General features: G+C 68.1%; 227 protein-coding genes and 3 pseudogenes (2 of these 230 cut by a window edge). 153 read left to right on the top strand and 77 right to left on the bottom strand.

Features of this window, described 5'->3' with window-relative positions; all coding sequences use genetic code 11:
• The 6 genes from GC106_RS08710 to GC106_RS08685 all read right to left on the bottom strand — a co-directional run.
• Positions 1–640, bottom strand: the 5' portion of a protein-coding gene (locus tag GC106_RS08710; protein ID WP_173126424.1) for an ABC transporter ATP-binding protein. It extends 338 nt beyond the left edge of the window; 640 of the gene's 978 nt are visible here — the first part of the coding sequence; the start codon lies at positions 638–640; its stop codon lies off the left edge, out of view.
• On the bottom strand, positions 637–1,338 hold the full coding sequence (locus GC106_RS08705) for an ABC transporter permease (RefSeq protein ID WP_173126421.1): 702 nt from the start codon (positions 1,336–1,338) through the stop codon (positions 637–639). The genes GC106_RS08710 and GC106_RS08705 overlap by 4 nt, the downstream gene beginning before the upstream one ends.
• Entirely contained in the window at positions 1,338–2,165 is an 828-nt protein-coding gene (locus GC106_RS08700; RefSeq protein ID WP_217280202.1) for an ABC transporter substrate-binding protein, read from the bottom strand. The genes GC106_RS08705 and GC106_RS08700 overlap by 1 nt, the downstream gene beginning before the upstream one ends.
• A 132-nt stretch (positions 2,166–2,297) precedes the next feature.
• Positions 2,298–2,960, bottom strand: coding sequence for a methionine ABC transporter permease (locus GC106_RS08695; RefSeq protein WP_173126418.1), 663 nt, complete (start codon positions 2,958–2,960; stop codon positions 2,298–2,300).
• Entirely contained in the window at positions 2,960–3,970 is a 1,011-nt protein-coding gene (locus GC106_RS08690; protein ID WP_173126415.1) for a methionine ABC transporter ATP-binding protein, read from the bottom strand. Before GC106_RS08690 ends, GC106_RS08695 begins: the two co-directional genes overlap by 1 nt.
• Positions 3,967–4,908 carry a MetQ/NlpA family ABC transporter substrate-binding protein gene (locus tag GC106_RS08685; RefSeq protein WP_173126412.1) on the bottom strand — a complete coding sequence of 314 codons (942 nt, stop codon included), beginning with the start codon at positions 4,906–4,908 and terminating at the stop codon, positions 3,967–3,969. The genes GC106_RS08690 and GC106_RS08685 overlap by 4 nt, the downstream gene beginning before the upstream one ends.
• Before the next feature lie 184 nt (positions 4,909–5,092).
• On the opposite strand from GC106_RS08685, the gene GC106_RS08680 reads away from it, so the two are divergent.
• Genes GC106_RS08680 through GC106_RS08670 form a run of 3 tightly spaced genes read left to right on the top strand, consistent with a single transcriptional unit; the run spans position 5,093 to position 7,566 of the window.
• Positions 5,093–5,416 carry a hypothetical protein gene (locus GC106_RS08680; RefSeq protein ID WP_173126410.1) on the top strand — a complete coding sequence of 108 codons (324 nt, stop codon included), beginning with the start codon at positions 5,093–5,095 and terminating at the stop codon, positions 5,414–5,416.
• A 42-nt stretch (positions 5,417–5,458) separates the two neighbouring features.
• The gene (locus tag GC106_RS08675; RefSeq protein ID WP_173126408.1) at positions 5,459–6,394 is read left to right on the top strand and encodes an SRPBCC family protein; all 936 of its coding nucleotides are present in this window, start codon (positions 5,459–5,461) and stop codon (positions 6,392–6,394) included.
• On the top strand, positions 6,391–7,566 hold the full coding sequence (locus GC106_RS08670; RefSeq protein ID WP_173126405.1) for a zinc-dependent alcohol dehydrogenase: 1,176 nt from the start codon (positions 6,391–6,393) through the stop codon (positions 7,564–7,566). The genes GC106_RS08675 and GC106_RS08670 overlap by 4 nt, the downstream gene beginning before the upstream one ends.
• Here the strand turns inward: GC106_RS08670 and GC106_RS08665 are convergent.
• From GC106_RS08665 to GC106_RS08650, 4 genes are all read right to left on the bottom strand, one after another.
• On the bottom strand, positions 7,556–8,569 hold the full coding sequence (locus GC106_RS08665; protein ID WP_173126402.1) for a methyltransferase: 1,014 nt from the start codon (positions 8,567–8,569) through the stop codon (positions 7,556–7,558). The genes GC106_RS08670 and GC106_RS08665 overlap by 11 nt on opposite strands.
• A gap of 353 nt (positions 8,570–8,922) precedes the next feature.
• Positions 8,923–9,954: an ABC transporter substrate-binding protein gene (locus tag GC106_RS08660; RefSeq protein WP_173126399.1), complete on the bottom strand. Its 1,032-nt coding sequence runs from the start codon at positions 9,952–9,954 to the stop codon at positions 8,923–8,925.
• 174 nt (positions 9,955–10,128) lie between these two features.
• Complete coding sequence (locus GC106_RS08655; protein WP_173126397.1) at positions 10,129–11,262, bottom strand: acyl-CoA dehydrogenase family protein; 1,134 nt, start codon at positions 11,260–11,262, stop codon at positions 10,129–10,131.
• Between the two features lie 116 nt (positions 11,263–11,378).
• On the bottom strand, positions 11,379–12,695 hold the full coding sequence (locus GC106_RS08650) for a cytochrome P450 (RefSeq protein WP_173126695.1): 1,317 nt from the start codon (positions 12,693–12,695) through the stop codon (positions 11,379–11,381).
• Positions 12,696–12,903: 208 nt separating this feature from the next.
• Here GC106_RS08650 and GC106_RS08645 point away from each other — a divergent pair, with 208 nt between their 5' ends.
• Positions 12,904–13,230, top strand: coding sequence for a DUF6191 domain-containing protein (locus tag GC106_RS08645; protein WP_312872541.1), 327 nt, complete (start codon positions 12,904–12,906; stop codon positions 13,228–13,230).
• On the opposite strand, the gene GC106_RS08640 is transcribed toward GC106_RS08645, so the two are convergent.
• Positions 13,172–13,546 (bottom strand): YccF domain-containing protein, encoded by a 375-nt coding sequence (locus GC106_RS08640; protein WP_173126395.1) that lies wholly within the window; start codon positions 13,544–13,546, stop codon positions 13,172–13,174. The two genes, GC106_RS08645 and GC106_RS08640, sit on opposite strands and share 59 nt — an antisense overlap.
• 64 nt (positions 13,547–13,610) lie before the next feature.
• Here GC106_RS08640 and GC106_RS08635 point away from each other — a divergent pair, with 64 nt between their 5' ends.
• Positions 13,611–13,919: a hypothetical protein gene (locus tag GC106_RS08635; protein ID WP_173126392.1), complete on the top strand. Its 309-nt coding sequence runs from the start codon at positions 13,611–13,613 to the stop codon at positions 13,917–13,919.
• 102 nt (positions 13,920–14,021) lie between these two features.
• On the opposite strand, the gene GC106_RS08630 is transcribed toward GC106_RS08635, so the two are convergent.
• Positions 14,022–14,420 (bottom strand): VOC family protein, encoded by a 399-nt coding sequence (locus GC106_RS08630; protein WP_173126389.1) that lies wholly within the window; start codon positions 14,418–14,420, stop codon positions 14,022–14,024.
• 132 nt (positions 14,421–14,552) lie between these two features.
• Here GC106_RS08630 and GC106_RS08625 point away from each other — a divergent pair, with 132 nt between their 5' ends.
• Both GC106_RS08625 and GC106_RS08620 read left to right on the top strand, forming a co-directional pair.
• A complete protein-coding gene (locus tag GC106_RS08625; RefSeq protein WP_173126386.1) occupies positions 14,553–15,017 on the top strand; it encodes a carboxymuconolactone decarboxylase family protein in 465 nt (154 codons plus the stop codon).
• On the top strand, positions 15,014–15,757 hold the full coding sequence (locus GC106_RS08620) for an isocitrate lyase/PEP mutase family protein (RefSeq protein ID WP_173126383.1): 744 nt from the start codon (positions 15,014–15,016) through the stop codon (positions 15,755–15,757). Before GC106_RS08625 ends, GC106_RS08620 begins: the two co-directional genes overlap by 4 nt.
• On the opposite strand, the gene GC106_RS08615 is transcribed toward GC106_RS08620, so the two are convergent.
• The gene (locus tag GC106_RS08615; RefSeq protein WP_312872540.1) at positions 15,751–16,359 is read right to left on the bottom strand and encodes a TetR/AcrR family transcriptional regulator; all 609 of its coding nucleotides are present in this window, start codon (positions 16,357–16,359) and stop codon (positions 15,751–15,753) included. The two genes, GC106_RS08620 and GC106_RS08615, sit on opposite strands and share 7 nt — an antisense overlap.
• Before the next feature lie 39 nt (positions 16,360–16,398).
• Between GC106_RS08615 and GC106_RS08610 the strand changes: the two genes are divergently transcribed.
• On the top strand, positions 16,399–16,806 hold the full coding sequence (locus GC106_RS08610; RefSeq protein ID WP_173126377.1) for a RidA family protein: 408 nt from the start codon (positions 16,399–16,401) through the stop codon (positions 16,804–16,806).
• Positions 16,807–16,851: 45 nt separating this feature from the next.
• On the opposite strand, the gene GC106_RS08605 is transcribed toward GC106_RS08610, so the two are convergent.
• Both GC106_RS08605 and GC106_RS08600 read right to left on the bottom strand, forming a co-directional pair.
• Positions 16,852–17,598: an ABC transporter permease gene (locus tag GC106_RS08605; protein WP_173126375.1), complete on the bottom strand. Its 747-nt coding sequence runs from the start codon at positions 17,596–17,598 to the stop codon at positions 16,852–16,854.
• Positions 17,595–18,335 (bottom strand): ABC transporter ATP-binding protein, encoded by a 741-nt coding sequence (locus tag GC106_RS08600; protein ID WP_173126372.1) that lies wholly within the window; start codon positions 18,333–18,335, stop codon positions 17,595–17,597. Before GC106_RS08600 ends, GC106_RS08605 begins: the two co-directional genes overlap by 4 nt.
• 258 nt (positions 18,336–18,593) lie before the next feature.
• Here GC106_RS08600 and GC106_RS08595 point away from each other — a divergent pair, with 258 nt between their 5' ends.
• Positions 18,594–19,016 (top strand): hypothetical protein, encoded by a 423-nt coding sequence (locus GC106_RS08595; protein WP_173126369.1) that lies wholly within the window; start codon positions 18,594–18,596, stop codon positions 19,014–19,016.
• 6 nt (positions 19,017–19,022) lie between these two features.
• On the opposite strand, the gene GC106_RS08590 is transcribed toward GC106_RS08595, so the two are convergent.
• Genes GC106_RS08590 through GC106_RS08575 form a run of 4 tightly spaced genes read right to left on the bottom strand, consistent with a single transcriptional unit; the run spans position 19,023 to position 21,957 of the window.
• Positions 19,023–19,778: an ESX secretion-associated protein EspG gene (locus tag GC106_RS08590; protein ID WP_173126366.1), complete on the bottom strand. Its 756-nt coding sequence runs from the start codon at positions 19,776–19,778 to the stop codon at positions 19,023–19,025.
• Between the two features lie 5 nt (positions 19,779–19,783).
• Positions 19,784–20,941 (bottom strand): hypothetical protein, encoded by a 1,158-nt coding sequence (locus tag GC106_RS08585; protein WP_173126363.1) that lies wholly within the window; start codon positions 20,939–20,941, stop codon positions 19,784–19,786.
• 1 nt (position 20,942) lies between these two features.
• A complete protein-coding gene (locus GC106_RS08580) occupies positions 20,943–21,563 on the bottom strand; it encodes a DUF3558 domain-containing protein (protein ID WP_173126360.1) in 621 nt (206 codons plus the stop codon).
• Positions 21,556–21,957, bottom strand: a complete 402-nt coding sequence (locus GC106_RS08575; protein WP_173126357.1) for a hypothetical protein — start codon at positions 21,955–21,957, stop codon at positions 21,556–21,558. The genes GC106_RS08580 and GC106_RS08575 overlap by 8 nt, the downstream gene beginning before the upstream one ends.
• Before the next feature lie 127 nt (positions 21,958–22,084).
• Between GC106_RS08575 and GC106_RS08570 the strand changes: the two genes are divergently transcribed.
• Positions 22,085–22,921 (top strand): AraC family transcriptional regulator, encoded by an 837-nt coding sequence (locus GC106_RS08570; RefSeq protein WP_173126354.1) that lies wholly within the window; start codon positions 22,085–22,087, stop codon positions 22,919–22,921.
• Positions 22,911–23,780: a DMT family transporter gene (locus GC106_RS08565; RefSeq protein WP_173126351.1), complete on the top strand. Its 870-nt coding sequence runs from the start codon at positions 22,911–22,913 to the stop codon at positions 23,778–23,780. Before GC106_RS08570 ends, GC106_RS08565 begins: the two co-directional genes overlap by 11 nt.
• On the opposite strand, the gene GC106_RS08560 is transcribed toward GC106_RS08565, so the two are convergent.
• Positions 23,777–25,261, bottom strand: coding sequence for an ArnT family glycosyltransferase (locus GC106_RS08560; protein WP_312872539.1), 1,485 nt, complete (start codon positions 25,259–25,261; stop codon positions 23,777–23,779). The two genes, GC106_RS08565 and GC106_RS08560, sit on opposite strands and share 4 nt — an antisense overlap.
• A gap of 116 nt (positions 25,262–25,377) precedes the next feature.
• Between GC106_RS08560 and GC106_RS08555 the strand changes: the two genes are divergently transcribed.
• From GC106_RS08555 to GC106_RS08530, 6 genes are all read left to right on the top strand, one after another.
• Positions 25,378–26,097 carry a dienelactone hydrolase family protein gene (locus tag GC106_RS08555; RefSeq protein WP_173126345.1) on the top strand — a complete coding sequence of 240 codons (720 nt, stop codon included), beginning with the start codon at positions 25,378–25,380 and terminating at the stop codon, positions 26,095–26,097.
• 9 nt (positions 26,098–26,106) lie between these two features.
• The gene (locus tag GC106_RS08550; RefSeq protein ID WP_173126342.1) at positions 26,107–26,496 is read left to right on the top strand and encodes an MmcQ/YjbR family DNA-binding protein; all 390 of its coding nucleotides are present in this window, start codon (positions 26,107–26,109) and stop codon (positions 26,494–26,496) included.
• 190 nt (positions 26,497–26,686) lie between these two features.
• Positions 26,687–27,901: an amino acid ABC transporter substrate-binding protein gene (locus GC106_RS08545; RefSeq protein WP_173126340.1), complete on the top strand. Its 1,215-nt coding sequence runs from the start codon at positions 26,687–26,689 to the stop codon at positions 27,899–27,901.
• The gene (locus GC106_RS08540; protein WP_173126692.1) at positions 27,898–28,779 is read left to right on the top strand and encodes a branched-chain amino acid ABC transporter permease; all 882 of its coding nucleotides are present in this window, start codon (positions 27,898–27,900) and stop codon (positions 28,777–28,779) included. Before GC106_RS08545 ends, GC106_RS08540 begins: the two co-directional genes overlap by 4 nt.
• Positions 28,776–30,542 (top strand): branched-chain amino acid ABC transporter ATP-binding protein/permease, encoded by a 1,767-nt coding sequence (locus tag GC106_RS08535; RefSeq protein WP_173126337.1) that lies wholly within the window; start codon positions 28,776–28,778, stop codon positions 30,540–30,542. Before GC106_RS08540 ends, GC106_RS08535 begins: the two co-directional genes overlap by 4 nt.
• A complete protein-coding gene (locus GC106_RS08530) occupies positions 30,542–31,264 on the top strand; it encodes an ABC transporter ATP-binding protein (protein WP_173126334.1) in 723 nt (240 codons plus the stop codon). The genes GC106_RS08535 and GC106_RS08530 overlap by 1 nt, the downstream gene beginning before the upstream one ends.
• Positions 31,265–31,449: 185 nt before the next feature.
• On the opposite strand, the gene GC106_RS08525 is transcribed toward GC106_RS08530, so the two are convergent.
• Complete coding sequence (locus GC106_RS08525) at positions 31,450–32,472, bottom strand: LacI family DNA-binding transcriptional regulator (protein ID WP_173126331.1); 1,023 nt, start codon at positions 32,470–32,472, stop codon at positions 31,450–31,452.
• Positions 32,473–32,583: 111 nt separating this feature from the next.
• Between GC106_RS08525 and GC106_RS47600 the strand changes: the two genes are divergently transcribed.
• The gene (locus tag GC106_RS47600; RefSeq protein ID WP_312872538.1) at positions 32,584–33,804 is read left to right on the top strand and encodes a GNAT family N-acetyltransferase; all 1,221 of its coding nucleotides are present in this window, start codon (positions 32,584–32,586) and stop codon (positions 33,802–33,804) included.
• Between the two features lie 33 nt (positions 33,805–33,837).
• Here GC106_RS47600 and GC106_RS08510 read toward each other — a convergent pair whose 3' ends face one another.
• Complete coding sequence (locus GC106_RS08510; RefSeq protein WP_173126328.1) at positions 33,838–34,212, bottom strand: VOC family protein; 375 nt, start codon at positions 34,210–34,212, stop codon at positions 33,838–33,840.
• A 69-nt stretch (positions 34,213–34,281) separates the two neighbouring features.
• Here GC106_RS08510 and GC106_RS08505 point away from each other — a divergent pair, with 69 nt between their 5' ends.
• Positions 34,282–34,722: a MarR family winged helix-turn-helix transcriptional regulator gene (locus tag GC106_RS08505; RefSeq protein ID WP_217280198.1), complete on the top strand. Its 441-nt coding sequence runs from the start codon at positions 34,282–34,284 to the stop codon at positions 34,720–34,722.
• Between the two features lie 7 nt (positions 34,723–34,729).
• Here the strand turns inward: GC106_RS08505 and GC106_RS08500 are convergent, their stop codons facing one another.
• Positions 34,730–37,066, bottom strand: coding sequence for a glycosyl hydrolase family 95 catalytic domain-containing protein (locus GC106_RS08500; RefSeq protein ID WP_173126322.1), 2,337 nt, complete (start codon positions 37,064–37,066; stop codon positions 34,730–34,732).
• A gap of 338 nt (positions 37,067–37,404) precedes the next feature.
• Here GC106_RS08500 and GC106_RS08495 point away from each other — a divergent pair, with 338 nt between their 5' ends.
• Together GC106_RS08495 and GC106_RS08490 are read left to right on the top strand one after the other, a co-directional pair.
• Positions 37,405–37,758: an ArsR/SmtB family transcription factor gene (locus tag GC106_RS08495; protein WP_173126319.1), complete on the top strand. Its 354-nt coding sequence runs from the start codon at positions 37,405–37,407 to the stop codon at positions 37,756–37,758.
• Positions 37,759–37,794: 36 nt separating this feature from the next.
• Positions 37,795–38,373 (top strand): TetR/AcrR family transcriptional regulator, encoded by a 579-nt coding sequence (locus tag GC106_RS08490; protein ID WP_173126315.1) that lies wholly within the window; start codon positions 37,795–37,797, stop codon positions 38,371–38,373.
• 7 nt (positions 38,374–38,380) lie between these two features.
• Here GC106_RS08490 and GC106_RS08485 read toward each other — a convergent pair whose 3' ends face one another.
• The 3 genes from GC106_RS08485 to GC106_RS08475 all read right to left on the bottom strand — a co-directional run bounded on the left by GC106_RS08485 (position 38,381) and on the right by GC106_RS08475 (position 41,803).
• Entirely contained in the window at positions 38,381–39,406 is a 1,026-nt protein-coding gene (locus GC106_RS08485) for a DNA polymerase IV (RefSeq protein WP_173126312.1), read from the bottom strand.
• Positions 39,407–39,415: 9 nt separating this feature from the next.
• On the bottom strand, positions 39,416–40,645 hold the full coding sequence (locus GC106_RS08480; RefSeq protein ID WP_173126309.1) for an MFS transporter: 1,230 nt from the start codon (positions 40,643–40,645) through the stop codon (positions 39,416–39,418).
• 192 nt (positions 40,646–40,837) lie between these two features.
• Positions 40,838–41,803, bottom strand: coding sequence for a helix-turn-helix transcriptional regulator (locus tag GC106_RS08475; RefSeq protein WP_173126306.1), 966 nt, complete (start codon positions 41,801–41,803; stop codon positions 40,838–40,840).
• 74 nt (positions 41,804–41,877) lie between these two features.
• Between GC106_RS08475 and GC106_RS08470 the strand changes: the two genes are divergently transcribed.
• Both GC106_RS08470 and GC106_RS08465 read left to right on the top strand, forming a co-directional pair.
• The gene (locus GC106_RS08470; protein WP_173126686.1) at positions 41,878–42,855 is read left to right on the top strand and encodes an ABC transporter ATP-binding protein; all 978 of its coding nucleotides are present in this window, start codon (positions 41,878–41,880) and stop codon (positions 42,853–42,855) included.
• A complete protein-coding gene (locus tag GC106_RS08465) occupies positions 42,852–43,628 on the top strand; it encodes an ABC transporter permease (RefSeq protein WP_173126303.1) in 777 nt (258 codons plus the stop codon). Before GC106_RS08470 ends, GC106_RS08465 begins: the two co-directional genes overlap by 4 nt.
• Positions 43,629–43,668: 40 nt before the next feature.
• On the opposite strand, the gene GC106_RS08460 is transcribed toward GC106_RS08465, so the two are convergent.
• The 9 genes from GC106_RS08460 to GC106_RS08420 all read right to left on the bottom strand — a co-directional run bounded on the left by GC106_RS08460 (position 43,669) and on the right by GC106_RS08420 (position 51,869).
• On the bottom strand, positions 43,669–44,493 hold the full coding sequence (locus GC106_RS08460) for an aminoglycoside phosphotransferase (RefSeq protein ID WP_173126301.1): 825 nt from the start codon (positions 44,491–44,493) through the stop codon (positions 43,669–43,671).
• A 42-nt stretch (positions 44,494–44,535) separates the two neighbouring features.
• On the bottom strand, positions 44,536–45,210 hold the full coding sequence (locus GC106_RS08455) for a GntR family transcriptional regulator (RefSeq protein ID WP_217280197.1): 675 nt from the start codon (positions 45,208–45,210) through the stop codon (positions 44,536–44,538).
• 77 nt (positions 45,211–45,287) lie between these two features.
• Positions 45,288–46,283 carry a maleylacetate reductase gene (locus tag GC106_RS08450; protein WP_173126298.1) on the bottom strand — a complete coding sequence of 332 codons (996 nt, stop codon included), beginning with the start codon at positions 46,281–46,283 and terminating at the stop codon, positions 45,288–45,290.
• A gap of 141 nt (positions 46,284–46,424) precedes the next feature.
• Positions 46,425–46,847 (bottom strand): hypothetical protein, encoded by a 423-nt coding sequence (locus GC106_RS08445; RefSeq protein ID WP_173125629.1) that lies wholly within the window; start codon positions 46,845–46,847, stop codon positions 46,425–46,427.
• Positions 46,848–46,916: 69 nt separating this feature from the next.
• Complete coding sequence (locus GC106_RS08440) at positions 46,917–47,633, bottom strand: ABC transporter permease subunit (protein ID WP_173126295.1); 717 nt, start codon at positions 47,631–47,633, stop codon at positions 46,917–46,919.
• Positions 47,630–48,580 carry an ABC transporter ATP-binding protein gene (locus GC106_RS08435; RefSeq protein WP_217280196.1) on the bottom strand — a complete coding sequence of 317 codons (951 nt, stop codon included), beginning with the start codon at positions 48,578–48,580 and terminating at the stop codon, positions 47,630–47,632. The genes GC106_RS08440 and GC106_RS08435 overlap by 4 nt, the downstream gene beginning before the upstream one ends.
• Positions 48,577–49,437: an ABC transporter permease gene (locus tag GC106_RS08430; RefSeq protein ID WP_173126293.1), complete on the bottom strand. Its 861-nt coding sequence runs from the start codon at positions 49,435–49,437 to the stop codon at positions 48,577–48,579. Before GC106_RS08430 ends, GC106_RS08435 begins: the two co-directional genes overlap by 4 nt.
• Positions 49,430–50,341: an ABC transporter ATP-binding protein gene (locus GC106_RS08425; RefSeq protein ID WP_173126290.1), complete on the bottom strand. Its 912-nt coding sequence runs from the start codon at positions 50,339–50,341 to the stop codon at positions 49,430–49,432. The genes GC106_RS08430 and GC106_RS08425 overlap by 8 nt, the downstream gene beginning before the upstream one ends.
• A gap of 109 nt (positions 50,342–50,450) precedes the next feature.
• On the bottom strand, positions 50,451–51,869 hold the full coding sequence (locus GC106_RS08420; RefSeq protein ID WP_173126287.1) for an LVIVD repeat-containing protein: 1,419 nt from the start codon (positions 51,867–51,869) through the stop codon (positions 50,451–50,453).
• A gap of 124 nt (positions 51,870–51,993) precedes the next feature.
• Between GC106_RS08420 and GC106_RS08415 the strand changes: the two genes are divergently transcribed.
• Positions 51,994–52,611: a DUF305 domain-containing protein gene (locus GC106_RS08415; protein WP_173126677.1), complete on the top strand. Its 618-nt coding sequence runs from the start codon at positions 51,994–51,996 to the stop codon at positions 52,609–52,611.
• Here the strand turns inward: GC106_RS08415 and GC106_RS08410 are convergent, their stop codons facing one another.
• The gene (locus GC106_RS08410; protein WP_173126284.1) at positions 52,612–53,139 is read right to left on the bottom strand and encodes a hypothetical protein; all 528 of its coding nucleotides are present in this window, start codon (positions 53,137–53,139) and stop codon (positions 52,612–52,614) included. It abuts the gene before it with no gap.
• 222 nt (positions 53,140–53,361) lie between these two features.
• Here GC106_RS08410 and thrS point away from each other — a divergent pair, with 222 nt between their 5' ends.
• Both thrS and GC106_RS08400 read left to right on the top strand, forming a co-directional pair.
• Positions 53,362–55,377, top strand: a complete 2,016-nt coding sequence (gene thrS / locus GC106_RS08405) for a threonine--tRNA ligase (RefSeq protein ID WP_173126671.1) — start codon at positions 53,362–53,364, stop codon at positions 55,375–55,377.
• The gene (locus GC106_RS08400; RefSeq protein ID WP_312872537.1) at positions 55,374–55,922 is read left to right on the top strand and encodes an HIT family protein; all 549 of its coding nucleotides are present in this window, start codon (positions 55,374–55,376) and stop codon (positions 55,920–55,922) included. Before thrS ends, GC106_RS08400 begins: the two co-directional genes overlap by 4 nt.
• Before the next feature lie 827 nt (positions 55,923–56,749).
• Here the strand turns inward: GC106_RS08400 and GC106_RS08395 are convergent.
• Positions 56,750–57,298, bottom strand: a complete 549-nt coding sequence (locus tag GC106_RS08395; RefSeq protein WP_173126281.1) for a YceI family protein — start codon at positions 57,296–57,298, stop codon at positions 56,750–56,752.
• An 87-nt stretch (positions 57,299–57,385) separates the two neighbouring features.
• On the opposite strand from GC106_RS08395, the gene GC106_RS08390 reads away from it, so the two are divergent.
• The 5 genes from GC106_RS08390 (at position 57,386) to GC106_RS08370 (ending at position 61,545) form a co-directional block, all read left to right on the top strand.
• Positions 57,386–57,880 carry a MarR family winged helix-turn-helix transcriptional regulator gene (locus GC106_RS08390; protein WP_173126278.1) on the top strand — a complete coding sequence of 165 codons (495 nt, stop codon included), beginning with the start codon at positions 57,386–57,388 and terminating at the stop codon, positions 57,878–57,880.
• A gap of 68 nt (positions 57,881–57,948) precedes the next feature.
• Positions 57,949–58,560 carry a phosphatidylinositol phosphate synthase gene (gene pgsA / locus GC106_RS08385; RefSeq protein WP_173126275.1) on the top strand — a complete coding sequence of 204 codons (612 nt, stop codon included), beginning with the start codon at positions 57,949–57,951 and terminating at the stop codon, positions 58,558–58,560.
• The gene (locus tag GC106_RS08380) at positions 58,557–59,456 is read left to right on the top strand and encodes a phosphatidylinositol mannoside acyltransferase (protein WP_312872536.1); all 900 of its coding nucleotides are present in this window, start codon (positions 58,557–58,559) and stop codon (positions 59,454–59,456) included. The genes pgsA and GC106_RS08380 overlap by 4 nt, the downstream gene beginning before the upstream one ends.
• Positions 59,453–60,583, top strand: a complete 1,131-nt coding sequence (locus GC106_RS08375) for a glycosyltransferase family 4 protein (RefSeq protein WP_173126269.1) — start codon at positions 59,453–59,455, stop codon at positions 60,581–60,583. The genes GC106_RS08380 and GC106_RS08375 overlap by 4 nt, the downstream gene beginning before the upstream one ends.
• Positions 60,580–61,545 (top strand): NUDIX hydrolase, encoded by a 966-nt coding sequence (locus tag GC106_RS08370; RefSeq protein WP_173126266.1) that lies wholly within the window; start codon positions 60,580–60,582, stop codon positions 61,543–61,545. Before GC106_RS08375 ends, GC106_RS08370 begins: the two co-directional genes overlap by 4 nt.
• Here GC106_RS08370 and GC106_RS08365 read toward each other — a convergent pair.
• Positions 61,542–63,662, bottom strand: coding sequence for an elongation factor G-like protein EF-G2 (locus tag GC106_RS08365; protein ID WP_173126263.1), 2,121 nt, complete (start codon positions 63,660–63,662; stop codon positions 61,542–61,544). The genes GC106_RS08370 and GC106_RS08365 overlap by 4 nt on opposite strands.
• 273 nt (positions 63,663–63,935) lie before the next feature.
• Between GC106_RS08365 and pdxS the strand changes: the two genes are divergently transcribed.
• Positions 63,936–64,841, top strand: coding sequence for a pyridoxal 5'-phosphate synthase lyase subunit PdxS (pdxS, locus tag GC106_RS08360; protein WP_173126260.1), 906 nt, complete (start codon positions 63,936–63,938; stop codon positions 64,839–64,841).
• A gap of 40 nt (positions 64,842–64,881) precedes the next feature.
• Here the strand turns inward: pdxS and GC106_RS08355 are convergent, their stop codons facing one another.
• Positions 64,882–65,502 carry a TetR/AcrR family transcriptional regulator gene (locus GC106_RS08355; protein WP_173126257.1) on the bottom strand — a complete coding sequence of 207 codons (621 nt, stop codon included), beginning with the start codon at positions 65,500–65,502 and terminating at the stop codon, positions 64,882–64,884.
• 41 nt (positions 65,503–65,543) lie between these two features.
• Here GC106_RS08355 and GC106_RS08350 point away from each other — a divergent pair, with 41 nt between their 5' ends.
• From GC106_RS08350 to GC106_RS08305, 10 genes are all read left to right on the top strand, one after another.
• Positions 65,544–66,638 (top strand): glycoside hydrolase family 113 protein, encoded by a 1,095-nt coding sequence (locus GC106_RS08350; protein ID WP_173126254.1) that lies wholly within the window; start codon positions 65,544–65,546, stop codon positions 66,636–66,638.
• 83 nt (positions 66,639–66,721) lie between these two features.
• Entirely contained in the window at positions 66,722–68,125 is a 1,404-nt protein-coding gene (locus GC106_RS08345) for an amino acid permease (RefSeq protein WP_173126251.1), read from the top strand.
• Between the two features lie 139 nt (positions 68,126–68,264).
• On the top strand, positions 68,265–68,906 hold the full coding sequence (pdxT, locus tag GC106_RS08340) for a pyridoxal 5'-phosphate synthase glutaminase subunit PdxT (protein WP_246365105.1): 642 nt from the start codon (positions 68,265–68,267) through the stop codon (positions 68,904–68,906).
• Between the two features lie 25 nt (positions 68,907–68,931).
• The gene (locus GC106_RS08335) at positions 68,932–69,684 is read left to right on the top strand and encodes a YebC/PmpR family DNA-binding transcriptional regulator (RefSeq protein WP_173126244.1); all 753 of its coding nucleotides are present in this window, start codon (positions 68,932–68,934) and stop codon (positions 69,682–69,684) included.
• Between the two features lie 196 nt (positions 69,685–69,880).
• The gene (locus GC106_RS08330) at positions 69,881–70,525 is read left to right on the top strand and encodes a hypothetical protein (protein WP_173126242.1); all 645 of its coding nucleotides are present in this window, start codon (positions 69,881–69,883) and stop codon (positions 70,523–70,525) included.
• Between the two features lie 9 nt (positions 70,526–70,534).
• Entirely contained in the window at positions 70,535–71,053 is a 519-nt protein-coding gene (locus tag GC106_RS08325) for a DUF4262 domain-containing protein (protein ID WP_173126239.1), read from the top strand.
• 156 nt (positions 71,054–71,209) lie between these two features.
• Positions 71,210–72,772 carry an NAD(P)-binding domain-containing protein gene (locus tag GC106_RS08320; RefSeq protein ID WP_173126236.1) on the top strand — a complete coding sequence of 521 codons (1,563 nt, stop codon included), beginning with the start codon at positions 71,210–71,212 and terminating at the stop codon, positions 72,770–72,772.
• Positions 72,769–73,821: an alpha-hydroxy acid oxidase gene (locus GC106_RS08315; protein ID WP_246365102.1), complete on the top strand. Its 1,053-nt coding sequence runs from the start codon at positions 72,769–72,771 to the stop codon at positions 73,819–73,821. Before GC106_RS08320 ends, GC106_RS08315 begins: the two co-directional genes overlap by 4 nt.
• Positions 73,815–75,134 (top strand): cytochrome P450, encoded by a 1,320-nt coding sequence (locus GC106_RS08310; protein WP_173126233.1) that lies wholly within the window; start codon positions 73,815–73,817, stop codon positions 75,132–75,134. The genes GC106_RS08315 and GC106_RS08310 overlap by 7 nt, the downstream gene beginning before the upstream one ends.
• A gap of 9 nt (positions 75,135–75,143) precedes the next feature.
• On the top strand, positions 75,144–76,406 hold the full coding sequence (locus GC106_RS08305; protein ID WP_173126230.1) for a cation:proton antiporter: 1,263 nt from the start codon (positions 75,144–75,146) through the stop codon (positions 76,404–76,406).
• Here the strand turns inward: GC106_RS08305 and GC106_RS08300 are convergent.
• Positions 76,367–76,810, bottom strand: coding sequence for a cupin domain-containing protein (locus GC106_RS08300; RefSeq protein WP_173126227.1), 444 nt, complete (start codon positions 76,808–76,810; stop codon positions 76,367–76,369). The genes GC106_RS08305 and GC106_RS08300 overlap by 40 nt on opposite strands.
• A gap of 87 nt (positions 76,811–76,897) precedes the next feature.
• Here GC106_RS08300 and ruvC point away from each other — a divergent pair, with 87 nt between their 5' ends.
• From ruvC to GC106_RS08260, 8 genes are all read left to right on the top strand, one after another.
• Positions 76,898–77,467: a crossover junction endodeoxyribonuclease RuvC gene (gene ruvC, locus GC106_RS08295; protein WP_173126224.1), complete on the top strand. Its 570-nt coding sequence runs from the start codon at positions 76,898–76,900 to the stop codon at positions 77,465–77,467.
• Complete coding sequence (gene ruvA, locus GC106_RS08290; RefSeq protein WP_173126221.1) at positions 77,464–78,060, top strand: Holliday junction branch migration protein RuvA; 597 nt, start codon at positions 77,464–77,466, stop codon at positions 78,058–78,060. The genes ruvC and ruvA overlap by 4 nt, the downstream gene beginning before the upstream one ends.
• A 9-nt stretch (positions 78,061–78,069) precedes the next feature.
• Positions 78,070–79,125 carry a Holliday junction branch migration DNA helicase RuvB gene (gene ruvB, locus GC106_RS08285; protein WP_173126218.1) on the top strand — a complete coding sequence of 352 codons (1,056 nt, stop codon included), beginning with the start codon at positions 78,070–78,072 and terminating at the stop codon, positions 79,123–79,125.
• Between the two features lie 114 nt (positions 79,126–79,239).
• Positions 79,240–79,650 (top strand): preprotein translocase subunit YajC, encoded by a 411-nt coding sequence (yajC, locus tag GC106_RS08280; protein WP_173126217.1) that lies wholly within the window; start codon positions 79,240–79,242, stop codon positions 79,648–79,650.
• A 150-nt stretch (positions 79,651–79,800) separates the two neighbouring features.
• Complete coding sequence (secD, locus tag GC106_RS08275) at positions 79,801–81,615, top strand: protein translocase subunit SecD (protein WP_173126214.1); 1,815 nt, start codon at positions 79,801–79,803, stop codon at positions 81,613–81,615.
• 1 nt (position 81,616) lies between these two features.
• Positions 81,617–82,843, top strand: a complete 1,227-nt coding sequence (secF, locus tag GC106_RS08270) for a protein translocase subunit SecF (RefSeq protein WP_173126211.1) — start codon at positions 81,617–81,619, stop codon at positions 82,841–82,843.
• A gap of 13 nt (positions 82,844–82,856) precedes the next feature.
• Positions 82,857–83,372: an adenine phosphoribosyltransferase gene (locus GC106_RS08265; RefSeq protein WP_173126208.1), complete on the top strand. Its 516-nt coding sequence runs from the start codon at positions 82,857–82,859 to the stop codon at positions 83,370–83,372.
• Between the two features lie 111 nt (positions 83,373–83,483).
• A complete protein-coding gene (locus GC106_RS08260; RefSeq protein WP_173126205.1) occupies positions 83,484–85,799 on the top strand; it encodes a RelA/SpoT family protein in 2,316 nt (771 codons plus the stop codon).
• On the opposite strand, the gene GC106_RS08255 is transcribed toward GC106_RS08260, so the two are convergent.
• A complete protein-coding gene (locus tag GC106_RS08255) occupies positions 85,775–86,449 on the bottom strand; it encodes a helix-turn-helix domain-containing protein (protein WP_173126203.1) in 675 nt (224 codons plus the stop codon). The genes GC106_RS08260 and GC106_RS08255 overlap by 25 nt on opposite strands.
• Before the next feature lie 125 nt (positions 86,450–86,574).
• Positions 86,575–87,411, bottom strand: a complete 837-nt coding sequence (locus GC106_RS08250; RefSeq protein WP_173126200.1) for a peptidylprolyl isomerase — start codon at positions 87,409–87,411, stop codon at positions 86,575–86,577.
• 118 nt (positions 87,412–87,529) lie between these two features.
• Between GC106_RS08250 and GC106_RS08245 the strand changes: the two genes are divergently transcribed.
• Positions 87,530–88,231, top strand: a complete 702-nt coding sequence (locus tag GC106_RS08245) for an MBL fold metallo-hydrolase (RefSeq protein WP_173126665.1) — start codon at positions 87,530–87,532, stop codon at positions 88,229–88,231.
• The gene (locus GC106_RS08240) at positions 88,232–88,864 is read left to right on the top strand and encodes a hypothetical protein (protein ID WP_173126197.1); all 633 of its coding nucleotides are present in this window, start codon (positions 88,232–88,234) and stop codon (positions 88,862–88,864) included.
• On the opposite strand, the gene GC106_RS08235 is transcribed toward GC106_RS08240, so the two are convergent.
• From GC106_RS08235 to pnuC, 3 genes are read right to left on the bottom strand one after another with little or no spacing between them, the layout of a single operon-like run.
• Positions 88,821–90,134, bottom strand: a complete 1,314-nt coding sequence (locus GC106_RS08235; protein WP_312872535.1) for a YibE/F family protein — start codon at positions 90,132–90,134, stop codon at positions 88,821–88,823. The two genes, GC106_RS08240 and GC106_RS08235, sit on opposite strands and share 44 nt — an antisense overlap.
• A 24-nt stretch (positions 90,135–90,158) precedes the next feature.
• Complete coding sequence (locus GC106_RS47595) at positions 90,159–91,244, bottom strand: AAA family ATPase (protein WP_173126192.1); 1,086 nt, start codon at positions 91,242–91,244, stop codon at positions 90,159–90,161.
• Positions 91,241–91,882, bottom strand: a complete 642-nt coding sequence (pnuC, locus tag GC106_RS08225; RefSeq protein WP_173126189.1) for a nicotinamide riboside transporter PnuC — start codon at positions 91,880–91,882, stop codon at positions 91,241–91,243. The genes GC106_RS47595 and pnuC overlap by 4 nt, the downstream gene beginning before the upstream one ends.
• Before the next feature lie 138 nt (positions 91,883–92,020).
• On the opposite strand from pnuC, the gene GC106_RS08220 reads away from it, so the two are divergent.
• The 3 genes from GC106_RS08220 to GC106_RS08210 are packed head-to-tail and all read left to right on the top strand — an operon-like array spanning position 92,021 to position 95,633.
• Positions 92,021–92,494 carry a (2Fe-2S)-binding protein gene (locus GC106_RS08220; RefSeq protein ID WP_173126662.1) on the top strand — a complete coding sequence of 158 codons (474 nt, stop codon included), beginning with the start codon at positions 92,021–92,023 and terminating at the stop codon, positions 92,492–92,494.
• Positions 92,491–93,447, top strand: coding sequence for an FAD binding domain-containing protein (locus GC106_RS08215; protein ID WP_173126186.1), 957 nt, complete (start codon positions 92,491–92,493; stop codon positions 93,445–93,447). Before GC106_RS08220 ends, GC106_RS08215 begins: the two co-directional genes overlap by 4 nt.
• Entirely contained in the window at positions 93,444–95,633 is a 2,190-nt protein-coding gene (locus GC106_RS08210) for a xanthine dehydrogenase family protein molybdopterin-binding subunit (protein WP_173126183.1), read from the top strand. The genes GC106_RS08215 and GC106_RS08210 overlap by 4 nt, the downstream gene beginning before the upstream one ends.
• On the opposite strand, the gene GC106_RS08205 is transcribed toward GC106_RS08210, so the two are convergent.
• Positions 95,630–96,478 carry a helix-turn-helix domain-containing protein gene (locus tag GC106_RS08205; RefSeq protein ID WP_173126180.1) on the bottom strand — a complete coding sequence of 283 codons (849 nt, stop codon included), beginning with the start codon at positions 96,476–96,478 and terminating at the stop codon, positions 95,630–95,632. The genes GC106_RS08210 and GC106_RS08205 overlap by 4 nt on opposite strands.
• Positions 96,479–96,668: 190 nt before the next feature.
• On the opposite strand from GC106_RS08205, the gene GC106_RS08200 reads away from it, so the two are divergent.
• Genes GC106_RS08200 through GC106_RS08180 form a run of 5 tightly spaced genes read left to right on the top strand, consistent with a single transcriptional unit; the run spans position 96,669 to position 102,375 of the window.
• Entirely contained in the window at positions 96,669–98,141 is a 1,473-nt protein-coding gene (locus tag GC106_RS08200; RefSeq protein ID WP_173126177.1) for an Rv2578c family radical SAM protein, read from the top strand.
• 10 nt (positions 98,142–98,151) lie between these two features.
• Entirely contained in the window at positions 98,152–99,063 is a 912-nt protein-coding gene (locus tag GC106_RS08195) for an ABC transporter substrate-binding protein (protein ID WP_173126174.1), read from the top strand.
• Positions 99,050–99,919: an amino acid ABC transporter permease gene (locus GC106_RS08190; protein ID WP_173126171.1), complete on the top strand. Its 870-nt coding sequence runs from the start codon at positions 99,050–99,052 to the stop codon at positions 99,917–99,919. The genes GC106_RS08195 and GC106_RS08190 overlap by 14 nt, the downstream gene beginning before the upstream one ends.
• The gene (locus GC106_RS08185) at positions 99,916–100,680 is read left to right on the top strand and encodes an amino acid ABC transporter ATP-binding protein (RefSeq protein WP_173126169.1); all 765 of its coding nucleotides are present in this window, start codon (positions 99,916–99,918) and stop codon (positions 100,678–100,680) included. Before GC106_RS08190 ends, GC106_RS08185 begins: the two co-directional genes overlap by 4 nt.
• Entirely contained in the window at positions 100,681–102,375 is a 1,695-nt protein-coding gene (locus GC106_RS08180; protein WP_173126166.1) for an aminotransferase class V-fold PLP-dependent enzyme, read from the top strand.
• Here GC106_RS08180 and GC106_RS08175 read toward each other — a convergent pair.
• Complete coding sequence (locus GC106_RS08175; protein ID WP_246365099.1) at positions 102,347–103,300, bottom strand: helix-turn-helix domain-containing protein; 954 nt, start codon at positions 103,298–103,300, stop codon at positions 102,347–102,349. The genes GC106_RS08180 and GC106_RS08175 overlap by 29 nt on opposite strands.
• Positions 103,301–103,498: 198 nt before the next feature.
• Here GC106_RS08175 and aspS point away from each other — a divergent pair, with 198 nt between their 5' ends.
• The 15 genes from aspS (at position 103,499) to GC106_RS08100 (ending at position 117,467) form a co-directional block, all read left to right on the top strand.
• Positions 103,499–105,274, top strand: a complete 1,776-nt coding sequence (aspS, locus tag GC106_RS08170; protein WP_173126161.1) for an aspartate--tRNA ligase — start codon at positions 103,499–103,501, stop codon at positions 105,272–105,274.
• A 4-nt stretch (positions 105,275–105,278) separates the two neighbouring features.
• On the top strand, positions 105,279–106,220 hold the full coding sequence (locus GC106_RS08165) for a DUF389 domain-containing protein (RefSeq protein ID WP_173126158.1): 942 nt from the start codon (positions 105,279–105,281) through the stop codon (positions 106,218–106,220).
• Positions 106,221–106,311: 91 nt separating this feature from the next.
• Positions 106,312–107,508, top strand: a complete 1,197-nt coding sequence (locus GC106_RS08160) for a hypothetical protein (RefSeq protein WP_173126156.1) — start codon at positions 106,312–106,314, stop codon at positions 107,506–107,508.
• A gap of 71 nt (positions 107,509–107,579) precedes the next feature.
• Positions 107,580–108,380 carry an SGNH/GDSL hydrolase family protein gene (locus GC106_RS08155; protein ID WP_312872534.1) on the top strand — a complete coding sequence of 267 codons (801 nt, stop codon included), beginning with the start codon at positions 107,580–107,582 and terminating at the stop codon, positions 108,378–108,380.
• 10 nt (positions 108,381–108,390) lie between these two features.
• Positions 108,391–108,870, top strand: a complete 480-nt coding sequence (locus tag GC106_RS08150) for a hypothetical protein (RefSeq protein WP_173126153.1) — start codon at positions 108,391–108,393, stop codon at positions 108,868–108,870.
• A gap of 18 nt (positions 108,871–108,888) precedes the next feature.
• Complete coding sequence (locus tag GC106_RS08145) at positions 108,889–110,244, top strand: replication-associated recombination protein A (protein WP_312872533.1); 1,356 nt, start codon at positions 108,889–108,891, stop codon at positions 110,242–110,244.
• Between the two features lie 117 nt (positions 110,245–110,361).
• A complete protein-coding gene (locus tag GC106_RS08140; RefSeq protein ID WP_173126150.1) occupies positions 110,362–110,529 on the top strand; it encodes a hypothetical protein in 168 nt (55 codons plus the stop codon).
• Positions 110,530–110,586: 57 nt separating this feature from the next.
• Entirely contained in the window at positions 110,587–110,988 is a 402-nt protein-coding gene (locus tag GC106_RS08135; protein ID WP_173126147.1) for a DUF948 domain-containing protein, read from the top strand.
• Positions 110,985–111,251, top strand: coding sequence for a hypothetical protein (locus GC106_RS08130; RefSeq protein WP_173126145.1), 267 nt, complete (start codon positions 110,985–110,987; stop codon positions 111,249–111,251). Before GC106_RS08135 ends, GC106_RS08130 begins: the two co-directional genes overlap by 4 nt.
• 68 nt (positions 111,252–111,319) lie before the next feature.
• Positions 111,320–113,983 (top strand): alanine--tRNA ligase, encoded by a 2,664-nt coding sequence (gene alaS, locus GC106_RS08125; RefSeq protein WP_173126142.1) that lies wholly within the window; start codon positions 111,320–111,322, stop codon positions 113,981–113,983.
• On the top strand, positions 113,980–114,507 hold the full coding sequence (gene ruvX / locus GC106_RS08120; RefSeq protein WP_173126139.1) for a Holliday junction resolvase RuvX: 528 nt from the start codon (positions 113,980–113,982) through the stop codon (positions 114,505–114,507). Before alaS ends, ruvX begins: the two co-directional genes overlap by 4 nt.
• The gene (gene mltG / locus GC106_RS08115) at positions 114,504–115,724 is read left to right on the top strand and encodes an endolytic transglycosylase MltG (protein ID WP_312872532.1); all 1,221 of its coding nucleotides are present in this window, start codon (positions 114,504–114,506) and stop codon (positions 115,722–115,724) included. The genes ruvX and mltG overlap by 4 nt, the downstream gene beginning before the upstream one ends.
• Entirely contained in the window at positions 115,711–116,571 is an 861-nt protein-coding gene (locus tag GC106_RS08110) for a shikimate dehydrogenase (protein ID WP_173126136.1), read from the top strand. The genes mltG and GC106_RS08110 overlap by 14 nt, the downstream gene beginning before the upstream one ends.
• 71 nt (positions 116,572–116,642) lie before the next feature.
• Entirely contained in the window at positions 116,643–116,801 is a 159-nt protein-coding gene (locus GC106_RS08105; RefSeq protein WP_173126133.1) for a hypothetical protein, read from the top strand.
• 57 nt (positions 116,802–116,858) lie between these two features.
• On the top strand, positions 116,859–117,467 hold the full coding sequence (locus GC106_RS08100; RefSeq protein WP_173126130.1) for a GrpB family protein: 609 nt from the start codon (positions 116,859–116,861) through the stop codon (positions 117,465–117,467).
• A 112-nt stretch (positions 117,468–117,579) separates the two neighbouring features.
• Here GC106_RS08100 and GC106_RS08095 read toward each other — a convergent pair whose 3' ends face one another.
• Both GC106_RS08095 and GC106_RS08090 read right to left on the bottom strand, forming a co-directional pair.
• On the bottom strand, positions 117,580–117,846 hold the full coding sequence (locus GC106_RS08095) for an HPr family phosphocarrier protein (RefSeq protein WP_173126649.1): 267 nt from the start codon (positions 117,844–117,846) through the stop codon (positions 117,580–117,582).
• Entirely contained in the window at positions 117,839–119,140 is a 1,302-nt protein-coding gene (locus GC106_RS08090; RefSeq protein ID WP_376777718.1) for a PTS transporter subunit EIIC, read from the bottom strand. Before GC106_RS08090 ends, GC106_RS08095 begins: the two co-directional genes overlap by 8 nt.
• Positions 119,141–119,326: 186 nt before the next feature.
• Between GC106_RS08090 and GC106_RS08085 the strand changes: the two genes are divergently transcribed.
• The 12 genes from GC106_RS08085 to GC106_RS08030 all read left to right on the top strand — a co-directional run bounded on the left by GC106_RS08085 (position 119,327) and on the right by GC106_RS08030 (position 129,211).
• Positions 119,327–119,563 (top strand): PTS sugar transporter subunit IIB, encoded by a 237-nt coding sequence (locus GC106_RS08085; RefSeq protein ID WP_173126124.1) that lies wholly within the window; start codon positions 119,327–119,329, stop codon positions 119,561–119,563.
• Positions 119,560–120,015 carry a PTS sugar transporter subunit IIA gene (locus tag GC106_RS08080; protein WP_173126121.1) on the top strand — a complete coding sequence of 152 codons (456 nt, stop codon included), beginning with the start codon at positions 119,560–119,562 and terminating at the stop codon, positions 120,013–120,015. The genes GC106_RS08085 and GC106_RS08080 overlap by 4 nt, the downstream gene beginning before the upstream one ends.
• A gap of 2 nt (positions 120,016–120,017) precedes the next feature.
• Positions 120,018–120,599 (top strand): class I SAM-dependent methyltransferase, encoded by a 582-nt coding sequence (locus tag GC106_RS08075; RefSeq protein WP_173126118.1) that lies wholly within the window; start codon positions 120,018–120,020, stop codon positions 120,597–120,599.
• 216 nt (positions 120,600–120,815) lie between these two features.
• On the top strand, positions 120,816–121,304 hold the full coding sequence (locus tag GC106_RS08070; RefSeq protein WP_246365095.1) for a prepilin peptidase: 489 nt from the start codon (positions 120,816–120,818) through the stop codon (positions 121,302–121,304).
• A 120-nt stretch (positions 121,305–121,424) separates the two neighbouring features.
• Positions 121,425–122,558 (top strand): DUF222 domain-containing protein, encoded by a 1,134-nt coding sequence (locus GC106_RS08065; RefSeq protein WP_173126112.1) that lies wholly within the window; start codon positions 121,425–121,427, stop codon positions 122,556–122,558.
• Between the two features lie 65 nt (positions 122,559–122,623).
• The gene (locus tag GC106_RS08060; RefSeq protein ID WP_173126109.1) at positions 122,624–123,271 is read left to right on the top strand and encodes a hypothetical protein; all 648 of its coding nucleotides are present in this window, start codon (positions 122,624–122,626) and stop codon (positions 123,269–123,271) included.
• Positions 123,272–123,304: 33 nt separating this feature from the next.
• Positions 123,305–124,492: a chorismate synthase gene (aroC, locus tag GC106_RS08055; RefSeq protein ID WP_173126106.1), complete on the top strand. Its 1,188-nt coding sequence runs from the start codon at positions 123,305–123,307 to the stop codon at positions 124,490–124,492.
• Positions 124,489–125,004, top strand: a complete 516-nt coding sequence (locus tag GC106_RS08050) for a shikimate kinase (protein ID WP_217280190.1) — start codon at positions 124,489–124,491, stop codon at positions 125,002–125,004. The genes aroC and GC106_RS08050 overlap by 4 nt, the downstream gene beginning before the upstream one ends.
• Before the next feature lie 5 nt (positions 125,005–125,009).
• A complete protein-coding gene (gene aroB, locus GC106_RS08045; protein WP_173126104.1) occupies positions 125,010–126,110 on the top strand; it encodes a 3-dehydroquinate synthase in 1,101 nt (366 codons plus the stop codon).
• Positions 126,107–126,532 (top strand): type II 3-dehydroquinate dehydratase, encoded by a 426-nt coding sequence (gene aroQ / locus GC106_RS08040; protein WP_173126102.1) that lies wholly within the window; start codon positions 126,107–126,109, stop codon positions 126,530–126,532. The genes aroB and aroQ overlap by 4 nt, the downstream gene beginning before the upstream one ends.
• Positions 126,529–127,566 (top strand): GNAT family N-acetyltransferase, encoded by a 1,038-nt coding sequence (locus tag GC106_RS08035; RefSeq protein ID WP_173126100.1) that lies wholly within the window; start codon positions 126,529–126,531, stop codon positions 127,564–127,566. The genes aroQ and GC106_RS08035 overlap by 4 nt, the downstream gene beginning before the upstream one ends.
• Before the next feature lie 118 nt (positions 127,567–127,684).
• The gene (locus GC106_RS08030) at positions 127,685–129,211 is read left to right on the top strand and encodes a glycoside hydrolase family protein (RefSeq protein WP_246365092.1); all 1,527 of its coding nucleotides are present in this window, start codon (positions 127,685–127,687) and stop codon (positions 129,209–129,211) included.
• On the opposite strand, the gene GC106_RS08025 is transcribed toward GC106_RS08030, so the two are convergent.
• Positions 129,175–129,591, bottom strand: coding sequence for a hypothetical protein (locus GC106_RS08025; RefSeq protein WP_173126098.1), 417 nt, complete (start codon positions 129,589–129,591; stop codon positions 129,175–129,177). The two genes, GC106_RS08030 and GC106_RS08025, sit on opposite strands and share 37 nt — an antisense overlap.
• 70 nt (positions 129,592–129,661) lie before the next feature.
• Here GC106_RS08025 and GC106_RS08020 point away from each other — a divergent pair, with 70 nt between their 5' ends.
• Genes GC106_RS08020 through nusB form a run of 3 tightly spaced genes read left to right on the top strand, consistent with a single transcriptional unit; the run spans position 129,662 to position 131,802 of the window.
• On the top strand, positions 129,662–130,771 hold the full coding sequence (locus GC106_RS08020; protein WP_173126096.1) for an aminopeptidase P family protein: 1,110 nt from the start codon (positions 129,662–129,664) through the stop codon (positions 130,769–130,771).
• A gap of 43 nt (positions 130,772–130,814) precedes the next feature.
• The gene (gene efp, locus GC106_RS08015; RefSeq protein ID WP_312872531.1) at positions 130,815–131,381 is read left to right on the top strand and encodes an elongation factor P; all 567 of its coding nucleotides are present in this window, start codon (positions 130,815–130,817) and stop codon (positions 131,379–131,381) included.
• A 1-nt stretch (position 131,382) separates the two neighbouring features.
• Positions 131,383–131,802: a transcription antitermination factor NusB gene (gene nusB / locus GC106_RS08010; RefSeq protein WP_173126094.1), complete on the top strand. Its 420-nt coding sequence runs from the start codon at positions 131,383–131,385 to the stop codon at positions 131,800–131,802.
• A 307-nt stretch (positions 131,803–132,109) separates the two neighbouring features.
• Here the strand turns inward: nusB and bldD are convergent, their stop codons facing one another.
• Positions 132,110–132,598, bottom strand: coding sequence for a transcriptional regulator BldD (gene bldD / locus GC106_RS08005; protein WP_003096372.1), 489 nt, complete (start codon positions 132,596–132,598; stop codon positions 132,110–132,112).
• Between the two features lie 263 nt (positions 132,599–132,861).
• Here bldD and pyrR point away from each other — a divergent pair, with 263 nt between their 5' ends.
• The 15 genes from pyrR (at position 132,862) to GC106_RS07930 (ending at position 149,312) form a co-directional block, all read left to right on the top strand.
• Complete coding sequence (gene pyrR / locus GC106_RS08000) at positions 132,862–133,434, top strand: bifunctional pyr operon transcriptional regulator/uracil phosphoribosyltransferase PyrR (RefSeq protein ID WP_173126091.1); 573 nt, start codon at positions 132,862–132,864, stop codon at positions 133,432–133,434.
• Positions 133,431–134,363 (top strand): aspartate carbamoyltransferase catalytic subunit, encoded by a 933-nt coding sequence (locus GC106_RS07995; RefSeq protein WP_173126088.1) that lies wholly within the window; start codon positions 133,431–133,433, stop codon positions 134,361–134,363. Before pyrR ends, GC106_RS07995 begins: the two co-directional genes overlap by 4 nt.
• The gene (locus GC106_RS07990; protein WP_173126085.1) at positions 134,360–135,646 is read left to right on the top strand and encodes a dihydroorotase; all 1,287 of its coding nucleotides are present in this window, start codon (positions 134,360–134,362) and stop codon (positions 135,644–135,646) included. The genes GC106_RS07995 and GC106_RS07990 overlap by 4 nt, the downstream gene beginning before the upstream one ends.
• Positions 135,643–136,146, top strand: a complete 504-nt coding sequence (locus tag GC106_RS07985; protein ID WP_173126082.1) for a PH-like domain-containing protein — start codon at positions 135,643–135,645, stop codon at positions 136,144–136,146. Before GC106_RS07990 ends, GC106_RS07985 begins: the two co-directional genes overlap by 4 nt.
• Entirely contained in the window at positions 136,143–137,252 is a 1,110-nt protein-coding gene (gene carA, locus GC106_RS07980; protein WP_312872530.1) for a glutamine-hydrolyzing carbamoyl-phosphate synthase small subunit, read from the top strand. Before GC106_RS07985 ends, carA begins: the two co-directional genes overlap by 4 nt.
• 3 nt (positions 137,253–137,255) lie before the next feature.
• Positions 137,256–140,582 (top strand): carbamoyl-phosphate synthase large subunit, encoded by a 3,327-nt coding sequence (gene carB, locus GC106_RS07975; RefSeq protein ID WP_173126078.1) that lies wholly within the window; start codon positions 137,256–137,258, stop codon positions 140,580–140,582.
• Entirely contained in the window at positions 140,579–141,463 is an 885-nt protein-coding gene (gene pyrF, locus GC106_RS07970) for an orotidine-5'-phosphate decarboxylase (RefSeq protein WP_173126075.1), read from the top strand. Before carB ends, pyrF begins: the two co-directional genes overlap by 4 nt.
• Positions 141,464–141,574: 111 nt before the next feature.
• Positions 141,575–141,892 (top strand): integration host factor, actinobacterial type, encoded by a 318-nt coding sequence (gene mihF, locus GC106_RS07965; protein WP_033390147.1) that lies wholly within the window; start codon positions 141,575–141,577, stop codon positions 141,890–141,892.
• A 38-nt stretch (positions 141,893–141,930) separates the two neighbouring features.
• Complete coding sequence (gene gmk / locus GC106_RS07960) at positions 141,931–142,494, top strand: guanylate kinase (protein ID WP_312872529.1); 564 nt, start codon at positions 141,931–141,933, stop codon at positions 142,492–142,494.
• A gap of 18 nt (positions 142,495–142,512) precedes the next feature.
• Positions 142,513–142,794 (top strand): DNA-directed RNA polymerase subunit omega, encoded by a 282-nt coding sequence (gene rpoZ, locus GC106_RS07955; RefSeq protein WP_033390145.1) that lies wholly within the window; start codon positions 142,513–142,515, stop codon positions 142,792–142,794.
• A complete protein-coding gene (coaBC, locus tag GC106_RS07950) occupies positions 142,791–144,044 on the top strand; it encodes a bifunctional phosphopantothenoylcysteine decarboxylase/phosphopantothenate--cysteine ligase CoaBC (RefSeq protein ID WP_376777715.1) in 1,254 nt (417 codons plus the stop codon). The genes rpoZ and coaBC overlap by 4 nt, the downstream gene beginning before the upstream one ends.
• A gap of 51 nt (positions 144,045–144,095) precedes the next feature.
• Positions 144,096–145,301: a methionine adenosyltransferase gene (gene metK / locus GC106_RS07945; protein WP_173126069.1), complete on the top strand. Its 1,206-nt coding sequence runs from the start codon at positions 144,096–144,098 to the stop codon at positions 145,299–145,301.
• A gap of 156 nt (positions 145,302–145,457) precedes the next feature.
• Positions 145,458–147,482, top strand: coding sequence for a primosomal protein N' (locus GC106_RS07940; protein ID WP_312872528.1), 2,025 nt, complete (start codon positions 145,458–145,460; stop codon positions 147,480–147,482).
• 379 nt (positions 147,483–147,861) lie between these two features.
• Positions 147,862–149,010: a carboxylate-amine ligase gene (locus tag GC106_RS07935; protein WP_312872527.1), complete on the top strand. Its 1,149-nt coding sequence runs from the start codon at positions 147,862–147,864 to the stop codon at positions 149,008–149,010.
• An 80-nt stretch (positions 149,011–149,090) separates the two neighbouring features.
• Entirely contained in the window at positions 149,091–149,312 is a 222-nt protein-coding gene (locus GC106_RS07930) for an RNA-binding S4 domain-containing protein (RefSeq protein WP_173126059.1), read from the top strand.
• Here GC106_RS07930 and GC106_RS07925 read toward each other — a convergent pair whose 3' ends face one another.
• Together GC106_RS07925 and GC106_RS07920 are read right to left on the bottom strand one after the other, a co-directional pair.
• Positions 149,313–149,888 (bottom strand): sigma-70 family RNA polymerase sigma factor, encoded by a 576-nt coding sequence (locus GC106_RS07925; RefSeq protein WP_173126056.1) that lies wholly within the window; start codon positions 149,886–149,888, stop codon positions 149,313–149,315.
• A 75-nt stretch (positions 149,889–149,963) separates the two neighbouring features.
• A complete protein-coding gene (locus GC106_RS07920; protein WP_173126053.1) occupies positions 149,964–151,478 on the bottom strand; it encodes a PucR family transcriptional regulator in 1,515 nt (504 codons plus the stop codon).
• Positions 151,479–151,603: 125 nt separating this feature from the next.
• On the opposite strand from GC106_RS07920, the pseudogene GC106_RS07915 reads away from it, so the two are divergent.
• From GC106_RS07915 to GC106_RS07895, 5 genes and pseudogenes are all read left to right on the top strand, one after another.
• Positions 151,604–151,933 (top strand): annotated as a pseudogene (locus GC106_RS07915) (sodium:solute symporter family transporter); the annotation flags it as partial.
• Positions 151,919–152,119 carry a hypothetical protein gene (locus GC106_RS07910; protein WP_217280277.1) on the top strand — a complete coding sequence of 67 codons (201 nt, stop codon included), beginning with the start codon at positions 151,919–151,921 and terminating at the stop codon, positions 152,117–152,119. The pseudogene GC106_RS07915 and the gene GC106_RS07910, both read left to right, overlap by 15 nt.
• A 22-nt stretch (positions 152,120–152,141) precedes the next feature.
• A pseudogene (locus tag GC106_RS07905) lies at positions 152,142–152,525 on the top strand (aldehyde dehydrogenase family protein); the annotation flags it as partial.
• Positions 152,526–152,568: 43 nt separating this feature from the next.
• Positions 152,569–154,374 (top strand): gamma-glutamyltransferase, encoded by a 1,806-nt coding sequence (gene ggt, locus GC106_RS07900; protein ID WP_376777714.1) that lies wholly within the window; start codon positions 152,569–152,571, stop codon positions 154,372–154,374.
• Positions 154,375–154,578: 204 nt separating this feature from the next.
• Positions 154,579–156,540 carry a glycoside hydrolase family 18 chitinase gene (locus GC106_RS07895; RefSeq protein ID WP_173126047.1) on the top strand — a complete coding sequence of 654 codons (1,962 nt, stop codon included), beginning with the start codon at positions 154,579–154,581 and terminating at the stop codon, positions 156,538–156,540.
• Between the two features lie 41 nt (positions 156,541–156,581).
• Here GC106_RS07895 and GC106_RS07890 read toward each other — a convergent pair whose 3' ends face one another.
• Together GC106_RS07890 and GC106_RS07885 are read right to left on the bottom strand one after the other, a co-directional pair.
• Positions 156,582–157,055: a PaaI family thioesterase gene (locus tag GC106_RS07890; RefSeq protein WP_173126045.1), complete on the bottom strand. Its 474-nt coding sequence runs from the start codon at positions 157,053–157,055 to the stop codon at positions 156,582–156,584.
• Positions 157,052–157,525 (bottom strand): winged helix-turn-helix transcriptional regulator, encoded by a 474-nt coding sequence (locus GC106_RS07885; RefSeq protein ID WP_217280188.1) that lies wholly within the window; start codon positions 157,523–157,525, stop codon positions 157,052–157,054. Before GC106_RS07885 ends, GC106_RS07890 begins: the two co-directional genes overlap by 4 nt.
• A gap of 83 nt (positions 157,526–157,608) precedes the next feature.
• On the opposite strand from GC106_RS07885, the gene GC106_RS07880 reads away from it, so the two are divergent.
• The 5 genes from GC106_RS07880 to GC106_RS07860 are packed head-to-tail and all read left to right on the top strand — an operon-like array spanning position 157,609 to position 162,010.
• Complete coding sequence (locus tag GC106_RS07880; RefSeq protein WP_173126039.1) at positions 157,609–158,787, top strand: thiolase family protein; 1,179 nt, start codon at positions 157,609–157,611, stop codon at positions 158,785–158,787.
• Between the two features lie 59 nt (positions 158,788–158,846).
• On the top strand, positions 158,847–159,104 hold the full coding sequence (locus tag GC106_RS07875) for a hypothetical protein (RefSeq protein ID WP_173126036.1): 258 nt from the start codon (positions 158,847–158,849) through the stop codon (positions 159,102–159,104).
• Positions 159,105–159,115: 11 nt separating this feature from the next.
• Positions 159,116–159,661 (top strand): peptide deformylase, encoded by a 546-nt coding sequence (gene def, locus GC106_RS07870; protein WP_173126033.1) that lies wholly within the window; start codon positions 159,116–159,118, stop codon positions 159,659–159,661.
• A 4-nt stretch (positions 159,662–159,665) separates the two neighbouring features.
• Entirely contained in the window at positions 159,666–160,595 is a 930-nt protein-coding gene (fmt, locus tag GC106_RS07865) for a methionyl-tRNA formyltransferase (protein ID WP_173126030.1), read from the top strand.
• Entirely contained in the window at positions 160,592–162,010 is a 1,419-nt protein-coding gene (locus GC106_RS07860; RefSeq protein ID WP_246365090.1) for an RsmB/NOP family class I SAM-dependent RNA methyltransferase, read from the top strand. Before fmt ends, GC106_RS07860 begins: the two co-directional genes overlap by 4 nt.
• Positions 162,011–162,076: 66 nt before the next feature.
• Here the strand turns inward: GC106_RS07860 and GC106_RS07855 are convergent, their stop codons facing one another.
• The gene (locus GC106_RS07855) at positions 162,077–162,490 is read right to left on the bottom strand and encodes a DUF3574 domain-containing protein (protein ID WP_173126026.1); all 414 of its coding nucleotides are present in this window, start codon (positions 162,488–162,490) and stop codon (positions 162,077–162,079) included.
• A 140-nt stretch (positions 162,491–162,630) separates the two neighbouring features.
• Here GC106_RS07855 and GC106_RS07850 point away from each other — a divergent pair, with 140 nt between their 5' ends.
• From GC106_RS07850 to GC106_RS07815, 8 genes are all read left to right on the top strand, one after another.
• Positions 162,631–163,008, top strand: coding sequence for a PLD nuclease N-terminal domain-containing protein (locus GC106_RS07850; RefSeq protein WP_173126023.1), 378 nt, complete (start codon positions 162,631–162,633; stop codon positions 163,006–163,008).
• An 11-nt stretch (positions 163,009–163,019) separates the two neighbouring features.
• Positions 163,020–163,523, top strand: a complete 504-nt coding sequence (locus GC106_RS07845) for a flavoprotein (RefSeq protein ID WP_217280187.1) — start codon at positions 163,020–163,022, stop codon at positions 163,521–163,523.
• Positions 163,524–163,547: 24 nt separating this feature from the next.
• Positions 163,548–164,207: a ribulose-phosphate 3-epimerase gene (gene rpe, locus GC106_RS07840; protein ID WP_173126622.1), complete on the top strand. Its 660-nt coding sequence runs from the start codon at positions 163,548–163,550 to the stop codon at positions 164,205–164,207.
• Between the two features lie 2 nt (positions 164,208–164,209).
• Positions 164,210–164,833: a riboflavin synthase gene (locus GC106_RS07835; protein WP_173126020.1), complete on the top strand. Its 624-nt coding sequence runs from the start codon at positions 164,210–164,212 to the stop codon at positions 164,831–164,833.
• A complete protein-coding gene (locus tag GC106_RS07830) occupies positions 164,823–166,094 on the top strand; it encodes a bifunctional 3,4-dihydroxy-2-butanone-4-phosphate synthase/GTP cyclohydrolase II (protein WP_173126017.1) in 1,272 nt (423 codons plus the stop codon). The genes GC106_RS07835 and GC106_RS07830 overlap by 11 nt, the downstream gene beginning before the upstream one ends.
• Positions 166,091–166,588, top strand: a complete 498-nt coding sequence (ribH, locus tag GC106_RS07825) for a 6,7-dimethyl-8-ribityllumazine synthase (protein ID WP_173126014.1) — start codon at positions 166,091–166,093, stop codon at positions 166,586–166,588. Before GC106_RS07830 ends, ribH begins: the two co-directional genes overlap by 4 nt.
• Positions 166,585–167,058, top strand: a complete 474-nt coding sequence (locus GC106_RS07820; protein ID WP_312872524.1) for a PH domain-containing protein — start codon at positions 166,585–166,587, stop codon at positions 167,056–167,058. The genes ribH and GC106_RS07820 overlap by 4 nt, the downstream gene beginning before the upstream one ends.
• Positions 167,059–167,270: 212 nt before the next feature.
• The gene (locus GC106_RS07815) at positions 167,271–170,624 is read left to right on the top strand and encodes a glycosyl hydrolase family 95 catalytic domain-containing protein (protein ID WP_173126008.1); all 3,354 of its coding nucleotides are present in this window, start codon (positions 167,271–167,273) and stop codon (positions 170,622–170,624) included.
• Positions 170,625–171,039: 415 nt separating this feature from the next.
• Here the strand turns inward: GC106_RS07815 and GC106_RS07810 are convergent, their stop codons facing one another.
• Together GC106_RS07810 and GC106_RS07805 are read right to left on the bottom strand one after the other, a co-directional pair.
• Positions 171,040–171,792, bottom strand: coding sequence for an alpha/beta fold hydrolase (locus GC106_RS07810; protein WP_173126005.1), 753 nt, complete (start codon positions 171,790–171,792; stop codon positions 171,040–171,042).
• 48 nt (positions 171,793–171,840) lie between these two features.
• Positions 171,841–172,131, bottom strand: a complete 291-nt coding sequence (locus tag GC106_RS07805; RefSeq protein ID WP_173126002.1) for a hypothetical protein — start codon at positions 172,129–172,131, stop codon at positions 171,841–171,843.
• 185 nt (positions 172,132–172,316) lie between these two features.
• Between GC106_RS07805 and GC106_RS07800 the strand changes: the two genes are divergently transcribed.
• Positions 172,317–174,179, top strand: a complete 1,863-nt coding sequence (locus GC106_RS07800; protein ID WP_173125998.1) for a hypothetical protein — start codon at positions 172,317–172,319, stop codon at positions 174,177–174,179.
• Positions 174,180–174,220: 41 nt separating this feature from the next.
• On the opposite strand, the gene GC106_RS07795 is transcribed toward GC106_RS07800, so the two are convergent.
• Entirely contained in the window at positions 174,221–176,488 is a 2,268-nt protein-coding gene (locus GC106_RS07795) for a WD40/YVTN/BNR-like repeat-containing protein (RefSeq protein ID WP_173125995.1), read from the bottom strand.
• 247 nt (positions 176,489–176,735) lie between these two features.
• On the opposite strand from GC106_RS07795, the gene uvrC reads away from it, so the two are divergent.
• The 5 genes from uvrC to GC106_RS07770 all read left to right on the top strand — a co-directional run bounded on the left by uvrC (position 176,736) and on the right by GC106_RS07770 (position 182,674).
• A complete protein-coding gene (gene uvrC / locus GC106_RS07790; RefSeq protein ID WP_173125992.1) occupies positions 176,736–178,757 on the top strand; it encodes an excinuclease ABC subunit UvrC in 2,022 nt (673 codons plus the stop codon).
• Entirely contained in the window at positions 178,750–179,622 is an 873-nt protein-coding gene (gene rapZ, locus GC106_RS07785; RefSeq protein ID WP_173125990.1) for an RNase adapter RapZ, read from the top strand. The genes uvrC and rapZ overlap by 8 nt, the downstream gene beginning before the upstream one ends.
• Entirely contained in the window at positions 179,619–180,671 is a 1,053-nt protein-coding gene (locus GC106_RS07780; RefSeq protein ID WP_312872523.1) for a gluconeogenesis factor YvcK family protein, read from the top strand. Before rapZ ends, GC106_RS07780 begins: the two co-directional genes overlap by 4 nt.
• The gene (gene whiA / locus GC106_RS07775; RefSeq protein WP_173125987.1) at positions 180,662–181,648 is read left to right on the top strand and encodes a DNA-binding protein WhiA; all 987 of its coding nucleotides are present in this window, start codon (positions 180,662–180,664) and stop codon (positions 181,646–181,648) included. The genes GC106_RS07780 and whiA overlap by 10 nt, the downstream gene beginning before the upstream one ends.
• 150 nt (positions 181,649–181,798) lie before the next feature.
• Positions 181,799–182,674 carry an LLM class F420-dependent oxidoreductase gene (locus GC106_RS07770; protein WP_173126615.1) on the top strand — a complete coding sequence of 292 codons (876 nt, stop codon included), beginning with the start codon at positions 181,799–181,801 and terminating at the stop codon, positions 182,672–182,674.
• Here GC106_RS07770 and GC106_RS07765 read toward each other — a convergent pair.
• Together GC106_RS07765 and GC106_RS07760 are read right to left on the bottom strand one after the other, a co-directional pair.
• On the bottom strand, positions 182,671–184,581 hold the full coding sequence (locus GC106_RS07765) for a helix-turn-helix domain-containing protein (RefSeq protein WP_173125984.1): 1,911 nt from the start codon (positions 184,579–184,581) through the stop codon (positions 182,671–182,673). The genes GC106_RS07770 and GC106_RS07765 overlap by 4 nt on opposite strands.
• 52 nt (positions 184,582–184,633) lie before the next feature.
• The gene (locus GC106_RS07760; RefSeq protein WP_173125981.1) at positions 184,634–185,242 is read right to left on the bottom strand and encodes a QsdR family transcriptional regulator; all 609 of its coding nucleotides are present in this window, start codon (positions 185,240–185,242) and stop codon (positions 184,634–184,636) included.
• Positions 185,243–185,393: 151 nt separating this feature from the next.
• On the opposite strand from GC106_RS07760, the gene GC106_RS07755 reads away from it, so the two are divergent.
• From GC106_RS07755 to GC106_RS07725, 7 genes are read left to right on the top strand one after another with little or no spacing between them, the layout of a single operon-like run.
• Complete coding sequence (locus GC106_RS07755) at positions 185,394–186,272, top strand: alpha/beta hydrolase family protein (RefSeq protein WP_173125978.1); 879 nt, start codon at positions 185,394–185,396, stop codon at positions 186,270–186,272.
• Positions 186,269–187,030, top strand: a complete 762-nt coding sequence (locus GC106_RS07750; protein WP_173125975.1) for an ABC transporter ATP-binding protein — start codon at positions 186,269–186,271, stop codon at positions 187,028–187,030. Before GC106_RS07755 ends, GC106_RS07750 begins: the two co-directional genes overlap by 4 nt.
• Complete coding sequence (locus tag GC106_RS07745) at positions 187,030–187,725, top strand: ABC transporter ATP-binding protein (protein WP_173126612.1); 696 nt, start codon at positions 187,030–187,032, stop codon at positions 187,723–187,725. The genes GC106_RS07750 and GC106_RS07745 overlap by 1 nt, the downstream gene beginning before the upstream one ends.
• Positions 187,722–188,573: a branched-chain amino acid ABC transporter permease gene (locus GC106_RS07740; RefSeq protein ID WP_173125972.1), complete on the top strand. Its 852-nt coding sequence runs from the start codon at positions 187,722–187,724 to the stop codon at positions 188,571–188,573. The genes GC106_RS07745 and GC106_RS07740 overlap by 4 nt, the downstream gene beginning before the upstream one ends.
• 1 nt (position 188,574) lies before the next feature.
• Complete coding sequence (locus GC106_RS07735) at positions 188,575–189,561, top strand: branched-chain amino acid ABC transporter permease (RefSeq protein WP_246365088.1); 987 nt, start codon at positions 188,575–188,577, stop codon at positions 189,559–189,561.
• Positions 189,558–190,862 (top strand): ABC transporter substrate-binding protein, encoded by a 1,305-nt coding sequence (locus GC106_RS07730; RefSeq protein WP_173125965.1) that lies wholly within the window; start codon positions 189,558–189,560, stop codon positions 190,860–190,862. Before GC106_RS07735 ends, GC106_RS07730 begins: the two co-directional genes overlap by 4 nt.
• A 9-nt stretch (positions 190,863–190,871) precedes the next feature.
• Positions 190,872–191,699 (top strand): alpha/beta fold hydrolase, encoded by an 828-nt coding sequence (locus GC106_RS07725; RefSeq protein WP_173125962.1) that lies wholly within the window; start codon positions 190,872–190,874, stop codon positions 191,697–191,699.
• 115 nt (positions 191,700–191,814) lie between these two features.
• On the opposite strand, the gene GC106_RS07720 is transcribed toward GC106_RS07725, so the two are convergent.
• Positions 191,815–192,258, bottom strand: coding sequence for a Rieske (2Fe-2S) protein (locus GC106_RS07720; RefSeq protein WP_246365087.1), 444 nt, complete (start codon positions 192,256–192,258; stop codon positions 191,815–191,817).
• Positions 192,259–192,454: 196 nt separating this feature from the next.
• On the opposite strand from GC106_RS07720, the gene gap reads away from it, so the two are divergent.
• The 5 genes from gap to GC106_RS07695 all read left to right on the top strand — a co-directional run bounded on the left by gap (position 192,455) and on the right by GC106_RS07695 (position 196,233).
• Entirely contained in the window at positions 192,455–193,462 is a 1,008-nt protein-coding gene (gene gap / locus GC106_RS07715; RefSeq protein WP_173125958.1) for a type I glyceraldehyde-3-phosphate dehydrogenase, read from the top strand.
• Between the two features lie 11 nt (positions 193,463–193,473).
• On the top strand, positions 193,474–194,670 hold the full coding sequence (locus tag GC106_RS07710; RefSeq protein WP_173125955.1) for a phosphoglycerate kinase: 1,197 nt from the start codon (positions 193,474–193,476) through the stop codon (positions 194,668–194,670).
• A 6-nt stretch (positions 194,671–194,676) separates the two neighbouring features.
• Positions 194,677–195,462: a triose-phosphate isomerase gene (gene tpiA, locus GC106_RS07705; protein ID WP_173125952.1), complete on the top strand. Its 786-nt coding sequence runs from the start codon at positions 194,677–194,679 to the stop codon at positions 195,460–195,462.
• A 114-nt stretch (positions 195,463–195,576) separates the two neighbouring features.
• Complete coding sequence (gene secG, locus GC106_RS07700) at positions 195,577–195,810, top strand: preprotein translocase subunit SecG (RefSeq protein ID WP_033385845.1); 234 nt, start codon at positions 195,577–195,579, stop codon at positions 195,808–195,810.
• Between the two features lie 81 nt (positions 195,811–195,891).
• Positions 195,892–196,233 (top strand): RNA polymerase-binding protein RbpA, encoded by a 342-nt coding sequence (locus GC106_RS07695; RefSeq protein WP_033385843.1) that lies wholly within the window; start codon positions 195,892–195,894, stop codon positions 196,231–196,233.
• A 63-nt stretch (positions 196,234–196,296) separates the two neighbouring features.
• Here GC106_RS07695 and GC106_RS07690 read toward each other — a convergent pair whose 3' ends face one another.
• The gene (locus tag GC106_RS07690) at positions 196,297–197,406 is read right to left on the bottom strand and encodes a sensor histidine kinase (RefSeq protein WP_312872548.1); all 1,110 of its coding nucleotides are present in this window, start codon (positions 197,404–197,406) and stop codon (positions 196,297–196,299) included.
• Positions 197,407–198,225: 819 nt separating this feature from the next.
• Here GC106_RS07690 and GC106_RS07685 point away from each other — a divergent pair.
• Together GC106_RS07685 and pabB are read left to right on the top strand one after the other, a co-directional pair.
• The gene (locus tag GC106_RS07685) at positions 198,226–200,118 is read left to right on the top strand and encodes an ABC transporter ATP-binding protein (RefSeq protein ID WP_312872521.1); all 1,893 of its coding nucleotides are present in this window, start codon (positions 198,226–198,228) and stop codon (positions 200,116–200,118) included.
• Between the two features lie 4 nt (positions 200,119–200,122).
• A complete protein-coding gene (pabB, locus tag GC106_RS07680) occupies positions 200,123–201,472 on the top strand; it encodes an aminodeoxychorismate synthase component I (RefSeq protein WP_312872520.1) in 1,350 nt (449 codons plus the stop codon).
• A 4-nt stretch (positions 201,473–201,476) separates the two neighbouring features.
• Here the strand turns inward: pabB and GC106_RS07675 are convergent, their stop codons facing one another.
• On the bottom strand, positions 201,477–204,842 hold the full coding sequence (locus GC106_RS07675) for a phosphodiester glycosidase family protein (RefSeq protein ID WP_173125946.1): 3,366 nt from the start codon (positions 204,840–204,842) through the stop codon (positions 201,477–201,479).
• A gap of 148 nt (positions 204,843–204,990) precedes the next feature.
• Between GC106_RS07675 and GC106_RS47590 the strand changes: the two are divergent.
• A pseudogene (locus tag GC106_RS47590) lies at positions 204,991–206,034 on the top strand (glycerophosphodiester phosphodiesterase family protein); the annotation flags it as partial.
• 15 nt (positions 206,035–206,049) lie between these two features.
• The gene (locus tag GC106_RS47585) at positions 206,050–207,036 is read left to right on the top strand and encodes a glycerophosphodiester phosphodiesterase family protein (RefSeq protein WP_312872547.1); all 987 of its coding nucleotides are present in this window, start codon (positions 206,050–206,052) and stop codon (positions 207,034–207,036) included.
• Between the two features lie 3 nt (positions 207,037–207,039).
• On the opposite strand, the gene GC106_RS07665 is transcribed toward GC106_RS47585, so the two are convergent.
• The 10 genes from GC106_RS07665 to tkt form a co-directional block, all read right to left on the bottom strand.
• Positions 207,040–208,263, bottom strand: coding sequence for a serine/threonine-protein kinase (locus tag GC106_RS07665; RefSeq protein WP_173125940.1), 1,224 nt, complete (start codon positions 208,261–208,263; stop codon positions 207,040–207,042).
• A gap of 89 nt (positions 208,264–208,352) precedes the next feature.
• On the bottom strand, positions 208,353–209,120 hold the full coding sequence (pgl, locus tag GC106_RS07660) for a 6-phosphogluconolactonase (protein WP_173125937.1): 768 nt from the start codon (positions 209,118–209,120) through the stop codon (positions 208,353–208,355).
• Positions 209,121–209,124: 4 nt separating this feature from the next.
• Positions 209,125–210,039 carry an asparaginase gene (locus GC106_RS07655; RefSeq protein WP_173125933.1) on the bottom strand — a complete coding sequence of 305 codons (915 nt, stop codon included), beginning with the start codon at positions 210,037–210,039 and terminating at the stop codon, positions 209,125–209,127.
• 55 nt (positions 210,040–210,094) lie between these two features.
• Complete coding sequence (locus GC106_RS07650; RefSeq protein WP_173125930.1) at positions 210,095–210,787, bottom strand: Clp protease N-terminal domain-containing protein; 693 nt, start codon at positions 210,785–210,787, stop codon at positions 210,095–210,097.
• A 90-nt stretch (positions 210,788–210,877) separates the two neighbouring features.
• Entirely contained in the window at positions 210,878–213,235 is a 2,358-nt protein-coding gene (gene lon, locus GC106_RS07645) for an endopeptidase La (RefSeq protein ID WP_173125927.1), read from the bottom strand.
• A gap of 239 nt (positions 213,236–213,474) precedes the next feature.
• Positions 213,475–214,428 carry a glucose-6-phosphate dehydrogenase assembly protein OpcA gene (gene opcA / locus GC106_RS07640; protein ID WP_173125924.1) on the bottom strand — a complete coding sequence of 318 codons (954 nt, stop codon included), beginning with the start codon at positions 214,426–214,428 and terminating at the stop codon, positions 213,475–213,477.
• Positions 214,425–215,951: a glucose-6-phosphate dehydrogenase gene (gene zwf, locus GC106_RS07635; RefSeq protein WP_173125921.1), complete on the bottom strand. Its 1,527-nt coding sequence runs from the start codon at positions 215,949–215,951 to the stop codon at positions 214,425–214,427. Before zwf ends, opcA begins: the two co-directional genes overlap by 4 nt.
• Positions 215,948–217,552 (bottom strand): phosphoglucose isomerase-related protein, encoded by a 1,605-nt coding sequence (locus GC106_RS07630; RefSeq protein ID WP_173125918.1) that lies wholly within the window; start codon positions 217,550–217,552, stop codon positions 215,948–215,950. Before GC106_RS07630 ends, zwf begins: the two co-directional genes overlap by 4 nt.
• Positions 217,553–217,561: 9 nt before the next feature.
• Positions 217,562–218,674 carry a transaldolase gene (gene tal / locus GC106_RS07625; protein ID WP_173125915.1) on the bottom strand — a complete coding sequence of 371 codons (1,113 nt, stop codon included), beginning with the start codon at positions 218,672–218,674 and terminating at the stop codon, positions 217,562–217,564.
• Complete coding sequence (tkt, locus tag GC106_RS07620) at positions 218,671–220,767, bottom strand: transketolase (RefSeq protein WP_173125912.1); 2,097 nt, start codon at positions 220,765–220,767, stop codon at positions 218,671–218,673. Before tkt ends, tal begins: the two co-directional genes overlap by 4 nt.
• Positions 220,768–221,085: 318 nt before the next feature.
• Here tkt and GC106_RS07615 point away from each other — a divergent pair, with 318 nt between their 5' ends.
• The 3 genes from GC106_RS07615 to GC106_RS07605 all read left to right on the top strand — a co-directional run bounded on the left by GC106_RS07615 (position 221,086) and on the right by GC106_RS07605 (position 223,706).
• Positions 221,086–222,018, top strand: a complete 933-nt coding sequence (locus GC106_RS07615; RefSeq protein WP_173125909.1) for a heme o synthase — start codon at positions 221,086–221,088, stop codon at positions 222,016–222,018.
• A gap of 89 nt (positions 222,019–222,107) precedes the next feature.
• Positions 222,108–223,124, top strand: a complete 1,017-nt coding sequence (locus tag GC106_RS07610) for a PQQ-dependent sugar dehydrogenase (protein ID WP_173125906.1) — start codon at positions 222,108–222,110, stop codon at positions 223,122–223,124.
• A 123-nt stretch (positions 223,125–223,247) separates the two neighbouring features.
• Positions 223,248–223,706, top strand: a complete 459-nt coding sequence (locus GC106_RS07605) for a nitroreductase family deazaflavin-dependent oxidoreductase (protein WP_173125903.1) — start codon at positions 223,248–223,250, stop codon at positions 223,704–223,706.
• 79 nt (positions 223,707–223,785) lie between these two features.
• Here GC106_RS07605 and GC106_RS07600 read toward each other — a convergent pair whose 3' ends face one another.
• Complete coding sequence (locus tag GC106_RS07600; protein ID WP_173125900.1) at positions 223,786–224,400, bottom strand: FKBP-type peptidyl-prolyl cis-trans isomerase; 615 nt, start codon at positions 224,398–224,400, stop codon at positions 223,786–223,788.
• Positions 224,401–224,597: 197 nt separating this feature from the next.
• Here GC106_RS07600 and GC106_RS07595 point away from each other — a divergent pair, with 197 nt between their 5' ends.
• The 4 genes from GC106_RS07595 (at position 224,598) to GC106_RS07580 (ending at position 228,198) form a co-directional block, all read left to right on the top strand.
• A complete protein-coding gene (locus tag GC106_RS07595; protein ID WP_173125897.1) occupies positions 224,598–225,602 on the top strand; it encodes a hypothetical protein in 1,005 nt (334 codons plus the stop codon).
• Position 225,603: 1 nt separating this feature from the next.
• The gene (locus GC106_RS07590; protein ID WP_246365080.1) at positions 225,604–226,230 is read left to right on the top strand and encodes a hypothetical protein; all 627 of its coding nucleotides are present in this window, start codon (positions 225,604–225,606) and stop codon (positions 226,228–226,230) included.
• A gap of 111 nt (positions 226,231–226,341) precedes the next feature.
• Positions 226,342–227,013, top strand: coding sequence for an HD domain-containing protein (locus GC106_RS07585; protein ID WP_173125894.1), 672 nt, complete (start codon positions 226,342–226,344; stop codon positions 227,011–227,013).
• Between the two features lie 273 nt (positions 227,014–227,286).
• On the top strand, positions 227,287–228,198 hold the full coding sequence (locus GC106_RS07580) for a MerR family transcriptional regulator (RefSeq protein WP_173125891.1): 912 nt from the start codon (positions 227,287–227,289) through the stop codon (positions 228,196–228,198).
• A gap of 237 nt (positions 228,199–228,435) precedes the next feature.
• Here GC106_RS07580 and GC106_RS07575 read toward each other — a convergent pair whose 3' ends face one another.
• Positions 228,436–229,398 (bottom strand): quinone oxidoreductase family protein, encoded by a 963-nt coding sequence (locus GC106_RS07575; RefSeq protein WP_173125887.1) that lies wholly within the window; start codon positions 229,396–229,398, stop codon positions 228,436–228,438.
• Positions 229,399–229,494: 96 nt separating this feature from the next.
• Here GC106_RS07575 and GC106_RS07570 point away from each other — a divergent pair, with 96 nt between their 5' ends.
• Positions 229,495–230,262, top strand: coding sequence for an aminotransferase class IV (locus tag GC106_RS07570; RefSeq protein WP_173125884.1), 768 nt, complete (start codon positions 229,495–229,497; stop codon positions 230,260–230,262).
• A 15-nt stretch (positions 230,263–230,277) separates the two neighbouring features.
• Here GC106_RS07570 and GC106_RS07565 read toward each other — a convergent pair whose 3' ends face one another.
• On the bottom strand, positions 230,278–230,686 hold the 3' end of the coding sequence (locus GC106_RS07565) for an acyl-CoA desaturase (RefSeq protein WP_312872519.1). It continues 515 nt past the right edge of the window; 409 of the gene's 924 nt are visible here — the last part of the coding sequence; the start codon falls outside the window, past its right edge — the gene reads right to left on this strand; its stop codon occupies positions 230,278–230,280.

The raw sequence follows: 230,686 nt of genomic DNA, 5'->3' as shown, positions 1-230,686 counted from the left end.
TCTTGCCGATCTGACGGATCTCGCCGTCGACCAGTAGAGCGGTGCGTTGCGCGAGCGCATGCGCCTCCGCGCGGTCGTGCGTGACCAGCAGGACAGACGCGCTGAGCCGGTCGAGCGCGGCGCGGAGGTCGGCAAGCAGATCCGTACGGGTCGTCGCGTCGAGACCGGAGAACGGTTCGTCGAGCACCAACACACGCGGTGCGACGGCCAGGGCACGCGCGATCGCGACACGTTGCGCCTCGCCGCCGGACAACGTCCGCGCGTGGCGAGGGGCGAGGTGCGCCACGCCCAAAGCGTCCAGCCACGGCTCTGCACGGCGACGCGCTTCGGCTCGCCGCACACCACGCAGTCTGAGCCCGGCGGCGGCGTTGTCGAGCACGGTCGCACGTTGCAGCACGGGCCGCTGCAGGACGGCGGCGACGGCGTGCCGTAGGGCGGTTGTCGTGGCGGGCTGACCGTCGAGCAGCACCGTGCCAGAGGACTGCGTCAGGTGGACGAGCGCACGCAACAAAGTGGACTTACCAGCGCCGTTGGGGCCGAGGATGGCAACGGTTTCGCCGTCGTCGATGTCGAGGGCGGCCACCGAGACGAGCGTTCGCCCGCCCGCGGTCACCCGGAGGTCACGGCAGCCGATGCTCACCGGGTGGCCGTCTGCCGGTGCTGGGCGAACGTGACCGCCAGGTTGACCGCGAACGCGATGGCCAGCAGGACCAGGCCGAAGGCGATGGCCAAGGCGAACTGCCCACGGCTTGTGGCCAGGACAGCCGCCGTGGTGAGCACCCGTGTCTCGCCCGCGAGGTTGCCGCCGACCATCTGCGCGGCCCCGACTTCGCTCACCACGGCGCCGAAACCGGCCATTCCGACGGCCAGCAACGGCAGTTTCGCCTCCGTCAGCAACGCACCGAGGGCACGGACGCGCGTGGCGCCGAGGCCGCGCATCTGCAGCAGGAAGTCCGGGTCGACCTGGTGCAGGGCCGCCGCCGTCAGCGCGACCACGATCGGCGTGGCGATCCCGGCTTGCGCGATGACCATCGCCGTGGGCGTGTACAGCAGACCGAGCGCGCCCAACGGACCGCTACGCCATAGCAATACTGTGACGAACAACCCGACGACGACCGGCGGCAGGCCCATACCGGTGTTGGCGATCGCGAGCAGCACTCTTCGCCCGCGAAACCGGCCGAGAGCCAGCACGGCGCCCAGCGGGACACCGATGAGCAACGCGATGACGGTGGCCGTGAGCGAGACACGCAACGTCAGCCCGGTGATCGCCCAGGTGTCCTGGTCACCGGTCAGCAGCAGCCGCACTGCCTCGACCAGGCCGTCGCCGAGTACGTCCATCAGCTGCCCAGGGCCGCTTCGTCCTTGCCCGCGTCCGGCACGAACAGCTTGCCCTCACCGAACGCGCCGATCATGCCCTGTGCCTTGGCGCCGACGATCCAGTCGGCGAACGCCTTCGCGCCCTCCGGCTGCACCCGGTCGCCGGCCTTCCTGGTCATCTCGATCACGTGGTAGATGTTCAGCAGGGCCTTGTCGCCCTCGTTGAGCACCTCGAGCGGCGGTTTCTGGGTGAGGTACGTGGCCCGGTCGGTCAGCGTGTACGCCGACGTCTCACTGGCGACCCGCAAGGTCGCGCCCATGCCCTGCCCGGTCGAGCGGTACCAGCCCCCGGACGGCGTGACCCCGGCTTGGTGCCAGAGCTGCTTCTCCCGGGCGTGCGTCCCGGACTCGTCGCCACGGGACACGAAACCCGCGCCGGTCGAGGCGATCTTCCGCATCGCCTCGACGGCGGGCTGGTTCCTGGTGCCCGCCGGGTCGCCGGCCGGCCCGGCCAGGACGAAGTCGTTGTGCATGACCAGCCGCCGCGGCCCGGCACTGCCTTCGGCCACGAACCTGACCTCGGCTTCGGGCGAGTGCACCAGCAGGACGTCGGCCTCGCCCCGCCTGCCCAGCTCGATCGCCTGACCACTGCCGACGGCGAGGGACTTGACCCGCCAGCCGGTGTCCCGGGTGAACTCGGGCAGCAGGTCGTCGAGCAGGCCGGAGTCCTGGGTGCTCGTGGTGGTGGCGAGGATCAGCTCCTTGCCGGCCGGGGCGGCGGCTTGGTCAGTGCCGCATCCCGCCGCCAGCGCCAGGGCGGCAACGGCGGCCAGTACGCGTCGGATCACCGGTGTTCCTTTCCGGGCGGCCATGCCGGCTCGGGCGCGGAACGGCTGTCCGCGACCAACCCGGCTGACCAGCCGGACGTACCAGGTCATGCGACACCCTGTGGTCAGGACACCGACCTTATCCGCCCGGGGTCACCGGCGCAGCACCCGCCGGGCCAGCCGGTTGCCCGCGAACTGGGCGACCTGGACCAGCACGATGATGATCACCACGGCGACCGCCGTGACAGCCCAGTCGAAGCGTTGGTAGCCGTAGACGATGGCGAAGTCGCCGAGGCCGCCGCCACCGATCGCGCCCGCGACCGCGGACATGTCGACCACGGCCACGAACACGAACGTGTAGCCGAGGATCAGCGGGCCCAGTGCCTCCGGCACCAGCAGGGTCGTGATGATCCGCCACGGGCTCGCGCCCATCGCGCGGGCCGCCTCGATCACGCCGGGGTCGATGGTGACCAGGTTCTGCTCGACGATCCGGGAGATGCCGAACGTGGCCGCGGCGATCAGCGCGAACGTGGCCGCGCCGGTGCCCAGCTGGGTGCCGACCACCGCGATCGTCACCGGGCCGATCGCGGTGATGAAGATGATGAACGGGATCGGCCGGACGATGTTCACCACCACGTTGAGCACCGTGTGCACCGGCCGGTTGGCCAGGATTCCGCCCGGCCGGGTGCTGTAGAGCGCGATGCCCAGCAGCAGGCCGAGGAAACCACCGGCGACCATGGTCGCGGTGACCATCCACAGGGTCTGGCCGATCGCGTCGAGCAGGATCGGCCGCAGGGTGTCCCAGTTGGTGCCCATCAGGCCAGTTCCTCCACGTCCGTGGTGGTCCGCAGGTCGGCGATCAGCTTGTCGACGGCCGCGTCGGCACCGGTCAGCTCCAGCGTGAGGCTGCCGAAGGATGTGCTGCCGAGCTCCTTCACGCCGCCGTGCACCACTTCGAAGCGCACGTCGTAGCGGCTGGTCGCCTCCGACAGCACGGTGCCGATCCGCCGGTCGTCGCTGATCCTGGCGATGACCAGGCGTCCGGGGTGGCGTTGCCGGATCCGGGCCAGATCGGCCGAGCCGGGCCGTGCCCGCAGCACCGTCTCGACGAACTTCCTGGTGGTCGGCTCCTGCGGCGACGCGAAGACCTCACGCACGGTGCCGTGCTCGATCACCTTGCCGTCCTTGAGCACGGCGACGCGGTCGGCGATCTCCCGCACGACCTCCATCTCGTGCGTGATCACCACGATCGTCACGCCGAACTCGCTGTTCACCCGTTTGAGCAGGCGCAGGACCTCACCGGTGGTCTCCGGGTCCAGCGCGCTGGTCGACTCGTCGGCCAGCAGGATCTTCGGGTTGGTCGCCAGCGCACGCGCGATGCCGACCCGCTGCTTCTGCCCGCCCGACAGCTGGTCCGGGTACTGCCACGCCTTCTCGGCGATCCCGACGAACCGCAGCAGTTCCGCGACCCGGCGTTCCCGGTCGGCCTTCGCCCAGCCCGCGATCTTCAGCGGATACGCCACGTTGCCGAACACCGTGCGCGAGCGCATCAGGTTGAACTGCTGGAACACCATGCCGATGCCCAGCCGTACCTCCCGCAGCCGCCGCTCGGGCAGCTTGGTGATGTCCACGCCGTCCACCAGCACCTCGCCGGACGTGGCGCGTTCCAGGGCGTTGATCAGCCGGACCAGTGTGCTCTTGCCGGCGCCGGAGTGGCCGATGACCGCGTAGATCTCGCCGGCGTCGATGCTCAGATCGACGCCGGCGAGCGCGGTCACGTCGCCGAAGGTCTTGCCGGCGCCGCGGAACTCGATGATCGGGCTCACGAGCGGCCGGCGCGGATCGTCTCGGACAGCCGGGCGGTGATCGCGGTCAGGTCACCGGCGGGCCGGTCGACCAGGACCGCGGTGTTCTTCGACTCGGCCCTGACCTTGTCGGCCACGCGCGGGTCCTTGTAGATCCGCGCGACCTTGGCGTAGACCGCGTTGTCCTTGTCGGCGGCACGGGCGACGATCGCGTTGATGTACGGCTCGGCGGCCGGGTCGGCCGGGTCGTCGGCGAACAACGCCGTCGACGGGTCCAGACCACCGTTGAGCGCGAAGTTGTTGTTCACCACCGCACCGTCCACAGAGGGCAGTGACGCGACGGTCTGCGCGGCGTCCACCGGTGTGACGCTGACCTTGGAACGCTCCCGGTCGATCTCGGCGGGCGTGGACAGCACGTTCCCGCCGCCCTTGAGCACGATCAGGTTCGCCTTCCGCAGCACGAGCAGCGCCCGCGCCTGGTTCGTCGGATCGTTCGGGATCGCGATCGTGCCGCCGGCCGGAATACCGGCCACATCCGTGTGCTTACGCGAGTACAGCGACAGCGGAACGATGTACGTCGACGCGATCGGCGTCAGCGTGTCGTTGTTCGCCACGTTGTAGTTGGTCAGGAACAGCAAGTGCTGGAACAGGTTCAGGTCGACGCGGCCCTGCGACAACGCCGGGTTGGCCTGCGTGTAGTCACTGAAGCTGACCACCTGCAGGTCGATGCCCTGCTGCCCGGCCAGATCCCGGAAGGTGCTCCAGTACTCGGCGCCCGCCTCGGTGGTGCCGATCCGGACCGTGGTGCGGCCGTCCGCCGCGGTGCCGGAATCCCGTGTGGCGAACAGCACAACCACCGCGGCGATCGCGACGACCACGACGATCGCGATCCCGATCAGCCAGCCCCGGTTGCGCTTGGGCCGCTCCGGAAGCCCTGGGACCGTGTTCTGCTCTGCCATGACTGCCTTCCCCTGGTCGGTGCATCCGGCAGTCACTTTCGCCAATCACGACGTCGGGAGCCAAATCGTTCCACGCTTCGGAAGGGATTCGCATTCTCGCGGCGATTCTGCTAGTGCGTGTTCCTTTGTGGACGGCTGTGGCGCCGGTCACCCAGGCCGCCGTTCCTCAGTGGACGGACGGCCTTTGACGTACGACTGGAAGCTGAGCGTGCCCGCCGCGTCGAGCAGCTGGTTGATCAGTCGGGTCGTGCGGCGGGGTGTGGTCGTCGACGATGTCGGTTGTCGGGATGTCGGCGGCACCGCTACGCATGGCGACGACGGTCCCCGGCGGATCTCCTCCTCGCCGATGTCACCGGACCGCTGCGGGGGTGATCCACCGCCGAGCCAGGTCGTCGGCGGTCACCGGTCACCCTCCCGGCCCGGCACCGCCCTGTTGATCATCATTTTCCCGTTCCCGGCCCGCGCCGCGTCAAACGTCGCCCGACTGGTGCGTGTATTGGCGCGCTGACGTGGTAGCCCGCATGTTCGGGCGGTCTTTGGGAAGGTGGTCATGACCTCTGGAACGGCGGAACGACCCAGAGCCAGAGCTCTGGGCTGGGTGAGTCTCGGCCTCGGCGTGGCGCAACTGGTGGCACCGAAAGCGGTGCGCAGGCTCAGCGGCGTCGGCGACTCGCGAACATCCAAGGTGATGGTGCCGTTGGTGGGCGCACGCGAACTGGTGCACGCGGCAGGGCTGCTGGCAGGCAAACGGACCGGGCCATGGGCGTGGACACGGGTAGCCGGCGACGCGATGGACCTGTTCAGCCTCGGCGTGGCACTCGCGCACCGTCATGGGCAGCGGCGGATGCGGCTGCTGGCAGTGACGGGCGCCGTCGTCGGCATCACTGTCGCGGACGTGCGCACCGCACTTCGGACGACTCAAGGCGGAACTATGGAACTGACAGCGGCGACAACGGTCCGCAAGCCGCCGCCGGACGTGTACGCGTTCTGGCGACGGCTGGACAATCTCCCGAACTTCATGGCGCACCTCGACGAAGTGCGCGTCACCTCCGACCGGACGAGCCACTGGGTGGCCACCGCGCCGTTCGACCGGACGGTCGAATGGGACGCGGAGATCGTCGACGAGGTCCCGGGCGACCGCATCGCCTGGCGCTCGTTGCCCGGCGCGGACGTCCCGAACCGGGGTGAAGTGCGGTTCACGCCCGCACCGGACGGCGTGAGCACCGAGGTGCGCGTCCGGATGACGTACGAGCTGCCCGCGGGCGGGCTCGGCAAGCTGCTCGCGAGGTACTTCGGCGAGGAGCCGCACCAGCAGCTCGACGACGACCTCAGGCGGTTCAAGCAGGTGATGGAGACCGGCGAGGTCGTCCGCTCCGACGGCGCGCCGTGGGGCAAGCGGGCGCGGCACGAGTTCCCGCAGCGGCCGGCGCAGCCGCTGACCCGCGAGGAACTCGACCAGATCGAGCCGAAAGGAGCGCTGGTATGAGGGCGGTCACGTGGGCGGGCCGCAACACGGTCGAAGTCCGTGACGTCCCCGACCCGGTCATGCTCAACAGCCGGGACGCGATCGTGCGGGTCACCTCGACCGCGATCTGCGGATCGGACCTGCACCTGCTGAACGGCTACGTGCCGACCATGCAGGACGGCGACGTGATGGGCCACGAGTTCATGGGCGAGGTGGTCGAGGTCGGCCCGGGTGTCGACCCGGCCAGGCTGAGCGTGGGCGATCGGGTGATCGTGCCGTTCCCGATCGCCTGCGGTGCGTGCAACGCGTGCGCGGCGGAGCTGTACTCGTGTTGTGAGAACAGCAATCCCAACGCGGGCATGGCGGAGAAGCTGTTCGGTCACCCGACGGCGGGCATCTTCGGCTATTCGCACCTGACCGGCGGGTTCGCCGGTGGACAGGCGCAGTACGTCCGGGTGCCGTTCGCCGACGTCGGCCCGTTGCGGATCGAGTCGGATCTGACCGACGAGCAGGTGCTGTTCCTGACCGACGTCCTGCCGACCGCCTACATGGGCGCGGAGATGTGCGACATCCAGCCGACGGACGTGGTCGCGGTGTGGGGCGCGGGGCCGATCGGGCAGCTCGCGATGGACAGCGCGCGCGTGCTCGGCGCCGCGCACGTGATCGCCATCGACAAGGAGCCGTACCGCCTGCGGATGGCCGAACAAGCCGGTTACACGGTCATCAACTTCGACGAGGTCGATGTGCGTTCCCGGCTGCTTGAGCTGACCGCGGGCCGTGGCCCGGACAAGTGCGTCGACGCCGTCGGGCTGGAGGCGGACCACGGCAGCCCGCACGTGCGCCTCTACGACAAGGCCAAGCAGACGCTGCGGATGGAGACGGACCGGCCGCACGCGCTGCGGCAGGCCATCCTGTCCTGCCGCAGCGGCGGAATCGTGTCGGTGGTCGGGGTCTACGGCGGCCTGATCGACAAGTTCCCGGCGGGCGCGTGGATGAACCGGTCGCTCACGCTGCGCACCGGCCAGTGCCACGTGCACCGCTACCTGAAGCCGTTGCTGCAACGCATCGAACGCGGCGAGATCGACCCGACCAGGATCATCACCCACACGTTCCCGCTCGACGAGGCACCGCGCGGCTACGAGATCTTCAAGCACAAGCAGGACGACTGCGAGAAGGTCGTCCTCAAACCCTGATCCGCCACAGGGACGTGATCGCCGCGGCCCGGTACTCGGCGAGCGGGTCGTCACGGCTCACCTTGTGCCGTGGCCTGATGTCGAGCCGGTCCAGGACACGCAGACCGGCGGCGGCGATCAGCGCCTCGGTGCCGGCTCGCAGCCCGAGACGCACGGCGAGGTCGGACAGGACCAGCCAGGCCTCGCCATGCCCGGACAGGTGCCGCGGGAGGTTTCGCAGAAACCCCCGCAGCATCCGGGAACCCGGGTCGTAGATCGCGGCGTCCAGTGGTGTGGCGGCCGGGCCGGGCAGCCAGGGCGGATTGCACACGACGAGATCCGCCTTGCCTGCCGGGAGAAGATCGTGCCGGGACACCGTCGTCCTGGCGGAAAGCCCGAGCCTGGCGAGGTTTTCGCGCGCGCACTCGACGGCTCTCGGTTCGATGTCCACGGCTTCGACGTGCCCGGCGCCGCGCTTGGCCAGAACGGCCGCCAGTACTCCGGTGCCGGTTCCGATGTCGAGCGCTGTTCTCGGCCGGGGCCAGGGCGCTTCAGCGACCAGGTCGACGTACTCCTGGCGGGTGGGGGCGAAAACGCCGTAGTGCGGATGGATCCTGGCTTGCAGTGCGGGCACGTGCACGCCTCTCGTCCGCCACCGGTCGGCTCCCAGCGCGCCGAGGATTTCGGTGAGAGGCATACGGTTGTCGGAAGCGTCTCCGAAAGCCAGTCGGCAGGCGCGGGTGATGTCCGGGGCGTGCGGAAGCGTGAGTGTGTAGCCAGGGCCGAGCTCCACTTGGACCCGGCTGAGGATCCTGCTTCTTTCCGTGGTGGCCTGGCGATACCTGCGGAACGTGTCGGCCGGACTGGTGCCACGCGGAACGCGGCGCAGCCTGCGTTTCATCGCGGCGAGTAGCTGAAGTGCGTTGCGGAAGTCGCCGCGCCACAACAGAATCCGGTTGCCGCGGGCGAGTTTGATGGCATCCTTCGCGGCGAGCTCGTCGCCGACCTCGATGAGGTACTCCACCTGGACTCCCAAGCCAGTGGGAGCCGTCTTCGGCGGTCAGGGGATCACGCGGGCCGTCCGAAGACGGCTCGATTCGATGGGAACGAACGGACCGTCTACTCGGACGGGCCGCGCCACACCACCGAACCAGCGACAACCATGCGGTAAACATACCACTGGCCGAAATGTCGCGTGTCTCTGCGGGTTTCTTCGCGCCGCGCCAACGCAAAGCGCGCCGAAGCAGGCACAACGCGCGCCGCCCCGGCAACTACAGCGCGCATCAATCCGGCGCATCGCCCCACCGGCTGACCCCGGAAATGGCGGCGGCGCGGACCCGTCAGGTCCGCGCCGCCGCCTTCAGCCTGGCGAGGATCTCACCCGGCTGGAGTGTTCTGCAGGATCATGCTGCCGGCGTCGATCCGCTGCTGCAGCATGCCGAACTCCAGCATCAGGTCCGGGATGCGCTGCAACCGGCTCGCTTCCAGCCGGGTCGGGAAGCCGCCCAGGTTCACCAGTGACGCGGTCTGCGGGTCGATCTTGGCGTAACCGGGCAGCAACTTCTCCACCTTGGACCGGTCGGAGCCCGCGGTCTCCTGGCCCTTGGCGAAGCCACGCTGGAAGGCCGCGATCGTCTTCGGGTTCTCCCTGGCGAACTTGCCTGTCGTGCCGTATCCGGCGATCGGCAGTTCGGCGGTCGGCCCGGCGGCGGCGTCGAACAGCTGCACCGCGCCGAACTCCTTCGCGGCCTGGGTGATGAACGGCTCGGCCAGCAGTGCCGCGTCGACGCGGTTCGCCGCCAGCGCGGCGCCCATGTCGGTGTACGGCATCTCGACGAACGTCACCTGGTTGGCGTCGACGCTGTTGACCTTCATCACCGACCGGATGCTGACCTCGGCCAGGCTCTGCTTGGTCGTCACCGCGACCTTCTTGCCCGGCAGGTCGGTGATCTTCTTCGCCGTCGAGTTCGGTCCGGCCAGCACCATCCAGGTGTTCGGCTTGGCCACGTAGCCGTCCGCGACGAACTTCAGGCCCTCGACGTCCTTGGCGATGCCCTTGGCCTCGGAGTTGAAGAACGACACGTAGTTGCCGAAGACGATGTCGAAGTCGGACTTGTCGCTGACCAGGTTGGGGATGGCCGCGCCGGCGCCCTGGATGTTGACCAGTTTGACGTCGAGACCCTCCTGTTTGAAGTAGCCCTCGTTGATCGCCAGGTGCACGGACGCCACGTCGACGACGGGCAGCAGGCCCAGTCTGATCGTGGACTTCTCAACCTTGTCCGTGGGGCCGCCCTCGTCGCCGGACGAGCCGCCGAGCAGGCCGCAGCCGGACAGCGTCGCGAGCACGGTGGTCACGATGGCCAGTACCACCAGCCGAGGGCTCCCGGTCACCGTGGAGCGTCGCAACATTGCCTCTCCTGATAGTGGAAGTTGACTAGCCCGGACGGGTTACTCCGGGGGTACGTCCGGTCACTCTAGGGATCTTGTTTCGTGACCACAACCCCGGGTTTCCCCCTGTCGGGTTATTCCCCAACCGAGCCGATCGGAGCCCGTTCCACCAGGCTTACGCTGCGCGTTTGGCCGTCACGATGCGTCAGGTGATGCGTCGGCCTGCTGGAACAGTTCCGCGCTGAGCCGGTCGCGGCACACCTCCACCGAATACGCCATGACCCAGCCCGCGTAGGCATCCCGCAGGATCCGTTGGATCGGGGACGTACTCAGGTAGCCCGACCCGCCACCGGCCTTGAGCGCCAACTGGGCGGCGTCCACGGCGACCTGGTTGGCCAGCAGTTTGGCGCGCAGCGTCGCCGGGTTGAACTCCAGGTCGTTCTGGTCGGCGAGCCACGTCATGTGCTTGGCGTACATCGCCGCCGCTTCCAGGCGGCTGTGCACGTCGGCCAGGTCGAACCGCAGCCACTGCATCGTCGCCAGCGGTTCGCCGGTGGTGGGGACGGTGCGGGTGCGTGCGTGGTCGATCAGCGCCGCGATCGCGGCGTCGGCGACTCCGAGCGACAGGAACGCGATCCCGCTGCCGATCCTGTTCGGACGGTGCGCTGTCGACGGCGGGCATCGACGGTCCGGGCGCAGCACGGTGCCGCGGAAGTCGACCAGGCGGCTTCCGTTGGCGCGCAGGCCCATCGTGTCGCCGATCGGCACGTACTCGATCGTCTCGTCCGCGGCGACGCCGAAGAACGTCGGTGTGTCGTCGATCAGCACGTTGACCAGGAAGTGGTCGGCGATCTCGCAGCCGGAGGTGAACCGCTTCGCGCCGGTCAGCCGGAAACCGCCGTCGACCGGCCGCGCGTGCTGCTGGGGCAACAGGAAAAGGTTGCCGCCGCTCGGCTCGGACAGCGCGTTGGCGAACCGGCGTCCGGCGATGTACTCGTCCGCGTAGAACCGGGCAGCCTCTGGCGCGGACAGCTGCACCAGGCCGGTCGCGGCGCCGACGTGCATGACCCAGATGCACGCTGTGGACGGGCACGCGGCGGCCAGGAGCCGCACGATCTCGCCGTAGGCGCGGTAACTGAGGTCCTCGCCGCCGAACTCCCTCGGCAGCAGGGCCTGGTCCAGGCCACTGGTGTGCAGCGCTTCGAGGTTGGCGCGCGGCACCTCGGTGCTTTCGTCGTACGCGGCCGCGGTTTTGGCGAACTCCACCGCCAGCCCGGCCGCCTTGTCCACCCAGTGCTGTTCCTCCGGCGGCGGCCCAAGCGGATGCATCGCGACTCCCTCGTCTGCTCGACGTGACCGCCGGCGATGATAGTGACACGAACACGCCGAACCCTGCTGTCACTGGCTGGGACCGGTCAGCACGACTGCGAAACGGGACTGAGCCGTCAGACGGCCCGGGGGACGGCCGTCATGGGCAGTTGACTGGGGTAGGCGGCGCCGGTGACCTTGATCCGCACCGGCCTGTCCGGCACCGGGACCATCCGCCACCGCGAGCCGATGGTCGCCGTGGCGATGGCCATCTCGGCGAAGGCGAAGTGGTTGCCGATGCACTTGCGCGATCCGTCACTGAAGGGCACGTACGCGCCCTTCGGCGGCGGCGGGTTCTTGGCGGTGTCCCAGCGATCCGGGTCGAAGCGGTACGGATCGGGGTAGAACCGCTCGTCGTGGTGCAGCGCGTGCGGGCTGAACGCGACCTCGGTCGCCGGTGGGACGAGCGTTCCGCCGAGATCGACATCCGTGTTGGTGCGCCGCATCAGCAGCCAGATCGGGTAGCGGCGAAGCACTTCCTTGCAGATCCGGTTGGTGTACGGGAGTTTCGCCACGTCCTGGTACGTGAGTGGACGGCCGCGCAGCCGATCGACCTCCGCGTGCCAGCGTTCCTCGATTCCCGGATGACGGCCTATCTCGTGGAAGAACCAGGTCAACGCCAGCGCGGTGGTCTCGATGCCGCCGGTCAGCAGCGTCACGACCTCGTCGTGGACCTGCTGGTCGGTCATCGGCTCGCCGGTGTCCTCATCCCGTGCGGCCAGCAACATCGAGAGGATGTCACCGCGGTCCCCGGGCTGTTCGCGGCCTTCGGCGACGACGGCGAGCACGATCGCGCGCAACCGCTGGATCGCCTGGTCGAACCGGCGGTTGCCCGGGATCGGCAGGTGGGTGACGAAGCCGGGCGACAACGCGCGAACCATGCCCTGCCTGATCACGACGGGCATCGAGCGCTGCGCCTCGGCGATGGCGGCGGCGCCCAGTTCGGTGGTGAACAGGGTCCGTCCGGCGACCGTGACGGACAACCGCAGCATGGCCTGGTCGACCTCGACGACCTGGTTGGCCTGCCACGACTCCGCGATCGCCTGGGCCACCTCGGACATCACCGTCGCGTAGTCCGCGATCCGGCTGACGTGGAAGGCCGGCAGCATGAGCCTGCGCTGCCGGTCGTGGAACGGGCCGTTGGACATCGCGATCCCGTTGCCGAAGAACGGCCGGAACCGGTCGAACATGATGCCCTTGTCGAACTTCTTTCCGTCGGTGACAAGGATCTGGTGGATCAGCCGGGGGCTGGTGACCATGTACGCGGGCAGCGGGCCTAAGTACACCTTGACGACGTCACCGTGGCCGGCCAGCGAAGATGTGAATCCGAACCGGTGCCGCAGCAGGGAAGGCGTGTGCCCGAGCACGGGCCAGCGTCCAGGTGCGACCGGCATCTGGCTCAGCGTGCCGGGGGAACTCACGGACATCCGCTCCTCGCGGTCGTGACAAAATCGACCACTCACCGTAGAGGCGTTCGGCCTGTCGGACGAGTACCCGATCGGGTAGTCACCGGACGTGTCGGTGACGAGGAGTCCGCACTGTCGTTTATGAAGCGGCTACGGCGTGCCGGAACCGCAGCCGCGGCCGGGGCGTTGAGCGCGTGTGGAAACCGCGTTGGCGCTGAGCGGCCCGGCCGCAGTGCTGTTGCTCGTGCTGGTCGGCTCCTGGGAACTGATCAGGCAGAAGCGTCGCAAACAGAGCGGGACACCGCTGGCCGAGACGTACATCAACGAGTTCACCGCGATGTTCTACGGTACGAAGCGCAACGAGCTGGAACACCGCGACACGGTGTCGATGATGCGGGAGGAGGACGCCCAAGGCGCCCCGCCCTCGGGAGTGGACCTGGACAAGGGCACCGTCGTGCTGCCGGTCACCCGGTCTCGACGATCCGCGAACCCAGGGGGACCAGGGAAATCGGGATCATCTTGAAGTTGGCGACGCCCAGCGGGATGCCGATGATCGTGACGCACAGCAGGAACCCGGTGACGACGTGGCCGAGCGCGAGCCACCAGCCGGCGAAGATGATCCAGATGACGTTGCCGATGGCGGACATCGCCCCGGCCTCCCTGCGCTGCTCGATCTGGCGCCCGAACGGCCACAACGCGTAGTTCGCGATCCGGAAGGCCGCCAGTCCGAACGGGATCGTGATGATCAGCACGCAGCACACGACTCCGGCGACCACGTATCCGACGGCCATCCAGAACCCGCTCAGCACCAGCCAGATGATGTTCAGCAGCGTTCGCATACCGTCAGTCTGGCATGGGGTCGCGGTGAGGCTTGAGCCCGGCGCGCAACGGCTATCCAGGGGTATGGAACGACTCAGCCAGTTCGTGCTCGCCCGTCTCGCCGACGATGAGCGGCGGTTCGACGCCGGTGAACTGCCCCACCTGGACGAGGCGGAAAGACACGGCCGCATCCGGATCATGTACACGTCCGACGGTGAGGGCCTGCTGGTCGCCGCCGATCCGGTCGAGGTCCCGGAGGAACGCGTCCCAGTGCCGTTCCCGGACAAGGTCGCGTTCCTGCGCGCCGAGGCCAGCGTGATGAAGGACCCGGACGTGCTGAAACTGGTGGCCTCGGTGTACGCGGCACACCCGGACTACCCCGGAGACGACTGAACAGCGGGCCGGCACCCACCCTGCTCGTGAGTGTTTATCAGGGTTAGAACACCGATAAACACTCACGAGGCCTGCCTGGCCTGTCGTTGCCGTTGCCGCCGCTCAACCGATGTTGACCATCCAGTTGATGCCGAACCTGTCCACGAGCGAACCGAACTCGTCGCCCCACATCTGCTTCTCCAGCGGAACGGTCACCGTGCCGCCTTCGGCCAGCTTCGCGAAGTACTCCCGCAGCTCCGGGTCGTCACCGCTGAGGCTGATGGTGACGTTGGTGCCGGGGTTGTACTCCATGCCGGGCGGGGTGTCGGACGCCATCAGCGTGTAGCCGCTGGGCGTCTCCAGCTGCCCGTGCATGATCTGGTCGGCCTGCGGCGTGTCCGCCATGCCGAACTCGCCGAACGTCCTCAGGTCGAGTTCGCCTCCGAGAACGCTCGCGTAGAACTCCATCGCCTGGCGTGCGTCGCCGTTGAAGCTGATGTACGGGTTGAGCCTGGACGCCATCGATACCACTCCCTCTCACTGGAAAGGCCAGCATCGTCGCAGACGGCCCGGGGGCGGGCAACACAACTGGACCATGATCCCTGCCTGAAACTGGACCTCGAACGTGGACAAGTTCCGGATAGCGTTGCCGTCATGACACAGCGAATCCAGAACCTCATGGGCATCCCGAAGGCGTTCAAGTCCCTGGTCGCGATGGGCCAGGTGGTGGAGCAGGCGGGCCGCGAGGCCGGCGTGGAGCAGGTGCTCCTCGAACTGATCAAGATCCGCGCCTCGCAGCTCAACGGCTGCGCCTTCTGCCTGGACATGCACACCCGCGACACCCTCAAGTACGGCGAGAACCCGCGCAGGCTGTTCCTGCTCGACGCCTGGCGCGAGACCGACCTGTTCACCGAGGAGGAGCGCGTCGCGCTGGAGCTGACCGAGGTGCTCACCCGCCTGACGGACACCCAGGACGTGCCGGACGAGGTGTACGAACGGGCGATGAAGGTCTTCAACGAGGCGCAGTATCACGCGATCGTGTGGATGACGGTTGTCATCAACGCGTTCAACCGGGTCAACGTGCCCGGCAGGCCGAAACTCCCGGAGGAGGCCGCATGACCGCCGCGGCGTTACGCGCACTGCACGTCCCCGGCAAGCCGTTGATCCTGCCGAACGTCTGGGACGCGGCGTCGGCGAAACTCGTCGAACAAGCCGGTTTTCCGGTGGTGGCCACGGGTTCGGCCGCGATCGCGGAATCCCTCGGCTACCCCGACCAGCACGGCACGCCGGTCGGGGAGGCGTTCGCGGCCTTCGCCCGGATCACCCGGGCGGTGTCCGTGCCGGTGACCGTGGACGTCGAGGGCGGCTACGGCCTTCCCGAGGCGGAACTGGCCGCGCGGCTCGCCGAAGCCGGCGCGGCCGGCTGCAACTTCGAGGACAGCGACCACGACGCGGGCGGCGGTCTGGTCGACGTCGCCAGGCAGGCCGGCCGGATCGCGGCACTCCGGGCCGCCGGCCCGGACCTGGTGATCAACGCCAGGGTGGACGTGTTCATCACCGCGGCGGACCAGCAGGCCGTGGTGGACGAGGGAATCGAACGGGCCCGTGCCTACCTCGCGGCGGGGGCGGACTGCGTCTACCCGATCCTCGTGCGCGACATGGACGTGCTGAAGGCGTTCGTCGACGCCGTCGCACCGGCGGCGGTGAACGCGCTCTACCTGCCGGACGGCCCGGACTTCGCCGGGCTGGCGGAGCTGGGACTGGCCAGGATCTCCCTGGGGGCCGGGATGTTCCGGCATCTCCAGGCCCAGTTGCGGGAGAGGCTGGCGGCGATGGCGGCGGGACAGCGGCCTTACTGAGCGAGCCGCCAGCCGCGTTCGACGGACTGGCGGCACCTGTCCTGCTCGTCACCCGCGCTGGTGAACAGCGCGGTCAGCAGGGGCACGCCGCGGGACAGGGATTCCCGCGGCAACGGCCCGGCTACCACCAGGGACGCCAGGCCGTGGCCGACCGTCCAGCTCTGTGCCGCCAGTTCCAGGGGGTCGACGTCCGCGCGGAACCTGCCGCGCCGCTTGGCTCGTTCGACGGTGCGCACCAGGTAGTGCAGCGTTTCGTCGGCCGCTGCCGCGTCCTCCAGGTCGAAGTTCGCGTCGAACATGACCCGGTAGAGATCCGGGCACGCGAGGGCGTTGGACAGGTACGCGGCGCCGAGAGCGGCCAGGTCCCGTACCGGGTCGACTGTCGTCCCGACTGTCCTGAGTGTGGCCCCCAGGCGGGTGAATCCCTCCTGGCGCACGGCTTTCCACAGGCCGTCCATCCCGCCGAAGTACGTGTAGACGGCCATCGTGGACACCTGGGTGCCGGCCACCAGGGACCGCAGGGTGATCGGTTGGCGTTCCCGCAGCATCCGGGCCGCACGGTCGATCAGCATCGACCGGACCGCGGGGTCCTTCGTCCTCACCACGGCTCCACAATACATAGCGATGATATGGTTTGGCGCATGGCCATCGACCTTGTGAACCCGGACGGGTTGCCGAAGCCGGACGTGTACCGCCAGTTGTCCATCGCCACCGGCTCGAAGCTGGTGTTCCTCGCGGGACAGGTCGCCAGGGACGCCGAAGGACGGCCGGTGGGCGCGGGAGATCTCGCCGCGCAGGTCGAACAGGCGTACCTGAACATCGGCACCGCACTGACCGAGATCGGCGGGTCGTTCGCCGACGTGGCGAAGCTGACCGTCTACGTCGTGGACTGGACACCCGACAAGATGCCGCTGCTGGGCGAGGGGGTCGCGCGAGCCGCCGAGAAACTGCGTGCCGACCTGGTCAAGCCCATCACCCTGCTCGGCGTCTCGGCACTGGGCGAACCGGATCTGCTGGTGGAAGTGGGGGCCACAGCCGTCCTCGAGTGACCGGTCCTGGGAACAGCGAGTGGCCGGGCTGGCCGCCGCACACGGTCAGTTCCTGGTTCCTTCCGCCCAGGGCAGCAGGAACCGTTCCAGCATGACCAGCCCGTAGAACAGCACGATGCTCAGCACCGCGAGCAACGCCATTGCCGCGAAGGCCAATGCGGTGTCCGCGGTGCCTCCGGACACGACGATGACGTAGCCGAGACCTGCGTTGGCGCCGACGAACTCGGCGATCACCGCGCCGATCACCGCGAGCGAGATCGCCACCTTCATGCCGACGAACACCTGCGGCATCGCGTACCGCAGCCGCAGCTTGAAGAACTCCTGCCAGCGGGTGCAGTCCAGCGAGCGCAGCAGTTCGACCAGTTCGGCAGGGGTCGACCGCATCCCGGAGGCCGTCGAGATCACGATCGGGAAGAAGCACACCAGCAACACCATGACGACCTTCGGCAGCATGCCGAAACCCAGCCACACCACCAGGATCGGCGCGATCGCGATCTTCGGCACCGCGTTCACCGCCAGCAGCAGCGGGTAGATCATCCGTTCGAGGATCTTCGACGACACGATCAGCAGCGCGATCGGCACCCCGGCGACCACCGCGAGCAGGAATCCCTGCACGGTCTCCAGCAGCGTCACGCCCGCCTGCTCGATCAGGAACCCCTGCTGGGCCAGGTAGGCGTCGACGACGTCCTTGGGGCTGGGCACCAGGAACCGCTCGATCCCGAACACGATCGTGGCCAGCCACCACAGGCCGATCACCAGGGCCAGGCCGATCACCGGCAGCACGACCTTCATGCCGGCGCCAGCAGGTCGTGCAGTTCGTTGCTGAGCCGGGCCACGTCGGCGGCATGGGCGTGGCGGCCCAGCGACCGCGGCCGGGGGATGCCGACGTCCACGATCCGGTGGATCCGCCCTGGTCTCGGTGTCATGACCGCGACCCGGTCGGACAGCAGGACGGCTTCGTCGATCGAGTGCGTCACGAACACGATCGTGGCCGCGTACTGCTGTTGGATCTGTTGCAGCAGCTGGGAAAGCTCGGTCCGGGTGAGCGCGTCCAGCGCCGAGAACGGTTCGTCCATCAGCAGTACCCTCGGGTTCTGGATCAGCGACCGGCACAGCGACACCCGCTGGCGCATGCCGCCGGACAGTTCGTGCGGCAGCCGTTTCTCGAATCCCTCCAGGCCGACCGTGGCCAGCAGGTCGTGCGCCCGGCCGGTGTAGCCGCGCTTGTCGAGCCCGAAGATCTCCACCGGAAGCATCACATTGGAGAGCACCGACCGCCACGGCAGCAAAGCCGGCTGCTGGAACATGAAGGACACATCCCGGCGGGGTTTGCGCACCGTCCGGCCGTCGATCCGCACCGCGCCGTCCGTCGGTGCCAGCAAGCCGGCGACGATCCGCAGCAACGTCGACTTCCCACAGCCCGACCGGCCGATCAGCGTGACGAACTCGTTGTCGGCGACGGAAAGCGTGATCCCGTCGAGGGCGGCGAGAGCGCCGAAGCTCTTGCGCACACCGGCGATCTCGATCATGGGTGGGCCACGACGTCCCTGGTCGTCACCGACCTCGTCGGCCGCGACCGCCGCGTCCCGCGTGGGCTGGGCGTTGCCAGGATTCGTGTCCGCATCGGGGCTCCCGTCAGCCTGGTGGTGCCGTCCCCACACTATCGCGCCGGAGGCGGTCCGGCGTTCTCCGGCGACAAAACCCGATGCCTTGCCTACATGTCCTCTTGACCATCCATTGTGGTCACGTTACGCATGGTCACGCAGGAGTGTGCGGGAGGAGATTCGGTGAGGCGCAGGCTCAGCTGGGCTGCCGTGGGCACGTCCGGAGTGCTGGCGGTGATCGTGGCGACCACGATGAACACACCGCCCGACTCGGAACCGCGGCGTACGAAGATCACTGTCCCGCAGGCGGAAGAGCTGAACGGTCACCTCCCGCGACACGACCGGGGCCAACCGGAGACAGTGTTCATCCCGGTCGTGCCTCCGGTGGCGGTGACGTCGGCGACGTCGACGGTGCCCTCGCCACCCAAACCGGCCCCGAAGCCGAAGAAGACGCCGCCGTCGCCACCGCCACCGCCCGCGAAGACGACGCCTCCGAGGATGGCACCGGCCACACCGTCCTATTGGGACCACAATCGTTGGATGCGCTACCACCGGTACGGCGACAGGGGCTGGCACCGCGATCGGCACGGCGGGGGATACAGGTAACGCCAGTCAGAGCGACTGGTGCAGCTCACGCAGCTTCGCGACCAGGGCGGCGGGAGCGGCCGGCGCGACAAGCACCCAGACGTCACCGTTGTCGGACACCGTGGCGACGGTGAAATACCGGCCAGACTCCGTGTCGGCGTAGCACAGCGGGTAAGGAATCCGGCGCCTGCGGCCGAGGCCGTCGCGCACGGCGACCCATAGTTCGCCGCTGTCGAGCACCGGCAGTTCGGAGACGTGCAAGGCCTGACGTAGGTCACCGCGTGGGAGGGGGCGTGCGGTGACCACGCCTTCCTCTTGGCCGCGCCACTTGGCCGCCTGCCGCATCTCCTCAAGCGGCACGGACACCGCGGTGCCCTGACCCGGTGGAACGTCGGGGAGTTGCGCGACCAGTGCCTCGGGTAATCGCTTACGCGGTGCGCGTTTGAGCGTCACCTGCTGGCCCGTCGCGACCGCGAGGACCGCCACACGTCCACTCGCCGCGGCCAGAACCCCTGTGCCACCACCGATCCAGCCGGAGAATTCGGCTGTGGCCCGGCACAGCACGGCAAGCGAAGCCGCCACCTCGGGTTCCAGCCGGCCGCGCCGGTCTCGCCACCCCAGTCGTGCGATCTCCGCCTTGGCACGGTCTTCGGCGGCGTCCTCGTCCGCGCTGGGCTGCCATACCGCCGGTGGCGCAAGGACATCCGGCAGTTCGCCGATCTGCTCGGCGCGCACGAGGCGCGCCAACGCGTCAAGCGACAGCCGCGCCGGGCCAGGCAGCATGGTCGCTACCCGATCACCGGGGGCGTGGTGGGCTCGTCCGTGCCGAACGTGGACTCCGGATCACGCTCCCGCAGGTACTCCGGCCGCCGGTGTTCCTCGTCCTCCGCACTTCGTGGCTTTCCCGGTGACAGGAAGGGAAAGTGCGGCCCGCCGCGTGGGGCGCCGGCCGTGTCGGGGAGTGAACCGGCGCCGCCACGCAGGGCACCGCCCAGCGGGCGGCCACCACCTGGCCGGGCGGCGGTGCCGCCACTGCCGACGCTGTCGCCACTGGCGGCACTGTCACCGCGGCCATCCAGCCGGGGCAGAACGCGGCTGCCACGACTGGCGTTTGAGGCACTCGTGCTCGATCGACTCGCGGCCTGGACCGCGTCCGCCTGTGCCCCTTGGGCGGACGGCAGATCAGTGCCGGATGGTGCGTGTGCCTGCGGACCCACGACCGGATTCGCGGCCGGAGTGGGCAGGTTCGTCGCCGCTGTCTTGACGACGTCGTGCTGGGATCGCTGCTGCTGCGCCGGGTCGGGCGGAACAGTCAGCGCGTCTTCCGGACCGCCCGACGGTAGCACTGGCCGTTCCGGGCCTTGCACCACCCCACCCGGTAGCCGTCGCGGACCTGGACCAGGCACCGGCCGGCCTTGTGGCGAGGCGACCGCGACGTCCGCGTCGATGAAACGGATGCTGCCGAAAGACGTCGGCTGGCCCGCGGTGTTGAAGGCACTCGCGTTGCTGTAGCCGGTCATGACGTCGACGTTGTGCTGGACGGCCGCCCGGTACTCCGCGATGCGCGCGGCATAGGTGTTGCCCGCGTCCCATGAGAAGATCAACGCCCACGGATCGGGCCGCTCGGGCATCGGCGGAACAGGCTTGACAGCGTTTCTGGCGTCGTGAAAAGAGGCGGCCTGCCGGACCGAAAGGTCCTGTGCCTGGTAAATCAGCGGTGACGCTTCCGCGTGCGCGTCGGCGAGCGGACGGGCACCGTGCCGTGCGGCATCGGCCGAATCACCCTGCCACGCCTGTTCCATTTTCTCGGTCAGCCGGAGGAGCTCAATTCCCAGGGCCTCGCACTCATTGGCGATGTGTCGCACTTCCTCGGCGGCCGCGATCAGATCGCCAGGCCCGGCCGCCCTGGTGAAGTTGTCATAAATCTGTTCGCCTGTCAGAAACATGTCACTTTTGTCCTCGCAGCGTGCTGATGACCATCGAGGCGATCACGGCGACCCGGTCGCACGATTTCTCCCCGCTCCGGTCCTGGACATCGACAAGCATGGTGAGATGGTCCGACACGCCGAGATCCATCATGCAGAGACCTCTCGCGCGGTCGTCGAGGTCGTCGTTGTAGACGGCTGGATAACCGTCGACGGTCGTTTCCAGCCAGTAACCCGGGATGAGACCGGCCGCATGAGCGCGGTACCGGTCGGCGAGACCGTTGGTATTGGCGGTGACGAAGGTGACGCCCAGGCTGCTCGCCGCACCGCTGTTGCGCCACGTACAGCTGGGGCCCACTGCTTTCGCGTTCCTGCTGTCGGTGTCAGGGACGCCAGGGCCGGGCAGATCGAGTTTCCGCAGCTGAGCGGCGGCAAGGATGGTGCAGGGCTGTGGCAGGAACCTGGTGACGTCCAACGGCTGCCGCACTGACGGTGCGCCATGACGTTCCACAGTGCTGGTCGACGGCTGCGTGGCCGCGGTGGCCGTGCCCTGGGTTTTCTCGGCGCACCCGGTGAATGCGAGCAACCCTGCCGTGAGAACGCAGCAGGCTCCTGGCAGGGAACGTTGTCGTCGATCAACCATGCGGGCCATTGAACCCTGTCTTCGCGCGTTCGTCGGAGAACAGATAAGCGATTCGTGCCTTCTCGAGTCGCCGCACATAGGCTTCGGCGTAGTGGTACATCGCCCTCGACTGGGTCTCCAGGGCGACCAGCGATTCGTGGAAAGCCTGCGCCTGCAGCTCGCTCATGACATCAGGGGCCGGTGCTTTGACGAGATGACGTGTCCGGTTGATCCGCTTGTTGCGTTCGTCAATCGCGTCGCGTGCGTTGATCCATTCACTGATGACTGCCTCCAGTTGGCGTACATCTGTGAACATCCATTTGCCCGTACCCTGGTTGAAACCGAACAGGCTGGCGGCTGCGCGCAGTGCTTTGTCGATCATTATTTCGATCGGTGACGATCCACCGTCCGGCACGCCAAACACCTCCCCCGAGGTTTGAACACCGCCAAAAACCATAACCACAATTTCGAAGCAAAAGCAAGGAGAATGGCGTTGGGCTGTCCGGGTGACACGTCAGGGCCCGGCGGCTACATTCGCGGCCATGGAACAGGCCACGTGGACGCGGGTCGACGCGGGGCAGGAGGCGCCGCTCAACCTCATGACGGCGCGCTTCGTCGAGCACGTGTTCGCCCCGCACGCGCATGAGGAGTTCTCCATCGGGGCCTGCACGGAGGGCGTGGAGGTGATCCGCGTCGGCGCGACGCCGTACTACGCGGGGCCTGGTGACATCGTGGTGATCGAACCGGGGGAGACGCATACCGGCGCCGCCGCGGTGCCCGAAGGGTTCGCCTACCGGGTTCTCTATCCACAGTGGACGAGCCTGGCCGAGTCCGGTGTGCCGCACTTCCCGGCGCCGATCATCCGTGATCCGCAACTGGCCACGCAAATCCAGCACGCGCACGAGCTGATCACACGCTGGCGCGATCCGCTCGAGGCCGAGTCCCGCCTGTCCTGGGTGCTGACCAAGCTCGTGCGGCGGCACGCGGTGGGCACCAAGGACTTCCGGCCGGTCCGCGCGGGGGACCGGGTCGCGCTGGCCACCAAGGACCGGCTGGCCGATCGGATGCTTGACCCGCCTGGGTTGCAGGAGATCGCCGCGGAGCTCGGGTTGTCGCGGTTCCAGGTGTTACGGGCGTTCCGTGACGCCGTCGGCATGCCGCCCTACGCGTGGCTCTCGCAGTACCGCGTGACAAGGGCCCGCACGTTGCTGGAGGCGGGCCATCGGCCGGCGCAGGCGGCCGCGTTGACGGGCTTCGCCGACCAGGCGCACCTGACCAGGTGGTTCCGGCGGGTCTTCGGCGTCACACCTGGGGCTTTCCGCAACAGCGTTCAAGACATCACCGCCTCCGGGCGGCGAGGCTTGGCCGGTGACACGTAACGGGTGGATTCTCTTCGGCCTGATGGGCGTGATCTGGGGGCTGCCGTACCTGATGATCAAGGTGGCGGTCGGCGGCGTGTCCGTACCCATGATCGTGTTCGCCCGCACGGCCATCGGCGCCGCGGTGCTCCTGCCGCTCGCGTTGCGCCGGATCGACTGGGATGTGCTGCGCGGGCACTGGAAACCGATTCTGGCGTTCGCCGCGACCGAGATCATCGTGCCGTGGTATCTGCTGTCGGACGCCGAGCGCGTGCTGTCCAGCTCGATGACCGGCCTGCTCGTCGCGGCTGTGCCGACGATCGGCGCGTTGCTGGTGAGCCTGCGTGGTGAACGCCTCGCCGCGAAACAATGGATCGGCCTGGCCGTCGGATTCGGCGGCGTCGCGCTGCTCGCGGGACCGAACCTCAGCGGCGGTGACGCGTGGGCGATCGTCGAGGTCATGCTGGTGGTGGTGGGGTACGCCATCGCGCCCGTGATCGCCGCCCGGAAACTCCAGGAGGTTCCGGGGCTTGTGCTGGCCACGGTCTCGTTGGGTGTCGCGGCGATCATCTACCTGCCCGCCGCGATCGTGACCTGGCCGCGGCGGATGCCGTCGCAGGACGTGCTTTTCGCGCTCGGCGGGCTCGCCGTGGTGTGCACGGCGATCGCGTTCCTGTTGTTCTTCCGGCTGATCCGTGAGGTCGGTCCGTCGAAGGCCTTGGTGATCACGTACGTGAACCCGCTCGTCGCGGTGGTCGCGGGCGTGCTGCTGCTGGACGAACAGCTGACCACGGTCACGGTCGTCGCGTTCGTCCTGATCCTTGGCGGATCGGTGCTGGCGACGTCCCATGCGAAGCAACGGGTTCCCGTACCGACCTAGTAGAACCGCCGCAGGCTTGGCCAGATCTGCGACCACGGCGCAGTTGTCCGGTCGCACAACGTGATCCGGGTGCCTTGCTCCTCATTGTCCACGCCGGCGCCGTTGTCGTTCTCCGCGACGACACGGCATCCCGCCAGATGAGGCGATTGTGCCGGTTGTCCGCCAACGACGAGCACGGCACCCGTCATGCTGTCCGACGGCGGACCCCAGTCCCAATAGGACATATGCCCGGAGTACGGTTTGGGCAGTTCGTGCCGCGGCCCGTAGTGCTCGATCGCCCCGGCCTGACCGTAGTTGCTGGTGAGGATCACCGATCCGGCCCGCGCACCGTCCGGGATCTGCCGCCACACCTGCGCGACGTTCGCGGTCAGCTCCGGCCAGCCGACCTGCTCGCCGGGTTCCCTGTTGATCGCCAGCACCGGCCCGTTCAGCAAAGGCGGTGGAAGCACGGGCAACCCGGTGACCACCGCCATCACCACGCCCACCGCGGCCAGAACACCGAGCGCCGCCCGGCGCAGTCCAGTGGTGAGCCACGTCAGCACCGGCCGGACACCAGCCGGCACCAGCAGCAACAGCAACGGCACCGAGTAATAGGGCTTTCCGCCGACGGCCAGCAACACCACGCACACGACCGGATAGCTCACCGCGAGCGCCCGTGCCCACCTCAGCCCAGGATCACGCCACAGCCGGACGAGACCGGCGATCCACACCACCGCACCGACTGGCGTCAAATACACCAACTGCAAGGGAACGAACGAAATCCGGTTCTCGGCGCCGTCGTCCTCGCTGATCCCGGACGCGACGGTGAGCATCGGGAAGTCGTTCGCCACCTGCCACACCATGATCGGCGCGACGAGCACGAGCGTCACCGCCGCACCGGCCGCCAGCCACCACGTCCGCAGCACGCCGCGCGGCCCGAACACCAGGACACCGGCCGCGAGACCGAAGACCAGCAGCAGGATCAGCCACTTGTTGGCCATGCCGGCACCGATGACCGCGCCGATGGCCGGCCACCACCGGCCGTCGCCGGTCCGCAGCAACCGCAACACGAACAGGCCGAGCAACGCCCAGATCAGCATGTCGGTGGTCGAGGTGGACAGCATGTGGGACACCGCGAGGGAGAACGGGCCGAGCGCGGCCACCGCCGCCGAGACCCATTGGACGGTCCTGTCGCCGCCCAGTTCCCTTGCCACGTAAGCGATCGTGATGGCCGTCGCGGCGGCCGCGAGAGTCGCGACGACACGCAGCCCGAACGGTGTTTCGCCGAAGAGCGTCGTGCTCAGCCAGGCCAACGCGGGCGTGATCGGCGGCTGGTCGGCATACCCCCAATCGAGATGCTTGCCCGCCGCGACGAAATACAGCTCGTCACGGTGGAATCCGTATCGCCCGGACAACGCGGTCAGCACGACGATCTGAATCGCCGCGACCAGCCCGACCGGACGCCAGGCGAGTCTCGGCAACGGCTCGGTTGCAGTGTTCACGACACCAAGAGTCATCAGTGGCCTCCCCAGGTCCGCGCAGAGTACCGGCGTGTCGCTGGAGTGCGTGATCTCTGTCCGGCCACTACCGTCGGATCGTTATCCGAGAGGAGTGCGATGTGGACGTCGACCTGAGCGAGCCGGCGAGGAAGAACGGCGGCTCCCGGCCGCTCGGCGGGTACCTGGCCAAGCCGTCCGGTGCCGGGCCGTGGCCCGGCGTCGTGGTCATCCACGAGGCCCTCGGGCTCAACGACGTCGTCCGCAGGCAGGCCGACCGGCTCGCCGAGGCCGGGTTCCTGGCGTTGGCCGTCGACCTGTTCAGCGCGGGTGGCGTGCGCAGGTGCCTGGTGCCGACGATGCGCGCGCTGTCAAAAGGCGAGGGCCGTCCGTTCGCCGACATCGAGTCCGCACGCCAGTGGCTGATCGCCTCCGGCGAGTGCACCGGCAAGGTCGGCGTGATCGGTTTCTGCATGGGCGGCGGTTTCGCCCTGATGACCGCCGGTGCCGGCTTTGCCGCGTCCTCGGTGAACTACGGGTTCCTGCCGCGTGATCTGGACACGGTGCTGGCCGGTGCGTGCCCGATCGTGGCCAGCTATGGCGGCAGGGACCTGCCGTTGCGCAGCGCGCCCGCCAAGCTGGAACGCGCTCTGGTGAAGGCGGGGATTCCGCACGACGTCAAGCAGTATCCGGCGGCTGGGCACTCGTTCCTCAACGACGCCGAGGTCGGGCCCCGGCCGATGCGGGTGATCATGCGGGTCACCGGCATGGGCCCGCAGCCCGCCGCCGCGGCGGACGCCTGGCGGCGGATCGAGACCTTCTTCGACGAGCACCTTCGGTGAGGATGAGCGATGGCCGAGTGGGACGACGTCCGCCGCATCGCCATGGGGCTGCCGTCGGTCGTCGAGTCGATCAAGGGCGAAGGCACGCTGGAGTGGCGGGTGAAGGACAAGCTGTTCGCCTGGGAACGGCCGCTGCGCAAGGCTGATCTCGCCGCGCTGGGCGACGACGCGCCAACTGGACCGGTCCTGGCGGTCCGGGTGGCCGACGTCGGCGTGCAAGAGGCCTGTGTGGCCGATGATCCGGCCGTCTACTTCACCACGCCGCACTTCGCCGGTTACCCGGCGGTGCTCGTCCGGTTGGCCGAGATCGGCGTGCCCGAACTGGACGAGCTGATCACGGAGGCCTGGCTCGACCGGGCCGGAAAACGTTTGGCCGCGCGGTACCTCGCGGAGCGCTGAACTCGGCGTTCGCCGGTCACCGGTCCCTGGCCGGGCCTGCTGCCTTGGCGGTTGGCGGATGGTGCCGATCGGCGGTCGCGGGACAGTCCCGTGTGTTGACAGAGCGCGACGCACCGGCGCACGATACCTGCGCTGCAATCGTTTGCTGTGGTTCGCTTGGCGTTCGACGACGACGGCGAGGAGATCCGCGATGCGAGACAAACCCGCCAGGGTGCGGCTGACCGCTCTGGTCGCCGCGGTGGCCATGCTGGTCGCCGGGTGCACCGGTTCGAACCAGGGCGGCGGCAGCGGCCCGATCGTGATCGGCACGTCGTTACCGCTGACCGGCCAGTTCTCCCAGCCCGGCGGCGAGGCCAAGCGTGGCTACGAGATCTGGCGCGACAAGGTCAACGGCACCGGCGGCCTGCTCGGCAGGCAGATCGACCTGCGTGTCACCGACGACGCGAGCAACCAGGACACGATCATCGCCGACTACACCAAGCTGATTACGCAGGACCGGGTGGACCTGCTGCTCGGCAGTTTCTCGTCGCTGCTCAACTACGCCGCGTCCGCCGTGGCCGAGCGCAACCAGATGCTCTACGTCGAGCCCGCGGGCGGCGCGCCCAACATGTTCACGCGCGGCTTCAAGATGCTGTTCTTCACGCAGCCCGCGACCGCGCCGCACCACGCCGACGGCATCACGGCGTGGGTCAAGTCGCTGCCGGAGGCGCAGCGCCCCAAAACGGCCGCGTTCATCACCCAGGACGACCCGTTCACCCGCCCGGCCATCGACTCGCTGCAGAAGCAGCTGGAAGAAGCCGGGCTGCGGACCACGTACACGACGATCTATCCGGCCAACACGACGAACTTCCAGCCGATCGCCGGCGCGATCGCCGCGGGCGCACCCGATCTCGTGGCACAGGGCGCGCAGTTCGAAGACGGGATCGGTGCCGTGCGGGCGTTGCAGCAGGTCGGGTTCTCGCCGAAGGTCCTGTTCCAGACCAACGCGCCCGGCAACGGCAACCAGTACAGCGACGGAGTCGGCAAGGCCGCGACCGAAGGCGTCTTCTACAGCACGAGCTGGAGCGAGAACGCCAAGACGCCGTTGAACGACGAGTTCGCCCAGGAGTACCGCAAGCGCTTCAACGCGCCGCCGACCGAGGACGCGGCCGACGCCTTCGCGGCGGGCCAGGTGCTGCAGGAGGCGGTGACCAAGGTCGGCAGGATCGACCAGGTGGCGCTCGCCGACTGGCTGCGCGGCAACGAGGTGCAGACCATCCTCGGCCGGCTGCGGTGGGCTGCGAACGGTGAGCCGCAGGGCAACTTCATGCTGGCCCAGTGGCAGGCGGGCAAGGTCGAGGTGGTGGCCCCCAAGGAGGCTGCGACCACCGAGAAGGTCGTGTTCCCGAAGCCGGCGTGGCCATGACCCAGGCGCTGCAAACGATCGCATTGGGCTTGCTGATCGGGGGCGTCTACGCGTTGATGGCGGCCGGGCTGACCCTGGTCTTCGGCATCATGAACATCGTCAACGTCGCCCAGGGCGCGTTCCTCGTGCTCATCGCGATGCTGACGTGGAAGGCCTGGCAGCTCACCGGTCTCGACCCGATCCTGCTCGCCCTGGCGACGACGCCGCTCATGTTCGGCCTCGGCTGGCTGCTGTACCGGCTGGTCGTGGTCCGGGTCCGTGGCACGACCCCGGCGATGTCGATGCTGCTGACCTTCGGCATCGCGCTGACCATCGAAGGCCTGCTGAACCTCACGGCGGGCAACTACTTCCGGTCGGCCACGCCGTCCTACTTCGCCCAGTCGTTCCACATCGGCTCGATCGTCCTGCCCAAGGCGCAGGTGTACGGCTGCCTAGCGGCGCTGCTCGTGCTGGGGTTGCTGTACCTGGTGCTCAACCGGACGTGGACCGGCCGTGCGATCCGTGCCACCGCGCAGAACCCGTCCGGTGCGGCGCTGGTGGGCATCAGCGCGTCCTCGGTGGCCGCGTTGTCGTTCGCGATAGGCACGGCGACCGCGGGCACGGGCGGTTCGATCCTGTCGGTGCTCTACCCGTTCTTCCCGGCGTCGCACTACGAATGGATCGCGCGGCTGCTCGGCATCATCGTGCTCGGCGGAATGGGCTCGCTGCGCGGCGCGTGGGTCGGCGCGATCATCCTCGGCCTCGCGGAGACGATCACCGCGACGTACGGTTCGCCTCGCTGGGCGACATTGGTGTTCTACGCGGTGATCCTGCTCGTGCTGCTCGTCCGTCCGCACGGGTTGTTCGGCACGCGGCTGCGAGAGGACGTCGCGACATGAACCCGCGGGTAGCCCAAACCGTCGCTGCCGTTGTTTTGGTCGCGTTGATCGCGTTCCCGTTTGTCGCGCCAACGGCCACGTACGAGCACACCGTGCTGTTGTTGGCGTTCCTTGTAGCGATACAAGCTATCAGTTGGAACATCATCTCCGGCTTCGCGGGCTACGTGTCGCTGGGACACAGCGTGTTCCTGGGGATCGGCGCGTACACCGCGGGAATCCTCTCCACGAGGTGGAACGTCCATCCGCTGGCGCTGGCGCCGCTGGCCGGTGTGGTCGCAGTCGTTGTAGCGCTACTTGTCGGCAGTGTCGTGCTGCGAGCCAAAGGCCCCGCGTTCGTGATCATCACAATCGCCATGCTGCTGCTGTTCCAGGTGCTCACCATCAACCTGCCGGAGCTGACCAACGGCTCCGACGGCATCACGCTCGAACTGCCGGCGTGGGGCCGGGACGTCGGCAACATCCCGTTCTACTTCATGTTCCTCGGCCTGATGGTGGTGACGTTCGGCTTCAGCGCCTGGATCCGGCGCACCAAGTTCGGCACCGGCCTGGTGGCGATCCGTGAGGACGAAGGAAAAGCCGCGGCCATCGGCATCCCGACGACGCTGTACAAGAACCTGGCGTACGCGGCCAGCGCGTTCTTCATCGGCGTAGCGGGCGCTGTGTACGCGTACTTCCTGACGTTCCTCAACCCGCTGGGCGCTTTCAACATCCTGACCAGCGTCACGATCGTGCTCGCCGCGCTCGTCGGCGGCCGGGGAACGCTCTGGGGGCCGGTCGTCGGCGCGTTCATCGTCTCGTTCGCCAGCGAGGCCGCGACCGTGTACGGCGGCGGTTCGCAAAGCCGGTTGCTGCTGTTCGGTCTGGCGCTCGTGATCATCGTGCTGTTCCTGCCCGACGGTCTGCTGCCGACCTTGCAACGCCGGTTGGCCAAGCGCCGTGAGGTCGAGTACACCGATCACGCGGGCGCGATGGACCACCGGCCGGCCGAAGTCGGCACCCGCGAGCCGATCAAGCCGCAACCCGGTCCGTTGCTGGAACTTCGCGACGTGCACAAAGCGTTCGGCGGCCTGAAAGCGGTCAACGGCGTCGACCTGGCGGTCCCCGCGGGCTCGATCACCGCGCTGATCGGCCCGAACGGCTCCGGCAAGACCACGCTGTTCAACCTGATCACCGGCACCGGCGGCACGCACACCGGCGAGATCTGGTTCGACGGGCACCGCATCGACGGGCTTTCGCCGTGGCTGCGGGCACATCACGGCCTTGGCCGGACGTTCCAGGTCACCAGGCTGTTCAAGAGCATGACAGTGCTGGAGAACGTGGTCGCGCCGTTGGAGTCGTTCTCGCCGCGGGTGCTGGCGTCCGGCGCCGTCGCCGGGCACGAGGCCGATCGCGCGCGTGACCTGCTGTCGTTCGTCGGTCTCGGACGGTTCGAGAACGAGCGGGCCGGTGCGTTGTCCTACGGCCAGCAGAAACTGGTCGAACTGGCGCAGGTGCTGATGCTGGAGCCACGGATGGTCCTGCTCGACGAGCCCGCGGGCGGCGTCAATCCCGGCCTGGTCGACCGGATGGCCGGCATCATCAGGGCGGCCAACCGGCAGGGCGTCACCTTCCTCGTGGTGGAGCACAACATCCCGATGGTGCTTGACTTGTGCGATCCGGTCTTCGTGCTGGCCAGGGGCGAGGTGATCGCGTCGGGGCCGCCTGGCGTGATCCGTCATGACCCGGCCGTGCTGGACGCGTACCTCGGCGAGGTGACCGCCTGATGTTGACCCTGAAGGACGTCCACGCCGGTTACGGCGGCGGCGATGTGTTGCAGGGCCTCGATCTGAGCGTGGTCCCGGAGTCGGTCACCTGCGTGCTCGGCCCGAACGGCGCCGGGAAGTCGACGGTGTTGCGAGTGGTCAGCGGTCTGCTCAAGCCCCGCCAGGGCACCGTGTCGCTGGCCGGCGAACGGATCGACCGGTTGACGGCACCACAAGTACTGTCCAAAGGTATCGCTCAGGTGCCGCAGACGGGCGCGTTGTTCCCACGGATGAGCGTGCGCGAGAACGTGCTGATGGGCGGTTATCTGATCCGGCGGCAACGGAAGCTGCTGGAAGAGCGGTATTCGGCCGTGGCCGATCTGGTCCCGTTGATCGCGGAACGACCGGGCGCACCCGCCGGCAACCTGTCCGGTGGGCAACGCCGGATGGTCGAGATCGGCCGGTCGCTGATGCTCGACCCGTCGGTGATCCTGCTGGACGAGCCGTCACTAGGCCTGGACCCCAGGAGCATCTCCGCGGTCGCGGCGCTCATCAACGGCATGCGCGAGCGCGGCAAGACAGTCCTGTTGGTCGAGCAGAACGTGCGGCTCGGGCTTTCGCTGTCCACGCACGGTGTGGTCATGGAAGGCGGCCGCGTCCGGTTGCACGGCACGGCCGAGGAGATCACCGACCACCCCGAGATCGCGTCGCTGTACCTGGGTGCCTTGGAGCCGAACGGTTAGGTCGTGTTTCGAATGTCCCGGTCGATGAGAGTCTGCCCCGGCCGGAGGCCGGAATCGGCTCGGTGGGGCGGTTCCTGGCGTCGCCGCGGGATCGCCGCGAATACTGGTTGTCTTTGGGCGGTCCCGCGGTGGCGTCAGGGGCCGCATCCGGCCCGGCTATCGCGATCGGGCATTTGAAACACGGCCTAGACGGCCGGTGCCGCGGTGGACTCGCGCAGCACCAGCGTGGCGGGCAGCGTGATCGACTTCGCCGGCAGGTCCGGGTTGGCGAGCCGGTCGAGCAGCATGCGCGCCGCCTCCGCGCCGATCTGGTAGTGCGGCACGTGCACGGTGCTCAACGGTGGCGTCAGGCGATCGACGAACGGCATGTCGTTGAAGCCGACCAGGCTGATGTCGTCCGGGCAGCGCATCCGGCGTTCGTTGAACACGTCCAGGCAGCCGAGCGCGATCATGTCGTTCGCGGCGACGACCGCGGTCGGGCGTTTGCCTGCCTCGAACATGGCCCTGGTCGCCTTGGCCCCCTCGACTTCGGTGAACTCGTTGGCGGTGACCAGCAACCCGGGATCGAGTTCGATGCCCGCGTCGTCCAGCGCCTGACGGTACGCGCGCTGACGCGTACGGCCGGTGGACGTGTGCTGCGGGCCGGCGACATGCGCGATGCGCGTGTGACCGAGCTCGATCAGATGCCGCACGGCCATCGCGATGCCGTCGTGGTCGTCGCCGGTGACCGACGGGATGTCCGACTGGTCCACGCGCCGGTTGACCATCACCATCCGCACACCCTGCTGATGCGCCTCGGTGAACAGGTTGTCGTCACGCCGGGCGGTCGCGATGATCACGCCGTCGACCTGCCGTGCACGCAACGTGTCGAACAAGGTCCGTTGCCGTTCGAGGTCGTTGTCGGTGTTGGCGATCAGCGTCGTGTAACCGGACGCCGCCAGCACATCCTCGATACCGCGCACGATGGGCGGGAACAGCGGGTTGGTCAGGTCAGGCAGGAGCACGCCGACCGACATCGACTTGGCCGTCTTCAACCCGCGGGCCATCGCGTTGGGCTGGTAGCGCAGTTCGCGGGCGGCGGCCTGGACCCGGCGCATCGTCGCGGGGTTCACCAGGGAGCTAGTGGCCGGGTTGAGTGCTCTCGATGCCGTGGTGACGTGCACTCCAGCGCGTTGCGCGACCTCTTTGAGAGTGGGGGAGTTCGTCATGGCGGCAGCACCCCGGTCTGGGCGGAAAACGATTGCACACGCAGGTTAACACGGTGCGGGTCCGGGCTGACCTGCCGTAATTCAGTGGTGCCCGATGGGACTATTGCTCTCGTGTCCAAGATCGTGCTGCGCGCGGCCCGGCCCGGCGAGGCCGCCGCGCTGGGGGAACTGGCTTTGCGGTCGAAGGCCCACTGGGGGTACGACCGGGATTTCCTGGACGCCTGCCGGGCCGAACTGTCGTTCCGGCTGCGGGACGTCGTGGAGCGCGGGATCGTCGTCGCGGCCGAAGGCGATCGGCTGCTCGGCTTCTACAGCGTGGAAGGCCGTGCGCCGGAAGGCGAACTGGCGCACATGTGGCTCGAGCCGTCCGAGATCGGCAAAGGTCTCGGCAAGCGGTTGTGGCGGCACGCCATGGAGTCGGCGCGCGCCGCCGGATTCACCGTCCTGACCATCGACGCCGAACCGGCAGCCGAGGGGTTCTACCTCGCGATGGGCGCGGTGAAGGTGGGTGAGACGCCGTCCGGGTCGATCCCCGGCCGGGTGCTGCCCCGGCTGCGCGCCGACCTGCCCACTCCGCTGCTCGAGAAGTACGACCGGCACGTGCGGGCGTCCGAGCGGACCGACCTCGAGGACGGCGTGCACGCGGAAACCGACGACCCGGTCACGCGGATCGTCGGCAGACGCCAGGGGTACGCCGGCCCGCCCCGTGATCTGTCCGGAGTGGACGTGGACGCGTTGATCGCCCGGCAACGGGACTTCTTCGCCGCGCGCGGGCAGAGCGTCGAATGGCAGACCCGCGCCCACGACCTGCCGGGGGACATGCCGTCCAGGCTGCTGGCCGCCGGTTTCCAGCCGGACGAGAAGGAAACCGTGATGATCGGGACGGCCGCCGGCCTGGCCGCCGAGCCGGTACTGGCCGGCGGCATCCGCGTCCGCCGGACCGACGACGACGCCGACATGCACCGGATCGCCGAGATGACCTGCGGTGTGTGGGGTCCGGGGTTCAGCTGGGTCGCCGACATGCTCGTCGCGCGCAAGAAGCACCTCGCCGTATTCGTCGCCGAGGCCGACGGCCAGGTGGTCTCGGCCGGGTGGCTGGCCCCCAAACAGGACAGGGAGTTCGCAGGTCTGTTCGGTGGCACGACGGCGGTGCGGTGGCGTGGCCGGGGAATCTACCGAGCGCTTGTCGCCCGGCGCGCGCGGCTGGCCGTCGAACTGGGCATCCGGTACCTCTGGGTGGACGCCTCCGACGACAGCCGCCCGATCCTGGAACGCCTCGGCTTCATCCCGGTCACGACGACCACGGCCTACGTCTGGAATCCGGCTACCTGAACGAAGTCCGCCGTCACGCGAGGACCGCGGCCGTCATTCGGGGACCGCGGTGAAGAACTCGTAGCCGTGCCCATTGGGGTCCAGCACGTACACGCCCCGCCCACCGCCGAGGTGGTTGCTCGAGCGGTCCCAGCCGCCCATCGGCCCGGAGCCGTACTGGATCCCGGGTGACCGCTCCAGGAACGCGAGCAGCGCGTCGAACGTTTTGTCGTCCACCAGGAACGCGTAGTGGCCCGGCCGCGACCCGCGCCGGTCGTCGAAGTCGAGCGTCAGATCGTCGTTGACCCGCAAGGGAACGAACGGGCCCGCCGGTTCGCCGACCGGCAGCCCGAGCAGCCGGGCGAGGAACTCCGCGGCCGCCACCTTGTCGTCGGCCGGAATGATCATGTGGTTCAGCACGATGCTCACGGGACCTCCAATTCGTGTGAATCGCACCTATTGTACGTGCGATTCGCACGCGATGTAGGCTGGGGCATGGTGAGTGACACCGATGGCGGGCCGGCGTTGTTCCGGCTCGTCCGGTTCTGGTCCAGACGGTGGAGTGCGCGTGCGTCCGCGGAGCTGACCGGCGAGATGCGGCACGTGCAGCACATCCAGGCGGTCGAAGCGGTCCAGACGGCCGGGCAGGGCGGTGAGGCGACGGTGAACGCGATCGCCCACCAGCTCGGGCTCGACCACTCCGGCGCGAGCCGGATGGTCCGCGACGCCGCCGAAGCGGGGTACCTGGTGCGCACCGAGTCCGAAAAGGACAAAAGGCGGACAGTCGTCCGGCTCACCGATTCCGGTGAGCAGCTGCTCGCGGGCGCGCGCGACTGGCAGCGCCGCGTGTTCGACGAGCTGACCGAGAACTGGGAGGAACACGACAAGGCCCAGCTCGCCGGCTACTTGCGGAGGTTGGCCGGCGAGCTGGGGGTCTGAGCGGCCCTTACGGGCGGACGGTGACGCTCTGGCCGGGGCTGAGCCGGATGTTCGCGCGCCACGAGCCGGACCGCACCACGGTCTCGGTTCCGGTGGTGCTGTGGACGGTCGCGCTCGTGACCTTGCCGTCGCGCCACGACACGTCCACGGTGAAGCCGCCGCGCGCGCCGACGCCGGTGATCCTGCCGGTCCTCGCCCAGGCCGCGGGCAGCGCGGGCAGCAGCTCGATCAAGCCCGGCCGGGAGTAGACCAGCATCTCGATCATCGCCGACGGCGCGCCGAAGTTGGCGTCGATCTGGAAGATCGTGTAGCTGCCCTGGCTGTACATGTCGAACAGGTTCGGCGCGGTGCCGTTCGAGTTGCTGACCGACGGCCGCAGCACGTTCAGGAACAACTGGTACGCGCGGTCGGCGTCCTTCAGCCGCGCCCAGCACAGGGCACGCCACGCGCACGCCCAGCCGAAGCTGTCCATACCGCGGGCGATCAGCTGCCGGCGCACGCCCTCCACCAGCTCAGGCGGGCTGGTGTCGTTCTTGATCCGGTCGCCGGGGAAGAACCCGATCAGGCCGGACAGGTGCCGGTGCGTGGTCTCGCCGAGGTTGTCCGGGCTCATCCACTCCTGCAACCAGCCGGACTTCGGGCTGACCTCGGGCATGTACAGCTGCTCCTGTAACCCGGCGATGGTCTGCGCGTACGGCCGGTCCTTGTTCAGGATCGCGCTCGCGGCACGGAAATGCTCGAACAGGTCCCAGCACAGTTCCTGCGCGTAGGTGATGCCCATCGCGTCCTGCGGGCCGTGCTCGGGCGACCAGTCCTTGTCGGCGACCAGCTTCTGCCGCACCGGGTCCATGACCAGCCGGTGCTCCCAGAACTCGCAGGCGCCCTTGAGCAGCGGGTAGATCTTCGCCAGGTACACGCGGTCCTGGGTGTATTCGTAGTGCTCCCACAGCGAGTTGCAGATCCACGCGTTACCGCCGGAGTGCCACCACCAGCCGGAGCCGCCGTAGATGTTCGTCGAGTACGCCACCGCCCAGCCGCCGACCTTGCCGGAGGAGTTGCGGAACCTGTTGCGCGGGTCGAGGAACAACTCCTGGGTGGTCTGGGTCCAGCCTGGCAACTGGGCGACGCAGTAGTCGGCGAACGGCTCGAAGCACTCCGACAGGCCCGCCCGGTCGGCCATCCAGTAGTTCATCTGCACGTTGACGTCGGTGTGGTAGTCGGCCATCCAGTCCGGCGTGTTGTTGTGCAGCCACAGGCCCTGCAGGTTCAGCGGCAGGTTGCCGCGCGACCCGGTGATCATCAGGTACCGGCCGAACTGCAGGTAGCTCGCCTCGAGCTCGGGGTCGGCCGCCGCGCCGGGCGTGCCGCGGACGACCAGGCGCGACCAGGTGTCCATCGACCGCTGGTTTCGTGTCGAGCGTCCGAAGTCGACCGTCATCCGGTTGTACAACGACTGGTAGTCACGGACATGCGTGGCAAGCAGCGCTTCGCCGGACACCTTGAGCGCCTTGGCCGCCTTGTCGCGCGCGATCGCCAACGGATCGGCGCTCGCGTTCATGTAGCCGGCCTTGTAGTCGGGCACGTAGTTGGTGCCGCCGCTGAACACGATGACGACTTCGGTGCAGTCGGTGAACGCGACCTGGTTGCCGTTCAGGCTGATCCGGCCGCCTTTGCCCGTCGCCTGGACGACCGCGCCGTACTTCAGCCCGTTGGCCAACTGCCCGCTGAACGCGCCGTCGACTGTGGATTCGCCGTGGGTGCCGGTGATCGAGATCGTTCCGGTGTGGGTGCCGCGGCCGCTGCGGGTCAGCCGCATCACGATCACGTCGTCCGGGTGGCTGGAGTAGACCTCACGCCGGTACCTGGTGCCTTTGTACTCGTACGTTGTAGTCACCAGGCCGTTGCTGACGTCGAGCGTGCGGCGGTACTTCGTAATCGCGTTCGGGGTGTGGTCCGGAATCGACACGGCGGCCTGGGCCAGCACGTTGAAGGTGCCGAAGTGGACGCGTTCGTACGGGAACTGGCCTTCGTTGTCGAGCACGTCGTTCTTGTCGCCCGCCCACAGCGAGATGTCGGTGACATAGAGGGAGTCGCTCGCCGGGTTGCCGCCAATGAGCGCGCCTAACCGTCCGTTGCCGACCGGCAGGCCCTGCTCGATGATCCGGCTCTCCACCGCGGGGGCGAGGTGCCAGAACGTGGTGGCGTCCTCATCGGACACCAGTGGGGCCGACGCGGGCCGGTCGATCTCTTCGGCCTGAGCGGTGAACGTCCGCAGCCCGCCGATCGCGGCTCCGGCGCCGAGCGCGCTGCCGGCTTTGAGGATGGTGCGGCGGGTGTGCGACATCGGACAACCCCAATCATATATCAGATACGATCCTGGTCGGATGATGTCAGCGGGGCCGGTGGGGCGTCAACGGTCAGACGTCGTAACTCTTTGTCCGCAACTGGACAGGTTCGATCGTAACCGATCACAAGCGATCTGCGGTGGCTTGACCGCTTGATGTCGGCAAAGATCCAGCTCGAAGCGGGAAAATCGTCGTCTCGCCGACCTTGCCAGGACCGATTCGCGTGCCCTTGGGATTGCCTACCTACCGGTCAGTCGTCGGGTCAATCGCCTACCGATCGGTCGGGCGACGCAGATAGCCTTTGACTTATATAAGTACGGACTGTTTGAATGGTGTCATGCATGCGTTCGATGTGCTCGGAGATCCGGTGCGGCGCCGGATCCTCGAGCTGCTCGCCGACGGGGAACGAGCCGCCGGTGAGATCAGTGCCGTCGTCCAGGAGGAGTTCGGCATCTCCCAGCCGGGCGTGTCCCAGCACCTGCGGGTGTTGCGCGACAACGGCTTCGCCACCGTCCGGCCGGACGGCACCCGGCGGCTGTACTCGGTGGACCCCGAACCGCTCAAGCAGATCGACGTCTGGCTGGACCGCTACCGCCGGTTCTGGACGCAGCGCCTCGACGCGTTGGGCACCGAGCTGGCTCGGGGCAAGCGCGAACGACGGGCGAACACCGAGGGCGAAGCGGAGAACTAGACTCGCCTCCCGCGCCCCGTCCAGGGAGGTACCGCTGTGCCACCGGTCAACCAGCAACGCCGCGACGCGCTCGCGGACGCCGCCATCGCGATCGTCGCACGCGAAGGCAGTCACAGGTTGTCGCATCGGTCAGTGGACGACGAGGCCGCAGTCCCCAAGGGCACGACGTCGAACTACTTCCGTTCACGCGACGCGTTGCTGGACGCGGCCGTCAAGCGCATCGTCCAGTTGCACTTCGACTGGATCGCCGAACTGCGCGAGAAGCGGGAAGGCGAGCTGGGCCGCGCCGCGCTGATGGAGATCCTCGCCCAGGTGCTGGACGAGTCGGTGACCGTCCACAAGGACCGGTACCGGGCGATGATGGAACTCTGGCTGGAAGGCACAAGGCGGCCCGAGCTGCACGCGACCCTGGTGCACGCGTTCACGTCCGGCGTGCACCTGGTGCACGAGGCCAGCCGCACCGACGGCGTCGAAACCAGCGAGACACAGGTCCACCTGTTGCGGGTGATCTACGTCGGCACGTTGTTCAGCTTCATCGTGCTGCCCGAGAGCCTGCGGCCGCTCGGCGCCGGCGAGACCGCCATGACGTTCATGAACCCAGTCCTCACCCAGTGACAGGCCCTCACTCGGTGACCGGGAACTCGGCCCGCACGCCGAGCAGGCGGATCGGTTTACGCAGGTCGAAGAGGCCGAGTACTTCCAGCGCCGCGCGTTCGATCTCCGCGGGGTCGCTGCTGGGTGCGGGCAGCGTGATGCTGCGCGTGTGCGTCAGGAACGGCGCGAACCGGATTTTCACCGCGACCCGCGCCGCCGGACGTCCCTCGTCGGCCACGTCCTGGGCCACGCGTTTCGCCAGACCCGCCACCTGCGCGGCGACCTGCGCGTGGTCGTCGATGTTCTGCTGGAACGTGACCTCGCGGCTGCGTGACTTCGCCACGTACGGCGTCGCTTCGACGTTCGGGTCACCCGCGCCCAGCGCGAGCGTCCGGTACCAGGGGCCCATGTTCGGCCCGAACCGTTCGGCCAGCACGGCGGGATCGGCCCTGGCCAGGTCCTCGACCGTCGCCAGACCCAGCTCGGCCAGCTTCTTCGTGGTCTTCGGGCCGATGCCCCACAACGCGCCGACCGGCCGACCGGCCATCACGGCCACCCAGTTGTCCCTGGTCAGCCGGTAGACCCCGGCGGGCTTGGCGAACCCGGTGGCGATCTTGGCGCGCAGCTTGTTGTCCCCGATGCCCACCGAGCACGACATGCCGGTCCTCGCCGCGACCGCCGCACGAAGGTCCGCCGCCAAAGCTTCGGGGTCCTCGGTGCGCGCGCCGACGAACGCCTCGTCCCACCCGATCACCTCCACGACCACGGGGAAATCCCGCAACGTGGCCATCACGCGGTCGGACACTTCTTCGTACGCGGGCGCGTCGGTCGGCAGGAAGATCGCGTCGGGACATTTCCTGGCCGCTGTCCGCAACGGCATCCCGGAGTGCACACCGAACTCCCGGGCCTCGTAGGAGGCCGTGGCCACGACAGCGCGTTGCGTCGGGTCGCCGGTGCCACCGACTACGACCGGCTTGCCCTTCAACTCGGGGTGACGTGCGATCTCGACCGCCGCGATGAACTGGTCGAGATCGACGTGCAGCACCCAATCCATGCCCTCAGGCTAGGCCGCGGTGCTCACCAGCGGGGGGTGATCGGCCACGACGGCGGCCCGGCTCCGGCGCCTGGTCGCCGACAGCGCGAGGAGCGTGGCGGCCAACGTGACCGAACCGGCCGTCAGCAGCGCCATCCCCGGGCTGAGCTGCTCACACAACCAGCCGAGCAGAGGCGCGCCGACCGCGCCCGCGGCGGCCGCCACCATGTTCTGCGCCGCCATCACCCGGCCGCGCATGTCCTCGTCGGAGTCCAGTTGCAGGCGCGTGCTCGTGATCGTGTCGATCAGCACCGCACCGACGGCGATCGGCAGGATCATCACCGCGAAGCCGATCAGGCTGGTGCTGAAGCCGCTCAGCGCCTGCAGGCAGCAGCTGATCACCGCGGCGCCGAACAACAGCGGCAACGTCAGCTCGCGCATCCGGGCCGCGATCAGTCCGCCGAGGACGGTGCCGACGGCGAAGACCGCGGAAAGCACGCCGTAGCCGGACGAGCCCGCGCCGAGCGGGCCTTCGGCCATCGCGGCCATCGTCACCTGGTAGTTACGGCCCAGGCCGGACAGCACGAAACCGAGTGCCAGCAGCGTGAGCAATGTGCGACGCCGGCTGAGGTACCCCAGCCCGGCACGGATTCCCGCACGGTCAGGCGCGCTCACGGCCAGCGGATGCAACTCGACCGGTCGCATCAGGGCGATGGCCAGCAGCACCGCGCTGAAGCTGGCCGCGTTGACGAGGAACAGCGCCGGTGAGCCCACTGTGGCCGCGAGCACCCCGGCCAGGCTCATCCCCAGGACCCGGCCCGTCGAGTTGATCAACGAGCCGAGCGAGACCGCGTTGCCGAGGTGCTCACGCGGGACCACCATCGCGCCGAACCGGCCGAGCGCCGGTCCCTCGAACACGCTGATCAGCCCGGACAGCACGGTCAGCGGATAGAGCACCGCCACCGGCGCGTCGGTCGCCACGACCAGCGCGAGGACCACCGCGAGCGCGGCGTGGCCGACGTGCCCGGCGACGATCACCCGGCGTGGATCGATCCGATCCGCCAACGCCCCCGCCCACGGTGCGAGCACGACCGCGGGCAGCGCGCTCGTCATCACCGAGAGGCCGACCGCGGTGGCGGAGCCGGTCTGCGCCAGCACCACCCAGTTCAGGCCGAGGACCTGCATCCACGAGCCGGTGACCGACACGAGGTCGGCGCCGGCCCAAAGCCGATAGTTGTGGTGCGCGAGCGCGCGGAACATCGGCGGCATGGTGCGCCGCAAAACACTTCCCTTTCCAAGGCCCGGGCGGTGTGGCCCCAGCGGTACGACCGCCCGGTCTGTGACAGTGACATGCCGGCCTCGATGCCGGGCGCCGACACGCTACCCACTGCTCTTCGGGAAAAACAAAAAAACGCCGATGTGGGATAACTGACAGCGAGACCGGTAACGCTTCTAGTCCCGGGTGGACCTCAGCAGCTTCTCGCCCATCGCGCGGATGTAGTCCTTCAGCTCCGGCGGCTGCACGACGGTGAACTCGGCGCCGATGACACCGGCGACCATCGCCGGCCACTCGAACGAATCGACCTTCATGATCAGGCGGCACGTCTCGCCGGTGACCGGCTCGACCGTGCCCCAGTGCGCCACCTGGTCCTTGACCGTCGTCGCCGGGGCCTGGAACTCGATGATCGCCTCGTACTGGGTCGGCCGGGCGGTCAACCGGTCGCGGACGAACGCGCCCGCGTCCCCGCCGGGCAACTCGCGCTGCCGGAACCGGGCACCGGTCGGTTTCGGGTCGACCATCCGGTCGGCACGGAACGTCCGCCAGTCATGTCGTTCGACGTCCCACGCGACGAGGTACCAGCGGCGTCCCAGTGACACCAGCCGGTGCGGCTCGACGTGCCGTTTCGACTCTTCGCCGTCATAGGACTTGTAGCCGAAGCGAAGTCGTTCGTCGTCACGGCACGACGACGCGATCACCGTCAACGACGTCGCGTCGACTGTCGAGCTGGTGTTCCCGGCACCCCAGAAGGCAGGCACCGTGTAGCTGCGCAACGCTTCGACGCGTCGCCGCAGCCGCGGGGGCATCACCTGGATGACTTTGGTCAACGCGCGCATCGACGTCTCTTCGATGCCGTCGACCGCGCCGCCCGCGGCGGTGCGCAGCCCTACGGCGATGGCGACCGCTTCTTCGTCGTCAAGCAGCAACGGCGGCATCGCCGCACCCGACTGCAGTTGGTAACCGCCCGCGACGCCACGGCTCGCGTCGACGGGATAGCCCAGTTCGCGCAGCCGGTCGACGTCGCGTCTGAGCGTTCGCGGGCTGACCTCGAGCCGATCGGCCAGTTCGCCGCCCGGCCAGAACCGATGGGTCTGCAACAGCGACAACAGCCGCAGCATCCGTGCACTCGTGTTCGCCATGGCTTCAGATTCCCATCCGTTGCGGTCAGGAACTGACCTGAATGAATTCTAGCGTTGTCGCCATGACCGGAGCGATGATCGAGACAAACGGACTGACCAGGCACTTCACCGTGCGCAACGAGACGGTCGAAGCCGTCAGGGAACTCGACCTGCGCGTCGAGGCCGGGGAGATGGTGGCGCTGCTCGGGCCGAACGGCGCGGGCAAGTCGACCACTCTGCGGATGCTCACCACCTTGCTGGCCCCCACGTCGGGCACGGCCCGGGTGGCCGGATTCGACGTCGCCACCGAGCAGCGCGAAGTACGTAGCCGCATCGGCTACATCGGACAGGGCAACGGCGCGGGCCACAGCCAGCGCGGCCGCGACGAACTGATCAGCCAAGGTCGCGCGTATGGGATGAGCGCCTCGGCGGCGCGTACGCGTGCGGCGGAACTGATCGAGTCGCTGGACCTGACCGCGGTCGCGGACCGCGTGGTGTCCAAACTGTCCGGTGGTCAACGGCGCAGGCTCGACATCGCGATGGGCCTGATCCACGCGCCCGCGTTGCTGTTCCTCGACGAGCCGTCCACCGGTCTTGACCCGCAGAACCGGGCCAACCTGCAGGAGCACATCCAGCGGCTGCGCGCCGAGCACGGCACGACGATCGTGCTGACGACGCATTACCTGGACGAGGCCGACTCGCTGGCCGAGCGCGTGATCGTCATCGACCACGGCCGCATGATCGCCGACGGCTCGCCCGCGCGGCTGAAGGCCGAGCACGCCGGCGACCGGATCATCCTGACCTTCGACACCCCGCAACACGCCCGCCAGGTGACCGATCACCATGCGCTCGGCATCGCCGAGGGCGCCACCGTGAAGCAATCCGGAGCGCAGGTGGTGATCGAAGTGGACGGTGGCGCGCGGATCGCACCGAAACTGCTCCGCGGCCTGGACGACGCCTTGATCGACGTGGCCGGCGTCGAGGTCATCCGGCCCACGCTCGACGACGTGTTCCTCACCCTGACCGGCCGCAGCCTGCGTGAAGACGTTTCCCTGAAGGAGAAGAAGGCATGACCACCACCCTGCACACCGCCGCCCCGCACACCGCGCCGCGGACCAACCTCGTCACCGACACCCTGACCGTGTTCACCCGGGAGCTGCGGCCGGTGCTGCGCGACCCGTTCTCGGTGATCTTCACGATGGTCCAGCCGTTGTTCTTCCTCGCCCTGTTCGCGCCGCTGCTACCCGGCGACACCTCGTTGCAGTGGTTCGTTCCGGGCATCGTGGTGATGTCGTGCCTGTTCGGCACGTCGTCGACCGGCTCGAACCTCCTGTACGAGATGCAGACCGGCTCGCACGAACGGATGCTGGTCTCCCCGCTGCGCAGGCCCGCGCTGATCATCGGGCGCGCGGTGAAGGAGATCGTCCCGATGATCGCCCAGACGGTGTTGCTGGTGATCGTGACCATCCCGTTCGGCTTCACCCTGAACGTGGCGGGCGCGGCGATCGGCCTGGTGATCCTGGCGATCTTCTGCGTCGGCCTCGGTGCGCTGTCGTACACCCTGGCGCTGGCGTCCAAGGACCAGGAGTGGATGTTCTGGGGCGTGCAGCAGACGCTGTTGTTCCCGTTGCTGCTGCTGGCCGGGATGATGCTGCCGATCGACAACGGCCCGGCGTGGCTGCAGACCATGGCGAAGTTCAACCCGCTGACCTACGTGGTCGACGCCGAACGCCAGCTGTTCAACGGCACCATCGCGTCCGGCACGGTGCTGGCCGGTCTGGTCGCCGCGATCGCGATGGCCGTCGTCGGGCTGCTCGTCGGCACCCGCGCGATGCGCAAGGCCTGACCGCCAGGGCGCGCCTGTCCTGGGGGTCAGGCGCGCTCTTTCACGGCCACATCCCTCGGTGCAGTGCCCACCGGGACGCCGCAGTGCGCAGGGCCATCGTCATCCGGTTCGTGTGCGCGTCCACAGTGGCCTGCCAGTACCGGGTCTGGGCGACGGCGAACAGGTCGATCGCGTCCGGATCCGCTCCGGCCCAGCCCGGTACCCTCGCCGCCCACTGCTCCGCGGCGTGCGGCGGATGCCCACTGTAGACAAGCCACACCACCCAGCACGCCGCGTCGATCCACGCGGCGCCGCGGGTGACCCACGGCCAGTCCACCATGCGCACGGTGTTCGCCCCGGTGAGCAGCATGTTGCTGGGATTCATGTCCGAGTGCACCACCGTGTCACCGGCGAACGCCGCCGCGTCGGACGGATCGTCGAGGTAACGACCCCACCGCGCCCTGGCCGTTCGCAGCCTGATGCCGGGACGCGCCAGCCGCCCGATCGCCGTGATCCCTTCGACGGCCAACGGCAGATCCGCCGAAGCCGGCCCGTAGTCGGCACCCCGTCCGGCGATGTGCTCGAACCCGATCAGGTCCCAGCCATCGGCGACCACCCGCCAGAGCACTCGGGGTGCCAGGGGAGCGAGGTACGGGCCGATGGCCGCTTCGACGTCCTGCGTCCACCGGTCGGCGTGGTCGGTCCGCATGCCCTTGACGAACACCCGGCCGCTCGCGGTGTCCAGGGTCGCGGCCAGTTGACTGCTGTACCCCGCTGACGTGCTGTCCACCCGCACGATCGGTCCGGTCCGGTCGGCGACGGCCGCGATCAGCTCAGGCGGCAGATCCGCCCACTCATGCCGTCTTGCCCGCAGCGCCACACCCACGTCTGCGCAACATACCCGACACAGGCCAATTGGCCGCGATCGTCAGTACGCCTCGCGCTGGCGGTCCCGCGACGCGGTGATGTGACGGATCATCGCCGCTTCGGCGGCGTCTGCGTTGTGCGCCGCGATGGAGCTGACGATCTGGTCGTGTTCCCGGGTCGTCTCCGCGGCGATGCCGACCGTGAAGTAACGGCGGTAGCTGTGCGTGTGAGCGTGCAGGCGGGTGAGCGCGTCGGCGATGAGGGGATTCCCGGACGCTTCGGCGATCAGCCGGTGCAACCGCGCGTCCTGGACCGCGAAATCGCGATAGTGCTCGTAGTTCTCCCCGGCCGGGTAGGCCGTCATGGTTTCGACGAGCGCGCGCATCTCGGTGATCTGGGCTTCGGTCGCGTTGCCCGCCGCCCGCCTGGCGGCGGCGGGTTCGAGCAGCAGGCGGATCTCGACGAGGTTGTCCAGGCTGACCTGGTCCATCAGCGGGGCGACGACGTAGCCCGCGTGCGGCCGCTTGGCCACCAGTCCGTCGGACTCCAGTTTGGTCATCGCCTCGCGCACCGGCGTCGGCGAAACCCGCAGTTCCCTTGCCAACCCGTCGATGGACAGCCTCGCCCCCGGCTCCAGGACGTGGTCCATCAGCATCTGCCTGATGGACTCGTAAACCGTGTCACGCAGCATCGTGCGTGCTGGCGGAGTCAACCGCGGCACTGGTACCGAGGCCACTGCGAATCCTCCCCGGATCCAGCTTCATATCTGATATCTGATCGTATCGCACGGTGTTGTCCCGCCCGGCTTGGCGATCACGAGATGCGCTCGGGGCGCGTGCCCTCCCACGCCGCGCGGAGCACGTCCTGGTGCTCGTCGATTGTCGCCAGGTCGGCCTCGGTCATGCCGAGCGCCTTGAGCGACGTCGGGCCACCGAGTTCGGCGATGAGGTCGTAGACGGCGGTCGGTGCGTCGCCGACGCGCAACGTTTCGGCGATCCGGTCCATCGCCGCCGGTGCCATGTACGCCATCACGTGCGGCAACAGCACGGTGTGCGTCTCGCTGTGCGGCAGACCGAAACTGCCGCCGAGCACATGCGCGAGCTTGTGGTGCAGTCCCATGCTGACCGCACCGAGGCAGGTGCCCGCCAACCAGGCGGCCTGCAACGCGTCGTCCCTGGCGTCCCGGTCCGCCGGGGCGGCGGCGATCCTGGGCAGTGAACGGGCCAACCGCCGGATCGCGTCGAGCGCCAGCTGGTCGGTCATGGGGTTCGCGTCCGGGGAGTACAGCGCCTCGACCGCGTGCGCCATCGCGTTGATCCCGCTGGTCACCGACAGCGGGACCGGCATGCCGACGGTCAGGTCGACGTCGTAGACGATCGTCTCGGGCAGCACGGCCGGTGTCCGGATCGTGGTCTTCCGCCCGTCGGCGGTCTGCCCGAGGACGGGCGTCGCCTCGGATCCGGCGTAGGTCGTCGGCACCACGATCTGGGGCAGGTCGGTGCGCAGCGCCAACGCTTTACCCAGCCCGATCGCCGAGCCGCCGCCGACCGCGACAAGACAGTCGACGTTGGCGTCGTGCACGACCGCCAACGCCTGCTCGGTCACTTCGACCGGTGTGTGCATCGCCGCGTCGCCGAAGTGCGCGACGGCCAGCGCACCGAGCGCGGCTCGGGCGGGAGCCGCCCTGCCGGAACCGATGACCAGCGCGCGGGACGCGCCGAGATCGGCCACTTCGTCGGGCAGCACGGAGATCGTGCCGGAGCCGAACACCACCCTGGCCGGGCCCGCCGAGTAGGTGAAGGAGGTCATCCACCGAGTATCAGTCCCGGCCCGTCACGGCATGCTGTGTCCTCCGCGTAAACAGCCTTTCACAACAGGCAGGACTACATACACAGTTTGATCACTCAGTGACGAAATAAAGGCCGACTCAAGACCTGGGCAGGGGAGCGTTCAGGCGGCGTTGGAGTCGACGCATTCCGCCGGGTCAAATGCGGACGTCGGAGTGCGCGGCAGACCGCGGATGATCAGAGTGGTGATCGGGACCAACAGCCACATCACCACCGCGACCAGCGCCGCGGCGATGAGCGCGTGCGTGATCCAGGCGCCGGCGAGAGTCGGACCGCCCCACGCGCCGGCTTCGTCGCCTTCTCGCCAGAAGACGCCGTAGGTCGCGATCCGGCCGATCAGGTACCAAACCACCAGCGACAGCAAGAACGAGAGCGAACCGGCGGCCACCGTCACCGGCGCCGCCGTCCTGCGTCCCGGACGGCCGAGCCGCGGTGCCCACTGGCGGCGCTTGCCTGGCCCGACGTACAGGAAAACCACGCGACGCCAGCCGTTCTTGCCCAGTGCGTCGAGAAGATTCGTTGCCATGTCCGAAAAGTAGGAGACCGGGTGGTTCGCGGCCACCCGGTCACCTGGTGGGGGACAACCCCCGGGTGGTCAGCTCGTCTCGCCGGTCAGCGCGAACGAACGGAGCCGTTGTGTGGCGATGACCGTGCCGATCGCGACGAACGCGGCAGCCAGGATCGCCGCGGTCACCGTGGACAAAGTGGACTCCAGCAGGACCGTGTCGCCGGACAGCCTGTCGGCGAGCGTGAGCGAGTACTGCTGGATGCTCAGCGCCCGCGCCCCGGACACGAACTGCACCAACAGGTTCTCCCACAGCATGATGTAGACGAGGCCGACCGCGACCGGCCGCCGGGACATCAGGCTCAACGCGAGGAAGAAGGCGGTGTACGCGAGCGCGCCCACGGCCGCTCCCAGGGCCAGGCCGGCGCCCAGTCCGGTGGAGCCGGCGATCATGCCCGCGATCCCGATCGGGACGGCCGTGGTCACCGTCGTGACGGCCCACGCGACCACCAGCTTCGCCACGACGATTTCCCGGCGCGGCAACGGTTTGGCCAGGATGTGGGTGATCGTGCCGTCCTCGATCTCCAGGCCGAGCACGCTGCTGCCGACGATCAACGCGGTCAGCGGCAGGATCACGCCGAGGCCGAGCTGGCCGAGGATGGTGGGCGCCCACTGCTGCGCCGGTTCGCCGGTGCTCACGCCGACGAGGGTGAGCCCGATCAGCACCGCGGGCATCGGGATCAGCAACAGGATCCGCCGCCTGCCCAGCAGGGCCCGCGCGGTCAGGCCCGCGATCGTGAGGTTCATGACGCCACCAGGTAGGAGAAGACGTTTTCCAGGGATTCGTCGGACGGCAGCACCGCGGTCAGGCGGATGCCCTTGTCCCGCGCGACTTTGGTCAACGAGCGGGTGAACGTGCCGTAGTCGTTCGCGCGGACCTGCAGACCGGACGGTTCGAGCTCCACTCCGGACACCGAGGCCAGCTCCATCAGCGCGGCCGCCAGCCCGCGGTCGTCGGACGACTGGATGGTGAACACGTGCGGCCGGTTGGTCATCAGCCGCCGGATGTGCCGGTAGTCGCCGGACGCGGCCAGCCTGCCCGCCACGATCACCTGCACGGTGCCCGAAAGCTGCTCGACCTCTTCGAGGATGTGCGAGCTGAACAGGATCGTGCGGCCCTGACCGGCCATGGTGTGCAGCAGGTCCATCATGTGCAGGCGCTGCCGCGGGTCCATTCCGTTGAACGGCTCGTCCAGCAGCAGCACCGACGGATCGTGCACGAGGGCGGCGGCGACACGCGTCCGCTGCCGCATGCCCTTGGAGTACGTGGAGATCCGGCGGTCCTTGGCGTCGTCCATCTCCACGGTCCCGATCGCCCGCGCGGTCGCCTCCAGCGGGTCGCGCAGACCGTGCAGCTTCGCGCTGGCGTACACGAACTCCTGCGCGGTCAGGTGCCCCGGCACGCTCTCGCGTTCGGTGACCAGCCCGAGTTCCTTGTAGACGTCCGGATTGCGCCAGGACGGCCGTCCGCCGACGGTCACGGTGCCCTGCGACGGCGGCAGGAAACCCGCCATCATGTGCAGCACGGTGGTCTTGCCCGCGCCGTTCGGCCCGAGCAGGCCGGTCACGCCTGGGCCGATCGTCAACGTGACGTCGTTGACCGCGACGACGTTGCCGTACCAGTGGGAAACCCCGGTCAGCTCCACTGTGGACATCTTGGTGGCCGTTTCCGGTCCGGTAGCGATGGCGGTCATGCTTTCACCTTCTTGTAGCGCCACATCAGCAGCGTGATGCCGAGTACGGCGATCAGCAGCGCCGCGACGCCGTAGATCGAGCCGTACCGGCCGATCAACGTGAGGTCCTCGGTCGTGCCGAACAGCCATTCGTCGACGCCGTTGAGCAGGTTCACCGGGTTGAGCAGGCCGGCGAGGTACGCCGCGTCGCCGGAGCTGAACGACTGCAGCGCGCCGGAGATCGGGGCGCTGAGCAGGAAGACGGCGATGATCATGCCGGTGGCGAAGACGCGCCTGCCGGTCAGCGACGCCAGCGGCAGCGCGATGGCCGCGATCACGATCGCGTGGATCAGCGCCGCGGTGATGCCGGGAGCGAGGTCGACCAGTTCGACGACCACGTCGCCGATGCCGCCGGAGCTGAACGCCAGCCCGATGAACATGATCAACAGCGGGCCGGCGAACATCACGAACACGGCCGTGGCCAACGCGCCGAACTTGGCCAGCGCGTAGTTCGTGCGGTGCGGCGGACGTGAGAAGTACAGCGGCAGCAGGCTGTTGCGCAGATCGCGGGACGCCAGTTCGGGCGCGACGATCGCGGCGAACGCGGTGATCGCGTAGGTGAACGTCGACACGAGCCCGACGTACGTGAGAATCGGTTCGGGCAGCTGGCTGCTGACGATCACGATGATCAGCGACGCCAGGCACGCCAGCGCGAACATCCCCGCGGGCAGCACCTTCGCCTTCGCGGTGCGGCCGAGGCCGAACGCGCTGCGCAGGCTGTGCACGTAGATGGACCACGTGGAGTACCGGCGGCTGAGCCTCGGTCCGTTGTAGCGCTGGTAGCCGATGTCATGAATGACGCCGCTGGCCTCAGGCATGGCTGACCTCCTCCCGGAACAGGTCGGCGACCTGGTGGCGGTGCTGTTCGAGCCGGTGCAACGACAGGTCAAGGTCGGCGACCGCGTCCCGGATCGTGTCGAAGGTGTCGTCCCCGTTCAGGGTGACCATGAGGATGCGCTCCTTGCGCCGGACCGCGAGCCCGTCGCCGGTCAGCCGCTGGGTCAGCGCGTCCTCGCCGTCGTCGACCTCGATCATCAGGATGTCGCTGTGCTGCGTCATCGACGACAGCGACGCCGAGCGCAACAGCCGGCCGTTCTCGATGGCCACCAGCGACGTGCAGATCCGCTCGATCTCGCCGAGCAGGTGCGAGCAGACCACCACGGAGATGCCGAACTCGTTGCCGATCCGGTGCACCAGGGTGAGCATCGCCCGGCGGCCTTCGGGGTCGAGCCCGTTGGTCGGCTCGTCCAGCAACAGCAGCTCCGGGTCGTGCACGAGCGCCTGGGCGAGCTTGACCCGCTGCTTCATGCCGGTCGAGTAGCCGCCGATCTGCCGGTAGCGCTCCTCGTACAGGCCCACGTGCCGCAACGTCTCCGACGCCCGCTCGCGCGCCGCGGCGGGCGGCAGTCCGCTGACGCGGGCCATGTGCGTGACGAACTCGGCCGCGGAGACATCAGGCGGCAGGCAGTCGTGTTCCGGCATGTAGCCGACACGTGCCCGGACCGCGTCACCGTCGTTCAGCGGGTCCAACCCCAGTACGCGGATCTTGCCGCCGGTCGGTTCGAGCAACCCCAGCGACAGTTTGATCAGCGTGCTCTTTCCCGCGCCGTTGGCGCCGACCAGGCCCACGATGCCCGGCTCGATGGTCACCGTGAGGTCGGCGAGCGCGGTGACCGTGCCGCCGTACCGTTTCTCCAGTGACTCGGTCTCGATGAGGTTCACGCGCACAGACGTTACGGATTCGCCCGGTGCGGGGCATCCGGCACCGCCCTGGAAAAAACGGCCGGGCCGCCCCTAGGGGACGGCCCGGCCGGGTGTGCGTCAGTGAGCGTTATCCGCGGTAACCCTTCTGGGTCTGCACGTTCAGCTCGTCGGTCCGGACGAACTTCGCGGACAGCAACCGCGGGTCGACGATGTCCAGGACGTCCAGGCCCTTCTGGATGTCCGAGGAGTAGATGTAGCCGTTGTAGTAGTACGCCGACCACGAACCGGCGGTGATCGCCTCGGTCTCCGAGAACGGTCCGCGCTCCCAGTAGCCGATCTCCTTGGGCTTGGCGGAGTTGGTGAAGTCCCACACCGAGATGCCGCCCTGGTACCAGGCCTGCACCATGATGTCGCGGCCGGCCACCGGGATCAGCGAGCCGTTGTGCGCCACGCAGTTCTCGGTCTCGCCGTTGATCCGCGGGATCTTGAAGTAGCTGCGGAACTCCAGCTTGCGGTTGTCCCCACGACCGGTGATGTCGTAGATGCCGTCCGCGCCGCGCTGCGCGCCGATCGCCTCGGTGCAGGCCGCCCGGCCGCCGCCACCGAGCTCGTCGGTGAACACGACCTTGGTGCCGTCGTTGTTGAACGTGGCCGAGTGCCAGAACGCGAAGTGCGCGTTGTCCTGGACCCGGTTGATCACCTTCGGCCGCTCACGGTCGGAGATGTCGAACAGCACGCCGTCACCCATGCACGCGCCGGCCGCCAGGTCCTTCGACGGGTAGACGGTGATGTCGTGGCAACCGGTGGTCGCGCTGGTGTAGACGTTCGGGAACGAGCCGGGGACACCGGGGTTGCCGCCGTCGGCGAACAGCACCGGCTTGTTGACCACGGCCGCGGCCGCCGGGTTGCGCACCGGCACCTTGATGATCGAGATCATGTCGTGCGGCGGGGCGCAGTCCGGGAACTCCGCGCGCGGGCCGTACGACGAGACGTACAGGTAGACGTCCTTGCCCCGCTTGTCCGGGACGAGCGTGTGGGTGTGCGAACCACAGTTCGTCTCGACCGCCGCGACGTACTTCGGAGACCTCGCGTTGCTGATGTCGAAGATCTTCATGCCTTCCCAGGCACTCTTCTCCGACGCCGGCAGCGAGGTGCTGGTGCAGGACGCGTCGCTGCGGGACGAGTCCGTGGACAGGAAGAGCAGGTTTCCGGAGACCGAAACGTCGTTCTGCGCACCGGGGCACGAGACCTGGCTGAGGATCGTCGGCTTCCGCGGGTTGCGGATGTCGTAGATGGTGAAGCCGTCGTAGTTGCCGACGATCGCCTTGCCGTCCGTGAAGGCGATGTCGGTGCCGAGCGCGTCGACGTTGTCGAAGGGTGCCTTCTTGGGCACGTTCGCGATCTGCCTGATGTTCCAGCTGGACCTGATCTGGTCCACCCCAGGGATGTCCTCGGCTCCTGCCGCCGAGGCCGGAGTGCCGATCAAAACGGGCAGCGCTGCCACCGCTGCCACCACTAACGCGAGCGGTCTGCCACTCGGCTTCACGGCACGCTCCTTCCACCAAAGCTGTTGAGCCGCCAGTATGAACACACTTTGTTAGCGAGGCAAAGTATCCAAAAGTAGGAATTTCGCCGTGTGTGCCGTCAGGTAGCGTCTGGGCGTGGTGTGGATGAGAGCCGGCGCGCTCGCCGTGGTGCTGACGGGTGCGCTCGTATTGTCCGGTTGCACGGGTGACACCGATCAGCCGGAGTCTTCGGAACCCGGGGTGATCGTCCCGGGGGCGCCCGGTGAACCGGCGACGACCCTGCCGCCGGGCGAGGCCGCGCAGGCCGCCCCGAAGCAGGGCTACAACGACGCGGACGTCAAGTACGTGCGGATGATGATCGAGCACCACCGGCAGGCGCTGGAGATGGCGGGGCTCGCCCCGTCGCGGGCGGCGCGTGACGACGTGAAGGCGCTGGCCGGCCGGATCACCGACACCCAGGGCCCGGACATCAAGGCCATGGAGACGTGGCTGGCGCGCAACAAGGCGCCGCAGCACGAGATGCACGGCGCGATGCGGGGCATGGCGACTCCCGAACAGCTCGCCGCGTTGCGGGCGGCGAGCGGTCCGGCGTTCGACAAGATGTTCCTCGAGCGGATGATCGCCCACCACGAAGGCGCCCTGGAGATGGCAGGCGACCTGCTGCAGACCGGGTCGGACGTCTTCGTCGAGGAGATGGCACAGGACGTGATCGTCGCCCAGCAGAAGGAGATCGGCCAGATGCGGGCGATGCTCGCCGGTTGATCAGCCGGTGGTCGGCGGGGTGCCCGGTGTGGACGGCGCCTGCGGCGCCTGGCGCGGGGCTCGTGGGCCGTCGCGGAAGTCCCGGTCAGGGCGCTGGTCCCAGCCGGGGCCGTTGCCGCGCGGGCCTCGATCGAACTGGTGATAGCCGTAGTAGTCACGGCCGCGTGGGCCGTCACGGTCGATCAACGCGACCGCGCCGCCGCCGATCACCAGGCCTGCCAGACCCGCGGCGACGAGCTGCGTGGCGCGGTGCCGGGCGAACCGCCCGAATCGTCCGGGCGTGCGCGGTGGCACAGGCGGCACAGGCGGCACGGGCGGTGGGGGAGGCGGTGGCGCCGCCGCGCCGTGTGCGGCGGTTTCCTCGGTCTTCGGCTGCTCGGTGTTCACGGCCTGCTCGGCCTGCTCGGGCGCGGGTTGCCCCGGGTGCGGCTGGTTCAGCGGAGTGGTGGCCTGGGCGGGAGCTGCGGGCTGCGCGTCCTGGTTGCCCGGCTGGGCCTGCGGTCGTGGATCGGTGGGTTGGTCGGACACTGGTCGCTCCCCGTCACGTGCGGAAAATCGATGACGCCTCCAGGTTCACCCGGGTTACTGTGCGTTAGCTGTGCGAAGGCTGTCGAATCGGTAACAACCGACCGACCCAGGGCGGAAGCGGCTGGTCGGGCACTCGATACCATTCGAATCCACACCGGAACGTCGTGAAGGAGCACCACCGTGTCCCAGTCTCCCGCCGTCCAGGCCGTACCCCCCCAGCGCGTGGTGGTACCGGCAGGGACTACGGCGAGCACCGCCGTGCGGGAGGCAGAGCTGCCGACCAAAGGCCCGGACGCCATCGTGGTCGTCCGTGATCCGGAAGGCAAGCTGCGCGACCTGTCGTGGGCGCCGGACACGGACGTCGAGGTCGAGGCGGTCGCGGCGAACACCGAGGACGGCCGTTCGGTCATCCGGCACTCGACCGCGCACGTGCTCGCCCAGGCCGTCCAGCAGATGTTCCCGGACGCCAAGCTCGGCATCGGCCCGTTCATCAAGGACGGTTTCTACTACGACTTCGACGTGGAGAAGCCGTTCACCCCGGAGGACCTGCAGGCGCTGGAGAAGCGCATGAAGCAGATCATCAAGGGCGCCCAGCGGTTCTCCCGCCGGGTGGTCGAGTCGGTCGACGCGGCCAAGGACGAGCTGAAGGCCGAGCCGTACAAGCTCGAACTGGTGGACATCAAGTCTGATGTGGACACGTCCGAGGTGATGGAGGTCGGCGGCGGGGAGCTGACTATCTACGACAACCTCGACCCGCGCAGCGGCGACCGGGTGTGGGGCGACCTGTGCCGTGGCCCACACGTGCCGACCACCAAGTACATCCCGGCGTTCAAGCTGACCCGTTCGGCCGCCGCGTACTGGCGCGGCAGCGAGAAGAACCCGCAGCTGCAGCGGATCTACGGCACCGCGTGGGAGTCGCAGGAAGCGCAGGACCACTACCTGGAGATGCTCGCGGAGGCCGAGAAGCGCGACCACCGCAAGCTCGGCAACGAGCTCGACCTGTTCAGCTTCCCCGACGAGATCGGCTCCGGCCTGGCGGTGTTCCACCCCAAAGGCGGCATCGTCCGCAAGGCGATGGAGGACTACTCGCGGCGGCGGCACGAGGAAGAGGACTACGAGTTCGTCTACTCGCCGCACATCACCAAGGGCACGCTGTTCGAGGTCTCCGGGCACCTGGACTGGTACCGCGACGGCATGTACCCGGCGATGCACCTCGACGCCGAGCTCAACGAGGACGGCACGGTCCGCAAACCGGGGCAGGACTACTACCTCAAGCCGATGAACTGCCCGTTCCACGACCTGATCTTCCGGTCGCGCGGGCGGTCGTACCGGGAACTGCCGTTGCGGATGTTCGAGTTCGGCTCGGTCTACCGCTACGAGAAGTCCGGTGTGGTCCACGGCCTGACCCGGGTGCGCGGCATGACGCAGGACGACGCGCACATCTTCTGCACTCCCGAGCAGGTCCGCGACGAACTGAAGTCGCTGCTGACCTTCGTGCTGAACCTGTTGCGCGACTACGGCCTGGACGACTTCTACCTCGAGCTGTCGACCAAGAACGAGGAGAAGTACGTCGGCTCCGACGAGATCTGGGAGCAGGCGACGGAAACCCTGCGTTCGGTCGCCGAGGAGTCCGGCCTGGAGCTGGTGCCCGACCCGGGCGGCGCGGCGTTCTACGGCCCGAAGATCTCGGTGCAGGCCAAGGACGCACTGGGCCGTACCTGGCAGATGTCCACCATCCAGCTGGACTTCAACCTGCCGGAGCGGTTCGAACTGGAGTACACGGCGGCCGACGGATCGCGGCAACGGCCCGTGATGATCCACCGTGCGCTGTTCGGTTCGATCGAGCGCTTCTTCGGCGTGCTCACCGAGCACTACGCGGGCGCGTTCCCGGCGTGGCTGTCGCCGGTGCAGGTGGTCGGCATTCCGATCGCCGACGAGCACGCCGAGCACCTGAAGCAGGTCTCGAAGGCGTTGAAGGCGCGTGGCGTGCGGGTGGAGCTGGACTTCTCCGACGACCGGATGCAGAAGAAGATCCGCAACCACACCATGCAGAAGGTGCCGTTCATGCTGCTGGCAGGTGGCAAGGACGTGGAAGCGGGCGCGGTGTCGTTCCGGTTCCGCGACGGCACGCAGATCAACGGCGTCCCGGTCGACCGCGCGGTGGACACGATCACGGCATGGATTGAGCGCCGTGAGAACAGCTCGCCGACGGCCGAAACCGTCCAGGCGACGCTGTGACTGACCCGGAACTGGTCGAGCAGCAGGGCGTCGGCGAACCAGACGCCCTGCAACGCCTGTGGACGCCACACCGGATGGCGTACATCAAAGGGGAGAACAAGCCGGACCACGACCAGGCCGACGGCTGCCCCTTCTGCCGCGTGGTCGACCTCGACGACGTCTCCGGCCTGATCATCGCCCGCGGCGAGCTGGTGTTCGCCCTGCTGAACCTGTACCCGTACAACCCTGGCCACCTGATGGTGGTGCCTTACCGGCATGTCGCGGACTACACCGACCTGACGGTCCAGGAAACCCTGGAACTCGCCGAGTTCACACAACGCGCGATGCGCGTCGGCCGTGCGGTGTCCTCGCCGCACGGCTTCAACATCGGCATGAACCAGGGCGTGATCGCGGGCGCGGGGATCGCCGCGCACCTGCACCAGCACCTGGTGCCGAGGTGGGGCGGGGACGCGAACTTCATGCCGGTGATCGGCCACACGAAGGTGCTGCCGCAACTGCTCGCCGAAACCCGGCAGCTGCTCGCGGACGCCTGGAAGACGGTCTGATCCCAGGTTCGTCCGCTCGCTGCTGCCCTGAGTGGGCTGTTCAGGTGCGCTCCGTGACTCGGAGCTGGCCACACAGCGAAGGTCGTGCCGCAGATGGCCTTGTCGCGGCAGCCATGAACCAGGGCAACCTTGAACCCCGGTGGCTTTGAACCCCGGACAGGCCCGAACCCGGGACCGCCCGGAAACCGGGACAGGCTCGAACGCGGACAGCCTCGAACTTGCGCTCGCCTGGCCGCCGGTGCCTTTGGCGATCGCGTTCAGCTTGGTCACGTCGAAGTTCGGACCGAACCCGATGAGCCTCGAACCCGGAGCAGCGTCGACCCCGGGACGGCCTCCGGCCCCCGGAATCCAGCCTATCGGGCACCCACGACAATCCACCCCGCACGAAGATCGACTGAGCCCAGTTGTCCACAGCCGCCGAGTTATCCCCATCGCGCACGACCGAACCCCTGTCGATCTTGCACCCCAAGTAGACTGGCAAGCGGGGTGCCCCCCGGGACGGGCGGGGGTTGCGTTGCGGCGGTTTTGGTTCGGGCGCTGGTGAATCCGGGTTTCCGGTGCACGGTCCGGTTCTTGTTGAGCAGCTGGTGCGTTCGGCTGCGCAATCGTCACGACGGCTCCGAGCAAGGCTCGCCGCTGATGGGTGCCGCCGCGAGGTCGGTCAGCGCTGACTCAGCGGCGACCAGGCCGAAGATTACGCGCTCAGTCCAACTCGGACTGTCCATCCTGTCGCCTGGAAAGGACCCACGACATGGCAGTGCCCCCGGGCCAGAGGCGCCGGGGGCAACATGCTTGCGTTGGCACGCAACGAGAAGCGCTTCGAGAAGTCACTCCGCCGTGCGGCCGGCCTCGATCTCGAGGGCGATCTTGATCTTTTCGCCGACCATCGGGCTCGCGGCACCGCCGTGCACGCCGAAGTCCTTGCGGTTGATCTCGGTGCTGGCCGAGATGCCCACCACCGGGGTGCCGTCCGGGCCCTGGCCGAAGCCGTTGATCTCCAGCTCCAGGGTGACCGGCTTGGTCACGCCGCGGATGGTCAGTTCGCCGTCGAGCAGGAAGTCCGCACCGTCCTGGCGGATGCCCGTGGACACGAACTTGATCTCCGGGTGGTCCGCCACGTGCAGGAAGTCCTCGGCCTTCACGTGGTTGTCGCGCTGCTCCTGCCGGGTGTGGAACGAACCGGCGTCGATCGTCGCGGTCACGGTCGACTGCAGCGGGTCCTCGGCGGTGACGATCTCACCGGAGAAGGTGTTGAACTGGCCACGGACCTTTGAGACACCCAAGTGGCGGACGATGAACGAGACGTCCGAGTGAATCGGGTCGATCGCCCAGGTGCCGGTCTGGTAACCAGGGATGTTGATGGTCGGGGTGCTCATGTCTATCCTTTTCGTGGGCTGGTTGAACCTTCAACCAGATCCTAGCGCAATATAGTTTAGAGTTCAACCATGGGGTAGGATGGGGTCATGACAGAGGTCCGGTGGCTCGACCCCCGCGAGCAGACGATCTGGCGCGGCTTTCTCGGAGCGACCGGCGCCTTCATGGAGCACCTCGACCGGCAGATGCAGCGCGACTCCGGCATGCCGCTCGCGTACTTCGAGATCCTCGCGGTGCTCTCCGAGATGCCGGACCGGTCGCTGCGGATGAGCGAGCTCGCCGCGATGTGTCGTTCGTCTCGGAGCCGGCTTTCGCACGCGGTGTCCCGGTTGGAGGAAGCGGGCTGGGTGCGCCGGCGCGCCTGCGAAAGCGACAAGCGCGGGCAGTTCGCCGAGCTCACCGAGGAAGGTTTCAAGATCCTCGAGAAGGCGGCACCCGGGCATGTCACAGCTGTGCGCGAGCACCTGTTCGACGTGCTGACGCCCGAGCAACTCGAGCAACTCGAGCAGATCTCCGCCGCGATCTCCGCGGGACTCGCCCCCCAGTGCGCGAAGGCCAAGGTGGAGCTGCGGGCCGAGTTCTGACCGGCCAGGCCAGCGGTTAGGCTGCGCTTGCCGCTAACCGAGTCGATCAGGGTGCCCGCCGAAACCTCATGCTGAACATCTTCGCCCGTGCTTCGGTCTCGCGCGTGACCGATCCGATCGGCGCATGGCTTGTCCGGTTCGGCCTCACGCCCAACGCGATGACTGTCATCGGCACCGTCGGTGCGGTGCTCGGTGCGATGTGGTTCTTTCCTCGGGGCGAACTGGTCGCCGGCACGTTCGTCGTGTGGGGATTCGCCATGCTGGACCTGCTCGACGGTGCGATGGCCCGTGCCAAGGGCAAGGGCACCAAGTTCGGCGGCGTGCTGGACTCCAGTTGCGACCGGATCGCCGACGGTGCGCTCGGCGCGGCCGTCGCCTGGTACTGCCTGGCTGTCGCGCAGAACCGCATGCTGGGTGCCGCCGCGTTGATCTGCCTGGTCAGCGGCCAGGTCATCTCGTACGTCAAAGCCAGGGCCGAGGCGTCCGGCCTGCACGCCGATGTGGGAATCGTCGAGCGCGCGGAACGCCTGATCATCACACTGGTCGGTACCGGGCTGTACGGGTTCGGTGTTCCCTACGCCCTGCACGTCGCGTTATGGCTGCTCGCAGTCCTGTCGGTGGTCACGGTGATCCAGCGGCTGGTCGCGGTCTACCACGCGGCGCAGGAGGAGACGGCGTGAAGGAACGGCTGATCGATGCCGCCTACGGAACCGGGTGGGGCCTGGTCAAGGCCCTGCCGGAGTTCGTGGCGCGCGCCGCGTTCCAGGCAGGCGCCGATCTCGCCGCACTGCGCGACGGCTCGGGCGCGCAGCAGTTGCGGCGTAACTTGACCCGTGTCGTGCCGGGCGCGACGCCCAAGGAACTGGACGAACTCGTCCGGCAAGGCATGCGCTCGTACGCGCGGTACTGGAAAGAGGTCTTCCGGCTGCCGACCATGGATCACCGGGCGATCGCGCGGCAGATCAACACCGTCGTCATCGGCCGTGACGTGATCGACGCCGCGTTGGACCGCGGCAAAGGCGCGGTGCTCGTGGTGCCGCACACCGGCAACTTCGACGCTTCCGGCATCTGGCTGGCACAGACCTACGGCGAATTCACCACCGTCGCCGAACGGCTCAAGCCTGAATCGGTCTGGGAACGGTTCCTGGCGTATCGCCGGTCGCTCGGTTTCGACGTGCAGCCCCTGACCGGCAGCGGCTCGTTCCGGGGAATGATCGAGCGGCTGAGGAACAACGGCATCGTCTGCCTGGTGGCCGACCGTGACCTGACCAGGTCGGGCATCCCGGTGACGTTCTTCGGCGAGGAGACCCGGATGCCCGCCGGCCCGGCCCGGCTGGCCGCGAGCACCGGCGCGACACTCGCCATCGGCGACAACATCTTCACCGACGATGGGTGGGGCCTGCGACTGCATTCGCCGCGGCTGGTCGAGTCCCGCGCGGACATCCCGGCCGCGACCCAGGCGATGGCCGACAGTTTCGCCAAGGACATCGCCGAACACCCCGCCGACTGGCACATGCTGCAGAAGCTCTGGATCTCCGACCTGCCGCACGCCCGCGGGGAAGCGCTCGGCGAATGAAGATCGGTGTCGTGTGCCCGTACTCCTTCGAGGTCCCCGGGGGAGTCCAGGCCCACGTCGTCGACATGGCCAAGGCGTTCCGCAAGATGGGCCACGAGGTGGCCGTGCTCGCACCCGCCGACGAGGACACGCCGCTGCCCGACTTCGTCCAGCCGGCCGGCCGGGCGGTCGGCATCCCGTACAACGGTTCGGTGGCGCGGCTGTCGTTCGGTCCGGTGTCGTACGCGCGAGTGCGCCGATGGATCCGGGAGCATGACTTCGATGTGCTCCACCTGCACGAGCCGATCGCACCGAGCTTGTCCCTGCTGGCGCTCATCGTCGCCGAGGGCCCGATCGTGGCCACCTACCACACGTCGACGACAAAATCCCGGGCGCTGAACGCGTTCCAGGTCGTGTTGCAGCCGTTCCTCGAGAAGATCACCGCGCGCATCGCGGTGTCCGCGCTCGCCCGGCGAGTGCAGGTGGAGCACCTCGGCGGCGACGCGGTGCAAATCCCGAACGGCGTCGACGTGGCGTTCTTCGCCGACGCCGAGCCGCTCGACGGCTATCCCCGCCAGGGGCCGACGATCGGGTTCGTCGGCCGGTTCACCGAACCGCGCAAAGGCATGCCGGTGCTTCTGGCGGCCATGCGCCAGCTCGTCCCGCACATGCCCGACCTGCGGTTGCTGGTGGTCGGCCGGGGCGATCCCGACGACCTGAAGCGCGCGGCTGGTCCGGAACTGGCCGACCGGATCGACCTGCTGGGCCAGGTCGACGACGAGACCAAGGCACGCGCGTTGAGCAGCGTCGACGTCTACTGCGCGCCCAACACGGGCGGCGAGAGCTTCGGGATCATCCTGCTTGAGGCGATGGCCGCGGGCACTCCGGTGGTGGCGAGCGATCTCGACGCGTTCCGGCGGGTACTCGACGACGCGGCAGCGGGGGTGGTGACGCCGGTGGGCAATCCGACCGAATTGGCCCGAGCGCTCCGCGAATTGCTCCGAGATCCCGCGAAGCGCTCCACGTTGGCCGCCGAGGGCGCGCGGCGCGTCGCCGCGTTCGACTGGTCGGTGATCGCCGGCCAGGTCCTGCGGGTCTACGAGGCCGCGATCGCCGCCGACCCACGGCACGTCGGTGAGGCGCCGTGACCACCGTTCTGTTCATCGTCGTCCCGCTGGTGGTGATCCTGGTGGCCTGGTTGCTGGCGACCGCCAACCGGCTGGACCGCCTGCACATCCGGACAGACGCCGCATGGGCCGCGTTGGAAGCCGCACTCGCGCGCCGCGCAGTCGTCGCGCGCGCGGTCGCCGCGGCCGGAGCGGCGCCGGCGTCGCTGCGGGAGGTCGCCGACCACGCCGAAAGGGCACCGCGGCAGGACCGTGAAGCAGCCGAGAACGAACTGAGCCGGGAACTCGCCGCCGTCGAACGCGTCCGGCTTCCGCTCGCGCTGGTCGCCGAACTCGTCGACGCGGAGCAACGCGTGGTGATCGCTCGGAGGGTGCACAACGACGCGGTCCGCGACACGTTGGCACAACGTCGTCGCCGAACGGTCCGCTGGCTGAAACTGGCCGGAACCGCGCCGCAGCCGGAGTACTTCGAGATCGCCGAACCGGAACTGAACGGCGAAGCGGCTCCCGTGCCACGGCCGTCAGCGCGCGTGCTGTTGCTCGACGGTGAAGGCCGCGTGCTGTTGTTCCACGGCAGCAACCCCGGCGACGCGAACGACACGTTCTGGTTCACCGTCGGCGGCGGCGTCGAACCGGACGAGGACATCCGTGCCGCGGCGCTGCGGGAGCTCCACGAGGAAACCGGCATCAAACTCGACGACGACCAACTGACCGGTCCGGTCTGGCGGCGCCGGGTGGTGTTCAGTTTCGACGGCCGCAGTTACGACGCCGAAGAGTGGTTCTTCGTCGCCAGGACGCCGACGACCACAGTGGACACGTCGGGGTTCGACCGGATCGAGCTGGACACGATCGACGAGCATCGCTGGTGGAGCGCAGCCGACCTGCGCTCCACCACCGACACCGTCTATCCCGTCCAGCTCGCCGATCTGCTGCCGGGCCTCCTGGAGTCCGGCTGGGACGGACAGACCAGGTCGGTGCGTTAGCCGGTCATGCCGGCCACGAGGTTCTGCGGCAGCGGGTCGAACCGGCTGAACTCCCGGGTGAACGTCGCCGACCCGGAGCTGAGCGACCGCAGGTCGATCGCGTACCGGATCAGCTGTGTCGCCGGGACCTCCGCGCGGATCACCGAGTACCCCGGTGACGTGTCCGCCTCGGTGCCCAGAACCCGGCCGCGGCGGCTGGACAGGTCGCCGAGCACCGTGCCCAGGTGCTCGTCCGGCAGCCGCACGGTCACCGTGTCGACCGGTTCGAGCAACGTGATCTGACCGGCCGCGGCCGCCTCCTTCAGCGCGATCGACCCGGCGGTCTGGAACGCCGCGTCCGAGGAGTCCACGCTGTGCGCCTTGCCGTCCACCAGCGTGACCCTGATGTCCACCACGGGGTAGCCGGACAGCAGGCCGCGCTCGAGCTGCGCCCGGACGCCCTTCTCCACGCTCGGGATGAACTGGTTCGGGATCGCCCCGCCGACGATCTTGTCGACGAACTCGAACCCGCCGCCGCGCGGCAACGGCTCGACGATGATGTCGCACACCGCGTACTGGCCATGCCCACCGGACTGCTTGACGTGCCTGCCCTTGGCCTTCGCCGGCGCGGCGAACGTCTCGCGCAGCGCGACCTTCACCGGTTCGGTGTCCACGTCCGCGCCGCCTGAGCGCAGTCGTGCCAGCACCACGTCCGCGTGCGCCTCGCCCATGCACCACAACACAAGCTGGTGCGTCTCCGCGTTGCGTTCCAACCGAAGTGTCGGGTCACCGGCGACGAGCCGCGCGAGGTTACGCGCCATGGTGTCCTCGTCGCTGCGCGTCTTGGCCACGACCGCGACCGGCAGCAACGGCTCGGGCATCTGCCATGGCGCCATCAACAACGGGTGCTCAGGCGCGGAGACCGTGTCGCCGGTCTCCGCCGAACCGACCTTGGTCAACGCGCACAAGTCGCCCGCGACGCAGTACGGCACTTCCCGCAGAGTCGCGCCCAAAGGCGAGTAGATGTGCGCCACGCGTTCGTCGACGTCATGGTCTTCGTGCCCGCGCTCGGCCATGCCGTGACCGGACACGTGCACGGCACGTTCCGGTCGTAGCGTCCCGGAGAACACGCGCACCAACGACACGCGTCCGACATACGAGTCGACCGCGGTGCGGACGACTTCCGCCGCGAGCGGACCGTCCGGGTCCGCGCGCAGCTTCTCGGGCGCCTTGCCGTTCGGGTCGGTGACCTCCGGAAGCTGGTGCTCCAACGGGGACGGGAAGGCGCGCTTGATGCCGTCGAGTACTTCGGCGAGCCCGACGCCGGTCGCCGAGCAGACCGGGATGACCGGGTGGAACGAGCCGCGCGCGACCGCCTTCTCCAGGTCCGCGATGAGGATGTCCTGGTCGAGGTCCTCACCGGCGAGGTACCGGTCCATCAGGGTCTCGTCCTCGCTCTCGGCGATGATCCCCTCGATGAGCTCGTTGCGCGCTTCGGTCATCCGTTCCAGGTCGGCCGGGTCCGGCTCGCCCATCTTCGGCGGATAGCCGTCGGAGTAGTCGTAGAACCGCTGGGTGATCAACCCGACCAGGCCGTTCTTGGCGGGCAGGTACAACGGCAGGACACCGGCGCCGAACGCGTCCCGGCAGGCCGCGATCTCGTTCTCCGGGTCGGCGCGTTGGTGGTCGAGCCTCGCCACGATCACCGCCCGGGGCATGCCGACGGCGGCACACTCCTCCCAGACGGCGACGGTCGCGGCGTCCACGCCTTCAGCCGCGCAGACCACGAACAACGCCGCGTCCGCGGCGCGCAGCCCGGCCCGCAGTTCACCGACGAAGTCCGCGTATCCGGGCGTGTCGATGAGATTGATCTTCACGCCGTCATGCATCAGTGGCGCGACCGACAACCCGACCGAACGCTGCTGGCGGACGGCCGCCGGGTCGTGGTCGCACACGGTCGTGCCTTCGGTGACCGAGCCCGCTCGCGACAACACACCGGCCGCGGTGAGCAGGGCTTCTGTCAGTGTGGTCTTTCCGGAACCGGACGGCCCGACCAGGACCACGTTGCGCACTTTGGCCGGGTCGTCCACAGCGACCGCGGCTCCGGCGTCTCCGTTCTCGGTGTGTTTACCAGCCATAGCCCTCAACCTCCCGCACGGACAGTGTTCAGCTGCAGGACACGATGTGCTCGATCTCACACCCGTTCGCAGGTCGGGGACAACCCCAGCGGCCGCGTGCCATCCAGTGGTAGTAACGCCGTCGTAGTCGACCGAGTGGGGGTGACAGGGGCCACACGCTGCGGCTTTGACGAAGTGGCCTGGTGATATTGCGTTAGATTGGCCCGTGGGAGGGGGCCACGTTCGCCGTACGATTGATGGTGAACCCATCCTTACGTCGAGAGGACGACTTCCGTGACCACCAGCCCAGAATCCGTCCCGCAGACCGGGACCGCCCGTGTGAAGCGCGGTATGGCGGAGATGCTCAAGGGCGGAGTGATCATGGATGTGGTCACCGCCGAGCAGGCCAAGATCGCCGAGGACGCCGGTGCCGTCGCGGTGATGGCGCTCGAGCGCGTGCCCGCCGACATCCGCGCCCAGGGCGGCGTGTCCCGGATGAGCGACCCGGACATGATCGACGGCATCATCGCCGCGGTGTCCATCCCGGTGATGGCCAAGGCCCGGATCGGGCACTTCGTCGAGGCCCAGGTGCTCCAGTCGCTCGGGGTGGACTACATCGACGAGTCCGAGGTGCTGACTCCGGCCGACTACGCCAACCACATCGACAAGTGGCAGTTCACCGTGCCCTTCGTCTGCGGCGCGACGAACCTCGGTGAGGCGCTGCGCCGGATCACCGAAGGCGCGGCCATGATCCGGTCCAAGGGCGAGGCCGGCACGGGCGACGTGTCGAACGCGACGACCCACATGCGCAAGATCCGCCAGGAGATCCGTCGCCTGCAGAACCTGCCGGAGGACGAGCTGTACGTGGCGGCCAAGGAGCTGCAGGCGCCGTACGAGCTGGTGAAAGAGGTCGCCGAACTCGGCAAGCTGCCGGTCGTGCTGTTCACCGCGGGCGGGATCGCCACCCCGGCGGACGCCGCGATGATGATGCAGCTCGGCGCGGAGGGCGTGTTCGTCGGCTCCGGCATCTTCAAGTCCGGCAACCCGGCGCAGCGCGCGGAGGCGATCGTGAAGGCCACCACCTTCCACGACGACCCCGACGTGATCGCGAAGGTCTCGCGCGGCCTCGGCGAGGCGATGGTCGGCATCAACGTCGACGAGATCCCGCAGCCGCACCGCCTGGCCGAGCGCGGCTGGTAAGAGATTTCAGGCTCAACAACCCTGTGATCGGATGATTCGATCACAGGGTTGTTCCGCGTGTGGCGTGGTCGAACAAGTCGGCCAGTTCGGTCGCGAACGCCGCGGCGTCCGTGTCCGGCCGCTCGAACAGTTCGCGCGACACGTTCTCCAGCGCCGCCATCAGCGTCAGCGCCATCACCCGCGGCGCGAACCGCCGGTACTCGCCGCTTTCCTGGCCGCCGCGGAACATGTCTTCCAGCTCGCCGAGTGTCGAGTCGCGCTGTCCTTCGGACCACTCGCGTGCCTCGGTGGCGTTGGCCGCGATGCGGCTGATCGCGATCAGTTCCTTCGGGTGCGCCGCGCAGTAGTGCACGTATCCCTCGATCAGCCGTCGCAGTGACTCCGTGTGGCTCGTGGAGCCTTCGATCCGCGCGGTCAGGTCGGCGTCCATCGACTCGTGCACGGTGATCATCACCTGGTTGATCAGTTCCTCGCGGTTGGCGAAGTGATAGCTGATCAACCCCGCGCTCACGCCGGCACGACGCGCGATTCGTGCGAACGACGCCTTGGTGTACCCGAGTTCGGCGATGGTCTCGATCGCCGCCTGCACGATCTGCGCCCGCCGGGCCGCCTCGATGAACGAGCGCCGTCCCTGGCCGCTTCGCTCATTTTCTGGTTGCATGACCAATATCCTAGTCAATCAACCAGTCGAGGGGTACTCGGATGAGACGGGCGACCTTCCTACGCGCGGCCGCGCTCGGCGGCCTGACCGCATTCGGCCTGGCAGGAGAGGCGAGCGCCGGGCAGCGCCGCGACGCCGGGGTCACATACGACACCGGCACGCTGCACTTTCCCGGCATGCCGCTGAGCCGTGCGCGCTGGAACCGCAGACTGATGGAGCAAGAGCTCGACGCGATCAGCTGTCGGCTGCGTTGTCGGTCGATCACGGTGTTCGGCACGGACATCGACCGGCAAACCGCGACGGCGCGCGCCGCGATCGAACGCGGAATGACCGTTTATCTGCAGCCGCGGCTGTATGACCACCCGCAGCACGAAGTGCTCGACCACCTCGCCGAATCGGCCCGGCAGGCCGAGAAACTGCGCAAGCACGGCGGCGACGTCGTCTTCGCCGCGGGCTGTGAACACCTGCTGTTCACGCCGGGGATCATCCCGGGCGCGAACTTCGAGGAACGCATCGCGACCATCGGCTCCATCCCGCCCGAGGAGTGGCCGAACGTCTATCAGCGCCTCAACGAGTTCCTCGGCAAGGCGGCCGACACGGCGCGCGCCCAGTTCCGGGGCACGGTCACGTACGGCGGCGCGTTCTTCGAACCGGTCGACTGGTCACTGTTCGACGTGATCGGACTGGACTACTACCCGTACTTCGCGACCGACGCCGAATACCGCGCCGACCTGGCCAAGTTCCGCACGTGGAACAAGCCGATCACGATCATGGAGTTCGGCTGCTGCACGTACCCGGGCGCGCCCGAGCGCGGCGCCGGCGGCTACGACATCGTCGACTACACGCAGGACCCGCCGGTGATCAAGCCGGGATTCACTCGCGATGAGCACGTCCAGGCCGAACACATCGCTCGCATGTTGCGGATCTTCGCCGCCGAAGGGATACGTGCGCACGTCTACACGTTCATCAACCCGGAAGCGCCGCACGCGCCCGTCCGCGAACGCGACCTCGACATCAGCGCGTTCAGTCTGGTCAAGGTGATCCGGGACCGCTACGACGATCCGTACTCGCGCTACCGCTGGGAACCGAAGGAGGCATTTCACGTGGTGGCGCGGCACAACGACAGCGTCAGATGACCGATTGTGACGCAGACCTCACGCTAAGTCTTCCTTAAGAGGTCTCGATCGTTCTGGCGTCCACTGTCTACGGTTCGGCAGCTATGGACTCGGTCGATGTAGACGGTTACCGCAAGGCGCTGGGCAAACGCCAGGTACAGATGATCGCCATCGGTGGCGCGATCGGCGTTGGGCTGTTCCTGGGCGCAGGCGGCAGACTCAACCAGGCCGGTCCGTCACTGGTGTTGTCGTACGCGCTGTGCGGCATCGCGGCGTACTTCGTGATGCGAGCGCTTGGCGAGCTCGTCATGCACGAGCCCAGTTCGGGCAGCTTCGTGACCTACGCCCGCAAGTTCATCGGACCGTGGGCCGGCTTCGCGTCCGGCTGGATGTACTGGGTGAACTGGGCGATGACCGGCATCGCGGAGATCACCGCGGTGGCCATCTACGTGCACCGCTGGCTGCCCGACGTGCCGCAGTGGGTCACCGCGATGCTCGCGCTCGCCGTGCTGCTCGCGGTGAACCTGCTGTCTGTGCGCCTGTTCGGTGAACTCGAGTTCTGGTTCTCGGTGATCAAGGTGCTGGCCATCGTCGTGTTCCTGGTGGTCGGCCTCGGCTTGGTGGTGACCGCGGCCGACATCGGCGGCACCCCGGCCGGCCCCGGCAACCTGACCGGGCACGGCGGGTTCTTCCCCGCCGGTGTCGGCGTCGCGTTGATGACGCTGCAGGCGGTGATCTTCGCGTACTCGGCGATCGAGCTGGTCGGCATCGCGGCGGGGGAGACCAAGGACCCGCACAAGGTGCTGCCGAAGGCCATCAACAGCGTGGTCTGGCGGATCGCGATCTTCTACGTCGGTTCGGTGCTGCTGCTGGCCATGCTGCTGCCCTGGCCGTTCTACAACGGCGGCGAAAGCCCGTTCGTCACGGTGTTCTCCCGCCTGGGCATCCCCGGCGTCGGCGACGTCATGAACGCCGTCGTGCTGACCGCCGCGTTGTCGTCGTGCAACTCCGGCCTGTACTCGACCGGCCGTATCCTCCGGGCCCTGGCCGAGAAGGGCGAAGCGCCGAAGTTCGTCGGCAGGATGAGCTCGCGGCACGTTCCCCACGGCGGCATCCTGTTCACGTCGGTCGCGTACCTGTTCGGCGTGGTGCTGAACTACCTGGTGCCGAAGGAGGCGTTCGACATCGCGATCGCCATCGCCTCCCTCGGCGTGGTCGCGACCTGGGCGACGCTGATCCTCTGCCAGATCCGGCTGCGTCAGGCGGCGCTCCGGGGTGAACTGGAACGCCCGGACTACCGGATGCCGGGCGCGCCGTACACCGGCTGGGCGACGCTCGGTTTCCTCGCGCTCGTCATCATCCTGATGGCCTTCGCGGGCGATGCCGAACGGATCGCGTTCTACTCGCTGCCCGCGATCGTGATCGTGCTGGCCGTCGGCTGGCGAATGATCTCCCGTCGCCGGGCCTCGGCCACGATCCCGGTCGACCAGGACAGCCTGGCGAGGTGACGCGGGCAGGTCAACGTGTGCCCTCGGAGCAATGTGGAGCGCTTGCCGAAGCGCTCGCGCACGGCCGGCGAGGCGCCGACGGCACACGCCCAGGGCATCTTCTAAGCTGGTAGGAGGCGTTTCGGGAGGGGAACCCAGGTTGACGGCTCAGCCAGTTGTCGGTGTGCTCGCGTTGCAAGGCGACGTGCGGGAGCACGCAGCTGCCCTGAAAGAGTGTGATGTACGGGTCCGGCCGGTGCGGCGGGTCGAGGAACTCGACGGGCTGCACGGGATCGTGCTGCCCGGCGGGGAGTCGACCACGATGTCCCGGCTGCTGGAGACGTTCGAACTGCTCGAGCCGCTGAAGGCGAGGATCGCCGGCGGGCTGCCCGCCTACGGCTCGTGCGCCGGCATGATCATGCTCGCCGGCAAGGTCCTGGACGGGCGCCCTGACCAGCACCAACTCGACGGTATCGACATGATCGTGCGACGCAACGCGTTCGGCAGGCAGGTGGACTCCTTCGAGGAGGACCTGGACTTCACGGGCGTCGAAGGCGGGCCGGTGCACGCCGTCTTCATCCGTGCGCCGTGGGTGGAGTCGGTGTCTCCGGAGGTGGAGGTGCTCGCTCGCGTTCCCGAACCGGAGCCGGGCGCCGAAACGGCTGGATCAATCCCGGCGGGAGCCGCCGGTAGGATCGTCGCGGTTCGGCAACGGTCCGTGCTGGCGACCGCCTTCCACCCGGAGCTCACCGGCGACGGGCGGGTGCACCGGCTGTTCACGGAGATAGTTCGGGCGTCCTGACTGGCGCGTAGACGACGGAGGAGAGATGAGCGGCCACTCCAAGTGGGCGACGACCAAGCACAAGAAGGCCGCCCTCGACGCCAAGCGTGGCAAGCTGTTCGCGAAGCTGATCAAGAACATCGAGGTCGCCGCGCGGACGGGCGGGGGCGATCCGGACGGCAACCCCACGCTGTACGACGCCATGCAGAAGGCGCGCAAGAACTCGGTCCCGCTGGACAACATCGAGCGTGCGCGCAAGCGCGGCGCCGGTGAGGAAGCCGGTGGCGCCGAATGGCAGACGATCATGTACGAGGGCTACGGCCCGAACGGCGTGGCGTTGCTGGTCGAGTGCCTGACCGACAACCGCAACCGTGCGGCGGGCGAGGTCCGTACCGCGATGACCCGCAACGGCGGCTCCATGGCCGACCCGGGTTCGGTGGCGTACCTGTTCAACCGCAAGGGCGTCGTACTGATCCCGTCGAACGGCCTCGCCGAGGACGACGTGCTCATGGCGGTCATCGACGCGGGCGCCGAAGAGGTCAACAACCTCGGCGACAGCTTCGAGATCGTCTCCGAGGCGACCGACCTGGTGGCCGTGCGCAAGGCGGTGCAGGACGCGGGCTACGACTACGAGTCGGCCGAGTCCAGCTTCCTGCCGTCGGTGTCCGTGCCGCTGGACGTGGACGGCGCCAAGAAGGTCTTCAAGCTGATCGACGCGCTCGAAGACTGCGACGACGTGCAGAACGTCTACGCCAACTTCGACGTGAGTGACGACATTTTGGCGGCTGTGGATGCGTGAGGTGGCTGGCGGGACGTCTACGCACTGTGCCCGATTCCATGTGAGTGACGACATTTTGGCGGCTGTGGATGCGTGAGGTGGCTGGCGGGACGTCTACGCACTGTGCCCGATTCCATGTGAGTGACGACATTTTGGCGGCTGTGGATGCGTGAGGTGGCTGGCGGGACGTCTACGCACTGTGCCCGATTCCACGTGAGTGACGACATTCTGGCGGCCGTGGACGCGTGAGGCCGAACTGACCGCCGACGACGCTGTCCTGCCGAAACCCCGGGCCGTGCCCGGGGTTTTCGCATGGCGTCTGCTCGTGGCGTTCTGCGGGTTCCTCGGCTTCTTCCTGGCCGTCGGCCAGTTGCCTGATCCACTGACGGCGTTGAGCCAGCAGGCCAGCCTGCTCGCCGGTGTCGTCTACACCGGACTCGCCGCGTATCCGCTGATCACCGGCCGCGCCGAACCGCGATCGCCGTGGTTGCGTGGCGCGATGACCGTGTTGTCGCTGCTGGTGTGCGTCACGTTCATGACGTTGCTGAGCGGCAGCCTGAGCAGCGCGTACTCGCTGTTAGAGCACATGATCACGCCGTTGGCCGTGCTGGCCGACTTCCTGGTGGTCGGCCGCAACCAGCGGGCGATGAAATGGTGGTACCCGATCAGCTGGCTCGGTTACCCGCTGCTCTACCTGCTCTACTACGTGGCCGCCGATCTCCGGCTGTACGGGCGCTTCCTCAACCCGGGCGCACCGAGCTTCCCCGGTGTGATCGCCGGCTTCGCCGTCGCCTTGCTGGCGCTGGGGTACCTGCTGTACGCGTTCGGCAGGGCCAAGGCGAGTTATCGCTCGATCGGATGACCAGGCACAATGGCGGACGTGTCCGAGCCGCTGAACCCTGACGAACAGAGATTCCGCGACTGGCTGCTTCAGGAGACCGAAGTCAACGGTTGTGCGGTCATCGACGTCCCCGGCGACCAGGGCGGCGCGGGCTACACGTTCTCAGTCGGCGCGTGGCGCCGGTTCGGCGTCGCCGAGGCCGTGGTGCTGGGCCTGCCGGAGGGCATGGGGCCGGTGCTGATCAACGCGTACCTCGACCGTGCCAGGAACGGTGAGCGGTTTCTGCCGGGACACCTGTACGAGGACTTCTTCGAAGGCATCCCGGTGACGGTCGAGCGCGTCAACAAAGGGCACTACCTGGAGTACTTCGGCAGCGCGTTCGTGCTGTACCGCAAGGGCGACTTCCCGGCGCTGCAGATCATCACGCCCACCGCGGACGGCCACTGGCCGTGGTCGCCGGACGCCCCCGCCGGCTTCTCGGACTGGCAGCACGTGCTGACCGAAAGCGGCCGGCCGGAAAGCTGGATACCCGGCGTCAACGGTCCGTAGGCCCGCCATTACCAGGTTCGTCCCGCTGCGCACAATGGCGCGGCACTGAGACCAATACTGGGAAAAGTTACGCTGTCCGACCAGCGAACTGCATCGTGGCCACGTGCGTAGTCATCCCTTGTCACACCACCTCAAGGTGTCCACGGAGGGGATGTCATGCCCACTGCCACGGATTATCTGGTGATCGGGGCGGGACCGGCCGGGCTTCAGCTGGCCTACTTCCTCGACCGGGCGGGCCGCGACTACCTGGTAGTCGAGGCCGGTCCGTCGGCCGGTTCGTTCTTCGCCACGTTTCCCCGGCACCGTCAGCTGATCTCGATCAACAAGCCGCGCACCGGCATCGACGACGCCGAGTTCAACCTGCGGATGGACTGGAACTCGTTGCTGTCGGACGACCACGATCTGCTTTTCACGAAATACACACCCCGGTACTTTCCGGACGCCGACGACATGGTCCGGTACCTCGACGACTTCGCCACGAAGCTCGACCTGTCCGTCCGGTACAACGCGCGTGTCGTGGAAGTCGGCAAAGGCGAGAACTTCCGAGTCGTCGACGACAAGGGCGAGGTCTACGAAGCGCCCACGGTGATCGTCGCGACCGGTCCGTCGCAGCCGTTCGTGCCGGACATCCCGGGCATCGACCTCGTCGAGTCGTACGGCACGGTCAGCGTCGACCCGCAGGACTTCACTGACCAGCGGGTGCTGATCATCGGGAAGGGCAACTCGGCCTTCGAGACCGCCGACAACCTGGTCGAGACCGCGGCCGTCATTCACGTCGCCGGACCGAACTCGGTGCGGTTCGCGTGGCAGTCGCATTTCGTCGGGCATCTGCGTGCGGTCAACAACAACTTCCTGGACACGTATCAGCTCAAGTCTCAGAACGCGATCCTGGACGGCAACATCCTCAACATCCGCAAGGACGGCGACAGGTTCGTCGTGTCGGTCAGCTTCTCCAGGGCCAACGAAGTGGTCAAGGACATCCCGTACGACCGCGTGATCGCCTGCACCGGGTTCCGCTTCGACACGTCGATCTTCGCGGAGAACTGCCGTCCGGAACTGGTGATCAAGGACCGTTTCCCCGCGCAGACCAGCGAATGGCAGTCGACCAACGTGCCCGGCCTGTACTTCGCCGGCACGGTGATGCAGGTCCGCGACTTCAAGAAGTCCACGAGCGGGTTCATCCACGGTTTCCGGTACACCGTCAAGGCGCTGCACCGGATTCTGGAGCACAAGAACCATGGCCAGGAATGGCCGTGTGTGGCATATCCGGCGGACCCGGTCGCGTTGACCGACGCCATCCTCGAGCGCGTCAACCGCAGCTCAGCGCTCTGGCAGCAGTTCGGCATGCTGGGCGACCTGATCGCCGTGAACGGCAGAGAAGCCCGGTACCACGAGGAGGTCCCGGTCGACTACGCGCACGACAGCGAGTTCGCTGACGACTACTTCATCGTCACGCTCGAGTACGGCCCGGACCACGACAAAGTGGACCCGTTCGACATCACCGTGCGCCGCGTCGCGCAGGACAACGCCGAACGTGCGCACGACGCGGCGTACCTGCACCCAGTGGTGCGGCACGTCCAACGCGGCAGTGTGCTGGCCGAGCACCACGTGGCCGAGAACCTGGAGAACGACTGGACGAGTGAGGACCACCACCGCAAACCGTTGACCGAGTTCCTCGCGGAGCGGCTGCTCCAGACCGTCCTGACCGCGACGACATGATGCCGTTCTCGGTCAGGGAGTTCGAGGCGCTGGCCAGAGACCGGTTGCCGCGGTACGCGTACGACTTCATCGCGGGTGGCGCGGACGACGAGGTGACGGTGCGGGCGAACGAGCAAGCGTTCGCCCGTCTGCGGTTGTTGCCCCGGGTTCTGCGGGGGCAACCCGGACGCGATCTCGGTACGACCTTGTTCGGCGCCGGGATCACCATGCCGGTACTGCTCTCACCCACCGCGTTCCACCGGCTGGCCGATCCGGCGGGCGAGCAGGCCACGGCCCGGGCGGCGGCGAAGGCGGGCACGGTCCTGATCGCCAGCATGGCGTCGACCGTGCCGATCGGCGACATCGCCACCGCAGGCGGCGCCGATCTGGTCCTGTGGTTCCAGCTCTACATCCAGCCTGACCAGGCGGTCACCGACGCTCTGGTCAAGCGGGCCGAGGACGCGGGCTGCCGGGCGCTGGTCGTCACGGTCGACTCGCCGGTTCTCGGCTGGCGCCAACGCGATCACCACAACGAGTTCCACGACCTGCCGGCCGGCCTGTACTGCGAGAACATGCGTGGTCTGGCCGGGGACAGCGGCGTGCGCAGCATCGCGATGGTGCCGGAGCTGTCGTGGGAGCACATCGACCGTCTCAGACAGACGACGGAACTCCCGATCGTCCTGAAAGGACTGATGCATCCGGCTGACGCGGTCACGGCCGTCGAACACGGAGTCAGCGGATTACTGGTGTCCAACCACGGCGGCCGTCAGTTGGACACGGCCGTGGCCGCGATCGACGCCGTCGCCGACGTCGCGGCGGCGGTCGATATCCCGGTGCTGATGGACGGCGGCGTCAGACGCGGAACCGACGTCGTCAAAGCGCTCGCGTTGGGCGCGCACGCGGTCGGGATCGGCAGGCCCGTGCTGTGGGGTTTGGCGGCGCGCGGCGAAGAAGGCGTGCTCGACGTCCTGGAGCTGTTGCGCGGAGAGCTCGACCGGGCGCTCGCGCTGACCGGGTGCGCCTCCGTACGTCAGGTAACGAGCGATCTCGTCAGGGAGGTCCGATGCTGATCGCGGTCCTCGGCGCTCTGCTCGCTCTCCTCGTCAGCCTGCCGTTCTGGTTACCGGCCATGGTCGTCCGGTTGCGGCTGCGGATCTTCGCGCACGTCAACGGCAAAGAAGGCATCCAGGTCGAGGTGGCGCGGTTCCGAGCGCTGTACGAAAACCCCGCGGCCACCGGACGCAGCCGCGGCGCCGTGCTGTCGGACCTGTTCTGGTACTGGCTCGCGCCGGGACCACAGGTGCACCAGGAACACCTCGAAGCCGGTGAGCGCTACACCGAGGTCGCGCGGACCACTCGGCGCATTCTGGCCGGAGCGCACCTCAACGCACCGCGGATTGCCGCGGAATGCACCGAGCGAGTCCTCGGTGCATTCAGCGGGCCGGTGACCGAAGTCCGGCTCAGGGACGTGATGATGCCGATCTGGGCGGACTTCTACTACGAGGTGGTGTTCGGCGAACGCTGCCCGTCGGATGCCCGCGAGTTGATCGTCGGCAACGCGGACGACGTCGTGACCGCGTTGAAGTGCTGCGGGCTGCGGCACATGGCGAGGCGCGAACGACTGACGCGTTACTTGGTCAAGCGCATCGAGGCAGGCGAAGTGCCGCACCGGTTGCCGGATGTGCTGAGCACCCAGGAACAGGCCTGGTACCTGCAAGGCACGTTCTTCAACACCGCGGTCGTGCAGTCCAGCGAAGCCATGACGCATTTGCTGATGGCGATCGCGCAACACGCCGACGTGCAGGAAGGACTGCGCGACGGAACGGTCGACCTGGACGACGTCATGGACGAGGCGTTGCGCCTGTACCCGTTGTTCGGCGTCGCGCACCGGATCACGACCGGCGAGATCGGCGCCATCCCGGCCGGCTCGGTGCTCCTGTTCAACTACGCCGACTTCCACCAGGCAGGCTTCGACCACCCGGAGCGCTTCGACCCGTCCCGGTGGAAGACGGCGTCGGCCAAAGACGCCAACCACGTCCCGTACGGCGTCACGGCGAACCGCGCGTGCCCGGCGCGCGGCCTGATGCCCGTCACGATGCGCGTCGTCGCGCGCGAAACGCTCGAGCGCTTCGAACTGCGCACGTCCGCGGCGCACACGCGATCGATTCCCAACCGCGGTCCGTGTCTGCTGACCGACCGGTCGGCAGGCCACCGGCCGGTCGGCGGGCGTCTGGCGGTCATGCGGCTGCGGGACCGCTGGGAAGACGTGACGCGCAGCCTCACCCAGCTCGTGCTGGGCAGCTACATGGTCTGGGACGCCCGCCGGCAGCGGCTGTGCGGGCGCTACTTCGAGCAACAGGACGGCTCGCTGGCCGTGGATTGAGGGGACCAGATGGACATCGCCACCACTACCGCGCGATTCTTCCTAGCCGCGGTCATCATCCTGCTGACGTGCCGAGTGGTGGTGATGGCCGCTCGGCGGATCGGCCAGCCGCCGGTCGTCGGGGAGATGATCGCGGGCGTTCTGCTGGGGCCGTCCTTACTGGGACTGCTGCTGCCCGGCGTGCAGGACGCGTTGTTCCCCGACGAAGTCCGGCCGATGCTGTACGTCGTCAGCCACATCGGACTGGTCGCGTTCATGTTCGAAGTCGGCCACCAGTTCGCGTCGCACAAGGTCCGGGGCCTCGGTCGCCCGGCGGGAACGGTGTCACTCGCCGGGGTCACCGCTCCTCTGCTCCTCGGCGTCGGTCTGATCCTGGTGACGCAGGGACATGTGGACGCGCTCAAAGAAGGCGTCCCGGTCGGGGTGTCCGCGTTGTTCGTCGGAGTCGCACTGGCGATCACGGCGTTCCCGATGCTGGCGCGGATCATCAGCGAACGGAACCTGACCCGCACGCGCCAGGGTTCACTGTCGTTGGCCGCGGGCGCACTCGACGACGGCGTGGCGTGGATCCTGCTGGCCCTGACGATCGGCCTCGCGACGGGCGATCCCAGCAAGATCCTCGTCACCGCGGGCGGAACGCTGCTGTTCGTCCTGGTGATCTGGTTCATCGCCCGGCCCGCCCTCGCCTGGGTCATGGCGCGGCCGGGGATGGCCACGGAGCACCTGGTGCTGGCGACCGCGGTCGTCCTGTTCGCCGCCGCGTGGTGGACCGACCTGATCGGGCTCTACTCCGTCTTCGGCGGTTTCTGCGTCGGCTTCATCTTCCCGCGCGGTGAACTCGCCGAGAAGATCGTCAGCGCCATCAGCTCGGTGACCAAAGTCGTTTTCCTGCCGTTGTTCTTCGCCTACTCCGGCCTGAACACGTCGTTCGGCCTGCTGTTCACCGTGCCGCTGATGCTGCTCGCGGTGGCCAGCGTCGCCGTCGCGGTCATCGGCAAGTTCGGCGCGTGCTGGGCGGCGGCGCGACTGACCGGCGAGGACAACTTCGTCGCGATGCGGGTCGGCGTGCTGATGAACGCCCGCGGTCTCATGCAGTTGATCGCGTTGAACGTCGGCCTTCAGGTCGGCATCGTGACGCAGGCGCTGTTCAGTGTCCTGGTGCTGGTCGCGATCGTGACGACGATGATGACCGCGCCGTGGCTGAGCTGGCTCGACCGGCGCGCGGAACGCCGTCAGGCCAAGCGCGATATGTCCTCGGCGGCAGCGGGATAGGCGGCGGCGAGAGGGCCTGCTTCGGCGAAAGTCACTCCGTCCTCGTGGTACGGCGGCGACATGACCGTGCCGAGCAGGCTCCATTCGCCCAAGGTCTCGGTCGCCTGCCACGTCCCGGCGGGCACGATCACCTGCGGACGTTCGCCCGCGGCCAGATCCATGCCGAGGACCGGCCGGTCGACCCGGCCGTCCGGGTGCAGCAGCAACAACCGGGCGGCCGCGCCCGCGTGGTACGAGTAGATCTCGATGTGGTCCAGCTTGTGCAGCCGGGAGACCTGCGGCGCCACCAGCATGTAGTAGATCGCCGAGGCGTTCGGATGGCCGTTGAGGTTCTCCTTGTACAGTCCGCCTTCCACGGGCAGCGGCCGCAGGTCCAGCACCTTGATGATCTCTTCGGGGGTCACGAACCCATCATGCCCAGGGCGTGTCCTGCCCAGCCTGCACGGGCTGCCGGGATAGGCTTTCGAACAGGCGTTCTTAGGGGTGATGGTGTGCGTGTGCTCGGTGTCGACCCGGGCTTGACCAGGTGCGGTATCGCCGTGGTCGACGGCGGGACCGGCCGGAAGGTCACGTGTGTCGCCGTGGACACGGTCCGCACGCCGGTCGACGCGGCGCTGGCCGACCGTCTCCTGGCGGTCGCGGACGCCGTCGAGGGCTGGCTGGACCTGCACAAACCGGATGTCGTCGCGGTCGAGCGCGTGTTCAGCCAGTACAACGTGCAGACGGCGATGGGCACCGCGCAGGCGGGCGGCGTCGTCGCGGTCACCGCGGCCCGGCGCGGCCTGAAAGTCGAGTTCCACACTCCCAGCGAGGTCAAAGCCGCCGTCACCGGTTCCGGCCGGGCCGACAAGGCGCAGGTGACCGCGATGGTGATGCGGCTGCTCAAGCTGCAGGAGAAACCGGCGACGGCGGACGCCGCCGACGCGCTCGCGCTGGCCATCTGTCACATTTGGCGCGCGCCGATGCGCGCCCGGCTCGCCGAGGCCGAACAGCGCGCGGCGGAACTGGCCCGGGTGCACAAGGCCCGGCTGGCCGAAGCACGAAAAGGAGCGAAGCGGTGATCTCGTCGGTACGCGGACCGGTGCAGTCGGTCGGACTGGACCACGCCGTGATCGAGGTCGGCGGCGTCGGCTTCGCGGTCCAGGCCGCGCCGTCCACGCTGGCGACCTTGCGCCGGGGCGAGGAAGCCCAGCTCTACACCGCCCTCATCGTGCGCGAGGACTCCCTGACGCTCTTCGGCTTCGCCGACACGGACGCACGTGACCTGTTCTGGATGCTGCTGACCGTGTCGGGCATTGGCCCGCGCCTCGGCCTGGCGATGCTCGCGGTCCTCGAACCCGACAAGCTCCGCACCGCGCTGTCCGAGGGCAACGTCGCGATGCTCACGCAGGTCCCCGGCATCGGCAAGAAGGGCGCCGAGCGGCTGATCATCGAACTGCGCGACAAGGTCGGCGCCCTCGCGACCGGCGCCGAGTCGCCGGTCGCGCCGACCGCGAACGTGGTGCGTGGGTCCGTCGTCGAAGCCCTCGTCGGTCTCGGGTTCGCGCTGAAAGCCGCCGAGCAGGCCGTCGACGGCGTGCTCGCCGAGAACTCCGCCGGTGACACCGCGGCGGTGCTGCGCAAGTCCCTGGCCGTCCTCGGTCGCAAGCGATAGGGGAGCGCCATGCAGGATGGCCCGGTGACTGACGAGGACGCGCTCTCGCCATTGGCGGAGCCGGAGGACCGCGACGTCGAGGCGACGCTGCGACCGAAGCGGCTGAGCGAGTTCGTCGGCCAGGCGCGTGTCCGTGAGCAGCTGCAACTCGTGCTCGAAGGCGCGATGCGCCGCGGCGCGCCACCCGACCACGTGCTGCTGTCCGGCCCGCCAGGCCTGGGCAAGACCAGCCTTTCCATGATCATCGCCGCCGAGCTGGGCAGTGCCATCCGGATCACCTCCGGCCCGGCGCTGGAGCGCGCGGGCGACCTCGCCGCGATGCTGTCCAACCTCGTCGAGGGCGACGTGCTGTTCATCGACGAGATCCACCGGATCGCCCGTCCCGCCGAGGAGATGCTCTACCTGGCGATGGAGGACTTCCGGGTCGACGTGGTGGTCGGCAAGGGACCGGGCGCGACCAGCATCCCGCTCGACATCGCGCCGTTCACGCTGGTCGGCGCCACGACACGGTCCGGTGTGCTGACCGGGCCGCTGCGGGACCGGTTCGGCTTCACCGCGCACATGGAGTTCTACGAGCCGCACGAACTGGAGCGGGTACTCGCTCGGTCGGCCACGATCCTGGGCGTCGACCTGCGGCCGGACGGCGCGATGGAGATCGCGCGGCGCTCCCGTGGCACACCCCGGATCGCCAACCGCCTGCTGCGCCGCGTCCGGGACTACGCGGAGGTCCGAGCTAACGGTGCGGTCACAGTTGAGGTGGCCAGGGCCGCGCTCGAGGTCTACGACGTCGACGAACTGGGCCTCGACCGGCTCGACCGGGCCGTGCTGAACGCCCTGGTCAAATCCTTCAGCGGGGGACCGGTCGGTATTTCGACTTTGGCTGTCGCCGTGGGGGAGGAGTCAACTACCGTGGAGGAAGTGTGCGAGCCGTACCTGGTACGCGCTGGCATGCTGGCAAGAACACCTCGTGGCCGAGTAGCGACAGCGACCGCGTGGGCGCACCTCGGGTTGCAAGCCCCGAGCGACGCACCAGGTCAAGCGGCGCCTACGCTGTTCGACGAGTGACCGCGCGCACAGGCTGAATGTCTGGGCGTAACGCGCTGGTGGCACACTCGGCGGCAGGCAACCAGAACAATCGGGCATTTCCACTCCAACGGGATGTCCGCCGAACGGAGAGAAATGAACCTCGGGCAACTGCTTCCGTTTCTGCTGATCGCGGTGCTCATCGTGCCCATGGTGCTGATGAGCCGCAAGCAGAAGCGCGCGATGCAGCAGCAGCAGGAACTGCAGAACTCGATCGAGGTCGGCGACAAGGTGATGACCACGTCGGGCCTGTACGGCTACGTCGCGAACACCGATGACGACGCCACGGTTGACCTGGAGATCGCCGACGGTGTGGTGACCACCTGGCTGCGTGCCGCGATCCGGGAGAAGGTCAGCGACGACGTCGTCGAGGAGACGGTGGAGGACGACGACGAGGCCGTCGCCGAGGTCGAGGAGACCAAGGCCGACGAGAAGACCGTCACGTCCGAGACGCCGAAGTCCACCGCCGAGGTGGCCCCGCCGCTCGAGCAGACCAAGAAGAGCTGACCGCACTGCACTGAGCGCTGGGGAAAACACCAACCTCATCGCCTTCGCGGTACGCTGCGCCCTCACCCATTCGAGATCGGGTGCGGGCGCAGCGTCATGACCAACCCGAGCCCGCTCCCCCACTAGTGACGCATAGAGAGACGGACAGACGTGGCACCATCGGCTGGGCACTTCCGCCCCGTTCGTTATCTCGCCTTCTTCATAGCGATCATCGCGGTCCTCTACGGCCTCGTGTTCGGCACTGGTGACCACAAACCGGTCCCCAAGCTGGGCATCGACCTCAAGGGCGGCACCCGTGTGGTGCTGACCGCGCGAACGCTCGACGGCAACGCGCCGAGCCCGGAGTCGCTCAACCAGGCCCGGCAGATCATCGAGACCCGTGTCAACGGCCAGGGCATCAGCGGTGCCGAGGTCGTTCTGGACGGCAACAACATCGTGATCACGGTGCCCGGTGACGGCGGCGAGAAGGCCAAGGAACTCGGCCAGACGGCGACCCTCGGTTTCCGCAAGGTCCTGCTGGCGGTCCCGAACACGCCCCAGCAGCCGCCGGCCTCGCAGGCGCCACCGACGAGCGGGACCCAGCCACCGCCGTCCGGCAGCCAGCCCGCCACGCCTCCGCCCGCGTCCGGCGGCCAGAGCGCCGCACCGTCGGCCAGCAGCCAGCCGCAGGGACGTCCCGCGCCACACGTGCAGCAGCAGCCGCCGTCCGGGAGCGCCAACCCCACCACTCCGAGCGCGCCGCCGCCGTCGTCCCAGCAGCCCGCCCCGCCCGCCGACGACACCGGCGCGGTCAGCCCCGAGGTCGCGGCCCAGATCAAGCAGGCACGCGACGTCCGGCAGAACCCGGCGCTGGCCACCGCCGAGGACGGCGGCAACGCGCCGCAGGCGGACCAGGCCGCACAGCAGGCCGCCCTGGCGTCGCTGAACTGCGAGGCCGAGGACCCCCTGGTCGGCAACGACGACCCGAACCTGCCGCTGGTCGCGTGCGACCAGGAGGGCACCGAGAAGTACGTGCTCAGCAAGGTGTTCCTGCGTGGACAGGACATCAGCGACGCCACCGCGGGCCCGAACGCGCAGGGCGCGGGCTACGTGGTCAACCTGAGCTTCAACGGCACCGGTGCGGACATCTGGGCCACGTTCACCGCCGCCAACGTCGGCCAGCGGGCCGCGTTCGTGCTGGACACCAAGGTCGTCTCGGCCCCGGAGATCCGGGGCCCGATCCCCGGCGGCAACACCGAGATCAGCGGTAACTTCAACCAGCGCACCGCGACCGCACTGGCCGACGTGCTGAAGTACGGTTCGCTGCCGCTGTCGTTCCAGTCGTCCGACGCGGAAACCGTCTCCGCGACGCTCGGCCTCGCGTCACTGCAGGCAGGCATCATCGCCGGGGCGATCGGCCTGCTGCTGGTGTTCGTGTACTGCCTGTTCTACTACCGTCTGCTCGGCCTGCTGACGATCCTGTCGCTGGTGCTGTCGTTCGCCATCGTCTACGCGATCATCGTGCTGTTCGGCCGCGTCATCGGCTACAGCCTCGACCTCGCGGGCGTGGCCGGCCTGATCGTCGCGATCGGATTCACCGCCGACTCGTTCGTGGTGTTCTTCGAACGAATAAAGGACGAAATGCGGGAAGGCCGAACATTCCGGTCGGCCGTGCCACGCGCGTGGGCCCGTGCCCGCCGCACCATCCTGAGCGCCGACGCCGTGCTGTTCCTGTCCGCCGCCGTGCTGTACCTGCTCGCGGTCGGCCAGGTGAAGGGCTTCGCGTTCACCCTCGGCATGTCGACGGTGCTCGACCTGATCGTGGTGTTCCTGGTGACGCACCCGCTGGTCGCCATCGTGTCGCGGTCCAAGAAGCTGTCCAACCCCAAGCTCGTCGGGCTGGGTGCGGCGCACCGCGAGAGTCACGCCGCCGAACGCGTCAAGTCGGCCGCAGGCGGCACCGGTCCCACAGTGAAGGAGGCCTGAGGTGGCCGGCGAGGACAAGACTCAGACGACAGCCACGGCCGCACCGGCCAAGCGAGGGTCGTTCTTCCAGCGGCTCTACGTCGGCAACGGCGCGCTGGACGTCATCGGCAACCGCAAGCGCTGGTACATCTTCTTCTCGGTACTGGTGCTGGTCTGCCTGGCCTCGGTGATCTTCCGCGGCTTCAACTTCGGTATCGACTTCGCCGGCGGCACCAAGCTCCAGTTGCAGGCGCAGGGTGCGTCCGGGGCGATCAGCACCGAGCAGGTCACCGAGGTCTACCGGGACACCCTCGGCAAGGAGCCGAGCTCCGTGCAGGCCGTGGGTGTGGGCGACACAGCCTCCATCCAGATCCGCACCGAGACGCTGAGCCAGAACGAGATCTCCCGGCTGAAGACGGCGATGACCGATCAGCTCAAGCCGAACGGCGCCATCAGCGACAGCGCGGTGAGCGGCACCTGGGGCGGTGAGGTCACCCAGCAGGCACTGATCGCGCTCGGTGTGTTCCTCGTGCTGGTGACGATCTTCCTGGCGTTGTACTTCGAGCGACGGATGGCGCTCGCGGCGTTGGTCTCGTTGTTCCATGACGTGATCGTGACCGCGGGTGTGTACTCGATCATCGGTTTCGAGGTCACCCCGGCGACCGCGATCGGCCTGCTGACCATCCTCGGCTTCTCGCTGTACGACACGGTGGTCGTGTTCGACAAGGTCAAGGAGAACACCCGTGGCCTGCTCGGACTGACCCGCCGCACCTACGGCGAGGCGGCCAACCTGGCGGTCAACCAGACCCTGATGCGGTCGATCAACACCGCGTTGATCGCGTTGCTGCCGGTGATCGGCCTGCTGGTCGTCGGCGCCATTCTGCTGGGCGTCGGCACGCTGCAGGACCTCGCGCTGGTCCAGCTGACCGGTATGCTCGCCGGCCTGATCTCCTCGATCGCGCTGGCCACCCCGCTGCTGGTGGACCTGACCATGCGTGACCCGAAGTTCCAGGCGCAGGCCAGGCGCGTGCAGGCGCGCCGGGCCAACCTCGCCGCTCGGGCCGCGGGCGCCGAGGTGGCGGACAAGCCGGAGTCGTTCGACGAGGAGTCGCTGTCTTCGGAGCTGCGTAAGGAGCGCGCGCTCAGCGCCGCCGGTGGCGTGCCCGTCCGCAACCCGAGTGCGGCCGAGCAGCGCCGTCGGCAGGGCCAGCCGCAGGGCAAGCGGCCCAGCGGGAAGCGCAAGCACTGATGGACGTGCCTGCATGGATCTGACGGAGGCACTCGCCCTGATCCGGCGAGTGCCCGACTTTCCCGAGCCGGGCGTGATGTTCCAGGACATCACGCCCGTCCTGGGCACCCCATCGGCGTTCAAGGCGGTGGTCGACGCCATGGCCGGCACGCTGGACGACGTCGATACGGTCGTCGCAATCGACGCGCGGGGCTTCTTCTTCGGCGCCGCCGTCGCGTACTCCCTCGGGCTCGGCGTCATCCCCGTCCGTAAGGCGGGCAAGCTGCCCGTGGTCGGCGGCAAGGCGTCGTATTCGCTCGAGTACGGCACCGCGGAGCTGGAAATCCCGGCGGGCGTGATCGAACCGGGCCAGCGGGTGGCCGTCATCGACGATGTCCTGGCCACCGGCGGCACCGCGGCCGCCGCATGTGAACTGGTCGAACTTGCCAAGGGTGAAGTGGCCGGTATCACAGTGGTGCTCGAGATCGGCGCACTGGACGGTCGCAGCCGACTGGCCGGACGCAAACTCGACACGCTACTCACCGTGTGAGGACCGCCGCCTGGCGCGAAGCAGGCATGGTCACCAGGGCCAACGCGTTATTCTCGGTACACGGGCCTCAGTCGTGGCCCGGACGGCTCTGGTGAGTGCGGGAGCGTGTGAGTGAGTCATGACGTGGAGTCCGCGGCGAGCCTGAAACCGGCCCCGGAACAGGCGGCCGTCCCCAGGCCGCCTTCAGCGACCCGTCGTGTCCGCACACGGCTGGCCCGCAGGATCACCGCGCAGCGCGCGGCCCCTGTCAAGCAGGTGCTCGAACCGTTGGCCGCGGTGCACCGCGAACTGCACCCCAAAGCGGACCTCGGGCTGCTCCAGCAGGCGTACGACGTCGCCGAGGAGAAGCATCGGCATCAGCGCCGCAAGTCCGGCGACCCGTACATCACCCACCCGCTCGCGGTCGCGACGATCCTCGCCGAGCTGGGCATGGACACCACGACGCTGGTCGCGGCGCTGCTGCACGACACGGTCGAGGACACCGACTACTCGCTCGAACTGCTCCGAGCCGATTTCGGCGACGAGGTGGCGCACCTGGTCGACGGCGTGACCAAGCTGGACAAGGTCAAGCTGGGCACGGCCGCGGAGGCCGAGACCATCCGCAAGATGATCATCGCGATGGCCAAGGACCCGCGCGTCCTGGTGATCAAACTGGCGGACCGGCTGCACAACATGCGCACCATGCGGTTCCTGCCGCCGGAGAAACAGGCGCGCAAGGCCAAGGAGACCCTCGAGGTGCTGGCCCCGCTGGCGCACCGGCTGGGCATGGCCACCGTCAAGTGGGAGCTGGAGGACCTCGCGTTCGCGATCCTGCAGCCCAAGAAGTTCAACGAGATCGTCCGGCTGGTCGCCAACCGGGCCCCGTCCCGCGAGAACTACCTCAACGCGGTGATCGAGGAGCTGGACAAGCACCTGACCGACGCCAAGATCAAGTGCACGGTCGAGGGCAGGCAGAAGCGCTACTACTCGATCCACCAGAAGATGATCGTGCGCGGGCGCGACTTCGACGACATCCACGACCTGGTCGGCGTGCGGCTCCTGGTCGAGGACGTGCGTGACTGCTACGCCGCGATGGGCGTCGTGCACGCCATGTGGCAGCCGATGCCCGGCCGGTTCAAGGACTACATCGCCCAGCCGCGGTTCGGCGTGTACCAGTCGCTGCACACCACCGTGATCGGCCCGGACGGCAAACCGCTTGAGGTGCAGATCCGTACGCACGACATGCACCACACGGCCGAGTACGGCATCGCGGCGCACTGGCGGTACAAGGAGACCCGCGGCACCCACGACAGCAAGGCCGTCGAGGTCGACGAGATGGCGTGGATGCGTCAGCTGCTCGACTGGCAGCGTGAGGCCGCCGACCCGGGCGAGTTCCTCGAGTCGCTGCGCTACCAGTTCTCCACCCGCGAGATCTTCGTGTTCACGCCGAAGGGCGACGTCATCACGTTGCCCGCCGGGTCGACCCCGGTCGACTTCGCGTACGCCGTGCACACTGAGGTCGGGCACAGGTGCATCGGCGCGCGCGTGAACGGCCGGCTCGTCGCGCTGGAGCGCAAGCTCGAGAACGGCGAGGTCGTCGAGATCTTCACCTCGAAGGCCGAGGGAGCCGGTCCGTCCCGCGACTGGCTGCAGTTCGCCGCGTCACCCCGGGCCCGGGCCAAGATCAAGCAGTGGTTCGCCAAGGAGCGCCGCGAAGAGGCGATCGAGGCAGGCAAGGACGCGATCGCCAAGGAAGTCCGCCGGGTCGGTCTGCCGATGCAGCGGCTTGTCTCGGTCGACGCGATGACGGCGCTGTCCCGTGAACTGCGGTACCCGGACATCACTTCGCTGTACGCGGCCGTGGGTGAGGGACACACGTCAGGGCGCCATGTCGTTCAACGGCTCGTCGCGTTGCTCGGCGGCGTCGAGCACGCCGAGGAGGAGCTGGCCGAGCGCGCGACTCCGTCGACGGTCACTCGTCGCCGTGCGTCCGGTGACGCGGGCGTGGTCGTCAAGGGCGCGTCGGACGTGTGGGTCAAACTCGCGCGGTGCTGCACCCCCGTGCCGGGCGACGACATTCTCGGTTTCGTCACCCGCGGCGGCGGGGTGAGCGTGCACCGGACCGACTGCACCAACGCCGACGAGCTGCTTGCCGAGCCTGAGCGGTTGGTCGACGTCGAATGGGCGCCTTCGGCTTCGTCGGTGTTCCTCGTGGCCATCCAGGTCGAGGCGCTCGACCGGCACCGGCTGTTGTCCGACGTCACCAAGGTGCTGGCCGACGAACGGGTGAACATCCTGTCGGCGTCGGTGACGACGTCACGTGATCGGGTGGCGGTTTCCCGGTTCTCGTTCGAGATGGGCGACCCGAAGCACCTCGGGCACGTGCTCAAGGCCGTTCGGAGCGTCGAGGGCGTGTACGACGTCTACCGGGTGACGTCCGCGTCCTGAACCAGCGTCGTCAGCGTCGCGCCGGCCAGGGCTTTCACGTCCCGCGAGAAATGCGCCTGGTCGGCGTACCCGGCTTCGTACGCCACTTCCGCGAACGGCTTCCCGGCGTAGACGCGTTCCATCGCCGCGGAGAACCGCACGATCCGCTGCAACGTCTTCGGGCCGTAACCGAACTTCGCCAGGCACTTGCGATGCAGGTGCCGTTCGGTGATACCGAGTTCGTCCGCCATGCCGCGCACGTCGCCGCTCGCGACCAACTGACGCACGCGGTTGGCGAACCGGTCTGGCTCGGCGGATTGCACCGCGCGAAGCAACGATCGCCCCGGCTTGCCTCGGTGCAATTCGCCGAGTAGTCGGTGCACTCGGTCCGTCGGCCAGAGTTCCGCCAGCGGCACGCGGGTGTTCTTGATCGCGTGCGCCGGGATGCCGAGGAAACCCGGCGCCACCCCGGGCTGGAACCGCACACCGACGCCGGTCCCGGTCGCCTCGGTGAGGAACGCCTCGGTGTCCGGGCCCGCGACGACCAGGTTCTCGCCGTTGAAGATGATGTCCATGCAGCCGTCCGGGATCACTCGCTGCACACCGACCTTCGTGCTGGTCCACACGCAGCGGACCGCTTCGGCCTCGGGCGGCTCGTACTCCCGGTACATCACAGCTCCGTCAGGTCGGCACCGTCACCCGTCTGGGCGCCACGCCGACAACGGTAATCCAGGGGTCCGACAGCACAACGGCTCCGCCCGGGACTGGCGAGCGGAGCCGTTGTGCTCGGACGAAATCAGGAAATGGTGGCGGTCTCGATGTTCACCGCGTTCTTCGGGGCGCCATCCTCGGGACCGTTCTGGCCCGGGGTGATGCCGCCCGCCGCGATCTTGTCCAACGTGGCGAGACCGGGCGCGTCGATGGTGCCGAAGACCGTGTAGTTGGGCGGCAGCTGGCTGTCGCCGTAGACCATGAAGAACTGGCTGCCGCTGGTGTTCGGCCCGGCGTTGGCCATCGCCAGGGTGCCCTTCGGGTACGGCACTGCCTGCTGCCCGTCCGCCGGCTTGGGCAGGCTGGCCAGTTCGTCCTTGATCTCGAAGCCGGGGCCGCCGCTGCCCTGACCGGTCGGGTCGCCGCACTGCAGCACCTTCAGCGAGGCCGAGTTGACCAGGCGGTGGCAGGTGGTGCCGTCGTAGAACTTGGCTTTGACCAAGTGCTCGATCGCCTGCGCGGTGCACGGCGCCTTCGCGCGGTCGATGGTCAGCGGGATGTCACCCTGGTTGGTCTTGACGTTGACCTTCGCCGTTCCGGCGTTCGGCGTCGGGTCGGCGTCCGGCGGTGCGTCGACCGGCTTGGACGCGGGCTTGGCAGGGTCCTTCGAGTACTTGCACGGACCGGTCGTCGTCTCGGCCGGGGGAGGCGTGGGCTCGGTCGACGTGTCCGACGCCGTGTCGGTGCTGTCACCGCTGTTCAGCGCGACCAAGAGGTAGATCAGGCCGACGACCAAGACGACACCGCCGACCGTTAAGGCGGTGGCCATGATCCGGCGCTTTTTCGCGCGTTCGGCCCTACGGGCGAGCTGGCGTTCCAGCTTCCGCTTGGCCGCCTCCCGGCGTTGCTGATTCGTCGGCACCTGCACCCTCCCTGGCCCTCACGTCTGCTAGCCGGCGCAGTCTATTTGCACCCCCGGTAAGGACTGTGTAGAGGGGACGCACAGTAGGGTGGCGGTATTCACCCGAGAGGACGTGCGCGTGCTTGTCGTCGGCTTTCCCACCGGAGCCCTGCAGGCCAACTGTTACCTGATCGCGCCGGGCAAAGGCGAGGCCTGCGTCATCGTCGACCCAGGTCAGGACGCTGCCGAGCCGGTCGCGGAGGCGATCGCGGAACACGGCCTCACGCCGGTCGCGGTCGTGTTGACGCACGGTCACTTCGACCACTGCTTCGCCGTCGCCCCGATCTGCGACGGTGACGACATCCCGGCGTGGATCCACCCGGACGACCGCGAGCTGCTGTCCGATCCGCTGAAGGGGATCAGCCCGGAGTCGGCGGCGTTCTTCGGCGGCAAGCTGGCGATGCGCGAACCGAACGAAGTACGCGAACTGGCTGACCAGGCCGTGCTCGACCTGGCCGGGCTGAGCATGACCGTCGACCACACGCCGGGCCACACCCAGGGGTCGGTGACGTTCCGGTGCGGTACCGAGGAAGGCGGCCGGCTGCTGTTCGCCGGTGACACCTTGTTCGCCGGGTCGATCGGCCGGACCGACCTGCCGGGCGGCGACGTGCGGAAAATGGCGCAGTCGTTGCGCACGAAGATCCTGACGTTGCCCGACGAAACGGTTGTCCTGCCGGGGCACGGCCCGACCACGACGATCGGCCGCGAGCGCACGATCAATCCGTTCCTCGCGGGACTGGAAGAGGGCTCGACGGTGCCGGGCCCGTTGCGGGGGCTCTGAATGTCGAACGAGAACCTGTCGCTGGACCTGCTGGACCGGGCCGGCGTGCGAAAGCGTTTCCGGATGGCGGTCATCGCGATCGTGATCCTGGCGGCCGCCGTCGGCGGCGTGATCGGCCTGATCTTCGGACAGGTCGCCGGCCTGGTGGCGGCCGGGGTCGTCGCCGTGCCGTTGCTGGTGTTCAGCTGGTCGCAGGTCCGCAGAACACTGTGGCTGGACGGCACCAAGGTCGTGCTGCGGACGTTCGGCCGTCGTGCCGTCGACCTGGCCAAGGCCGAGCGGGTCGAGATGGTCGTGATGGACGTCCGCAGCGTGCGCACGGTCAGCATGCTCGTCGCTGAGACGCCACGCAGCCGCGGCATCAACATGGCGGTCGCTTCGTACTCCGGCACAGGCGGCGCCGAACTGGGCATCTTCGCGCTGCGCAAACTCGCTGACGCGCTCGCGGCCAGCGCGAACACCGGTTCGCTGGTGATCTCCGAACTGCTGGTGGCGCAGTTGAAGGCCGAGGCACGCGGCGAAGGCCTCGACGGCCGCCCGTTGTACCAGCTGGCCAAGGCCGCGCCGTCGGGCAAACTGGCGGTCCGGCTCAGGCCGGAGGCCGTGACGAAGTTCGTGGCTTCTTTGGAGTAGCGGCCGGTTCGCGGCTGGCGATCATGGCGGCGAGGAACGTGGTCACGGGTACGCAGGCGACGAGCCCGATGCTGCCGACCAAGGTGCGCACGATCTCCTGGGCGATCGACTGCGATCCGAGGACCGTGCCGAGACCGGCGCCCGACAGGTACGAGAACAGCAGCACCGGCAGCGCGGCGCCCGCGTACGCCATCGCGAGCGTGTTGACGGCGGACGACACGTGGTCCCGGCCGATGCGCAGCCCGGCGGCGTAAAGCTCGCGCCAGCTCAGTGACGGATTCGCCCGCCGAAGTTCCCACACGGCACTTGCTTGCGTGACCGTGACGTCGTCAAGCACGCCGAGCGCGCCGATGACGAGCCCCGCCAGCAACAACCCGCGCGCATCGAGGCCGTGCCCGAGCGAGCCGAGCAACGTCGCGGTGTCTTCGTCGAGCCCGGTCAACTTGGTCACCGCGGAGAACAACGCGCCCAGCAGGCCGATGAGGATCAGACTGATCATCGTGCCGAGCACGGCCGTCGATGTTCTGGCAGAGAAACCGTGTGTCAGGTACAGCGCCATGAACATGATCAATCCGGCGGCCGCGATCGCCACCAGCAACGGATTCTCGCCGGCGAGGATGGCCGGAAGCACGAACAGCAGCAGCACGGCGAAGCTCAGGCCGAGCGCGATCAACGCGGCCATCCCCTGATAGCGGCCGAGGACGAGGATCGCGAGCGCGAACAGGCCCGCCAGCACCGCGAGCGGCATTTCCCGCTGGAAGTCCACGACGCGGTACGACTCACCTTTGACCGGGTCGCCGCCGGAGTACGACAACACGATCTTGTCGCCGACGGCGAACCGCGGGGTGCTCGGCTCGTTCGGTGACCGGCTGATGATCTCGCGTCCGGGCGCAGGGCCGTCGCTCATCCGGACGGTGATCACCAGACAAGCCGGATCCGGCGTGCCGACCTGCACGCCGCCGTCACACGACCCGAACGATGCGGCGACGACCTCACCGCGGACTGGAACCTGCTTACCGTTGACCGGTGACGGGGTCTCACCGGTGGGGTAGAGCAGGACGACGCCGACGACGGAAGCGAGCGCGAACGGCAGCAGCAGCCAGGTCAGCAACCGCCGGACGTTCCGTGACGCCGGCTCGACCGGCCCATGCCCATGCCCGTGCCCATGCCCGTGGCCGTGACTGTGCCGGCGATCGCGGCGGCGGCCGCGGTCAGCGGGTTTCTCCGGTTCGTCGGTCACACGGGGAATGGGGACGGTGTCGTCGTGCACGGGCACATCCTGCCTTCTCGTGCTTCACCCCAGTGGATCGGCGTAGCGGAAGTGTCTTACGAGCACGTCGTCGCAAACCTGGATCGCTTGAGCCAAGCGCTCCGACTTGCTCCCCGTCAGCCGCACCCACGGCACGCCCCGTTCGTCGAGCCGGCGAACGAACAACTCGGTCATCCATTCGCGCAAGTGCTCACCGTCGCGCCAACCGTCCTGCTCGAACGGAACGCCGTCATGGTCGGTCAGCAGGTACAGCGCGGGACGCCGGTCGCCTACGGCGTCAGCAACCTGAGGGTAGGCGCGACCGAGGTAACGCTCGCACCAGACGGTCGCGGCCCACGGGTCGTTGTCGCACACAAGAACGGGGCCGATATGCGCGGCTTCGTCCTCCGCACGCGCTTGGCACGCCGCCACGTCCACAAAATCCCCGACCGTCCACACAAGATTGTCGATTGTGGCCGATGCGTCGAACGTTCTCGCGGCCGCGAGTTTCTCTTCGGTGTGCACACGGCCGTACTCCGGCACCCAAGCGACCTGGTAGTAGTCGGCCAAAGCGCGGGACAGCGTTGTCGTGCCGGTGGACTCGGCGCCGACGACCACGATCCGCGCCGCGAGGCCCGCCCGGGTCGCCGGGGCCAGGTCCTGCCAACGACCCCGTGGATCCGCGCGCACCGCGGTCCCGGAAACAGGATGCGTGCCGCGCCCCGGGTCGACCGCGACGTGCTGGGCACCGAGGCGCTTGGCCAGCTCGGGGCCGTAATCCTCCGAGGTGAACACGGCGTCGACGGCCGCGGCGGACGGATTGCCGTCCTGGATCGCCCGGCGGGACAACACCGATCGCGCGATGGCGACGTGTGCCTCCCAGATGGCGTCGTCCTCGAAGTCGGTCGGGTGTTCGTCGATGTCACCGAGCACGACAACACCGGGATCGCCACTGTGTTCCTCGGTCAGCCAGGCGACCCTGGACGCCAGGGGGATCGATTCGACGCTGGACGCGAGAACGGCGACCGTGGTGCGTTCGCTCGCGGCCGCGGCGGTTCGGACGAGCAGATGATGGCCGAGGTGCGGCGGGTAGAACTTGCCGAGCACCAACGCGTGCTGGAACCGCTTCACGCCGCCACCGACTCCCGTGTTCGCAGGTCGGCCCGCCAGGTGCGCAGTCCCAGGACGCACAACGCCAGGAATCCGACGTAAAGGATCGCCGTGAGCCACAGCTCCTTGTAGGCGTACAGCGGAATGTAGATCAGGTCGGCGGTGATCCACAGCCACCAGGATTCGACCTTCTTCCGGGCCTGGCCCCACGTGGCGAGCAGGGAGAGCACAGTCGTCAGCGCGTCCGGCAACGGCACGGTCGAGTCGGTGTGCGTCTCGAGGATCCACGTCAGCAGCGCCGTCCCGGCGACACCCGCCCCGAGCAGGGCCCGCCATTGGCTGCTCGTCGTGTGGCTGACCGGAAGGTGCGTGTGCGCTTGACCGCCGCGCAGCCACGACCACCAGCCGTATATCGCGAGCGCCATGTAGACGACCTGCAGCCAGCCGTCCGCGTACAGGCCACTGGTCATGAACAGGGCGAGGAACGCGATGTTGTTGAGGATGCCGATCGGCCAGTTCCACACGTTCTGTCTGGCGACCAGCCAGACGCACAACGCACCGGTGACGAACCCCGCCACCTCGCCCCAGCTCGTGCTGGTGGCGCCGAGCGTGATCGCCGGCGTGCGGAACGGCACCAGCAACGTGTCCAGTAGCGACATGCTGAAGATCATCTCAGCCGCGCAAGAACATGGAAGACCGTTTTCCCCGATCGCGGGTTGTATGCGCGCATGGTTGATGAGGGGATTTCCAGACGGCGAGTCCTGGCAGGCACTGCGGCGGCGGGCGTCGCCGCCGGGATGACGGTCAACGCGTCGGCGACGGCTTCGGCGTCGACCGGCGTCGAGTTGACCGTCAACGGCGAGAAACATGTGCTGGACGTCGAGCCGAGAGTGACGTTGCTGGACGCGTTGCGTGAGCAGATCGGGCTGACCGGCACCAAGAAGGGCTGCGACCGAGGCGAATGCGGCGCGTGCACTGTGCTGGTCGACGGCAGGCGGATCAAGTCGTGCCTGACCCTCGCCGTGATGCGGGAGGGCGCGGAGATCACCACGATCGAGGGTGTCCGGCACCCGTTGCAGGAGGCGTTCATCCGGCACGACGCGTTCCAGTGCGGGTTCTGTACGCCTGGTCAGATCATGTCCGCGATCGGTCTGCTCGCTGAAGGCGAACCGGGTTCGGACGCGCAGGTCCGCGAACAGATGAGCGGCAACCTGTGCCGCTGCGGCGCGTATCCCAACATCGTGCGGGCGATCCGGGAGGTCTCGGGATGAAGGACTTCCAGTACGCCCGGGCGACGTCCGTGACCGAAGCGGTCCGGTTGGCGCGTCGGCCAGGCGCCGCGTTCGTCGCCGGCGGGACCGAGTTGCTGAACCTGATGAAGGACAGTGTGCAGGCACCGGATCTCGTGGTCGACGTGAACCCGGTGCCGTTGGCCGAGATCACGCAGCACGCGGACATGGTGCGGATCGGCGCGCTGGCGCGGATGACCGACGTGGCGCGGCACCCGCTGGTCCGAGACGGTTTTCCGTTGGTCTCGCAGGCGCTGATGGCGTCGGCGTCCGGACAGGTGCGCAACATGGCGAGCATCGGGGGGAACCTCATGCAGCGCACCCGGTGCTGGTACTTCCGCGATGCCGCGATGCCGTGCAACACGCGGTCGCCGGGCAGCGGCTGTCCGGCCGTGAACGGTGAGAACCGGTGGCACGCGGTGTTCGGTGGCAGCGATTCGTGCATCAAGGTGCACCCGTCTGACCTCGCCGTCGCGTTGACGGCTTTGGACGCGCGCGTGCTCATCGATGGCCGCCCGCCGGTGCCGATCAGGGATTTCTACGTGCTTCCCGGCGCCACTCCGCAGGTGGAGACCGTGTTGCGGCACGGCGAGATGATCACCGGCGTGGAGATTCCCCGGGCCGCGGGCACCTCCCGGTACGTGAAGGTCCGTGACCGGGCGTCGTTCGAATTCGCGCTGGTCTCAGTCGCCGTATTGCTGCATACGCGTCATGGGGTCGTGCAGGACGTGAGGTTGGCGTTCGGTGGCGTGGCGCCGAAGCCGTGGCGGTCCGTCGACGCCGAGGACGTGTTGCGTGGCCGGCGGTTGACTGACCGTCTGCTGGACGAGGCCGCGGAGGTGGCGGTGCGCGGAGCGAGCGCCCGTAGGCACAACGGATTCAAGATCGAGCTGCTGAAACGGACGGTTCGGGCGGCGCTGGACGGTGCACGGTGATCATCGGCAAGCCACTCGATCGGGTCGACGGGCCCGCCAAGGTCACCGGCGCCGCGAAATACGCGGCGGACCAGCACATCCCGGGACTGACGCACGCGGTCCTGGTGACGAGCGCGATCGCCCGGGGCAAGATCATCCGGATCGACACCGGGCAGGCCGCCCGTTCGCCCGGCGTGCTCAGCGTGATCACGCATCACAACGGTCCGAGGTTCGCGTACCAACCGCCGAAGCACCCTTGGATCTACGGACAGACGCATGTTCCGCTGCAGAACGACGTGATCTATCACAGTGGACAGATCGTGGCGGTCGTCATCGCCGACACCCTGGAACGGGCGCGGTACGCGGCCACGCTGATCCAGATCGACTACGCGGTGGAGACACCGGAGATCTCCGTCGAGGCCAATCTGGACAAAGCCTTCATCCCAGAGCGCGGCCCCTTCAATCTCCGGTACGAATACCGCCGCGGCGACGCGCACGGCGCGCTGGCCACGGCGCCGGTGCGGGTGAGTGGCAGGTACAGGACCTCGATGCAGCACCACAACCCGATGGAGCCGACGGCGACGACAGCGGTGTGGGACGGTGACCACCTGACGCTGTACGAGACCACCCAAGCGCTGGCGTTCACCCGGCAGAAGACCGCCGAAATGCTCGGCGTCGACCAGAAGCAGGTGCGCGTCGTCTCGCCTTATCTCGGCGGGGGCTTCGGTGCCAAGGGCTACGTGTGGCCGCACACGTTCATCACCGCCGCGATCGCCCGAAGCCTCGGCAGGCCGGTGAAGCTCGTGCTGACCCGAGCGCAGTCGTACACGATGCACGGTCATCGCGCCGAGACCGTTCAAGAGCTCTCTGTCGGCGCGACACGGGACGGCACGATCACCGCGTTCGTGCACAGTGCCGTGTCGCAGACGTCCATGCTCAACGAGGTGTCCTGGGAGGAGATGGACGCCACGACACAGCTGTACGCGTGCCCGAACGCGGAGCTGACCAGACGGGTCGTGCGACTCAACCTCGGGACGCCGACGCCAATGCGGGCGCCGTTGAGCGTCGGCGGGTACGCGCTCGAGTCGATCATGGACGAACTGAGTCACGCGACCGGTGTCAACCCACTGGAGCTGCGCCTGCGCAACTACTCCACGCATAATCCGGAGAACCCGTCGCAGCCTTGGGGGACGGGCAAGTTCCTCCGAGACTGTTACGAGCTCGGCGCGAAGTTGTTCGACTGGCCCCACCGTCTGCCGCGACCGCGCTCAACGCGCCGGGACGGAGGATGGATCGGCGTCGGCATGGCGACCGCGTTCCATCCGACATACGTCAGCGCCGCGACGGTGTCCATCCGCATGGACGCCGACGGCAAGGCGTTGGTGCGATCCGCGACTCAGGACATCGGCACGGGTACGTACACGATCGTCACTCAGACGGTCGCGGACGCCCTGGGCGTCCCCGCTAAGTCGGTGCGATTCGAACTCGGTGACACCAACTTCGCACCGAGTGCTCCGAGCATTGGCTCGCGCACCGCCGCGAGCGTGGGCACCGCGGCGCACCACGCCGGAAGTGCTCTGAAAGACAAGGTCATCGCGATCGCCGTCGCGGACCACCGATCGCCCCTGTACGGCATACCCGCCGCGCAGGTGACCGCGGCCGACGGACAACTCTTCCATCGCCTGGATCCACGCCGCCGCGAAACGTATGCCGACGTTCTGCGACGGCATGGTCCGGTCGACAGCGAGGCCGTTTGGCCGGCCGCACCTGGGATCAGCAGGTCGTACGGCGCGGTGTTCGCGGAGGTCACAGTGGACGACGCGACCGGCGAGGTGCGGGTGACCAGGCTCGTGGGAGCGTTCGACATCGGTCGCGTGCTCAACGCCAAAACCGCGCGCAGCCAGGCCATCGGCGGCATGATCTGGGGCCTTGGCACCGCGTTGACCGAGCACACGATCGTCGACGAGCACCTGGGCCGGATCCTGACCGCGAATCTGTCCGGCTACCTGGTGCCGGTCGAAGCCGACGTGCCGGACGTCGACATCGCGTTCGTCGACAAAGCCGACCCGGCCGCCAGCGACATCGGCGCCAAAGGTGTCGGTGAACTGGCCAGCAACGGCGCGACCGCCGCGATCGCGAACGCGGTCTGCCACGCGACCGGCCGCCGCGTGCGTGACCTGCCGATCACTCCGGACAAGCTGCTCTAACGATCCTCGCGGTATGCCAGCGGGGTCTCGCCGACCACTTTGCGGAACGTCGTGGTCAGGTGGGCCTGGCTGGCGAACCCGACCTCATGCGCGATCTCGGAGATCGGCCGGGTGGAGCGGGCCAGCAGCAGGGCGGCCCGTTCCACCCGCTGGCCGATCACGTAGCGGTGCGGCGACTGCCCCGTCGCCCGCTTGAAACCGCGCGCGAACTGGTAGACGTCCATGTCGGCCAACGTCGCGAGTTTGGCCAGTCGCAAGTCCTCGGCCAGATGGTCCTTGATGTAGTCGAGGACGTACAGCAACCGTCGCCGGTCGACGACGACGGATTTCGGTCGAGGTGACGAAGCCGAGTACTTGGTCACCAGGTGCGAAGACAACGTCGTAGCGAGATTGTCGACGAACAACGTGCTCGGCCCGCCGTTCACCCGTGTCTCGTCACGGCACTTCCAGGCCAGGTCGTGGATCACCGGGTCGGGCTGGTTGGTGAACGCCCGCAGTTGGGTCGAATCCGAGGGGATCAGGTCCTGGCGCAGGCGGAACGCGATGAACTCGACCAATCCGGTCTCGTGGCGCGTATGCCGCCGGACACCGGCGGGAAGGAACGTGACGGCGCCCGGGAAGTCGGCCCCGACATAACGCTGGCCGTCGTCCAGAGTCACCACGGTTCGATGTGTGGCGCCCGCCAGGGTGACGAAGACCGTGTGATCATCGAGCTGGCTGAGACCTTCGGTGGCAGGGCCGGAACGCCACCGGGAGATCTGGATCCGCACGTCGGCCCACTGGCGCTCGAAGATCGGGAGATAGCGTCCCCCTGGTTGACGAACCGAACACTGGTCTGTCGTCATGACGCCGATTTTCCTGGCCGTTTCGAGGTCGTCGGGCGATGGGCGGGAGGCGACAGGAAACCGACAGGAGTTGGCGGCCGGCGGCGCCTGGGGGGTTGTGCGCCGCCGGCTGACGATCACTGTCGCGTACCGGCGTACAAAACCTGTACAAAGTTTGACACCGACTCGAACGTATGTTCGAATCCCGGTCATGCGTTGGGACGCTCAACGGGCCGATCGCGGGCAACTGGCCTTACCGGGGCTGGTGCGGACGGTTCGCACACCCGAGTTCGCCGACATCACATTCCACGAGGTGCATGCCAAGTCGGTGATCAACCGGGTGCCGAACAGCTCGTCGATGCCGTTCCAGTGGACGATCAACCCGTACCGCGGCTGCTCGCACGCGTGCACCTACTGTCTCGCGGGCGACACCGAGATCCTGATGCTCGACGGCACCACCCGTCCGTTGGCCGACGTCAAGATCGGCGACGAGATCTACGGCACCGGCAGGCTGGGCAACCACCGCCTGCGTGTGCCGACGCGCGTTCTCGCGCACTGGACGACCGTCAAACCCGCGTTCCGTGTCACGCTCGAAGACGGCACAACGCTCGTCGCGAGTGCCGACCACCGGTTGCTGACCGAGCAGGGCTGGCAGCAGGTGATCGAAGGGATCACCGGACAACCGTTCCTTACCGCAGGCGTCCGGCTCGTCACCGACATCGACGGCGTGATCGAACCGCGGCTTGCCGTCGCGAACATCGAACCGCTCGGCGACCCGGTCGTCATGTACGACATCACCACAGGCACGGGGGATTTCATCGCCAACGGCGTGGTGAGTCACAACTGCTTCGCCCGCAACACGCACACGTACCTGGAGTTCGACGCCGGACGTGACTTCGACACCCAGATCGTGGTGAAGGTCAACGCGCCGGAAGTCGTCGCCAAACAACTGCGCTCACCGAAATGGCGGCGCGAGCACGTCGCGATGGGAACGAACACCGACCCGTACCAGCGTGCCGAGGGTCGCTACAAGTTGATGCCACGGATCATCGAGGCGCTCGCGGAGTCCGGTACGCCGTTCTCGATCCTGACCAAGGGCACCGTCATGGTGCGGGACATCCCGTTGCTGGCGAAAGTCAGCGAACAAGTCCCGGTCGGCATCGCGGTCTCGCTCGCGTTGATCGACCGCGAGTTGCAGCACCGGCTCGAACCCGGCACGCCCAGCCCGCAGGCCAGGCTCGACATGATCAAGCGGGTGACCGACGCCGGCTTGCCGTGCGGTGTGCTGATCGCGCCGGTGATCCCCAGGATGACCGATTCCCGTGAGCAGATCGAAGCGGTACTGGCCGAGGTCGCCGCGGCGGGCGCGACCGGCGCGACGATGATCCCGTTGCACCTGAGGCCGGGGACCCGGGAGTGGTTCACGGAGTGGTTGACGCGCGAGCGCCCGGACCTGCTCGACGACTACCGGAGCATCTACGCGCGCGGCAGTTACGCCAGCCGGACGTACCGCGACTGGCTCGCCGAACGGGTCAGGCCGCTCGTGCGCAAGTACGGCCTGCAAGGCAGCAGTTTTCCGCGCGGCAGCATGCCAGAGCCCACGCCGGCATCGCCGCCCGTCGCGTCCGAGCAGCTGGAACTCATGCTTCAACAAAATGTGGACAGCCTCAACCAAAAGTTGTAATTTGCTCCGCATGCTTCGACGGATCAGCGTGCTGGCAGCGGCGTTAGCGCTGCTCACAGCTTGTGGCGGCAAGGACGAGCCGGCCGGCGCGCCGGCTCCCAGCGGGCAGGACTCGCCCGTTTCGGCGGTGGCCAAGGACGACAAACTGGCGGCGGAGCTGCCGCCGGAGATCGCCTCGGCCGGCCGGATCAGGATCGGCTCGAACATCCAGAACCCGCCGAACAACTTCTACGCCGCCGACGGCAAGACACCGATCGGTTCCGAGGTCGACCTGGCCAAGGCGATCGGCAAGCGGCTGGGCGTGGAGATGGTCTACGAGGACATGGCCTTCGGCTCGCTGATCACCAGCCTGCAGGCCGGCCGGATCGACCTGACCATGGCCGCGATGAACGACACCAAGGAACGGCAGAAGTCCATCGACTTCGTCGACTACTTCACGTCGGGCATCACGATCATGGTCCAGAAGGGCAACCCGGCGGGCATCAAGTCACCGGACGACCTCTGCGGCAAGGCGGTCGCCGTGAACTCCGGCAGCAGCCAGGAGACGTACGCCAAGGAACGCGGCACGATCTGCACCCAGCAGGGCAAGGGCGAGGTCACGGTCGCCGCCACCGACAGTGACACGCAGAACCAGAACCAGCTGCGCACCGGCCGCGTCCAGGCGATCCTCAACGACCTGCCGACCGCGGTGTACGTGGCCCAGACCGCGGGCGAGGGCAAGTACTTCGAGGTCGTCAACCTGCCGCCGATCAACGGCGGCCCGTACGGCATCGGCGTGAACAAGCAGAACCCGAAACTGGCCAAAGCCGTGCAGCTGGCGCTGCAGTCGCTGGTGGACGACGGCACGTACACCAAGATCCTGCAGTCGTGGAACGTCACCCAGGGCGCGATCCAGAAGGTCACCGTCAATGGCGGCCCCTGACCCCACCATGCCGATCGTCCGGCTGACCCACTGGGGACGGTGGGTCGGCGCGGCGGTCATCGTCGGCATCCTGGTCGCGCTCGGGTTCGCGTTCGCCGACGCGCAGATCCTCTGGGAGGACATCCCGGACTTCTTCGCGTTCGAGGTGATGATCGACGGCCTGTGGCGCACCCTCGGCCTCGCGGTCGCCGCGCAGGCAGGCGCGATCGTCATCGGCATCGTCATCGCGCTGATGGGCCGCTCGGCCAACCCGGTCGCCCGCTGGTTCGCGTGGGGCTACATCTGGATCTTCCGTGGTCTGCCCGTCCTGCTGCAGATCCTGATCTGGTACAACCTCGCGCTGGTGTTCCCGGTCATCTCGATCCCGTTCGTCGTCGACGCGCCGACCAACACGGTGATCAACGCGTTCGCCGCCGCGCTGCTCGGCCTCGGGCTCAACGAGAGCGCCTACATGGCCGAGATCATCCGCGCCGGACTGAACAGCGTCGACCGCGGGCAGATCGAAGCCGCGCAGTCGATCGGGATGACACCCGGCAAGACGCTGATCCGCGTGACGCTGCCGCAGGCGATGCGGGTGATCATCCCGCCGACCGGCAACGACTTCATCAACATGCTCAAGGGCACGTCGATCGCCTCGGTGATCCCGTACGTCGAACTGACCAAGGCCGCGAGCAACATCGCCTCGCGCAACCTGGAGTTCATGGAGACGCTGCTGGCGGCCGCGGCCTGGTACATGATCCTGGTCAGCATCGCCAGCGTCGGCCAGTACTACCTGGAACGGTCGTTCGACGCCGCCGACCGCGCGCATCGCCTGCGCAACAAGGTCGGCCGGTCACTGAAGTTGGGGCGGGCATGACGCAACCACTGGTTCGTGCGGTCGGTGTGGTCAAGAAATTCGGCCACACGACTGTGCTGCACGATGTGTCGATGGACGTCCAGCCCGGCCAGGTGGTCTGCCTGCTGGGCCCGTCCGGCGCGGGCAAGAGCACGTTCCTGCGCTGCATCAACCATCTGGAGCCGCTCGACGGCGGCCAGATCTGGGTCGACGGCGAACCGATCGGTTACCGCGTGCGCAACGGCAAGTTGTACGAGCTGCGCGAACGTGACGTAGCCAAGCAACGCCGGGGCATCGGCATGGTGTTCCAGCGGTTCAACCTGTTCCCGCACCGCACGGCGTTGCAGAACGTCGTCGAAGGACCGGTCCAGGTCAGGCGCCGCGACCAGGCCGAGGCGCGGAAGAAGGCGATGGCACTGCTTGACCGCGTCGGGCTGGCGGACAAGGCCGACGCCTATCCGGGCCAGTTGTCCGGCGGGCAGCAGCAGCGCGTAGCGATCGCCAGGGCACTGGCGATGGAACCGAAGCTGATGTTGTTCGACGAGCCGACCTCGGCGCTGGATCCGGAGTTGGTCGGCGAGGTACTGGACGTGATGGTGGGGCTGGCCAAGGACGGCATGACGATGATCGTGGTGACCCATGAGATCGGTTTCGCCCGTCAGGTCGCCGACCATGTCGTGTTCATGGTGGACGGCGCCGTCGTCGAGACCGGCCCGCCCAGCCAGGTCCTGGACAACCCGGAACATCAGCGCACACAGCAGTTCCTGGCGAAGGTGCTATAGGTGATCCCCAACCAGTTCCGCGAGCCCACCGGATACCTGGACTTCGCGCGGTTCGGCCCGCCGTCCAACGCCGTGCTCGCCGAGCGGTCGCGGCTGACCGAGTACTCGGCGGTCGCCGGGCCCACGACGGTCGACGACCTGATGCGTCAGGATCTGCGCGCGCGAGCGGCGGTCGCCCGGCTCTGCCGGACGGACACCGACCATGTCGTGCTGCTCCCCAACACCAGCACCGGCCTTTTCCAGGTCGCTTTCGGTGTGACCGGCGAGGTCGTCGTCTCCGCGGCCGAGTTCCCGGCGAACACTTATCCCTGGTCACGGGCACCGGGCGTGACTCCGCACTGGGTTCGTCATGTGACGGAAATCGGGGAAGGCCTGACCAAGGAGACGGTCGCGATATCGCTCAGCGCGGTCGATTTCCGGACGGGCTATCGCGCGGACCTGGCGCGGATGCGGGACATCGCCGGCGACCGCCTGCTCGTCGTCGACGGCATCCAGGGTTTCGGCGTTGTCGACGAACCGTGGGAGGTCGCCGACGTACTCGTGGTCGGCGGACAGAAATGGCTGCGCGCCGGATGGTCGACCGGATTCATGGTGTTGTCCGACCGCGCACTCGAACGGCTCGATCCGGTGCTGTCCGGCTGGACCGGCGCCGAGGACCCGGGGCTGTTCGACAACGAGGTGCACCAACCGGCGCCGTTCGCGGCGGCTTGGTCGTTGACGAACCTCAGCCCGATCGCGGCGGGCGCGCTGAACGTCGCGCTGGAGCTCGTCGAGCAGTCCGGGATCAGCCAGATCGAGGCGGAGATCTCGGCCAAGATCGACGAACTCGGCGACGTGGTGCACCGAGCGGGCGGCCAGATCGTCTCGTCCTTCGAACCCGCTCGCCGGGCCGGCATCCTGGCGTTCACGATCCCCGGCCACCCGGCCGAGACCGTGGGCGCGGTCCTCAACGCGGAGGGAATCAGCGCGACCATCCGCCCCGAGCACGTCCGGTTGTCGCCGCACGTGTCCACGACCGCGGACACCATCGACCAACTGTCCATCGCGCTGAAGCGTCTCCTGCCGACCGGTCGGCCGGGCGCCGAACCGAAACGGTCGGTCGCCGGAGTGCTCGAAACGCTGATCCCGACGATCAACGGACTCGGCGCGGCACTCGGGCCGGGCACCGAAGTGGTCCTGCACGACCTGAGCAAACTGCCCAACTCGATCGTGGCCATCGCCGGCGACCTGACCCACCGGACGGTGGGCGGCCCGATGACCGACCTGCTGCTCGGTTTGGTGCGCCGCGGAACCACCCAGGACCTGACCAACTACGAAACCCACGCGCCCGACGGACGGCCGATCACGTCGTCCACGGTGTTCATCCGCGACCCGGACGGCGTCGCCGTCGGATGCCTGTGCGTCAACTCCGAGTCCATGTCGGCCACGCCGCCCGCACAGGACGTGGAGACGTTCCCCGGCGACGTCGACACACTGCAACGGCACCTGGTCGAACGCGCGGTCGCGGACGTCGGCGTGCCCGTCGGGCTGATGAAGAAGGCGCACAAGTCCCAGGTCGTCAAAGTGCTCGACGAAGCAGGGTTCTTCCTGATCAGGGACGCCGTCGACTACCTCGCCGCCGAACTGCAGGTGACGAGGTACACGATCTACAACTACCTGAACGAGATCAGGGGACCCAGCCCCACTCAACCGTGAACGTGCCCGGCCCGAAACCGAGCACAACGGCGTGCGTCCGGCCCGCACTGTCGACGACCAGATCCCGCCGCGTCGCGGAGTCCGGGTCGTCGGCGGGCGTGCTGACCTGGTGGCAGTACGCCGGCAGATCGGTCGGGTCGAACCGCATCTCGACGACGTAGTCACGGACCGGCAGCCGGAACTTGCGGCAGAACGAATCGTCGCCGCGCGCGTACGGCGGCCCGGCCATGGCGACCTCGTACTCCATGATCACGGTGTCGCCGCGTGCCAGCGGACGGTCGAAGAGCAGTTCGCTGACGATCAGACCGGCCTCGGGGTCCTCGGCGACGCGGCCGAGCCGGCACGACTGCAACGGCACGATCCGCGGCAGCGGATTACCGGGCTTCGCGACGTCGTAGACAGAGATCCAGCGGTCGGCGCCGTCATGCTCGGCACGTAACACCTGGCGGACGCGCACGTTGCGTTCGCCACGGTCGCCCGCGATCTCCACCCGATCGTGTTGGCTGATGCGCGTCAAGGACGTGTCCGAAGCCAGATCCATCCGCGCCAGCAACGGCGCCAACTGCTCGCGGTTGTTCCATAACGCGTCGATGGGTATCGCGGTCGGCGTACGTTGCGCTCGGCCACGCGGACGCGGCGGCCCGAGCAACGCGGTCAAAGACCCCGACTCCACTCCGAGCACTTCCTCGAGATGCTTCAGCGCGCTCATCGACTCCGGCCGTTCCGGCCTGCGCCTGCCCGACTGCCAGTAACTCAGCGCCGTCACGCTGATGGTCAGGCCCCGGGCTCTGAGCCGGTACTGGATCCGGTCAAGACTCAGCCCACTCGCGCGGATCGCCGCACGCAGGGCGACGGGGAACGCATCACCAGCCAGCACGTCGACCTCGTCGACCGCGCCGGCGTCCCCAACCGGCCAGCCTCCCATAGTTCGGCTCCCCTGGGTCATGAACCGTTACACGACACTACTTCGCGGTAACCGCCCGTGGTACCGACAAGAGTTGGTCTTCTGGCGCGTCAGCCGGTAGCCGACCGTAAATGACGTCGACGCGTTGGCTAGCCTTTTCACCTGGGCCTGACCTCGGCCCTGAGCTGACAGCTGATCGTGAATTGGAGTGCACTACCCGTGATCCGCACCCATGAGGCCGGGACTCTCCGGTCCGAGCACGCCGGGCAGACCGTCACACTGAGCGGCTGGGTGGCCCGCAGGCGCGATCACGGCGGTGTCATCTTCATCGACCTGCGTGACCGGTCCGGCGTCTCCCAGGTCGTGTTCCGCGAAGGCGAGATGGCCGAGCGCGCGCACAAACTGCGCAGCGAGTTCTGCGTCAAGATCGTCGGCGAGGTGTCGGTCCGCCCCGAGGGCAATGAGAACGCCGACATCCCGACCGGGCAGATCGAGGTGCTGGCCACCGAACTCGAGGTGCTCAGCGAGGCCGCGCCGCTGCCGTTCCCACTGGACGAGCACCTGAGCGTCGGCGAAGAGGCCCGTCTCAAGCACCGCTACCTCGACCTGCGCCGCAGCGGCCCCGCCGCCGCGATGCGCCTGCGCAGTGAGGCGAACCGGATCGCGCGCGAAGTGCTGCACGACGAGAACTTCCTCGAGATCGAGACCCCGACGCTGACCCGTTCGACGCCGGAAGGCGCACGTGACTTCGTCGTGCCCGCCCGCCTGCAGCCGGGTTCGTGGTACGCGCTGCCGCAGTCGCCGCAGCTGTTCAAGCAGCTGCTGATGGTCGCCGGGATGGAGCGGTACTACCAGATCGCCCGCTGCTACCGCGACGAGGACTTCCGCGCCGACCGCCAGCCGGAGTTCACCCAGCTGGACATCGAGATGAGCTTCGTCGACCAGGACGACGTGATCGCGCTGTCCGAGAAGGTCATCTCGGCGCTGTGGCGGAAACTCGGCGGTTACGAGATCTCGCTGCCCATCCCGCGGATCAGTTACGCCGAGGCGATGTCCCGGTACGGCTCAGACAAGCCGGACCTGCGGCTGGGCGTCGAGCTCACCGACCTCACCGAATACTTCAAGGACACGCCCTTCCGCGTGTTCCAGGCGCCGTACGTCGGCGCGGTCGTCATGCCAGGCGGCGCCAGCCAGCCGCGGCGCCAGCTCGACGCCTGGCAGGAATGGGCGAGGACGCGTGGCGCCAAGGGCCTGGGCTACGTACTCGTCGCCGAGGACGGCACCCTGACCGGCCCGGTCGCCAAGAACATCTCCGACGCCGAGCGCGAGGGCCTGGCCAAGGCCGTCGGCGCGAACCCCGGCGACTGCGTCTTCTTCGGCGCGGGCGAACCGAACTCCTCCCGCGCGCTGCTGGGCGCCGCGCGGCTGGAGATCGGCAGGAAGTGCGGCCTGATCGACGAGTCCGCCTGGTCGTTCGTCTGGGTCGTGGACTTCCCGATGTTCCAGGCCGTCGAGGGTTCGGACGACGTCGCGGTCGGCTCGGGCAAGTGGACCGCGTTGCACCACGCGTTCACCTCGCCGACCCCGGAATGGATCGACCGCTTCGAGCAGGACCCCGGCAACGCCAAGGCCTACGCGTACGACTTGGTGTGCAACGGGAACGAGCTGGGTGGCGGCTCGATCCGTATCCACAACCGTGAGGTGCAGCAGCGCGCGTTCACCGTGATGGGCATCGGTCCGGAGGAGGCCCAGGAGAAGTTCGGCTTCCTGCTGGACGCGTTCTCCTACGGCCCGCCGCCGCACGGCGGTGTCGCGTTCGGCTGGGACCGGATCTGCATGCTGCTGTCCGGTTCCGACTCCATCCGCGACGTTATCGCGTTCCCGAAGTCCGGCGGCGGGTACGACCCGCTGACCGGCGCGCCCGCCCCGATCACCGCGGAGCAGCGCAAGGAAGCGGGCGTCGACTTCAAGCCCAAGCCGCAGCCGCAGGCCTGAGGCGATGTTGCACCTGCGGGTGGTGTGCCCGCCCGAGCGCACCACCGCGGTGGTCGACCTGCTCAAGGCCCAGCCGGGCGCGACGCACCTGATCGTGTTGCCGGGTGTGGCTGTGGCGCCGGAAGGCGACGTCGTCGAGGCCGATGTCGCGCGCGAAGCGGCCGACGAGGTGATCGAGCAATTGTGCGCGATCGACCTCGATCACCTCGGTGCGATCACCGTGGAGCAGATCGATACGGCAGTCTCGGACGCCGCCGACGAAGCGATGGCGGCGGCACCAGGTGAGGGTGCCGACGCCGTCGTGTGGCAGGAGCTGCTGACCCGGACCGGCGAGGAGTCCCGGCTCAACGGCACGTTCCTCGGATTCATCACGATCGCGTGCCTGCTGGCCGGAGTGGCCGTGGTGACCGACTCCACCGTGACGCTCGTCGGCGCCATGGTGGTCGGACCGGAATTCGGCCCGCTCGCGGCGATGGCGGTCGGCATGGTGCGCCGGCGGTGGGATCTCGTCAGCCGGGCCGCGGTCGCGTTGGCGGTCGGTTTCCCGGTCGCCATGCTGATCACGGCTGGCGGCACACTGCTCGCGCAGGCCGGGGGACTGCTGGACGTCAACGCCGTCCGGTCGGCGGACAACCTCGATTTCGTCTACGACGTGGGCGTGTTCTCGCTGATCGTGGCATTGTTGGCAGGAGCGGCGGGAATGCTGTCGATGACCTCGTCCAAATCCGCCGCGTTGGTGGGGGTGTTCATCTCCGTGACGACCATCCCCGCGGCCGGCTACGCGGCGGTCGCCGCGGTGCTGGGGGAATGGCAACGATGTCTGTACTCGTTCGGCCAGCTGGTGGTCAACCTGATCGGCGTGGTCCTGGCCGCGGGGTTCGTGCTGCTGGTGCGCAAACGGACGTGGACCAGCCAGGACAACGGCCGTCCGTTGTCCACTGGGTGAGATCGTGACCTGTTGGGCCTGAGTTCGCGTCTCTATCGTTGATTGTGACTACTGTCGGGGCCGCTATGACGCGGGAGTAGGGTCAGAGGAGATGAGTGTGGACATCGCCGCCGACCCGCCCGATCTCGACCAGCCGCCGAACCCGGCCATCACCGAGGCGGTGAGCGCCGCGGAAGCCGTGCTCCGACGCCGCTACGGAGCCAAGATCCAGCTCGCCGAGCCGGAAGACCTCGGCGGCAGCAAACTCTCGACCGTCGTCCGGGTGCGCGTGGCCGCCACCCCCTTCTCGCTTCCGCGCACACTCGTGGTGAAGCGCTACAACCAGCCGGTGCCGTCCGAGGCGTTCGTCCGCGAGGCCGTCAGCTACCAGCTGTTCACCGCGCTGACGGCGGACGAACGGATGTGCCCGGAGCTGTATGCGCACGATGGCGCGGCGGGCGTGATCGTTATAGAAGACCTTGGCCGCGCCCCGACGCTCGCCGACAAACTCCTCGGCGACGACGCACGGGCCGCGGAACGCGCCTTGTTGTCGTGGGCTCGGTCATTGGGGCGCTTGCACGCGACCACCGCCGGCCGGGAAGCCGACTTCGACGCGTTGATGCGACGGCTGTCCTCCGCGAAAGTCAAAGGTGATCCGTTGGCCGTCAACGGTCCCGCCGCCATCGAGCGCCTGCCGCAACTGATCGAGGACGTTCTCGGCGTGCACACCCCGGCGCACGTGTTCGAGCGCGCCGAGCGCACCCGGTGGTTGCTGGCGACCAGCAGGCACCGCGGCTTCAGCCCGTCGGACCTGTGCCCGGACAACAACCTGATCACCAGCCGCGGCGTGCGTTTCCTGGACTTCGAAGGCGGCTGCGTCCGCAACATCATGCTCGACGCGGCATACCTGCGGGTGCCGTTCCCGTCGTGCTGGTGCGCCTTCGCGTTGCCCGCCGGGATGACCGAGGCGATGTTCGCCGCGTGGCGCGCCGAGGTCCGCATGATGTGGCCGGATCTGGCCGACGACTCGGTCGTGCTGCCGCGGATGCTGGACGCGCAGCTGTTCTGGGTCTGGGCCTCCACGTTCTGGTTCCTGCCACGACCCGGTGAACAGGACGGTCCGCTCGACGCCCACCTGCCGTCTCCTCGGCGCAGTGTCGCGTTGGCCGCTCGTTGGCGGCACCTGTGCGACGAGGCCGCACGGGCCGGCGCGGACAACATCGCCGAACACGCGCAGGCCGTGGTCGACGGGCTGACCAAGAAGTTCGGCCCGGACCTGGACCTGCCGATGTACCCGGCGTTCCGATAGTTCAAAAAGGCGTCTTCGGACGGTTAACCCGAAGTCACCGCTGGTGAGCGCACGGCAGACATCGTTGTGCCGTGACCGTGCTGGAGTATGCGCCCCAGGGAGTACGTCAGGTACGCAGCCTCGTCGTGCTGGGGGATTCGACTGCGGTGGGGCTGGGCGATCCCTTGCCTGGCGGTGGATGGCGTGGCGTCGGCCCGTTGCTGGCCGACGCGCTCAGCGGCAACGAATCGGTGCGGTTCGCCAACGTGTCGTTCACCGGCGCCCGGATGGGCTGCGTGCGCACGATCCAGCTGCCGCAGGCGCTGGCCATGGCGCCCGAGGTGGCCATCCTGATCGTCGGCATGAACGACACCTTGCGTTCGGACTTCGACGCGGAACGCATCCGGGCCGATCTGGAGCATGTGGTCAGTGCGCTCCAGGCCGTGGGCACGATTGTGCTGACCGTGCGGTTCCATGACCACGCGAAGGTTTTCCGGCTGCCCGGGCCGTTGCGGCGTGCGCTGCGAAGTCGCATCGGTGCGCTCAACGCGGTGATCGATTCGGTTTCAGCGGCCTACGACGCCGGATGCCTGGATCTTGACCTGCTGCCCGGCGCGTACGAGATGAGCGCGTGGAGCGTCGATCGGCTGCACCCGTCCGAACTGGGACACCGCATGCTGGCGCAGGGCTTCGCCGCGCTGCTTTCCGATCGTGGATGCGCGATCCCGAACCCGGTGAGCCTGACGTGTTCCGGCGGACGTCAGGTCGGGACGGCCGGACACGTCGTATGGCTGGTCGTGAAGGGCATCCCCTGGCTGTGGCGGCGCGGCCGCGATCTCGTGCCGTACGCGTTGTCGATCATGATCAAGGGTTTCGCCGGCCCCGCTCGCTAATGTGCGAGCCATGAGCTTCGCCGAGCGCTACTCCCAGCCGCTGCCCGCCACCCAGGTCGGCGGTTGGACCATCAAGCGATACCAGGTGACGATCGGCCATGAGCCGATCGTCACCTCGACGGTCACCGCCGCGGACGACTTCCTGCCCAAGCTGCTGCCGTCGTCCCTGACGCATCCGTCCCTCGCGCACGAGCAGGCCGCCTCACCGCGATACGCGTTCGCCGTGCTCCACCAGGGCGCGGACGCGTTGTGGCTGAACGTCTACACGTGGGTCTACCAGGCGATCCTGCACGTCCGGGCCGCTTCCTCGCCGTTGGAGAACGTGGCGTTCGGTGAACTGACCGAGCCGTTGATCGGCTGCGTGTGGGAGCTGCCCGCTCTGGTCCATGAGCGTTCGGCCTGGGTGCGCCACGTGATGACGCCCGACCGGCCGGACCTCGACGCCTACCTGGCGGACGTCTTGCCCGCGGGACCGGTGGGCGGGCCCTGATTAGGTAGCGTGTTTGCCGTGGACGAGGGCCTTTTCGACGTTTCCGAGCCATCCGCCCCGCAACCTCACCCGGGTTCCGCGGAGCGAGTCGCCGCGAACGCTCCGCTGGCGGTGCGTATGCGGCCGCGGTCGCTTGACGAGGTCGTCGGCCAGGACCACCTGCTCGGAGCCGGATCGCCGTTGCGTCGCCTGGTCGAAGGCGCCGCACCGGCCTCGGTGTTGCTCTACGGCCCGCCGGGCACCGGCAAGACGACGCTGGCCACGCTCGTGTCGCAGGCGATCGGCCGGCGGTTCGTCGCGTTGTCGGCGCTCACCGCGGGCGTCAAAGAAGTGCGCGCCGTGATCGACGAGGCCAAGCGTCGGTTGACCCGGTCGGGTGAATCGACGGTGCTGTTCATCGACGAGGTGCACCGTTTCTCGCGCACCCAGCAGGACGCGTTGCTGGGCGCGGTCGAAGATCGGATCGTCCTGTTGGTCGCGGCGACCACGGAGAACCCGTTCTTTTCGATCGTGTCGCCGCTGCTGTCCCGATCACTGGTGCTGCAGCTGCACCCGTTGACCGACGAGGACGTCCGGGTGCTGATCCGCCGCACGGTCGCTGATCCGCGCGGCCTGGACGGCCGGCTCGGACTGGCCAAGGACGCGGAGGACCACCTGGTCCGGCTGGCCGGCGGCGACGCCCGGCGGGCGTTGACCGCACTGGAGGCGGCGGCGGACTCAGCGGCCGCGACCGGTCTGTCCGAGATCGACCTCGCGACGGTCGAGGCGACTGTCGACAAGGCCGCCGTCCGTTATGACCGGCAGGGCGACCAGCACTACGACGTGACGAGCGCCTTCATCAAGTCCATCCGCGGCTCGGACGTCGACGCGGCGCTGCATTACCTGGCGCGGATGATCGAAGCGGGGGAGGACCCGCGGTTCATCGCCCGGCGTTTGGTCGTGCACGCCAGTGAGGACATCGGCATGGCCGACCCGACCGCGTTGCAGGTGTGCGTCGCCGCGCATCACGCTGTGCAGTTCATCGGTATGCCGGAGGGCCGCCTCGCGCTCGCGCAGGCGACGATCCACCTCGCCACCGCACCGAAGTCCAACGCGGTGATCACGGCCATCGACTCCGCGCTCGCCGACGTGCGTTCCGGCGGTGCGGGCACCGTGCCCGCACATTTGCGCGACGGTCACTACGCGGGCGCCGCCCGCCTCGGCAACGCTCAGGGCTATCGGTATCCGCACAATGTGCCGGAAGGCGTCCTCGCGCAGCAGTACCCGCCGGACAACTTGGTCGGCCGCGACTACTACGAACCGACGAACCGGGGCGCCGAACGGGCGTTGTCCGAACGCGTGCCCAAGCTCCGCAAGGCGATCCGGGGCGAATGATGGTCGACGGCAAAGCCGCAGACGAAACAAGGCAGACGTGCGGCGAGCCCACGAGGAGCCGCGGCTGTCGCTCGAACCGGTGAACTTATTCGCGCCACAGCACATCAAGGACGTGGTGTGTACGACCACGCTGCCCGCTCCAGGCTCGCCATGTACCTCACCACCCGTCCTGTGCCCGAGCGGCAGCGGGTGAAGGAACTCTGGGGCGAGCCGTCATCCAGGTACAAGCAGTCGCGTGCCGAGATGCGCAAAGCCGTCGCTCTTGAGGCGCTGCCGGACGACTGACGGTCCACCGGTAACCTTTCCTTCACCCAATTCGAGCAACGCCTTACGGGAGGCTTCGTGTCCGCAGGGGAATGGATCGCGGCTGCGGCAGTAGCCGTGTTCCTGCTGCTGGTGATACTGGTGGCGCGCCCGTTGATCAAGCTCGGACGCACGCTGGACGAGGCCACCATCGCGATCCGCAAGGCGCACGAGAACACCGATCCGCTGTTCACCGGCGCCAACACCACGCTCAACCACGTCAACACGCAGCTTGAGCGGGTGGACGGGATCACCGCGAACGCGCAGGCGGTCAGCGGCAACGTGTCCGCCTTGACCTCGGTGTTCACCGCCACCCTCGGCGGCCCGCTTGTCAAGGTCGCCGCGGTGTCGTACGGCCTGAGCAAGGCGATCAAGGCCCGCCGCAAGCGCAAGGATGAGCGCGAGGGCAAGCACACGCGTCGTCGTAGGGGTCGTAAATGAGCAGGCTGTTCTGGCTCGGCGTCGGCGTGGCGGCCGGCGTCGCGCTGTCACGTAAACTCAGGGAGAAGGCCTACCAGGCGACCCCGGCTGGTGTGGCCGAGAACGTCAGCGACGCGGTGCGTGAGCTGGCGGGCGCCGTGGGCGCGTTCGGAGCGGACGTGCGCGCGGGGATGGCAGAGCGTGAGAGGGAGTTGCAGGACGTGGTGACCGAGCGGTCGGGCGTGCGCTTGCACGGCGCGCGAGCGCGACGGGCGGACGACTGAGTCGCTTCGCAGCCCGTCGTTCCGCCGTGCCCGCCACCACCGTCGTCAACACCCTCCAGGGATGAGCCGTGCAAACGCATGAGATTCGCAACCGCTTCCTGAACCACTTCAAGAACGCCGGTCACACCGAGGTCCCGAGCGCCTCGCTGATCCTCGACGACCCGAACCTGCTGTTCGTCAACGCCGGCATGGTGCAGTTCAAACCGTACTTCCTCGGTGAGGCCCCGCCGCCGTACCCGACCGCCACAAGCGTGCAGAAGTGCGTGCGCACCGGCGACATCGACGAGGTCGGCAAGACCACCCGGCACAACACGTTCTTCCAGATGGCCGGCAACTTCTCGTTCGGCGACTACTTCAAGGCCGGTGCCATCGAGCACGCCTGGAACCTGATCACCTCCCCGGTCGCCGAAGGCGGCTTCGGCCTGGACCCCGACCGGATCTGGACCACGGTCTACCTCGACGACGACGAGGCCCTTCAGCTCTGGAAGAAGATCGCCGGCCTGCCGGACGAGCGGATCCAGCGCCGTGACGGCCTGGACAACTACTGGGACATGGGCGTGCCCGGCCCCGGCGGTCCCTGCTCGGAGATCTACTACGACCGCGGCCCGCAGTACGGCAAAGAAGGCGGCCCGGTCGTCGACGAGGACCGGTACCTGGAGATCTGGAACCTGGTCTTCATGCAGGACGTGCGCGGCGAGCAGAGCCCGAAGTACGGCCACAAGCCCATCGGCACCCTGCCGAAGAAGAACATCGACACCGGCATGGGCGTCGAGCGCGTCGCCTACCTGCTGCAGGGCGTGGACAACGTCTACGAGACCGACCTGGTCCGTCCGGTGATCAGCAAGGCCGAGGAGATGTCCGGCCGCCGCTACGGCGCCGACCACACCGACGACGTGCGGTTCCGCGTCATCGCCGACCACGCCCGCAGCGGCGTGATGCTGATCGGCGACGGCGTGACCCCGGGCAACGAAGGCCGTGGTTACGTGCTGCGTCGCCTTCTGCGCCGCATCGTGCGGTCGGTGCGTCTGCTGGGCGTCGACGAGCCAGTACTGCCCGAGTTCGCCGCCGTCGTACGCGACGCCATGGGACCGTCGTACCCGGAGCTCGTCCGCGACTTCGACCGGATCTCGGCCGTGGTCAAGACCGAGGAAGACGCCTTCCGCGCCACCCTCACCACCGGTTCGCGGATCTTCGACCTGGCCGCCGGTCAGACCAAGGACGCCGGCAACAAGGTGTTGGCCGGTGACAAGGCCTTCCAGCTACACGACACGTACGGCTTCCCGATCGACCTGACCCTGGAGATGGCCTCCGAGCAGGGCCTGCAGGTCGACGAGGCCCGGTTCCGCGAGCTGATGGAGGAGCAGCGGCAGCGCGCCAAGGCCGACGCCGCCGCCCGCAAGACCGGGCACGGTGACCTGTCGGAGTACCGCAAGGTCCTCGAGCAGCACGGCGAGACCCAGTTCCTCGGCTACACCGACCTGCAGTCGACCGCTCGCGTGATCGGCCTGCTGGTCGACGGCCAGCCGGTGGCCAAGGTGTCGGCCGGCCAGAACGCGGAACTGATCCTCGACCGCACCCCGTTCTACGCCGAGAGCGGTGGTCAGATCGCCGACACCGGTCTGCTGGTCGGCTCGGGCGCCGAGATCCAGGTCAACGACGTGCAGAAGGCCGTGCCGGGCCTGTTCGTGCACCGGGTGACCGTGCTGTCGGGTGAGCTCGGCCTGGACTCCGAGGTGACGGGCTCGGTCGACCGTGACCGCCGCAAGTCCATCGCCCGTGCCCACTCAGCCACGCACCTGGTGCACGCCGCCGTCCGTGGCGCCTACGGCCAGCGCGCCGCTCAGGCTGGCTCGCTGAACTCGCCTGGCCGGATGCGGTTCGACTTCACCACGCCGGGTTCCGTGTCCACCGACATCCTGACCGAGGTCGAGGAGGAGGTGAACGACTACCTGCAGACCGACGTCGAGGTGCAGACGTTCACCACCACCAAGGCCAAGGCCCTTGAGCTGGGCGCTGTCGCTTTGTTCGGCGAGAAGTACGGCGACAACGTGCGTGTGGTCGACATGGGCGAGTACTCGCGTGAGCTGTGCGGTGGCACGCACGTCGAGCGCATCGGCCAGCTCGGCCTGGTCAAGCTGGTCACCGACGCATCGATCGGGTCCGGCGTGCACCGCGTCGAAGCCCTGGTCGGCTCCGACGCCCTGCGCTACGTCCGCAAGGAACAGCTCCTCGTCAGCCAGCTCGCCGACCAGCTGAAGGTCCCGTCGGCCGAGCTGCCCAGCCGGATCGAAGGACTCCTCGGCCGGATCAAGAGCGCCGAGAAGGAAATCGAGCAGCTGCGCATCGCCCAGGTGCTGCAGTCGGCCGGCGACCTGGCCGGCAAGGCCCAGGACGTCAACGGTGTGCTGCTGGTCGCGGAGCGCGTGCCCGAGGGCGTCGACGCGGGCGCCCTGCGTGCCCTCGCCACGGACGTCCGCAACCGGCTTGGCAACGCCCAGGCCGGCGTGGTCGCCCTGTTCGCCCCGGCCGGTGACAAGGTCAGCTTCGTCGTGGCCACCACCGGTACCGCCCGCGACAAGGGACTGGCCGCCGGCAAACTGGTCGGCTCGTTCGCCCCGGCGATCGAAGGGCGTGGCGGTGGCAAGCCGGACATGGCCCAGGGCGGCGGCACCAGGCCCGCTGGCGTCGACGACGCCATCGCCCTGCTGCGCAAGGAGTTGGGCGGCGCGTGACGCATGACAGCCCGACCGCGGATCGCCCGGCTGACCACGATCCCGGGCCTGGTCGGAGGCTTGGCGTGGACGTCGGCTCGGTGAGGGTCGGCGTCGCGCTGAGCGATCCAGCGCCGATGCTCGCGACTCCCCTCGTTACTCTGTCACGTGACGAGAAATCCGGAGCCGATCTGGACCAGATCGCGGAGCTCGTCGCGGAACACGATGTGGTCGAGGTGGTGGTCGGTTTGCCCAAGACCTTGGCAGGCCGGCACGGCCCGGCGGCGATCGGCGCGGTCGCCTACGCCACAGCGTTAGCCGAGCGGGTCGGGAACGTGCCCGTCCGGCTCGGAGACGAGCGGCTGACCACGGTGACGGCGTCCCGGATGCTGTCCCAGCGCGGCGTACGCGGCAAGAAACAGCGGGCCGTGGTCGACCAGGCCGCCGCCGTCGAGATTTTGCAGGCTTGGCTGGACACGCGCGCGGCCGCTGTGCGCAGGACAAACGAACGGGTCGGGGAGAGTTCACCGGAGGGTGCGGAGTGACCGACGGACTCGGACTGTTCGACAACTCGCGGAGCCGCGACCAACACGACGACTACGACGACTACGACGACGAGCCGCGGAAACCGCGCCGCAAGAAACGCCGTAGTCCGACGTTCTGGGTTGTCGCCGTGGTCGTGGTCGCGATCATCGGCGGCGGCGCCTGGTATGGCGTCACCCAGATCCTGGGCATCGGCGGGTTCGACGACTACGCCGGATCAGGCGAGACCGACGTCGTAGTCGAAGTGAAGGCCGGGCAGGGCACGGCCGACATCGGCGCGGCGCTCAAGGAGAAGGACGTCGTGGCCAGCTCCCGCGCCTTCACGTCGGCGAGCGACGGCCAGACGAAGGTCAAGGCCATCCAACCGGGCTTCTACCTGATGAAGACCAAGATGTCCGGCAAGGCCGCGGTCGACCGGATCATCGCCAAGGACGCACGGGTCGGCCAGTTACAGATCCGTGCGGGCACACAACTCAACGACATCACCCAGCCTGACGGCAAGGTCACCCCGGGCATCTTCACCCTGGTGTCCAACGCCGGCACAGCCACGATCAACGGCAAGAAGACCGGCCCGACAGCCGAAGAACTGCGCAAGGTCGCCGAGTCGACCGACCTCGCCCAGCTCGGCGCGCCCGCGTGGGCGGTTCCGTTCGCGATGCAGGCCGAACCGAAGCGGCGGCTGGAAGGCCTGATCACGCCGGGCGTCTACGACGTCCAGCCGGGCCTGAGCGCCCAGGACCTGTTGACCAAGGTCGTCAAGGACTCGGCGACCACCCTCGACGGCTGGGGTATGCCCAAGCTGGCGGAGAAGACCGGGTACTCGCCGTACCAGGTGCTGATCATGGGGTCGTTGATCGAGCGCGAAGGCATCGAGAAGGACTTCGACAAGATTTCCCGGGTGCTCTACCGGCGGCTGGCCGACAACATCCGCCTCGGATTCGACTCGACGATCAACTACGTCTCCGACAAGCCGACCATCACCACCGAGGCTTCGGCGCGTGCCCAGCCTGGCCCGTACAACACGTACCTCAACTTCGGCCTCACACCGACGCCGATCGCGGCCACCAGCAAGGCGGCACTGCAGGCGGCGACCAAGCCGGCGGACGGGCCGTGGGTGTTCTTCGTGAAGTGCCAGAAGGACGGGACGTCGTGCTTTGCGGAGACCCAGGCGCAGCACGACCAGAACATCAGGGAAGCAAGGGCTCGTGGCGCTTACTGATCGCCGTGCGGCGGTCGTCGGGAAACCGGTCGAGCACTCGCTGTCGCCTGTTCTGCATTCGGCGGCGTATGCGGCTTTGGGCCTGACCGGATGGACGTATTCACGGATTTCGTGCGACGCCGCCGGGTTACCTGAGCTGGTTGCCGAACTTGGACCGGAATGGGCGGGTTTGTCCGTGACCATGCCTGGCAAGCACGCGGCTTTGGCGGTGGCCTCCGAGGTCACCGAGCGCGCGTCCCTTGTTGGCGCCGGCAACACGCTTGTGCCGTTGCCTGATGGTGGCTGGCGCGTGGACTGCACGGACGTCGATGGCGTTGTCGGTGCCCTCCTGTACGCGGGGGGTTACCAGAAGAAGCCTGGTGCGCACGCTCTTCTGCTCGGCGCAGGCGGAACGGCGTTGGCCACGATGGTCGCTCTGGCCAGTGTGGACGTCGACTCTTTCGCGTTGGTCGTCAGGGATCCAGCCCGAGCGACCGACGCTTCGCGCTGCGCGGAACGACTTGGCGTGAAACTCGACGTGATTCGCTGGTCCGACGCCGATTTCCGGGATCTCGTCGCATCGTCCGACGTCGTGGTGAGCACTGTGCCCGCCGGTGTCGCTGACGCTCATGTGGCCGAACTGGCCGCCGCGCCATGCGTTGTCGACGTGATCTACCATCCGTGGCCCACCCCGCTCGCCGCCGCTGTCCAGGCCCGTGGCGGCCGGATCGGCACGGGCCTCGACATGCTGCTGCACCAGGCGTTCGGCCAGGTCGAGCAGTTCACCGGCCGACCGGCGCCCCGCGAGGTCATGCGGAACGCGCTGTTTGAAGCGACAGGCGGAACAGTGCCGTTGCCGCTGGCCTGACGCGGCTGACCCGTGATACACAAGACGGTGATGCTCACGATGCGGTGGGTATCACTGAACGGAGGGTGTGCGTGGGTACAGCGTTGACCATGGGCATGCTGGCCGTGGTGCTTGTCATCATGGCCGTGTTCTTTGCCGGTTTTCTGGCGTTGTTCGGTGCGGTGGCGGCCGTAGGGACTGTGGCCGCAGCGGCACAACGGACCACTACTCGGCGCAAACTCGGGCGCTGAAATATTCGGTTGCACCTCTCGATAGCCTGGAATACTTGTCTATCGAGAGGATTTCCTGTGTCTCAGGACAACACGACCCAGGACGAGCAACATCTGGCCGCGATAGTCGGCGACGCCCCCGCTCCCTACTCGGTGAAGGTGGTCGTCGCCGACTACAACCCTCTGTGGCCTGCATGGTTCGCCGAGGAAGCGGACAAAATACGGGCAGCACTGGGCGACGTCGCCCTGCGGATCGAGCACGTCGGCTCGACCTCGGTTCCTGGCTTGGCGGCGAAACCCATCATCGACATCGCCCTCGCCGTGCCTGATTCATCCCAGGACGACACGTATGTTCCCGCGCTCGTCGCGGCAGGCTACGACCTGCAGATCCGTGAACCGGAGTTCCACGAGCACCGCTGCTTCTACACGCGCCTCGAACGCGGCCACACCCGGAACGTCAACCTGCACACGTACACGGCCGGTTGCGTCGAACTCGACACGTACACCGTCTTTCGCGACTGGCTACGAACGCACGACGACGACCGCCTGCTGTACCAAACCACCAAACAGGAACTCGCCAAACGCGACTGGAAGTACGTCCAGAACTACGCCGACGCCAAAACCGGGGTAATCGAGGAAATCAAGGCACGCGCGGGCGCCCCTGACTATCCCTGTCCAGTCTACTGACGCACGGGCTTCCGGCGGCACCGGCGCCCCGGAAGCCGGACCCGCCGTTCTTCCGCACGACGCGCTCTGGCTCGCCAGGCCGCCAGATGGTGATCTCCAGGCCCCTCATGACCTACGAGTCGAAATCGGTCGCGATCAGCCCGGCAATCTTGTCCAAACTGGACTGCGCGTTCTCGCCTTCCGCGGCAAGGACGACCTCGTCCCCGTGCATCACGCCAAGTGTCATCAGACCGAGCAGGCTGACCGCTGGAACCGGTTCACCACCATCTTTGCGGATGGTCACCGCGACCGGCTGTTCGGCTGCCAGCCGGGCGACCAGCGCCGCGGGCCTGGCGTGCAGACCCACTGCGCTGGCCACCCGAACCCGGACCTCAGGCACGTCGACCTGGAGACGGTGGCTGGCCATGCTGAGGCCGCACGCGCTCGGTTGGCGTGTCCATCGTCGTTTCGGTATCCAACGGCTCCGCTTCCCGCCCCGGCGTGCGCAGGTTCCACTTGGTGATGACGAAACGGAACACGACGTAATAGATGACCGCGAACACCAGGCCGATCGGGATGATCAGCCACGGTTTCGTGGCCAAGTTCCAGTTCAACACGTAGTCGATGGCGCCGGCGGAGAACCCGAACCCGTCGTGCACCCCCAACGCGTTGGTGACCGCGAGCGACACACCGGTGAGCACGGCGTGCACGATCAGCAGGGGCCAGGCAACGAAGATGAACGCGAACTCCAAGGGCTCGGTGACGCCGGTCAGGAACGACGCCAGAGCCGCGGCCAGCATCAGGCCGCCGACCAGCTTGCGGTTCTCCGGGCGAGCCGTGTGGTAGATCGCCAGTGCCGCGGCGGGCAAGGCGAACATGAAGATCGGGAAGAACCCGGACATGAAGGCGCCCGCGTTCGGGTCACCCGCGAAGAACCGGTTGAGGTCACCGGTGGCGCCGTTGGCCTCGCCGAACACGAACCACACGAACGAGTTGATGATGTGGTGCAGGCCGAACGGGATCAGGAACCGGTTGAGCGCGCCGTAGATCCCCGCCCCGACGATGGTGGATCCCGAGACCGCTTCGCCGACGTGGGTCAGACCGGTGTTGAACCAGTGGAAGACCAGGCCGAGGATGACGCCGACGATCAGCATGACCACCGCGGCGATGATCGGCACGAACCGCCTGCCGCCGAAGAACGCGAGGTAAGGCGGAAGTTTGATGCGGTGGAAACGAGTCCACAGGACGGCCGTGATCAGGCCGCTGATGATGCCGCCGAGTACACCGTACGGCCCGCTCATGAAGGACTTGCCCTCGGTGAGGCTGGGATCGTTGATCGTCGCCACGAGCACCTCGTGGAACACCAGGTAGCCGACTGCCGCCGCGAGCGCCGCCGAGCCGTCCGCCTTCCGTGCGAATCCGATCGCGATACCGATCGCGAACAGCAGCGGAAGGAAGTCGAACAGCGCGCCGCCGCCAGCGCCGATGACCCTCGCGGCGTCGTCGAAGAACGCTCCCGGGATGGCGGCGATCAGTTCGCCTTGGCCTTTCCCGCTGCCGTCGATGTAGCCGAGACGGGACAGCAGGGCCGCGGCCGGCAAGGCCGCGATGGGCAACATGAGGCTTCGCGCGAAGCGTTGTAAACCGGCCAAGCCACGGCCGGACTGTTGGACCTGTGGTGCGCTCACTGGAATTCTCCCGTATCGGGGCCGGGTGTCCTGACGCGTTCAACCGCCCTGGTCTAGACCAGGTAAGTGCGGGACTATGCGCCTGCCAGGCGTTACGTGTCAACGACCGTTACGACTTTGTGTCGATGCGTGACGCGGTCGGTATGTGACGCGTACAAAGTCCGCAGGCTACACAACGGAGAGGGACAACAGATGGCAGACGAGCGGGCGGCGAAGATCCTGGCCGCCATTGGCGGAGCCGACAATGTGATCGAACTCGAGCCGTGCATCACGCGGCTCCGCTGCGAACTGGAAGATGAATCCTTGGTGGACGAACCGGCGTTGCGGGCCTTGGGCGTGCATGGCGTCGTACGGATGGGTGGCGCCGTGCAGATCGTCGTAGGCCCGGAAGCCGACACGATCGCCAGCGACATCGAGGATCTTCTGTGACACTAAGGATTTCCAGCCCGGTCACCGGTTCTGTCGTCGCGCTCTCGGCCGTGCCGGACCCCGTGTTCGCTCAGGCAATGGTCGGGCCAGGACTGGCCGTGCAACCGGCTGCTGTGGCCGCTGACGTTCTTTCTCCTATCGACGGGACCGTCGTGACCCTGCACCCACACGCGTTCGTTGTGGCGGCAGAGAGTGGGCAAGCTGTATTGGTCCACTTGGGAATCGACACGGTGAAGATGAAGGGTGAAAGTTTCACACTGCACGTGGTGAAAGGCGAAACGGTACGCGCGGGGCAGCGGATCATCGGATGGGATCCAGGCTCTGTGGAAGCCATTGGGTACTCGTCGGTCTGCCCGGTCATCGCGCTGGACGCACAGAGCAGCGAGCTGGCGGACGTCAGGCCGGACGGCGATGTCAAGGCTGGACAGACGTTGTTCGTCTGGCATCCTTGATCATGGCGCAACGCTGGAACCACAACATCCACTACCACTCGATGGTGCTTTCCGCAGTGCCGCCGGACGCACGAAACGCATTGGATGTGGGGTGCGGTGAAGGCATGCTCGCTCGAGCGCTCCGGGAAAAGGTGCCGAACGTCGTCGGTGTGGACCTCGACCAGGCGAGCATCGACTTGGCCAAGAAGCACGACGACGGTATTTCGTACGTCGTAGCTGATGCGCTCACCTACGACTTCCAGATGTCCTTCGACTTCATCGCCTCAGTAGCAGCTCTGCACCATGTGGACGCGGCCGCGGCGCTCGCTCGGTTCGACTCGTTGCTGAGGCCCGGCGGGACGATGGTGATCGTCGGCCTGGCCAGGCCGACGATGCGTGATGTGCCGTATGAACTAGCTGGAGCTGTGGCGGCGCGCATGCATCGTCGTACGAAAGGCTATTGGGAGCATCCTTCACCGACATGCTGGCCTCCCCCGGAGACGTACTCCAGTATGCGACGTCTGGCCTCAACGCTGCTACCAGGGGTTCGATACCGCCGTCACATCCTCTCGCGATACTCGCTCACCTGGGTGAAGCCCGACTGAAACCGTACGAACGGTCCGTTCGTACGGTTTCGATGCGCCAAACTGTGGCGTTCGACGGTCCTCTATGGGCAGTCTGGTGGCGTGGTCTTCATCGCCTCCCTCGCAGCCGGCGGTCTCCTGTCAGGAGCGCTCGGTCGGTGGCTGCTGCGTCGACTACGGCGCGGTGCGACGGTGAGGCCAGGCTGGTGTGAGGCCGCTTGTGCCGTCCTGTGGACGATGGCAGGGCTGGCCAATGTACCGATCACGTGGTTGCCAGTGATCTTGACGCTCGCTTGGTTCGCGGTTCTGCTCACAACGACAGACCTGCTACACGGTCGGCTTCCCGACGCCTTGACGATCTCGGCTTACCCCGTATTCGGTGTGCTACTGGCATTCGCGGGCAGTCTGGAGCGCGCGCTCGTGGGCGCCGTGCTGTTCTTGTGTCTACACGCGACTGCCCACCGCTTGGCGCCAGATGCGCTTGGCGGTGGGGACGTCAAACTCTCCGGCAGCCTAGGGGCGATCCTCGGCGCGGTTGGCTGGTTCGCCTTGTCGATCGGCCTGGCTCTGGCCGCCTTTTTCACGCTCGCTTTGCGGGCTGTTTCCCTTGGCCGCTATGGAGACCGCGTTCCACACGGTCCAGGTTTGCTTGCCGCTACGTGGTTACTGGCGTACTTGCCAGCCGGAACAGGCTTACCTGTTGACGTTGGGCACTTGTGGACCTGAGTTCACCCGTCCCACCCATACCATCACTTCTTCGAAACCCCGATTGGATTGACTATGACCGCGGAAACGTTGGTAGACCATGGTGCCGTTGAGCCGCAGCCGGCTGGTCCCATCGAAGAGATGACCGCATCGCAGTGCATGACGATGATCATCGCCGCCATCAGGTTGAAGTCGTTGTGCGACGCGCAGATCACCAAAGCGCTAGCCAGGTACGCAGAGCTGCGTCCACCCGACAAGGCTGGGATGGAACTCGCCGACGACGCCAGGAAACAGGTTGCTGTGGAACTGGCGATCTCGCCACGCGTCGTTGACACGAAGGTGAGGAAGTCTCGAAAGCTGGTCACTCGGTTGCCTGGAACACTGTCCGCGTTGGCTGACGGAGACATCGACTTGCGCAGAGCCGTTGCGATGGTGGATCTGACGGGTGGATTGTCCGACGAGGACGCCATCCGGGTTGAGCAGGACGTCCTGGCCGCTGGTGGGCGCGTGAACTACCGCAGGTTCCGGGACGCGGTCCGGCAGCGCGTGATCGAAGCTGAGGCAGAGGCAGCGGAACGGCGCCGTCTGGAAGCTTTGCGGAATCCGGACGTCTCCATCGAGCCAACTGTTGAGGGGATGAGCAGGCTTACCGCTGACCTGGCGGAGGAGGATGCCATAGCTGCCCGGAAACGGATCGATCACCTCGCTGAGATAGCCAGGACTCCGGGAGATGGTCGGACTGATGGCCAGCGTCGCGTCGCAGTCTTGACCGACTTGATGCTCGGTCACAGGGGTACGGACCCGATCGGCACCGCAATCGACGGCTCGGTCTCGCTGACCGCTCACGCAGGACTCAACGAGACCTCCGGGGAACCGGCCATCCCCACAGCGGTAGCGGCTGGACAGAATGGCGAGGTTGCCGCTGAGGCCCGGCTCAGCCCAGAGTGCGGTCCTCCAGTGTCGGCCGGTCAGGTGCTTGACATCAGCCGCCACCGGTACGCGGTGTCCGTTGATTCGCCAGTTCGTTGCGAAGTGCCCGGATGCAGGGCGGACGTTGTGGCTAGTTGGGGTGACGCCGCGGTGCGCCGTACAGACGACGCTGAATCTGGTGTCGGCGCGACGCCTGTCAGGACCACGTGTGCGCATCACAGCGTCGGGCGACAAGGCAGCAGCTGGACTGTCACCGAATCGGCGCCAGGCGTGTTCACGTTCGTCAGCGAAGATGGCCGACGGTTCGCTGCTGTGCCTGAGCGCTACCTCGACCCTCCTGCGTGACTGCGTGCCGTGCCGTTAGGCCTAACTATGCGAGCGTTCCTGGCTGAGAAGGACTTGGCCACGTCATGACGACCCAGCAGGGAAACCGCGTGGCACCGCGACGGTGGAGTGGTGAACTGCGTGAGTGGGTTCACGGGTTGGTACAGCGGCAGGCGAAGTTACATGCAGAGGGTGCTGAGTTGCTGCGCGAGCTGGATCTCATCGGCCTGCTGTCTGAGACCGGTCCAGTCCTGCTCGCGGGAAGCTTTGTGTCCGGTCTCATGACATGGCGAGAGCTGGACGTGATGGTTCTCGTCAGCGCGCGATTCATGCCGGTTGACGTCATGAGGCTCATCCAGCGAGTGATCGAGTTACCTGGAGTGGTGCGTTTCGAATATCAGGATGAGAGAGGCCTGCGGTGTCCTACTGAACATGTCCGGGATGAGCGCTACCACGTCGAGATCGGCGTTGATCGACCAGCGGGAGAATGGTGCATCGACCTCTCGCTGTGGTTGCACGACGCCCATCAGAACGTCGCTTCCTGGCATGAGGAGTTGCGGGACTCCGTCACTCCTCGTCAGCGCGAGTCCATTTTGGCGATCAAGGACGCTCAGCGCCGATCACCGGACTATCCGGGTGGGTTGCCTATTTACACCGCTGTCCTCGAACACGGGGTGCGCAGCCCAGAGGAATTCGAGCGGTGGCTCGCCGCCGGGCAACCGCCCCCAGGGTAGGGCTGAGCTCCTGCGACGTGAAAGGATCGGTCTGTGCTGCGCTGGATAACCGCTGGGGAGTCACACGGCCCGGCCCTTGTCGCCGTGCTCGAAGGAATGGTGGCCGGAGTCGAGGTCACCACCGAGGAGCTGACCGCCCAACTGGCAAGGCGGCGGCTCGGCTTCGGGCGTAGCCCTCGCATGGGGTTCGAGACCGACACCGTCGAGTTCCTGGGTGGCGTCCGGCACGGCCGGACCCAGGGGGGACCGATCGCGGTCAAGATCGAGAACTCCGAGTGGCCGAAATGGGAAAAGGTCATGGCGGCCGACCCGGTCGATGCCGCTGAGCTTGATGGGCTGGCCCGGAACGAGCCACTGACCCGGCCACGGCCCGGCCATGCCGACCTGCCGGGCATGCAGAAATACGGCTTCGACGAGGCTCGCCCGGTCCTTGAACGGGCCAGCGCGCGAGAGACCGCGGCACGGACGGCACTGGGAACGGTCGCCAAGGGCTTTCTGCGCCAGTTGCTGGGCGTCGAGATCATCAGCCACGTCGTGTCCATCGGCGCGGCCGAGGCGCCAGAAGGTCCTGAGCCGTTGCCCAGTGACCTTGCCGCCATCGACGAGAGCCCTGTCCGCGCATTCGGCCAGGAAGCGACTGACGCGATGGTCGCCGAGGTTGACGCGGTCAAGCAGGCCGGCGACACCGTCGGTGGTGTCATCGAGGTGATCGTGTACGGCTTGCCGCCGGGCCTCGGCAGCTACGTCCACTGGGACCGGAGGCTGGACGCACGGTTGGCTGGCGCGCTCATGGGTGTCCAGGCCATGAAGGGCGTGGAGATCGGTGACGGCTTCACCACAGCTCGCCGATGGGGCAGCAAGGCGCATGACGAGATCGAACGGGGAAGTCGCCCGAAGGGCGTGACTCGGCGATCCAACCGGGCTGGTGGCCTGGAAGGCGGTGTCACCAACGGTGAACCCCTGCGAGCTCGCGTTGCCATGAAGCCGATCTCAACTGTCCCGAAAGCACTGTCCACAGTCGATGTGGTCACTGGTGAGCCCGCTGTGGCGATCCACCAGCGATCGGACGTGTGCGCGGTGCCGCGCGCCGGTGTGGTGCTCGAATCGGTTGTCGCACTGGTCCTGGCTGACGCGGCGTTGGAGAAGTTCGGCGGCGACTCGATGCGCGAGACGCGGGCGAACGCCGAGGCGTACCTGAAGGCACTGGAGGAGCGCTGGTGAGCACCAATGGTCCGGTGCTGGTCCTGGTCGGCCCGCCCGGCTCGGGCAAGAGCACGATCGGCAAGATGGCGGCGGAGCGACTCGGTGTCGGCTTCCGCGACTTCGACGATGACATGACTGCTGAGCACGGCAAGGAAGCCGGCGAACTCGTCGTCGACTTCGGCCGCGAGCGTTTTCAGGAGCTTGAGTACGAATTGTTGGTGCGCGTGCTGCCGAAGCACGATGGAGTGCTCGCACTCGGTGGCGGTACGCCAACGGCGCCTGGAGTCCCTGAGCTGCTGAATCCGTATCACGTGGTCTTCCTGGACGTCGACCTCGAGCACCTGCTCAAGAGGGAAGGCCTGGTCGCGTTGCACCCGTGGCTGTTGCCGAACCCCCGTGCGCACCTGCGGCAGATGCTGACCGATCGTCGCCCGATCTACACCGAGGTGGCGGACGCCATTGTGCCGACGAACGGTCGCGCTCCGGAGGACATCCTCGAGGATGTCCTCGCGGCCATGCCGGTGAGGTGACGGGGATGGAGCCGGTCAAGATCGCTGTTCGCACCGAACAGCCGTATGAGGTTGTTGTCGGCCGCGGTCTGCTTGGAGACCTGGTCGAGAAGCTGCAAAGTGCTTCCAAAGTCGCGATTATCCACCCGCCGACGTTGACCGCCACCGCGGAGAGCGCTCGTGAGGAGATCACTGCCGCGGGCGTTGATGCCCACCGTATTGAGATTCCCGATGCTGAGGACGGCAAAGCGCTGCCCGTCGCCGGGTATTGCTGGGAGGTACTCGGCCGTATCGGTCTCGATCGGCAAGGAGTCGTCGTCGGCCTCGGAGGTGGGGCCGTCACTGACTTGGCCGGGTTTGTCGCGGCGACCTGGCTGCGTGGTGTCCGCCTGATCAACGTGCCGACGACGCTGTTGGGCATGGTCGACGCGTCGATCGGGGGCAAGACGGGCATCAACACAGACGCGGGTAAGAACCTGGTTGGCTGCTTCCACGAGCCCAGTTCGGTGCTCGTCGATCTCGCCACGCTTGCCACGTTGCCCGCCAACGAACTTGTCGCGGGCATGGCCGAGGTGATCAAGGGCGGTTTCATAGCGGACCCGCGGATCCTCGAACTTGTTGAGGCCGACCCGAAGGCCGCTGTCGACCCGGAGGGCGACGTCATCGCCGAACTGGTCGCCCGCAAGATTCAGATCAAGGCGGACGTCGTCGGACACGACCTGCGGGAATCCGGGCTGCGGGAGATCCTCAACTACGGCCACACGCTGGGGCATGCGATCGAGCGACGCGAGCGATACCGCTGGCGTCATGGTGCGGCCATCAGCGTGGGCATGGTGTTCGCCGCTGAACTGGCCCGCCTGGCCGGTCGGCTGGATGACGCCACCGCGGATCGGCATCGCGACGTGCTTGAGTCGATTGGTCTGCCGACCCACTACGACGCGGATGCCTTGCCGCAGCTGATCGACGCGATGCGTAACGACAAAAAGACCCGTTCCGGGGTACTCCGCTTCGTCGTTCTTGACGGTCTCGCCAAGCCCGGCAGGTTGGAAGGTCCTGACCCGGCGTTGCTCGCGGGCGCGTACTCGGCGGTGGCGGCCAAATCGGCGGACGGAGGGGTGTTGCTGTGAAGATTCTGGTGCTCAACGGCCCGAACCTGGGCAGGCTCGGTACGCGAGAACCAGAGGTCTACGGCCACACCACGCACGACGACCTTGTCGCCCTGTGCGAGCAGACTGGCAAGGAAATCGGGGTCGACGTCGAGGTCAGGCAGACCAACCACGAGGGCGAGATGATCGGCTGGCTGCATGAGGCCGCCGATCAGAAGACCCCGGTTGTTCTCAACGCGGGCGCCTGGACGCACTACTCCATTGCGATCGCAGACGCCTGCGCGATGCTGACGGCTCCGCTGGTTGAGGTGCACATCTCGAATGTGCACAAGCGCGAGGAGTTCCGTCACCACAGCTACATCTCGGCCGTCGCGAGCGGGGTCATCGTTGGCCTCGGCGTGAAGGGCTACCCCTTGGCGATCAGGTGGTTGGCAGAGCAATGAGTCAGCCGACGTTCGAGACGAACCGGTTGACGTTGCGGCCGATGCGGGCCGACGACCGGGAAGCGGTGATCAATATCTTCGCCGACCCGGTCAGTAGCAAGTACCTGACGCGCGACATGTCCGACCCGGTCAACGCGGCGACAAGTTTCGAGCGGTGGCTTGGTTGGGGATCGCCCAACGGCATGGGTACATGGTTGCTGGACCTGAACGGTTCGGTGATCGGTGTCGGCCGGTTCACCCCGTCGGACCGGCTGGCCGGCAAAGTGGTCGAAGTCGGTTGGTTCGTCGCCCGGACACATGTCGGACAGGGGTACGCCACTGAGGCGCTGCGCACCCTGCTCGACTACGGCATTCGCACTCTAGGGCTTCCTGCGATCTGGGCTGTGATCCACGCGCACAATGAGCCGAGTGTTCGCCTCGCCAAGGGGCTTGGCTTCCTTGACGTCGCCGACTACTACCAACCGGCCGGGGCGACTCGCATCCACGTGCTGCTGCCACAGACCGAACCCGACAGCCATGACCGGCAGCCCACGCTGCGGACCGAACGGCTGGTGATTCGGCCGTTGCGTGAGGACGACCGGCTCGATGTGCGGGAGATCTTCAGTGATCCGGCGTTGACCCACTTCTTGAACGCCGACGCGCGACAGCCGGGCTCGATCGACGGGATGATCGACCGCCGGTTGGCTTACGACGGGCCAAGTGGCATGGGGCACTGGGCGTTCATCGAGGACGACATCCTGGTCGGGATCGGTCACCTGCGCCCTTCAGGCGAACTGACCGGCGGAGTTGCCGAGATCGGCTGGTATCTCGGCCGAGACCACCAGGGGCGTGGTCTCGCGACCGAAGCCGCGATCGCGATCAGGGATCATGGCCTGCACACGCTCCGCCTGCCCGCGATCTGGGCTTTGGTCCACAAGGAGAATCACGCCAGTCATCGGCTCGCTGATCGCCTCGGCTTCATTGATGTCGGCACTGGAACGCACTACGGCGGTCCGCACCGGGTGTATGCGGCGTTGCCGCGGACTGTGCGCTGAGCCGGACTGATCGCGGACGGCTCTGGTGAGCGGGGGAGTGGTCTGCACCGCGCACATGCCGCTTCGATAGCCACACGGTTAGGTCGCGTTCGCCGATGCTCGGTGGCAGGACCGTAGAATGTCGCCCGACTGGGTGACGGAAGGCTTGTGTGTGCGTCGTTTGGTGTTGGTGTTGCTAGGGGCAGCGGCCTTGTCGTCGTCGTGCTCGGAGGCTCCGCCACAGGCCGAAGGCGCTGCGGGGGGCGCCGTCATCGGTGGTGCTTCGGCGTCTGCCAAGCCGGTACCCGCGCCAGCACCTGCTGCCGCACCTCCGCCGCAACCGAGAGCGTTATCCCAGGACAACCAGCGGTTAGATGGCGGAGTTGTAGCGGCCGCGGGGGAGAACGCTCAGTACAACTACGCGCCGTCGGTGATAGTTGACAGCGGCCGGGTGCGCATGTGGTGGTGCAGCCAGTTGGTCAGCAATCCACCACCTGGTGATGACATCCTGTATGCCGAAGCGAGCACGCCAGCGGGTCCGTTCTCCGGGGCACGAGCGGTGTTCGGTGGGGCGGGGCAAGGTTTTGACGGGCGGCATACGTGCGACCCGTCGGTGATCAGAGTCGGCGGGACGTACTACCTGTACTACACAGGGGCGCCGAACGATCACAGCTCAGGCAATGCGATCGGGCTGGCGACGAGCCCTGACGGCGTTACTTGGACGCGGGCGAAGGGAGGCGAGCCGATCGTCGGCTCGTCATACGAGGTCGGTCGCAGCAACACCTACGGAGCTGGACAACCGTCGGCGTTGTATCTCGACGGCTGGTTCTACCTGATGTTCACCGACACGAACGGGGCTGGCGCGCATGACAACGGCGCCGGGCAGTTCGTTCTGCGGTCGCAGGATCCGACGTTCACCACCGGCGTGGAGATGCTGGGTGCGAACGGTTTCAAACCGGGCCACGGCCGTGAGAGATCGGTTGTGGACGCGTTCAGCGCCGACTGGATGTGGGTTGACGCGCTCGACGCGTTCGCGATCGGGCACGAAACCGCGGGCGGCACCACGATCACCTTCTGGAACCGGGACTTCACGATCCATCCGTACGAACCGGTCTTGGTTCCGGGCCCATGGGAGGAAGGCCCGGGACTTGCCCGGCGGTCCGACGGCCACGCGCCGATCTCCCTGACCGATCCGTGCGGCCGGGTACCGATCGACCTCATCCGCGCGACCCGGGACAAGGCCGAGCCGACCGACCTGAAGCGGTTCGGGCTCGATCTGCACTCCGTCAACGGCTGCGCCACTCGTCAGTCGGCGTTCGCGACGCTGCAAGGATTCGCAATGCCGTCGCCGCAAAGGACGCTCGATCTGGTGCTCGGTACCGAGGTGGTTCGGGTGGACCGCCGGTCGGTGGCCGAAACGATGGGCGCGGTCGTGATCGGTCAACGGGCGGCCGCGTTGGACGGCGTACCGGTGGCTGCGCACGTGACGCCAGGCGCCGCTGCGGTGCAGGCCGAAGGCCGGGGAACCGCGTTCCTGCTGGGCGGAAGCCGCTTGTACCCGGTGAGCCCGGTCGCGGTGGCGGCCAACTCGTCTCAGGTCGAGAACATCCCGCCGGCGAAGTGGGACAGTTACTCCGTCGGACCAGCCTTGGCCGTGGCGCGCTGAGCGATCCGTCCGCCGACGAGCAACCCCAGCCCGGCGGGCACGAGAATCACCAGCGCGCCGAAAGCCGCGTCGCCGGTCAGCGCGCTGCCCAGCGAACTCAGCCCGGTCTCGTCCACGAACACAGACTTGCCGATCACCCGCAACAGACCACTGGCGAACCCGGCCACGATCGACGACAGCACCCAGATTCGGGCGCGGTCATCCAGTTGCCGCCAACCGTCGAGCGCACCCCACAACGCGGCAAGCCCGGCGACGACGCCGAGCACGGTCGAGCGGAGCACTCCGAGCGAGCTGACGTGCACCGCGATCGCGGCCAGCCCGACATCAGCACCGGCCAGCACGAACGCGAGCACTCCGCCTCGGATCAGCCAAAACCGCACCACGAAACCCTATAACGAGCGTGCCGCGGAACGGTGATCCGGCAACCGGCGCCAACGTTAAGCTCGACCCATGTCTGACCTCTACGCCCGCCGCCGCGAAGCCCTGCGTACCCAGCTCCGGGAGCGGGGGCTGGACGCCCTGCTCGTGGTCGACCTGTTGAACATCCGCTACCTCACCGGGTTCACCGGCTCCAACGCCGCGCTCGCGGTGCACGCCGCGGACAGCCCCGGCGACGAGAAGCACACCATCTTTTGCACCGACGGCCGTTATCTCACTCAGGTCGGCCAAGAAGTGCCGGACCTCGATCGGATCATCGACCGAGCCAGCGCCGTCGCGCTGGTGAAGAAGCTCGCGACACAGAAGACCAAGCACCGCCGGACCGGCTACGAGAGCCACCACGTCACCGTCGAGGCGTTGGACGGTCTCGCCGACGCGGCCGCGGGCATCGAACTGATCCGCGCGCCGGGCATGATCGAGAAGCTGCGGATCGTCAAGGACGACACGGAGATCGAGGCGCTGCGGATGGCATGCGCCGCCGCCGACCGCGCGCTGGCCGATCTGATGGCGCACGGTGGACTGCGGCCAGGCCGCTCCGAGCGCGAAGTGGCGCGTGAGCTCGAGGACAGGATGTGCGAGAACGGCGCCGCCAAACCCGCCTTCGAGACCATCGTCGCGACCGGCGCGAACTCCGCCATCCCGCACCACCGGCCGACGGACGCCATCCTGCAGCACGGCGACTTCGTGAAGATGGACTTCGGTGCGCTCGTCGACGGATACCACTCGGACATGACCCGCACGGTCGTTCTCGGCGAGCCCGCCGACTGGCAGAAGGAGATCTACGAACTGGTCGCGGCGTCCCAGGCGGCCGGCCGCGCGGCGTTGAAGGTCGGTGCGGACGTCAAGGACATCGACGCCGCGTCCCGTGACGTCATCGAGCGGGCCGGCCGGGGCGAGGAGTTCCTGCACGGCCTGGGACACGGCGTTGGCCTGCAGATTCACGAGGCCCCGAGCCTGTCGAAGACCGGTGACGGTACACTTTCGGCCGGCATGGCGGTCACCGTGGAGCCCGGCGTGTATCTGGCCGGCAGGGGCGGTGTCCGAATCGAGGACACGCTTGTCGTGCGGGAGGCCGGTCCCGAACTCCTCACTTTGACCACCAAGCAGCTCATGGTCGTGTGAACGCCCGCACGCCCTGGAACTTGAAAACAGGAGAGTCGAACCCGTGGCCACCACCACCAACGACCTGAAGAACGGAATGGTTCTCAACCTCGAGGGCCAGTTGTGGACGGTTGTGTCGTTCCAGCACGTCAAGCCCGGCAAGGGCCCGGCGTTCGTCCGGACCACGCTCAAGCACGTGCTGTCCGGCAAGGTCGTCGACAAGACGTTCAACGCGGGCACCAAGGTGGAGACCGCGACTGTCGACCGCCGTGCGATGACGTACCTCTACGCCGACGGCTCGGACTTCGTGTTCATGGACGGCGAGACGTACGACCAGATCCACGTGAGCAGGGACGTCGTCGCCGACGGCGCGAACTACCTCCTGGAGAACACAGAGGTCACCGTGGCCACGCACGAGGGTGTGCCGCTCTACGTCGAGCTGCCGACCTCCCTCGAGCTGGTCATCCAGCACACCGACCCGGGCCTGCAGGGCGACCGCTCCACCGGCGGCACCAAGCCCGCGACCCTGGAGACCGGCGCGGAGATCCAGGTGCCGCTGTTCGTCACCACCGGCGAGAAGGTCAAGGTCGACACCCGGGACGGTCGTTACCTCGGCCGCGTCTCCAGCTGAGATGGGCGCCCGTAGCAAAGCTCGCAAACGCGCGGTCGACCTGCTGTTCGAAGCGCAGCTCAGGAACGTCGACCCGGTCAGCCTGCTCGCCGACCGGGTCGGTTCCCCTGACGTGCCGCCTGTGAACGACTACACCGTCACGCTGGTCGAGGGCGTGCAGACGCACCTGACGCGGATCGACGAGCTGCTCGCCGAGCATTCCGAAGGGTGGACGCTCGACCGGATGCCCGCGGTCGACCTCGCTGTGCTGCGGCTTGGTCTCTACGAACTGCTGTGGGCGTCGGACGTGCCCGACCCGGTGGCCATCGACGAGGCGGTCCAGCTCGCGAAGATGCTGTCGACCGACGACTCGCCGCGGTTCGTCAACGGCCTGCTCGGCCGGATCGCCACGATCGCGGATCGGTTGCGCGCGACGCTCTGAGGCGCGACGACAGCCTCGGACGTGTTTCCGCAGGTAGGCCCATGGGCGGGCGGGAAATGTCGGACCCCTGGTGTTGACTGGAAACTAGGGGTTCCCCCTGTGACGGATTTTGTCGCCGTGTGGATCGGCGCCGTGGGCCGCGGTGGTGCACGGCGAGAGCTGGGCGAGTGCAGGCGATTTCCGGACGTGGCGGTGCACGCCTGGCCGTGCAGGGGCGGCCGCGTGGCACCTACGCCGTTTCGCTCAGCGCCGACCGGCTGCGCGCCACCCATCGCGACGGGTCCCCCAGCGCGCAGCCGGCTTCATGTCAGTCCTCTTTCGACGGCCTGGCCTCCGGCGGAAGCACGCCCCAGTCGATCAGCTGCTCGGTGAGCTCGCCCGGGGTCATGTCGTAGATGATGGCGAGTGACCGCAGGTCCTCGGTCCGGATGGACAGCACCTTGCCGTTGTAGTCCCCTCGCTGACTCTGGATGGTGGCCGCGTAGCGCGCCAGCGGACCGACCTTTTCGGCCGGAAGCTGTTGCAGCCGCTCCAGGTTGATGACGATCTTCGTGGCGGGCTCGGCACCGGAGGGGACCCTTCCCTCAGGCAGAAGCTCGACCACCGGTACTCCGTAGAAGTCGGCCAGCTCGGCCAGCTTCTGCACGGTCACTGCACGGTCGCCACGTTCGTAGGAGCCGACGACGACTGCCTTCCAGCGTCCGCCGGACTTCTGCTCGACGCCGTGCAACGACAGGCCTTGCTGCTGGCGGATGCCACGGAGCTTGGCCCCTAGCGCCTTGGCGTAATCGCCCATGTGGCGGTTCTCCATTTCATTCGCCCCGGCGGCCGGGAAGGCGAGCCGACGGGTCTCTGCTTAGATCGATACGCAGAGTAATGGTTACTTGCCGTGGCCAATAGGTCAAGCACCTCGCTCAGTTGCAGTATCGAGATCGACGTGAAGACCACCCGGACGGTGTACCGGTGTGCCCTGGTAACGTGCCTGATGACCCTGGTAGTGAGGGTCCTCGACATCCTTTAACGACCCGTCCGGTGAGGCGGGGAAGGAGGTCCACGCCAGTGCCACGCACCCGTGGCGCGGCGGATCCCGGCGGGCGGCGCGAGCTGCTTTCGGCCGGGGACGTCGCGCGCACTGTCGCCCGAATGGCCCATCAGGTCATCGAGAAGACGACTCTCGGTGCACCTGACGCTGCTCCAGTCGTGCTGATCGGCATTCCGACGAGGGGCGCACCGCTGGCCAAGCGTCTGGCCGCCCGGATCGCGGATTTCAGCGGAGTCCAGGTCCCGACCGGCGTGCTCGACGTCACGCTTTACCGTGACGACCTGCGCCGCCATCCCAACCGCCCGCTCGAGCCGACGAGCCTGCCCGAGGGCGGTATCGAGGACAAACTCGTCGTCCTGGTCGACGACGTGCTCTATTCCGGCCGAACGGTCCGTGCTGCCTTGGATGCGCTGCGTGACCATGGCAGGCCCCGCTCGGTGCAGTTGGCGGTCCTGGTCGACCGCGGCCACCGGGAACTGCCGATCCGAGCCGACTATGTCGGCAAGAACGTGCCTACCGCCCGGTCGGAAGGCATCGAAGTGCTGCTCGAGGAACTGGACGGCCGCGACGCCGTGGAGCTTGTCGGATGAAACACCTGTTGAGCTGTGACGGCCTGAGCCGCGACACAGCCACCGCTGTCCTGGACACCGCCGAAGCGCTGAAGCAGACGCTTCTGGGCCGGGAGGTCCGCAAACTGCCGACACTGCGCGGTCGCACGGTCATCACGATGTTCTACGAGAACTCGACTCGTACGCGTGTGTCGTTCGAGATCGCGGGCAAGTGGATGAGCGCCGACGTCATCAACGTGTCCTCGAGCGGATCGTCGGTCAGCAAGGGCGAGTCCCTGCGCGACACCGCGCTCACGTTGGCTGCAGCGGGAGCGGACTGCGTGATCGTGCGTCATCCGGCGTCCGGCGCGGCGCACCGACTGGCCAGTTGGCTGTCCGGCACGCACACGTCGGTGGTGAATGCCGGCGACGGCATGCACGAGCACCCGACGCAGGCGTTGCTCGACGCGGCCACGTTGCGGGAGCGGCTCGGCGGTCTGGACGGCCGTCGGATCGCGATCGTGGGTGACGTGTTGCACAGCAGGGTCGCCAGGTCGAACGTGCATTTGCTCACAACGCTCGGCGCCGAGGTCGTCCTCGTCGCGCCGCCCACTCTGCTGCCCGCGGGCGTAAACAGTTGGCCTGTAACGGTGTCGCACGAGCTCGACGCCGAACTGTCCGCTGTGGACGCCGTGATGATGCTTCGGGTGCAGGCCGAACGGATGCACGGCGGCTTTTTCCCCTCTGCACGCGAGTACTCCATCGCATACGGTCTTTCGGAGGCGCGCCTGCGCCTGCTCCCCGACCACGCCGTCGTGCTGCATCCCGGACCGATGCTGCGCGGCATGGAGATCGCGTCCACCGTTGCGGACTCGCCACGGGCCGCGATCACCGACCAAGTGCGAAACGGAGTTCACGTCCGCATGGCCGTGCTGTACCACCTGCTCGCCGGAGAAGAGGAAGTCGCGTGACGCTGATCAAAGGCGCCGTGCTCTACGGCGAAGGTGACCCCGTCGACATTCTCGTCGAAGACGGCCAGGTAGCCGAGATCGGCGAGCTCAAGAAGAAGACCGGCCAGGATGTCATCGACGCCCAGGGCCTCGTCGTCCTGCCGGGCTTCGTCGACCTGCACACGCACCTGCGCGAACCCGGTCGCGAGGACACCGAGACGGTCGAGACGGGATCAGCGGCGGCCGCGCTCGGCGGTTACACGGCGGTCTTCGCGATGGCCAACACGGACCCCGTCGCCGACAACCCGGTCGTCGTCGAGCATGTCTGGCGCCGTGGCCGCGAGGTCGGGTTAGTGGACGTCCACCCGATCGGTGCGGTGACCGTCGGGCTGAAAGGCGAGCGCCTCGCCGAGCTCGGTGCAATGGCTCGGAGCAATGCGAGCGTTCGGATCTTCTCCGACGACGGCATGTGCGTCGCCGACCCACTGATCATGCGGCGTGCGCTCGAGTACAGCCGCGGTTTGGACGTGCTCATCGCGCAGCACGCCGAAGAGCCGCGTCTGACGGTCGGCGCGCAGGCGCACGAAGGTGAGACAGCCGCGCGACTCGGACTCGCCGGTTGGCCCGCGGCCGCTGAGGAGTCGATCGTCGCGCGCGACTGCCTGCTCGCCGGTCACGTCGGCGCGAGGCTGCACGTGTGCCACGTGTCGACGGCGGGCACCGCCGACGTGCTGCGCTGGGCGAAGGCCCGCGGCACGCAGGTCTCGGCCGAGGTCACCCCGCACCACTTGTTGCTGGACGACGACCGGCTGAACACCTACGACCCGGTCAACAAGGTCAACCCGCCGCTGCGGACCTCGTCGGACACCAAATCGCTCCGCGAAGCGCTCGCCGAAGGCGTCATCGATTGCGTCGCCACCGACCACGCGCCGCACGCGCCCCAGGACAAGGACTGCGAGTGGTCCGCGGCCCGGCCGGGCATGCTGGGCCTGCAGACCGCGCTTTCGGTGGTGATCGAGACGATGGTTAAGCCCGGGCTGCTGGACTGGCGCGGGGTGGCGCGGGTGATGAGCGAGCGGCCCGCGGAGATCGCCGGGCTGCCCGACCACGGCAGGCCGATCGCGGTCGGCGAACCGGCGAACCTCGTCCTGGTCGACCCGAAGGCGACGTGGACGGTGAACGGCGCGCGGCTGGCCAGCCTCGCGGGCAACACCCCGTACGAAGGCATGGAGCTTCCCGGCGTCATCAAGGCGACATTGCTCCGAGGCAAAGTGACCGCGCGGGATGGGCGGGCCGTCAGATGAGGATCTTGCTCACGCTCGCGGTCGTGGCCTTCTTCCTGCTCTGTGTGCTGGCGATGTGGTGGGGCTACCGCAACCGCGCCCGTAGGCAGCGCCCGGACCTGCCGCAGTTCCCGCAGCCGCCGCAGACCCTCAAGAAGGACCTGCTCGAACCCGCGACCGGCGTGTACATCAGCACCACGACCGCGAAGAGCTGGCAGGACCGGGTCGCGGTCGGGGACATCGGGTTCCGTGCCGCCGCGACGGTGCACCTCACCGACGACGGCGTGCTGTTCGACAGGGAAGGCGCGGACCGGGTGTGGATCCCGGCGGAGTCGGTGGTGAGCGCACGCACCGACCGTGCGATCGCCGGGAAGGTGATGAAGCGCGACGGCCTGCTCGTCGTGCGCTGGCGGCTGGGCGAGCACGAGCTCGACACAGGCTTCCGGGGAGATGACAAAGACGTGTACGCGGACTGGGTCGAGGCGTTGACCGGCCTGGCCAAAGGAGGAGCGGCGAAGTGACACCAGCTGCATTGGTGCTTGAGGACGGCCGGGTCTTCCGGGGTGAAGCGTTCGGCGCGGTGGGGTCGACCCTGGGCGAGGTCGTCTTCTGCACGGCGATGACCGGCTACCAGGAAACGTTGACCGACCCGTCGTACCACGGACAGATCGTGGTGGCGACGGCCCCGCAGATCGGCAACACCGGCTGGAACGACGAGGACGACGAGTCCAGGAAGATCCACGTGGCGGGTTATGTGGTGCGTGATCCGGCACGAATCCCGTCCAACTGGCGCTCGCGCCGTTCGTTGAACGACGAGCTGACCGACCAAGGCATCGTCGGCATCGCGGGCGTGGACACCCGCACCATCACCCGGCACATCCGCGAACAGGGCGCGATGCGCGCTGGGATCTTCGCGGGCGACGCGGTGACCGATGTGGACACCATGGTCCAGGCCGTGCGGGACAGCCCGAAGATGAAGGGCGCGGACCTCTCCGGCGCGGTCAGCACCGACGAGACCTACGTCGTCCCGGCCAACGGCGAACGGCGGTTCAAGGTCGCCGCGCTGGACCTGGGCATCAAGTTCAACACGCCGCGGATGATGGCCCAGCGCGGCATCGAGACCCACGTGATGCCGGTCGGGTCCACTCTGGACGACCTGCTCGCGGTCGAGCCCGACGGCGTCTTCCTGGCCAACGGCCCCGGCGACCCGGAGACCCAGGCGCACGCGATCGCGCTGACGCAGCAGGTCCTCGAACGCCGGATCCCGTTGTTCGGCATCTGCTTCGGCAACCAGATCCTGGGCCGCGCCCTGGGCATGGGCACGTACAAGATGACCTACGGCCACCGAGGCATCAACGTGCCGGTGATCGAGGCGGCCACCGGCCGGGTGGCGATCACGTCCCAGAACCACGGCTTCGCGTTGGAAGGCGAGGTCGGTCAGAAACTGGACACGCCGTACGGCGCTGCCGAGGTGAGCCACTACTGCCCGAACGACGGCACCGTCGAAGGTCTGCGTTGTGTGGACGTCCCGGCGTTCAGTGTCCAGTACCACCCCGAGGCGGCCGCCGGCCCGCACGACGCCGCGCCCCTGTTCGACCAGTTCGTGACGTTGATGGATGAGGCCTGACAGATGCCGAAACGGACAGACATCCAGCACGTGCTCGTGATCGGCTCCGGGCCGATCGTGATCGGGCAGGCGTGCGAGTTCGACTACTCGGGCACCCAGGCCTGCCGCGTGCTGCGGGAGGAAGGCCTGCGGGTCAGCCTGGTGAACTCCAACCCGGCGACGATCATGACCGATCCGGAGTTCGCCGACGCCACCTACATCGAGCCGATCACCCCCGAGTTCGTCGAGCAGGTGATCGCCAAGGAACGCCCGGACGCGATCCTGGCCACGCTCGGCGGGCAGACCGCGTTGAACACCGCGGTCGCGCTGCACGAGCGCGGTGTGCTGGAGAAGTACGACGTCGAGCTGATCGGCGCGGACATCGACGCGATCCAGCGCGGTGAGGACCGGCAGAAGTTCAAGGACATCGTCGCGCAGATCGGTGGTGAGACCCCGCGCAGCCGCGTGTGCCACTCGATGGACGAGGTCCGCGAGACGGTCGCCGAACTCGGCCTGCCGGTGGTCATCCGGCCGTCGTTCACGATGGGCGGCCTGGGGTCGGGCATGGCGCACACGCCCGACGAGCTGGAGCGCATGGCGTCGTTCGGCCTGGCGGAGTCGCCGGTGACCGAGGTGCTGATCGAGGAGAGCGTGCTCGGCTGGAAGGAGTACGAACTCGAGCTGATGCGCGACCGGCACGACAACGTGGTGGTTGTCTGCTCCATCGAGAACATCGACCCGATGGGCGTGCACACCGGTGACTCGGTGACCGTCGCCCCGGCGATGACGCTGACCGACCGCGAGTACCAGCACATGCGCGACGTCGGCATCGACGTGCTGCGCGCGGTCGGCGTGGACACCGGTGGCTGCAACATCCAGTTCGCCATCCACCCGGACAACGGCCGCATGGTCGTCATCGAGATGAACCCGCGCGTGTCTCGCTCCTCGGCGCTGGCGTCGAAGGCCACCGGGTTCCCGATCGCCAAGATCGCCGCCAAGCTGGCGATCGGCTACACGCTCGACGAGATCACCAACGACATCACCGGCGAGACCCCGGCCAGCTTCGAGCCGACCCTGGACTACGTCGTGGTCAAGGTGCCGCGGTTCGCGTTCGAGAAGTTCCCCGGCGCGGACAAGACGCTGACCACGACGATGAAGTCGGTGGGCGAGGCCATGTCGCTCGGTCGCAACTTCACCGAGGCCCTCGGCAAGGCGTTGCGGTCCATGGAGACCAAGGCCGCCGGTTTCTGGACGACGCCGGACCCGGACGGCGCGACGCTCGAGTCCACTCTGGAGCAGCTGAAGACCGGGCACGACGGCAGGCTGTACACGGTCGAGCGCGCTCTGCGGCTCGGCGCGACGGTGGAGCAGGTGCACGACGCGTCCGGCATCGACCCGTGGTTCGTCGACCAGATCCTGTCGTTGGTCGAGCTGCGGTCGGAGATCCTCGACGCCGCGGTGCTCGACGAACCGTTGTTGCGCAGGGCGAAACGCGCCGGCCTGTCGGACCGCCAGGTCGCCGCGCTGCGGCCGGAACTGGCGGGGGAGGACGGTGTGCGGGCGTTGCGGCACCGTCTCGGCATCCGTCCGGTGTTCAAGACCGTCGACACGTGCGCGGCGGAGTTCGCCGCGAAAACCCCGTACCACTACTCGGCCTACGAGTCCGACCCCGCGGCCGAGACCGAAGTCGCGCCGCAGCGCGAGAAGCCGAAGGTGCTGATCCTCGGCTCAGGACCCAACCGCATCGGCCAGGGCATCGAGTTCGACTACTCGTGCGTGCACGCCGCGATGGCGTTGCGCGCCGACGAGTACGAGACCGTCATGGTCAACTGCAACCCGGAAACCGTGTCCACCGACTACGACACGTCCGACCGGCTGTACTTCGAGCCACTGACCTTTGAGGACGTTCTCGAGGTCGTGCACTCCGAGCAGGAGTCCGGCACCGTCGCGGGCGTGATCGTGCAGCTCGGCGGTCAGACACCGCTCGGCTTGGCGCAGCGCCTCGCGGACGCGGGCGTTCCGATCGTCGGCACACCACCCGCCGCGATCAACCTGGCCGAGGACCGCGGCGCGTTCGGTGACGTGCTGACCGCGGCCGGGCTGCCCGCGCCGCGCTACGGCACCGCGACCTCTTATGAAGGTGCGAAGGAGATCGCCGACGAGATCGGCTACCCGGTGCTGGTCCGGCCGTCCTATGTGCTCGGCGGACGCGGCATGGAGATCGTGTACGACGACTCCACGCTGGCCGACTACATCGCGCGGGCCACGGAAGTCTCGCCGGAGCACCCGGTGCTGGTCGACCGGTTCCTCGACGACGCCATCGAGATCGACGTCGACGCGCTGTGCGACGGCGACGAGATCTTCATCGGCGGCGTGATGGAGCACATCGAGGAAGCAGGGATCCATTCGGGAGATTCGTCCTGCGCTCTGCCGCCGATCACGCTGGGCCGGACGGACCTGGAGAACGTCCGCCGTTCGACCGAGGCGATCGCCAAGGGCGTCGGCGTGCGGGGCCTGCTCAACGTGCAGTACGCGCTGAAAGACGACCAGCTGTACGTGCTGGAGGCCAACCCGCGCGCGTCACGGACGGTCCCGTTCGTGTCCAAGGCGACGGCGGTGCCGCTGGCGAAGGCCGCTGCTCGGATCATGCTCGGTGCGACCATCAAGGAACTGCGCGACGAGGGCATGCTGCCGCCGTCCGGCGACGGCGGCGAGTTGCCGTCCGACGCCGCGGTCGCGGTCAAGGAGGCCGTGCTGCCGTTCCACCGGTTCCGCACGCCGGAGGGACAGGGCGTGGATTCGCTGCTCGGCCCGGAGATGAAGTCCACCGGTGAGGTGATGGGCATCGACACCTCGTTCGGCAAGGCCTTCGCCAAGTCGCAGACCGCGTCCTACGGTTCGCTGCCGACGTCCGGCCGGATCTTCGTGTCGGTGGCCAACCGCGACAAGCGCGCGATGATCTTCCCGGTGAAGCGGCTCGCCGACCTCGGGTTCGAGATCGTCGCCACGCAGGGCACGGCCGAAGTGCTCCGACGCAACGGGATTCCTTGCTCCGAGGTGCCCAAGCACTTCGAGGCGCCCACCGGCTCGGTGCGCAACGCGGTGAGCGTGATCCTGGACGGCGAGGTCGTCATGGTGATCAACACGCCGTACGGCAACAGTGGACCGCGAGTGGACGGTTACGAGATCCGCACCGCCGCCGTCGCGCGCGACATCCCTTGCGTGACCACGATCCAGGGCGCCGCGGCGGCTGTCCAGGGCATCGAGGCCCTGATCCGGGGCGAGATCAGCGTCCGGCCGTTGCAAGCCTTGCAAGCGGCGTTGAAGGCGCAAACCGGGAGCACCACGTGACGCAATCGGGGAGCAATTCTCAGAGCAATTCCGCGAGCGCACCGACGCGTGCTCCGTTCGGTGCGCGGCTGACCACGGTCGTTTCGCAGCGTGGCCCGTTGTGCGTCGGCATCGACCCACATCCCGGTCTGCTGACGCAATGGGGTCTGGCGGACGACGCGAACGGGCTCGAACGGTTCGCGATGACCTGCGTCGAGGCGTTGGCGGACGAGGTCGCGGTCCTCAAACCACAGTCGGCCTTCTTCGAACGGTATGGCTCGAAGGGCATCGTGGTGCTCGAGCGGGTCATCGCGGAGTCCCAAGAGGCCGGAGCGATCGTCCTGCTGGACGTCAAACGCGGCGACATCGGCTCCACCATGGCGGCCTACGCGGCGGCGTACCTGACCGACGGTTCGCCGTTGGCCGCGGATGCCATAACACTGTCACCGTATCTCGGATTCGGCTCTCTCGAACCTGCGTTGCAGGCGGCGGAGAAGTCCGGACGGGGCGTTTTCGTCCTCGCTCTGACCTCGAACCCTGAGGCGCCCGAGATCCAGCGTGCGCTCAACGGCCCACGCAGCATCGCGCAAACGGTCGTCGACGCTGCGGCCGAACGCAACGCCGGTGTTCGGCCGATCGGTGGAATCGGTCTTGTCGTCGGGGCCACCATCGGGGCTCTTGGCGTGGACCTGGACGCCCTCAACGGACCGTTGCTGGTGCCCGGCTTCGGGGCACAAGGGGGCACGCTGTCCGATATCCGGACACTCTTCGGAAAATCCCTGCATAACGTGCTTCCGGCCTCGTCACGGGACGTCCTCAAGGCGGGCCCGGAGGTGTTCGCGCTGCGTAGCGAGGCCCTCCGGACCCGTGACGCGATCGTGTCGGCCACGGGTCACCATTGATGTACCACGCGTGATCTGCGCAGGATCGGCGACCCACGTTGTCCTTGACCCGGGCGTGTCGGTACGGTCGCCAGCACCCGATCCGGAAACACCCACCCCACGGAGGAAATCGTGGCCCTTCCCCAGCTGACCGAGGAGCAGCGGGCCGCAGCGCTGGAGAAGGCGGCTGCCGCTCGTCGGGCCCGGGCTGAGCTCAAAGAGCGACTGAAGCGAGGCGGCACGACCCTCAAGGACGTGCTCGCCCAGTCCGACAGCGACGAGGTCTTGGGCAAGATGAAGGTGACCGCACTGCTGGAGGCCCTCCCCGGCGTCGGCAAGGTGCGCGCCACCCAGATCATTGAGCGGTTGCAGATCGCCCCAAGCCGCCGCCTCAGGGGTCTCGGCGACCGGCAGCGCAAGGCGCTGCTCGCCGAGTTCAGCGGCGAGTGACTGGCAGTCACTTGAGTGCCGGCGAGCCGGGGACGGGTGTGCGCGCCCGGCCCCGGCTCACTGTTGTGTCGGGTCCGTCCGGCGTCGGCAAGTCCACTGTGGTGGCACAGCTGCGCAGGCTGGACCCGAGCATCTTCTTCAGCGTCTCGATGACCACCCGCGGACAGCGGCCCGGCGAGGTCGACGGCGCCCACTACCACTTCGTCGACCGTGCGCGGTTCGACGAGATGGCGGCGCGCGGCGAGTTCCTGGAATGGGCCGAATACGCGGGCAACTGTTACGGCACGCCCCGGCAACCGGTGCTCGACGCGCTGGCCGCGGGACGGCACGCGATCCTGGAGATCGAACTTCAGGGCGCGCGGCAGGTTCGTGCCGCGATGCCCGAGGCACAGCTGGTGATGCTCGTGCCACCGTCCTGGGAGACCCTGGTCGGCCGGTTGACCGGCCGTGGCACCGAGGATCCCGAGGTGGTCAAGCACCGTCTGGCCGTGGCCGAGAAGGAACTGGACGCGCAGGGCGAGTTCGACGCGCTGGTGGTGAACACCGACGTGAAGCAGGCCGCGGCCGAGTTGCTAACCTTGATGACCGGTACCGATGTCTGAAAACCCCTGGAGTTCCTCTTGACCACCGAGCTGGGCGCACTGGGCGAGCCGACCACCAACCTGGAAGGCATCACCAACCCGCCGATCGACGACCTGCTTGACAAGGTCAGTTCGAAGTACGCGCTGGTGATCTACGCCGCCAAGCGTGCCCGCCAGATCAACGACTACTACGCGCAGCTCGGTGAGGGCCTGCTGGAGTACGTCGGCCCGCTCGTCGAGCCGGGCCCGCGGGAGAAGCCGCTGTCCATCGCGCTTCGCGAGATCCACTCCGGCCTGCTAGAGCACACCGAAGGCGAGTGACCACCCCGGCTTCTGGCCGGCCCCGGGTGGTGCTCGGGGTCGGCGGGGGCATCGCCGCCTACAAGGCCTGTGAGGTCCTTCGCCGGCTGACCGAGTCCGGTCACCGGGTACAGGTGTTGCCCACCGAATCGGCGTTGAACTTCGTCGGCAAGGCGACGTTCGAGGCGCTGTCACACCAGCCTGTCTACACAGGCGTTTTCGAGGACGTCCCCGAGGTCGCGCACGTCCGCATCGGCAAGGAAGCCGACCTCGTCGTGGTCGTCCCGGCGACGGCCGACCTGCTGGCCAAGGCCGCGCACGGGAATGCCAACGACATGCTCACCGGCACGCTGCTCACCGCGAGGTGCCCGGTGCTGATGATCCCGGCGATGCACACCGAGATGTGGGAGCACCCGGCGACGCAGGACAACGTCGCGCTGCTGCGCTCACGCGGCATCGTCGTCACCGAACCCGCCAGTGGCCGCCTGACCGGCACCGACACCGGCAAGGGGCGGTTGGCCGACCCCGCGGAGATCGTCGACCTGGCCCGGTTGCTGCTCGCCCGTGCCGACGCGTTGCCGCGTGACATGGTCGGCAAGCGTGTCGTGGTGTCCGCCGGCGGGACACGTGAGCCCCTGGACCCGGTCCGTTACCTGGGCAATCGTTCGTCCGGCAAGCAGGGCTACGCGCTCGCGCGAGTCGCCGCGCAGCGGGGCGCCCAAGTCACCTTGGTCTCCGCGCACACCGTCGCGTTGCCGGAACCTGCGGGCGTGGACATCGTCAATGTCGGCACCGCGCTCGAGCTGCGTGACGCCATGCACAAGGCCGCGGCCGAGGCGGACATCGTGGTCATGGCGGCCGCCGTGGCCGACTTCCGGCCGGTCAGCAAGGCCGAGCACAAGATCAAGAAGTCCGACAGGGACCCAGACCCGGTCCTGCTGACCCGCAACCCGGATGTGCTCGCCGAACTGGTCGCCTCCCGTGCCGAGGGCAATCTGGACGCGTACATCGTCGGGTTCGCCGCCGAGACCGGCGACGACCAGGGCGATGTGCTCACGCACGGGCGCGCGAAACTGGCGAGGAAGGGCTGTGACCTGCTCGTCGTCAACGCCGTGGGCGAGGGCCGGGCGTTCGAGGTGGAGGACAACGCCGGATGGCTGCTGGCCGCGGACGGCTCCGAACGGCCTATCGGACTGGGTTCAAAAGCGCAAATGGCGGCCGGTATCTGGGACTTCGTCATGAAGTCCAGCACTTCTCGAACGGCTGGGTGAATCCTTCAGTAGGCTGATCCATGCAGCTCATCCGTGATGAAGTGAGGGGTAATGGCGACAAACAAGGCCAGCCGGCTGTTCACGTCGGAGTCGGTCACGGAGGGGCACCCGGACAAGATCTGTGACGCCATCAGCGACTCGATCCTGGACGCCCTGCTGCGCAAAGACCCACGGAGCCGCGTCGCGGTCGAGACGATGGTGACGACGGGCCAGGTCCACGTGGCCGGCGAGGTGACCACCGAGGCGTATGCGGACATCCCGTCCATCGTGCGCGACAAGATCCTCGAGATCGGCTACGACTCCTCGGCCAAGGGCTTCGACGGCAACTCCTGCGGCGTGAACATCGCGATCGGGGCGCAGTCACCCGACATCGCCCAGGGTGTGGACACCGCCTACGAGTCCCGTGTCGAGTCGGCCGACGACGAGATCGACCGCCAGGGTGCCGGTGACCAGGGCCTGATGTTCGGCTACGCGTGCACCGACACACCGGAACTGATGCCGTTGCCGATCGCGCTCGCGCATCGGCTCTCCATGCGACTGACCAAGGTCCGCAAGGACGGTGACCTGCCGTACCTGCGCCCGGACGGCAAGACCCAGGTGACCATCGAGTACGCCGGTGACCAGGCCGTCCGGCTCGACACCGTCGTGGTGTCCTCCCAGCACGCCGAGGGCATCGACCTCGAGCGCCTGCTCGGTGTGGACATCCGCGAGCAGGTCATGGAGCCGGAGATCGCCGGCCTGAGCCTGGACACGTCCAGCGTGCGCCTGCTGGTCAACCCGACCGGCCGGTTCGTCATCGGCGGTCCGATGGGCGACGCGGGCCTGACCGGCCGCAAGATCATCGTCGACACGTACGGCGGTATGGCGCGGCACGGTGGTGGCGCGTTCTCCGGCAAGGACCCGTCGAAGGTGGACCGTTCCGCGGCGTACGCCATGCGGTGGGTCGCCAAGAACGCGGTGGCGGCGGGATTGGCTTCGCGAGTCGAGGTCCAGGTGGCGTACGCGATCGGCAAGGCCGCCCCGGTCGGCCTGTTCGTGGAGACCTTCGGCACCGAGACGGTGGACCCGACGAAGATCCAGGCCGCCATCTCGGCCGTGTTCGACCTGCGTCCGGCCGCGATCATCCGCGACCTGGACCTGCTGCGGCCGATCTACGCGCCGACCGCGGCGTACGGTCACTTCGGCCGTCCGGAGCTGGACCTTCCTTGGGAGCGCACGGACCGTGCGGAGGCCCTGAAGCAGGCCGCCGGTCTCTGACCGTTTTCCGTCACGTAACGGCGCGGGCGATTTCCGCCCGCGCCGTTCGTCGTTTTCAGGATTCTGCAGCGACCGGGGCCTGGAACAGGCGCTGCGGTCTTCGGCCATCCGGTTGCGGCCGTCGGCACGCGCGTGGCCTGGGCGGAGATGGTCGTGGTGAAAGCCTCTGGTAAACCTCAGGGCGTGGTCAACGCGGGTAATCGGAACAAAGGCGAACGGCAGCCGGCTGCCGACCTTCCGGTTGCCCGTGTCTACGTCGACGTGCCGCTGGCGCACCTGGACAAGACATTCGACTACTTGATCCCCGCGCAGCTGGACGACCAAGTAGTCCCCGGATGCCGGGTGCGAGTGCGGTTCTCGGGCAGGCTCGTGGACGCCTACGTGATCGAGCGAGCGGCGGAATCCGAGCACCCGAAGCCGATGTTCCTCGAAAAGGTGGTGTCGCCCGAACCGGTATTGGCGCCGCAGATCGCGCAGCTGGCCAGAACCGTGGCCGACCGGTACGCCGGCACCATGATGGACGTGCTGCGGCTGGCCATCCCGCCGCGGCACGCGCGCGCCGAGGCGGCGCCGTCGCCGGACCCGGTCGACGTCGACCCGCCGGCGGAGACCGGCTGGGGCCGTTATCCGCGGGGCCCGGCGTTGCTTGACGCTGTGAAGGCCGGTCGAAACGCCCATGCGGTGTGGCAGGCGTTGCCGAACGACGACTGGCCGCGGCGGTTGGCTGAGCTCGCGGTGACGGTCGCGGCGACCGGCCGAGGCGTGGTCATGGTGGTTCCCGACTATCGCGATGTCGCTCGTTTGCACGCCGCGTGCCTCGCCCTGGTCGGCAAGGAACGGGAGTCGGCCGTTGTGGCGCTGTCGGCCGATCTGGGGCCCTCTACGCGGTACAAACGATGGCTTTCGGTGCTCAGAGGGTCCGCGCGGATCGTTCTCGGCACCCGGGCGACCGCGTTCGCACCCGTCAAAGATCCCGGACTGGTCGTCATCTGGGACGACGGTGACGACCTGCACGCCGATCAGCGCTCTCCTTATGCACACGTTCGCGAGGTGCTGACGCTTCGAGCGCATCAGACCGGTGCCGCGATGGTGATCGGTGCGTTCGCCAGAACAGCCGAGGCTCAATTGCTCCTGGACACCGGCTGGGCGCACGAAGTGATCGCGGCTCGGGACGAGGTCAGGAAGTCAGCCCCGAGGGTGACCGCGATCGGCGAGACCGACGTCCAGCTGGCTCGCGACCCCGCCGCGCGGGCGGCGCGCCTTCCGTCCGTCGGCTTCGAAGCCGCGCGCGGTGCACTCGCGGCAGGTGCTCCGGTCTTGGTCCAGGTACCGCGACGGGGTTACGTACCCGCGTTGGCGTGCGCGCAATGTCGCGCGCCCGCACGTTGCCGCAGGTGCGCGGGACCGCTCGCGCTCCCCGGCGGGCAGGACGACGGTGTGGCGCGTCCAGCAGCGTGCCGCTGGTGCGGTGCGGCTGAAGCGGCATTCCGGTGCGGCAACTGTGGATCACGCCGTTTGCGAGCGGTCGTGGTCGGGTCCAAGCGGACCGCGGAGGAGATGGGCCGTGCGTTTCCCGGCGTGCCTGTCCGGACGTCGGGCGCCGACGAAGTGCTCGCCACGGTTTCCAGCGCACCCGCGCTCGTCGTTTCGACGCCCGGCGCCGAACCAGTCGCCGAAGGCGGTTACGGTGCCGCGCTGTTGCTGGACAGTTGGGCGTTGCTCGGTCGCGCGGACCTGCGGGCGACCGAAGAAACGCTGCGGCGCTGGATGGGCGCGGCGGCCTTGGTCCGCCCTGGTGTGGACGGCGGGCGAGTGGTCGTGGTGGCGGACTCTTCATTCGCTCCCGTTCAGGCGTTGGTGCGCTGGGACCCGGCATGGCACGCCGCACAGGAATTGGCCGCGCGGGCCGAGTTGGGTTTCCCGCCCGCGGTGCGGATGGCGTCAGTGGACGGATCGCCGGACGCGCTCGCCGACTTCCTGGAGCACCTTCTCTTGCCGGAGCCGGCGGAAGTGCTGGGTCCGGTGCCGATCAGCGAGACGAATGAACGTGCGTTGATCCGCACGCCGCGCACCGACGGCCGTTCGCTCGCCGCCGCGCTGGCGGTCGCTCAGAAAGAACGAACGGCGCGGAAGGAACCGGAGTCCATGCGGGTCCGGCTGGATCCGCTGGAGCTCGTCTGATTCGTGTCCCGGCCCTGCACCAGCCAGGACCGATCGACACCTTCTGGTTTTCAGGTTCGATCGGCGCGTGACGAACAAACCGTCGCCGGTGAATTCGGGCCTCACAGTCTCGACTCCGTCGGCCGCTTTGTCGATCAGCGCCGACGCGCAGTTGAACCCGTTCCAGGGGCGACCATGCGAACCAGCATGCAACTCGGCGTTGTGCGCATCCGTGTGCAGATCGGCCTGCAGGCTTATGGTGGTCACATCTATTAGATGACCGCGGCGGGGTAACAACGTTGCGTCCCGAAACTCGCACGGTTCAGCCCAACGCCGCATGCGAAGTGGCGGTGCCAACTCCTACTGTCGACAGCAGGACGGGCCGTCACTGGAGGCAGGCGTGAGCGAAGCCCAGCTCGGCACCCGGGAGTACGTGTTGGCCGCCACCCAGGTCGATCAGCTGGTCGACCGGTTGACGGTAGGCGTCGAGGAAGAGTTCCTGCTGGTCGACGTCGAGTCGGGCCGGCTGGCCGACCGTGCCCCGGACATCCTTTCGGACGCCGACGGTCAGGGGCATGATCTGCAGCCCGAAATCACGCTGAGCCAGGTGGAATCGGCCAGCGGCATCTGCATGACGATGCCTGAGCTGCGCGCACAGCTGATCGGAGCTCGGCACCTGCTGGCCGAGGAGGCTGAACGGCACGGAACGTGGCTGATCGCCACCGGGGCGCCGGTGCTGGGACGTGAGTCGCCCAACGCGCTGACGCCGTTGCCGAGGTATCACCGGATGACCCGGGAATTCCGTGCGCTCATCGCGGATCTGCCCGTGTGTGGTTGCCACGTGCATATCGGTCTGCCTGATGACGAGGCCCGGGTGGTGGTCTGCAACCACATCCGCTACTGGCTGCCAACGCTCCTGGCGGTCGGTGCTAATTCGCCGTACTGCAACGACACCGACACCGGATATGCGAGTTGGCGGTACTTGATGTGGAGCCGATGGCCTTCGGCCGGCGCACCACCGTGGTTCGAATCGGCGGCCGACTACTACTCGGCGCGAGAACGGGTCGTCGCCAGCGGCGCGGCGATGGACCTGGGAATGCTGTATTGGGACGTGCGGCTTTCCGCCCATCAGCCAACCGTCGAGGTCCGAGTCGGCGACGTCGCGCCGACAGCGGACGACGCGGTGCTGATGGCTGCGTTGGTTCGCGGCATCGCGGCCACCGCGTTGGCGTCGGGTGCGTGTGCGCCTGACGTGCCGCAGCACGTTCTGCGCCCGGCGTTGTGGCGCGCGGCTCGTGACGGCTTGGAAGGGCTGGGCGTGGATCTCGTGACCGGGGAACTGGCTCCGGCCGCGGACCTGGCAGGCTCATTGGTTCGTTGGATCCGTCCGGCTCTCGAAGTGTCCGGCGACTACGAACTCGTTGACGAGTCTTTGGCCCGTTTGGTGCTGGACGGATGTGGCGCGGCCCGGCAACGCGCGGCCTTCGCCAGAACCGGATCGTTGGGCGGTGTTGTCGAGTTCCTGCACGCCCAGACGAAGTCCGGCTGACCCGTGGCCGTTTACCGGTCGGTAGGCGGACGATCATGCAGCTCCGCTGCCCTCCCGACCGGACGGTAGGCTCTCAGGTGATGAGCATTCGTGAGGTGTCGATCCGGGACGACTCGATCAGGCTTGGCCAGTTCCTCAAACTGGCGGGGCTGGCCGAGGACGGCGGCCACGCCAAGGACCTGATCGAGGCGCAGGACGTGCTGGTCAACGACGAGGTCGAGGTCCGCAGGGGCAGGCAGTTGCGGCACGGCGACGTGGTCGACGTCGACGGCGAGAAAGCCCGCTTGGTCGCCAACGGTTAGCTAGACGAGTTCGGCGATGTTCACCCTGCGCCGCAGCCGGGCCAACGCCCGGTGTTGCGCGACGCGAACGGCGCCAGGCGTCGAGCCGACCGCCGCGGCGGTCTCCTCAGCGGACAGACCGACGACGATCCGCAACACCAGGATGTCGCGTTGCCGGTTCGGCAGGAAGCTCAGCAGTTCGTTGATCCGCTTCGCCGCCTCGCCCTGCAACACGTGCTGAACCGGGCTGCCCTCGTTTTCGGGGACGTCCGGGATGTCCGCGACCGGTTGCTCCCGGTTGCGGGCCACAGCTCGATGCGCGTCGGCGACCTTGTGGGCAGTGATGCCGTACACGAACGCCAGGAATGGACGTCCCTGATATTCGTAACGGGGCAGTGCGGTGAGAACCGCGAGGCAAGCCTCCTGCGCGATGTCGTCGGCAGAGGTATACGACCGTTCCCCTCGGCCGACGCGGGCGCGGCAATAGCGCACAACCATGGGCCGGATCGTCGTCAGCACCCTGCCAATTGCTTCAGGGTCGCCGTTGACCGCCGCCGGAACCAGGGCGTCGAGGTAGTTGACCAAGTTCGTAGCCATCACAGTCGATTCTGATCCGCCGCGACGGCCGGACGGCAGAGCCAGAAGCCATCGCCGGAATGATGACTTTCGGCCCTACTGGCCACCGGGCCAATCCTGTGGCAGCCAGTTCACCGCGTACCAGAGATCCATCCGGTGCTGCGCCTGCGACAGGTCCACGTGCAGTGCCCGCTCGATCTGGCCGATGCGGTGCCGGACGCTGTTGCGATGTACGTCCAGCGCGGTGGCGCTGCGGTCCCAGTTGCCGTGATTGGCCAGCCACACCCGGAGCGTCTCCACCAATTGCCCCGGGCCGGGCGAGCGTATTTCGGTGAGCGGTGCCAAAGTGCGCCGAGCGAATGCACGCGCCTGCGCCGGGTCGATCAACGACGAAACGCTCTCTGACTCGTTGTCGGCACTGACCGGATGGCCGGAGGCTGCGGCACGGCGTCGGAGTGCGACGGCCTCACGTTCCGCGGTTCGTAAGTCGGCGACGCCGACGACACCACTCATGCCGACGAGCCAACCGCGCTTGTGCAGCGTGTCCAACGCGGTCGGTGACGGTGCGGAGCGCGCGGCGACGATCGCACGAAAGCTGCCGCCCGCGAGATCGACCAGGGGAGTACCGAGCAACTGGACGAGCTGGGCGAAGTCGCTGTCCAGGTCGGTCCTTTGCCCGTGGCGCACATCGACACCCGCTAACACCCGGTAGTCCTGACCTGCGCGGTTGTCCAGCAACGCGGCGAGCAGATCACCGGTCGACTCGGCGGCCGAGCCGGCGGCCAGAAGCAGCCGGGCCGACAACCGGGACGCGTGACCGCGTGACGTATCGGTCTCGCGACGGAGCAGGCCGATCATCGCCAGAGCCATCGCCACGACCGCCCGGTCACCGACGCTGAACGCACGATTGCGTCCGACAACGAGCACGCAGGACAAGTCGACGGGGTACAGAACGACGTGATCGCCACCAAGGTGCGTGCTCGCGCTTCGCGGACCCGATCCGCCACGCAACCGGGAAGCCAAAGACAGCAGATCATCGGATGGTTCGGGCGCCAGTCCGGACCGGGTCACGACCGTGCCTTCCGAATCGAGCAACATCGCCCAGCCGGTGAGCGAGGTGGCCAACGCGCGGACGGTCGTCTCGATCGGCCGGGGACGGGTCGCGGCGCGCGTCAGATTGCGCTGGCCGTCGGCGATGACCCGGAGTTCGACGTTCTGCGCCTCGGCAAGCGCATTGCCGACAGCTTGGCTGACGGCCAGGAACGGCGTGCGTTCCGGAACGGCGAGTAAAGGCAGATCACGGTCGCGGCACGCCTTGACCAATTCCTTCGGCACCGCGTCGTACACCGGGCTCATCCCGAACCCCAACGCCGTCACACCTGCGTTGACCAGGCTTTCCACGTACGCGTCGATTTCCGCTGGGGTGCGCGGGAAGTTCACGCCCGCGGTCAGCAGCAGCTCCTGACCCAGTAAGTACGGCACCGGATCGCGCAGTTCGCTGACGTGCGCCCAGCAGACCGGCCGGTCCAGCCGGGATTTGCCGGCCCGGACCTCCAGGCCTAACTCAGCGCGGCTGACCAACGCCCGCAGCGGGATGGTCCTGAGCACCATGGCACGCCTCCCCCGGCCGGTTCGTCCAACGGTGACTGGCCAGATTGTGCAGAACAACCTCTGAACGAGACCAGCCGCGGCTCTCTACGGTGACCGGAACGAAACGCCACGCGTCGGAGATCGACATGGCCCTCGACAACGCAGTGATTGTGGCCTACCTGCTTGGCATGGTCGCGATGGGGTGGTGGGGCATGCGCAGGGGCCACCACTAAGAGCGAATATCTGGTGGCTGCGCGACGGCTGGGTGGCCCGATGTACTCGGGCACGATGTCCGCGACCGTGCTGGGTGGCGCGTCGACGGTCGGCGGCGTGGGCCTCGGTTACCAGGTCGGCATCTCCGGCGCGTGGCTTGTTCTCGCTATCGGCCTGGGCATCCTGCTGTTGTCCGCCGCCTACGCCCGACGCATCCAGCGGCTGAGGAGGTCTACACGGTCTCCGAAATGCTCGACATTCGCGACAGGGAGTTGACGAGGCTCGATTTTGTCGCGCCGGCCGAATCCTTCGGCGTCCCGGCCGTCCAGACGGCACCGCAACGACTCCGGGCCGACCTGGCCGATGCTCTGTCCGCGGACGGACCGCGGGTCGTTGTCCTGCCCGCATTGCTGAAGATGTTCGCCCCGACCCAGCTGGAGCACAGATGAACACCCTCGACCTGCTCGACCCCTTCCCGGGCACGCGGTTGTCCACTGTGGAGAAAAGGTTCGGCGACCGCGGCTTCTTCCTGGAACCGACCGTCGTTTCCGGAGTGCGGCAGGACGACGAGATCGTCCAGGAACAGGTGTTCACCCCCCGGTCGTCACCGTTCTGCGGTTCGGTATCGAAGCCGAGGGTTTGACCAGCGCGAACGACGTTCCGCAAGGACCGGCGTCCTCGGTGTGGACAACCGACGTCAGCTGTGCCGCCCGAGCTCGAATTCGGGTGCGTCTGGGTGGGCACCCACGGCCCGCTTGTCTCGGAGATGCCGCACGGCGGGTTCGGCAAGGATCTGTCCGCGATCGGCTGGAGGACTACACGCGCGTCAAGCAGGTGAAGACCAAGCTGGGTTGAGATCGTCACGCGGGCGAGGCAGAGTGGGCCACCTCAGTCGTCTGTGGGAGGTCACGTCGTGCGCAGGTCAGCCGCCCTAGTCGCGTTGCTCACCGCAACAACCGTGCTCGTCGGCGGAGCGGAGGTGGGTGCGAGCCCCAGCCGGTCCAAGGTTCCTGAGGCGACCGGTTACGGCGGGGCGGTGGCCAGTATCGACGCTGACGCCACGGCGATCGGCATCTCCGTGCTGCGCCGAGGTGGCAACGCCGTCGACGCCGCGGTTGCCACGGCGGCGGCGCTCGGCGTCACGGATCCGTTCTCGAACGGCATCGGCGGTGGCGGATTCTTCGTGTTCTACGAGGCCCGCACCGGCAAGATCCACACGATCGACGGTCGCGAGACCACACCAATGGCCGGTTCCGAAACGATGTTCCAGGAGAACGGGGCGCCGATCCCGTTCGCCGAGGGCGTCACGAGTGGGCTAAGTGTCGGTGTGCCCGGTACGCCGCGTACGTGGCAGCGGGCGTTGCAGTTGTGGGGACGCAAGTCGCTCAAGGACGTGATGAAGCCCGCGGAACAACTGGCCCGCCGCGGTTTTGTCGTTGACGAAACCTTCCGCAACCAGATCACCAACAACGCGGCTAGATTCTCCGCGTTCCCGTCGACCCGTGACCTGTACTTGCCGGGCGGACAGCCGCCCGCGGTGGGCACGAAGTTCCGCAACCCGGACATGGCCAACACCTACCGGGAACTGGCCGACACCAACCTGAAGTCGTTGTACCGCGGTCCGATCGGCAAGGACATCGTCAAGACCGTGCAGCAGCCGCCGAAGGACCCGGCGTCCACTTTGAACGTCCGGCCCGGCAAGATGACCGAGGCGGACCTCGCCCGTTATGACGCTCCGCTGCGTGCGCCCAGCAAGACGACCTACCGCGGGCTGGACATCTACAGCATGGCGCCGCCGTCATCTGGCGGCACGACCGTCGGCGAGGCGCTGAACATCCTGGAGACCAAGGACGTCAGCAAGCTGTCGAAGGTGGACTACCTGCACTACTTCCTCGAGTCGACGCGGTTGGCGTTCGCGGACCGTAACCGATGGGTCGGCGACCCCGCGTTCAGTGACGTGCCGACGAACGAACTGCTCTCGCAGCGCTTCGCCGACTCCCGTGCCTGCCTGATCAACCCGAACCAGGCCCTCACGAGCCCCGTCGCGCCTGGCGATCCCCGCAACCCGCAGCCGTGTGCGACCGCTGGTCAGGGTGCGCCCGCGGAGATCGGCAGCCAGCACACCACGCACCTGACGACCGCTGACGCGTGGGGCAACGTCGTGTCGTACACGCTGACGATCGAGTCTGAGGGCGGCAACGGGATTGTCGTGCCGGGACGTGGGTTCTTGCTCAACAACGAGCTGACCGACTTCAACTTCGCGCCGTTGGTCCCCGGCGTGCCCGACCCGAACCTGCCCGCGGCCGGCAAGCGTCCGCGTTCGTCGATGGCGCCGACCATCGTGCTGCGCGACGGCAAGCCGTTTCTCGCGACCGGTTCGCCCGGCGGCGCTTCGATCATCACCACGGTCACCCAGGTGATCACCGGGCGAGTGGATCGGGGTATGACGCTCAAGAACGCGATCGCGGAACCACGGGCTTCGCAGCGCAACGCGGCACTGGCCCAGGTGGAGAAGGAGTTCCTGGCGCAGCCCGAGGCGGACCCGCTGATGAAGCGCGGGCAGGGCTTCAACGTCCAGGCCGCCGCCGAGATCGGTGCGGCGACCGGTGTGGAGCGTTTGCCTGACGGCCGCTGGATCGCGGCGGCGGAAACTGTGCGGCGTGGCGGTGGTTCGGCCGCTGTGGTGATTCCGGCTCGCTGGTAGCGGCTTCCGGACAGGAATCGGGGAAAGCGCCCTGACACGCGTGTCAGGGCGCTTTCTCGCGTGAAACGACGTTTCCCGCGTGGACTGGTTGCGGTCAGGTGACGAAGCTTGGTCTAGACCTTGAGTTGATCACTGGTCTGGACCAATAACTGTTCCGTGTGGTCTTCCTGCCACAACCCTGCCCCCCTGCGAGGAAGAGGCCCCATGTCATCGAGACCGTCAGCTCGGCGACAGCGGTTCGGCGTTCTGCTGGCCGCGACAACACTCGCCTTGACCGGCTTGTCCGGCACCGTTCTGCCCGGAACGGCGCAAGCCGCCGCCACCCCGACCGCGACGTTCAGCAAGGTGTCCGACTGGGGCACCGGCTTCACCGGCCAGGTCGTCGTCAAGGCCGGCGACAGCACCCCGCTCAACGGCTGGACCGTCAAGTTCGACCTGCCCGCGGGCACCAGCATCGGATCGGCCTGGGAAGCCGGCATGACCCGCGTCGGCGACAGTTACACGTTCGTGAACCGCTCCTACAACGGAAATGTGGCAGCGGGTGCCACGACAGCTTTCGGGTTCAACGGTTCCGGCCCCGGCTCGCCGGTCAACTGCACCGTCAACGGCAGTCCGTGTGACGGGTCCTCCGGCACGCCGGACACCGAAGCGCCGAGCGTGCCTTCTGGTTTGACCGCGGGCGCGCCAACCAGCAGCACTGTTCCGCTGAGCTGGACCGCGTCGACCGACAACATCGGCGTGAGCGGTTACGACGTCTTCCAGGGCGACTCGACGACCCCCATCGGCACCGCGACGTCGACGTCGTTCACCGCCGGAGGCTTGCAGCCGTCGACGACGTACACGTTCCGGGTGCGGGCGCGCGACAAGGCCGGAAACGTCTCCGCGTTGAGCGCGCCGGTGTCGACGACCACGAAGGAGTCCGGAGACCCCGGTCCTGGTGGCAAGCGCAAGATCGGCTACTTCACGCAGTGGAGCGTCTACGACCGCGCGTACTACATCAAGAACCTCGACACCTCGGGTTCGGCCGCGAAGCTCACGCACATCAACTACGCGTTCGGCAACATCGACTCCGCCGGGCGGTGCTTCCAGGCCAACCAGCTCGGCCAGGGCGACGCGTGGGCGGACTACCAGCGGCGCTTCACCGCGGACCTGACCGTCAACGGCCAGGCTGACACCTACAACCAGCCGCTGGCGGGCAACCTCAACCAGATCAGGCAGTTGAAGGCCAAGTACCCGCACCTGAAGGTCAACCTGTCGCTCGGCGGCTGGACCTGGTCGAAGTACTTCTCCAACGCGGCGCTGACCGCGGCCTCGCGCCAGGCGCACGTCTCGTCGTGCCTGGACATGTGGATCAAGGGCAACCTGCCGCAGATCGGCGGCGAACCGCAGGGCGGTCCCGGTTCGGCGGCCGGTGTCTTCGACGGCATCGACCTGGACTGGGAGTGGCCGGGCAGTGAAGGCAACGTCGGCAACGTCGTGCGTCCTGAGGACAAGCAGAACTTCACGCTTCTGGTCCAGGAGTGGCGGCGGCAGCTCGACGCGTACGGCAGCACGACCGGAAAGCACTACGAGCTGACCGCGTTCCTGCCCGCTGACCCGGACAAGGTGACCGCGGGCTTCGAGGTGAGCCAGATTTTCGCCTCGCTCGACTTCGCCACGTTGCAAGGTTATGACTTGCACGGCGGTTGGGAGACGGTGACCAACAACCAGTCCGCGCTGCGGCTGCCTGCCGGCGACCCCGGCCCGAAGCCGTACAGCATCGAGATCGCCGCGAACGCGTGGACCAGCCAGGGAGCACCCGCGAACCGGCTCGTGTTGGGCGTGCCGTTCTACAGCCGCGGCTGGACCGGGGTGACCAACGCCAACAACGGGCTGCACCAACCGGCGACCGGACCCGCGCCCGGCCGTTATGAGGCGGGCATCAACGACTACAAACTGATCAAGCCATTGCTGGGCAGTGGCTACCAAGTGCACCGAGACGCTGCGGCCGGTCATTCGTGGCTGTTCAACGGCAGCACGTTCTGGACGTACGACGACCCGGTGGAGATCGCCAGGAAGACCGCGTGGATCACCAGCAACGGGCTGGGCGGCGCGATGATCTGGTCCATGGACGGTGACACCCCGGACGGTGAGCTGATGACCGCCGTGCACCAGGGCATCGGCTGATTACAGCGTGCGGGATCCGCGCTGCGCGGATCCCGCACCCGTCACCTGAAGATCATCAAGCTGCTGGTGGCGGAGGCGAGCAGGCGGTCGGTGGCGTCCGTCATGCGCGCTTCCGCCAGCGCCGTCCGGCGACCGACGTGCGCCAGCGTGCCCACGCATCGGATGGCACCGGATTGCTCGGTGATCGCTCTGAGGAATTTGACCGAGAGGTCGAGCGAGGTGTACCCGACGCCCGCGGGCAATGTGGTGTGCAACGCACATCCTGCCGCGCTGTCCATCATGGACGCGGTGAATCCGCCGTGGACGATGCCCGAGCCGTTGTACATGTACTCGGCCGGTTTGACGGCGAAGACGACACGGCCGGTCTCGACCTCGATCAGGTCGAGACCGAGGGTCTGGATCATCGGTGGCGGCGGGATCTCCCCGGCCAGCAGGCCGCGCATGATCTCCAGACCCGGCAGGTCCGGCGGGGACGCGGGCTCCTGCCAGTGATACGTCCGGGTACGGGTCGTCATGATCGCCTCTCTGCCGTGCCGGCCCACTGCCGTTGGTAGGCCCGGTCCTCGAAAGTCAGCCGTTCGCCGCACGTGGTGCACACCGTCATCTCGGTGCTCCTGTGGCCGGCTGACCGGTGGACGAAGAACATCTCGACGTGGCGTTCGGGCGCTTGCGTGTGCTGCTCGCCCCAGCGGGCCAACGCGTCGAGCACGGGGAGGAGATCCGCGGCGGCGTCTGTGATCACGTACTCCTCGTGCGTCCGCTGTTTGCCGCGGTACGGGGAGCGCCGCAGCAGTCCGGCGTCGACCATCTGACCGAGGCGCCGGGTCAGCACGTTGTCGGCGACCTGGAGACGTTCGCGGAACTGCTCGAACCTCGTCGCGCCGAAAAGCGCCTCCCGGAGCACCAGCAAGACCCAGGGATCGCCGACGACATCGAGTGATCGGGCGATCGGGCAAGGGTGTTTCGACCAGTCCTGACGCAGCACGGGGACGCTCCTCACATTGACTTGCTCGAAGCAAGTGTACTCGAAGTAGGCTTGCTTCAAGCAAGTCAACAAGGAGGTTGGCCATGAGGGACGCTGTGATCGTCGACGCGGTCCGCACGCCGATCGGTAAAGGCAAGGCCTCGGGGGCGTTGGCGAGCGTGCACCCCGTCGACCTGCATGCGCATGCTATCCGGGCGCTCATCGACCGAACCGGGATCGACCCAGCGCTGGTTGACGACGTGCTCTCCGGCGCCGTCGGCCAGATCGGCGAGCAAAGCGGCAACACCGCCCGGTGGGCGGCGCTCGCCGCCGGACTGCCGGACTCAGTGCCGGCCGTCACGGTCGACCGGCAGTGCGGCAGCAGTCAGCAGGCCATTCACTTCGCCGCGCAGGGCGTGATCGCCGGTGCGTACGACGTCGTGATCGCCTCAGGGATCGAGTCGATGAGTCACGTGCCGATCGGCAGCCAGCGTGACGGCCGCGATTTCTTCGGTTCGCAGGTCGCCGCCCGCTACCCGGACGGACTCGTGCCGCAAGGCATCAGTGCCGAGCTGATCGCCGCTCGCTGGGGATTGAGCCGGGCCCAGTTGGATTCGTTCGCCGCCACGAGTCATCAACGCGCTGCCGCGGCGTGGGCTGACGGCCGGTTCGACCGTGATGTCGTGCCGTTGAAGGTCGGCGCCGACGAGGTGCGGATGGACGAGTCGGTCCGTCCGTCGACCACTGTGGATGTTCTGGCCGGACTGAAACCGGCGTTCTACGACGACTACTGGGCCAGGCGCTTTCCGGAGATCGGTTGGCACGTGACCGCGGGCAACTCGTCGCCGGTCAACGACGGCGCCGCCGCGGTCCTGATCACCAGCAGCGAGACCGCCCAGCGACTGGGCCTCAAGCCGCGCGCCAGACTGCACAGTTTCGCGGTCGTCGGCGACGATCCCCTGCTGATGCTCACCGGCATCATCCCGGCGACCGCCAAGGTGCTCGACCGTGCGGGCCTCACGCTCTCGGACATCGACGCGTTCGAGGTCAACGAGGCGTTCGCCAGCGTTGTGCTCGCATGGCAAGCGGAAACAGGCGCTGACCTGGCGAAGGTGAACGTCAACGGCGGAGCGACCGCCATCGGTCACCCGTTGGGTGCGAGTGGCGCGCGGTTGATGACGACGTTGCTGTCGGTTCTGGAACAGAACGGCGGCCGGTACGGCCTGCAGACCATGTGCGAAGCCGGAGGGCTGGCGAACGCCACGATCGTCGAACGTATTTGAACGTTGATGGTCCGGAAACGTGCGGCGCCTTCCGCGACATCCAGTTCGGGAACCTCAACGTGGCCGGTGCGGAGGAGGCGGCTATCGGCACTGTGTCGATGGGCGGCGTCATGGCCGAGAACGTCACAGACGAAACATCAAGCTGGACCGCGTCGGCGATCTTCATGCACGTCGGCAAGCGGTCGCGCTGCCTGGGCAAGATCCGCGACATCACGTCGAGAGGCGGGGCGCCATGCACCACCCAACCGGTCGGTAGGTCGTTGAACGCCGCGTTGCCGCGCTGGTCGCCTGTGAAACCGTTCTCTGACGGTCCGTAGAATCGACCGTCGTGACCATCCAACCGATCAGGCTTTTCGGCGATCCGGTGCTGCGCACGCGCGCGGACGAGGTCGTCGAGTTCGACAAGGAGCTCCGCACGCTCGTCCAGGACCTGTGGGACACCATGGAGTCACAGGGCGGTGCCGGGCTCGCTGCCCCTCAGCTGGGTGTGGGCCTGCGGGTGTTCACGTATCACTGTGACGGGTTCGCCGGGCACATGGTCAACCCGACGTGGAACGCGATCGACGACGAGTGTCAGGACGGCGACGAGGGTTGTCTGTCCATCCCGGGTTTCACCTGGGAGACGCGGCGGATGCGCAACATCGTCGCGACCGGGTGGAACATGTACGGCGAACCGATCGAGATCGAAGGCACCGACCTGCTGGCGCGCTGCATCCAGCACGAGACCGACCACCTCGACGGCGTGCTGTTCCTCGACCGGCTCGACCAGGAGACCCGCAAGCAGGCAATGCGGGAGATCCGCCAGGCGTCGTGGTTCACCGGCGCGATGCCGGCGATCAAGCAGGATCCGCACGCGCTGTTCGGAGGCTTCTAGAACCATGCGGCTGGTCTTCGCCGGGACGCCGGAGCCCGCGGTCCCCACTCTGCAGGCGCTGATCGACTCACCACGCCACGAGGTCGTCGCGGTGGTGACCAGGCCGGACGCGCCCGCGGGCCGCGGTCGTCACGTCGTGCGGTCGCCTGTCGGCGCGTTGGCCGACGAGCACGGCATCGAGGTGCTCATGCCGCAGCGTGTCAAAGAGCCGGAATTTCTGGAGCGGTTGACCGAGATCGCTCCGGATTGCTGCCCGGTTGTCGCCTACGGGGCCTTGCTGCCTCAGGTGGCGCTCGACATCCCGGTACACGGCTGGGTGAATCTGCACTTTTCGTTGTTGCCCGCATGGCGGGGTGCGGCGCCGGTCCAGGCTGCGATCAGGGCCGGTGACGAGATCACCGGCGCCAGCACGTTCCGGATCGTCAAAGAGTTGGACGCCGGGCCGGTCTTCGGTGTGCTGACCGAGCCGATCCGCCCGCACGACACCGCCGGAGTGCTGCTGGACCGGCTGGCGGTCGCGGGCGCCGACCTGATGGTGTCCACGTTGGACGGTATTGAGGACGGCACGATCCGCGCGGTGGAGCAGCAGGAGGCCGACGGCGTCAGCTACGCCTCCAAGATCACTGTGGAGGACGCGCACGTCGACCTCACCCAGCCGGCGATCGCGGTGGACCGGCTGGTCCGCGCGGTCACGCCGGATCCGGGCGCGTGGGCGCAGTTCCGGGGTGAGCGGCTCAAACTGGGGCCGGTGACGGTCGCTGCCGCCGAGGCGCTGCCGCCCGGTGAGGTCAAAGTGGAACGCAAACGTGTGCTCGTCGGCACCGCGACGCAACCCGTGCGGCTGGGCGATGTCCAGGCGCCGGGCAAGAAGAAGATGGCTGCGACCGACTGGGCGCGCGGCGCCCGGGTCGAGCAAGGAGAACGATTGTCTTGACGCACCGACCGTCCCGGCCACGGCGGGCGCACCCACCACGGCGCCGCGAGCCGTCCGCTCCTCGGCCACCGATGGACGACCAGGCTCGTCGCGCGGCGTTGGACACGTTGCGCGCAGTGCGCGACCGTGACGCGTACGCCAACCTCGTGTTGCCTGGACTGCTCCGGGAACGGCGGATCACCGGTCGTGACGCGGCGTTGGCCACGGAACTGGCGTACGGGACATGCCGGGCGATGGGCTGGCTGGACCAGGTGATCGCGGCGTGCTCGGACCGGCCGCTGTCCCAAGTGGACAAGCAGTTGCTCGACGTCCTGCGGCTGGGTGCCTACCAGCTGTTGCGGACCAGGATTCCCGCGCACGCCGCTGTGTCGTCCACTGTGGATCTGGCGCGGTTCGACGTCGGGTCCCGGCTGGCCGGGTTCGCCAACGCGGTGCTGCGCAAGGTCGGCGAGCACACCGAGGACGACTGGGTGGCCAAGCTGGCGCCCGCCCGTGAGGAAGACCCGATCGGGTACTTGGCGACGGCGACCGCCCACCCGCGCTGGATCGCGCGCGCGTTCGCGGACTCGCTCGGCGACAAGGGCGAGAGCCTGAAGGCCGCGTTGGAAGCCGACGACGACCGGCCGGCCGTGCACCTGGTCGCCCGGCCGGGCGAGATCACCGCGGAAGAGCTTGCCGCGATCACCGGCGGCGACGTGGCGCCTTATTCGCCGTACGGCGTTCGGCTGGAGGCGGGGGCGGGTGATCCGTCCGACATGGAGCCCGTCCGGGAACGCTTCGCCGGGGTGCAGGACGAAGGCAGCCAGTTGTGCGCGGTCGCTTTGACACGGCCGGCGTTGACCGGATCCGACGAACGGTGGCTGGACCTGTGCGCGGGCCCGGGCGGTAAGGCCGCGCTGCTCGGTGCGTTGGCCGGGTTGAGTGGCGCGACCGTCGACGCGGTCGAGAAGGCCCCGCACCGGGCGCGGCTCATCGAGAACGCCACCGAGGGGCAGCCGGTCACCGTGCACGTGACCGACGGCCGGGACACCGGTTTCGAACCGGGCAGTTTCGACCGAGTGCTCGTGGACGCTCCGTGCACCGGCCTCGGTGCGTTGCGGCGCAGGCCGGAGGCGCGCTGGCGGCGCCAGCAGTCGGACGTCGGCGATCTGACCAAGCTCCAGCGCGAACTGCTGCTTTCCGCGATGGACCTGGTCCGGGTCGGCGGGGTGGTCGCGTACGTCGTGTGCTCACCGCACTTGTCCGAGACCGTCGGTGTCGTGGGCGACGTGGTGCGCCGGACCAAGGCGGAGCAATTGGACGCGCGCGAGTTCTTCCCCGGCGTGCCCGATCTCGGCGGCGGCCCCGACGTGCAGCTCTGGCCCCATCTGCACGGCACGGACGCGATGTACTGCGCGATGATCCGGAAGATTTAGGCGTGACGCGATCGCGCTGATTGCTCCGAGAAGCCTCGCAGCAATCAGCGCGGGCAGGTCAGTGCGTCAGAACGAGACCCGCTCGACGCTGTCGGCGCGCAGCACGGACTGCTGCTGGAACTGGGTCTTGTAGTCGGTGCGGATCTCCTCGATCTCGCGGTTGGCTTCCCGCTTGTCGTACGGATACAGCAGGATCAGTACGTACGAGTCCTCTTTGCCGCCCATCCACTGACCGTGCGCCTCGAGCCAGGTCAGCCCGTCCGGGAACGCGGGCGTGACCTCCTTGTCCAGGAACACCTCGAAGTCGGCCGGGGTGATCGGCGAACCGTCCGGCCTGCTGCCGCCGAAGTACAACTCGGTGCGTTTGTAGGGCTCCCCAGGTGTCTGCTCGACGGTGGCCGGCGCGGCGGTTCCGGCGGCGGTCAGACCGAGCATCAGGGCGGTGACCATGCCGGCGATGGCGGTGCGTCGTGTCGTCATGCACGGCATTCAATCGCCTGACGGCGGCGTTGTCCGGTGATTTCGGGCGGTATCCGGACCCGGGGAACCGCCCGGCCGGGCAGGCCTGGGACACTGGCCGCCCTTCACACGGACCTGTCTTCTGGGGCGGAGAGACACCCATGCCGTTATTCGCTGGTGGCCTGTTCAGCATCATCGTGATGGGCCTCTGGATCTTCTGTTTGGTCGACGTGATCACCACCGTCGACGGGACCACCCGCAACGTGCCCAAGATGGGCTGGTTGTTCATCGTGTTGCTGCTGCCGTTGATCGGCTCCATCCTGTGGCTGGTCGCCGGGCGCCCTGAGCGCGCCGGCTTCGGCGGCGCTGGCGGTGGTTACCGGCAGGCGCCACCCAGCCGGTTCCCCGAGTACGACCGGCCGGGCCGGCACGTGGCGGTGAACCCTGACGACGACGAGGAGTTTCTGCGCAAGTGCCGGGAACGTGCGGAGCAGCAGCGCAAGGCGGCTCGGCAACGAGAGCAGAAGGACGAGTCATAGCTGTCCTTGGTTTGGTCGTCGCCGCGTGTTACGGCGTCGACCGGCGGTTGTGTGACGAAATCGCCCGGCCGGCCGTCGAGCGCGGCTGGCGGCTGGCGATCACGCTCACGCCGACCGCGGAGCGATGGCTGACGGCGTCCGGCGAGTTCGAGCGGCTCACACAGCTGACCGACCTGCCGGTACGCAGCCGATCGCGGTTGCCGGGCGAACCGCGTCCGCATCCGGACCCGCGCACTTTCCTGTTCGCGCCGGCCAGCGCGGGCTCCACGGCCAAATTGGCGCTGGGCATCGCCGACAACCAGGCGCTCACCGTGCTCTGCGAAGCGCTCGGAGATCCCTCCGTGCATGTCTCGGTGTGCCCGCAGCTGTCCGACGCGCAGGCAGGCCATCCGGCATGGCCCGGTCACCTGGCGACGCTGCGGAGCGCGGGTGCCCTGGTGACGCCGGTCTCACCTGACCGCGCGTGGACGCACGTGCTGGATGCCCTTCCGGTCGCCGGAACCGATCGACCATAGACTCCTGATGTGTCCGAAAGCCCCATGATCGCCCCCAGCATCCTGTCCGCCGACTTCGCCCGCCTGGCCGACGAGCTGGCTCGGATCGTGGGGGCGGACTGGGTGCACGTCGACGTGATGGACGCGCACTTCGTCCCGAACCTGACCCTGGGACTGCCGGTGGTCGAGGCGTTGCTGAAGGTGACCGACATCCCGATGGACTGTCACCTGATGATCGACGACCCGGACCGCTGGGCGATCGGGTACGCCGAGGCAGGCGCGTACAACGTCACCGTGCACGCCGAGGCCGCGGGCGACCCGGTCAAGCTCGCCAAGGACCTCAGGGCGGCAGGCGCCAAAGCCGGGTTGTCGATCAAACCGGGCACTCCGCTGGAGCCGTGGATCGACGTGCTCAAGCACTACGACACCCTGCTGGTGATGTCGGTCGAGCCGGGGTTCGGCGGCCAGTCGTTCATGCCGGAGGTGCTCGACAAGGTCCGGCAGGCGCGCGGGCTGGTCGACACCGGGCACCTGAACCTGCTGGTCGAGATCGACGGGGGAATCAACAGCGAGACGATCGAGTTGGCAGCTGACGCCGGAGTCGACTGCTTCGTGGCCGGTTCGGCCGTCTACAACGCGGACGATCCCGGGAAAGCCATCTCGGCGCTGCGTGACCGCGCGGCGCGGACCAGGGGAGGAGCCTGAGCATGTTCACCGGGATCGTCGAGGAGCGCGGCGAGATCGTGGCCGTCGAGCCGTTGCCGGACGCGGCGCGGCTGACCGTCGCGGGCCCGCTGGTGACGTCCGACGCCAAACACGGCGACTCCATCGCGGTCAACGGCGTGTGCCTGACCGTGGTCGACGTGTCCGGCGGCGCGTTCACCGTCGACGTGGTGCACGAGACGCTGCTGCGCTCCAGCCTCGCCAAGGCGCACGCGGGCGACCAGGTCAACCTCGAGCGCGCGATGGCGCTCGGTGACCGGCTCGGCGGCCACATCGTTCAGGGGCACGTGGACGGCACCGGCGTGTTCGTCTCCCGTGCCGGGGACGGGCGCACCACGTTCGAACTGCCCGCTGACTTGGCCAAGTACGTCGTGGAGAAGGGCTCGATCGCGATCGACGGGGTGTCGCTGACGGTGGCGTCGGTCGAGGGCGACCGGTTCTCCGTCGCGCTGATCCCGACCACGTTGTCGCTGACCACGCTGGGGCTCCGGCAGCCGGGGGACGTGGTGAACCTGGAGGTGGACGTGCTGGCCAAGTACGTCGAGCGACTTGCCGTGCCTCACATCGCGACCGCAACCGGGTCGGGGCAGGGCCACAATGAGCGTTAGTGGTTCCGAAGGAGGCGCCGTGGCCGGCTTGAACGACATCGAACGCGCGATCAGGGACATCGCCGAAGGGCGTCCGGTGATCGTCGTGGACGACGAGGACCGGGAGAACGAGGGCGACCTGATCTTCGCGGCCGAGAAGGCCACGCCCGAGCTGGTGGCGTTCATGGTCCGGTACACCTCCGGCTACATCTGCGTCCCGCTGACCGAGGACGACTGCGACCGGCTCGACCTGCCGCCGATGTTCCACACCAACCAGGACCGCCGGGGCACGGCGTACACGGTCACCGTGGACGCCCGCGACGGGGTGAGCACGGGCATTTCAGCCGCGGACCGGGCGCACACCATCCGGCTGCTGGCCGACCCGGACTCCAAGCCCGCCGAGTTCAGCCGTCCCGGTCACGTGGTTCCGTTGCGTGCCAAGGAAGGCGGCGTGCTCCGCCGTCCGGGCCACACGGAGGCCGCCATCGACCTCGCCGTGCTGGCCGGCCTGCGACCGGCGGGCGTGCTGTGCGAGATCGTGTCCCAAAAGGACGAAGGCGACATGGCCCGCCGTGACGAGCTCGAGGTGTTCGCGTCCGAGCACGACCTGACGATCATCTCGATCGCCGCGCTGATCGCCTACCGCAGGCGCAACGAGAAGCAGGTCGTCCGAGTCGCCGAGGCGCGCATCCCCACCGCGCACGGCACCTTCCGCGCGGTCGGTTACGACAGCCTGCTCGACGGGATCGAGCACATCGCGTTGGTGTACGGCGAGATCGGCGACGGCACCGAGGTGCTGGTCCGCGTCCACTCGGAATGCCTGACCGGTGACGTCTTCGGCTCGCTGCGCTGCGACTGCGGTCCGCAGCTCGACGCCGCGCTGGAAGCGGTCGCGTCCGAAGGCCGTGGCATTGTGCTGTACATGCGAGGCCACGAGGGCCGCGGCATCGGCCTGATGCACAAGCTGCAGGCGTACCAGTTGCAGGACAACGGCGCCGACACGGTCGACGCCAACCTCGCGCTCGGTGTGCCCGCCGACGCCCGCGACTACGGCACCGGCGCGCAGATCCTGTCGGACCTCGGCGTCAAGACGATGCGTTTGCTGACCAACAATCCGGCCAAGCGGGTGGGTCTGGAAGGCTATGGGCTGACAGTGGTCGATCGTGTGCCGCTGTCGGTGTGGCCGAACCCGGAGAACCTGCGCTATCTGCGCACCAAGCGCGACCGGATGGGCCACGAGCTGGGCAACCTTGAACAGTTCGAAGGAGAAACGCGGCAGTGAGCGGCGAAGGACGACCTGAGGCGTCGGTGCCGGAATGCTCGGGCATCAGGCTGGCCATCGCGGCCACCAGATGGCACGGCAAGATCACGGACAACCTGCTGGAGCGCGCGCTGGACGCGGCGAAGCAGGCGAAGATCGACGAACCGACGGTCGTCCGGGTGTCCGGCGCCATGGAGCTGCCCGTCGTCTGCCAGGAACTGGCCAAGCACCATGAGGCCGTCGTGGCTCTCGGCGTCGTCATCCGCGGCGGGACACCGCACTTCGAGTACGTGTGCGATTCGGTAACCGCCGGTCTGACCAGGGTCGCCCTCGACGAGGGGACCCCGGTCGGCAACGGTGTGCTGACCGTGAACGACGAGCAGCAAGCGCTTGACCGCGCCGGGTTCCCGGACTCGGCGGAGGACAAGGGCTTCGAGGCGTGTGCGGCCGCCCTGGACTCGGCGATGGTCCTGCGCGGTCTCCGTCAGCCATGGACAGAACGAGGATTCGAGTGAGCGAGAAGACAGGGACGACTGCCGAGACGACCGCCGGGAGCGGGACGACTTTCCAGTTCCGGCCGCGCAAGGTCCGGTACGTGGCCACCGCCATCGCGGTGGTCTTCGTCGTGGTGTTCACCGTGGTCGCCTTCTTGCTGCGCAGCGAGTGGACCGGGGCCTACTTCCAGACGTCGGACCAGGTCGCGATGGTCGGCATCGGCGTCATGCTGGCCATCGGCGTGCTGATGTTCGCCCGTTCCCGCGTCCGCGCCGACGAATCCGGCATCGAGATCCGCAACCTGATCGGCACGCGGCGCTACGAGTGGAAACAGGTCGAGCACGTCAGCTTCCCGGACGGCGCGTCGTGGGCGCGGATCGAACTGCCGGACGACGAGTACGTCACGATCATGGCGATTCCCGCGATCGACGGTGAGCGTTCGGTGGTCGCGATGCGCGAACTGCGCCGCCTGAAGGCCGCGGCGAAGTAGCTCACGCCGACACGGAAGCGCATCCATGTCACTGTGGCCTGGAGGAAACGCCTCCCCGCCCGGTTAGCTCGCGTTTTACGCACAGCGGGACAGACATCCGAGCATCTTGGGCGTTTCTGTCTGTTTGTGTCTGCTCGTCACGCCTTGACGGTCAAGACATCGGATCTCTAGCCTCGTTAGTCGTCCTGTCATGACAGCGAGGAATGACGAGCATGCGCGTTCAACGAGGAACGGCCGCGGTCGCAGCGGTGGTCATGGCGTTATCCATGGCGACACTCACCACGGCCGCCGGCGCTTACGGCGAGCAGCAGGCGCCGCGCGACACCGGGTTGAAGCTCTGGTACGACGAACCCGCGACCGACTGGGAATCACAGTCGCTGCCGATCGGCAACGGCGCACTGGGGGCGAGCGTTTTCGGCGGCGTCCAGAACGAACAGCTGCAGTTCAACGAGAAGACCTTGTGGACCGGCGGCCCCGGTTCGCCCGGCTACGACTTCGGCAACTGGCGTTCGCCACGCCCCGGCGCCATCGAACAAGTGCAGGACCGGATCGCCGCCGAGGGGCAGGCGGCGCCCGAGTGGGTGGCCAGTGTGCTCGGCCAGGGCAAGATCGGCTTCGGCGCCTACCAGACGTTCGGCGACGTGCGGATCTCGCAGCCGCAGGCGCCGCCGGACGTCACCGGTTACTGGCGCAGCCTCGACATCGCCGCCGCCGTCGCGGGAGTCACCTACGCGTCCGGCGGGGCGACGTTCACCCGCGAGTACTTCGCCTCCGCCCCCGACGACGTGCTGGTGGGACGCATCAGCGCCAGTCAGCCGGGCCGCGTTTCGTTCACGGTCTCGTACACCGCGCCGGACAACCGGTCGCGGTCGTTTGCCGCCCGGGACGGACGGATCACGTTCGCGGGCAATCTGAACGACAACGGCATGCGCTTCGAGTCGCAGCTTCAGGTGCGCAACGAAGGCGGCACGCGAACGGACAACGCTGACGGTTCGGTGACTGTCAACGGCGCCGACGCCGTCACGCTCGTTCTGGCGGCGGGCACGAACTACTCGAACGTCCACCCGACCTACCGGTCGGCAGACCCGCACGACGTCGTCACCGAACGTGTGAACGCGGCTGTCGCGAAACCGTTCACCGCGTTGCGGGACGCGCACGTTCGCGACCACCGTGCGCTTTTCGACCGCGTGTCGCTCGACGTTGGACAGAACCTGCCCGACATGCCAACCGACGACTTGCTGCGCGCGTACCGCGGAACGGCGTTGGCGTCCGAAGCGCGCAAAGCGCTCGAAGTGCTGCACTTCCAGTACGGCCGGTATCTGTTGATCGCGTCCTCGCGCGGCGGTTCGTTGCCGGCGAACTTGCAAGGTGTCTGGAACAACTCGACGTCGCCGCCCTGGAGCGCGGACTACCACGTCAACATCAACCTGCAGATGAACTACTGGCCCGCGGAGACCACGAACCTGTCCGAGACGACCGAACCGTTCTTCGACTACGTCGACTCGATGGTCCCGGCAGGGCGGAGAACGGCGCAGGAGATGTTCGGCAACGACGGCTGGGTCGTGCACAACGAGACCAACCCGTTCGGCTTCACCGGCGTGCACGACTGGGCGACGGCGTTCTGGTTCCCGGAAGCGGGAGCATGGCTCGCGCAGCACTACTACGAGCACTACCTGTTCACGCGCGACGAGACGTTCCTGCGCGAACGCGCGTACCCGATGATGAAGTCGCTCGCCGAATTCTGGATCGACGAACTGGTCGCGGACCCGCGGGACGGCAAGCTGGTCGTGACCCCGAGCTATTCGCCGGAGCATGGACCGTTCTCGGCGGGCGCGGCGATGTCGCAGCAGATCGTGTGGGATCTGTTCACCAACACCGCCGAAGCGGCGGGCAAACTGGGTGACCTGACTTTCTCCCAGCAAGCCAGCGACGTCCTGAACCGGCTGGACCCGGGTCTGCGTGTCGGCAGCTGGGGACAGTTGCAGGAGTGGAAGCAGGACTGGGACGACCCGGGCAACACGCACCGGCACGTGTCGCACCTGTTCGCGCTGCACCCCGGCAGGCAGATCACGCCTCAGCGGAACCCGGACCTGGTCGCGGCGGCGGAGAAGTCGCTGACCGCGCGCGGGGACGGTGGCACCGGCTGGAGCAAGGCCTGGAAGATCAACTTCTGGGCACGGCTGCTGGACGGCGACCACTCGCATCTGATGCTGGAGGAGTTGCTGAAGAGCAGCACACTGGACAACCTGTGGGACACCCATCCGCCGTTCCAGATCGACGGCAACTTCGGCGCGACCGCAGGCGTCGCGGAGATGCTGCTGCAGAGCCACCGCGGCGTCATCGACGTGCTGCCCGCCGCACCGGCTTTCTGGGACAGCGGTTCCGTACGCGGGCTACGGGCGCGTGGGGACGTCACAGTCGACACCGACTGGGTTGGCGGCGTGCCAACACGTATCACGCTCAAGCCCGGGCACGCGGGCCAGGTGAAGGTGGCCAGCGAGATGTTCGCCAGCCGGTATCGCCTCGTCGACAACCAAAGCGGGCGCGACGTTCCGCACCAGCGCGCTGGCGAAGAGATCCAGTTCGACGCCGCTGCGGGCAACACCTACATGGCCGTCGCAGACGTGTCGGTGGCGGTGGACGCGCCGGAACGCGTCGTGGCGGGGACACCGTTCGACGCGAAGGTGTCGGTCACCGGACATGGCGGGCCGGTCCCGGCGTCGGAGCTGACCATGGCTCTGCCGGAAGGGTGGACCGCGGCACCGACGAGCCAGCGGGTTCCGTCGGTCCGACGTGGACAGACGAGGACGTACACGTTCACTGTCACGCCGTCCGCGAGCGCGGCGAAGTACCAAGGTTTGCGCGCCGTGCTGAACGGACGAGGTGTGCATGCGTCCGGCGTCACGCTGGTCCGGATCGATCCGCTGCCGCCATGTGCGATCCCGTCCGCGAACGCACCGATCGTCGCGTGGGATCCGGTGTCCGGGAACGCCGTTGACGACAAGTCGTCGTTCAATCGGGACGCGACCATTGACGGCACCGCGACTTACGACGCGTCCGCGCCGACCGGATCCGGTTTGGTGCTCAACGGGTCGTTCCTGCGCACGGCGGACACGTCACTCGGCTTCCTGCGCGAGGCGACGTTCGCCGCCGAGGTGAAAATCGACGGTTCCGGGTCGTACCGGCGGTTGTTCGACTTCCAGCCGAGCGGCGATCCGGGCACTGACGGCGTCCTGATCGACCTGACACCGTCGAACAACATCCGGTTCATCGGTTCCAACCAGAACGTGACCACCAACGCGGCCGTGCCGACCGGACGGTACGTCGACCTGGTGATCACCATGACCGACAGCGGCCAGATCGACGTGTACGTCGACGGCAATCGGATTGGTGGAGCCACAGTTCCGGAAGACGGCATCAACGGGTGCGCCACGCGCCAGTTGCGGTTCGCCGTCGACCAGAACGGCGGCCAACGGTTGACCGGCGCGGTCGACCGGGCGGCGATCTTCGCCGACGCCCTGACCGCGGCCGAAATCCCCGCTTGGCGCACCCGAGCCTTCGGCTGACCGATTCCTGTCGGACCCCATCGGTACTTTGGCCTGACAGGGGAGCCTTCGATGTCGGGTTTTGACGCGAAGGCTCCCCCTTGGGCTGGGAGTAGTGGTGTCCGGGTGGCGGGCCAGGTTCTTGCGTGGGCTGATCCGGGGCTGTTCGGCCGGTGAGTCGGCAACGTGAGGCGCCGAGGGAAAGGATGGCCGGCAGCGGCCGACCGGGACCGACGATGGTGGCCACTTCGGGGCAGTGTGGGTGAGTGTGGCCTGCGGGTTCGGGTGTGGCCTGCGGTTCGGGTGCGGCCTCCGGCCCCGGAATCCAGCGTACGCGGCACCACCGACAACCGGGCCGCGGCGAAGATCCGTTAAGCCCAGTTGTCCACAACCATCGAGTTGTCCCCAACCTGCACGGTGGCGCCGTTGTGACGAGTCAGCTCAACAGGTCCGAGATCAGCTTGACCATCGCGCCCGGGTCCTCGACGTGCGCGTTGTGGCCGAGGCCAGGCAGGATGACGGCGTTCGCGTCGACTTCCCTGACCTGCTCAGGGCTGCACATCTGGTCCTGTTCACCGCACGCGAGCACGGCCTCGGCCTGGCTGGCTGCCAGCAAGCCAGGCACGTCGGGACGGCCGACCGCGAACGTCTTCGGGTCGCACGCCAACCGCCATCCGTCCGGCGTGCCGACCAGTCCGAAGTCCACGCGCGGGTCGTCGACGTCGACCAGGCCGCCGAGTCCCGACACCTTCAGGTAGCGTTCCGCGGCCTCGGTCCGGCCCACATACAGCTTGTTCGGGCGCTCGGCGTACGACTTGGCGCCCGAGAGTTCCGCCGCCGACCACGCGACCTTGATGCCCAGGCCGCACGCGCGGTCGACCGAACCGCCGAACCAGCCGCTGGCCAGCGTCAAACCCAGCACGCCGCCCAGCGAATGACCGAGGACGACCACGTGCTCCTCGCCGTCGAGCAGTTCGGCCAACGCGGCGGCCATGTGCCCGAAGGTGTAGCGCGGCAGGGCAGCAGACCCGCCGTGACCAGGCAGATCGGGGGTGATCCAGCGGCACGGGCCGTCCGCGAGTTGCTCGTGCACGCCTTGCCAGACATCTCCGGTGGCGCCCAAACCGTGCAACAGCAACACCACAGCGTCGCCGGAACCGCCACGCTGCACCCTCAGCCGGTCTCCCATCCGACGAATTTTGCCACAACGGGAGTAGCACCAGAGGGCCGGGAACCACTACGACGTCACCACCTGCCTTTCCGGCTCGCAACCGGTCACCTTGCTTGGCGCAAGCGGAAAGTCGCCACGCGGATCATTCATCGTCATGCCGATGCCGGCGTTGACGCGCAGGTCCGGCGTGGGCGCCCAAAGTCCGCCCGATTCGCCCGGGTCGCTGCCGAATCGGGCCGCCGTGAGGTGCAGGTCGTCGCTGGCCGCGTGGCCCAGGCTATCGGCGACCGTGCCGCTGTCGTGAACGGGCGCGGCCATCGACGCACACAACCGGCCCTCGGTCGCCTCGGCGATCAACGACGAAGTTCCGCATATCCGTGCAGCCCAACGACCTCATCGGTGAGCACGGCCTGGCCCGCGGCGTCGGCTCTCGCTTGTGGGTGATTGTCCGAGTAACAACGTGTGGACATTTCTGTGTCAATGTCAGGCAATGTGTGGCAGTGTTTGTCGTCGGACCTCTTTCTTGGGTTAACGTCCGTGACGTGACCGCATCGAGTTTCAACGGGCAGGCACGTGTCGGACTCCGTCTGACGGATCTCAAACCGTACTTCTCGGTGACCGTGCTGGAGTGTTCTTGTGATGACCCGGATACGGCGTTCAAAGCTTTGCGACGGTTTCTGATCAAATCCGCGAACGATCAGGGGTACGCGGTGTCGATCCGTCTCGGAGACGAGATCGACCTCGCCGGGCCCGGCGAGGTCGGTGAGTTCGGCGCTCTGGAATCCCTCGGGCTCGGACTGGACCGGATGTACGCGGTCACCAGGACGGCCTTCCGGGTTCCGGGCTGGGCGGCCAAGGAATCCGGCCGACTTGACATGGTCAACGAACTGACGGTCGCCGTACGCCGGAACAACATGGTCGCGGTCTACAGTGACATCACCTCCTCCGCTCAGTTCCAGCGGTGGGTACTCCGGCAGGCGGCGCCATTCCGGCTCATTTCGACCGATGTGCTGTCGGACATTTTCCGTGGAGACGGGAATAATGGCTGGATGCGTGGTGTACACCGCAGGCGGACGACCAAACCGGACAGCAAGGCGATGGGTGGTATGCGGATTCAGGACGCGTTGGATCCTATAGCGGACGGCTCCTACGCGTTGACTGCGGCGAAAGTTGATTTCCAGCCCGCCGAGGAGTCTGTGCTCCTGCGCGACGGTGTCACCTTCTCGGCGAAGTCCCGCGTTTCGTGGAAGCCGACGCCGAACTTCGAGGTATTCCTCAAGATCGCGGCCGAACTGCTCGACCTGCTGGAGAAGTCGTTGACGGCCGAACGTTCACCGGATGCGCCGTTCCGGTACCTCGCGGTCATGGAGGAGGACCTGGCCAGGGTTCATGGAGCGTTCGACGTGTCGATCACGACCCCGGATCAGTTACGTACCGAACCGAATGTCGACGACGACCAGATCACCCGAGCCGAGCGGCTGCGTGACGTGCTGCTTGAAGTTCGAGGTGATCCAGGTGGCGCGGCAGCGATCGTGGACGTGGGCGACGGGGGTAGCGTCGCAGGTGCCCTGGTGATCAAACCGGTCGAAACACGCGGCGGTTTCGCCATGGATGTCCGGCTTTCCGGTCCGCCGTCCGCCGAGCGCATCGTGCGGGAGATCAAGGACGCCATCGGCGATGGTGACCTGCTTACCGTGCACTACGAGTCCGGGCACGCGTTCACCGCCGGCAAGATCTACCGGGAGAACTTGGCTGACCAGCCCTTCTCGAACCTCTTGTTCGAGGACTTCACCGGTTTCCAGGTGACCAAGGAGAAGCCGGACGTACGCGGCGATCAGGCGATCCATGACGCGATCGCGCGGGACGGCGACGACTCGCTGTTCGCATGGGTAGTCCAACAGTTCGGGGATGACTGGCTGCTGTGTGATGACGGTGCCGGCGAGGTCGCTGACTTCCTGCACCTGGACAACGAGGGCACCCTGACCGCGATCCAAGTCAAGGCGGCCGACAACAGCTCGCGTTACCGCCGCATCGCGGTGACCAGGTTCGAGCAGGTGGTCAGCCAGGCCGAGAAGAACATCGGCCTTCTGGACAACAGTGTGCTGATCGACCGGCTCACCAGGCCGCGGATCACCAAACCGGCGGCGTGGTACGAGGGCAAGCGCATCCGGAGTGACCTGTTCGTGCACCAGCTCGGCACTCGTGTCACGAGGGACCGGACGAGAGTGGTGATCATCCAGCCGCATTTGCTCAAGTCCGTCTACGACCAGGCTCGGGCGACGATGGACGCGGGACAACCAAACCGGGACGCATACGGCTTGGTGCTTCTGGACACGCTGCTGCACAGCACTCGCAGGACTGTGACCGGCCGGTGGGACGACCTCGTCGTGATCGGATGCGAGTGACCCTGACATGTCCTGGTGTTGTGGGTGAATCGTCGGATGGGCTACAGGACTGGTGTCGCGTACAGGCCCCTTCCGAACGTCGCCGCGACCAGGCGGTGGTTGCGGGGGTCGTACTCGATGTCGTCGACGGCGACCCTCGGCATGCCGTGGCCCAGCCGGGCCCAGTGGCCCGCGATCGCGGTGTGGCCGAGGAAAACGCCCTGATCGGTGGCCACGTAGATCAGTCCCGCCGCGCCGAGGACCACGTCGTTGACCGGAGCGGACGGCAGATTCCCGGAGATGTCGGTCCACCGCGCCCCGGCTGAGCGGGTCATGAGCACGTGCGGCTGGTCGGAACCGGACCGGTAACCGGACAACGTGACATACGCGGTCGCCGCGTCCCGCTCGGACACCGCGATCCTGGTCACCCACGGTTGCCCGTCGAGGACCTTCGTCCACGTCGCCCCGAGGTCACGGGTGATCCAGACGCGGCCGTCGTCGGTGCCCGCCCAGATCGTCCGCGGATCCGACGGCGCGGCCGCGACCGTGGTGATCGTGCCGTACGGATACGTGTCCTGGCCCGGCCCGCCGGTGAGGTCGGGGCTGATCGGCGTCCACGTCACGCCGCCGTCGGCCGAGCGGTTGAGCCGGTTCCCGCCGTAGTACAGGACTTTCGGGTCCGACGGGTCGAACTGCACCGGTGTGAACCAGTTGCGTCGGTCGGCCGTGGTCGCCGGGGTGAAGAAGGTCATCGTCCCGCCGCCGTCGGTCGACCGGAAGCAGTTGCCGTACTGGTAGCAGGCGAAGACGTTGTCCTTGTCCCGCGGGTTGATCAGGTTCTCTTCGCCGTCACCGCCGAGGTACTCGTTGAACGCGGAAGATCTGCTCGCAGGATCGACCATCGGCACAGGGCCGTTCCAGGACCGCAGGGACCCGTTGTCCTGGGTGCCGCCGGAAATCCGTGAGGTGTCCTGCGGGGTGATCGCCGCGCTGTAGAACTGGGTGTACGGTTCGTACTCCGCCTTGATCCAGCCGCCGTCGCCGTTCGCGTCGGAGCGGTACACACCGCCGTCGTTGCCCAGATACACGCGTCCGGGGTGGCGCGGGTCCCAGACCATCGCGTGGTGGTCGACGTGGATCGACGTGCTGTCGGCGGTCCACGTGCCGCCACCGTCCTTTGTGGTCAGCAACGGCACGCCGGCGACGTGCACGTGTTCGGCGTCGTCCGGATCGACCCAGATCTTGCCGAACCACCAGCCGAACGTCGACTGCGACGACTTCAGCACATCCGGTTCGGGCAGCCGGGTCCACGTCGTGCCCGCGTCACCGGAGGTGTAGAAACCCGCGAACGGCCCGGCTGTGCTGTTGACGATCGCGTAGACCCGGCCTGGTTGCGAAGCCGAGACGCCGATCCCGATCCGGCCCACGTCCGGACTGGCCGCGGGCAGCCCGCCGCCAAGCCGTTGCCACGTCAGTCCACCGTCGTCGCTGCGGAAGACCCCGGACCCCTCACCGCCGTAGGTGCGTTTGACCGGCGTCCTGCGGTGATCCCACAGCACGGCGTACACGCGCTTGGGGTTCGCCGGGTCGATCTGCACGTCGGCCGCACCGGTGAACTCGTTCGGCACGTCGAGCACACGCTGCCAGTTCGAACCGCCGTCGGTGGTCAGGTAGACGCCGCGGTCGCCGCCGGGACTGTAGAGAGATCCGTTGGCGGCGACGAAAAGCCGCTTCGGGTCGGCCTTGTCGACCGCGATCCCGCCGATGGTGCCCGAGTCGCGCAGGCCGATGCTGCGCCAGGTCTTGCCGCCGTCGGAGGAGCGGTACACCCCTGTGCCTTCGTAGGTCACGCTGCCGCCGCCAGGGTTGGGTTCGCCCGTGCCGACGTAGAGCGTGCCGTCGTCCGCGGCGACAACGGCACCCATCGCCTGCGTCGAGTCGTCAGGCCATGCGGGCGCGAAGGTACGGCCCGCGTCCGTCGACCGCCAAAGCCCGCCACTGGCCGCGGCCGCGTAGACGGTGTCGGCCCGCGTGGGGTCCAGCGCCAGGCTCACGATCCGGCCGCCGACGTTGGTCGGCCCTGCCAGCTGCCAGCGCGCGCCGACCACCGGCAGCCTCGCCGCCTGCTGCGCGGCGGTGTCGTGGGCGTGCCGCGGGATCGTGTCACCGCGGATCGCCTTCTGCAGGAACCGGTGTTCCGCCGGGGCCGACGGACCGCGCACCGGGCGGTACTCACCTGGCTGCCCGGTCCCCGGCGGATCGGCCAGCGCGGGAACCGGGGACAACAGCGTCAGACAGACAGCCAGGGTCAGACAGCGGCGAACTCGCATCCGAAACCCCCCGGGGGGTGAGCGGCCGGCAGAGGCTTCGTGACGCTATGGGGCGCCGCGCGGTCCGGACATCCGACGACAGTCGGGACTTTTTGACAGTTAGCCGTTGATCTCCGTCGCCCGACCCGGGATGGCCCGCCGCACGTACTGTGGTCCCGCTCACCGGGATCGAGCCGGGCCGGTAAGGTCCTGGTCGGCACCGGTGGTCACTCGACAGAGTGTCAGTGCTTGCGCCTAGGCTTGTGTGGTGGCCGATCCGTCGACCGATCGTCGTGTGAGTTACCGTCCTGCGCCCGGAACGATCCCGGACGCCCCTGGCGTGTACAAGTTCCGCGACTCCGGCGGCCGGGTGATCTACGTCGGCAAGGCCAAGAGCCTGCGCGGCCGCCTCAACTCCTACTTCGCCGACGTCTCCGGCCTGCACCCGCGCACCGCGCAGATGGTCACCACCGCGGCCTCCGTGGAGTGGACGGTGGTCGCCACCGAGGTCGAGGCGCTGCAGCTCGAGTACAACTGGATCAAGGAGTTCGACCCGCGGTTCAACGTCCGCTACCGCGACGACAAGTCCTATCCCGTGCTGGCGGTCACCCTCAACGAGGAGTTCCCGCGGCTGCACGTCTACCGGGGGACGCGGCGCAAGGGCGTGCGCTACTTCGGTCCCTACGCGCACGCGTGGGCGCTCAGGGAGACGCTCGACGTCCTGCTCAGAGTGTTCCCCGCGCGGACGTGCACGCGTGACGTGTTCCGCAGGCAGTCCCGGATCGGCAGGCCGTGCCTGCTCGGGGACATCGGCAAGTGCTCGGCGCCGTGCGTGGGCCGGGTCACAGCCGACGAACACCGCCGGATCGTCGACGACTTCTGCGAGTTCTTCGCCGGCCGCACCGACACGATGATGCGCCGGCTGGAGAAGGAGATGCACGAGGCGTCGGCCGAGCTGGAGTTCGAGCGGGCCGCGCGCCTGCGCGACGACCTCGGCGCGCTGCGGCGGGCGATGGAGAAACAGGCCGTCGTGCTGGGCGACGGCGCGGACGCCGACGTGGTCGCGTTCGCGCAGGACGATCTGGAAGCCGCTGTCCAGGTCTTCCACGTCCGCGGCGGACGGGTCCGCGGTCAGCGGGGCTGGGTGGTCGAGAAGGCCGAGGAGACCGGCACCGCGGGCCTGGTCGACCAGTTCCTCAGCCAGTTCTACGGCGACCAGGCCAGCTCCGGCGAACCGGTCGACGGTGACCCGGGGGAGAACAGCCCGGGTCAGAACAGCTCTGGTGAGAACAGTGCCGTTCCGCGTGAGGTGCTCGTCCCGGAACTGCCCGACGACGCTCCCGCGATCGCCGAGTGGCTCACCGTGTTGCGTGGATCACGGGTGCAGCTGCGGGTTCCGCAGCGCGGCGACAAGCGTGCGCTGATGGAAACCGTGGAGCGCAACGCCAAAGAGGCGTTCGTGCAGCACAAGCTCAAGCGCGCGGGCGACCTCACCGCTCGTTCGGCGGCGTTGCAGGAGCTGCAGGACCAGCTGGGCCTGGACACCGCGCCACTGCGGATCGAATGCGTCGACATCAGCCACATCCAGGGCAGTGACGTCGTCGCGTCGCTCGTGGTGTTCGAGGACGGCCTGCCGCGCAAGGCCGAGTACCGCCGCTTCGCCATCCGGGAGGCGGCCACCCAGGGCGACGTGGCGTCCATCGCGGAGGTCGTGCGCCGCCGGTTCCACCGGATGATCAGCGAGACCGCGCCCGACGGGTCCACGCAGCATGGATCTGCGCAGCATGGATCTGCGCCGGGCATCGATCCGGAGACGGGCAGGCCGAAGAAGTTCGCCTACCCGCCCAACCTGCTCGTGGTCGACGGCGCCGGGCCGCAGGCCAACGCGGCCGCCGACGTGCTCACCGAGATGGGGATCGGTGACGTCGCGGTGATCGGCCTGGCCAAGCGGCTGGAAGAGGTCTGGTTACCGGCCGAGAGCGAGCCGCTGATCCTGCCGCGTACCAGCGAGGCGTTGTACCTGTTGCAGCGCGTCCGCGACGAGGCGCACCGCTTCGCGATCGCCTACCACCGCCAGAAACGGGCCAAGCGGATGACCACGTCCGCCCTCGACGACGTGCCCGGTCTCGGCGAGACGCGGAAGACCGCGTTGATCAAGCATTTCGGCTCGCTGAAACGGCTGCGTGCGGCGAGCGTCGACGAGATCAGCGGCGTGCCGGGCGTGGGCAGGCGCACCGCGGAGGCCGTCGTGGCGGCCCTGTCCAGGGACAAAGAGGGGAACGATGTCTGAATCCGGCATTGAAGTGGCGGTGGTGACCGGCCTGTCCGGCGCGGGCCGCAGCACGGCGGCCAAGTGTCTGGAGGACCTTGGCTGGTTCGTGGTGGACAACCTGCCGCCCGAGCTGATCTCGACCATGGTCGAGCTCGGTGTGCAGGCACGCGGCGCGATCACCAAGGTCGCGGTGGTGATGGACGTGCGCAGCCGCGCGTTCACCGAGGACCTGTCGGCGGTCATCAAGGACCTGGACAACCGCGGGTACAAGCCGCGCGTGCTGTTCCTCGAGGCGACCGACGAACTGCTCATCCGCCGGTTCGAGCACGTCCGGCGCGGCCACCCGATGCAGGGCGACGGCAGGCTGATCGACGGCATCAAGGCGGAGCGGCACCTGCTGACGCCGCTGCGTGAGGAAGCCGACCTGGTCCTGGACACCACCTCGCTGTCGGTGCACCAGTTGCGTGCCAAGATCGAGGACGCGTTCGGCGGCGGCGAGGAGATGCAGACCCGCGTCACCGTGCTGTCGTTCGGCTACAAGTACGGCCTGCCGATGGACTCCGACCTGGTGATGGACGTCCGGTTCCTGCCCAACCCGTTCTGGATCCCGGAGCTGCGCGAGCAGACCGGCCTGGACAACGAGGTCCGCAACTACGTGCTGACCCAGGAGGGCGCCGAGGACTTCCTCGAGCGCTACCACGAGTTGCTGCGGCTGATCGGCGCGGGCTACCGCAGGGAGGGCAAGCGCTACCTGACCCTGGCCATCGGCTGCACCGGCGGGAAGCACCGCAGTGTGGCGATGTCCGAGGAGCTGGCCACCAGGCTGTCCAAGGAGGACGGCATGGCCGTGAAGGTCGTCCACCGGGATTTGGGGCGCGAGTGAGCGACAGGTCCAGGGAGCCGGCGCCGGACGGCCCGCGGGTGGTCGCACTCGGCGGTGGTCACGGGCTGCACGCCACGTTGAGCGCGCTGCGCGAGATCACTCCGCACGTGACGGCCGTGGTCACCGTCGCGGACGACGGCGGCTCCTCGGGCCGGTTGCGCCGGGAACTGGGCATGCTGCCGCCCGGCGACCTGCGCAAGGCACTGGTGGCCCTCTCGGGCGCCGACGACAACGCCAAGCTGTGGAACTCGGTGTTCCGGCACCGGTTCGGCGGCACCGGCGCGCTGGCCGGGCACGCGATCGGCAACCTGGTGCTGTCCGGGCTGATCGAGGTGCTCGGCGACCCGGTCGCCGCGCTGGACGAAGCCGCCCGGATGCTCGGCCTGACCGGCCGCGTGCTGCCGATGTCGTGTGAGCCGCTGGACATCGAGGCCGACGTGGAGGGCCTCGACGAGGACCCGGCGGCGATCCGGCGGATCCGCGGCCAGGTCGCCGTGGCGACCACACCGGGCCGGGTCAAGCGGATCGGGGTCCAGACCAGTTCGGGTGATGTACCGACCGCGTGTCCGGAGGCGCTGGCCGCGGTCCGTTCGGCGGATCTCGTGGTGCTCGGTCCGGGGTCGTGGTTCACGAGCGTCCTGCCGCATCTGTTGGTGCCGGAGTTGCATCGCGCGCTTGTCGAGACGAAAGCAGCGCGTGTGGTCGTGCTCAATCTCGTCCCGCAGCCAGGTGAGACGGCTGGGTTCTCACCTGAGCAGCATCTCGACGTACTCTGCCAGCACGCTCCAGAACTCCGCGTGGACGCCGTCATCGCCGACGCCGACGCGGTGTCGACGCCGGACCGGCTGCGGCGGGCCGCGGCCGCGCTCGGCGCGCGGGCACACCTGGCCCCGGTCGCGACGCCGGGAGCAGCGGATCGTCACGATCCGGGCGCGCTCGCGCGGAGCCTGCGGCACGCGTTAGCCGGAACGACGAGCGCGAGTGGCCAGGAGATGGTGGGATACGCAGGGCGCGAGCCCGGCGGGGGAGAGGAGGACACGTGGCGATGACCGCGGCAGTCAAGGACGAGCTGAGCAGACTGGCTGTGTCCAAGACGTGCTGTCGCCGTGCGGAAGTGTCCTCCCTGCTGCGCTTCGCCGGCGGACTGCACATCGTGGGCGGCCGTGTGGTGGTCGAGGCCGAGCTGGACACCGGTTCGGCGGCCAGGCGACTGCGCAAGGAGATCCACGAGCTCTACGGCCACCACGCCGATGTGCACGTGATCACGTCCGGCGGCCTGCGCAAAGGCACCAGGTACGTCGTGCGCGTCGTGAAGGACGGGGACGGGCTCGCCCGGCAGACCGGCCTGCTCGACCCCCGCGGGCGTCCGGTGCGCGGGCTTCCCGCCGCGGTCGTGTCCGGTGGCGTGTGCGACGCCGAAGCGGCGTGGCGCGGTGCTTTCCTGGCACACGGATCGCTGACCGAACCGGGCCGTTCGTCCGCTTTGGAGGTCACGTGCCCGGGGCCCGAGGCCGCTCTGGCCTTGGTGGGCGCGGCTCGCCGGCTCGGCATCCAGGCCAAGTCACGCGAGATCCGTGGCGCGGACCGGGTCGTCATCCGTGACGGCGACGCGATCGGTGCGCTGCTGACCCGGCTGGGCGCGCATTCGTCCGTGCTGGCCTGGGAGGAATTCCGGATGCGCCGCGAGGTGCGGGCGACGGCCAACCGGCTGGCCAACTTCGACGACGCCAACCTCCGCCGCTCGGCCCGGGCCGCCGTCGCCGCGGCCGCCCGTGTGCAGCGCGCGATGGAGATCCTCGGCCCCGAGGCACCCGAGCACCTCACCGCCGCGGGCAAGCTCCGGCTGGCCAACCGGCAGGCCTCGCTGGAGGAACTCGGCCAGCTCGCCGAGCCGCCGATGACCAAGGACGCTGTCGCCGGCCGTATCCGCCGCCTGCTGGCCATGGCCGACAAGCGCGCCAAGGACCTGGGCCTGCCGCCGACCGAAGCCGCGGTGACCGCCGAAATGCTCGAGGAAGAGGTCTGACTCGACGCGCGAGATCACGCTGACGGCCGTACGTTCCCTGGCGGGGCGTGCGGCCTTTCCTCTACATGGGACTCGCAGTCCGGTGTTGACCTGGAGCGCGCTCCAGGGGATAGCGTCGCGCGCAGGCACTGCGAAATGAGGCGATCGACCGTGCGACTCGGTGTGCACATCACGAAGTTCGACGAACCCGGTCACGAGATCCGGGACGAACTGGCCGCGGCGGCGCAAGCCGCGGAGTCGGCGGGTGTCGCCTGGATGTCCGTGATGGACCACTACTTCCAGATGGAGCACAACGGCGGCGCGGAAGCCGCGATGCTCGAGGCGTACTCCACATTGGGGTTTCTCGCCGCGCACACGTCGACCGTCCAGCTTGGCGCGCTGGTCACCGGCGTGACGTATCGGCATCCGGGCCTGCTGGCCAAGATCGTCACCACGCTCGACGTGCTGTCCGGCGGGCGGGGGACGCTCGGCATCGGCGCGGCCTGGTACGAGCGCGAGCACAACGGCCTCGGCGTGCCGTACCCGCCGACCGCGGAGCGTTTCGAGCGGCTTGAGGAAACGCTGCGGATCTGCCTGCAGATGTGGGACCCGGACAACAACGGGCCGTTCGAAGGCAAGCACTACCAGTTGGCCGAGACGCTGTGCGTGCCGCCGCCCGTGAGCTCGCCGCGTCCGCGGATCATGATCGGCGGCGGAGGTGAGCGGAAGACCCTGCGGCTGGTCGCGCAGTACGGCGACGCGTGCAACTTCTTCACCTCGCTCGGCGTCGAGGGCGTCGGCCACAAGCTCGGCGTTCTGCGTGAGCACTGCGACGCTGTCGGACGGGACTACGACTCGATCCGCAAGACGGTCGCGGGCGCGGGTACGTCGCTCAGCGAAGGCGGGCTCGACGCCTTCACCGAGGAGATGGCCGCCTACGCCAAGCTCGGTGTGGACACCGTGATCCTGATGCCCCCGCCGGGCCGTCCCGCGGAGTGGGTCACGCGGCATGCCGGACCGGCCGTGCGGCGCCTCGCCGAACTCTAGGCCCGGTCCTGCTCCAGGCTGGTGACGCGGCGGGCCAGTTCCACCCGGGAACGCACGCCCAGCGTGGTGAAGATGTTGCGCAGGTGGTGGTCGACGGTCCGGTGGCTGATCACCAGCCGCCGGGCGATCTCCTTGTTCGTCTCGCCGACCGCCACCAGCCGGGAGATCGCCGTCTGCTGGGGAGTCAGGCCCGCGAGGGAGACGTTCGGCGCGCCGGCCGTCTCGCCCGCGGCGCGCAAACCGGCTTCAGCCCGGGCGATCCACCGTCGCGCGCCGATGGACTGGAACACCCGCAGCGCCGACCGGAACTGACCACGGGCGTCGAGCATCCGGCGCCGCAGCCGCAAGCGGTTGGCGTACAGCAGTTGCGTCCGTGCCAGCTCCATCGCGGCGCCTGCCTTGCGGTGCAGGGCGATCGCCGTCTCGAAATGGGTGACGTCGTCGGTGAGCAGACCGTGGCACCGGTGTGACAGGGCCAGCCACGCCGAGTTGCCGCCGGTGCGGACCCAGCCGTCGAAGACCTCCAGTGCGCGGTGCGCCCGGTCGTACTGCCCGGCCAGAATCGCCGCCTCGACCAGTTGCGGCGTCGCCAGTGCCTGGATCGCGGGCTGCGCTCCGCTCACCCCCGCCGTCATGGCGTCCAGCCGTGCCAACGCTTCCGCGGGCCGGTCGTCGGCCAGGTCCAGACACGCGTACGCCCAGGAAGCGATCGCACACGGCCGGCCGAGGCCGCGCTTGGCGATGCCTGCCGCCGCGTTGTCCAGATGCGACAGGGCGGTCTCGCGGTCGTCTCGCAGCGCGGCCGACAACGCCAGCAGGGAAAGGTGTTCCGTCCGGGTGGTGCGCTGCGCACCGGACGCGGCCAGGCCTTCCGCGGATGCCTCGAGCGCGATCTCGTGCCGGTCGAGCACGATCGCGGCCAGGGACAACTGGACCAGGGCCCACGGCAACGCGGCTTCCCGGCCGGTCAGCCTGGCCCGGCTGACCGCGGCCGACGCGCACTCGAAAGCCTTCTCGCCCAAGCCCAGTGCGAACGCCGCCTCGGCCGCCCACACCGCCGGTGCCACATCCGGCGCGGCCATGCCCAGCCGCACGACAAGCCGCAACGGTTCGGCGGCGTCGGCGTGCCTGCCTTCGAACGTCGCGGTCAGGCCACGGAAGTGCGCCGCCATCAGTTCCGGTCGCGACGGCACCGCGCGTGCCATCGCGCGGTAACCGGGCACGTCCCCGCACAGCCGCCGAGCCTCACCGGCGAGCAGCAGAGCGGGACCTGGGTCGTCCAGATGCCCGGCCGCCGTGGTCAGTTCGTGCACGGCGACGGCCGGGTCGCCGTCCCGGAGTTCGATTTCCCCGAGCAGCAGCGCCGCCCGGCCGACGTCCGCCCGCGACAGCAGCGTGCGTGCCCAGTCCGGCCGCCCGGCGTGCCAGGCGTGCTGTGCCGCGTCGACGGTGTCGCCCAGTTCGGCGCTCAGGCAGACCAGGCCGGACGGCTGCTCGCCGGTCCACTGGGGACGACCGGTGATCAGGATCGCGATGTGGTGCCCGGCCACCCGCCTGGCCGCGAACCCCAGGACATCCAAGCTCTCCTGGTCCAGCCACTGCGCGTCGTCCACCCGCACCAGAACCGGCCGCTGAGCCGACAACCCGGTCAGCACCTCGTGTACCGAACACCGCAACTGGAAGGGCGTGCCGCGCAGCATCCGGCGCAGGTCGTCCGCGGACACCACGGGCAGCAGAAGCCGGTGCAGCGCGGCGAACGGCAGGTCACGTTCCGACTGAAGACCGGTTGTCCGCAGCACGGTGAAGTCCGTGGGGGAGACGTCCGGCGCCGGGCCCAGCAGCACGCTGCTCGCCCCCGTACCGGCGCGCGCGTCCGTCAGCAGCTTCTCGTGCCATGCGGACGACATGGAGGGCCTCCTCGGTGAGCGCCCTCCGAATGAAACACCAGCGCGAAGTGTTTCACAACCCCGCGGCCGGCTCCGTCGCCGTCACCCGCCCTTCGACCAGGGCACCGAGCAGCGTCGACGCGGCCTCCAGGTCCGGCGCCCGGGAGGCCAGGACATCGGAGTACAGGAACGCCTCACCGAGCCGGACGATCGCGTAGCAGAGGTTCTCCAGGCTGACGACCGGCACGAACCCGCCGTCCTCGACGTCCCGCCTCAGCAGGTCGACGTGCGCGCTCATCACTCGCGGCTGGACCCGGCCCTGCGGGTCGGTCAGCACCCGGATCGCCAGCGCGGGCTCGTCGTTCAGGAACTGGCGGAAGCCCTGGTTCCCGGCGATGTCCGCCCGGTAGCGGCGCATCACCTCCAGGCACCGCAACCGGCCGTCGGGGCTACGCACCGCCGTCCCGTGCTTGGTCTGCCATTCCCTTCGCGCCGTCTTGAGCGTCCGGTCGCCCATGTACCAGAGGGTGTCGCCGAGCAGGTCCTCCCGGTTGCCGACCCGGCGGAACAGCGTCGTGCGGGAGATCCCCAGCTCGGCGGCCAGCGTGCGGGTGTCCAGGCGGATTCCCCGGTCGATCCAGTGCGCGGCGGTCCGGACGATCTCCTCGGCGGTTGGGCTCACGTCGGCAGCGTACGGCCGTACTGCCCAGTACCCGCCCGGCACGGGCCAGGACTGGCGATTCCACCGATGCGTGCCCTGGTCACCGCTTGCGACAGTCAGTCACTGATCGCGTCCGACACTCAACGAAGAGTCGATTGGAGAACAGCGCATCATGCGAAGAGGCGTTCGGATCCTGACCGGACTCACCATCGCCGCGTTCATCGCCGCCGGTGCCCCTGCCACCGCCACCGGTGCCTACGAGGTCAATGCCGAGAACCCCTACGAACGCGGCCCCGACCCGACCGAGAGCAGCATCGAGGCTTCTCGCGGTCCCTTCTCGGTCTCGCAGACGACCGTGTCCCGGTTGTCCGCGACCGGATTCGGTGGCGGCACGATCTACTACCCGACGAGCACCAGCGAAGGCACGTTCGGCGCGCTGGCCATCTCGCCGGGCTTCACCGCGACCCAGTCCAGCATCTCCTGGATGGGTCCGCGCCTCGCCTCCCAGGGGTTCGTGGTGATCACCATCGACACCCTCTCGACCCTCGACCAGCCGGACAGCCGCGGCGACCAGCTGCGGGCGGCGCTGTCGTACCTGACCCAGCGCAGCACGGTCCGCACCCGGATCGACGCCACGCGGCTGGCTGTGGCCGGGCACTCGATGGGCGGTGGCGGTTCGCTGGAAGCCGCGGCCGACCAGCCGTCGCTGCAGGCGGCGATCCCGATCGCGGCGTGGAACACCCAGAAATCCTGGTCGGGCCTGCGGGTGCCGACGTTTGTCATCGGCGGCGAGAACGACAGCATCGCCCCGGTGTCGTCGCACTCCATCCCGTTCTACACCTCGATTCCGGCGTCCTCGGAGAAGGCGTACATGGAGCTGGACAACGCCAGCCACTTCTTCCCGCAGACGCCGAACACCACGATGGCCAAGTACATGATCTCGTGGCTGAAGCGGTTCGTCGACAACGACACCCGCTACGAGCAGTTCCTCTGCCCGGCTCCGAACGACCGGGACATCTCCGACTACCGGGACACCTGCCCTCACTCATGACCGAACTGCTCACCATCGAAAAGGTGACGGTGCGCTTCGACGGCCTGGTCGCGTTGCGAGACGTGAGCCTGGCCGTCGAAGACGGCACCGTCCTCGGCGTCATCGGCCCCAACGGCGCCGGCAAGACCACACTGTTCAACGTCGTCAGCGGGTTCGTGCGGCCCGCACACGGCACCATCCGGTGGCGCGGCGAGGAGTTACGTGACCACCGCCCGGATTCGCTGGCCAGGCTCGGGATCAGCCGGACCCTGCAGGGACTCGGCCTGTTCCCGGGCATGTCCGTGCTGGACAACGTGTTGGTCGGCGCGGGCCCACTGGCCCGCTGCGGTCCACTCGCGACACTCCTGGGACTGCGCCGTGCCGCCCGTGACGAGGCGGCGTTGCGCGACCGGGCGATGACCACGCTGGCGGATCTGGGAATCGCGGGCGTGCACGCCGCGCTTCCCGGCTCGTTGCCCTACGGGATCCGCAAACGGGTCGCGCTCGCCCGGGCACTGGTGGCCGAGCCCCGGATGCTGCTGCTCGACGAACCCGCGAGCGGCCTGGCCGCCGACGAGATCGCCGAACTGGGCGAGCGGATCACCGCGCTGGCCGGCAAGTGCGCCGTCGTCGTGGTCGAGCACAACATCGACTGGGTCATGCGGGTCTGCTCACGGATCGTGGTGCTGGACTTCGGCGAGGTGATCGCCACCGGCGAGCCGTCGGACGTCCAGAACGACCAGCGTGTGATCGACGCCTACCTGGGGGTTCCGGCGTGATGCTCTCGCTGTCGTCCGTGGTGACCAGATACGGCGCCGTGCACGCCTTGAACGGCGTGGACATCGCGGTGCCCGAGGGGACGCTCACCGCCGTCCTCGGTGCGAACGGCGCGGGCAAGACGACCCTGCTGCGCACGATCAGCGGCCTGGTGGCGCCGGCCGCCGGGTCGATTTCCTTCGACGGCACCGAGATCGCCGGGTTACCCGCGGACCGCGTCGCCAGGATGGGGCTGGGCCACGTGCCCGAGCACGGCGGCGTGATCAGGGAGCTGACCGTCCGCGAGAACCTCCGGCTCGGCGGGTTGTGGCGACGCAACCTGGCGTTCGACGAGGTCCTGGCCCTGTTCCCGCCGCTGGCCGGCAAGCTGGGACGGCAGGCGAGCACCCTGTCCGGCGGGGAACGGCAGATGCTCGCGATCGGCCGCGCCCTGATGGCCAGGCCGCGGGTGTTGTTGCTGGACGAGCCCTCGCTCGGGCTGGCGCCGCTGGTGACCGCGGCGATCATGCGCGTGCTGCGGGATCTGCGTGACCGCACCGGGTTGACCGTGCTGCTGGTCGAACAGAACGCGCGAAGTGCCTTGTCCGTGGCCGAACGGGCCTACGTGCTGGCGCTCGGCGAGGTGGCGCTGGCCGGATCGGCCGAGTCGATCTCGGCGGAGGCGTTGCACGAGGCCTATCTGGGGGTGAACCGGTGAACACGTGGTGGACGCTGACGGTCGGCGGCTTCGCGAGCGGGGCCGTGTACGCGGCACTGGGGCTGTCGCTCGTGATCATCTTCCGGGCGACCCGGGTGGTGAACTTCGCCCAGCCCGCGCTGGCCTTGCTGTCGACCTACTTCGCTTTCACCGTCAACCAGGTCACGGGCACCTACTGGCTGGGCTTCGCGGTGGCGATCGTCGCAGGCGCGGTGCTCGGCGCCCTGAGCGATCGCTTGCTCATCCGCCCGGCCCGCGCCCACGGCGAACTCGGCTCGGTGATCGTCACCCTCGGCCTGCTGCTTGTCGTGCAAGCGGTCGCGGGCATGCTGTGGACGAGCGAACCCCGTTCCTTCGGCTACGCCTTCGACTTCCGCGGACTGTTCTCCGCGGCCAACGTGTTCGCGGTCCTGGTCGTGCTCGTCACCGCGGCGGGCGTGTTGCTGCTGTTCAAGTTCACGTCGTTGGGCCTGCGAATGCGAGCCGCCGCCTTCGCGCCCGAAGCCGCGGCGCTGGCCGGTGTGCGTGTGGGCCTGATGGTCACCGCGGGCACGGCGCTGGCCGCGGCGGTCGGAGCACTGGCCGGACTGCTTGCCGTACCACCGCTTCTGTATCCGACTGTGCTGGACGGGATCTTCGTGTACTCGTTGACCGCCGCTGTCATCGGTGGCCTGGACAACCCGATCGGCACGGTCATCGCCGGGTTCGGCACCGGCATCGGACTGTCCTATGTGTCCGGATATCTGGGACCGGAGCTCGTCACGCTGGCCGCACTGGCGATTCTCGTCGTCGTGCTGAGCGTGCGCCCCCATGGCCTGTTCGGGCGCGGACTGGCGAGGAGGGTGTGAGATGAGCCTGCTGCTGCGGCACACCCTCCTCGCCCTGGCGGCCCTGGCCGCGGTGGTCCTGCTGACGATGGTGGTCGACCCGTTCACGAACGTGCGGATCGCGACGGTCGGCTACTACCTCGTCGCGGTCGCCGGGCTGACGTTGCTCACCGGCGGCAACGGTCAGATCTCCCTGGGACACGGCGCTTTCATGTTCATCGGCGCGTACACGGTCGGGCTGCTGGTGATCTACGTGCCGTCGTTCCCGTTCTGGCTGGACCTCCTGCTCGCCGGCGTCACGGCGGGCCTGGCGGGCATGCTCACCGGTGCCGCGGCCGCACGGCTGCACGGTCCGTACCTCGCCGGTGCGACACTGGGCCTGGCCGTCGGGCTACCGGCGATCACGCAACGGTTCCCGGACTTCCTGGGTGGCAGCAACGGGCTGGCGTTCACCGTCAACAGCCTGCCCGCCGGGCTGAAGGTGCCGCAGACGCAATGGCAGGCGTGGGTCGTGTGGACGACCACACTGCTTGTGCTGGTCCTGCTGGCGAACGTGGTCCGCGGCCGGTTCGGCCGGATGCTGCGCGCGGTCCGTGACGACGAGGTGGCGGCCGCGTTGTCCGGCATCCACATCGGACGAACGAAGATCATGGCGTTCCTGCTGAGTTCCGCGTGCGGCGGCCTGGCCGGCGGGCTGCAGGCATTCCTGCTCGGCACGGCCGCGCCGGGCTCGTTCAGCGTCGCGCTTTCCCTGTCGTTGCTGGCCGCCATGGTGCTCGGCGGAGTCGGCAGCCTGTGGGGCGCGCTGTGGGGTGCGCTCGCGTTGGTCTACGTGCCCGCGTGGGCCAACGACGTGACCCACTCGCTGGACTTGAGCACCAACATCACCCAGAACTTGCCGCTCGCGGTGTTCGGCACCGTGCTTGTCGTCGTGGTGCTCGTGTTCCCGCGCGGCATCCATGGCGCCTTCGCCCGCTTGTGGCAGTCCGTTCGGAAGGGAAAACCATGAGAACACTCATCCTGGCGACAGCGTCCGTGCTGTTACTCAGCGCCTGCTCGGGAGCAGGCGAGCAACCCGCGGGCGGTGGATCGGCGTCGGGCGACCCGGCGCCGGGCGTCACGGACGACACTGTCGTGATCGGCACGCACCAGCCGCTGACCGGGCCCGCCGCCCCCGGGTACAGCCGGATCTCCGTTGCCGCGAAGGCGATGTACAGCTACATCAACGACAAGGGCGGCATCAACGGCCGCAAGATCGACTACCGGGTCGAGGACGACGGCTACAACCCGACCCGCACGGTCGAGGTGGTCAAGAAACTCGTGTTGCAGGACCAGGTGTTCGCGATCGTCGGCGGGCTGGGCACGCCGACACACTCCAAAGTGGTCGACTACCTCAACACCGAGGGCGTGCCCGACGTGCTCGTCTCCTCCGGCGCGCTGATGTGGGACGACCCGAAGAGCAAGCAGACGTTCGGGTTCCAGGTCGACTACACCCGCGAGGGCAAGATCCAGGGCAAGTACATCGCCGACCAGCTGGCGGGCAGGAAGGTCGGGCTGCTGTTCCAGAACGACGACGTCGGCCGGGACGCGCAGAAGGGCCTCGACCAGTTCCTCGCCGACCGGATCGTGTCGCGCCAGGCGTACGACCCCGCCAACACCGACGTGCTGCCGCAGCTGAACGCCCTGAAATCCGCGGGCGCCGAAGTCGTTGTGTGCTCGTGTGTCCCGGCGTTCACCGCACTGTCGATCCTCACCGCGGCCCGCCTCGGCTACAAGACCCAGTTCGTGGTCAGCAGCATCGGCGCCGACCCCGCGACCCTCACCGGGCTGCTGCAGGACTTCGCCAAACGCGGCGGCACCGAGGTTTCCGCGCCCGCACTGCTGAACGGCATGATCGGCACCGGCTACCTGCCCGACGCGGGCCGCGCCGACGACCCGTGGATCCAGCTGTTCCGCGAGGTGCACGCCAAGTACATCCCGAACGAACCGCTGACCAACACGATCATCTTCGGCATGGCGCAGGCGTACACGTTCGCCCACGCGCTCAAGCTCGCCGGCCGCGACCTGACCCGTGCCAAACTCGTCCAGGCCATGGAATCAGGGCAGATCAGCGGCCCGGGCATGACCCCGTTCGGGTTCTCCGCGCAGTCGCACTCCGGCTACACCGGCGCGTACGTCTTCCAGGTCAACCCCGACAGCACGACGCGGGAGATCCAGGCACCGATGACCACGGACCGGGAGAAGGGCGCGATCACCCCGGCGCCGACAGCCCGCAAGACACCCGCGGAGGTCGCGCTCGTCGGGCCCTAGGATCGGGGTGTGCCGAACTACGTCGCCGCGGACGGTATGTCCTTGCACTACGACGTCTCAGGGCAGGGCGGCCCCATTGTCACGCTTGCCGGTGGGGCCGCGCGGCATCCGAGTTACCTGGGTGACCTGGCCGGGCTGAGCGGCCTCGTCGTGCCACACCTGCGAGGCGTGGGGAAGTCCCCGTCCGGTGCTGGTGGTTCCTCCTGGGCGCAGGCGTCCGATGTGGATTCCCTGCGGACGCACCTGGCCAAGGACCGGCTGGTGATCGTCGCCCATTCCGCGGGCACCCGGCTGGCCATCGCCTACGCCGCCCAGTTCCCGTCGCGGGTCGAACGCCTCGTGCTGATCACCCCGCCGTCGGCGTATCTGGTGTCCGAGCCGTCGGACGCGCCGAAGCTCATCGACGCCCGCCGCGGTGAGCCGGCGTTCGACGCCGCGATCGCGGCCTTCGAGGCAGGCCCCGACCTGTCCGGCGACGACGCGTTCAACGCCTGGAACCGCGCCACCGCACCGGTCGGCTACGCGAAGTGGACGGCCACCGAACAGCGCCACGCGCAGGTCGGCCGTTGGAACCTCGCCGCGGTCCAGGCCTACTTCAGCGTCCAGCCGCCCGCCGACCTGGCCTCCAGGTTGCGCGAGGTGACCGCACCCACGCTTGTCGTCGCCGGAGAACGGGACTGCCTGACGGGCTTGGCGCCGGTCGTCGCGCTGGCGGACCTGTTCCCGCACGGCGAGGTCGCCGTGATCGAGGACTGCGGCCACTACCCGTGGATCGAACAGCCCGCCGCCTTCCGGCAGGCCGTCGACGAGTTCCTGGCACGGCCACCACAAACCTGACGAGACAGAACCCCGGCGTCCCGCACACCTCCCGAAAGTGCGCGACGCCGGGGCAGCCTTCAAGCCGTGCCGATCAGCTCGTGCCGATCAAGCTGTGCCGATCAGCCCGTGCCGGTCACGCGCTGACGATGTTGTCGCCGTCGATCTTCACGTTGACCGGCGTCAGGCCGGTCGTGGCAGGGCCCTTCTGCACGTCGCCGCTCGAAGCGTTGAACACGCTGCCGTGCGCGGGACACGTGATGGTGCCGCCCGAAGGCAGGCCCACGCTGGCCCCCGCGTGCGGGCAGACCGGGTCGTAGCCGCGGACCTCGTTCTCGCTCGGCCGTACCAGCAGGACCCTGCCCGGTCCGCCGTTGACGATCGTCCCGCCGCCGACAGGGACGTCGGCGAGCTTGGCGAGCGGCGTGGCACCGCCTCCGGCAGAGCCGCCACCGCCGGTCGGGGCGGGTGGCGCCGCGGGCGGCGTGTCACTGGTCGACGAGCAGGCGGCGAGCGAAACCGGTGCGACCAGACCGGCTAGCAGCCCGCACACGACCGTGCGGCGAGTGGGGTCTGGCAAGAGATGCCTCCAAGTGTGGTGGGTGGGCGTCCGGGTTCTGACCGAAGATCACGCCGCCCGGGCACATCCGGTTCAACCATCCGGGTTCTGATTCGATAAAGTGACGCGGTCGGCACTGTGGCGATGACGCCAGGACCAGGGCAGTAGTGTTGGTTCGCCCGACTCACCCCTGACAGCACGAACAGAGGAGCTCACCGTGACGGTCCGAGTAGGTGTCAACGGCTTCGGTCGGATCGGCCGGAACTTCTGGCGAGCCGTTCAGGCGAGCGGCCACGACATCGAGATCGTGGCGTTCAACGACCTGGGCGACGTCGCCACCATGGCTCACCTTCTCAAGTACGACAGCGTCCTCGGCCGCCTCCCGCATGACGTGAGCGTGTCCGACGAGGGCATCGTCGTCGACGGCAAGACCATCAAGGCGCTGGCCGAGCGCGACCCCGGCAAGCTGCCGTGGAAGGACCTCGGCGTCGACATCGTCGTCGAGTCCACCGGCTTCTTCACCAACGCCGCCGACGCCCGCAAGCACGTCGACGAGGGCGGCGCCAAGAAGGTCATCATCTCCGCGCCGGCCAAGGGTGAGGACCTGACGGTCGTCATCGGCGCGAACGAGGACAAGTACGACGGCTCGCAGACGATCATCTCCAACGCCTCCTGCACCACCAACTGCCTGGCCCCGCTGGCCAAGGTCCTCCACGATGCGTTCACCATCGAGAAGGGCCTGATGACCACCATCCACGCGTACACGCAGGACCAGAACCTGCAGGACGGGCCGCACAAGGACCTGCGCAGGGCCCGCGCCGCCGCGCTGAACGTCGTCCCGACGTCCACCGGTGCCGCCAAGGCCATCGGCCTGGTGCTGCCGGAGCTGAACGGCAAGCTGGACGGCTACTCGCTGCGTGTGCCGGTGCCCACCGGGTCGATCACCGACCTGACGGTGGACCTCGCCAAGGAGGTCACGGTCGACGAGGTCAACGCCGCGTACCGCGAGGCCGCCGAGGGCAAGCTCAAGGGCATCCTGCGGTACAGCACGGACCCGATCGTGTCGTCGGACATCGTGACCGATCCGGCGTCGTGCATCTACGACTCGCCGATCACCAAGGTCATCGGCAACCAGGTCAAGGTGTACGGCTGGTACGACAACGAGTGGGGCTACTCCAACCGGCTCGCCGACCTGGTCACCCTGGTCGCCTCGAAGATCGGCTGAAGCAGACCGTCATGAAGACCCTGGCTGATTTGCTGGCCGAGGGTGTGTCAGGTCGGCGCGTGCTCGTGCGTGCCGACCTGAACGTCCCTCTGGACGGCGAGACGATCACCGACGACGGCCGCGTCCGCGCCTCACTGCCGACGCTCCAGCAGCTCACCGGCGCGGGCGCGCGCGTGGTCGTCACCGCGCACCTGGGCCGCCCCAAGGGCGCGCCGGACCCCCAGTTCTCCCTCAGGCCCGTCGCCAGGCGGCTCGGTGAGCTGCTCGGCAAGGACGTCAAGCTGGCTGAGGACGTCACCGGCGAGTCCGCGCAGGCGGCCGTGGAGTCCCTGCGGGACGGCGAGGTCGCCCTGCTGGAGAACATCCGCTTCGACGCCCGCGAGACCAGCAAGGACGAGGCCGAGCGGGGCGCGCTGGCCGACGAGCTGGCGCGGTTCGCCGACGCGTACGTCTCCGACGGCTTCGGCGTCGTGCACCGCAAGCAGGCGTCGGTGTACGACGTGGCCAAGCGGCTGCCGCACTACGCGGGCGGCTTGGTCCTCGCCGAGGTCGACGTGCTGCGCAAGCTGACCGAGGACACCGAGCGTCCTTATGTCGTCGTGCTCGGCGGCGCGAAGGTCTCCGACAAGCTCGGCGTCATCGCGAACCTGCTGACCAAGGTCGACCGGCTGCTCGTCGGCGGCGGCATGGCGTACACGTTCCTCAGGGCCCAGGGCCACGAGGTCGGCCAGTCGCTGCTCCAGGAGGACCAGCTCGACCAGGTCAGGGGCTTCCTCGACGAGGCGGCCGAGCGCGGTGTCGAGCTCGTGCTGCCGGTGGACGTGCTGGCCGCGACCGAGTTCGGCCCGGACGCGCCGCACGAGGTCGTCGCCGCGACACAGATCCCGGCCGACCGGCAGGGCCTGGACATCGGCCCGCGGACCCGTGAGCTGTTCGCGTCGAAGCTGGCCGACGCCGCCACCGTGTTCTGGAACGGCCCGATGGGTGTCTTCGAGTTCGAGGCGTTCTCCGGCGGCACCAGGGCGGTGGCCCAGGCGCTGGTGGACAGCAAGGCGTTCAGTGTCGTCGGCGGTGGCGACTCCGCCGCGGCCGTGCGCCGGCTCGGCCTGCCCGAGGACGGTTTCTCGCACATCTCGACCGGCGGCGGCGCGTCGCTGGAGTTCCTTGAGGGCAAAGAACTGCCCGGTGTCTCGGTTTTGGAGGACTGAGTACCCATGGCTCGCACGCCGCTGATCGCCGGCAACTGGAAGATGAACCTCAACCACCTCGAGGCCATCGCGCTGGTGCAGAAGATCGCGTTCTCGCTGCCGGAGAAGTACTACGCGAAGGTGGAGGTCGCGGTCCTGCCGCCGTTCACCGCGATCCGCGCCGTGCAGAACGTGATCGAGGGCGACAAACTCCAGATCAAGCACGGGGCGCAGGACCTCGCCCCGCACGACTCGGGTGCCTACACCGGCGACATCTCCGGCCCGATGCTGGCCAAGCTGGGCTGCCAGTACGTCGTGGTCGGGCACTCCGAGCGCCGCGAGTACCACGAGGAAAGCGACGAGCTGATCAACAAGAAGGTCAAGCAGGCCCTCAAGCACGGCATCACGCCGATCCTGTGCGTCGGCGAGAAGCTCGACGTGCGGGAGGCCGCCGGGCACGTGAACCACTGCAACGAGCAGCTCGTCGCCGACCTCAAGGGCCTCAAGGCCGAGCAGGTGGAGAAGGTCGTCGTCGCCTACGAGCCCGTGTGGGCCATCGGCACCGGCAAGGTCGCCACCCCGGCGGACGCGCAGGAAGTGTGCGGTGCGCTGCGCAAGCAGCTCGAGGAGAAGTACGGCGCCGAGGTCGCGGGCAAGGTCCGTGTGCTCTACGGCGGGTCGGTGAAGTCCAGCAACATCTCAGACCTGATCGCACAGCCGGACATCGACGGTGCTCTGGTCGGCGGAGCGAGCCTGGACGGCGAGGAGTTCACCAAGCTGTCCGCGATGGCCGCCGGCGGGCCGTTCGTGTGAGCCCCACGACATTTGTTTACGTACAGCAAGTGTCATGTCTTTACACGGCCCGTGGTCAAAGCGGGACACGTACGAGGTAATCTGTGATTCCTGCCGTGCGACAGCGAGGATGAAATGGAACTGGCTCTGCAAATCGGTTTGATCGCCACGAGCGTGCTGTTGATCCTCTTGGTGCTGCTGCACCGCGGCCGTGGCGGTGGTCTGTCCTCGCTGTTCGGCGGCGGTATGCAGTCGAGCCTGTCGGGGTCGAGCGTGGTGGAGAAGAACCTCGACCGCGCCACCCTGGTGGTCGGAGTCATCTGGCTGATCTGCATCATCGGGCTCGGTTTGCTGATCAAGATCGCGTGAACGGCCGGACGCTGGGGACGTGCGAATGTTCGCCGATCAACCATTGCGGGATAGCCGTGTGTGATGGGGGTGTGAGGGCCGATGGCTGGTGGTAACGCGATTCGGGGTACCCGGGTCGGTGCGGGACCGATGGGTGAGTCGGAGCGCGGTGAGTCCGCTCCGCGTCGCCGTGTGTCCTACTGGTGTGCGAACGGGCACGAGTCCCGTCCGTCGTTCGCGGTCGATGCCGAAGAGCCGGAGTCGTGGGACTGCCCGCGCTGCGGCCTGCCGGGTGGCCGTGACCAGCAAGCGCCGCCGAACGCACCCCGGAACGAGCCGTACAAGACTCACCTGGCGTACGTGAAGGAGCGCAGGTCCGACGCGGACGGCGAGGCGATCCTCGCCGAGGCGCTGGCCAAGCTCCGGGCACAGCGCGAAGGCTGAGCCGGAACCGAAAACCCTCGTGAGCGCCGGTAGGGCACTCACGAGGGTTTCGTGCTGTCTTGTTCAGCTCTCCATCGGGTAGGTCACGCAGACCCGGAAACCGCCGTCCGGGGTGTGCCCGGCGTGGAACGTCCCGCCGAGCAGCACCGCGCGTTCCCGGACACCGAGCAGGCCGTGGCCGCCCGAGGGTAACCGGCCCGAGTGTGTCATCTCCGGGTCGGCCTGGTCGTTGACGACCTCGACGATCAACGCCGATCCGCAGGGGAACAGCCGGATCACCGCCTTGGCGCCCGGCGAGTGTTTGTGGATGTTGGTCAACGACTCCTGCACCGTCCGGTACGCCGCACGGGACACCGCGGGCGGCACCGAGTCGGGCAGCACCTGCTCGGCCAGTTCGACCGGCACTTCGGAGTTGCGCAGCAACTGCGGCAGCTCTTCCAGGCCGGGGTGCACGCCGTCGTCGAACGTTCCCGAACGCAGCACGCCGACCAGGTCGCGCAGTTCGTCCAACGTGCGTTTGCTCAGTTGCCTGATCGTGTTGGCGCCTTGCCGGGATTCCTCGTCGTGCGCGGACACCGCCAGCGCGCCCGCCTGCATGGCGATCAGAGTGACCTGGTGGGAGACCACGTCATGCATCTCGCGGGCGAGGCTCGCGCGTTCCGCGGCGCGGATGGTCTGTTCGTGCAGCCGCTGTTCGCGTTCCCGGCTCTCGGCCAGTTCGGTCAGGCGTGCGGACAGTTGCTTGCGCAGGGCCAGCAGCAGTCCGATGGCGATCGGCATCCCGGCGACCAGGACCCCGTACATGCCGTTCAGGACGTGCTTGCGCCAGCTCAGTTCGACGAAGTCGCTCAGCGGCCACGTCACGTACCGGCTGAGCCACACCAGGCTGCCGGCGACCATGGTCTGCCACGTCCACAGCTTGCGTGCGGCCAGCGTGCCCAGCGCGATCATCGCCGCGAGCTGCGCCCAGCCGGCCAGGAAGCCCGGGACGGTGATCAGGACGGCCAGGAAGGGGAACCGTCTGCGCAGCACCATGGCCGTGCAGGCGACGCCGGACAGCACGATCGAGTAGGGCTGGGCCTTCTCCGGGATGACCAGCCACACGTCGAGCACGGCGACGATCACCGCCAGAGCGTCCAACGCGAGTCCTCTGGCGACCGGATGGCGGTGGATCTGTTTGAAGCGGTCAAGGCTGGCGTATGGATTTCGGGCGCGCGCGGCCTGGTGGGCCACTTCCCCCGCATGCCCGGCTGTCAAAGTGTGCGTGACCACCGTGGAACCCCTTGGTTTGGCCTGCGTGTCCTCATGGATCGGCAATGGCGGTTGGCTGCCCCCGGTCGCCGCTGACCGCATGGGGGTGCCGTCTCCTCGTTGCCGGGGAACATCGCCTGGGCTTGTGGCCCCGCCATGCTCCTCGGCCGGCCGGTGTCTTTGTCGTGGCATTGGCTCGGCCTCTCTGACGAAAGGGAGTGGGGTGTTCGCCCTTCGTCACCCTGTTAAGACAGTCCGATCCTCGAACGCGGACGCCCGGTCGGCAAGGAATGTGCGATCGCACATTCTCTATGGACGAACGTCGGTAGCGCGCTCCTGACGATGTGTGCGCCGTCTCACCCGTTCGCGTCCGGAAGGGCATCCGTCCGCGGCCGGCCACGACCGGAACGGACCGTTCCGTGGCTCAGCCCGGCGATCCATTGCCGCACCTGCAATCGATCGCTGGCAATGGTCCGTGCCGCGGCGTACGGAAGGCGACGACCGCCGCCGCTTGAGCATGCCGATGATCCTGTCGCAGGATGTCGGCGGCTTTCAACGGCCGAAAAGGCACGCGAACCGCCCGCCGTGACGCTCCGACGGACCCAGGAGCACGTCGTCGGAGCAATGAGGACCACCGCCCGGTGCAGTCGCCGGTGCATTCGGCGTGGTGTGCTCCGGCGCGCTCCGGTCCAGTGATCCGGCGCCACCGCCCGGTGGTCTCCCGGTGCCGACGTCTCGGCGGTGCTGGTGAACGCGGTGCTGGTGAACGCGGTGCTGGTGAACGCGGTGCTGGTGAACGCGGTGCTGGTGAACGCGGTGCTGGTGAACACGGTGTTGACCATCTCAAGGACGACCCATGGTCATCCTGCGAACCGATGCCGAGGCACTCCGCGAACCGGGACCATCGGCTGTGTGCGGACGTTACTGGGGTATGCCAAGGACCACTGGATTGCACTGAGCGTCGGGCTCGTCATCGCACTCGCCTCGGCTGCGGCGAATCTGGCGCAGCCGTTGGCGACCAAGTCGGTGGTGGACGCGCTTGCGGACGGTTCGTCGCTGAGTGGCCCGGTCGTGACACTGGCGGTCCTGGTCGTCGTCGGTTCGCTGCTGGCCGCGCTCTACACGTTCCTGCTGGACCGGACGGCCGAGAAAGTCGTGTTCTCGGTCCGCAGGCAGTTGATCGGCAGGCTGCTCCGGCTGCGCATCCCCGAGCTGGACAAGTCGGCGCCGGGCGACCTGACCGCGCGGGTGACGTCGGACAGCACGTTGCTGCAGAGCGCCACCACGCAGGCGTTGATCAGCATCGTCAAGGGCGTCGCGGGTGGCGTCGGTGCCGTCATCGTGATGTTCACGCTGGACGCGCGCCTGTCCGGGCTGACGCTGGGCTCGCTGGCGGTGGTCGGCGTGGTCATGGGCGTGCTGCTGCCGAAGATCCGCCGGGTGATCACCCGGGCGCAGGAGGCGGTCGGAGCGGTGGGTGCGGGACTGGACCGCGCGCTCGGAGCGGCCCGGACGGTGAAAGCGAGCGGTGCCGAAGCCAGGGAGGAGGCCGCGGTCACCGACGCGGCCCGCGAAGCGATGCGGGCGGGCTTCGCCGGTGCGAAGTACAGCGCGCTGGTCGGCGGCATCATGAACCTGGCGTTCTCGGTGCCGTTCCTGCTCGTGCTCGGCGCGGGCGGACTGTGGGCGGCCACCGGTTCGCTGGAACTGTCGACGTTGATCGCGTTCCTGCTCACCGTGTTCTACATGACCGAGCCGCTGGGCGAGCTGGTCCAGGGCACCACGACGTTGCAGCAGGGCCTCGGCGCGGTGAAGCGGATCCACGAGGTCGAGGAGCTGGCCATCGAAACCGACGTCGACCAGCCGGTCGAAGCCGTCGGCGACGGTGCTCCGGGGATCGCGGTGCACAACGTCAAGTTCCAGTACGCGGGCAGGTCGGCCGCGCTGGACGGCGTGTCGTTCGAGGCGCCCGCGGGCGGGCGCACGGCGCTCGTCGGACCGTCGGGCGCGGGCAAGACCACGTTGTTCGCCCTGCTCCAGCGGTTCTACGAGCCGGCGAGCGGCCTGATCACCGTCGACGGCGTCGACATCGCGAAGATGACACGCGCCGAAGTGCGGCGGCGCATCGGGTACGTCGAGCAGGACGCGCCCGCGTTGGCCGGGACGATCGAGAGCAATCTGCGGTACGCGGCGCCGGACGCCACCGACGAGGAACTGACCGAAGTGCTGCGGGCGACGCGGCTGGACGATCTGGTCGAGCGGTTGCCGGACGGCCTGGACACCATGGTCGGTACCCGCGGCCTCGCCTTGTCGGGCGGTGAACGCCAGCGCCTCGCGATCGCTCGCGCGTTGCTCCGACGCCCGCAGGTGTTGCTCATGGACGAAGCGACCTCGCAGCTCGACGCCCGCAACGAAGTCGCCCTGCGCGAAGCGATCGACCAGGCCGCGGAGCGGTGCACCGTATTGCTCATCGCGCACCGGCTGTCGACGGTCGTGTCCGCTGACCGGATCGTCGTCCTCGAACGCGGCCGGGTGGCCGCCACCGGGACCCACGACGAACTGCTGTCGGCGTCCCCGCTGTACCGGGAGTTGGCGGCGTCACAGCTCCTCGTCCCGGAGGCTGTTGAACAATGACCGGGTGAACGTCGCGGTAACCGAGGTCCAGGTCACCCGGCTCGGTTACGCGGTGCCGGCCGAGGCGGCGTTCGACGCTCTGTACCGGGACGCGCCGTACGCCTTCTGGCTCGACAGCGCGACCGGCGGCCGGTTCTCGTTCATGGGCGCGGCCGGTCGCGTGATGCGGGCCTGGCCCGACCGGATCGAGCTGGACGGTGACGTGCTGCGTCCCGGCGTGTTCGACTGGCTGGCCGAGGCGCTGCGGGTCCCGGTCGAGGTGCCGGACGTGCCGTTCGGCTTCACCCTCGGCTGGGTCGGTTATCTCGGTTACGAGCTGAAGGCCGAATGCGGCGGGTCCCGTGCGTTCGAGTCCGTCGATCCCGACGCGGTCCTGATGTACGTCGACCGCACGATCGTCTTCGACCACGCCGCCGCCGACGTCTACCTCGTCTCCGCCGACCGGGACTGGATCAGCGCGACCGCCGCGTTACTCGCCGCGTTACCGCGGCCGGAGCCGGTTGGCCCGATTCACGCGCCGGAGGTTCGCGCGCGGCACAGCCGGGACTCCTACGTCGAGATGATCGAGTCGTGCCAGGAGGCCATCCGGCGCGGCGAGAGCTACGAGGTCTGCTTGACCAACATGGTGTCCGTGCAGGCCGATATCGACCCATGGCACGCGTATCGGTTGCTCCGGCGGCAAAGCCCCGCGCCGTACGGTGCCTATCTGCGCCTCGGCGACATGGCTGTGCTCAGTTCGTCGCCCGAACGGTTCTTACAGATCCTGCCTGACGGGACCGTGGAATCGCGGCCGATCAAGGGAACCCGGCCACGTGGTGCGACGCCCGCACAGGACAGGGCGCTGCGCCGGGACCTGGCCGTCAACGAGAAGGACCGGGCCGAGAACCTCATGATCGTCGACCTGGTCCGCAACGACCTGAGCCGCTGCGCGGTCGTGGGTTCGGTCCAGGTGCCCGCGATCTTCGAAGTCGAGACCTACGCGACCGTGCACCAGCTCGTCAGCACGATCCGGGCGCGCCTCCGGCCGGACGTCTCGCCGGTCCACTGTGTACAGGCGGCTTTTCCCGGCGGATCGATGACCGGGGCGCCGAAGATCCGCACCATGGAGATCATCGACTCGCTCGAACAGGGCCCGCGTGGTGTCTATTCGGGCGCGCTCGGCTACTTCTCGTTGTCCGGGCACGTCGACCTGTCGATCGTCATCAGGACCCTGGTCGTCCGGGCGGGCGAGGCCAGTTTCGGCGTCGGTGGCGCGATCATCGATCCCTCGGAGCCCGGCGCCGAGTTCGACGAGACCGTCGTGAAAGCCACGGCGATGCTGCGCGTCCTCGGCGCCGAGTTCCCGGTCGGGTGACCAGTCAGGATGCGGCGCGCAGCCGCACCTGAACAGTCGACCGTTGCGTCACCCCGTTCACCGTCACGGCGACCGTGAAGGTGCCGGGCCGCAACGCGGTCAGCTCTCCGGTCGCCGGATCGAGGCGCGCGATGTGCCACGGCCGCCGGTCACGCCAGTCACCGATCAACAGGCTCGGCGAGCCGGACCAGTCGTAACTCACCGGGTACGCGACCGGGACCTGGCGAGTGCCCTGCGTCAAGGTCGCCGTGACCTTCGCCGAGGCGCCAGGTTTGAGCGCGCTCGGTGCGTCGATGCTCAGCGCGTCGACATGCGGGCGGATCTCGGCGGCGAGCCAGTCCCGGCCCTTGTTGTGGCCGTTCCTGGTGTCGGCACTGTTGTCGACACCGAGCAGGCTCCATCCCGTGAAGCCGCCCAGTGTGGAGTTACCACCCGGGGCCTTGCCGGAATTGCCGTTGATCAGATACGGCACACCGTCCACCCGCGACGCGTGGAACACACCGACGTGCGCACCGATGAACGCGGCGCCTTTGCCGGTCTCGTGCCGGAACGCACCGAGCCATTGCTCCACCATGGAGGCCTCCAGCCGGTCGGACAGCTGGCTGCCCTTGGCGGGCGTGGGGTCCCTGGGCGGGTGGTGCTCCATCACCACGACGGAGCGCACCGACTTGTCGCTCCGAGCTGAGTCGAGCGCTTCGCGGAGCAATGCGGTCTGGTCGAAGCCGCCGCCGCGGAGCGTGCCGGTCGACGAGTCCAGCAGCACGAACCGGGTGCCCTTGTGGTCGAAGGTCCGGTTGGTGGACCCGAACTCGGCGCGGAAGTTGTCGATCGTGCCCGGGCCCATGATCTCGTGGTTGCCCGGCACGTAGTACCACTTCAGCTCGTCGCCCAGCTCCTCGGTCAGGATCCGGCGCGCCAGCGCGAGGTCGGCCGGTGCGGCCTCGTCGACGAAGTCGCCGTTGACGACCAGGAAGTCCGGCTTCTGTGCCTTGATCTCCCGCAAGGTCCGGCGGGCGGCCTTCACCAGGTCGCTGTCCGGATTGCGGGCCACGAACTGGGCGTCCGACATGACCGCGAACCGCCACGGCCGGTCGCCGACCGTCCCGTCCTGCACCACGATGCGGTCAGGCACAACTGTCTCCGGCGGGATCTGCACATCCGGCGGCACCTTGGCGACGAAGTCGTCGATCAGCACCTCGCCGGTGTACTGCCGGTCCGCCTTGGTCTCGATGGTGTAGAACCTGGTCACGGTCAACGGGAACGCCATCGCGGACGGAACCGGGATCTCCAGGTACTTCCAGCCGGTCCACGTGATGTACGGGCCGTACAGCGACCGCGTCTGGCCTTGGCCGTCGATCACGGTGAACGCGGTCCACTCGCCCTTGCCGTTGCCGTACACCCACGCGCCGAGGGCCAGCGGCTGACCCGGGATCTTGATCGGCTGCGGCGGGATCGCGTACGCGGTACGGGTTCCGGTGGACTGGGTGAAGTCGTACGACAGCTTCAGCCCGGCGCCGGTGTGTCCATCCGGGACCGGAGCGACCGAACCACTGCCCCGTGCGGAGCCAAAGGTCCACGAGGCGCCGTCGTCGAACGTGGCGAACGTGCGCTCCTCCAGCCCGACGGTCACCGGGATCTTGGTGACCTGCTGGCCCGCGGTGACGGTGATGATCGCGGAGCCGAGCGGTTTGAGGCCCTTGACCTGCAGTGCGCCGTTCTCGGTCGGTGTGATCTCCACCAGGGACCTGTCGTAGTCCAGCTTGAGGTCGGCGGGCTCGATCGGCGCGGTGAACCCGTCGTTGTCGTAGCCGACAATGCCGACGCTTGCCGTGGCGCCTTCACCCGCGAGGCTCAGACGTGATGTCGTCGGCGTGAGCCGGGCGAGCTGACCGAGCACGGTGAGGGTCACATCGCCGGAGATCCGGCCGTTACGGGCGGAGACCTTGGTGGTTCCGGTGCGCGTGGCGTGGAAGACGCCGTCGTTGCCGATCCGGCCGCCGCTGCCCGCGTGCCACGTGTGCGCACCCTGGGCCGGACCGTAGGTCTCGTCGTACCCGTGCGCGACCAGTCGCCGCGTCAACCCGGGGAACACGCGGTCCGGACGGCCACCGGGGATCGGGCCCGCGCCGGGGGACCGGTCCGGGTCGCTCGCCGTGGTCACCCAGAACCCGGTCAGTTTTCCGCTGCCCGCGGGCGCGTACAGCGCGAGTCCGTTCGGGACTGGGCGTTCGGCGCCGTCCGAAGGGGTGTTCTCGACGTCGAGCTCGGTGGTGCCCGGTTCGCGCGCCAGCATCGTGGACGAACCGCCGCCGTCGAGGTTCAACGCGTTGTGGGCACCCATCTCCTTCAGGATGGCGGCCATGTCCTTGAGGTTGAGGCCGAGCAGGTAGGGCGCCTGCCTGCCGTCCACGGTCAACAGGAACATCTTCTTGCCGTCCGCGGAGAACCCGACCGCGGTCCGTGGGTGCAGCGGGTCGTCCGGTGCGACGACCTGGCCGTCGCGCAGCAGCAGCTGGTTGCCGCCGATGAGCGCCTTGGGCGTGCTGCCGTCACTGGTCCGCGAGGAATACCGCACCGTGAGTTTGTCACCGGGCTTCAGGGCGGCCAGCGTGTCCGCGCCCGCCTCTCGCCCGACGAGGGCGTAGCCGTTGGCGGGCAAGGCATCCGCGCCTGGAGCCGGCCGGACCTGCGTCACCGTGTCGCCTTGCACGATCACCTCGGCGACCCGGGTGGCACCCCGTGTCGCGCGGTCGCGGGAGTACGTGCCCCAGACCGGGTTGAACACGCCGATGCCGTTGGTGTCGATCTGCGCGCTGTTGAGCTGCGTCAGCCTGGCCGTGCCGGAGGGCAGCGTCAGGGTGCCCTCGAAGAAGACCTCCATGACGCGGCCGATCCCGGCAGCGTCGATGCCGACCGCCCGGTTGTGTCCCGGCTGCGCCGACTTGACCAGCGTGCCGGACTTGATGCCCGCGCCCTGCGGGGCGTTGGAGTTGTTGATGTCGAAGAAGTCCCCGTTCACCGCGGCGACCGCGCGCTTGGCACTGGCCTGAGTGGACAGCGGCTCCGCCTTGGTGACCAGCCCGGGGTCCAGGTAGTCCACTGTGGTGCCCGCGGCGAGGTCGACGGTGAGCGAGTCACCGCGTATCCAGCCGCCCGCATCACCGGGCTCGTACCAGTCGAACGAGCTCAGCGTCACACCGGGAGCAACCGGCCGAGTGCTCCGAGACGTCTCGATGCGGTGCGCCGGATCGACCGCGGAACGGACCGACGGTGTATCCGGCAGGTCCACCACCGGTGTGGCGACGGCCGGCGTAGCCAGCCCCACCAGCAGGAACAGGGGCAGCGCGGCTGCCCGCTGGCGTAAGGACACGGGAACTCCAGAAAGGGTGTGAACACTTTACGAGCTAACAGCCAACCTGGTCAGCAGTTGCCGGGGAAACCGCCTTTCGGTGTAGTCCCGAGAAAAGTTCAGTGAATGGTCGTGGTTCGTTCGTCTGGGACTGAAAGCATCCCCGCCCATGAGAAGGATCTGGCCGAAGAGTGCCCTCGCGGGTCTCGCGACCGTCATGGTCGCGGGCCTGTTCGCGGCGCCAGCACAGGCCGAGCGGCAGAAGCACGGCGACTTCGACTTACAGGCCCACCGCGGCGGGATCGGCCTGCGGTCGGAGGGCACGCTCAGCGCGTTCGGCACCGCGATCCGGCTCGGCGTCAGCACGCTCGAGCTCGATCTGCAGATCACCGAGGACGGCCAGGCAGTCGTCACGCACGACCGCCGCGTCGACGGCCGCAAATGTGCGGACACCGCGCCGGCCACAGCCGGTGACCCGGAGTTCCCGTACGTCGGCAAGTACGTCAACACGCTGACGCTCGCGCAGGTCAGGACACTCGACTGCGGATCGAAGAAGCTGCCCGACTTCCCGAACGCGGTCACGTCGCCCGGGTCCCGGATGCCGCTGCTGCGTGAGGTGTTCGACCTGGTCAAGCGCTACCGCGCGGACGACGTCAGGCTGAACATCGAGACCAAGGTGGAGGCGGGCGCGCCTGCCGAGACCGCGCCGCGCGAGCAGTTCGTGCAGGTCACCGCGCGGGAGATCCGGGCGGCCGGGTTCACCAGGCGGGTCGGCATCCAGAGCTTCGACTGGGGCGCCCTGATGCGGATGCGCCAGATCGCTCCGGAACTGCCCCTGACCGCACTGACCAACTACGACTTCCTCCAGGTCGGCAAGCCGGGCAAGTCGCCGTGGCTCGGCGGCATCGACATCGACGACTTCGGCGGCGACCCGATCGCCGCGGTCAAGTCCTTCAAGGCCAGCGCGTTCTCGCCGGTGCACGGTTTCCCGCAGAGCGGCAAGGTGACCGACCCGGACTACAAGCCGTACGTCACGAAGGACATGGTCCGCGACGCGCACCGCAACGGCATCAAGGTCGTGCCGTGGACGATCAACGACGTGCCGACCATGGCCAAGCTGATCGACGACGGCGTTGACGGGATCATCACCGACTACCCGGACCGCCTGCGGGAGCTGATGAAGCAGCGCGGGTTCAAGCTTCCGCGCGCGTACGCGTCGCCGTTCGACATCCAGTCGCACCGAGGCGGCCGGTCGGTGCGCCCGGAGAACACGCTGGCCGCGTTCCAGTACTCGCTCGGCCTGCCCGAGGTGTCGACCTTGGAGCTCGACACCGGGGTGACCGAGGACAACCAGCTGGTCGTCATCCACGACCGGACCGTCAACGGCTCACACTGTGCCGACACGGCACCGGTCAAGCCGGGTGACCCGGAGTTCCCGTACGTCGGCAAGCAGATCCGGCAGCTGACCCTGGCGCAGATCAAGACGATCGACTGCGGCAGCAAGACCCTGCCGGAGTTCCCCAAGCAGGTCGCCGCGCCCGGTGCGCGGATCCCGACCCTGGCCGAGGTGTTCGACCTGGTCAAGCGGAGCGGCCGGACCGACGTCCGGGTCAACATCGAGACCAAGATCAGCCCGACGGCCGACGACACCGCACCGTACTGGCAGTTCACCGCGCAGTTGGTCGGTGCGATCGGGCGTGCCGGACTGGCGCAGCGGGCCACCATCCAGTCGTTCGACTGGCGGACCATCCGGCTGGCCCGTGCCCTGGACCGGCGCATCGAGACCGTGGCGCTGGTCTGGCAGTACGGTCCGGAGGAGTGCAGGACCGTCGCTGACGAATGCTCGCTGATGGCCGCTTACGGTGACCCGTCGGTCAAGAGCCCGTGGACCGGCGGCCTCGACTGGTGGAAGTACCGCGACCTGGGCAAGCTGGTGCGGGCCGCGGGCGCGTCGACCGTGTCGGCGAACTGGCAGGTGCACGACCCGAAGCAGACCAAGGTCCCCTCGGACGACTGGTACCTGCGCACTGACCCGAAGTACTACTTCGGCCCGGACGCCCCGGTGCTGGAGTCGAAGTACGGCCTGAAAGTCGTGCCGTACACGGTGAACGACGAGGCGACCATCCAGCGGGTGATCGACCTCGGCGTCACCGGCGTCATCTCCGACGACCCGGACGTGCTGATCGCGGTGGCGCGGCGCAACGGCCTGCGCTGACCGTCAGTCGTCTTCGTCCTCTTCCTCGCCGCCTGCCGGCGGGGGAGGGGACGCAGGTGAGTTCTCCGTCTTCTTGGGTTTTTTCGGTGGCTTCTTCACCTGCGCGTTGTCCGGATGAGCCGGTTCCCACGGGTACCAGGGAAACCACTGTTGCGTGTACACCGGCGGAGCGATCAGTTCGGGATGCGCCAGCACCGGTTGGTCGTGCGGGCCGCCGTAAGCGGGAGGCTGCGGTGTCCCGCCGGGCGGCTGCACGGCCGAGGACGGCGGCGCGTCCGGCGACTGGTCCATGACCTCGGTGATCGGCGGTGCGACCGGGGCCGTCGGTGTCGCCGTCACCTCAGCGGTGACAGTCACCTGCTGCGGCGCGACGCGCGGCTCCACCAGGGGCTGCGGTTGCTGCTTCGCCACGGTCATCATGATCGCGATGCCCGTGGCGGCGACGGCCGCCGCGACCGCGGCGACCAGGACGGTTCTTGTCTGCACGCGGGATTTCGCCGACGAACCACGCAACAGGTCCACGCAGGTGGCCGCGTCCGGGCGGTCGTTCGGGTCCGGCCGCAGCATCTCCCGCAACGCCTGGGCGTGCGGCGAACCGGGATCGACGATCGGCGCCCGGCTCACTCTCGCCAGCGCGGTGATCTCGTCGTCGCCGGGATACTCGACCCGGCCGGTCAGTGCTTCGAGCAGCACGAGGCCCAATGAGTACACATCGGACGCCATGGCCGGTTCTCCGCCGTTGGCCTGTTCCGGTGCGACGTAGGAGAAGGCCGTGGTCTCCGCGATGCCGACGTCGGTGAGATACGGCTCCATGCTCGGCCCGAGCAAGATGTTGCCCGGGTGGACGCCTCCGTGCGCGACGCCCTGCGAATGCGCGTACGCCAACGCCCGGCCCAGCGCCGTCCCGAGCTCGGTCACTTCGGCGGCGGTCATCGGTCCTTCGGACAGCCGCGCCCGCAACGGGGTGCCCGCGATGAACTCCTGGACGAGGAACGGCCGTCCGTCGGCGATCCCGGCGTCGAGCACGCGCACGAGACCCGGATGGGACAGGTCCGTCAACGTACTCGCGCGCTGCACGAACCGGTCCGGCTCGTCCTGTGGGGCGAACAACCGGACCGCCACAACTTGGCGCAGGTGCAGGTCCCACCCGCGCATCACCCGCTGTCCCAGCGGCGTGATCAGCCGGTACCGACCGGCGAGCTCACGGATGCCTGAGTCCTCGGACACCGTTCGAAGCTATGTCACCGGTGCCGCCATGTGCATGGATATGTACAGCCCGCAATTGCGGCCAGACCAGCCCGCAGGCCGCGAGCCGGTCAGGACGGCGGCGGCAGTTTTCCGGCGGCGGCCTTGTCCAGCAGCCACAGGGTGTGTTGCCGGCCGCGGGCGCCGGCCGCGGGGATCTCGACCTCGCCGGCGCCGCCCAGGGCCATCGCGATCGCGGCGGCCTTGGCCTCGCCGCCGGTGAGCAGCCAGACCTCGCCGGACCGCCGGATCGCGGGCAACGTCAGGGACACGCGGGTGGGCGGCGGCTTCGGGCAGTCGCGCACCGCCACGACCGTCCGCTCGGTCTCGTGGACCGCGGGGGAGCCGGGGAAGATCGACGCGGTGTGGCCTTCCTCGCCGACACCCAGCAGGCACACGTCGAACGTCGGCACCAGTCCCTGGTCGTCCGGCTGGGCCTTGGACGCCAGCAGTCCGGCGTACGCCTCAGCCGCGGCGTCCGGGTCGTCACCGAACTTCCCGTCCGACGGTTCCATCGCGTGGACCCGCGACGGGTCGACCGGTACGTGATCCAGCAACGCATCACGGGCCTGGGTCTCGTTGCGCTCCGGGTGCCCGGAGGGCAGGAACCGCTCGTCGCCCCAGTAGAAGTCGACGTTCGACCAGTCGACGGCGTCCTTCGCCGGGGAGGCCAGCAGCTGAGCGAGCACGGCGGTCCCGGTCCGGCCGCCGGTCAGCACCACGGAAGCGGTTCCCTTGGAAGCTTGGGCGTCGACCAGCTTGGTCACCAGACGGGCCGCCGTCGCCGCCGCGAGCAGATCCGAGTTGGCCAGGACCACGACCTGAGGTGCTGCTGTCATGGCACTATCCAAGCAGGTGATCGAACCACTCGCGTGCCGAGTGCACCCCTCCCTCGCTCAGCGCGGCCATCAACGCGATACGGGCATGCCCGGGGCTCAGCCCGCGCGCGCTGATCGCCCCGACCTTCGCGGCCAGGCTGGTCATGTCCGGCGTTCTCGCCCGGGACGCGATCACCACCGGGATGTCCCATTCGGTCAGTTCGCTGATCGGGATGAACAGCTCGACCGGGACGTTGCCCGATCCCGTGCCCTCCAGCACGATGCCGCGCGCGCCCGCGTCCGTCGCCGCGGTCAGCAACGACGGCGGCATCCCCGGGTACGTCTTGATCAACGCGACGTCGGTCTCCGGGACACCGTCGATCTCCGGCAGCCGCGGCGGGGGAGCCGCGGTCATCGTGACGCCCTGTCGGCCGACCCGGCCCAGGACTTGACCGGACTCGAAGGACGTGGCGGTCGCCAGTCTCACCCATCTCGCCGCGTGCAGCTCGCCGTTGAAGCACACGACGGTGCTGTCCACCGCCGGATCCGCGGCAGCGGCGATCGCCGTGGTCAGATTGGGCGGGCCGTCGCTGCCTGGTGCGTCGAAAGGACTCGTCGCGCCGGTGAAGACCACGGCACCACGGACGTGCCCGACGACCAGTTCGGTGAGGAACGCCGTTTCCTCAAGCGTGTCGACGCCATGCGTGATCACCACTCCGTCGAAGCCTTCCAGCAGCGCGGCACGAGCCCTGCGCGCGATCGTCAGCATGGTGCCCGGTGAGGTGTCCCAGCTCGGTTCGGCCAGTACGTCCTCGACGGTGACGCCGGCGCCGGGCACGTAGGCGATCCCGCACAGCAACTGCGAACCGGTCGCCATCCCGGGCGGATCACGCAGGTACGCCATCGTGTCGCCGGTGGCCACGAGCAGCACGCGTCTCACACCAGGGCTCCTATCAGAATCGCCACCAGGATCGCGACCAGGATGGCCCGGCCCATCAGGTGCCGTCCGCTCGCTGTTCCAGCCGCTCGATCCGCTCGATGATCGGCTGCAGTTCCTTGCGCACCGCGGCCAGCACCGGATCGTTGCCGGGCTGTGCGCGCAGGTGCTGGTACCCGGTCAGGGCGGCCACCACCGTCTGGCGTGTGGTCTTCACGTCCATACCCAGTTCACGCAGGACGTCCCCGGCGGTGCCGCCCGGCTCGCTCAGCAGGCCGAGCAGCAGGTGCTCGCAGCCGACGTAGTTGTGTCCCAACGAGAGCGCCTCGGTGACGGTCAGTTCGAGCGCGTTCGCGGCGAAGTCGCTGAACCTCGTGGGCGGCTCTCCGCCGGCCGTGGGAATCCGGGCGGCCACAGCGGTCTCCGCCAGCTTCGGGTCGATTTCCATGGCTCGCAGGACATGCACCCCCAGGTTGGTGCCTTCCCGCAGGATTCCGGCTAACAGGTGCTCCGTTCCCACGTTCGGCGCGCCCGCCGCCGCCTCCACCGCCAGCCTGATCACCGTGCGGGTCCGCTCGGTGAACTGGGTCAGCTGGCTGTCGTCGAAGTCGTTCAGCGCGATCGCCCGGATCGCCGTCACCCGACGCACTGATTGCTCCAGGGCGCGCTGGCAGATCGCGGACACGGGCAGGGACGCCGCTTTGACCGCTTCGGCCAGCTCGTCGGGGAGGTACACGTTGATCTTTGGCATAACCCCATTTATACCCCCGCATGGGGTTAGTCGCAAGGGGTGTGAAAAGCCACCCGCGCCGTGGCGCGGGTGGCTTGGTGTCCGTGCTGGTCAGGCCGCGATGGCGGCTTCCGAAGTCGCCGGCCGCAGAGCCAGGTTCAGGACCTCCCGGACGTCGCTGACCAGGTGCACGGTCAGCTCCTTCAGCACGGTCTCGGGCACGTCCTCCAGGTCCGGCTCGTTGCGCTTGGGCAGCAGGACCGTGGTCAGCCCGGCGCGGTGCGCGGCGAGCAGCTTCTGCTTCACGCCGCCAATCGGCAGGACCCGGCCGGTCAACGACACCTCGCCGGTCATCGCGACCTCGGACCGCACCGGCCGCCCGGACAGCAGCGACGCCAACGCGGTGGTCATCGTGACGCCCGCGCTCGGGCCGTCCTTCGGGACCGCGCCCGCCGGAACGTGGATGTGGATGTTCCGTTCGGACAGGTCACCGACCGGCAGCTCCAGCTCCGCGCCCCGCGACCGCAGGTACGACAACGCGATCTGCGCCGACTCCTTCATGACGTCGCCCAGTTGCCCGGTCAGCGTCACGCCGGTGTGCCCGGTCTCCTTGTCCGCCAACGAGGCCTCGACGAACAACACGTCGCCGCCGACACCGGTCACCGCGAGCCCCGTCGCCACACCGGGGACCGACGTGCGCTCGCCCGACTCCGGCTTGAACTTCGGGCTGCCCAGGTACTCCCTGACGTCCGCGGCTCCGATGTGGACCGACGTGAGGTCCTCGCCGAGCGCCAGCTTGGTGGTCACCTTGCGCAGCACCCGCGCGATCGCCCGCTCCAGCTGCCGGACGCCCGCCTCACGGGTGTACTCGCCGGCCAGCAGCCGCAACGCGTCGTCCTCGAACGTCGCGTCCTCGGCGGTCAGGCCCGCCCGGTCCAGCTGACGGGGCAGCAGGTGGTCACGCGCGATGACGACCTTCTCGTCCTCGGTGTACCCGTCCAGCTGCACCAGCTCCATGCGGTCGAGCAACGGGCCGGGGATGGACTCGAGGACGTTCGCCGTGGCCAGGAAGACCACGTCGGACAGGTCCAGCTCGACCTCGAGGTAGTGGTCGCGGAACGTGTGGTTCTGCGCCGGGTCGAGCACTTCGAGCAGCGCCGCGGTCGGGTCGCCCCGGTAGTCCGCGCCGACCTTGTCGATCTCGTCGAGCAGCACGACCGGGTTCATCGAACCGGCCTCCTTGATGGCCCGCACGATCCGGCCGGGCAGTGCGCCGACGTAGGTCCGGCGGTGACCACGGATCTCCGCCTCGTCACGGACGCCACCCAGGGCCACCCGCACGAACTTGCGGCCCATGGCCCGCGCGACGGACTCGCCCAGCGAAGTCTTGCCGACACCGGGCGGACCGACGAGCGCCAGCACCGCACCGCTGCGACGGCCGCCGACAACACCCAGGCCACGGTCGGCCCGGCGGCGACGGACCGCCAAGTACTCGATGATCCGTTCCTTCACGTCATCCAGGCCGGCGTGGTCGGCGTCGAGCACCGCCCGCGCGCCCTTGATGTCGTAGCTGTCCTCGGTCCGCGTGTTCCACGGCATGTCCAGGACGGTGTCCAGCCACGTCCGGATCCAGCCGACCTCCGGCGACTGCTCCGAGGTGCGCTCCAGTTTGTCGACCTCGTCGAGCGCGGCCTTCCCGACGTGCTCGGGCAGGTCCGCCTCCTCGACGCGGGCCCGGTAGTCCTGCTCCTCGGACGCGGGCTTGCCGTCCAGCTCGGCCAGTTCCTTGCGGATCGCGGCCAGCTGCTGGCGCAGCAGGAACTCGCGCTGCTGCTTCTCGACGCCTTCCTTGACGTCCTTGTTGATCGTCTCGGCGACGTCCAGCTCGGCGATGTGCTCCTGGGCCCACGTGACGAGCTTGCCGAGCCGCTCGGTCACGTCCGGGGTCTCCAGCAGCCACAGCTTCTGCTCTTCGGTGAGGTACGGGGCGTACCCGGCCAGGTCGGCCAGCTGCGCCGGATCGCTCACCTGCTGCACCTGGTCGACGACCTGCCACGCGCCCCGGCGCTGCAGGATCGCGGTGACCAGGCTCCTGTACTCCTTGGCCAGGTCACGCGCCCGTTCGTCGGCCTGGTCGTCCATTTCGGTCGCCTCGACCCACAGCGCGGCACCCGGGCCGCTGGTCGCGGCACCGATCTTGGCGCGGGAGATGCCGCGGACGACGGCGGCCTTCTGCCCGCCCGGCAGGCGGCCGATCTGCTCGATCTCGCCGACCGTGCCCGCTTTGGCGTACTTCCCGTCCAGCCTGGGGACCAGCAGGATCTTCGACCGGCCGGCTGTCTGTGCGGCCTGCGCCGCGTCGATCGCGGCCCTGGCCTCGGCTTCGGCGAGCCGGACCGGCACGACCATTCCGGGCAGCACGACGACGTCATCCAGCGGTAGAACGGGGAGGTTCAACGTCTCGCTCACGGCTGTCACACCCTCTACGAAGAAGCTTGAGTCTGTCTGGCTCAACTACGTAGATCGACGAACCATTCCGGAGATCGCCCAGAGCGAACGGACCGCCGAACGGCGAACTCGGGGTGCCGGAATGGCGAACTCGGGGTGCCGGAAAGTGCATCTCGGGGTGCCGGAGCGGTGGACACGCGGGCAAGGGAAAGCCGGTGGGGCCTGACCGACGACCCCACCGGCTTGCGGCGGTCGAGAGGCTAAGCGGGAGCGGCCGCTGGCTCTTCGGCGCCGATGTTCACCCGGTTGAGGCCTTCGAGCAGGGTGGCCTCGTAGATCTCGTCCGGGTCGAGCCTGCGCAGCTCCTCGACCAGGCAGTCCTTCACGTTGCGGCGCGCCAGCGCCACGCGGCGGTCGGGCTGCCCGGGCTGGCGCAGCGTGCCGACCTTGCCGTCCGGCCTGGTCAGCTCGACCGCGCCGGACTTGCGTTCCAGCACCACCGAGTTGATGCCCGGCGCGTTCTTGCGCGGCGGCACCCGGCGGACCGGGATCTTCAGGTACGCCGCCAGCCAGCCGGCCAGCAGGTCCGTCGACGGCGAATCGGTCGCACCGGCCACCGTGGCGCCGGTGACCTCCTCGTGCGGCGGCAAATCCAGCGCCGCGGCCAGGTAGGCGCGCCACTGGGTGAGCCGGGTCCACGCCAGGTCCGTGTCGCCCTCCGCGTAGGACAGGCGACGCTGCTCCAGCGCCCGTGTCGGGTCTGGGTCGGTCGCGGCGTCGGTGATCCGGCGGTGTGCCAGCTGCCCGATCGGGTCCTCGGCGGGCTTCTCCGGCGCCTCGGACGGCCACCAGGCCACCACCGGCGCGTCCGGCAGCAGCAACGGGATCACGCACGTCTCGCCGTGCTCCACCAGTTCGCCGTAGATCCGCAGGACGACGACCTCCGAGGCACCCGCGTCGCCGCCGACGCGGATCTGCGCGTCCAGCCGCGGCGCGGCCTCCCGGGCACCCCTGGCCACCACGATCACGCGGCAGGGGTGCTCACGGCTGGCCTCGTTGGCCGCGTCGATGGCCTCCTCGGTCTTCTCCCCGTCGTCGGTGACGATCACCAGGGTCAGCACGCGGCCCAACGCGACCGCGCCACCCTGCTGACGGAGCTCGACGATCTTGGCGTTCACCTTCGCCGTGTTCGTCGTGGGCATGTCGATGATCACGGGTGCCTCCACGTCCGGCCGGTGCGGGCGAGCATCTTGTCCGCCGACGGCGGGCCCCACTCACCCGGTGCGTACGGATCCGGCCTGCCCTGCTGCGACCAGAACTCCAGGATCGGGTCCAGGATCTCCCACGACCGCTCGATCTCGTCGGCCACCGGGAACAGCGACGGCTCACCCAGCAGCACGTCCAGGATCAGCCGCTCGTAGGCCTCCGGCGACGACTCGGTGAACGCCCGGCCGTAGCTGAAGTCCATCGTGACGTCCCGGACCTCCATCGTGGTGCCCGGCACCTTGGAGCCGAACCGGATGGTGATGCCCTCGTCCGGCTGGATCCGGATGACCACGGCGTTCTGGCCGAGCTCCTCGGTCGAGGTCTGGTCGAACGGCAGGTGCGGCGCCCGCTTGAACATCACCGCGATCTCGGTGACCCGGCGGCCCAGCCGCTTGCCCGTGCGCAGGTAGAACGGCACACCGGCCCAGCGGCGGGTGTTCACCTCGAGCGTGATCGCGGCGAACGTCTCGGTCTTGGAGTCGGGCGGGAACCCCTCCTCCTCCAGCAGGCCGGGCACCTTCTTGCCGCCCTGCCAGCCACCGGTGTACTGGCCGCGCGCGGTCGTCTCGGAGAACGGCTGCGCCGGCTTGGTCGCCGCCAGGACCTTGATCCGCTCGGTCCGCAGCGACTGCGGCGAGAACGACACCGGGTCCTCGATCGTGGTGAACGCCATCAGCTGCAACAGGTGGTTCTGGATGACGTCCCGCGCCGCGCCGATGCCGTCGTAGTACCCCGCGCGGCCGCCCAGACCGATGTCCTCGGCCATGGTGATCTGCACGTGGTCGACGTAGTTGGCGTTCCAGATGGGCTCGTACAGCTGGTTGGCGAACCGCAGCGCCAGGATGTTCTGCACGGTCTCCTTGCCGAGGTAGTGGTCGATGCGGAACACCGACTCCTCGGGGAAGACCTCGTTGACGATCTGGTTGAGCTCACGCGCGCTCTCCAGGTCGTGCCCGAACGGCTTCTCGATCACCACGCGGCGCCAGCTCTCACCGTCCTGGTGGGCCAGTCCGGAGCGCGCGAGCTGCTTGCACACAACCGGGAACGCGGCGGGCGGGATCGACAGGTAGAACGCGTGGTTGCCGCCGGTGCCGCGTTCCTCGTCCAGCTGCCGCACCGTCTCGGCGAGCCGGTCGAACGCCTCGTCGTCGTCGAAGGTGCCCTGCACGAACCGGATGCCCTCGGCCAGCCGGTCCCAGACCTCCTGGCGGAACGGGGTCCGCGCGTGCGCCTTGACCGCTTCGTAGACGACCTGCGCGAAGTCCTGGTTCTCCCACTCGCGGCGGGCGAACCCGGTCAGCGCGAAGCCCGGCGGCAGCAGGCCGCGGTTGGCCAGGTCGTAGATCGCCGGCATCAGCTTCTTGCGCGACAGGTCACCGGTGACGCCGAAGATCACCAGGCCGCACGGTCCGGCGATGCGCGGCAGACGCTTGTCCCGCGGGTCGCGTAGCGGGTTCTGCCATGTGCTCACGGCCGTTCAACCTCCTGCACGGCTTTCACGAGGTGGGCGAGGCCGGCGGCCCGGTCGGTCAGGTGCAGCCGCAGCACCGGACGGCCGCGCTGCTTGAGCACCTGCCCGTCGCCCAGTGCCTGCGCTCGCTGCAACACGCCCAGGGTGTACGGCCGGTCAGGCACTTCGAGGTCGTCCTGCACCGCACCGGTGATCTGCAGGAAGACCCCGTTCTGGTGGCCGCCCTTGTGGTACTGCCCGGTCGAGTGCAGGAACCTCGGTCCCCAGCCGAAGGTCGTCTGGAATCCGGTGCGCCTGGCCAGTTCGGACCGCAGCAGCGCCGCGGACGCGTCGTCCAGCCGGTCCAGGTAGGCCTGGACGGAGATGTAGCCGAACTCCGGCACCGAGGCCACAAAGGACCGCAGCACCTCGGTCAGCGACCCGCCTTCCGCGCCGTACACCTCGACCGGTCCGTCCACAAGCGACGGTGTCTCGTCCTGACCGGAGCCCGGCGGCTGGTCCAGCAGCGCCCGCGCCGCCTTCTTGGCGGCCTCGACGTCCGGCTGGTCGAACGGGTTGATGCCGAGCAACCGGCCGGCGATCGCGGTGGCGTACTCCCACAACAGGAACAGCCCGCCCAGCGAGCCCGAGGTGGACACCCGGGCGGCGCCTTCGGGGGTGCCGATCGCGGTCGCGGTGGCGTCGTCACCCGCGTCGGCGAAGCCCGGCGCGTCGACGCCTTCGGTCGCCACCGGCAGCAGGCCCGTGCCCTGCTTGCCGGTCGACTCCGCGATCAGCTGCTCCACCCAGTCGGGGAAGCCCTTCACACTGGTGTCGGTGTTGGCGAAGACCACCTTCTCGGCGCCCTCGGAGTGCCGTACGCCCAACGCGGCGCCCAGCACCAGCCCGGCGTTGGTGTCCTCGTCCTTGGCCAGCACCGCCGCCGCGGCGGCCGCCTCGTCCAGCAGGGTCGCGATGTCCGCGCCGGCCAGGCCGGACGGGACCAGGCCGAAAGCGGTCAACGCGGAGTACCGGCCGCCGACGTTCGGGTCGGCCAGGAACACCTTGCGGTAGCCCGCGTCCGCGGCCAGCTTCTCGAACGGCGAACCGGGGTCGGTCACCACCACGATCCGCGACGCGGCGTCGATGCCCTGCGCGCCGAAGGCCTTCTCGAAGATCCGGCGGTGGCTGTCGGTCTCGACCGTGCCACCGGACTTCGACGAGACCACGAGCACGGTCCGGGACAGGTCGCCGGCCAGCGCGTCGGCCACCTGCGCGGGGTCCGTGGTGTCCAGCACGACCAGCGGCACGCCCGCGGTCGCGGTGATCACCTCGGGCGCCAGCGAGGACCCGCCCATGCCGGCGAGCACGACCCGGTCGACGCCCTCGGAGTGCAGTTCGGCGCGCAACGCGTCGATCTGCGCGAGCAATGGCCGGGACGTCTCGTGCAGAGTGGTCCAGCCGAGGCGGATGGCCGCCTCGGACTCGGCCTCCGGACCCCACAGCGTGGCGTCCTGTGCGGCGATCCGGCTGGCGACCTTGTCGGCCACCAGCGTCCGCACCAGCGTCGCGGTCTCCTCCGCGAGCTTGTCGTCGACGATGTCGACGGAGATCTCGATCATGGGGAAATCTCAGCCCTTTGCTTTGCTCAGCTGGCCCGACACCGTCTCGAGCAGCTCGGTCCAGGACTTCTCGAACTTGTCGACGCCTTCGTCCTCGAGCACCTTGAACACGTCGTCCAGGTCGATTCCCAGGTCGCTCAGCGCGTCGAAGACCTCCTGCGCCTCCTCGGCCCGTCCGGTGACCTTGTCGCCGTCGATCTTGCCGTGGTCGGCCACGGCCTGCAGCGTCTTCTCCGGCATGGTGTTGACGACGTTCGGCGCGACCAGCTCGTCGACGTACTGGGTGTCCGGGTAGGACGGGTCCTTCACGCCGGTGGACGCCCACAGTGGACGCTGCGCGTGCGCGCCCGCGCCGGCCAGCGCCTTCCAGCGGTCGGTGCCGAACGCGTCGAGGTAGGCCTGGTAGGCCAGCCGCGCGTTGGCGATCGCGGCCTGGCCGCGCAGCGCCTTCGCGTCCTCGGTGCCCAGCTTGTCCAGCCGCTTGTCGATCTCGGTGTCCACACGCGACACGAAGAACGACGCGACGGAGTGGATCTGCGAGATGTCGTGCCCGTTGGCCTTGGCCTGCTCGATGCCCTCGATGAAGGCGTCCATCACGGCCTGGTAGCGCTCGATCGAGAAGATCAGCGTGACGTTCACGTTGATGCCCTCGGCCAGCACCTTGGTGATCGCGGGCAGGCCCGCGACCGTCGCCGGGATCTTGACCATCAGGTTCGGCCGGTCGACGGTCTTCCAGAGGTCCTTCGCCTCGGCGACGGTGCGCTCGGTGTCGTGCGCCAGCCGCGGGTCGACCTCGATGGACACCCGGCCGTCCACGCCGTTGGTGGCGGAGTGGACGTCCCGGAACACGTCGGCGGCGGTGCGCACGTCGGTCGTGGTGATCTCGCGGACGGTCGCGTCGACGTCCGCGCCACGGGCCGCGAGCTCGCGGACCTGCTCGTCGTAGGCCTCGCCCTTGCTCAGGGCGTTGGCGAAGATCGTCGGGTTGGTGGTGACCCCGGTGACGTTCCAGTCCCGGATCAAGTCGGCGAGGTTGCCGGTGTTCAGGCGTTCCCTGGACAGGTCGTCCAGCCAGATGGATACGCCCGAGCCGGTGAGCGCGGTCAGTTTCTGGTGTGTCACTTGCCTTCCTCCACTCGCTGCAGCGAGCGCCGTGCCGCGTCGACAACGGCCTCGGTCGTGAAACCGAACTCGCGGAACAAAGTCTGGTAATCGGCGGACGCGCCGTAGTGCTCGATCGAGATCGCCTCACCGGCGTCGCCGACGAAGCGGTGCCACGGCTGCGCGATGCCTGCCTCGACGGAGACACGAGCGCGGACCGACGGCGGGATCACCTGGTCGCGGTACGCCTGGTCCTGCGCGTCGAACCACTCCACACTCGGCATCGAGACCACACGTGTTGCAACGCCGTCGGCCTCGAGGACCTTCCGCGCGTCCACCGCGATCTGCAACTCCGACCCTGTGGCGATGAGCACTACCTGGGGGTTGCCGTCGGAGGCGTCCGCCAGCACGTACCCGCCCTTGGCGACGCCCTCGGCGTCGGTGCCTTCGAGGATCGGCAGGTTCTGCCTGGTCAGTGCGATACCGATCGGGCCGTGCGGCCGCTCGATCGCGGCCTTCCACGCCGCCGCGGTCTCGTTCGCGTCGCCGGGACGCAGCACGGTCAGGCCCGGGATGGCCCGCAGCGCCGCCAGGTGCTCGATCGGCTGGTGCGTCGGGCCGTCCTCGCCGAGCCCGATCGAGTCGTGCGTCCACACGTAGATCGCCGCGGTCTTCATCAGCGAACCGAGCCGGACCGCCGGCCGCATGTAGTCGCTGAACACGAGGAACGTACCGCCGTACGGACGGGTCGGGCCGTGCAGCGCGATACCGTTGAGGATCGCGCCCATCGCGTGCTCCCGCACACCGAAGTGCAGCGTCCGGCCGTAGGGCTGGGCGTTCCACTCCTTGGTGGCGATGGACGTCGGGCCGAACGAGTCCGCGCCCTTCATCGTGGTGTTGTTGCTCTCCGCCAGGTCGGCCGACCCGCCCCACAGCTCGGGCAGCACGTCGGCGACCGCGTTGAGCACCTCGTTGGAGGCCTTGCGGGTGGCGATGCCCTTCGGGTCCGGCTCCCACGACGGCAGCTTGGCGGCCCAGCCCTCCGGCAGCTCACGGGCGACGAGCCGGTCGAACAGCTCCTTGCGCTCCGGGTTGGCCTCGGCCCACGCGTCGAACTTCGGCTGCCACTCGGCCTTGGCCTGCTCGCCGCGCTTGACCACCGCCCGCGCGTGCGCCAGGACCTCCGGCTCGACGACGAACTTCTGCTCCGGGTCGAAGCCGAGGATCTTCTTGACCTCGGCGACCTCGTCCTCGCCCAGCGCGGCACCGTGCGCCTTGCCGGTGTTCATCTTGGTCGGGGCGGGGAAGCCGATGATCGTGCGCAGCAGGATGAAGGACGGGCGCGTGGTCTCGGCCTTGGCCCGCTCCAGCGCCTCGATGATGCCGGTGACGTTCTCGCCGCTCTCCACGACCTGGACGTGCCAGCCGTAGGCCTCGTAGCGCTTGGCGGTGTCCTCCGACAGCGCGATCGCGGTGTCGTCCTCGATGGAGATCTTGTTGTCGTCGTAGATCACCGTGAGGTTGCCCAGCTGCTGGGTCCCGGCCAGCGACGACGCCTCGGAGGTGATGCCCTCCTCGATGTCACCGTCGGACGCGATCACGTAGATCTGGTGGTCGAACGGGCTCTCGCCCTGCGGGGCGTCCGGGTCGAACAGGCCACGCTCGCGGCGGGCGGCCATCGCCATGCCGACCGCCGAGGCCAGGCCCTGGCCCAGCGGGCCGGTGGTGATCTCCACGCCGCGGGTGTGCCCGTGCTCGGGGTGGCCGGGGGTCTTGGAGCCCCACTTGCGCAACTGCTCGATGTCCTCGATCTCCAGGCCGTATCCGGACAGGAACAGCTGCAGGTACAGCGTGAGGCTGGAGTGACCCGCCGAGAGGACGAACCGGTCGCGGCCCACCCAGTCCGGGTCCGCCGGGTCGTGCCGCATGATGCGCTGGAACAGCGTGTAGGCCAGCGGCGCGAGGCTCATCGCGGTGCCCGGGTGGCCGTTGCCGGTGTTCTGCACGGCCTCGGCGGCGAGCACGCGGATCGTGTCGACCGCCCGCTTGTCGAGGTCCGTCCAGTCAGCCGGAACGTTTGCTGTGGTCAGGCGGGTGATGTCGTCTTTCGACACGGGCTTGTGCTCCCACTTCCCTTGCTCGTGCGGGAACACGTCTGGTGTCGTCGTGCCGAGCGAAACGGTGTTCCCGCTGGTTGTCCCTCGTCCCTCGTCTCAGCGTAGTCATCCCGCCGGTCCTTGCGAGCCGGGACGCGGCTGGACAGGGGTGTGTTCTTGCTTCATTCACGGACGAGACGGTTCCGGTGGTTCGGCTCACGTGTACCCGCCGCAGGTCTCCGTATGTAGCCCGTCTACTATTCCGTCCGTACCCGAACGGTTTTCAACCACTTCTAGGAGTGTCATGTCGCCGGTGTGCCTCGCGCAGGGAGCGCCGTGAGCATCACCGCTGACGCACCCACCACCACTCCGCGACGCACGATCAAGGATGTCGTCCGCGCATATGTCGCGTTGACCAAGCCGCGCATCATCGAGCAGTTGCTCGTCACCACTATCCCGGCCATGTTGCTCGCGCAGCGCGGTATTCCGTCACCTTGGCTGGTACTGGCCACCATGGTCGGCGGCACGCTGGCCGCGGGCAGTGCCGGCGCGTTGAACTGCGTCGTCGACGCCGACATCGACGCCGTGATGAAGCGCACGAGCGCCCGGCCGCTGGTCAAACACGAGGTCCCGGTCCGTAACGCGCTGGTCTTCGGCGTGATCCTCGGCGTGCTGTCCTGCGGTTTCCTGTGGCTCACCACGAACTGGGTGGCCGCGGTCCTGTGCGTCGGCGCGATTCTGTTCTACGTCTTCGTGTACACGATGCTGCTCAAGCGGCGCACGTCACAGAACATCGTCTGGGGCGGCATCGCGGGGTGCATGCCGGTGGTGATCGGCTGGGCGGCGGTCACCGGTGACGTGGGCTGGCCCGCGTTGGTGCTGTTCGGCGTGATCTTCTTCTGGACTCCGCCGCACTCGTGGGCGCTGGCGATGAAGTTCCGTGACGACTACGCCCGGGCCGGTGTGCCGATGCTGCCGGCGGTGGCCACACCTCGTCAGGTCTCGTTCCGGATCGTGCTCTACTCGTGGGCGATGGTCCTGTGCGGGTTGCTGCTCGTGCCCGCGACCAGCTGGATCTACGCGGTGGCCGCGGTGGTCCTCGGCGCGGTCTTCCTCGCCGCGGTGCACAAGCTGCACAACGTCTACCGGCGCGGTGGCGAGACGAATCCGATGAAGGTCTTCCACCTGTCGAACACCTACCTGTGCGCGGTGTTCGTGATGGTCGCGGTCGACTCCGCGATCGGCCTGCCGGTGACCAGCGTTTTCTGAAACATCGCGCCGTCTGTTCACAAACAGTGTGACGGTTACGACATCATCGGTCTGTACCTCTGACCCTGCAGTCAAGGAGGACAGCACCAATGAAGTTACGCACCAGCCTGGTCATGGCCGCCGCGGCGATCACCGGACTGACTTTCTCCGCCGTTCCGGCCCAGGCCGCGACCACCGTGGTCGCGTCGCAACTGGCGGTTCCGTGGGGCCTGGGTTTCCTGCCCGACGGCACGGCGGTGTTCACCGAACGCAACACGGCCAAGATCCGGCAACTGCGCGGCGGCGTCGTCTCGGACGTCCAGACGGTCCCCGGCGTCAGCGCACAGGGTGAAGGCGGTCTGCTCGGGCTCGCGGTCTCCCCGCAGTTCGCGCAGGACCAGACGGTCTTCATCTACTACACCACCGCCTCGGACAACCGGATCGCGCGAGTCGTGCTCGGGCAGGCGCCCCAGCCGATCGTGACCGGAATCCCCAAGGCGAACATCCACAACGGCGGACGGCTCGCGTTCGGCCCCGACGGCCTGCTCTACGCGGGCACCGGCGACGCGGCCAACTCGGCCAACTCGCAGAACCAGGCGTCACTCGCGGGCAAGATCCTGCGGATGACACCGGACGGACGCCCCGCACCCGGCAATCCGTTCAACTCGCTCGTGTACTCCCTCGGCCACCGCAACGTCCAGGGCCTGACCTGGTCGGCCGACGGCCGGTTGTTCTCCGCCGAACTCGGCCAGAACACGTGGGACGAGCTCAACCAGATCACCTCCGGCGGCAACTACGGCTGGCCGACGTGTGAGGGGCGCTGCAACAACCCCAGCTACGTCGATCCGCTGCAGGTGTGGTCGACGGCGCAGGCGTCCCCGAGCGGCATCGCCTTCTACAACAACAACCTCTACATGGCGGGGCTGCGCGGCCAGCGGATGTGGGTGATCCCGGTGACCGGCACCGGAGTCGGCACGCCGCGGGCGCTGTACCAGAACCAGTTCGGGCGGTTGCGCACGCCGGTCGCCGGCCCGGACGGCAACCTGTATTTCACCACCAGCAACCGTGACGGCCGGGGCTCACCGGTCGCCGCTGACGACCGGATCGTCCGCAGCGACGGGGCATAGCCTCCCACCCTCGTGAGTGTTTATCAGTGTTAGAACACCGATAAACACTCACGAGGGGTTACCTGGGTTCGGGCAGTCTCCAGTGCTGGGTTGTGCGCGGTAGGTTGACCCGCCATGGAGCTGATGCGCAGAATCGCCCGCTGGACGGCATCCCGCCCGTGGCTCACCAAAATCCGACCGGCCGTCGTGCGTATCGACAAGGTGCTGTACAAGCTGACGAAAGGCCGTATCACGCTGGTCGGCATCGCGGGGATGCCGTCGTTGACGCTGACGGTCACGGGCCGCAAAACCGGTGTGCCGCGCCAGATCTCGCTGCTGTACGTGCCGGACGGCGACGACGTTCTGCTCGTCGGATCCAACTGGGGCGGCCCGGGTCATCCTGTGTGGACGGTCAACATGATGGCCAACCCGGACGTGACCGTGAACATCAAGGGACGCACCCGGCGGATGAAGGCCCGGCTGCTGTCCGATGAGGAGCGTGAACAGATCTGGCCGCACCTGGTGCGCACGTGGCCGGTGTACAACTCCTACCAGTCCAGGACTTCGCGCAGGCTCAGGGTGTTCCGGCTGACGTCCCGCTGAACAGCCGACGTGGTGGCCGCACCGGGACATGCGCAGGCTCCCGGGACGAACGCCCCGGGAGCCTGCGGCTTCGATCGCGTCAGCTGACCTGCACGGCGTCGGTCACGAAGACCAGGGTTTCGTTCGGCTTGACCGGCGGCTTGCCCTGCGCGCCATAACCGAGGTCGGGAGGGATCACCAGTAGACGGCGGCCGTTTTGCTTCAGGCCCAGCAGGCCCTGTTCCCACCCCTGAATGACCTGGCCGCTGCCGACCTGCACTTCCAAGGGCTGCCCGCGGTCGAACGAGTTGTCCACGAGCTTCTTGTCCGACCAGGTCTGCAGCAGGTAGTTCGCCTGGATCGAGCTGCCGGTCTTGATCTCGGCGCCGGTGCCCGGCTTGAGGTCCTTGATCAGCAGTTGCTTCGGCGGCTGGCAGGTGGCCGGGATGGTGATCGTCGGCTTCTGGCCGAAGTCGCCGGTGACCTGGATGTCGTCGGCGGTGCACTCCGCGCCTGCCGGGTTCGTCGCTCCGGCCGTCGCCGTGGTCGCACTGGTGGTCGCCGTCGACCGCGCGCTCGTGGTGGACGGTGGCGGGGGAGTCGAGGTGCGGGTCGGGGACCCGGTGGAGGCCTGCTCGGAGTTGGCACAGGCGCTCAGCGTGGCCGCCGCCACCAGCGCCACGGAAACCATCGTGACCTTGCCTGCAATACGCATGGCGTCACCCTAGGCAACCGGGTCACGCACTGGTTCCATCGGGTGCCCGAGCCGTCGCGATGCGCCGGACGGTGAACATGAACATCCCCCGTTTTCCCGATTCCTAGTTCGTCGCGATGAGCGTACAGTAACTGCTCGCGCACAAACGGACACAGTACGCATTCGTCCGTTCGAGTGCCTGTCAAGGAGGTGACCCGGTGTCCGCGGACGCCAGCGGCATCCGCAAGAATCCGATCCAAGAGCTCTTCTGGACCAGGACCGGCTTGTTGCTCGCCGTTCTGCTCGTGATCTCGATCGGTAGCCTGTGGATATCCAGTGCGATGGACGCCGGCCTTTTCCGCAACCTGGTGACCGCGCTCGGCACCGGCACAATGGTGTCGGCCATTGTCGGTTCTGGTCAGACACTGATCACGGCCGCCGCGTCACAGAAGGCACTCGTCACTCCTTTGGTCGAGGAAAGCAAACGGGCGCTGCGGGATTTGTCGGCCGAGTACCGTGCGCTGAACCACGAGTTCTTCCCGACGCACGTCTTCGAGGCCAGCGCCCGGCCCGATCCGGAGTTCAACCGGCTGCTGATGGCGGACCTGCGGCGCAGCAGGCAGTACTTCTTCCGCGGGTTCTCCGGCAGGCACGCCGCCGCCAGACTGCTGCTGACCAGGTCGGAGTGGGAACTGCGGACCGTGGTGGCCGACCCGCGGCAGCACTCGGCGATCAGCGGCCGCGCCCGGTACCTGCTGCGCAACGAAGGCGCGACCGGCGACTACGACAAGATCCGCGCGCGGTTGGTCGACGAGATCTCGATCGGCATCGTGGGATTGTTCCTCGCCCGCAGCCGGTGCACGTCGATCGACATCGCGGTGATCGCCGAACCGCCACTCGACCGGCTGGAGATCTTCGACGACAGCGTATGGCTGACGCTGTACAGCGATGTCGGCGGAGCGTCCTCTTTGTACCCGCGTACGCTGCGTTTCTCGGAAGGCTCGTTCATCTACGGCATGCAACGCGCCGAGTTCCAGCGAATGCGCGACACCCGGACTGCCCAGAAATTCGTCATCACCCCGGACACCACCCGGCAGGAATTCCTGGCCCTGTTCGAGAAGATCACGTCGACGCCCCTTTCCGACGAGGGGTTCGCGGTCCTGGAGCGCCAGTTCCACGACTTCCGCGAAGAATTCACCAAAGCCGCAGGGCTGGAGAACTGAAATGCGAACGACGTCTGCGCTGGCCGACCTGGCCGGCGAACTGCGAGCCGTCGACGTCACCGACTGGACGGCGGTGAGCGGCCGGTTCACCCAGTGGGCGAACCGGCCGGGACTGCGCGACGAGCTGCGTCACCACTTAGGGACCCTGTCCGGGGAGGTCGCCGCGGCGGTCATCTCGCGGTCACGGGAGACCACGACCCACTTCGCCTGGTGCCTGCTCAACGACCCGGGCGACAAGTTCTCGTTCTGGCTGCACGAGTACAAACCGCAGCGCGACTGGCGGATCGGCTACGCGGACTCCGTGCACAACCACAGGTACCACTTCTGCACCACGATCCTGCGCGGATGCTATGTGCACGAACGGTTCGACGCGGAGCTGGACCCTCACGGCGTGACGATCAGGTCGGCGACCATGGTGCACAGCGGCGTGTGTGAGACGGGGGAGTCCGGCACGATGCTGTCGGACGAGTTCCACCGCATCCCGAAGGCCGCGGACGGCACGATGACGTTCCTGGTGAAGTCGCGGCCGGTGCGCGGCTGGAGCCTGTCGTTCGACCCGGTGTCGAGTGTCAGCCGCAGGCACGTGCCCGTCGAGGAACGGCTGGGTCACCTGGCTGATCGCCTGTGACTTGTAGGAAGGCGCCAAAACCCGTCCCAGTGTCATCATGACCGCTCTCATCAGGCGTCTCACCACCTACGATGCCCTCACTTGTGCGGGGGATCGGAGGAGGAGGGCCCGATGCTTGGCGAGAAGGTCGGTCCGGCCGGCGTCACCGTCAGCGAGGCAGCGGTTGACCAGGTGGAACGCCGGGTGAAACGCCTGTGCCACCGGTTCGCGGCGAACCTGCCGTTCCACGGTTGGCACCACGTTCACTTCGTCCGGACCAAGGCCGGTGCGTTCGCGCGGGCCAATGGGTCCGATCCGGCGGTTGTGGAAACCGCTGCACTCGTGCACGACCTGAACTACATCGTCCGGCGCAATTCCGACGCCGCCGAAGGCCGCGAGGTGCGGATGCGCATCCTGGCCAAGTCCGGCGTCGACGAACCGGTCGCGGAGTGGATCGACCGCATCGTGGTGGAAGCGGAGATGCGCACCCGGCACCGCGACATCTCGCCGGAGGCGCAGGCGTTGAGCGACGCCGACACCTTGTTCAAGGCGTTGCCCGTGACGCCGGTGATGCTCGCGCACCGGTACCTCAGCGAGAACGGCATCACGCTGGGCCAACTGGCGAACAAGATCGTCGGTGAGCAACGCGGAAAGCACGACGCGGGCTTCTACTTCTACAGCGAGGAGGCCACGGCGATGTACTCCCACTGGGCGACGGCCAACCTCGAACTCTGGCAGTGCGTGGTCGAAGCACTGGACGACCCGTCGGTCGGCGAACTGCTGGCAGCGGTCGACGCCCACTGATCTGCCGGCTGTCGTGCAGGCGGGTCGTGGTCGTGGACGGCACGTCCCGGTTCGCTTCAGGTTCGGATTCCTGTGCTGAGGATGATCGGCTATGAACCCTCAGCCTGCCGTCGTGCGGATGCCCCGGCAGGAAACGACGGCCCTGCGGTCATTACGGAGGAAGGGCACAGTTCCTGGCATTGGCGCGGGACGGTGGGTGCCGGGTTGCACCTTCCGTAGCGGCATGTGGTCCAGTGACTCACGTCCCGATCCCGTGAGGAAAGGTCCGTGCTCATGCCTTCGTCTTTCATGCCACCCCGCCGGGTCAAGATCGGTGACGCGGCGGCCTTCGCCGGCACCACGCCACGGGCGATTCGCCATTACCACGAGATCGGCCTGCTCCCCGAGCCTGAGCGGGGCGGTGATGACCGCCGCCGCTACGGGTACGAGGACATGATCCGCCTGCTGTGGATTCGCAAGATGGCCGACGCCGGGATCGCCCTGGACGACATCCGTGACGCCTTTACCACCGGCATGGCTTCCGCCGGCGCGGACAGCGGAGACGGTATCGCGGGCATCCTGGAGCGGTTGGAGGAAACCCTCGCCGAGCAGGAGGCGGAACTGCGGCGGCAACGGGCCGCCGTGCAGCGGATGCGCACCGAAGGCAGCCGGATGGGCCTGCTCTCCGACTTCGTCACCGAACGCCTCAAGAACCTGCCCGAAGGCTCCCTGCGTCAGGCGGACCTGGACAGTCTGCTGGTCACCGAGCGGATCTTCGGCCCGCTCGGCGCGGCCGTCCAGGCCACCCGCTTCATCGTCCTGGCCACGCATCCCACTCTGCGGAAGGAATCCGACCGCATCGATGACGCCGAGGAGGCACTCGATGACAGCGTCGCCGTCGATGATCCACGGGTGGCCCAAGTGGCCGTCGAGCGGCACGCCTTCGAAAGCGCCCTGCAGGCCGTCATCGAGGAGTCCGGCCTGGGTAAGGACGACGATGCCCTCTTCGACGCCTGGGACACGTTGCACGCTGCTACCGGCGATGACGGCGAGGACGGGGCCGACCTCAGCTCTGGCAGGCGGGACGCTGACTCCATGAGCGCGTTCGAAGCCATCGGCAAGATGCCCTACGACTTCTCCCCAGCCCGCCTGCGCTGTATGGAACTGGCCGAAGAGCTGTCCGCCCAGGACTCGCCCGCCACCTGAAACACGGCCTGGGCACCAGGATTCTCGCCGGTCCACAGTGTCCGGTCGCCGCGCTCGGCCGGGTCACCGTTCGGATGATCTTGGTCAGCGCGCCCTTCGGCCCCCCGAGATCCAGCGTACCGATGACCACCGACAATTCACCGGGTCGCCTGGGGTGACCTGGGCTTCGCCGTTTTCTGTCGGTGCTGCTCAGTACGCTGGATTCCGGGGGCCGGAGGCCCGCCGTCGATCAGGGGATCAGGGGATCAGCAGGAGTTTGCCGGTTGTCCTGCGGCCCTGCAGGTCTTCATGGGCCTTGCGGGCTTCGCTGAGCGGGTAGCGGCCGCCGATCCGGACCGACAGCTTGCCCGCGAGCACCGCGTCGAACAGTTCGCTTGTGCGCCAACGGACTTCCTCCGGGCTGGAGTAGTCGCGGCTGGTCGGCCGGGTCAGGTAGATCGAGCCCTGTGCGTTGAGACGCTGCGGGTCGACCGGCGGGACCGCTCCGCTGGACGCGCCGAACAGCACGAGAAAGCCGCGCCGCCGCACGCTGGCCAGGCTGCCGTCGAACGTCGTCTTGCCGACGCCGTCGTAGACGGCGGCCATGCCCTCGCCGTTGGTGAACTCGTTGGCGGCCTGCTCGAAGTTGTCGTAGCGCACGACCTCGTCCGCGCCCGCTTCGCGCGCGAGTTCTTCCTTCTCCGGAGTGGACACGGTCGCCAGCACGCGAGCCCCGCGCGCCTTCGCGAGCTGCACGAGCAGCAGGCCGACGCCACCGGCTGCCGCGTGCACCAGAATCGGGTCGCCTTCCTGAACCGCATACGTGGACGTGACCAGGTAATGCGCGGTCACGCCCTGCAAGAGCAAAGCGGCCGCGGTGTCCGCCGGGACGCCGTCGGGGACGGGGATGGCGCTCGCCGCGGGCAGCACGAGCTTCTCGGCGTAGCTGCCCTGCACCGAGTACCAGGAGACACGGTCGCCGACCGCATGGTCGGTGACACCTGACCCGACCGCGGTGACGACCCCCGCGCCTTCCAGACCGATCCCGAACGGCGTCTCCATCGGGTACATGCCCGAACGGTGGTACGTGTCGATGTAGTTGACGCCCGCCGCCTGGACGTCGACGGCGATCTCGCCCTCACCGGGCGCCGGAACGTCCACGTCGACCAGTTCCAGGGCTTCCGGCCCGCCGGTCTGCCGCACCCGTACTGCCTTCGGCACGCAGCGCCTCCCTTGACTCGAGTTCTCGTTCCCGTTGGGACCAACCACACCACAGTGGGGCTTGTTCCGCCGCTGTCCGACATTGATGATCATCCTATGGAGGACCTGGAGACGATCGCGTTCGTCAACTACGGCCACTTCACGTCCATGGCGGTGTACCCGGACGGCGTGCGTGGCCTCGAACTGCACCTCGAGCGCCTCGACCGGGACGCACGCATTGTCTTCGGTCACGGGATCGACGGCGGCATGGTCCGCGAACGTGTCCATGCGGCGGTCCAAGGCCACGAGCTGCCCGCGAACGTGCGGGTCACCGTTTTCACCCGGAACGTGTCCGCCGACCGGTTGGTAGGGCTGGACCAGCCGGACGTCATGGTCAAAGTGCGGCCGATGCGCGTTGGTCAGCCGACGCCGCCCCGGGTGCGGTCGAGCGTGTTCGGCCGCTACCTGCCGGAGGTGAAGCACGTCGGGACGTTCAGCCTGTTCCACGAGGTCCGGCTGGCGCAGCAAGCCGGTTACGACGACGTCCTGTTCGTCGACGAGGACGGCCGGGTCTCCGAAGGGTCGGTCTGGAACGTCGGCTTCCACGACGGCGAGAGGATCATCTGGCCGGACGCGCCCGCGTTGCCCGGCGTGGAGATGACGCTGCTGCGCCGGGGCCTGCGGGCGATCGGTGTCCCCGACGAGCGCCGCGAGGTGCGCCTCTCGGACCTCGGTGCGTTCCGGGGTGCGTTCCGGAGCAATGCGATCGGAGGTCCGACGCCGCTGGCGTCGATCGACGACGTCACCTTCGCGCCGGACCCCGATCTGGCCGGCCTGCTGGCCAGGGCTCGTCAGGCGGTTCCCCGGGAACCGCTGCTGCCATGACGCACGCGGATCACCTCACCTGACCCGTTTGCGCGCCAGGCGTTCGGCGGTGGGCCAGCGCACGTCCCACGCCCAGCCGAGCTTCTCGAAGATCCAGATCAGCCGGGCCGAGATGTCGATCTGGCCACGCAGGACGCCGTGCCGGGCGCACGTCGGATCGGCGTGGTGCGAGTTGTGCCAGGACTCGCCCATCGACAGGATCGCCAGCGGCCAGAAGTTCGCGGCCTTGTCCCGGCTGGCGAACGGCCGGGAGCCGACCATGTGGCAGATCGAGTTGACCGACCACGTCACGTGGTGCAGGAAGGCGATCCGCACCAGCCCGGCCCAGAAGAACGCGGTCAGCGCGCCCCACCACGACCAGCTGATCAGTCCGCCCAGCAGCGCGGGCAGCACGAGGCTGCCGACCGTCCACACGCCGAACAGC

The organism is Kibdelosporangium persicum (assembly GCF_013280595.1).
Lineage (GTDB): Bacteria > Actinomycetota > Actinomycetes > Mycobacteriales > Pseudonocardiaceae > Kibdelosporangium > Kibdelosporangium persicum.
This window is presented reverse-complemented; position numbering and strand designations above follow the sequence as displayed.

Bases quoted from the DNA above. Each gene is read 5' to 3' on its own strand.
- GC106_RS07985 (WP_173126082.1), top strand. From the start codon at position 135,643: ATGAGGATCTTGCTCACGCTCGCGGTCGTGGCCTTCTTCCTGCTCTGT.
- GC106_RS07580 (WP_173125891.1), top strand. From the start codon at position 227,287: ATGCCTTCGTCTTTCATGCCACCCCGCCGGGTCAAGATCGGTGACGCG.
- GC106_RS07920 (WP_173126053.1), bottom strand. From the start codon at position 151,478: ATGGTGCTCAGGACCATCCCGCTGCGGGCGTTGGTCAGCCGCGCTGAG.
- GC106_RS08625 (WP_173126386.1), top strand. From the start codon at position 14,553: ATGACACAGCGAATCCAGAACCTCATGGGCATCCCGAAGGCGTTCAAG.
- GC106_RS07830 (WP_173126017.1), top strand. From the start codon at position 164,823: ATGAGCGTTAGTGGTTCCGAAGGAGGCGCCGTGGCCGGCTTGAACGAC.
- GC106_RS07735 (WP_246365088.1), top strand. From the start codon at position 188,575: ATGAGCCTGCTGCTGCGGCACACCCTCCTCGCCCTGGCGGCCCTGGCC.
- GC106_RS08175 (WP_246365099.1), bottom strand. From the start codon at position 103,300: ATGGGAGGCTGGCCGGTTGGGGACGCCGGCGCGGTCGACGAGGTCGAC.
- GC106_RS07815 (WP_173126008.1), top strand. From the start codon at position 167,271: ATGCGCGTTCAACGAGGAACGGCCGCGGTCGCAGCGGTGGTCATGGCG.
- GC106_RS08030 (WP_246365092.1), top strand. From the start codon at position 127,685: ATGTCGCCCGACTGGGTGACGGAAGGCTTGTGTGTGCGTCGTTTGGTG.
- ruvB (WP_173126218.1), top strand. From the start codon at position 78,070: ATGCAGGATGGCCCGGTGACTGACGAGGACGCGCTCTCGCCATTGGCG.
- GC106_RS07930 (WP_173126059.1), top strand. From the start codon at position 149,091: ATGAGCATTCGTGAGGTGTCGATCCGGGACGACTCGATCAGGCTTGGC.
- GC106_RS08195 (WP_173126174.1), top strand. From the start codon at position 98,152: ATGCTTCGACGGATCAGCGTGCTGGCAGCGGCGTTAGCGCTGCTCACA.
- GC106_RS07710 (WP_173125955.1), top strand. From the start codon at position 193,474: ATGAAGACCCTGGCTGATTTGCTGGCCGAGGGTGTGTCAGGTCGGCGC.
- GC106_RS08150 (WP_173126153.1), top strand. From the start codon at position 108,391: ATGAGCTTCGCCGAGCGCTACTCCCAGCCGCTGCCCGCCACCCAGGTC.
- GC106_RS08315 (WP_246365102.1), top strand. From the start codon at position 72,769: ATGATGCCGTTCTCGGTCAGGGAGTTCGAGGCGCTGGCCAGAGACCGG.
- tpiA (WP_173125952.1), top strand. From the start codon at position 194,677: ATGGCTCGCACGCCGCTGATCGCCGGCAACTGGAAGATGAACCTCAAC.
- GC106_RS08430 (WP_173126293.1), bottom strand. From the start codon at position 49,437: ATGCCTGAGGCCAGCGGCGTCATTCATGACATCGGCTACCAGCGCTAC.
- GC106_RS08335 (WP_173126244.1), top strand. From the start codon at position 68,932: ATGAGCGGCCACTCCAAGTGGGCGACGACCAAGCACAAGAAGGCCGCC.
- GC106_RS08325 (WP_173126239.1), top strand. From the start codon at position 70,535: ATGGCGGACGTGTCCGAGCCGCTGAACCCTGACGAACAGAGATTCCGC.
- GC106_RS08655 (WP_173126397.1), bottom strand. From the start codon at position 11,262: ATGCATCCGCTTGGGCCGCCGCCGGAGGAACAGCACTGGGTGGACAAG.
- GC106_RS08525 (WP_173126331.1), bottom strand. From the start codon at position 32,472: ATGACGAACTCCCCCACTCTCAAAGAGGTCGCGCAACGCGCTGGAGTG.
- nusB (WP_173126094.1), top strand. From the start codon at position 131,383: ATGGGCGCCCGTAGCAAAGCTCGCAAACGCGCGGTCGACCTGCTGTTC.
- GC106_RS08415 (WP_173126677.1), top strand. From the start codon at position 51,994: ATGAGAGCCGGCGCGCTCGCCGTGGTGCTGACGGGTGCGCTCGTATTG.
- metK (WP_173126069.1), top strand. From the start codon at position 144,096: ATGGCGACAAACAAGGCCAGCCGGCTGTTCACGTCGGAGTCGGTCACG.
- GC106_RS08550 (WP_173126342.1), top strand. From the start codon at position 26,107: ATGGCCGAGTGGGACGACGTCCGCCGCATCGCCATGGGGCTGCCGTCG.
- GC106_RS08215 (WP_173126186.1), top strand. From the start codon at position 92,491: ATGAAGGACTTCCAGTACGCCCGGGCGACGTCCGTGACCGAAGCGGTC.
- bldD (WP_003096372.1), bottom strand. From the start codon at position 132,598: ATGGGCGATTACGCCAAGGCGCTAGGGGCCAAGCTCCGTGGCATCCGC.
- GC106_RS08650 (WP_173126695.1), bottom strand. From the start codon at position 12,695: ATGCCGGTCGCACCTGGACGCTGGCCCGTGCTCGGGCACACGCCTTCC.
- GC106_RS08160 (WP_173126156.1), top strand. From the start codon at position 106,312: ATGAGTGTGGACATCGCCGCCGACCCGCCCGATCTCGACCAGCCGCCG.
- GC106_RS08670 (WP_173126405.1), top strand. From the start codon at position 6,391: ATGAGGGCGGTCACGTGGGCGGGCCGCAACACGGTCGAAGTCCGTGAC.
- GC106_RS08605 (WP_173126375.1), bottom strand. From the start codon at position 17,598: ATGAAGGTCGTGCTGCCGGTGATCGGCCTGGCCCTGGTGATCGGCCTG.
- GC106_RS07610 (WP_173125906.1), top strand. From the start codon at position 222,108: ATGAAGTTACGCACCAGCCTGGTCATGGCCGCCGCGGCGATCACCGGA.
- GC106_RS07750 (WP_173125975.1), top strand. From the start codon at position 186,269: ATGACCGAACTGCTCACCATCGAAAAGGTGACGGTGCGCTTCGACGGC.
- GC106_RS08440 (WP_173126295.1), bottom strand. From the start codon at position 47,633: ATGAACCTCACGATCGCGGGCCTGACCGCGCGGGCCCTGCTGGGCAGG.
- GC106_RS08060 (WP_173126109.1), top strand. From the start codon at position 122,624: ATGACGACCCAGCAGGGAAACCGCGTGGCACCGCGACGGTGGAGTGGT.
- fmt (WP_173126030.1), top strand. From the start codon at position 159,666: ATGCGGCTGGTCTTCGCCGGGACGCCGGAGCCCGCGGTCCCCACTCTG.
- GC106_RS07850 (WP_173126023.1), top strand. From the start codon at position 162,631: ATGCCGTTATTCGCTGGTGGCCTGTTCAGCATCATCGTGATGGGCCTC.
- GC106_RS08635 (WP_173126392.1), top strand. From the start codon at position 13,611: ATGGAACGACTCAGCCAGTTCGTGCTCGCCCGTCTCGCCGACGATGAG.
- GC106_RS08475 (WP_173126306.1), bottom strand. From the start codon at position 41,803: ATGGCGAACACGAGTGCACGGATGCTGCGGCTGTTGTCGCTGTTGCAG.
- GC106_RS08580 (WP_173126360.1), bottom strand. From the start codon at position 21,563: ATGGTTGATCGACGACAACGTTCCCTGCCAGGAGCCTGCTGCGTTCTC.
- yajC (WP_173126217.1), top strand. From the start codon at position 79,240: ATGAACCTCGGGCAACTGCTTCCGTTTCTGCTGATCGCGGTGCTCATC.
- GC106_RS08375 (WP_173126269.1), top strand. From the start codon at position 59,453: ATGAAGATCGGTGTCGTGTGCCCGTACTCCTTCGAGGTCCCCGGGGGA.
- GC106_RS07810 (WP_173126005.1), bottom strand. From the start codon at position 171,792: ATGGGAGACCGGCTGAGGGTGCAGCGTGGCGGTTCCGGCGACGCTGTG.
- GC106_RS08540 (WP_173126692.1), top strand. From the start codon at position 27,898: ATGACCCAGGCGCTGCAAACGATCGCATTGGGCTTGCTGATCGGGGGC.
- GC106_RS07890 (WP_173126045.1), bottom strand. From the start codon at position 157,055: ATGACGACCCGTACCCGGACGTATCACTGGCAGGAGCCCGCGTCCCCG.
- GC106_RS07590 (WP_246365080.1), top strand. From the start codon at position 225,604: ATGCGAACGACGTCTGCGCTGGCCGACCTGGCCGGCGAACTGCGAGCC.
- GC106_RS08205 (WP_173126180.1), bottom strand. From the start codon at position 96,478: ATGACGACAGACCAGTGTTCGGTTCGTCAACCAGGGGGACGCTATCTC.
- GC106_RS08075 (WP_173126118.1), top strand. From the start codon at position 120,018: ATGGCGCAACGCTGGAACCACAACATCCACTACCACTCGATGGTGCTT.
- GC106_RS07600 (WP_173125900.1), bottom strand. From the start codon at position 224,400: ATGCGTATTGCAGGCAAGGTCACGATGGTTTCCGTGGCGCTGGTGGCG.
- GC106_RS07835 (WP_173126020.1), top strand. From the start codon at position 164,210: ATGTTCACCGGGATCGTCGAGGAGCGCGGCGAGATCGTGGCCGTCGAG.
- GC106_RS08185 (WP_173126169.1), top strand. From the start codon at position 99,916: ATGACGCAACCACTGGTTCGTGCGGTCGGTGTGGTCAAGAAATTCGGC.
- GC106_RS08070 (WP_246365095.1), top strand. From the start codon at position 120,816: ATGGCAGGGCTGGCCAATGTACCGATCACGTGGTTGCCAGTGATCTTG.
- GC106_RS08485 (WP_173126312.1), bottom strand. From the start codon at position 39,406: ATGGATTGGGTGCTGCACGTCGATCTCGACCAGTTCATCGCGGCGGTC.
- GC106_RS08345 (WP_173126251.1), top strand. From the start codon at position 66,722: ATGGACTCGGTCGATGTAGACGGTTACCGCAAGGCGCTGGGCAAACGC.
- secG (WP_033385845.1), top strand. From the start codon at position 195,577: ATGGAACTGGCTCTGCAAATCGGTTTGATCGCCACGAGCGTGCTGTTG.
- GC106_RS07650 (WP_173125930.1), bottom strand. From the start codon at position 210,787: ATGCCAAAGATCAACGTGTACCTCCCCGACGAGCTGGCCGAAGCGGTC.
- GC106_RS08130 (WP_173126145.1), top strand. From the start codon at position 110,985: ATGAGCAGGCTGTTCTGGCTCGGCGTCGGCGTGGCGGCCGGCGTCGCG.
- GC106_RS07925 (WP_173126056.1), bottom strand. From the start codon at position 149,888: ATGGCTACGAACTTGGTCAACTACCTCGACGCCCTGGTTCCGGCGGCG.
- GC106_RS08535 (WP_173126337.1), top strand. From the start codon at position 28,776: ATGAACCCGCGGGTAGCCCAAACCGTCGCTGCCGTTGTTTTGGTCGCG.
- GC106_RS07585 (WP_173125894.1), top strand. From the start codon at position 226,342: ATGCTTGGCGAGAAGGTCGGTCCGGCCGGCGTCACCGTCAGCGAGGCA.
- aroB (WP_173126104.1), top strand. From the start codon at position 125,010: ATGGAGCCGGTCAAGATCGCTGTTCGCACCGAACAGCCGTATGAGGTT.
- rapZ (WP_173125990.1), top strand. From the start codon at position 178,750: ATGTCTGAATCCGGCATTGAAGTGGCGGTGGTGACCGGCCTGTCCGGC.
- GC106_RS08355 (WP_173126257.1), bottom strand. From the start codon at position 65,502: ATGCAACCAGAAAATGAGCGAAGCGGCCAGGGACGGCGCTCGTTCATC.
- GC106_RS08365 (WP_173126263.1), bottom strand. From the start codon at position 63,662: ATGGCTGGTAAACACACCGAGAACGGAGACGCCGGAGCCGCGGTCGCT.
- GC106_RS08640 (WP_173126395.1), bottom strand. From the start codon at position 13,546: ATGCGAACGCTGCTGAACATCATCTGGCTGGTGCTGAGCGGGTTCTGG.
- GC106_RS07745 (WP_173126612.1), top strand. From the start codon at position 187,030: ATGCTCTCGCTGTCGTCCGTGGTGACCAGATACGGCGCCGTGCACGCC.
- GC106_RS07855 (WP_173126026.1), bottom strand. From the start codon at position 162,490: ATGACGACACGACGCACCGCCATCGCCGGCATGGTCACCGCCCTGATG.
- GC106_RS08200 (WP_173126177.1), top strand. From the start codon at position 96,669: ATGCGTTGGGACGCTCAACGGGCCGATCGCGGGCAACTGGCCTTACCG.
- GC106_RS08660 (WP_173126399.1), bottom strand. From the start codon at position 9,954: ATGTTGCGACGCTCCACGGTGACCGGGAGCCCTCGGCTGGTGGTACTG.
- GC106_RS07880 (WP_173126039.1), top strand. From the start codon at position 157,609: ATGAGGGACGCTGTGATCGTCGACGCGGTCCGCACGCCGATCGGTAAA.
- carB (WP_173126078.1), top strand. From the start codon at position 137,256: ATGCCGAAACGGACAGACATCCAGCACGTGCTCGTGATCGGCTCCGGG.
- GC106_RS08085 (WP_173126124.1), top strand. From the start codon at position 119,327: ATGGCAGACGAGCGGGCGGCGAAGATCCTGGCCGCCATTGGCGGAGCC.
- GC106_RS08445 (WP_173125629.1), bottom strand. From the start codon at position 46,847: ATGGCAACGAATCTTCTCGACGCACTGGGCAAGAACGGCTGGCGTCGC.
- GC106_RS08630 (WP_173126389.1), bottom strand. From the start codon at position 14,420: ATGGCGTCCAGGCTCAACCCGTACATCAGCTTCAACGGCGACGCACGC.
- GC106_RS08675 (WP_173126408.1), top strand. From the start codon at position 5,459: ATGACCTCTGGAACGGCGGAACGACCCAGAGCCAGAGCTCTGGGCTGG.
- pnuC (WP_173126189.1), bottom strand. From the start codon at position 91,882: ATGTCGCTACTGGACACGTTGCTGGTGCCGTTCCGCACGCCGGCGATC.
- GC106_RS07630 (WP_173125918.1), bottom strand. From the start codon at position 217,552: ATGATCGAGATCTCCGTCGACATCGTCGACGACAAGCTCGCGGAGGAG.
- GC106_RS07695 (WP_033385843.1), top strand. From the start codon at position 195,892: ATGGCTGGTGGTAACGCGATTCGGGGTACCCGGGTCGGTGCGGGACCG.
- GC106_RS08320 (WP_173126236.1), top strand. From the start codon at position 71,210: ATGCCCACTGCCACGGATTATCTGGTGATCGGGGCGGGACCGGCCGGG.
- GC106_RS08305 (WP_173126230.1), top strand. From the start codon at position 75,144: ATGGACATCGCCACCACTACCGCGCGATTCTTCCTAGCCGCGGTCATC.
- GC106_RS08585 (WP_173126363.1), bottom strand. From the start codon at position 20,941: ATGTTTCTGACAGGCGAACAGATTTATGACAACTTCACCAGGGCGGCC.
- GC106_RS07730 (WP_173125965.1), top strand. From the start codon at position 189,558: ATGAGAACACTCATCCTGGCGACAGCGTCCGTGCTGTTACTCAGCGCC.
- GC106_RS08035 (WP_173126100.1), top strand. From the start codon at position 126,529: ATGAGTCAGCCGACGTTCGAGACGAACCGGTTGACGTTGCGGCCGATG.
- GC106_RS08020 (WP_173126096.1), top strand. From the start codon at position 129,662: ATGTCTGACCTCTACGCCCGCCGCCGCGAAGCCCTGCGTACCCAGCTC.
- GC106_RS07755 (WP_173125978.1), top strand. From the start codon at position 185,394: ATGCGAAGAGGCGTTCGGATCCTGACCGGACTCACCATCGCCGCGTTC.
- GC106_RS08465 (WP_173126303.1), top strand. From the start codon at position 42,852: ATGACCACCACCCTGCACACCGCCGCCCCGCACACCGCGCCGCGGACC.
- GC106_RS08165 (WP_173126158.1), top strand. From the start codon at position 105,279: ATGTTGCACCTGCGGGTGGTGTGCCCGCCCGAGCGCACCACCGCGGTG.
- GC106_RS07795 (WP_173125995.1), bottom strand. From the start codon at position 176,488: ATGCGAGTTCGCCGCTGTCTGACCCTGGCTGTCTGTCTGACGCTGTTG.
- GC106_RS08265 (WP_173126208.1), top strand. From the start codon at position 82,857: ATGGATCTGACGGAGGCACTCGCCCTGATCCGGCGAGTGCCCGACTTT.
- GC106_RS07895 (WP_173126047.1), top strand. From the start codon at position 154,579: ATGTCATCGAGACCGTCAGCTCGGCGACAGCGGTTCGGCGTTCTGCTG.
- GC106_RS08450 (WP_173126298.1), bottom strand. From the start codon at position 46,283: ATGACCTCCTTCACCTACTCGGCGGGCCCGGCCAGGGTGGTGTTCGGC.
- pgl (WP_173125937.1), bottom strand. From the start codon at position 209,120: ATGACAGCAGCACCTCAGGTCGTGGTCCTGGCCAACTCGGATCTGCTC.
- GC106_RS08065 (WP_173126112.1), top strand. From the start codon at position 121,425: ATGACCGCATCGCAGTGCATGACGATGATCATCGCCGCCATCAGGTTG.
- GC106_RS08220 (WP_173126662.1), top strand. From the start codon at position 92,021: ATGACGGTCAACGCGTCGGCGACGGCTTCGGCGTCGACCGGCGTCGAG.
- GC106_RS07910 (WP_217280277.1), top strand. From the start codon at position 151,919: ATGCTCGACATTCGCGACAGGGAGTTGACGAGGCTCGATTTTGTCGCG.
- GC106_RS08480 (WP_173126309.1), bottom strand. From the start codon at position 40,645: ATGTTCCGCGCGCTCGCGCACCACAACTATCGGCTTTGGGCCGGCGCC.
- GC106_RS08500 (WP_173126322.1), bottom strand. From the start codon at position 37,066: ATGTCGCACACCCGCCGCACCATCCTCAAAGCCGGCAGCGCGCTCGGC.
- GC106_RS08600 (WP_173126372.1), bottom strand. From the start codon at position 18,335: ATGATCGAGATCGCCGGTGTGCGCAAGAGCTTCGGCGCTCTCGCCGCC.
- GC106_RS08395 (WP_173126281.1), bottom strand. From the start codon at position 57,298: ATGAGCACCCCGACCATCAACATCCCTGGTTACCAGACCGGCACCTGG.
- GC106_RS08435 (WP_217280196.1), bottom strand. From the start codon at position 48,580: ATGACCGCCATCGCTACCGGACCGGAAACGGCCACCAAGATGTCCACA.
- GC106_RS08685 (WP_173126412.1), bottom strand. From the start codon at position 4,908: ATGGCAGAGCAGAACACGGTCCCAGGGCTTCCGGAGCGGCCCAAGCGC.
- GC106_RS07605 (WP_173125903.1), top strand. From the start codon at position 223,248: ATGCGCAGAATCGCCCGCTGGACGGCATCCCGCCCGTGGCTCACCAAA.
- GC106_RS08590 (WP_173126366.1), bottom strand. From the start codon at position 19,778: ATGCTGCCTGGCCCGGCGCGGCTGTCGCTTGACGCGTTGGCGCGCCTC.
- GC106_RS08470 (WP_173126686.1), top strand. From the start codon at position 41,878: ATGATCGAGACAAACGGACTGACCAGGCACTTCACCGTGCGCAACGAG.
- GC106_RS08495 (WP_173126319.1), top strand. From the start codon at position 37,405: ATGCATGCGTTCGATGTGCTCGGAGATCCGGTGCGGCGCCGGATCCTC.
- GC106_RS08310 (WP_173126233.1), top strand. From the start codon at position 73,815: ATGCTGATCGCGGTCCTCGGCGCTCTGCTCGCTCTCCTCGTCAGCCTG.
- pgsA (WP_173126275.1), top strand. From the start codon at position 57,949: ATGCTGAACATCTTCGCCCGTGCTTCGGTCTCGCGCGTGACCGATCCG.
- GC106_RS08570 (WP_173126354.1), top strand. From the start codon at position 22,085: ATGGAACAGGCCACGTGGACGCGGGTCGACGCGGGGCAGGAGGCGCCG.
- GC106_RS07570 (WP_173125884.1), top strand. From the start codon at position 229,495: ATGGAGGACCTGGAGACGATCGCGTTCGTCAACTACGGCCACTTCACG.
- GC106_RS07765 (WP_173125984.1), bottom strand. From the start codon at position 184,581: ATGTCGTCCGCATGGCACGAGAAGCTGCTGACGGACGCGCGCGCCGGT.
- GC106_RS07995 (WP_173126088.1), top strand. From the start codon at position 133,431: ATGAAACACCTGTTGAGCTGTGACGGCCTGAGCCGCGACACAGCCACC.
- rpe (WP_173126622.1), top strand. From the start codon at position 163,548: ATGATCGCCCCCAGCATCCTGTCCGCCGACTTCGCCCGCCTGGCCGAC.
- GC106_RS08705 (WP_173126421.1), bottom strand. From the start codon at position 1,338: ATGGACGTACTCGGCGACGGCCTGGTCGAGGCAGTGCGGCTGCTGCTG.
- GC106_RS08190 (WP_173126171.1), top strand. From the start codon at position 99,050: ATGGCGGCCCCTGACCCCACCATGCCGATCGTCCGGCTGACCCACTGG.
- GC106_RS08350 (WP_173126254.1), top strand. From the start codon at position 65,544: ATGAGACGGGCGACCTTCCTACGCGCGGCCGCGCTCGGCGGCCTGACC.
- GC106_RS08545 (WP_173126340.1), top strand. From the start codon at position 26,687: ATGCGAGACAAACCCGCCAGGGTGCGGCTGACCGCTCTGGTCGCCGCG.
- GC106_RS08530 (WP_173126334.1), top strand. From the start codon at position 30,542: ATGTTGACCCTGAAGGACGTCCACGCCGGTTACGGCGGCGGCGATGTG.
- GC106_RS08255 (WP_173126203.1), bottom strand. From the start codon at position 86,449: ATGTACCGGGAGTACGAGCCGCCCGAGGCCGAAGCGGTCCGCTGCGTG.
- GC106_RS08390 (WP_173126278.1), top strand. From the start codon at position 57,386: ATGACAGAGGTCCGGTGGCTCGACCCCCGCGAGCAGACGATCTGGCGC.
- GC106_RS08620 (WP_173126383.1), top strand. From the start codon at position 15,014: ATGACCGCCGCGGCGTTACGCGCACTGCACGTCCCCGGCAAGCCGTTG.
- GC106_RS08610 (WP_173126377.1), top strand. From the start codon at position 16,399: ATGGCCATCGACCTTGTGAACCCGGACGGGTTGCCGAAGCCGGACGTG.
- GC106_RS08240 (WP_173126197.1), top strand. From the start codon at position 88,232: ATGTCGAACGAGAACCTGTCGCTGGACCTGCTGGACCGGGCCGGCGTG.
- GC106_RS08695 (WP_173126418.1), bottom strand. From the start codon at position 2,960: ATGGGCACCAACTGGGACACCCTGCGGCCGATCCTGCTCGACGCGATC.